Source organism: Flavobacterium gelatinilyticum (assembly GCF_027111295.1).
GTDB classification, from domain to species: Bacteria; Bacteroidota; Bacteroidia; order Flavobacteriales; family Flavobacteriaceae; genus Flavobacterium; species Flavobacterium gelatinilyticum.
On sequence record NZ_CP114287.1, the window covers coordinates 230,685 to 461,370 of the forward strand.

Genomic DNA, 230,686 nt, shown 5'->3' on the forward strand with positions numbered 1-230,686 from the left:
GTTTTGCAGGTACAGCAACGCTTCCTTTACTTGTAGAATCGATTGATAATGTAGCAGACATGGTAGTTTCAAGATCTGAAGCCGAAACTGTCAACTCATTATTGTCTAGTTCAAATAAAAAGTTATCTAAAATAGGAAGCGTATTGCTGCTGTTAATAACGCTGCCTAAAACTTGTAATTGTTTTAATAAGTACGAACTCGATACTATAAATTTCATCGTCTTTTGTTTTATTTTTTGCTCTTTCTCTCAGTTTTTCTGCAACTAAGTAAGGTTTTACAAATATATCGTAAACATTCTTAGTTTCGCAAATTTTTTATTAACATCTGTCTGCTGTATTTCTTTTTTCTGATAAAAGTAAATAATACCCCGAATATCAGTAGAATAAGAATTGGAAGCCCGATAGTTATGAATTGTATTACAGTATAATCTTCGTAAACTTTTTCTTTATCTAACAAAGGCAGTTCAACATCTTTGCTTCTAATGTTAATAAGTCCGGTGTCATCAAGAAGGTAATTCACGCAATTCATCATGAAATCCTTGTTGTCATAAAGGTTTCCTGTTCTTTGGTCATAGCCCAGTTCAACCGGCATTCCGTTTTTGTCTACCTGATTTCTGGCAATATCACCATCGGCAACTACAATCATTTTAGTTGGTTTTCCTTTCGCCTGAAAAGAACTTTCTTTAAACGGCAGAATACGGTTTTCAAAAGCCGAGTGAAAATTCCCTTCCAGTAAAAGAGAAAGAACCAGGTTTCCTTTGTTCAGATAATCCTCTTTGGTAGTTTCTTCTGTTACCATGTTCAGATTGACTTCATGAGGCGTTCCAATTTTCTTTGAATACGGTGAAGATTGAACTAGAACCGTTTTTTTAATCCCGTTTTTCAATGTATCAATTGGGTTCGCAAAGTCAAATTTGATATAACCCAGATTTTTTACAATAGGATGCTGGCTCACCGGCACGACAAGCGGTGAAAACTTCCAGATAAACTGCTGGTATTGCGTTGCGCTTCCTTGTTCTCCTGTCGCCAGTTTTAAAGGACTGCCTTGTTCATCTTTTACTAAATCAGGATTAATCCTAAATCCGTATTTGAAGAACATATCATTTAAATTTAAATCTCTGGGATAAGCCAGAATTGCTCCGGTATCATTGTATAAACTATCCATATCCGCGGCAACCTGATCGATCATCCATAAGGTTTTGCCGCCATTTATGATAAACTGGTCCAAAACTTCTTTTTCCTCATCAGAGAAAGCTTCTGTAGGTTTTGAAATGATAGCCAGATCGTATTTTTTAAGCGCATCTAAAGTTCCATTTGGGTCTTTAGCAACTGAATCTAATGTAAAAGGTCCGATGTAATAGCTTTCTTTGATTTGTCTTAATAAGTTGCCGACATACCGTTCAGATAATTCACCGTTTCCTTTAATGATAGCCACTTTCTTTTGTCTGTCTTTGGCAACTTTGTTTATAGCATCAGCAATTGAATATTCTAAGTGCTGTATAGAACCCATTACTTTTTGGGTAGTTGAAGCTCCCATAATATTTTTTAGCAGCGGAATATTAACCTCTTTATTGTTGTAAACTGCTATTGCCCAAGGAAAAACCATTGCCTGAGATTGTTTTCCTTTATCGTCAACGGTAATGTTAACAGGAGTAAGACCTTTGCTGTACAAAGATTTTATCATGTCCATACTTTCCTCTTCGTTCTCCAGCGGATTCACGAATTCGAAATTAATATTGCTGTTGTAAGCCTGAAATTCTTCCAGTAATTGTTTGGTTTCCTGCTGTAAACGTCTGAAATCAGAAGGAAGATCACCCTGCATGTAAATCTTAATCGATAACGGGTTTTTAACCTGCTGCAGGATTTGCAGGGAAGTTTGCGATAAGGTATATCGTTTGTCTTTGGTTAAGTCAAAACGGTGAAAAAGAAAGCTTCCCAGTACATTTAAAACAATTAAAATTAAAATTGTAATACCTAATGTTTTTAAATTCAATTTATTAGATGTTTTCATTACGCTTTAAAAGATTTTAATTGATAAACGGTAAATGATAAAAATGCGATGCTGATGCTTAAAAAATAAATAATATCTCTTGTATCAATTACACCACGGCTCATACTTTTAAAATGATACTGCATTCCTAATGAAGAAATAATACCCGATTGTCCCGGAATTAAAGTTGATAGGCCTTCAAATCCAAAATAAAAGATAAAACACAGAAAAACAGCAATAATAAAAGCAACAATCTGATTTTCTGAAAGTGTAGAAGTAAAGATTCCAATTGCGGAATAAGAAGCAATTAAAAATAATAATCCAAAATACGAACCAATTGTGCTTCCCATATCGATATTGCCTTCTGGTGAACCTAAATCAGAAATAACTTTTACATAAATTAAGGTTGGCAGGATAGCCAGAATAATCAAAAGAAAAGATCCGAAGAATTTTCCGTTTACAATTTCCCAGACAGATAATGGTTTGGTTAAAAGCAATTCCAGAGTTCCTTGTTTTCTTTCGTCAGAAAAACTTCTCATGGTTACGGCAGGAATCAGGAAAATTAAAATCCATGGAGCCAGGGTAAAAAACGGAGTAAGATCGGCAAAACCGCTGTTCAGGATATTATAATCGCCTTCAAATACCCATAAAAAAAGTCCGCTGCTGATTAAAAATACAGCAATAACCAAATACCCGATCGGCGAGCCAAAAAAGGATTTTATTTCTCTTAAAATGATTGATTTCATTCTTTATTATTTTGTTTCAGGTTTTCTTTCAGCTTAGTTTCTTTATAAAACCTTATTAATCTATTCTTTGTGAACTTTGCGGTTAAATAATTTATCTCTAAGGAGTGCAAAAGTACTGTTTTTATGAAAAAATAAAATTTGTAATGCAGAAATTCCAAATCTTTAGCAAATAAAATCTAAAATCTGCAGTTTAAGCTCTTAAAATTTATATTTACGAGAACTTAATCGTAATCACGTCACGGTAATTTAATCCAAGCAGACTGTTTGCAGAACCTACTTTTGAAGGATTACTCCTGAAGATGGCAATTTCTAAAAATCCGGCTTCGTTAAAAATAGCCAGTTTCTCGCCTTCATAGGTTTTAATAGGATATTTGTCTGAAGTTGCAATAGCTGAATAATTTGGCAGGATCGTCTTGATGCTTTTTGGTTTCATGACAATTTCATACGGACGCCCTCGTGAAATTTCTAAAAATTGCTTTTTTGAAATATTCGTTACCACGTTTCCAAAATGGTCAATATATATAACATATCCTTTTATCGAATTTCCGTCATCAGCCACAACAGCCTGCAGTTCGGTTGCTTCTTTAACCGCAGGGATTTCTTTTCCTATAACGTTCAACAGACCGCCTTTTGCCAAATGACACGCCACCTGAATAAAAATATCCAGATCTGTAGATTCAATAGGGAAACGGTCATGAATATTAATAGCGACAATTTTCTGGGGCATAATTTTCTGCGTAAGCATACTTAAAATTCCATTATCGGCGCAGATAAAATAGTGGTCATTCCACTGCATGGCGATGTGCTGGTTTTCTTTGTTGCGCTCAATATCGACACCAATAAGATGAACAGTGCCTTTAGGAAAACTTAAGTATGAAGCGCCAATAACATAACTAGCCTCTGCAGTATTAAAGGGATCGATGTCATGAGAAATGTCAATGATTTGAACCTCTGAATATTCAGATAGAATTTTACCCTTTAGCGAACCAACAAAGTGGTCCTTCAAGCCGTAGTCTGTAGTAAGGGTAATTATTGACATAATTTTGTTTATAACTATTGATAGTATTTAAATCTAATTTTCATTAAATTTGAGAAATGCAAAGCTAATAATAGTAAATGCAAATTGAAAGAAACAAAAGACAATTTGTGTTTTTTAAAGTTAAGTGTTTGTGTTAGTGATCAGTGTTTAGTTTGCCACCGCATTTTAGAGTCTCAGTTTGAAGCAGTGTTTATACACGTAAAAAAAAATGAAAACGGAATGCTAAAAACGAACCACTGAATAGTAAAAAAAATACCCGACAGTCAATTATATAAATAACTGAAATTTAATTTAAAAACTACTTCATTTGAACGAAAGAATAATCGAGCTAATAGACATCGCTCCTAAAGAGTTTTGGGGCGCTCAGGACAGCCATTTAGAAATAATCAAAAAGTATTACCCGAAGCTTAAAATCGTAGCGCGAGGGACTACTTTGAAGGCATTTGGCGAAAAAGAAGTCTTAGATGAATTCGAAAAAAGATTTCAAAGATTAATGCTCCATTTTACCCGATATAACAATATTGACGATAATGTAATCGAACGCGTAATAATGAGTGATGGTCAGGACGAAAAAAGAGCATACGATCATGACAAAATATTAGTTCACGGGGTTGGCGGTAAAATAGTAAAAGCCATGACGCCTAACCAGCAGTTACTGGTTGACACTATTAAAAAAAATGATATGGTTTTTGCAGTAGGTCCGGCCGGAACGGGAAAAACCTACACGGGTGTTGCGATGGCAGTTAAAATGCTGAAGGATAAAGAAGTAAAAAGAATCATATTAACACGTCCGGCAGTTGAAGCAGGGGAGAACCTTGGATTTCTGCCAGGAGATATGAAAGAAAAACTGGATCCTTATATGCAGCCGCTTTATGATGCATTGCGAGATATGATTCCGAATGAAAAATTAGAAGATTATATCTTAAAAGGGATTATTCAGATTGCGCCTTTAGCTTTTATGCGCGGGCGTACACTTGACAATGCTTTTGTAATTCTTGATGAAGCTCAAAACACCACACATTCGCAGATGAAAATGTTTTTGACCCGTATGGGTAAAAATGCCAAATTCATGATTACAGGTGATCCGGGGCAGGTAGATTTACCACGCCGAACGATTTCGGGGCTTAAAGAAGCGCTTCTGGTTCTGAAAGACATAGAAGGAATCGGAATCATCTATCTCGATGATAAAGATATCGTACGCCACCGATTGGTGAAAAAAGTAATTGATGCTTATAAACAAATTGAAAATCACGATTAATTTTAAGTAAAAAGCTAAATGTAAATCGTGAATTGTGTTTTAGCGTTTAAATAGTATTCGTTTTGTATTTTTTCTATTAGGTTAAAATACAAAACGAATATTTTTTTAGTTTTTAATTTACTTTATACCCGCATAGGTATTAGTAAACAGACGTCCTTGTCCAATTTCTATTAAAGAGTTATTCGGGTCCTTGTAGTCGTCATGCATTATTGAAGCCATTTGTAAATTTTTGATTCCTTTGATGCTGTTGTCCTGAACATCGAGTTCACCGGAAAGAATAATAAGGTTTTGATATTTGGCAATGTAAGTCCCGTAATCTATTTCTCCGTTACTATGAAGGAAAATAGAGAACTTATTCCCTTCGCCTGATATAAATGAGCCTAAACCTTCCCAGGTTTCATTTCTGTTTCCGTTTAAATACACTAAAAGGTTTTTGAGATCGATGCTTAATCTGGCTGTATTCTGATTGGAAAGTGTTAGAGTAGAAGCACCAAAATTACTTCCCTTTGCCGGATCTGTAAAATTTGAATTTTCGCAGAAAAAGGGTTCTATAGCATAAACACCTTCTACTGTTGGCGGTTTATTTCCCTTATGAATGGTGATTCCTAATTCATTAATAGATTTCTGCATTGCGGCATCTACATAAGAATCATATAATTCCTGCTCTGAAACATTTGTGTTTTCTTCTTCATTAGTATCGTTTGAGGAACAAGAAACAGCTCCGAAAACAATGCTTAAAACCAATAATTTAATTGTTGTTATTTTCATGCTTTAAAAATTTAGTATTTGTTATTTAGCAGAATATTTCCCCTTACAAACTTAAAAGCGATCTTGTTTTGAGAGATAATTCTCCTTTATTTATATATAAATTTAAGTAAACTATTTTTTATTTTTCAACGTATTACAATTTAAAAAGCATAATTAACAGGCAAATCACAGAAATAGATATTAATTGAATTTTTTGTTAAATAATTAATAAACTTGCTTTATTTAAGGCTTTCGGGATGATCAAACTTTGGTCTTCCGGTCGTAAATGCGTAAATTTGCACATCATAAAAATTTGATTATTAATATGACTAAACTTAAAAATATGAAAGTGGTGGTGAGTGATCTTGACGGGACCTTGCTTAACCCAGAGCACAGAATATCAGAATACACAAAATCAATTTTTCAGGAACTTCACAATCAAAATTATCTTATTGTTGTAGCTACAGGACGTCATCATCTTGATGCCATGGCTATTATCGAAACACTTGAAGTTCCGGTTTATTTAGTTAGTTCAAACGGAGCCAGAATCCATTCTCCAGAACAGGAAGAACTTTTTGCCTTCAACTTAAACAGCGACGTTGTAAAGGCAGCTCTGAATGTTGAAATAGATCCTGAAATTACAGTGGTTTTGTTTAAAGAAGATGTGTGGCAGACGAACAGAGTAAACGAAAGACTGAATTCTTTTCAGCATGAATTACGATACAAACCGGAATTGGTTGATTATAAAGCGCTGGAAGATTTTGGAGCTATTAAAATTTTCTTTTCATGCCAGAATCATGAAAAATTAGTAAAATTAAAAGATCAGGTTTTAGCCAATTCATCAGAACATCTGCATCACGCTTTTAGTCTGCCTACTTGTCTTGAATTTATGGATAAATCTATAGATAAAGCAGTGGCAATTGAAAGAGTTTTGGAAAGAGAAGGATTTACGCTTTCTCAGGCTGTTTCTTTTGGAGACGGATTCAACGATGTACAAATGCTTTCGGCATCTGGAAAAGGTTTGATTATGGGTAACGCCCCTGCAATATTAAAGGAAACACTGCCGGATTTAGAAGTAATTCAGACTAATGCCGAAGACGGCGTGGCAAAATATATTGCATCAAAAATTTTAGATAAAGAATTAGCAGCAGGTTAATTTTGGTAAATATTTTAGAAAATCTAAATCCCTGAGTGATTCATTCAGGGATTTTTTATTTTGGAATCTTAAAAAATTCATGGTGTAACTATCTGAAATAATTTTAAATTTGCATTCATAAAAAACAACACAACTAAAAATGAGCAATACAATCACAACCACAAATTTTAATTTCCCAAACCAGAAAACAGTTTACCGCGGAAAAGTTAGAGAAGTTTACAACATAAATGATGAACTTTTGGTAATGGTAGCGACTGACAGACTTTCGGCGTTTGATGTGGTTTTACCAAAAGGAATTCCGTATAAAGGTCAGATCTTAAACCAGATTGCGACTAAATTTATGGAGTTAACGCAGGATATTGTGCCAAACTGGCTGATTGCAACTCCGGACCCAAACGTTGCTGTTGGACATTTATGTGAGCCTTTTAAGGTAGAAATGGTAATTCGCGGTTATCTTTCCGGACATGCAGCTCGTGAGTATGCGGCGGGAAGAAAACAAATCTGCGGTGTTACAATGGCCAAAGGTTTAAAAGAAAACGATAAATTCCCGGAACCAATTATTACGCCTACCACAAAAGCAGATAATGGTTCTCATGATGAAGATATTTCCCGCGAAGATATTTTGTCTAAAGGAATTGTTTCAGAAGAAGATTACCTTATACTTGAAAAATATACAAGAGCTTTATTCCAGAGAGGAACTGAAATTGCGGCTGGACGCGGTTTAATTTTAGTTGATACAAAATACGAATTCGGAAAAACAAAAGACGGTGTTATCGTTTTAATTGATGAAATCCACACTCCTGATTCTTCACGTTATTTCTACGCTGAAGGATATGCTGAAAGACAGGCAAAAGGAGAGGAGCAGAAACAATTGTCTAAAGAATTTGTTCGCCGCTGGCTGATCGAAAACGGTTTTCAGGGACAGGAAGGACAGCAGATTCCGGATATGACAGATGCTTATATAGAATCGGTTTCTGAAAGATATATCGAATTGTACGAGAATATTTTAGGTGAAAAATTTGTAAAGGCCGATATTGACAATATTGACCAACGTATTGATAAAAACGTATTAGAATACCTTTCTTCAAAATAGTATTTTTCGGGTTTAAACTAACTATTTAAACCATGAATTTTAAAACTAACAAAAATGTCCTGCTGATTGTATGTATATCAGCAGGACATTTTCTTTTTGCACAAATTGATAAAAAAGCGACAAAAGAAACGCAAAACCTGTATCGAAATCTAAAAATGATTTCAAAAAATCATATTCTGTTTGGTCATCAGCATGCTTTAGAATACGGACATGGCTGGACCGGTGAGGCTGATAAATCTGATGTTAAACTTGTAACAGGTTCACATCCTGCGGTTGTAGGAATTGATTTCAGCGATTTTTCAGGACGTTCCCAATCTGAAATTGAGAGAGCAAAAGAAGTATTGCAAAAAAATGTTGTTGATACCTACGAGCGTGGCGGCATTACCACAATTTCCTGGCATTTTAACAATCCGGCTTCTGGCGGCGGTTTTTACTGGAAAGATTCTATTTCTGTTCCTGCCATGTCTCTCATTAAAAAAGGTGGTTCTCATCATGAACAGTACAAAGAAATTTTAAAAACAATTGCTGATTTTGCTCATTCTGTAAAAGCCAAAGACAATAAACTGGTTCCGATGATTTTCAGACCATTTCACGAATTTGACGGTGACTGGTTCTGGTGGGGCAAAAAATATACTTCGAGAGAAGATTTTATAGACGTTTGGCAGTTTACAGTTTCCTATCTAAAAGATACATTGGGTGTTCATAATTTTATTTATGCATTTTCTCCTGATAACAGATTTAATTCAGAAGACGAATATCTGGAGCGCTATCCCGGAGATCAGTATGTGGATGTATTCGGAATGGATGATTATGGCGATTTTGGCCGTGACGGCAAATATGATTTAGATAGCGGAGTTAAAAAACTTAAAATTATTTCGAACATCGGTATAAAAAAGAATAAGCTGGCCGCTTTTACAGAAACAGGTTTGGAATCTGTTCCAAATCCGGTCTGGTGGACAGAAGTACTGCTGAAAACCCTGAAACAAGAAAAATTAGAATTGTGTTACGTGCTTGTCTGGCGTAATGACAGTAAAAGTTCTTCACATTTTTATGCACCATTTCCGGGACAATTAAGCGCTCCCGATTTCCAGAAATTTTATGACGATTCCTATACTTTATTTGAAAAAAATCTAAAGAATATTTACAGTCGTAAATTTAAACTACAAGCAGCTGTGAGAACGTTTTAGTGCCAAAATCTGGCTGTTTTTGCGTATACTATTTCGATTTTCTTTACGATATTTCTTACTTTTAAATTTTTCTTAAAAAAAGTTAATTTTAATGATAAATTCACAAACTGAACCAAAAATGTTAAATTTTAGTGACTTAAATCTGCCTTTTTTATATATAGTATTTTTCTGGCGTTAAAACATTACAGTATTGTTGGTCAATTTTCTTAAAATTTTAGGGTATTAATTTGAAAAAATATTTCATTTCGTGTAACATTTATACATTTGTAACGTCTTTTATAGTGAATTAAGATTTTATGAGGCAAGTTACTTGTAAATTATTAACAGAACGTTAAGAGTTAGTTAAAACATGGTACTTTGTAATACATAATACTTAATTTTAATTTACATTTGTAGAAGATTTAAAGATCAATTATCAATCAAATATTTATCAATCAATTAACAAACCCAATCATTATGAAAAATTCAGTTATTTTTTTAGGCCTGGCTTTATTAGCATTCACAAATGTTTCTATGGCTTCAAATCACAAAATGGTTATTAGCAATGATGTTATTGTTGCGGCTTACGATGCAACTCCTTTAAACGTTGCAGTTAGTAAAGGAGATATCGAAATAGTTAAAAAGTTTATTGAATACGGGGCGAACGTAAACGAGAAATCGGATGATATGTCTCCATTAATGGTAGCAGCACGTTACAACAAAGTAGAAATTATCAAAGTTTTACTGGCAGCAGGTGCTCGTCCATACGATAAAAACGAAAAAGGATATACAGCTTTAAAATACGCACAATTATCAAATGCAGCTGATGCAATCGCGATTTTAAAAGATTTGAAATAATCGTTTTTAAACTTTGAATTAGTATATATAAAAGGTCTTCTAAACAGAAGACCTTTTTTTGTAACCTAAAAATCAAAAAAGCATCATTATGGCAAATGATGCTTTTTCTTTCTTAACCAAATTAATCTAATAACCAATTAATTTATCGTATGAATGGATTATTCAATTGCTTCATGTTTTTTGCGATTGAAAACCCAGAATAGAATAGGGAATACCAATAAGGTCAGAATGGTTGCTGTTATTAATCCCCCAATAATTACAATAGCCAGCGGTTTTTGAGATTCAGACCCAATTCCGGTTGAGATTGCAGCAGGAAGTAAACCTATAGAAGCCATAAGGGCAGTCATGACTACAGCACGTGTTCGTGCTTTGACTCCCATTAAAACCGATTCTTCAAGTCCGAATTTTGCTTTGAGATTATGATGAAATTCAGATATAAGAATTACACCATTCTGAATACAAATTCCTAATAAAGCAATAAAACCAACTCCAGCTGAAATTCCGAAATTCATTCCTGTTAGATGAAGTGCTATAATACCGCCTATTATAGCAAAAGGCACATTGGCTAAAACAAGCAGCGAGTCTTTGAAATTTCCAAACAATATAAACAGTAAAACAAATATTCCTATTAAGCTGATTGGCACTACCTGAGCCAGACGCGCACTGGCACGAACCTGATTTTCAAATTCACCTGTCCAGCCTGTAGTATATCCGGGAGGCATTTTTACTTCAGCTACTTTTGATTGTGCTTCTGCAATGGTGCTTCCTAAATCACGATCACGAACAGAGAATTTTACACCAATAAAACGTTTTGTATTATCTCTGTAAATAAATGCCGGTCCTGTTACGGTTTTGATCTCGCAGATTTCTTTAAGCGGAATTTTGGCACCGCTGATTGTCGGCACTTTTAGTTCGGCCAGATCTTCTTCATCTTTACGGTATTCTTTGGAGAAACGAACTCTGACATCAAATTTCTTTTCATCCTCATATTTCTGAGTAGCCGTTTTTCCTCCAAAAGCCAGCTCCAGAACAGCCTGCGCGTCGCTAAGAGTAACTCCGTAAGCCGCCATTCTTTCGCGATCCAGAATTACGCTGATTTCCGGCTGTCCAACATTTCTTAGGATACCAATATCTTTGATTCCTGGAATATTTTTGATTTTTGCCAGAACTTCATTCGATAATTCATCCAGTTTATCTAAATCATCTCCGTAAATTTTAACAGCATTTGAGGCTTTAAAACCCGCTACGGATTCGGCAACGTTGTCAATTACCGGCTGCGAATAATTATAGGTAATTCCCTGGTGGACTTTTAATTTTTCGTCCATTTCATTCACCAGCTCATCCATAGAAATTTTTCTCGTCCAGTCGGCTTTTGGTTTTAAATCAACCTGCAGCTGGATAAATCCAAAACCATTTGGGTCTGTTCCATCATTACTTCTTCCGGTTTGGGATAATACTTTTTTCACTTCCGGAAAAGTTTCCAGATCTTTTCTAATCATTGCTGCTGTCTTGACACTTTCTGGCAGCGACGTACTCATAGGTAATTCGGCAGTAACCCATAAAGCACCTTCATTCAGCTGTGGCAAAAATTCTGTTCCTAAAAAGGTTGCAGAAAAGAATACAGCAGCAATAATTCCTGTAGACGCCGCTAATGTTTGTATCTTATGCCTGAAGGTCCACGCAAATCCTTTTGCTACAATTTTATCCCAAAAATTCACAAACGGGTTATTTTTTTCCCTAACATTTTTATTTAATAAAATATGTGATAATACAGGAACTAAAGTTAAAGTGAACAGAAGGGCTCCCATTAAGGCAAAACCAAGGGTGAAGGCAAGCGGAGAGAACATCTTTCCTTCTACTTTCTGAAAAGAAAATATTGGAAGTAAAGCTGTAATAATTATCAGTTTCGAGAAAAAGATGGCTTTACCCATTTCTGTCCCTGTTTTTTTAATAATACTTCCTTTTGCAATTTTATTGTAAGCTGTCATTCCCAGCTGATGCGCCCGATGATCCAGTACAACAAATAATCCTTCGACCATTACTACCGCACCATCAATGATGATCCCGAAATCGACTGCTCCTAAACTCAGTAAGTTGGCGCTCATTCCCATCATTTTTAAACACAGGAATGCAAATAATAAAGAAAGCGGAATTACAATCGAAACGGTAAAAGTCGTTCTCCAGTCGGCCATAAAAAGAAATACTACACAGGTAACCAGAATAATTCCTTCGAAGAGATTATGCATTACCGTATCAGTCGTGAAATTCATCAGATTATCGCGATCATAAAAAGTTTCTATTTTAATGTCCTTTGGAAGTACAGTTTCATTTAACTCTTTAATTTTATCTTTTATTAAAGCTAAAGTTTCTTTGGCATTTTCGCCTTTTCGCATTACCACAATTCCTTCTACAGCATCGTCGTTATTGCCAATTCCGGTTTGCCCTACACGAGGCATTGAACTTTCATAAACATCGGCCAGGTTTTTAACCAAAATCGGATTGCCGCCGGCATCATCTACAATAATGTTTTCGATATCGGTTCTGGATTTTAAAAGACCAACACCGCGAACTACGAATGCTTGTCCGTTTTTTTCGATAATATCACCACCCACATTTAAGTTTCCGGCGTCGATGGCATTATAAACCTGTAAAGGTGTAATGTTGTATTTAGCCAGTTTTATTGGGTCGACCCCAACTTCGTAGGTTTTAGTCTGTCCACCAAAAACATTCAGATCAGCTACTCCGGGAACAGCACGAAGCTGTTTGTCAATTACCCAGTTTTGATAGGTAAGTAATTCGCGGCTGTCTCTGCTGTCGCTTTTTACAATGTATCTGAAAATCTCGCCTGTAGGTCCGTAAGGAGGCTGTACGTCTGGTTCTACTTCATCCGGAAGAGTAACATTCTTTAATAAATTATTGACCTGAAAACGTGCAAAAGTATCGTCGACACCATCATCAAAAATGATTTTGATAACCGATAGACCAAACATGGTAATGCTTCGTACACTCGTTTTCTTTTGTACGGAATTCATCGAAATTTCGATAGGCGTCGTTACAAAACGCTCTACTTCTTCGGCACTTTTACCATTCCACTGTGTAATAATAATAATTTGTGTATTGGTTACATCCGGAAAAGCGTCGATTGGCATGTGTTTAAAAGAAATGAATCCCGCAACAGCCAACATTCCAACCCAAAAAAAGGTAAATGCTTTATTCTTAAGCGAAAAAGCAATTATACTACGTATAAATTTGTTCATATCTTAATCGTTTAAAGCGCGGTAAATAAATAATTGGTTGTTGGTAATTACTTTTTCATTTTCTTTTAAACCGCTTGAGATATAAGTAGTATCTCCCACAACTCTGTAAACTTCGACCTGTCTGGTTTCGATATTATGACGGTCTTTAAATATCATTACAAAGTTTTTGCTTTTATCAAATACGATCGCTTTGCTTGGAATAGCAATCATCGATTCGTTTTTTTCATTATAAGACAGTTTGATATTGGCATTCATGTCCGGTTTCAGTAAAAAATCTGAATTTTGAAGTTTTATACGTGCCTGCATGGCTTTAGTTTCTGGATCGATAACGTTGAATATCTTATCTACTTTACCTTTAAAAACTTTATCCGGATAACTTAAAGTCGTAACATTGGCATCGATACCTAATTTTACCTTGTTAATATCAATTTCATTAATATTGGCCATGGCCCATACTTCACTGATTTCGGCAATATCAAAAATATTTTCAGAACGGTCAGAACGTAAAAGCATATCCTGGTTAATGCTTTTTTGAATAATAAACCCGCTGATTGGTGCTGTAACTTCGTAAATAGAACCTGCTTTTATATTGTAGATTTTGTAAGTTTCCTGAATTTTACTTAGCTGAGATTGTGCTTTATTAACCTCAGATTTTGCCTGAAGAACATCGCTTTCAGAATTTAGTTTTCCATCAAATAATTCCTGCGCCACTTTTAAATTGTTTTTAGCAACCAGCAAATCGCTTTTGGCATCGATGGATTGTTTTTCGAAATCGGCGATATCTGTACTTTTTATAGTAGCCAGAATTTGTCCTTTTCGAACATAATCTCCTAATTCGACATTTACTTTAATAACACTTCCGCCTACAAGCGGGTAAACGTCAATCATTTTATTGTTATCCGCTATGATTTTTCCAAAAAAAGTCAGTTCGTTTTTTACCGGTTCTGTCTTAGCTTCAGCAGTGCTTGTTGTTTTAAGCATGCTGTCACTCAGCGAAAAGGTACTGTTGGTTTCCGGATTTTCTACCTCCTTTTTGCAGCTTGTAACAGATAAACTTACAATTGCAGCTCCTATAATTAGTATATGTTTCATTATTATTTAGTTTTAAAATAAATCCTTGTTGATAGTACTGTTTAACTCTTCGCCGGATAAGGCCAGCTTTTTCTTTAATTCATTAACCTGAATATTGGCCTGGTTGTAACTTTCCATGAAATCTGTAAACTCAAGCAGACTGATGTTTCTTTTTTGAAAATTGGTCAGTATTCCGTTGTAAACAGCTTCAAAATCAGCATTTACTGTTGGTTTGATTACAGCATAATTTTTACGGGATTCTTCCCATTTATTCCAGGCCGATGTAATTTCTGTCTGTAATTGCAGTTCGAAATTCTGTTTTTCAACTTTAGATTGTGCTAAAACTGTCTGGGCATATTTTATATTTCCTTTATTTTTGTTCCAAAGTGGCAGCGGAATCCCGACTGAAACATTGGCTTCTCTGTTAAAAGCACCGCTTCGCTGATCATAGTTTGCGCCAAGGGTTATATCAGGAACAGAAAGAGATTTTTGCCATTTTACGGTTAGCTCATTGGCTTCAATTTCTTTTTGTTTAGCCAGATAATCAGGTCTGTTGGCAATCGCATCGCTTTCTAAAGCTTTTAAATCAAAAGGAATAGCTTTTAAATATTTAGTGAATTCATTATCATAAACTTTTGGGACTATCATTTCGGTAGAATTTAAAAGAAGTCTCAAATTTGCCTGTTCTTCAATATTGTTGTTCACGACTTCCATTCGCTCATTTTTGAAGTTGAGATACAGCGTTTGCAAACGCACAACATCCCTAAGCGGAATATTTCCCTTTTGAGCCTGAATAGAATAGGAATTAATTAAGTCTTCGATGTGAGCAATCTGTTTATCAGTTGTTTCAAGACTTTTGGTGTTGTAATAAACTGTGTAAAAACTTTGTCTAAGCTGTAATTTTAATGTTCTTAGTAAATCGTTAAACTGAAGTTCTGCCAGCTGTTCGTTAGTTTTTGCGATTTTGATTTCATTGCGTTTTTTGCCGCCAAGATAAATAAGCTGTTCAATACCAAATGCTTTTTGTCCTTGTTTACCAATATCAAAATATTGATTCCTTTCGGGGTTATAAGCATTTAATTCTGCGGTAATGGTGGGGTTTTCCCAGATACGGGACTGGATTGTCAGCGCTTTTGATGCATCAATATTATAATGCGAAGCCAGTAAAAAAAGGTTGTTTTTAAGAAACTGGCTCTCACAATCTTCAAGTGTGACTGCATTTTGAGCCATTACTACCTGATTGAGAGATACAAGTAATAATAATGCATAGAGTTTTCTCATTGTATCAAATTTATTTTATACAAATATGCTATAGGCCAACTTTAATAAAGCTTAAAATCTACCTTAAAATTACCTTAAAATAAATTATGAATGAAAAATCAGCTGAAATAAATTAATGTTATTGTTTGGAATACTGTAAGTTATGTTTGAATTATGAAGAGTAAGGATTCGCTGGACGATGCGTAAACCCAATCCAAAACCGTTTGTTCCCTGTGCGTTTTTGCCTCGCATAAAAGGTTCAAAAAGATGTTTTTGTTCTTCGCTGCTTAATGTGTTTCCTGTGTTTAAAATTGAAATAACGAGCTGATTTTTATCAGTACTTATTTTTACTTCTGCCTGATTATTATCTGAATATACGCAGGCATTTTTTAAAACATTCATTAAAGCAATTTCTAAAAGACTTTTATTGCCTTTTACTTCAAGTAAAGTGTCTAGATTATCACTTTCTTCAATCTCGAATAAAATAATAAACTCAGGAAAACTCTTTTTAAGATTTTCTATTGTAGAGAACAAAATTTCATCCATACGATGATTTTCATTGTTTTTGGCCTCTCGATTATCAATTTTAGATAAAATCAATAAAGAATTAATCAGTTCAGTTAAATGGTTTACATCAGATAAAATAGCAGTTAAAAAGGTTTTTCCTTTTTCGGATGTCTGAGGATCGGCAATCGTATTTTCAATTTGCGCCGTCATTCTCGATAATGGAGTCCTAAGTTCATGAGAAGCATGAGCCGTAAACTCTTTTTGTTTTTGATACGAGATTTCAATTCTGTCCATCATGTAATTAAACTCATTGGCAATCAGATCAATTTCATCCTTATTGCTTTTGGAAACGATACGCGTATCAAGATTATTTTCGTTTATATTTTTAATTTTCTGATGAAACAATCCAAGTGGATTCAAAGCTTTCTTAACCATAAACGACGTTAAAAGCCAGCATATACAGGTAAAAAAGATATACGATATAATTAAAGTATAACGAAGAAAAAGCAGTTTGCGTTTTCCGTAATCGTCTGTAGCTGAAATTAGAGCATAGAAATCTTTATAATTTGTATCGTAAAAAACACCGTATACTTCGTAATCGCCCTGTTGTTTAAAGAACGTTTTATTTTTCTTCAGGTATTTTAAATCCTCTACAGACCATTTGATTTTGGCATCGTCAATACTGCTGTATATCAGTTTAAAATTAGAATCAAAAACCAGTGTTTTTTCATCATACAATTTATTGATTGAATTCTGGTCAATCATTTTAAGCAATTGCTCATCTACTTCTTTCACATTAACCAAAAGTTTAATGTTAGAAAGAGCTTTAATTTCGAGACGTTCCCTGAATTCTTCCTTTCTAAAATTCGAATACAAAACAAATATCACAGTCGATGCCAGCCCAAAAAGGATTGTAAACAATAAGCTGACTAATAGTGATATTCTGTTTTTTAATGTCATTCCTGATTACTTAAATAATAGCCGTAGCCAATTTTGGTGCGTATTAATTTTGTTTCCTGATCTTTATCGATTTTCTTTCGCAGAAAATTGATGTAAACTTCAATTGTGTTCTGATTGGTTTCTATATGATAATCCCAAAGTTTCTCAGCAATGAACTGTTTGGAGAGAACTTTTCCTTTGGCATGAGCCAGAATTAAGATTAGTTTAAATTCTTTTGGAGTAAGTTTAATTTCTTCGCCGGAACGAAAAACTTTCATTTCTTCTTCTAGTATTTCAAGATCTTCAACGATGATTTTATTCTCTGTTTGCTGCGGAATTTCTTTTCTTCGTAATAAAGAAGAAATCCGTGCGTACAATTCTTCAAAGTGAAAGGGTTTTACCAGATAGTCATCTGCGCCATTATCGAAAGAAGCTAATTTGTCTTCAATTTCACTAAAAGCAGTCAGCATAATAATAGGTGTCTTTTTATCGACCTCACGAATACCTTTGCAGACTTCAATTCCGTTTATTCCCGGAACATTTATATCAAGAATGATGAGATCGTATTCGTACGGAAAGTATTTTTTAAGTAATAAAGAGCCATCATAATAAGGAATACACTCGAATTTTTTCGTAGTAAAGAACGCAGATATTTCTTTAGACAATGTGAAATCATCTTCGAGTAGTAATATTTTCATGTTTTTGTGGTATTTTTTAAATTCGGCCGTTTTGAAAACAGCCGAATTTATGAGGGAATAGTTTTTTATTTGAAATAAGAGAACGTTTCATTGTTCTCAATTTTCAACAACGATTCATAAATCAGTTGAATAACATTTTCAACATCTTCTTTATGAACCATTTCAACTGTCGTATGCATATAACGAAGCGGAAGTGAAATCAAAGCCGATGCTACACCGCCATTACTATAAGCAAAAGCATCAGTATCTGTACCGGTAGCGCGAGAAGTAGCATGACGCTGAAACGGGATTTTGTTTTCTTCGGCAGTTTCTACAATTAAATCACGTAATTTATTTTGAATAGCAGGAGAGTAGCCAATTACCGGACCTTTTCCCATTTTAAGATCGCCTTCAACCTTTTTGTCTATCATTGGAGTAGTGGTGTCGTGGCACACATCGGTTACAATAGCGACATTAGGTTTTATTCTGTGGGCGATCATTTCGGCACCGCGTAAACCAATTTCTTCCTGAACAGAATTTACGATATATAATCCAAAAGGCAGTTCCTTTTTATTTTCTTTAAGCAGACGCGCCACTTCGGCGATCATAAAACCACCCATTCTGTTGTCGATAGCTCTGCAGACAAATTTATTCTCATTCAGGATCATAAATTCATCAGGATATGTAATAACACAGCCAACGTGAACTCCCATTGCTTCAACCTGCTCTTTGTTTTCGCATCCTAAATCAATAAAAATATTGCTTAGTTTAGGGATTTCTTCTTTATCACGCAAACGAGTATGAATAGCCGGCCATCCAAAAACACCTTTTACAATTCCTTTTTTGGTATGAATGTTAACTCTTTTTGAAGGAGCAATCTGATGATCAGAACCTCCATTTCGTATTACATATATTAAACCATCTTCAGTTATATAATTTACATACCATGAAATTTCATCGGCATGACCTTCAATTACGACTTTAAAAGGAGCATCAGGATTAATAACTCCTACAGCAGATCCATAAGTATCAGTTATAAAAGTATCAACATAAGGCTTTAGATAATTCATCCAAAGTTTCTGACCTTCACTCTCATAACCAGTAGGCGAAGCATTATTTAGGTAGCTTTCCAGGAAAGCAATCGATGTATCGTTTAAGATAGATTTTGTACTCATAAAAATATTTTTGCGCTAATTTATAAATTTGGTATCAGAGTTGTGTATAAATATATAATTTTACATATAAATTAAGACTCCATGAGATATACCTGCTGTATTTTGTTTTTTATACTGATTTCGTTTTCGGTTCAAGCCCAAATAACTCCAAAAGAAAATCAGGAAATGGGTTACATATTAACTGAACAAGATTCTATTCTTAACGACACCATTCAATTGCCCGAAATTATTATTTCAAAAGGTGAAAAGATGAATCCTGAAGAATTAAAGCAGTTTCAGATTCTTCAAAACAGGGTTTATAAAGTATATCCATACGCTAAATTAGCTGCAGACAGACTGACCGCGCTAAATAAAGGAATGGAGCGATTGAAAACCAACCGTGAAAAAAAGAAATATTTCAAAATTGTCGAAGACTATCTTAATAACGAGTTTGAAGACAGGCTGAAAAAGCTTTCACGTAAGCAAGGACAGATTCTTGTAAAATTAGTGCATCGTCAAACCGGAACAACAACATACGAATTAATCAAAACCTTAAAAAGCGGATTCAAAGCCTTTGTGTCCAATACGACAGCCAATTTATTTGATATAAGTTTGAAAACAGAATACAAACCTTATGAAGTAAATGAAGATTACCTAATAGAAACCATATTAGTAAGAGCTTTCGAATCGGGAAGATTAATAAATCAGAAATCGGCTAATCCGGTAAACTACAATGACCTCATGCAGCATTGGGAAACAAAAGCCAAAGAGATTAATAAGAAATAATGATACTCTATAATATAATCAAACCCTCCAGATTTTAAAATCTGGAGGGTTTGATTTTTATACATATATAAGTATAGTTTTTGTTCTGCTATATAATAGTAATTCTAGTTTCAACCTTTCAGTTTAACCCTGCCGTGTTTTGTTTTTTTATACATATATATAATAAGTGTAAATTCTCCGGCTGATAGGAGTCAGAGCTTTTCAGATTTATCGAGGAGCTTTATCGCGCTATACGCTTCAATCTTTTAGCGCCGAACGCCGGCTGGAAAAGGATTTTGGCTTCTATCGGGTCTGTGAAATGAGTTTTGCTAATAGTTTTTTGGAAAAAGACGGGATTTAAAAAGATAAAGAATCACCTTAAAAGAGGTCAAAAGAATAAGAACTCCTCAAAATCGAGGGTCTGAAACCATCCCCAAATAATAAAAAAGGTAACAAAAGAGGAAAAATCCTGCATAAGATACAAAATAATTAAAATGTAAAAACACTGTTATCAGTTAGTTAAGAAAAAGAGTAAAAAAAGATTAAAAAAACTCTTGAAAAAAGCTTGTTTAAGCGGAAAAAGGTTCTACTTTTGCACCCGCAACAGCGAAAAACGCTCTTCGAAATACTGACAAGGATTTGAATTAAGAGAGGAAGAAAATTTCTTGAAAAAAAAGATTCAAAAAAGCTTGTGAGATTTGAAAATGCTTTTTACATTTGCACCCCGCAAAACACTGAAAGTTCCTTGAGAGATTGATAAGAGAGATTAGAAAACGAGACGAAAAAAAAGTTTCAAAATTTTTTAAATTTTTCTTGCCAGAAACAAAAAGAATTTTTAGTTTTGCACCCGCTTTGAGAAACAAGCGATAAAGATTAAAAGAATACGTTCGTAGACATATTGAATTGACAGCTGTCCCGATTACTCGGGACATAAAAAATAAGAGTAATAGAATTGAGAGATTCGAGAAGAACCGATAGAATCTGCATCGCATAATAATATAAAAATATACGATGAAGAGTTTGATCCTGGCTCAGGATGAACGCTAGCGGCAGGCTTAACACATGCAAGTCGAGGGGTATGCTTCTTCGGAAGCAGAGACCGGCGCACGGGTGCGTAACGCGTATGCAATCTGCCTTTCACAGAGGGATAGCCCAGAGAAATTTGGATTAATACCTCATAGTATTACGACCCGGCATCGGGATGTAATTAAAGTCACAACGGTGAAAGATGAGCATGCGTCCCATTAGCTAGTTGGTAAGGTAACGGCTTACCAAGGCTACGATGGGTAGGGGTCCTGAGAGGGAGATCCCCCACACTGGTACTGAGACACGGACCAGACTCCTACGGGAGGCAGCAGTGAGGAATATTGGTCAATGGACGCAAGTCTGAACCAGCCATGCCGCGTGCAGGATGACGGTCCTATGGATTGTAAACTGCTTTTGTACGAGAAGAAACACTGATTCGTGAATCAGCTTGACGGTATCGTAAGAATAAGGATCGGCTAACTCCGTGCCAGCAGCCGCGGTAATACGGAGGATCCAAGCGTTATCCGGAATCATTGGGTTTAAAGGGTCCGTAGGCGGTCTTGTAAGTCAGTGGTGAAAGCCCATCGCTCAACGGTGGAACGGCCATTGATACTGCTGGACTTGAATTATTAGGAAGTAACTAGAATATGTAGTGTAGCGGTGAAATGCTTAGATATTACATGGAATACCAATTGCGAAGGCAGGTTACTACTAATTTATTGACGCTGATGGACGAAAGCGTGGGGAGCGAACAGGATTAGATACCCTGGTAGTCCACGCTGTAAACGATGGATACTAGCTGTTGGGCGCAAGTTCAGTGGCTAAGCGAAAGTGATAAGTATCCCACCTGGGGAGTACGAACGCAAGTTTGAAACTCAAAGGAATTGACGGGGGCCCGCACAAGCGGTGGAGCATGTGGTTTAATTCGATGATACGCGAGGAACCTTACCAAGGCTTAAATGCAGACTGACCGATTTGGAAACAGATCTTTCGCAAGACAGTTTACAAGGTGCTGCATGGTTGTCGTCAGCTCGTGCCGTGAGGTGTCAGGTTAAGTCCTATAACGAGCGCAACCCCTGTTGTTAGTTGCCAGCGAGTAATGTCGGGAACTCTAACAAGACTGCCAGTGCAAACTGTGAGGAAGGTGGGGATGACGTCAAATCATCACGGCCCTTACGCCTTGGGCTACACACGTGCTACAATGGCCGGTACAGAGAGCAGCCACCTCGCGAGAGGGAGCGAATCTATAAAGCCGGTCACAGTTCGGATCGGAGTCTGCAACTCGACTCCGTGAAGCTGGAATCGCTAGTAATCGGATATCAGCCATGATCCGGTGAATACGTTCCCGGGCCTTGTACACACCGCCCGTCAAGCCATGGAAGCTGGGGGTGCCTGAAGTCGGTGACCGCAAGGAGCTGCCTAGGGTAAAACTGGTAACTAGGGCTAAGTCGTAACAAGGTAGCCGTACCGGAAGGTGCGGCTGGAACACCTCCTTTCTAGAGCCTTAGTGTTAGCTTTAATGAGCACGCTTAGGAAATAAGATGCAGGAAATTGAGGTTCTGAATCTGAGATTGTATTACTCTTGCTGTTAATTTAAAAAAATGAAAGAATTAAGTAAAACAGAGTCTCGTAGCTCAGCTGGTTAGAGTACTACACTGATAATGTAGGGGTCGGCAGTTCGAGTCTGCCCGGGACTACTTTTTTAAGCTTCTTGATTAAAAATTAAGAATTAAAAATTAAAAAAGACTGTTAGCTTAATAAAAAAAAGGAAATTTTAGAAGTTGAAAGATTAAAGGATCAAAAGTTCATAATTTTTAATTCACGATTTTTAATTTTTAATTAAAATGGGGGATTAGCTCAGCTGGCTAGAGCGCCTGCCTTGCACGCAGGAGGTCAACGGTTCGACTCCGTTATTCTCCACCATCCCGATAAATAGGGAAAAAGTTCATTGACATATTGAGATAAGAAAATAATAAGAAAGTAGAAAGCGTTTTTTGTTATAGTAGAAATACAAAGACAGAAAACAAAAAAAAACGGTCTCATTGTAATAATGAGATTGGTACAATAAGCAAAATAAGGGCGTATGGGGAATGCCTAGGCTCTCAGAGGCGATGAAGGACGTGATAAGCTGCGAAAAGCTGCGGGGACTGGCACACACAGATTGATCCGCAGATATCCGAATGGGGCAACCCGTTATATTGAAGATATAACACACCGATAGGTGGGCAAACCCGCTGAACTGAAACATCTAAGTAGGCGGAGGAGAAGAAAACAAAAGTGATTCCGTAAGTAGTGGCGAGCGAACGCGGATTAGCCCAAACCAATGTTGTTACGGCATCATTGGGGTTGTAGGACCGCGACATTTTATGCACAAGGAACCGGAAGTTTCTGGAAAGGAACGCCATAGAGGGTGACAGCCCCGTATGGGTAACAAGTGTAATAGATAGCGGTATCCTGAGTAGGGCGGGGCACGTGAAACCCTGTCTGAATTTGGCGGGACCATCCGCTAAGGCTAAATACTCCTGAGAGACCGATAGTGAACCAGTACCGTGAGGGAAAGGTGAAAAGAACCGTGAATAACGGAGTGAAATAGATCCTGAAACCATACGCTTACAAGCGGTCGGAGCCCTTTCGTGGGGTGACGGCGTGCCTTTTGCATAATGAGCCTACGAGTTAACGCTGCTGGCAAGGATAAGTACTTCAGGTATGGATCCGCAGCGAAAGCGAGTCTGAATAGGGCGCTTTAGTCAGTAGTGTTAGACGCGAAACCGTGTGATCTACCCATGGGCAGGTTGAAGCTGTGGTAACACACAGTGGAGGACCGAACCGGTTGACGTTGAAAAGTCTTCGGATGACCTGTGGGTAGGGGTGAAAGGCCAATCAAACTCGGAAATAGCTCGTACTCCCCGAAATGCATTTAGGTGCAGCGTTAGTTATAAAGTTATATAGAGGTAGAGCTACTGATTGGATGCGGGGGCTTCACCGCCTACCAATTCCTGACAAACTCCGAATGCTGTATAATGTTCACTAACAGTGAGGGCTTGGGTGCTAAGGTCCAAGTCCGAGAGGGAAAGAACCCAGACCATCAGCTAAGGTCCCCAAATATATGCTAAGTTGAAAGAACGAGGTTTGTCTGCCCAGACAGCTAGGATGTTGGCTTGGAAGCAGCCATTCATTTAAAGAGTGCGTAACAGCTCACTAGTCGAGCGGACGAGCATGGATAATAATCGGGCATAAGCATATTACCGAAGCTATGGATTTGACGTAAGTCAAGTGGTAGGGGAGCATTCCAACAGGGTTGAAGGTGTATCGTAAGGTATGCTGGACCGGTTGGAAAAGAAAATGTAGGCATAAGTAACGATAATGCGGGCGAGAAACCCGCACACCGAAAAACTAAGGTTTCCACAGCTATGCTAATCAGCTGTGGGTTAGTCTGGTCCTAAGGCGAACCCGAAAGGGACAGTCGATGGCTAACGGGTTAATATTCCCGTACTACTAATTACTGTGATGGGGTGACGGAGTGATGAAAGCGCCGCGAACTGACGGAATAGTTCGTTGAAGTACCTAGCTATAGGTCCTGTAGTAAAATGCGCAGGAACTGGTGAAATACGATAGTACTCGGAGTCTTCGGACAAAGAGATAGTGCGCCTAAGGGCTTCCAAGAAAAACCTCTAAACTTCAGGTAGTTAGTACCAGTACCGTAAACCGACACAGGTAGTTGAGGAGAGAATCCTAAGGTGCTCGAGAGATTCATGGCTAAGGAATTAGGCAAAATAGACCTGTAACTTCGGGAGAAAGGTCGCCCCGAGCAATCGGGGCCGCAGTGAAAAGGTCCAGGCGACTGTTTATCAAAAACACAGGGCTCTGCAAAATCGTAAGATGACGTATAGGGCCTGACACCTGCCCGGTGCTGGAAGGTTAAGAGGAGATGTTATCTTCGGAGAAGCATTGAATTGAAGCCCCAGTAAACGGCGGCCGTAACTATAACGGTCCTAAGGTAGCGAAATTCCTTGTCGGGTAAGTTCCGACCTGCACGAATGGTGTAACGATCTGGACACTGTCTCAGCCATGAGCTCGGTGAAATTGTAGTAACGGTGAAGATGCCGTTTACCCGCAGTGGGACGAAAAGACCCTGTGCACCTTTACTATAGCTTAGTATTGACCTTGGATAAATGATGTGTAGGATAGGTTGGAGACTGTGAAGCGGCGTCGCCAGGCGTTGTGGAGTCATTGTTGAAATACAACCCTTTGTTTATCTGAGGCCTAACCCCGCGATGTGGGGGACAGTGCTTGGTGGGTAGTTTGACTGGGGTGGTCGCCTCCAAAAGAGTAACGGAGGCTTCTAAAGGTTCCCTCAGTACGCTTGGTAACCGTGCGTAGAGTGCAATGGCATAAGGGAGCTTGACTGAGAGACATACAGGTCGATCAGGTACGAAAGTAGAGCATAGTGATCCGGTGGTTCCGCATGGAAGGGCCATCGCTCAAAGGATAAAAGGTACGCCGGGGATAACAGGCTGATCTCCCCCAAGAGCTCATATCGACGGGGGGGTTTGGCACCTCGATGTCGGCTCGTCACATCCTGGGGCTGGAGAAGGTCCCAAGGGTTGGGCTGTTCGCCCATTAAAGTGGCACGCGAGCTGGGTTCAGAACGTCGTGAGACAGTTCGGTCTCTATCTACTGCGGGCGTTAGAAATTTGAGTGGATCTGATTCTAGTACGAGAGGACCGAATTGGACAAACCTCTAGTGTATCTGTTGTCCCGCCAGGGGCACCGCAGAGTAGCTACGTTTGGAAGGGATAAGCGCTGAAAGCATATAAGCGCGAAACCCACCACAAGATGAGATTTCTTTTAAGGATCGTGGAAGATGACCACGTTGATAGGCTATAGATGTAAAGGCAGTAATGTCATAGTCGAGTAGTACTAATAATCCGTAAGCTTATGTACACCCTTTTCCTCTCTCGTCCCAGACGAGAGAGGAGGAAACTTTCTAAAGTATGCTTATTGTGTTTCTTTATCTCAGTATGTTAAAATATTTGCTCGACGCAGAGCAGTGACTAGTAGATAGTAACTAGTGACTAGGTTAAAACCTAATTACTAAGCACTATACACTAATTACTAACAACCTTAAGGTGGTTATTGCGGCGGGGCTCACCTCTTCCCATCCCGAACAGAGAAGTTAAGCCCGCCTGCGCAGATGGTACTGCAGTTTTGTGGGAGAGTATGTCGTCGCCTTTCTTTTGAAAAACCCTATCCAATAATGGATAGGGTTTTTTGTTTTTACAGTTTTTTTTGAAAACATACCTCACTTACAGATTCTTAAGGGATCTATTAATGTATTTTATTTATCTTTCTTCTATAATCTGTCAGGTAAAACTAAAGAATAATTCCATATTTTTGTTTTAACCATTTTAAAACTTAATTATGAAAAATATTTTCTCTAAAACTGATTCAGAAGAGTTTATTGATCGTATTAATCAGTTAGGTGTTGATTCCCAGCCTCTTTGGGGTAAAATGTCTGTTGATCAGATGTTGGCGCATTGTAACGTAATGTATGAAATGGTATACGAGAACATTCATCCAAAGCCAAATGCTTTTTTACGATTTATACTAAAATCATTTGTAAAAAGTAAGGTTGTTAATGAAACTTCGTATTCTAGAAATATCCGTACGGCTCCTCAATTTATTATTACCGGAGATCGTGATTTTCAAATTGAAAAAGAAAGGCTTATTAGATATATTACGAAAACCCAGGAATTAGGAACAAATGAGTTTGAAGGTAAGGAATCTCTTTCTTTTGGCAGACTAACTTCTAAAGAATGGAGTAATATGTTTGCAAAGCATTTAGATCATCATTTTTCTCAATTTAATGTTTAAATTTTCTTGTATGAGGAGTTTTATGTTTTTATTTTTTTTGTTGACGGGATTAGTTGTTAATGCTCAGAAATCTGAAGTTCAAAAAACCATTGAATCTTTTTTTGTAGGTTTTCATCAAAAGGATTCAATTAAAATGAAAGCGGTTTGTTCTGATAATATTATTTTGCAGTCTATTAATGAAAGTGCTGTAAAAGGAAATAAATTGAATAATGAGAACTCAAAAGATTTCTATAAATCTCTCACGTCAATTCCGTCAAACATTAAATTTCAGGAGAAAATATTGAGTTATTCTATTCAGATTGATGGTGCTATGGCGCATGCCTGGACGCCGTATGAATTTTATATGAATGATAAGCTAAGCCATTCTGGTGTGAATGCTTTTACGTTGTTTAAAGAAAATGATTCCTGGAAAATCATTTATGTAATTGATACCCGAAGAAAATAATTTTTTATTATGCTACTTCTGCTGCATAATAAAGGCAGATACCTGTTAATAAACATTCGGAACATTTTGGTTTTGGTCTGCAGGTTTCTCTGCCCAAAAAGGAAATAGCCATTCCAATTTCTGACCAGATATTCTTTGGAAGAACCTGCATCATATCTTTTTCGATTTTATTTCCATCTTTACTTTCTTTGATAATTCCTATTCTTGGAGCAACACGTATTACATGTAAATCTGCAATAATACCTTCGGCAGGTTTATTTGTTTCTCTTAAAATGACATTAGCAGATTTTCTTCCTACACCTTTTAAGGCTGTTAATCCCTGCATAGTTAATGGAATATCTTTATCATTTTTGATAGTTTCGGCAATTTCTAAAATCCATTTGGCCTTAGTTACATAATTGCGGACTTTGTTGATATAAGGAAGCAAGGAATCAAAATCAGTTTTGGCAAGGCTGTTTAAAGTTGGAAATTTTTCAAATAATGTGGGAGAAATAGCATTGATATTAGCATCTGAATCCTGAGCGGATAGAATAACCATTATTAAAAGCTGGTAAGTATTTTGATAATCCAAAGGATGTTTTTTTCCTTTATATTTCTTTAGAATGGGTTTTAATTTAGTTTCCCAGTTTGACGATTCTCCAAATAAATCCATTTTAAATAATTTAGTGTATTGATAGTTAGGTTTTTATGTGATTAAAGTTAGTTTTTTTTGATGAATTTGAGAGTTTCTTTGATAACATTTTGATTTCCTAATATTTTTCTATGTCCTAAGCCTTCAGTCAAAAACAAGGTGCCTTTTTCGAGATTTTCATGAATATGTATTCCGGCTTTAACCGGAACTTCGGGATCATCTTTATCATGTATTACTAAAACAGGAATTTTTACTTTTTGTGCAGCTCGATAAGCAGAAAAATCATCCATTTTTAGTTGGTATTTTTCTTCAAAAAGATTTTGTAAATGATCAGCAATGTCTTTTTTTAATCTCAATTTAGAAATGAATTCATTCAGAATATCCTGAACGATATCACCGCTTCCGATAATTACTGCACTATTTACATTTAATTCGTTTTTAATTGCATTTAAAACAGACATTCCTCCTAATGAATGTCCAATTGCGGACTCAAATGGTCCGAATTCTTTTTCAAGTTGTAATATCGAAGCTATAAACTCAGACATTATGGTGGTTTGACCTTTTGATTTTCCATGTGCGGGAGCGTCAAAACTTATGACAGAATAACCATTTTCTACTAATGCATCAGCAATCTTAAAAAGCTGTGTCCCTCTTCCTGACCAGCCGTGAACAAGTATAATTTTACGTTTACTTTCACCATAAGAATAGGTTATAATATGTTTATCAATAGCCGGAATGTAAATTTCTTTTTGCACGCTTTTCGCATCCATTTCAAATTCTCGTTTGGGAACTTTATGCTTTACAGGCGTTGTAAATACTCTGGCAGCAAATCTGGTAACCAGTTTTGTAGAGATAAATGCGCAGATTTTCGCAGATATTATAATTATTGCTGGAATTTTTAATGATTTAGTAGGATTATTTGTCTTTTTTGCCATTTCGATAAAACGTATTTTAAATCAGAACTTTAGTTATTTTTTGCTAAATTTAAAGAACATAAAAGTAGCATATAAATGATTGCTTCTTAAAGATAATCACAAATTAATTTCTGAATGGAGATATTTCATATTAGTGCAGAATGTTACCCTGTGGCAAAAGTTGGCGGTTTAGCCGATGTTGTGGGTGCACTGCCAAAATATCAAAAAACTGCGGGACATGATCTAAGAGTTGTAGTTCCGTGTTATGATACAAAATTTCGAAATGAAAATGAGTTTGAATGTGTTCATTGGGGAACCGTTAAACTGGGAAATTTTAATTTTCCGTTTAGTGTTTTAAAAGAATCTTCAAATAAGCTTGGATATGAACTATACCTGATCGAAATTAATGAGTTATTCAATCGTCCGAATGTGTATGGATATGAAGATGATATCGAAAGGTTTTTGTCTTTTCAGATTGCTGTGTTAGACTGGATTTTGGCCCGAAACCAAATTCCGGATGTTATTAATTGTCATGATCATCATACAGGATTAATTCCGTTTTTGCTTCAGTTTGCTTTTAAGTATAAAAATCTGCAGCATGTAAAAACGGTTATTACTATTCATAATGGATTGTATCAGGGTTGGTTTGGTTTTGATAAGCTGTATTATCTGCCGGAATTCGATCTTAGGCATGTGGGATTTTTGGAATGGAACAACTGCATTAATTCTCTGGCGGTTGGTGTGAAATGTGCAAATGCAGTAACAACAGTTTCTCCGAGCTATTTAAATGAAATTAACTATGCAGCAAATGGTTTGGAATCTTTATTTAATTCTGTACGGAAAAAATCAAGAGGTATTTTAAACGGAATTGACATTGAAGTTTGGAATCCGCTGCATGATCACATGATTTCTGAAAATTATTCGATTGAAAATTTTGAATTCGGGAAACAGAAAAATAAAGAAAAATTATGCGGGCAGTTCGATTTAGATCCTTCAAAACCGCTTTTTAGTTTCATTGGACGTTTGTTTGAAGAAAAAGGCGGGGATTTACTGCCGCAAGCTTCTGCTCAGGCTTTGTCCGAGCATTTTGGAAATATCAATATACTGATTTTAGGTTCTGGAAATTCAGAAATTGAATCTAAACTGACACAACTAAGAAATGATTATAAAGGAAACTACAATGTTTTTATAGGGTATAATGAAGAATTGGCGCATTTGATTTATGCAGGTTCAGATTATATTTTAATGCCGTCGAGAGTTGAACCGTGTGGTTTAAACCAAATGTACGCGATGCGTTACGGAACTATTCCGATTGTTAGACGAACAGGGGGATTGCGAGATACTGTAATTGATTTTGGAGATAATGGAAACGGAGTCTGCCACGATCAGGCTTCGGCTGCCGATATCTGTTATTCTATAAATCGTGCCGTGAAGTTGTATGAGGATAAAGTAAGTTTTAATACTGTTTTAAAAAGAGGAATGGCTGCAGATCATTCCTGGGAAAGAGTGTGTCAAGAATATATCGAAATATACAACTTAATAATTCAGCAAAATGAAATTTAAAAAGAAAAATGTAGTTGCCATTATTTTAGGAGGAGGACAGGGATCACGTTTGTTCCCATTAACACAAACAAGGTCTAAACCGGCTGTACCAATTGGAGGGAAATACCGTTTGGTTGATATTCCGATTTCTAATTGTATCAATTCTGATATTTTTAAGATATTTGTTTTGACACAGTTTAACTCGGCATCTTTAAATGCTCATATTAAAAACACTTTTAATTTTAGTATTCTAAGCCAGTCTTTTGTAGATATTCTGGCGGCAGAACAGACTCCTGACAATCCAACCTGGTTTCAGGGAACTGCAGATGCTGTGAGGCAGTGTATGTCACATTTTTTGAAACATGATTTTGACCATGCTTTAATTTTATCCGGAGATCAATTGTATCAGATGGATTTTAACGAAATGCTCGAAGCGCATATCGCTGCTGATGCCGAAATTTCTATAGCAACTTTACCTGTAAACGCTAAAGATGCACCGGAGTTTGGAATCCTGAAAACAGATCATGAAAATAATATTCATGCCTTTATAGAAAAACCAGATGCTTCGTTACTGCCTGAATGGGAATCTGATGTAAGCGAACAAATGCAGGAAAAGGGTAAAAAATATCTTGCCTCGATGGGGATTTATATTTTCAATAAATCATTATTGCAGGAATTAATGGCCAATCCTGAGACAAAAGATTTTGGTAAAGAAATTATTCCACAGGCTGTTGGAAAACATAAAATATTAAGTTTTCAGTATGAAGGATACTGGACAGATATTGGAAATATTGAATCGTTCTTTGAAGCCAATATTGGTTTAACGGCTGATATTCCTGAGTTTAACTTATTTGATAACGAAAATAAAATTTTCACTAGACCAAGGTTACTGCCTCCTTCAAAATTTAGAAATTCGATTATCAATCAGTCTTTAATTTCTGAAGGATGCATTATAAATGCGAAAGAAATTAAGAGTTCTGTAATTGGTATTCGTTCTAGAATTGGTGAAGGAACTGTTTTGGAGAACTGTTATGTAATGGGGAACGATTTTTATCAGGATCTTGAGGAATTAAACCAGGAAAGCAGTATCAATAAGATTCATGTTGGTATTGGCGAAAATTGTTATATTAAAAATGCTTTGATTGATAAAAATGTGCGTATTGGCAATAACGTGCATATTTCGGGCGGAAAACATCTCGACAATTTCAGCAACGATTTTTATAGTATCAAGGACGGAATTGTGGTAGTTAAAAAAGGAGTAACGCTTTCGGACAATTTTAGAATCGAATAGCTTTAGTAAAATCCCAATTTTTTAAATTGTTTCGCCTGTTCGCTGCCGTCCGGGTGCAAATTCAAGACTGAAATACAATCGCAAATTCAATTATTTTCTAAGAAATCCATATGACTAAAGTAATCGCACATTCTCTATTTACAGATTTTGATATAGACTTATTTAAAGCAGGTAAACACTTCAGATTATATGAAAAACTGGGAGCGCATTTAATCGAAATAAATGGAGTGAAGGGCGTTTATTTTGCTGTTTGGGCACCCACTGCACAATCTGTTTCTGTTGTTGGCGATTTTAATTACTGGACACAAGGAGAACATAATTTAAATGTTCGCTGGGATTCTTCGGGAATCTGGGAAGGATTTATTCCTGACATTTCAAAAGGAGCTCTTTATAAGTATAAAATTCAGTCGAATATCAATGGGACAATTACAGAAAAAGCAGATCCTTTTGCTTTGTATTGCGAAAAACCGCCTCATACAGCTTCTGTAGTTTGGGATTTAGATTATAGTTGGAAAGACCAAAAATGGATGGAAAATCGAAAACAGAATACCGGTTTAGATAAACCTTATTCAGTTTACGAGGTACACTTAGGTTCCTGGAAACGCGCAGATCATAATAGGTTTTTGAGTTATTTAGAACTGGCTGATGATTTGGTGAAATATGTAAAAGAAACCGGTTTTACACACGTGGAGTTTATGCCGGTTATGGAATATCCTTATGATCCATCGTGGGGATACCAGTTAACGGGGTACTTTGCACCAACTTCCCGTTTTGGGAAACCGCAGGATTTTATGGTTTTGGTCGACAGGCTGCATCAGGAAGGAATTGGTGTGATTCTGGATTGGGTTCCGTCGCATTTTCCTGATGACTCTCATGGTTTGGGTTTCTTTGACGGATCGCATCTTTATGAACATCCGGATCGTAGAAAAGGGTATCATCCGGATTGGAAAAGCCTTGTTTTTAATTATGGCAGAAATGAAGTGCGTGCTTTTTTAATTAGTAACGCTGTGTTTTGGCTTCAAAATTACCATGTTGACGGTTTACGTGTCGATGCTGTTGCTTCGATGCTTTATCTGGATTATTCAAGAAAAGAAGGCGAATGGGAAGCCAATATTTATGGCGGAAGGGAAAATTTAGACTCCATAAGTTTTCTTAAAGAATTTAATGAAGTGGTCTATGCTAATTTTGATGGAGTTCAAACTATTGCAGAAGAAAGCACCTCATTTCCGATGGTTTCAAGACCTGTCTTTGCAGGAGGTTTAGGTTTTGGGATGAAATGGATGATGGGCTGGATGCATGATACACTGAAGTATTTTGAAAAAGAAACTGTTTATCGAAAGTACCATCAAAATGAACTGACTTTTTCGATGACGTATGCTTTTACCGAAAATTTTATGCTTCCGTTTTCTCATGACGAAGTGGTTCATGGGAAAAAATCTCTTATTTATAGAATGCCAGGCGATGAATGGCAGAGATTTGCTAACTTGAGATTGCTGTATGGTTATATGTTTACGCATCCCGGAACAAAATTATTGTTTATGGGGGCTGAGTTTGGACAGACAGGCGAATGGAATTTCGAACAAAGTCTGGATTGGCATTTGCTTCAGTATGATTTTCATTCAGGTATAAAAAGACTGATTACAGATTTGAATTTCTTGTACAAATCGCAGCCTGCGCTGTATGAAAAGCAATTTACAGGAGATGGTTTCGAATGGATTAACTATTCGGATCATCAAAATGCGATTTTGACATATATTCGAAAGGGAAATAATCCGGATGAAAATATCATTGTTGCAGCCAATTTTACTCAGGTTGTAAGAGAAAATTATCGTATAGGAATTCCTAAGAAAGGAAAACTTAAAGAAATCTTCAATAGTGACGCCGTTGTATATGGCGGAAGCGGTATTGGAAATTCAGATGCAATAGAAACAGAATCAGTTTCTTATGATGGAAGGGCGTTTTCTGCATCCCTTATTCTTCCTCCTTTGGGTATTGTCATTTATTCTTTGGTTTAGAAAAAATCTTACAATTTGTTTGTAAAGTGAGATTTTGTCATTATATCAATTTTAAATTATCGAATTGTCGATTTTTTAGACGTTAGTTTACCACTCGTTCAGAAAAAACGTTTTCGTGAATAAACCTTTTATTCATAGGGCTTTACGAACTTTTTTTGTATGTTTGAAAGAAAGACAAGTTATAAATTAATTTCATTGGAGATATGATTACAAATACATCATTAGAATACAAAGGCAATTTATATCCATCAAAAATTGTCTCTTACAGCCATGAGGGAGATGCGATTTTTTTCAATACAGATAATAATGTCATTTTAAAAGTCACAATCCTTAGAGATAGTTTAATTCGGTTTCGTTATACAACGAAGGGCTATTTTAGTAATGATTTTTCGTATGCCATTGATAAAACACAGCTTCACGGTTATAATTTTCTCGAAGTTACAGAAGAGGAAACCTTTTATCAGATTAGAACCAGTAAAGTAAAATGTAAAATTCAGAAATCTGATTTACGTGTTTATATTTATGATTTGAATGATTTCCTGATTTTGGAAGATGAGCTGGGCTTTCATTGGGAAGAAAGTTATGAATACGGCGGAAATATCGTAAAAATGAGTAAATCTTCTAAAGACGGTGAATGTTTCTACGGTCTGGGAGATAAAGCTACTCAAATGAACTTAAAAGGTAAAAGGGTCGAAAATTTTGCTACTGACCAATATGCTTATCAAAAAGATCAGGAACCTTTATATAAAGTAGTTCCTTTTTATATAGGATTGCACAACAAACAATCTTACGGTATTTTCTTCGATAATACTTTTAGGACTTTCTTTGATTTTTGTCAGGAAAGAAGAAATGTTACAAGTTTTTGGGCAGAAGGCGGCGAAATGAATTATTATTTCGTTTACGGTCCGCAGATGCAGGATGTTGTTACAACGTATACTGATTTAACGGGTAAACCTGAATTACCGCCGCTTTGGGTATTAGGTTACCACCAGTGTAAATGGAGTTACTATCCTGAAAGTAAAGTAAAAGAAATTACTTCAAAATTCAGGGAACTTCAGATTCCGTGCGATGCCATTTATCTGGATATTGATTATATGGAGGGCTTTCGATGTTTTACATGGAATAAAAACTATTTTCCAGACCCCAAAAGAATGGTGGCTGAATTAGCCGAAGATGGTTTTAAAACGATCGTGATCATTGATCCGGGAATTAAAATTGATAAAAACTACTGGGTTTATCAGGAAGCTTTAGAAAAGGATTATTTCTGTAAAAGAGCTGATGGTCCTTACATGAAAGGAAAAGTTTGGCCGGGAGAATGTAATTTTCCTGATTACACAAATCCCGTAGTTAGAGAATGGTGGGCTGGTTTATTTAAAGAATTAATTTCAGATATTGGAGTAAAAGGAGTCTGGAACGATATGAACGAACCGGCTGTTATGGAAGTGCCAAATAAAACTTTTCCAATGGATGTCCGACACGTTTATGACGGAAATCCATGCAGCCACAGAAAAGCGCACAATATTTACGGAACCCAGATGGCAAGAGCAACGTATCATGGTGTAAAGCGTTTCGCTTATCCTAAACGTCCTTTTGTTATTACAAGATCTGCTTATGCGGGTGCGCAGCGTTATACATCGTCATGGACTGGTGATAATGTGGCGACATGGGAGCATTTATGGATTGCCAATATTCAGGTACAGCGATTGTCAATTTCCGGAATGGGATTTACAGGATCTGATATTGGAGGTTTTGCTGAACAGCCAACAGGCGAGTTATACGCACGATGGATTCAGTTAGGTGTTTTTCATCCGTTTTGCAGAACACATTCTTCCGGAGATCACGGAAATCAGGAACCTTGGGCTTTTGATGAAGAAGTAATCAATATCACACGTAAATTCGTAAGTCTGAGATATCAGTTATTACCTTATTTATATACCATGTTCTGGCAATATATAGAGGAAGGAATCCCAATGTTAAAACCTTTGGTTTATTATGATCAGGATGATACACAAACGCATTATCGCAATGATGAATTTATATTTGGAAACCAAATTTTAGTTTGTCCGATACTTGAACCTAATGCTGTAGGCCGACGTATGTATATTCCACGAGGTGAATGGTATAACTACTGGACAAATGAACTTTTTACTGGTGGAAGGGAAATCTGGATTGATACTAAATTTGATGAAATTCCGCTATTTGTAAAAGCCGGCGCAATTATTCCGAAATATCCGGTGCAGCAATATGTAGGCGAATTCGAATTTGATGAATTGACACTCGATGTTTATTACAAAAACGGTAAAGAAAAATCAGCTGTTTATGAAGATGCACAGGATGGATATGATTATAAAAAAGGCCGTTACAGTTATTTATCTTTAAGAACAATTGGTAAAGAAAAAGAACTGATAATTCAATTGCATAAAGAAGGTAAATACGATACACCGTATAGTAAATACAAGATTAATTTAATTGGTCTGCCGTTTAAAGTTTCAGAGATTGAAATCGACAATGAAAAAATAGATTTTGATAAAATAAATTTTGAAGTAAATAATTTCTTACTAGTTGATAAAGAGTTCAATGAACTGCATATTATTGGTGAATAAGTAAATTCTGATACGGTTGTTGAAAATTATATAAAATTTTAACTTTTTTTAATTGTATTTTTGCTTGTGTTTAAATTTTTAAAATCATGAAAAAACAATTAATTTCTGGTCTATTTGCTGCCGTTTTGGTGTGCAGCTGTGCGACAAATCCTGTAACAGGAAAAAAGAATTTAAATTTCGTTTCAAACAGCGAATTGTTTCCATCTTCTTTTCAGCAGTATAGTCAGTTTTTATCTGAAAATAAAGTTATAACCGGAACAGCAGATGCAAAACGTGTAGAAACGGTTGGGATTAAAATTAAGGCTGCGGCAGAAAAATACCTGACATATTTAGGGCAGTCACAATACTTAAAAGATTATCGATGGGAATATAAACTTGTCGATAACAAAGAAGTAAATGCGTGGTGTATGCCGGGAGGAAAAATCGTTGTGTATTCCGGAATTCTTCCTGTAACGCAGGATGAACCAGGTTTGGCAACTGTAATGGGGCATGAGGTTTCTCACGCATTGGCTAATCACGGAGCGCAGAGAATGAGTGCGGCACAATTGCAGCAGATAGGAGGTGCAGCTTTGGATGCAGCAACAAGTGCAAAATCTGAATCTACAAGACAAATATTTGCTCAGGCTTACGGAATTGGTTCAGAGGTAGGAGTAATGCTTCCTTTCAGCAGAAGCAACGAAAGTGAAGCAGATAAAATAGGTCTTACTTTAATGGCAATTGCAGGTTATAACCCTGAAGATGCTATCGCATTCTGGAGCAGAATGGCGGCTAAATCGGGCGGTTCAGGAACTCCTGAATTCATGAGTACACACCCTTCTGATGCAACCAGAATTGCCAATATAAAGGCTTTAATTCCTGAAGCTAAGGCTACGGCACTTAAAGTAGGAGTTATAAAATAAACGTAAATTTTATTATAAAATATCTTAAAAGCTATTCGTTTTCGGGTAGCTTTTTTTAGTTTATAATTTAATAATATACGAAACATACAATTTGTATTTGATTATCATAAAAATTGAATAAATTCGTAGCCTATTAACAAAATCATTTCAATGAAAAACCTGCAAAAAGGAGATAAAAAATTATTAAATGCCTGGGCATTTTATGATTGGGCAAATTCAGTTTATACACTTACAATTGCTTCGGCAGTATTTCCAATTTTTTATGAAGCTTTATTCAGCGATCGCGACCATTATATAGATGTTTTCGGGATGCACCTTAAAAATTCGGCTTTAATAAGTTTTATTACAGCGGCGGCTTTTTTGGTAGTTTCTTTTATTTCACCGTTATTATCCGGAATTGCGGATTATGTAGGAAATAAAAAATCTTTTATGAAATTTTTCTGTTACATGGGCGCATTGTCCTGTATGGGATTATACTGGTTTGATTTAGACAATATTTACGTTGGTTTATTATTTTATTTTCTGGGATTGCTGGGTTTCTGGGGAAGTTTGGTTTTCTACAATTCTTATCTGCCGGATATTGCATTTGAAGAACAACAGGATAAAATTAGTGCCAAAGGATATTCTTTAGGATATATAGGAAGCGTGATTTTGCTGATAATCAATTTAGCCATGATTATGAAACCAAAACTTTTTGGAATTACAGGAACAGATGGTGAAGCAGCAATGAAAGCTATGCGTTATTCATTTGTAATGGTAGGAGTATGGTGGATTCTTTTCAGCCAATACACTTATTATTATCTTCCAAAAGGAGGCAGCGGAAAAAGTCAGAAACTTACAAAAAATGTTCTGTTTAATGGATTTAAAGAACTTAAAAAAGTTTGGGCTTCATTACAGGATATTACTGCTTTAAAACGTTACTTAGGCGGCTTTTTTGTTTACAGCATGGCAGTACAGACTGTAATGCTCGTTGCTACTTACTTTGGGGCTCAGGAAATTAAGTGGGCATCGCCGGAAGAAAGTCAGACAGGATTGATTATCTGCATCTTATTAATTCAATTAGTGGCGGTTGTTGGTGCGGTGCTGACATCTAGAGCTTCTGCAAAATTTGGTAATATCCCAACCCTTATTGGTATTAATATTGTCTGGTTTGTTTTTTGTGTAATTGTTTATTTTATTTCCCTGCCGATACACTTTTATGTTATGGCCACTTTAGCGGGATTTGTAATGGGGGGAATTCAGGCATTATCCCGTTCTACTTATTCAAAATTGCTGCCTGAAACTGATGATACAACTTCGTTTTTTAGTTTTTATGATGTTGCAGAAAAAATAGGAATTGTAATTGGAATGTGCGTTTACGGAATTATCGATCAAATTACAGGAAGTCCACGTGCTGCAATTGTAATTTTAGGGGTCTTTTTCCTTACTGCTATTTTCCTTTTGACAAGAGTTCATAAAAAAGGCGTCTCAAATTAAGACGCCTTTTAAATAATTTATATCACGAAATGAAGAAATTTGATTGATGATGATTTTTGAATTTCGTGATATTTTTTTGAATTAATTTAAACTTTTGTAATAGTTCCGGAACCCGAAACTTTTACATCTCTTTTTTCCGGATTTCCAACGTATCTTATATTTCCTGAGCCTGATACTCTTGCTGTTAAACTATCATTGCAGCTTACTTTACTGTTTCCTGATCCCGAAATAACAGCATCAACATGTTTCGATTTTAAGTCCGAAGCATCGATATCTCCTGACCCTGAAAGTCTTGAAGAGAAATTGCCCGCCGTTCCTTTTAAGTGTACGTTTCCGGAACCGCTTACTGTTAGTTCTACGTTATCAGCATCCACCGGCAGTGTTAAGTTTCCTGAACCTGAAAGCTTAACCGAAAATTTATCGCTTTTAATGATGTCTTTGGACTTAACATCTCCTGAACCGGCTAAGCTTAGTTCTGAAATTTTTTCAAAAGGAACCGTTATTCGAATGTTTTTAGTTGGTTTAATATTCTTAAATCTTTCAACATAAATTTTCAGCGAATTGTCTTCAACTTCAACTTTAATCGAAGAAAGTAAATTCTCTTCACCTGTAATAGTAATTTTTCCTTCTTTTCCCGCAGTTAAATCGACATCAAAAAAGCCTGATATTTTAATGTCGTTATAATCTCCTGTATTTCTGGTTTGGGTAACTATTTTACCGTTTCCTTTTAATTTGCTTTTGTCCTGTGACTGGGCGTTCCCGCTTGCAAAAAACAGGGCCAAAGCGAAAAGTAAAATTGATTTTTTCATTGTTTTGATTGTTTAGATGATTAATTTTTTACTAGTGAAATATTTCCGTAGTGCGAAGTAATATTGACTTTATTCTGACCTTTTTTCTTGTAATAACCGCTTATTCTTTTAGAGTTGCTTTTAATTTCAGAAACCGAAACTTCTAAATTATTATCGTGTTTTATATTTGAATATCGGGCTGATATATCAAAATCAAAGGCATAATTTACGGCATAACCAAGAGATATATCTGTATATCCGGAATTTATGCTTACGTTTCCGGCCTTGTCGCTCATGGTTCCAATGTTGATTTTGCTGTAATTGGTATCAAAATTTAAATTGCTCGAAACTTCACCTATAGAAATCGTTAAATAATTGCCTGATCCGTTAAGAGAGTTTATTTTCTGGAATTTAAAAGTTCCGTAATTACAATCGTATTTAATGTTTTGTCCTTCATTCAGGTTGACATCTGTATAACTTGCATTCAAATTCAAATTTCCTGAATCATTAATTTTTAAACCCGAATATTTGGCGTCGATATTTCCGGTTTTGATATAATCAATACTGGAGTTTTGGCAGTACGAGATTTCAATCTGATTATTCGGTCCGTTTAATTTGCCTAAAGTTACTTTGCCATATTTACAATTAATATCTGTTGCTGCTTCTAAATTTAAGGTTGAGATATTGCCGTATTTATTGATTAGCTTAACAGATCCGTTTTTTGGGATTTTAACCACGTAATTTATTTCAAAGCTATTATTGCTTCCTCTACTTTTTAGAGAAGAATTTCCAATATTGGTTACCGCAGAAACTAAGCCTTTTAAAGCCGTAATATCAACATCAATACTGTTTAGACGCTCGTTTACCCAGTTTTCGTTAGGCCCGTTTACTTTTATCGTAATGTCCAGATCAATTTTATCTTCATCCCAGGTCGAGACAGAAATATTACCGTATTTATTATCAATATCGATTCCTGCATTTGAGTTTACGATATAGGTTTTTTTGATGCTTTTTTGTTTTGATATGTAAGTATCATCATTTGAGAATCCCAGAAAAGGAATCAAAAGCAATAGGATTAATAAATTATAATGTTTTTTCATCAGATGTGTTTTTTAGGTTTTCGTTTTCTTCAATTCGCTGTAATACAGTCTGCAGGAAAGAAATTCTTGTCTGCAGATTGCTGATCATTGCGTAAATAATCTGTTTGTTTTCTCCGTTTTTCTGAACTTCTTTAATGATCTTTTCGTAATCGGCATCAAAAACCTTCATTTGTTTTAGAGCATCATTAATGATTTGTTCGTTTTCAGGAGAGTTTTTTTCTTTTAATTTAACCAGCTCATTCTCGATCAAAATATTGAAGATAGAATCTGTACGTTTGGTTTCTTTCGAAGCAAACTTAAATTCCTTTGGCTTTTCATTTTGGTTATAAAACAGAGATATTCCTAAAAGCACGGCTATCGAAGCTGCAATGGCCCATCCGGTATAATTTTTCTTTTTGGGCTGTTTTTTGTTCAATTTATTTAAAAAATCAATCTGATGATCGGGGTTAATTTCCTCAATATCCCACTGATTTTCAAATTTGTTAAATAGTTGATCTAATTCGTCATTTTCCTTTTTCATATATCCTCTAATTTTTTTCGTAAATTTTCTTTAGCCCTGCTTAAAGTAGTTCTGCAGTTGGCGTAGCTTATATTCAATATTTCACAAATTTCTTCCTGATCGTAGCCTTCAATATAAAAGAGCGTCAAAACCATTCTGTAGTTATCCTTTAGGCCTGCAATAGTGTCTAAAACCTGTTTCACTTTAAGCGAATTCAGATCAATGCTTTCAGACATTACAGAATCGTTTTCTTCTATTTTGAAAAGTGTTTTGTTCAGGTCTTCCATCTGAAAAGTATTGTTTTTCTTATAAAAATCAATACTATAATTAATAATGATTCTTTTAAGCCATGCTCCAAAAGCGACTTCCTGTCTGTAATCGTTAATTTTTGTAAAAGCTTTCAAGAAACCTTCCTGCATGACGTCTTGCGCGAAGTGTTCGTCTTTTACAATTCGGTATGCAGCGTTGTACATCGCTTTACAATACCGGTTGTAAATTTCAAACTGTGCTTTTTGATTGTTGTTTTTACAAAGCGCGATTAATTCTTCGATATTTTGATTAGTTATACTCAAGTATTAGATGCTGGTTTATTATAATGACTTTGCTTTTTTTGGTTTGTTACAGTTTTATAAAATTAATTTTATTTTTTCTTGAAATAATTTTAATAATACTAACAGCTTATAATTTTTTAAGAATAAAATTGTGTGAGATTATTATTTCATTGGATAAAATCTATATTTGCATGTAAAACAAATTTAGTCATGAGAAAAAATACTATTTTATTTCTATTGCTTTTAGCAATAGGCAGCTTTTTTAGTTCCTGCAGCGGAGATTTTGACAGTGGTCTGGATCTGTCGAATTCAGAAAACAATGGAAACGGAAATGTAGATCAAAAGGGCATTTTTAAAGCTAAGGTTGAAGGAGAAGAATTTACTGCAAATACCACACAAGCGATTGTATCTGATAATTATGTAGCTATAACAGGTTTCAGATCTTCTAAAGGAGATTTAATCCAGATGATTTTGCCAAGTAATAAAGTAGGAACCTATTCATGGGCAAACAGTCAGGAAAATGCAGAAAATTTTGTTCTGGCTTATGCTGAGGCAACAAATGGATACGGATTTGTCAGTGCTTCAAACGAAGATGCAGCATTTTTAGGTGTACAAAATTATACTGACACTGCGCTTATTAAAATTACTTCGGTAGATAAAACACAAAAAACAATTTCAGGGACATTTCAGTTTACTGGATTTAGAGAGGCTGACAATGGTTCGACTGAAATAAAAGTGGTTACAAGCGGGGTTTTTACCAATATACCCTATACAGAAAATATTCCTGTTGATGATTCAGATGATATCCTGAAAGCAAAAGTAGACGGAGTTGATTTTATAACCGACAAGATCGATGTAACCAGTGTAAGTGCGAGCGGCAGTAACCCGTATTACAGTATAGTAGGAGGAAAGAATGATGGTAACTCAAGTATTGGTCTGAGCATTGATAAATCATCTCCTGTTGGAACCTATCAGGCATCAGATGTTTTCTTAAACGAAGGAGAGGATATAAATGTTTTTGGCGCTTATTACAGAACTAATGATGTTTTGTACAGATCTAAATCAGGTTCAATAAAAATTGCTTTAAAAACAGCAGATAAAATAGAGGGAACTTTTAATTTTGTGGTCCAAAATTTCACTTCGGGCGATGAAAAGACACTTACAGGCTCTTTTAGTATTAATATAGAAGATTTGTAATAAGAAGCTTTCGAAAAAATTAAATCCGCCTTGTGCGGATTTTTTTTGGTAAAACAATTTGGTTTTATTAGTTTGGCTGATTAAATAGATATTTTAATATTCCATTCTTGGCATAAAGATTGCCTATTTTAATGGCATATCTTGTAAATTAAGTGTTTAGTTTATTTTTGTTGGAAAATACTGAATCTAAGACTTTGTTTGCAGGAAATATGAATTTTTTAATGACAAAACGACTTATATATAATTATGTCAAATCATAAAATACTTACTATTGACAATCTGTCACTTCAGGAATTCGATTCAGAAGCAGAATTAATTCCACTATTGACACCGGAGGACGAAGAGGAAATGAACAACGAGGAACTTCCTGTTTCTCTGCCAATCTTGCCTTTACGAAATACTGTTTTATTTCCGGGAGTGGTTATTCCAATTTCTGCAGGAAGAGACAAGTCAATAAAACTTATTAATGATGCCAATGCAGGCGGAAAAATCATTGGTGTAGTTTCTCAGATTAATGAAGAAGATGAAGATCCGTCAAAAGATGATATTCATAAAATAGGAACTGTAGCACGTATTTTACGTGTTCTGAAGATGCCAGATGGAAACGTAACCGTTATTTTACAAGGGAAAAAGCGTTTTGAAATTCATGAAGTAGTTTCAGAAGAGCCTTATATGACTGCAACGATCAAAGAGGTTTCAGAAGAACGTCCGGATGAAAATGACAGCGAATTTACTGCTATTTTAGATTCTGTTAAAGAACTGGCAATCCAGATCATTAAAGAAAGCCCAAATATTCCTTCCGAAGCCACATTTGCAATTAAAAATATTGAAAGCCAGTCGTTTTTAATCAATTTTGTGTCTTCAAATATGAATTTATCCGTAAAAGAGAAACAAGGACTTTTATCGATAAATGGTTTAAAAGAACGCGCATTAGAAACACTTCGTTATATGAATGTTGAGCTTCAAAAATTAGAATTGAAGAACGATATTCAGTCAAAAGTTCGCTTTGATCTGGATCAGCAGCAAAGAGAATATTTCCTTCACCAGCAAATGAAAACCATTCAGGAAGAATTGGGAGGTGTTTCGCAGGAAGAGGAAATGGACGAAATGGGGCTGAAGGCCAAAACAAAAAAATGGGACGAAAAGACGCAGAAACACTTTGAAAAAGAATTGTCTAAAATGCGTCGTATGAATCCTCAGTCTCCTGATTTTGGAATTCAGCGTAACTATTTAGAATTATTTTTAGAACTGCCATGGGGCGAGTATTCTAAAGATAAATTTGATTTAAAATATGCTCAGAAAATATTAGATAAGGATCATTTTGGACTTGATGAAGTTAAGAAAAGAATGATCGAGCATTTAGCGGTTTTAAAACTGCGAAATGACATGAAATCGCCAATTATATGTTTAACAGGACCTCCGGGAGTAGGTAAAACGTCTATTGGACGTTCTGTTGCTGAAGCCTTAGGACGTGAATACGTGCGTATTTCATTAGGCGGTTTACGTGATGAAGCTGAAATCCGCGGACACAGAAAGACGTATATCGGAGCAATGCCGGGCCGTATTATCCAAAGTTTGAAAAAAGCCGGAACTTCAAATCCTGTATTTATTTTAGATGAAATTGATAAATTATCAAGCGGGCACAGCGGTGATCCTTCTTCGGCTTTATTAGAAGTTTTAGATCCGGAACAAAACAGCGCTTTTTATGATAATTTCCTTGAAATGGGATATGATTTATCTAAAGTGATGTTCATTGCGACTTCAAACAACATGGCAGCAATTCAGCCGGCTCTTCGTGACCGAATGGAAGTAATTAAAATGTCAGGTTATACAATTGAAGAAAAAGTTGAAATTGCAAAAAGACACCTTTTTCCAAAACAATTGGAAGCACACGGATTAACTGCCAAAGATTTAACGATTGGTAAAAAACAATTAGAAAAAATTGTAGAAGGTTATACACGCGAATCCGGTGTTCGTAATCTGGAAACAAAAATTGCTCAGGTAATCCGAAATGCTGCAAAAGCAGTTGCGATGGAAGAAGAGTACAATAAAAAGGTTACAGACGAGGATATCGTGAAAGTCTTGGGTGTTCCAAGATTAGAGCGTGACAAATACGAAAATAACGATGTTGCAGGAGTAGTTACAGGTTTGGCCTGGACAAGTGTAGGGGGCGATATTTTATTCATTGAATCGTTGATTTCTGAAGGTAAAGGTTCACTTACGCTTACCGGAAACCTTGGAAATGTAATGAAAGAATCGGCTACCATTGCACTTGAATACATTAAGGCAAATGCTAAAAAGTTAGGTTTGTCTATTGAATTGTTCCAAAAATACAATATTCACCTGCACGTTCCGGAAGGAGCAACTCCTAAAGACGGACCAAGTGCCGGTATTGCAATGCTTACTTCTTTGGTTTCGTTACTGACTCAGAAGAAAATTAAGAAAAGCTTAGCTATGACAGGAGAAATTACACTTCGTGGAAAAGTATTACCTGTTGGTGGTATCAAAGAAAAAATACTGGCTGCCAAAAGGGCTGGTATTAAAGAAATTATCTTATGTCACGAAAACAAAAGTGATATTGATGAAATTAAAGAAGAATATTTAGAAGGTTTATCTTTTCATTATGTAAAAGAAATGAGTGAAGTACTTGCAATAGCACTAACAGATCAAAATGTTAAGAATGCAAAAGTACTGAAGTAACTTTTTGAAATTTCAAATTTTAAAAATCCAAATTCCAATTCTCTGCAATTTGGATTTTTTTATTTCTGATATGTACAGTTTGAAGCCTGAAAAATATTCTTGCAATTGATTTTTAAGTACTTATAAAATTTATTTTTTAAGTTATATAATTTTATATTTGTCTTTGCGTTATTCCCATATAGGAACGCCCCAAAAACGAATGTTAAAACACCTTGTTTTATTTTTAATGATGCTAATTTGTTCGGTTTCGTTCGGGCAGATTGGAGGGCGTTACACCTATCAATTCCTAAATCTGACAACAAATCCGCGTCAGGCGGCGCTTGGCGGTAAGATAATAACAATTTATGATGAAGATGTCAATCAGGCCATGTCTAATCCTGCAGCTTTAAATCAGGATATGGATAACCACCTGGCCCTGAATTACGGAAATTATTATGGTGAGGCTTCTTACGGAACAGCTTCATATGCCTATACGTATGACCGGCATGTTCAGACTTTTTATGCAGGAGTAAATTACGTAAACTACGGATCTTTTGAAGGTTATGATGAGAACGGTCAAAAAACTTCTGATTTTACAGGAAGCGAAGGTGCTTTGTCAGTAGGTTATGCTTATAATGTTCCTTTTACAGACCTTCATATAGGCGTAAATGGTAAATTAATTACTTCTACCCTGGAAACTTATAATTCGTTTGGTGCCGCAGTTGATGTAGGTCTCTTATATGTTGATGAAAGAAATGATATAAACTTTGCATTGGTATTTAGAAATATAGGCACGCAGTTTAAAACATATGCAGGAATACAGGAAAATTTACCATTTGAGATTACTGCCGGAATTTCGCAGGAATTAGATCATGTTCCTATTCGATGGCATCTAACTTTGGAGAATTTACAGCAATGGAATATTTCTTTTTCAAATCCTGTTCGCGGCGAAACGAATATTGACGGATCAACAAATCCTGAGAAAGTTTCGTTTGTAAATAATGCGCTGAGACATGTTCTTTTTGGGGTAGAATTGTTCCCGAAAAGAGCTGTAAATCTTCGTTTGGGATATAATTTTAGAAGAGGAGAAGAATTACGTGTAGAAGAACAGCGTAATTTTTCCGGAGTTTCATTAGGTTTTGGATTACGTATGAATAAGTTAAAGTTTAACTATTCCTATTCACGATATACATTGGCAGGAAATACAAGTCTTTTTGGTTTAATATTAAATTTTCAATAATCTATATGAAGCTCTTTAGTTTATTTTTGTTTATGACTGTTGGTTTTTTTACGGGGTCAAAAAATTACTTCAAAGAAGAATCCATTACAAACGTAGAAATAGAAAGGATTAACACCAGAATTGGCGAAATTAAAAATATGATCGATGTTGATCATAAATACAATGCTAAAATTGCTTTTTTGGTAGATATGAAAGTTCCGTCCGGCAAAAACCGGTTTTTTGTTTATGATTTAGAAAAAAATGAAGTTATTGATCAGGGGCTTGTAGCTCACGGTTCCGGATCAGAGACAGGCGTAAAAGGAATGCTTCGATTTAGTAATACACCTAATTCTAATTGTACGGCTTTAGGGAAATATACAATTGAGAAATGTTATAAAGGAATGTTTGGAAAGGCGTATAAACTTAACGGTCTGGAAGAAACGAATAACAATGCTTTTAAGAGAGCCATTGTATTGCATCATTATTCGGCAGTACCTTATGAAGAACAGAATTATTACATCAGTAACAGCCATGGATGTCCAATGGTTAATGAGCAGTTTTTTAAAAGGATAGAAAAAATAATTGACAGCTCTAAGTCGAAAATTATAATGGATATTTATTATTAATTGAAGATTTATAGATACAAATAGTAATAAGCCTTTTATGATCACAGAATGATTGTAAAAGGATTTTTTGAGTCAGGTCCAGACTTAAAAAATATATCGTATAGGAAAAATATTAGTATTATTTAGTGCGCAATTTGAAAAGAAAGATAGCTACATTTGCACTAGTTCATGAGCTTTCTCTGAGGTTCGGGCCTATTCATTAAAAGATTAAAATTAAAACATAAAAAATTGAAAAAGATTACGATTGCTATAGACGGATTTTCATCAACAGGAAAAAGTACTTTGGCAAAACAATTGGCAAAAGAGTTGGAATATGTTTACGTTGATACGGGAGCTATGTATCGCGCCGTTGCTTATTTTGCTATGCAGAATAAATTAATTGGGGCTGATTTTTTTGATAAGCAGGCTTTGGTAACCGAATTGCCAAAAATCCAATTGGAATTTAAGTTTAATGCTGATTTAGGATTTGCTGAAATGTATTTGAATGGTGAAAATGTAGAAAAGCAAATCAGGACAATCGAGGTTTCTAGCTTTGTGAGTAAAGTTGCAGCTGTCTCTGAAGTTCGTGCTAAGTTAGTAGAACAACAACAGGAAATGGGAAAAAACAAAGCCATCGTTATGGATGGGAGAGATATAGGAACGGTAGTTTTTCCTGATGCTGAGCTTAAAATTTTTATGACTGCAAGTCCGGAAACTCGTGCTCAAAGACGTTTTGATGAATTGCAGCAAAAAGGAGATAATGTATCTTATGAAGAAGTTTTGCAAAACGTAGTAGAACGAGATAATCTGGATACTAGTCGTGAAGATTCGCCATTGGTAATTGCTGATGACGCAATAGAAATAGATAATTCTTACTTAAATAAAGAAGAACAATTTACTGCCGTTTTGGAATTAGTAAATGATGTAGTAAAAAAGGCGTAATTTTTTGCAGATATTATTTTAAAAAATTAGTTTTACCGCTTTATTTTATTTAAAAGACAATTTTTATCATATGGGGATTAAAAATAGATTGATTTTAATGAGCTTTCTTCAATTTTTTGTTTGGGGAGCCTGGCTTATAACAATAGGAAATTATTGGTTTGGCACAAAAAACTGGGAAGGAACTCAATTTGGTCTGGTTTTCGGAACCATGGGAATTGCTTCTCTTTTTATGCCCACTCTTACCGGTATTATTGCTGATAGATGGGTGAATGCCGAAAAACTATATGGAGTCCTTCATATTTTATATGCAGTAGTTTTATTTTCAATTGCGCATGTAACTACACCTGATACTTTTATTATCGTAATGCTTTTGGCTATGTGTTGTTATATGCCTACAATTGCATTGAGTAATTCTATATCGTATACTTCTCTTAAGCTGAATAATAAAGATATTGTAAAAGATTTTCCGCCAATTCGCGTTTGGGGAACAATTGGATTTATTGTTGCTATGTGGATTACTAACTTGAGCGGAAGTAAAGCAACGGAATATCAGTTTTATATTGCTGGAATAGGTGCTTTAATACTTGGATTTTATGCTTTTACATTGCCAAAATGTAAACCACAGCGTTTAATTAAAGAAAATGCAACTTGGACTGAAACATTAGGCTTGGAATCCTTTAAATTATTTGGAAATTACAAAATGGCTTTGTTTTTTGTGTTTTCTATGTTTTTAGGAGGAGCACTTCAATTAACAAATGCTTACGGAGATGTGTTTTTGGATGAGTTTAAACATTTTCCAAAATATGCAGATTCATTTGTAATTCAGTATTCAACTATCATTATGTCAATTTCTCAGGTTTCTGAGACACTGTTTATTTTAGCAATTCCATTTTTCTTGAGACGTTTCGGAATTAAACAAGTTATGCTGATAAGTATGCTGGCTTGGGTTTTACGTTTCGGATTATTTGCTTTTGGAGATCCTGTAAATGGTTTATGGATGATTATTTTATCTTGTATTGTTTACGGAATGGCATTTGATTTCTTTAATATTTCAGGTTCTTTATTCGTAGAGAGCAATACAGATTCTAAAATTCGTTCGTCAGCGCAGGGATTATTTATGATGATGACAAATGGAGTAGGAGCGGTTTTAGGAAGTTTAACATCTGGCTGGGCGATTGATCGTTTTTTTACAAAATCATTCAATACAACTACTGAATTAGCTGGATTTTTGCAAACGGATGCTTCTAATGAAAAAATGGCTGAATTTGTAAAAAGTCAAGGAAATTCAATTTCGACTGAAGGTGTTTTTACGAATCCAATACTAATGAAAGACTGGCATACGATCTGGTTGTCGTTTGCTATTTATGCTTTGGTAATTGCAATTGCTTTTGCAGTATTGTTTAAGCATAAACATGATCCAAAAGAAATTGAGAATTTGAGTCATTAAAATAAGATTTAATCTTTTTTGACGTTATTAAGTTGAAGAAGTAAAATAATAATAAAATATAAAATACCACAAAAGTTTCTAAGTTTAGAAACTTTTGTGGTATTTTTGTTATATCTAAATTGAATGAAATATTTTGAAACTAGATTTTTAGAAGAAGCTGATAAATTTATTTCCACATTAGATCGAAAAGCTATTGTTAAAATACTGTATAATATAGATTTAGCTGAAAAGAATAACGATCCAAAACTATTTAAAAAGTTGGATAATTATATATGGGAGTTTAGGATTAGATTTAATGGTTTGCAAATTAGGTTTTTAGCATTTTGGGATTAAACCAACAATCAAGAAACTTTAGTTTTTGCAACTCACGGCTTTATTAAAAAAGCAGATAAAATTCCATCAAAAGAAATTGAAAAAGCAAACAAAATAAGATTGAATTATTTCGAAAATAAGTAAAATTCATAAAGATGACAAAAGAAAGAATAAAGTCCTATTCTCTTTCTGAGATGAAAGATAAGTATATTGGTGAGATTGGAACTCCTGAAAGAGACCAATATGAATATGAACTTAGCATGGAAATTCTCGGCAGAATGATAAAAACTGCAAGAAAAGAAAGAAATCTAACTCAAAATCAGTTAGGCGAATTGATTGGAGTGAAAAAAGCTCAAATTTCAAAATTAGAAAGTAGTGCTAATAGTGCAACAATAGATACAGTTATAAAAGTTTTTAAAGCATTGAAGGCGGAAATCAGTTTTAACGTGAAAATTGAAAATCAGAGTTTGCAGGTTTCGTAGCAATCTTTCTCAAAGTTTTGAAAATAAAATAACATATAGACCCGACGGATTTTTATAACCTGTCGGGTTTGGTGTATTTTTCGTTTTAATCTTATGAAATCAAAACTTCTTATCTAGCCCCGATAGTAGTGGAAATACTTTTGTGATCTCGTTTCTTTAACGAGAGCACAAAAGATTGTAACGAATAGCGGGACAAAACGTCTTTAAAAGCCTTAAATCGTCTGCTTCTTATTAATATACTGATAATCATATCGGTTTTGTTTTGTTAATTCAGAAAATTGTATTAATTTTGCAGTCCTTTTGGCAGAGAAGAGTTTCCATTAGGAATCAACCATTTATGTAAAACAACTTCTGTATTTTCTATCGCATAGAGAAACTCGAGAAAAACAGAATACAAATTTTTTTATCAGCATGTCTGAACAAACAAAATCACAAGAAGAGTTTTTAGCAAATTTTAACTGGCACAACTTCCAAGAAGGAATCGATGCAGTAGATGAGAAAAACTTGCAAGAGTTTGAAGAACTAGTATCAAAAACTTTCATCGCTACAGATCAAGAAGAAGTAGTTGAAGGAGTTGTTGTTAGAATTACAGATAGAGACGTTATCGTTGATATCAATGCTAAATCTGAAGGTGTTATTTCTTTAAACGAATTTCGTTACAACCCAAATTTAAAAGTAGGTGACAAAGTAGAAGTATTAATCGACATCCGTGAGGATAAAACTGGTCAATTAGTATTATCTCACAGAAAAGCACGTACTATCAAATCTTGGGATAGAGTTATTGCAGCAAATGAAACTGGAGAAATCGTTAACGGTTTTGTTAAATGCAGAACTAAAGGAGGTATGATTGTTGACGTATTCGGAATCGAAGCGTTCTTACCTGGATCTCAAATTGACGTTAAGCCAATTAGAGACTACGATGTATATGTAAACAAAATGATGGAATTCAAAGTGGTAAAAATCAACCACGAATTCAAAAACGTTGTTGTATCTCATAAAGCTCTTATCGAGGCTGATATTGAAGTACAGAAAAAAGAAATCATCGGTCAATTACAAAAAGGACAAGTATTAGAAGGTGTTGTTAAAAACATTACTTCTTATGGTGTGTTCATTGACTTAGGTGGTGTTGACGGATTAATTCACATTACTGACCTTTCTTGGAGCAGAATCAATCACCCAAGTGAAGTTCTTGAATTAGACCAAAAATTAAACGTTGTAATCCTTGATTTCGATGATGAGAAAACAAGAATTCAATTAGGATTGAAACAATTAAACGCTCACCCATGGGATGCTTTAGATGCTAACTTAACTGTTGGTGATAAAGTTAAAGGTAAAGTAGTTGTAATCGCTGATTACGGTGCATTTATCGAAGTTGCTGAAGGTGTTGAAGGTTTAATCCACGTTTCTGAAATGTCATGGTCAACTCACTTACGTTCTGCTCAGGACTTCGTGAAAGTTGGAGATGTTGTTGAAGCAGTTATCTTAACTCTTGACAGAGAAGATCGTAAGATGTCATTAGGTATCAAACAATTGACTCAAGATCCATGGACTGACATTACTTCTAAATACCCAGTAGGTTCTAAACACACAGGTATCGTTAGAAACTTTACAAACTTTGGTATTTTCGTAGAATTAGAAGAAGGAATTGATGGATTAATCTACATCTCTGACTTATCTTGGACTAAGAAAATTAAACACCCATCTGAGTTTGTAAACGTTGGTGAAAAACTTGATGTTGTTGTATTAGAATTAGATGTTGAAGGACGTAAATTATCTTTAGGTCACAAACAAACTACTGCTAATCCTTGGGATCAATACGAAGATTCTTTCGCTGTAGGAACTATCCACAATGGTGAGATTTCTGAAATCGTTGACAAAGGAGCTACTGTAGAATTCGGAGATGATATCGTTGCTTTCATTCCTACTCGTCACCTTGAAAAAGAAGACGGAAAGAAATTGAAAAAAGGTGATACAGCTGATTTCAAAGTAATCGAATTCAACAAAGAATTCAAAAGAGTTGTTGCTTCTCACACTGCTATCTTCAGAGAAGAAGAAGAGAAAAACGTGAAAGCTGCTGCTGAAACTACTGCATCTGCATCTACAAACGCACCAGCTGCGACTTTAGGTGACAACAATGATGTATTAGCTGCTTTAAAAGCTAAAATGGAAAAAACTGAGAAAAAATAATTCTTGGCTTTTTTATAAATAGAAAGTCCCACAGCAATGTGGGACTTTTTTTTATGTTTAAAGTTGTCTTTTGAGCGGAGTCGAGAAACTTTTTGAAAATGAAATAGTTTTAATTAGTTTAAAGCTATTAATTTTGATTCTTCTGGAGTAAAATCATTAACAATAACATAAGTATCGATTCCTGTAATAGCAATTTCATCTAAGATATCAACCAAGTTTTTAAAACTACATTTTTTACTAGGTTTGATAATTACGGCAATCCCTCTTCCCGGTTTTCCTAATTGAGCGGAATAATTGAGTGTGTTTTTATTTTCTTTGAAGAGCTCTTTCCTAATTCCGTCCTTTCCATATGCTATATGTTTTGGTGAAACTATTGGAGTACTTAGTAATCCTTTGTAACAAACTAATCTATTATCCTCTCCAAGTAAAATGGTATAAGAACGATCTTCACCATCGCAACTGATAACTCTTTCTCCGCATGTGTAGCTATCATAATCGGGCAAACCCAAATTCATCACTTTTTTCTTAGATAATTCACCTACAACCATAAAAAATATAATCAGCAAAAAAGAAACGCTGACCATTGCGGTTAAATCGACTTTTGATACAAGTTTTTTACTTCTTACTTTTTGGGGAAGATTTTTCATATCGATAAGGTTAGATTAATTAATTGAGTTTTTAATTTGAAGCCAATAATTTAGATTCCTCTGGAGTATAATAATCCACAACAGAATAAGAGTTGATATTACATATTTTAATTTCATCAAGTATATCAACTAGATTTCCATAGTTTGAGTTTTTGCTTGGTTTGATAATTACAGTTACTCCTCTTCCAGGTTTGCCAAGTTGTGCAGAATATTCTAAGACCTTTTTGTTTCGCTCAATTATTTCTTTTCTAATTCCGTTTTTTCCATACTGAACTTCTTTAGGTTCTTCAATAGGAAAATTAACTAATCCTATATACGTAACTATTCTGTTATTCTGATCTAGGAGTATGGTCATTGTTCGGTTTTCATCAGGATTAAAGCAACCTAATTCTGGTCCACAACCTCCACCTGAAAAGTCTTGATTCATCATTTTAGGTTTTGATAATCACCTACAACCATAAAAAATATAATCAGCAAAAAAGATACGCTGACCATTGCGGTTAAATCGACTCTTGAATTTAGTTTTTTACTTCTGACTTTTTGAGGTAGATTTTGCATGTCTTTAAAGTTTAAGTTAATTTGAAGCGAGTAATTTAGATTCCTCAGGTGTAAATTCATCAACAATAGCATAAGTATCTATGTTGTTGATTTTCATTTCATCTAATATGTCAATTAGGTTTTTAAAACTACTGTTTTTACTGGGTTTTATGATTACAATTACACTGCTCTTAGGCTTTCCTACAGAAATCATTCTCTCATCTACGGATTTTTTATGTACAAATATTTCTTTTCTAATTCCGTTTTTGCCGTATTCAGATTTTTTTGGAGCTTCATAAGGATCAGACAGAGTTCCAGAGTAAGTAACAATTTTATCATTTTTATCTAATAGAATGGTATACAATCTACTACCATCTATACATCCTCTTGATCCACCACAACCTGGGTATTTATCTGGTAAACTCAAGTCCATACCATTAGGCTTAGACAATTCGCCAACCACCATAAAAAATATAATCAGCAAAAAAGAAACGCTGACCATAGCGGTTAAATCAACTCTTGAACTCAGTTTTTTACTTCTTATTTTTTTAGGTAGATTATTCATAATAAAATATTTTATTTCTAAAAATAATAATAAAAAGAAAACAAAATCAATTTATTTAAAAATATTTTTAGAACAGTAAAACCTTATGAAATCACGATTTAAAACAGAAATCTCTACTTATTTTAAACAGTTAAAAAAAATATTTAAAACCAAAACTACTTTATCACCGTAAATGAGCTTATAACTTAAAAACATTGATTATGAAAACTAGAAAATTTTTAGCAGCAGCAGTTTTAGCTTTAGGATTTGCATTTGCATCAAATGCTCAAAAATCAGTTATGGTTGGGGGAGCAGCAATGTATCCAAATAAAAACATTATTGAGAATGCCGTAAATTCAAAAGATCATACAACTTTGGTTGCAGCAGTAAAAGCAGCAGATTTAGTAGAAACTTTAAAAGGTAAAGGTCCATTTACTGTTTTTGCTCCAACAAATGCAGCGTTTGACAAATTACCCAAAGGAACTGTTGAGTCATTATTAAAACCTGAAAATAAAAAGAAACTGCAAACGATCCTGACCTATCATGTTGCTGCCGGAAAATGGAGTTCTGCAGATATTGCCAAAGCAATTAAAGATGGAAAAGGAAAAGCAAGTATTAAAACAGTTGAAGGAGGAACTTTAACAGCATGGATGAAAGGAAAAGATTTATATATAAGCGATGAGAACGGAAACAAAGCTAAAGTGACAATTGCCGATGTGAATCAGTCAAATGGTGTAATTCACGTTATTGATGCTGTTTTGATGCCAAAAAAATAATTGAAAACAATCCTGTAATATCCAAAAAAAGCTCTGTAGTTTATCTGCAGAGCTTTTTCTAGTTTTGAGCTTTTATCTTTTACTGGTCAGTGTACTTCCGGCAGATGCGATTACGACACAAACAACAGCCAAAATTTCGTAGAAACTTAAATTTTCGTGCAAAAATATAAAAGCACAAATCGATGCAGCCGCAGGCTCCAGACTCATTAAAATACTAAAAGTACGCGGTGGCAGTTTTCCTAAAGCTTTCATTTCTAAAGTAAACGGAATGGCACTGGATAAAAGCGCAAGGGCAATTCCCATTCCAAAAAACGTTGGAGTAAGATTCGTAAGTCCGTTTTCGAATAACCCAACAGGTAAAACTAAAATCGCAGCAAACAGCATTCCGACAGAAACAGCGCTTCCATCATTCATAATTCGGGAAATTTTGCCGCCCAAAACAATATATGCCGCCCAAAAAGCACCAGCCAAAAGAGCAAAAAACATACCCATTGAATCTAAGCGGGTATTATTCCACGGAGCCATTAATGAAATTCCAATTGCCGCCAATAAAACCCAGAAGTAATCTATTAAACGTTTTGAACCTATAATAGCCAGTAATAACGGACCAACAAATTCTAATGTCACGGCTAAACCAACCGGAATTCTCGCAATAGCCAGATAAAAAATTAAATTCATGGCGCCTAAACATAAGCCGTACGGAATAACAATTTTCCATTGCTCTCGTGATATTTCTCTTAAGTTTGGTCTGTAAGCCAGTAATAAAATTATAGCAGAAATTCCAATTCGGATTGAAGCGGTTCCTGCTGCTCCTATGGCAGGAAATAATGTTTTTGCAATTGCAGCGCCGCATTGTACACTTATAATTGCCAGTAATACTGCAGGAACGGGAGGGAGGTTTAATTCTCGGTTTTTCATAAAAATAATAACGCAGAAAACGATTGGCATCTTTTTCTGCTGAATAAGCAAAAGGTAATCTGATTTAGCTGTCTAACGCACGTTTTGTAACATAGGCACGATATCCAATTATAGCCATCTGCCACTTTTTTGCTTTCGTGATATCCAATCCTTGTTTGGTAAAACTAGGAAGCAGCATTTTATTTAGTTTGGCTAAAATTTTATACATAGCAGATTTTTTTCGCAAAGATATAAAAAAAGACTTTGTGTTAAAACAAAGTCTTTTAAGAGTATAAAGTTTAAAATTTGAGAATTAGATTATTATCACCGTCAGATTCTCTGTTTATGGCATTTATTGGAGCTTGTATCCAGCCGCTTTTATTGATTACAAATTTAAACAGATGTGTTTCGTTTTTCTTAAACCTCGATTTTGGAATAATTAATTCAAAAGTATTTTTGTTTTTCTGAATCATTTGAAAATCTTTGTCATTAGGATTCCATTTATCAAATGATCCTGCAATAGATACACTTTTAATCAAATTAGGATCTAAATTTTTATCGTGTTCATAAACGAAAACAACATTGTCATCAGTAAGTTTATATCCGTAAATGCCAGATTTCGTTTTGTTTTCGGCAAGTAAATCATTTGAAAGCCTTATGACAGCTTCTCCTAAAGCTTCGGCTGTATTTTCATCGCTTATGTTTACAATAATTGAAATACCCAGCTGGCGTTCGGGATAAATAATCAACATGTTTTGAGTTCCAAATGCACCGCCGTGCTTCCAGCAGTTTTGACCGTTTTGATCTACTTCAATATAATCCCAAAAATACCCGTTCCAGGTTGTTGGGCTATTCAGGAGATTTCGCTGTGATTCTTTTACAATTTTGTTCTTTGTATTAAGTTCATAATTAATGAATTTGGTTAAATCACCTAAAGTAGATTTTAATCTTCCGGCAGCTCCCCAAAGGTTGTCAGAGATACTCGGCATTAGAACTCCTTTCAGGTTGTAACCATTTGCAAGAGCGATATAAGGATTTAAGTTAATACCGGTTGAATTCATTTGAAGTTTTGAAAGAATATTTTCTTTTAAAAGCTCTTCATAACTTTTATGATATACATTTTCTAAGATATGGGCTGTCAGATTAAGGCTTCCGTTGCTGTATTTGAATTTAGTTCCCGGTAAGGTATCTAATTTTATTGTTTTAAGATCTTCAAAGAATTGCTTACGATTGTATGATTCGTCTATCTTTTTAAACGCCAGATAACTGCTGTCATTTCGGTTTTTTCTTAACTCGGCTGTATCGGGCAGATCTTTATCAAAACCGGTTTTAAAAGAAACTAAATCTTTTATTGTAATAGGAGTACCATTGTATTCTAAGTTAGGATATGAACCTGTAATATGTTTTCTTATATCGTCGTCCAGATTTAGTTTTCCTTCTAAAACAGCTTGAGATGCCAGCAGTCCGGTGAACAATTTTGTTATAGAAGCGACTTCAAAAACGGTATTGTTAGTGGCTGTATTGTCTTTTCCTTTGTCAATTTCTCCGTAATGTCTGGTGTATGTTTTTCCATTTTTTACAACGCCTATAGAAATTGAGTTGGCTTTTGATTTTTCTGAAAGAATCGAAGCCGTTTTGTCCATTGCAATATAAATATTCTTTTCGGCCGCTTTTTGCTGGGCATTTCCAATAAATCCAGAACATAGGAATATCGTAAGGATGTATTTCATGATTGATATTTTAGGATTGAATTGTGTATCGAAAACAAAAGAACCAGTGTTTTGGGCACTGGTTCTTTATATTTAATTAAATCTGTTACGCCTTTTTATTTTCTTTCTCCCAGGCTTTTCTGTCTTTTTCTTGTTTTTTCATATCCTTTGCATGCTGCTTCATGTCTTTTGCGTGTTGCAGTATATCTTTTTCATGCTGTTTCATATCAAGTTCATATTGCTTCATGTCTTTTTCGTACTGTTTCATGTTTTGCTCGTATTCTTTAGCATTAAAACCGTCAAATTCGAATTTCATATTAGTATTGAATTTCTCCATTTTAGTATTGAATTGTTCCATGGCAATTTCATACTGCTCCATCTGTTTTTCGAAAATAGCTTCACGTTGTGACATAACTGCTTCTAATTGTTTTTCGTAAGCTGATAAATCCGGTTCAAAAGCTTCCATTTTTCTTTCAAATTCTGCCATTTCTTTATTGAATTTATCCATAGCAGTTTTATCGTTATGATTTTTTGGGAATTTTGGCGGTTTTGGCATTTTCGACATGTCAATAGCCGGAACAGGAGGCATTGGTCCACTTGGAAATGACGGAGCAACAGGCGGTACCGGCGGTACAGGAGAAACTGCATCATTTACTGCTACAGGATCTTCTTCTCCTTCAGAATCTCCAAAATATCGGGTAGTTGTAACATTGCGAATAACAGGAGGATTGTTAATTTGATCGCCTGTAACCAGCGCAATATCTTTGCTGCCATCTTCATCTTCACTTAATACAATATTACAGTCTTTTATGGCATTATTACCGTTCATTTCAACAATCTGAATTTTACCGTTTTCTTTTACAATACGTACTTTAATACCGGTAATTTCATTTTTACTGTTTCTTTTTAAATCAGAAATAGCAATGTCTACATTGTGTTCTGTTTTTAATTTTGCAGTTAAATCTTTTAATTCCTGATCTGTAGTCGATTTTGTGATTTTAAAAATTTCAGAATCCTGATTTTTAACTCTGGCAATTTCGTTTTGTTCAGCCGTCTTTTTCTCCTGTGCAATTGTTTTAATCTGAAATGAAAGGACAAATGCTCCAAGTGCCGGAATTATGGCATAATACTTCCAGTAATTCCATTTTTTTGATTGATTTTTGTTTAACATGACAATTCGTTTTTTGATTAATGATTGATAAAAATGATTGGTGATGGCAACACAAGTATCATGTGTTGTAATTTTTAAAAGCGTGTATTGATACGCTTTTTTGTCGGCAATTTTTTTAGAAGCCTCGCTGTCTGCAATAAATTCCAGGTTTTGAAGGATTGCTTTTTTGTAAAGCCAGATAATTGGGTTGAACCAGAAAAGAATACAAAAAATACGTGAAATTAGTACATCTATCGTGTGATGCTGATCACTGTGTACCTTTTCATGCTCCAGAATATTCTGTAATTCTGCTTCGCTGTACAGTGATGAGTTGTACACGATATAATCGAAATAAGAAAATGGAGCAATGTTTTCATTGATATCTATAAATTTAAAATCAGCCTGCTGTTCTACTTTTTTGCCTTTTAAAACCGAATTCAGACTATAGAAATCAATAGCAAATTTTAGCATAAAAGCGGCAAATCCTAATGTGTAAATTACGATAGAAACCATATTCCAGTCGATTTCAAAAGTTTTTTCTTCAATACCCTGCGGATTCGCATTATACGATGCAGCTGTATAAGCAGGAGATGAGTTCAAAACATAAGTTGAAGGAGCATAACTTACCGGTGCCGGATCTATCCAGATTACTTTTGTATAGATGATAAAAGGCAGAATAACCGATGTTAACAATCCGGCAAGCAGGAACCATCTGCTGCTGGTAAAGAATGTTTCTTTGCGTAATAAAAAATAATAAGCAAAATAAAACAAGGCAGTTAAGCCGCTTGCTTTTGCGATAAAAATAAAAAGTGCTTCCATAGTCCTTATTTTTCTTGTTTTATTTCTCTTCTTTAGGATTTTCGATCATGGCCAGGATTTCCCTTAATTCGTCTGCAGAGATTTTTTCTTCTTTGGCAAAAAACGAAACCATATTTTTATACGAACTGTTGAAATAATTATCAATAGCCGTGTTCATATACTTTTTACTGTAAGCTTCAAGGGTAACAGCCGGATAATACTGATGAGTGTTTCCAAAAGCATTATGAGATACAAAACCTTTTTCTTCCAGATTTCGGACAATGGTCGAAAGTGTATTATAATGCGGCTGATCTTCGGTTATTTCGGCCTGGATTTCTTTTACAAAAGCCTTTTTAAGCTTCCATAAAATATGCATTATTTCCTCTTCTTTGTTGGTTAGTTTTTGCATATTCCGGTTTTTTGGTTAAGACTGTTATTTGCGGGTTTCAATTTCAATTACACCGTTTCCGCCGCGATCACCATATTTGTTTAGAGCATCGGTTCCGGTGTATACACTCATACTCTTGATGTTTTTTGAAGGAAGATCTTCCAGATTAAAATCCTTTGGCATTTCTTTTCCATCAATAATTAAAAGCTGAAATCCTTGTTTCATATTCGATTTTGCTCCATTTGAAACCACAACAGTTGATGCGTCTCCCACAGTGATTGTATTAGTCGTGTTGTTATCATGAGATGTTACAACAGTGCTAGTATTTGTAGTAGTATGAGTGTTAGTTTTTGTACTAACATTAATATTAGTGTCGACATGGCTGTTTTGTTTTTGTTTAAGTTTATTGCTTACTGCGGTTTTTGGATCTTTATTCTGCTTTTCATCTATAGTTTGAATTCCTATTTTTTTGTCTCCGTTCTTATAGGTTATGACTACTACGCCAAATTCGTTTATTGTTTCATCATCAGATGATTGTACAGATTTTGCACGCTGGCTTCCTTTTTTAATATCAACTACAAGAGAAGTTAGCTGGTTTGAAGCATTTCGCTTAATTTCGGAGATTTCAAACTTAATATTATGAAGCTTTTTCAGATTTTCTTTGATTTCTTCTAATTCAGTATCTGTGGTGTTTTTTCTTATTTTGTAAACGTCTACAGATTGAATATTCGAATCATTTTCTTGTACAATTTGCGGTTTTTCTTTGGCAATTACTTCAATTTGAAATAAGAAAATAAACCCTGCAAGTACCGGAACCACTGTGTAATACTTCCAGTAGTTTCTCTTTTTTGATTGATTTTTGTTTAACATGACAATTCGTTTTTTGATTAATGATTGATAAAAATGATTGGTGATGGCAACACAGCTTTCCTGCGTTGTTATTTTTAAAAGCGTATACTGATATGCTTTTTTGTCTGATATTTTTTCTGCAGCTTCTTTATCTGCAATAAATTCTAAGTTTTGTGTAACTGCTTTTTTGTAAAGCCAGATTATCGGATTGAACCAAAAAATCACAGAAAAAAGACGCATAATAAGTACATCGATCGTATGATTCTGGTCGCTGTGTACTTTTTCATGCTCAATAATATTTTCCAGTTCTAATTCCGTGTACATTGATGAGTTGTACACGATATATTCGAAATAGGAGAAGGGCGCAATGTTTTCGCTGGTATCTATAAATTTAAAGTCGGCTTGCTGTTGGATTTTTTTGCCTTTTAAAACCAGCTGCAGATTATAAAAATCCAATGCAAATTTTATAAAATGAACTAATAGACCAATTATATAGATAATCAGAATAATATAAAGTCCATAATTAACAGAATCTGTGGCATTGATGTTCTGTACTGAATTCTGCTGTGTTATATTGATATTGGTTAAAGGTTCAGCATCAATCCAGACGATTCTTTTAAAGGAAAGAAAAGGAAGTACAGCCGAAATAATCAATCCGCTGATTAGAAACCAGCGATTACTGCTGAAAAAGGTTTCTTTTCGAAGAAGAAAATAATAAGCGCCATAAAATAATAAAAGTAAACCGGCCGATTTTGCGATATATAAATAAAGTGCTTCCATAATTATTCTTTTCTAAGGGTTATCCGGATTATTACTGCTTAATTATTTTTTGTCTTTTGGGTTTTCGATCATCTCCAGAATTTCACGTAATTCATCGGCAGAAATTTTTTCTTCTTTGGCAAAAAATGAAACCATATTTTTATACGAACTGTTGAAATAATTATCAATAGCGGTTTTCATGTATTTTTTGCTGTACGCTTCGAGAGTGACAACCGGATAATATTGATGCGTGTTTCCAAATGCATTGTGCGCCACAAAACCCTTTTCCTCCAGATTTCGAACAATTGTCGAAAGTGTATTATAATGCGGCTGGTCTTCAGTTATTTCTGCCTGAATTTCTTTTACGAATGCTTTTTTCAGCTTCCATAAAATGTGCATTATCTCTTCTTCTTTGTTGGTTAACTTTTGCATGTTTTCTAATTTTAATTCAAACCTACAACTATTTTTTTAGTTACACAACTATAAATATAGTTATTTAACTAAAAATTTCGTTGTTAAATAAAATTAAAGCACAAAAAAGCGATTCAGAATCAAAGTTAATGATTTGAATTTTAAGTATTTATATGTAAAAGTGATTTTATTTGATTTTCTCCGAAGCCAATTCTTTTTTAATCCAGAAGCAGCAGGAAGTTGCCAGAATACCTATGCAAGCCATAAATAACCAGTTGATTTGATAGCCAAAATCAGAAATGATTTCAAAACCTACCTTAGAGCTTATAATATGTGCCAGACTAAAACTCATCGTGTACAAAGCCATATAACGTCCTTCCTGACCGCGAGGCGCGCGGCTAAGAGCAAATGCATTTGAAAAAGGAAAGGTTAAAATTTCTCCAATCGAAATGCAAATCATACTGATTACCAGGATTCCGGCCCAGATATTAATCATTAAAAGCAGAAAACTAAAGGCCATTACAAAAGATCCAATTATGATAATCCTGATTTTAGGAAATCCTTTTCTTTCCATAAAACCTACCGCAGGCATTTCTAAGGCAAAAATCATAAGACCGTTTAAAGTCATTAATAATCCGGTTTGAAATTCGCTTAATCCGTATTTTTCATTATGATATAAAGGTAAAGTGGTAAAAAGCTGAAAAAATATCATAGCCGTTATAAAACTCACAAACAGAAAAACCCAGAATATTTTATCGTGAAAAACAGATTTAGTATCAGCAGCGCTTTCGGCTTTATCATCATGTTCTACTTTTTTCTTTTCTTTTACTAATAAAGCAAAAATGGATATCGAAATAATACAAGAAGCGCCATCGACCCAGAAAAGTCCTGAATAGCCCATTCCCATAATAATTAATCCTCCAAGTGCAGGACCGGCAGCAAAACCTAAATTCACGGCTAGACGAACCAGAGTTAAAGCGCGGGTTCTGTTTTCTGGTTTGGCATAAGCGCCCAATGAGACAAACATAGCCGGGCGAAACATATCTGCAATCGTCATTAATACGAACATCGCAATACAAAGTGTCCAGAAAGTGGTAATGTACTGTACGAAGAATAATGAAACCCCGCTTGTAAACAAACTGAAAATCATGATTTTGTAAAACCCTATTTTGTCCGAAAGTTTACCTCCAAGCCAGGAACCCAGCATTGACCCAAAACCAAAAGATACCATAATCCAGCCTACCTGATTGTATGTAAAATGAAGATCCTCTTTTAAATATTTTGATAAAAAAGGCAGTACCATAGTGCCGGCACGATTTATAAAAGTAATTAAAGTAAGTATCCAAATTTCTCTTGTAAATCCTCTAAAGTTGTTGATGTAATGTGAAAAAGCGGTTTTAAGCATTATAATTGTTCTATTTACAGCAAAGTTAGAAAACTTTGTAACTTAGAACGGTTGTCGCTTTGTTACTTTTAAACTATTTTTGCAGAAAATTTTCAAGATGAAAGATTGCTTAATCCTAATTGGTCTTCTGACTTTTAGCTTTGGTTTCAGCCAAAAGAAATTTGATCGTACTGAAGCCGAAAAGTTTCAAAAGCAGATTAACTCAGAATATGCTGATCCAAAAACAAGCCCGTTAATGGAGGAAGATTTAAAGTCTTTTAAAACTTTAGATTTTTATCCTATAGACAGTAAGTATTTTGTAAATGCGAAGTTTGAAAAAGCAAAAAATGAGAAGGTTTTTGAAATGAAAACCACCGGAACCAGAACGCCTCAATACATAAAATACGGAACTTTATCTTTTACTCTGAATGGTAAAGATATGAAGCTCAATGTTTACCGAAATATTGAACTTTCTAAAAAAGAGGAATATAAAGATCATTTATTTCTGCCTTTTTTAGATTTAACCTGTGGAAAAGAAAGTTATATAGGCGGACGTTACATTGATTTAAAAATCCCGAAAGGAAAAACAATTGCTGTCGATTTTAATCAGGCCTATAATCCGTATTGCGCCTATAATCATAAATATTCTTGTCCGCTTGTTCCTCTTGAGAACGATTTAAAAGTAGAAATTAGAGCAGGAGTGAAAACTTTTCATTAATGGAATACTTTAATTTTCATACCCATCAATTTACAAATCAGTCCGATATACTGGAATTAGTCAATCAATATCCGCAGGAATTTGATTCGTTAATCCCATTTTATTCAATAGGAATCCATCCGTGGTATATTAAAGAGGATCAAATTGATGCAGAATTGAAAATTATTGAAGAAAAATTACAGATCGAAAATTGTCTGGCTTTGGGCGAATGCGGTTTAGATAAACGAATTGAACTGGCTCTTGACATGCAGATTCCGGTTTTTGAAAAACAATTGGCTTTAGCCGAAAAATATAAAAAACCTGTTGTAATTCATTGTGTTGCTGCTTTTCAGGAAATAATTGCAGTAAAAAAGAAACTGAATATTTCGGTTCCGATGATTATTCATGGTTTTTCAAAAAATATTCAGGTTGCAGAACAATTAATTAAGGAAGGATTTTATATTTCATTCGGTAAATATTTGCTGAAGAATCCGGATTTAAAAACCGTTTTTCAGAATGTTCCAAACGATCGTTTTTTTCTTGAAACTGATACAATCGAAGAAAGTATTAAAGAGGTTTATGATCTCGCAGCAGAATATAAAAAATTAAATTTAAAAGAATTACAGGCGATTATTTCAAGTAATTATAAAGATGTTTTTGAAACCTGAAACTTGAAACCTGAAACAAAAAATAATAAACTTAAAAAACAACAAAAGGGAATATATGGCAGAATGGACAGAAAGAGCCGAGCTTTTATTTACAAAAGAAGGATTAGACAATTTGCGTAATGCAAATGTTTTGGTAGTAGGATTAGGAGGAGTAGGATCGTTTGCAGCAGAATTTTTAGCAAGAGCCGGAGTTGGAAACATGACTATTGTAGACGGTGATGTGGTAGATATTACCAATATTAACAGACAGCTGCCTGCTTTACATTCGACTGTTGGCGAACCAAAAATTAAAATTGTAGGCGATCGTTTAATGGATATTAATCCGGAATTGAACTTAACACGTGTTCAGGAATTTTTGTCTCCGGAAAGAGCTTTTGAAATCGTTTCTGCAGATTTTGATTATGTTTTGGACTGTATTGACAGTATTACACCAAAATTGAATTTAATTATCGCTGCAAAACGTAAAAGAGTAAAAATCATCAGCAGTATGGGAGCAGGAGGAAAGATGCTGGCTTCTAAAGTAAAAGTGGCTGATATTTCTAAAACCATCAATTGCTATTTCTCTAAAACGATTCGTAAAAGGTTAAAAGCGGTTCAAATTAACAAATTGAAAGTTGTTTTTTCATCTGAAATCCAAAACGAAAAAAGCCTGAAATTAACAGACGGAAAAAATTTCAAAAAATCTTTCTACGGAACCAACAGCTATATGCCGGGATTATTTGGCCTTCATGCCGCTGAAACAGTTATTCGTTATTTGATTGCGAAAAAAGAAGAGTAGTTTAGTTGTAGTTTCGATTCTCAGAAATAAAGAATAACAACTTAGCCTCTTAGTCCCTCAGAACCTTAGCACCTTTAAAAAAAAATGATTAAAACAGTAATTTTTGATATGGACGGCGTAATTGTCGATACAGAACCCGTTCATCGTTATGCTTATTACAAGCAATTTACAGAATTAAATATCGAAGTGCCGGAAGAAATGTATACATCGTTTACCGGTCTTTCAACGCGAAATACTTTTCAGACTTTAAAAGGGAATTTTCCGTCTGTAGAGCATGAAGTAGAAGATTTGATTCAATGGAAAAGAAATATTTTCAACGATGCTTTTGATACCAAAGAAGATTTATATCTACTGGATGGTGTTGAAGATTTGATTAAAGATTTATATGCAAACGGAATTCAGTTAATTCTGGCTTCATCTGCATCAAAAGTTACAATAGAACGCGTTTTTACGAGATTTAATCTGCATCAGTATTTTTCTCATATCGTAAGCGGTGAAGATTTCCCGCAATCGAAGCCAAATCCGGCGATTTTTATTCATGCTGCTTCATTGTCAATTGCTCCAAAAGAGGAATGTATTATTATAGAGGACAGTACAAATGGTATAAAAGCAGCAAAAGGAGCAGGGATTTTTTGTGTAGGTTACCGAAGCGAACATTCAAATTTACAGGATTATTCAGAAGCTGATATTGTGATCAATCACTTTAGTGAATTAAATGCAGAAAAAATATCACAGTTAAAGTCCTGAATTATATAAAATTTAACATTCGTTCGCTGATTGAATTTGTAAATTTGAAAAAAACAAAAATTAAACATTAATAATGAAAAAACTACTTATTGCATTAGCGATCATATTGGCTCCTTTTGCATCTGATGCACAGGTAAAAACGCCACAGGCAAGTCCAAAAGCTTATATAAAACAAACAGTTGGTTTAACGGATGTTGAAGTTACTTATTCTAGACCGGGAGCCAGAGGAAGAGCTGTGTTTGGAAATTTAGTTCCGTTTGGTAAATTATGGAGAACAGGTGCTAACGAAAACACTATCATTAATTTTAGTGATGATGTTGTTATCGACGGAAAAACACTGAAAAAAGGTAAATACTCTATTTATACAATTCCGAAAATCGAAAGCTGGGAAGTGATTTTCTATCTTTCTACAGACAACTGGGGACTACCTGAAAACTGGAGCGATGCTTATGTTGCTTTAAGAACTACTGTAAAAGAAAATGCACTGCCAACTCCTGTTGAGAGTTTTACAATTGGCATTAACGGGTTAGATCCTAATTTTGCTTATTTGGAGATGTCATGGGAAAACTCGCATGTAGCTTTAAAATTTGAAGTTCCTACAGCTAAAACAGCAACGGCAAGTATCGAAAAGACTTTAGCAGGACCAAGCTGGAATGATTATTTTGCATCTGCCCAATATATTTTCTCTTCAAACGGAAATATCGAAACTGCAAGAACATATGTAGATAAAGCATTAGATATGAGTGCCGAAAAACCTTTTTATGTATCTAGATTAAAATCATTAATCCAGGCAAAACAAGGTGATAAAAAAGGAGCTGTTGAAACTGCAAAAATTTCTTTGGCAGGAGCAGAAGCAGCAAACAATCAGGATTACGTTAAAATGAATAAAGACAGTATCGCTGAGTGGAGCAGATAATTTCTTAAAATTTCAATATATAAAAATCCAAATTCTAACGTTGTTAGGATTTGGATTTTTTTTTCGGGTTGCAAGCTGCACTAAATTTAATTAATTCATACTGGGAGGTTCAGGAATTTTAATGGTTCTTTTTATTTTCTTTACAATCAAAAGATAAAAAGTGATACCTCCCAAAATAATAAGTAAAGCGATTTGCAGTTGTCCAAGACTGTTGTTTTTGCTGTACATGGCATTGGCTGCTGCCAGTTTAAGTTTTCCTTCCTCAATCTGAATCTGCGATAGCAATTCTAATGTTTTTAAAGCTTCAGAACTGGAATTAGCAATTTTGTCCCAGTTTTTGTTGGCAGCCTGTCTATTAATTTCTTTACAGGAGTTCAGAAAAGCATCAAAATATTGTTTTTCTTTATTGGTAAGAACCGTTTTTGCGTACAAATCATCAATATTATGAATAATATCCAAAGTATGAATGATTTCGTCTTTTTTAATATTATCACTTAAATCCAGCTTTTCAGCTTCGGCTTTAATAAAATGAAGTTGTTTGGAATACTGAAAAATATAATGCGCTACAACCAGACGGTCTTTGTAAATAGCATTTATATTTTCGTTGACATTTTTGGAATTCAGCAGTGTATTAAAATTTCCAAGTAAAATTAATAGCATTACAATCAGTAATATAAAAGCCGCTTTGGTTTTATTACTGTATTTTTTCAAATCTTTCATAACGCTTTATTTTGAAGTACCTTCTCAAAGATAAAGATTTTGTATCAGAAGTTTGATTGTAGATTTGAAAATTATAAATGTAAATATCTTTGTCAGAATACCAGGACTCTGACAAAGATATTTAATAAAGTATTAGTTTTCAGTGATTTCTGAATTGGTTTTTCCTTTAAAGAATAAAAGCTGTAATAAAAGCGACAATATAATTGTTAAAATAGCGCCAATAAAATTCAGCCATAAATAACCTAATTTTTCCTGGCTGTAAATCATATAATAATAAATTCCGAAAATCGTCAGCTGACTGATAATCGCACTGATGAACATAGGTTTTGCTGTTACCTTTTTAAGATAAAAACCAACAAGGAAAATACCTAAAACTGTACCGTAAAATATAGAACCAATGATATTTACAAGCTGGATTAAGTTTTCGAACAAAGTTCCCACACAGGCAAAAAGTATGGCTACAACTCCCCAGAACAAAGTGAAAAATTTAGTCGCATTAAGATAATGCTTTTCGGATTTTTCGGTTTTGATGTTTCGTTTGTAAATATCAATTGCGGTGGTCGAGGCCAAAGCGGTTAAACCCGAAGCAGTTGACGACATGGCAGCAGAAAGAATCACAGCAAGTAGTAACCCGATTAAACCTTTTGGCAGATAATGAAGAATGAAATGAAAGAATACATAATCTTTATCGTTTGTTTCGCTGTTACTGTCGGCTTTTGAAATGATTTCTTTCGCTTTATCACGCAAATCTTTTTCTTTATTCGATAAGGCTACCATTTCTTTACGAAGAATAGGATTGTCATAATCCTGATTCAGCTGGTCTATATACAGCAGATTAATTACTTTTTTATCTTCAGAAAGTGTATTGAGCTTCTTTTCCAGAGCGTGATACTCATTCTTATAAACTGATTTTTCAATCGTTGTTTTATTATTCGGATTAAAATTTAAAGGAACAGGATTGAACTGAAAAAAAACAAAAACCATAACTCCCGTAAGCAGAATAAAGAACTGCATAGGAACTTTTAGAAGTCCGTTCATGATTAATCCCATCTGGCTTTCGCGGACTGATTTACCGGATAAATAACGTCCAACCTGAGACTGATCTGTTCCAAAATAAGCTAATGCAAGAAAGAAACCTCCGGTTATACCGCTCCAAAAAGTGTATTTTTCTTCGGGATTAAAAGAAAAATCAACAATATTCATTTTATCATTGGCACCTGCAATATGCAGTGCGCTCGTAAAAGTCATATCGTTAGGAAGGTAGTGCAGAATCAGGAAAAACGTAATAAACATTCCCGACATAATCACAAACATTTGCTGTTTTTGAGTTACGTTTACTGCTTTCGTTCCACCCGAAAACGTATAGATAATTACCATTACCCCAATAATAATATTCATTATCGTTAAGTTCCAGCCCAAAAGTGCTGACAAAATGATAGCCGGGGCATAAATAGTAAGTCCGGTTCCTAAACCTCTTTGCACTAAAAAAAGAATAGCGGCAAGCGAGCGCGTCTTTACATCAAATCGTCTTTCTAAAAATTCGTAAGCTGTAAAAACCTTGGCTTTGTGGTATAATGGGATAAAGGTGTAACAGATAACAATCATGGCGATTGGCAGACCAAAATAGAACTGTACAAAACCCATTCCGTCATGATATGCCTGTCCGGGAGTTGAAAGAAAGGTAATGGCACTGGCCTGTGTGGCCATAACAGAAAGGCCCACGGTATACCACGGTGTTTCGTTATTGCCTAAAATAAAATCTTCGACATTTTTACTGCCTCTGGTTTTCCATGAACCATATCCAACAATAAAAAGTAATGTAACAATAAGTACGATCCAGTCAAATAGCTGCATAGGTTATGAGTATAATTGCATGATTAAGAAAAAAATAGCAATATAAATTGCATTAGCCACCAAAACATAGGTGTAATTCTTTTCCCATTTTTTTGTTTTTTTAGCGTCCATATTTTATTGTTTTATGTCTTGTTTAGGAGCTTCTACAGGTTGTTTCAGCGAAATGATATTCGATAATAATCGGTAAGCTCCGGAAACACCCTCAGGTAATTCTCTAAAGAAACTCAAACCGGTATAAATGTAATATCCTTTTCCGTATGGAGCAACCAGTAAAGCACCATCTTTAGCCGATTCGCCTTTATCATGCGATGAAATAATAGGAGTGAAGGCAGGATCATATTGATTCGGATAATACAAGCCTTGTTCCTGCGTCCAGCCTTCGAAATCTTTGGCTGTAATTTTGTTTGGCGTATTTAAAACCGGATGATTTGGCGCCAGAAAAGTGATTTTTGCATTTTCCTCAGTCACACGATCATTAGATAGTTTTAAGGGATAAGGTGCTATTTTATCGGTTACGAGTTTTCCGTTTGTATTGTACTGTACAATCATGTTTTTACCGCTTTTTACAAAGTTGAATAAAATATTCTGCTTGTTAGCCAAGGCATGTACAGTGTTATACGCACGTATTCCGGTAATAACGGCACTAAAAGAATCCAATCGCTCAGGTGTAATTTCTTCCGGTTTTAAGATAGAAACTTTGTACCCCATCTGCATTAAACTCTCAGGAACTTCATCTCCCGCACCCATAATGTAGGCAATAGCATCTCCCGAAGTTTTTAAATCAATTCGGATGCATTTGGATTCAGCTGGTTTTAAAACCATTTGTTTGGTTATATGACTGAATTCAATAATTGTCTGATCTCTGTCAAAACGTTTGTTGTCAACAACGGCTACGCTTTTTGCTGTAACTTCTTCAGGATTTAAAGGAGGTGTTACTTCAAAGTAAAAAACTTGTTCTGTACCTTTTTTATCCAATGCAAACGGAATCTGTTTTGGCGATACGCTCCAGCTTTTAGGCAATTCCAACTGTAAATTCCCTTTTAAATCATCTTTTCCGGCACGAACTTTTACCGGAATCATTTTGCTTTTTGTATCTCTAAAGACCAAAACTCTTTCGAGAATAGAAGTAGTTACTTCGGGAACAATATCAAGGAAATTATACATTTCGCCTTTTACACCGTCATTGTATTTGTAAACAACAGTGCGTTCAAAAGGAATTTCGACACCATTTATTTTAATAGTAAAAACAACTTTTACATTTCTGATAATATCCGGAACTCCAATTATTTCCTGATTTGATACAGTGTACATTCCAACCGTTGCTTTTTCTTTTAACCAATAAGGCTGTGTATATTCGATAGCATCAGGAAGCTGTAATGATAAACTGATTCTTTGGTCGTTATTGTTTCTTAAAACCGTATTCTGAATCGTTGTTTTATTGTCCGGAAGTGTCGTAACACTTACTAACTGCATGTCAACAGCACATCTGTTAATAGCTTCAAGGCTTAAATTTACAGTGCTTCCGGGCGTTGCTTCCTGTTCGCTGGCAACAGCTTCAAGATACAAACCGGAACAAGAGGCTATGATATTTTTTACAGCTTCAGCTTTAATGGTTTTCCAGTGGCTGTCTTCTAAATTTTGAATCATTCCGTAGACTTTTACCAAATCCGGAATGCTTGCAAATGGATTATTGAAATTATATTTTGAAATAATTGACGAAATGAGATCACCAACAGGTTTTCCGTTTTTTACACGATTCCAGGAAGTATCGATTCCATCAAACAAATCGTCTTTATTGACTGGCTTTTCACCATTGATAAGTTCTAAATATTCGGTTTCTTCGCCGCGTACACCGGTGCTTCCAAATCCTTGTGACTGGTGTCGGCTTCGGCTTAAAGCGGCAATTTCCTGATTGGATTTTCCGGTTCCGTTATAGTAAACACCCGTTTCTAATTTTGTAAACTTGGTTTTGTTAGCAGCATCAAATTTTTCCTGGCTTCCGTAAAACCACCATGAAGGATTAAAGAACTGGCGTTTTACCTGCCATGGCTGTACATATTTTAATTGCTCAGGATAAATTTTAGGATCGTTGGTTAGTTTAAAACTCTCTACACTCAGCATTGCTGATGATGTATGATGTCCGTGTGTAGTTCCGGGAGAACGATGATCAAATCTGTTTATGATGATATCCGGCTGAAATTTTCTGATAGTCCAGACTACATCGGCCAGGACTTTATTTTTGTCCCAAATTTCTAAAGTCTCATCCGGATTTTTTGAAAAACCAAAATCATTGGCTCTTGAAAAAAACTGTTCACCGCCGTCTATTTTTCGGGCTTCAATTAATTCCTGAGTACGTATAACGCCCAATAATTCACGCAATTGAGGTCCAATTAAGTTTTGTCCTCCATCACCGCGGGTAAGCGATAAATATCCGGTTCTGGCATTCATTTCATTTGCCAGATACGAAATCATTCGGGTATTTTCGTCATCAGGATGCGCAGCAAGATATAAAACTGAACCTAAAAAGTTTAATTTTTTAATCTGATTGTAAATTTCGACTGAATTTGGCTTTTGCGGCTGTTGTGCAAATGAAATCTGAAAACCTATAAAAAATAGAAGAAGGATATAAACCTGTATTTTTCGCATCGTATTAGTAAATTGTTTTTTGAAATAGCTTCAAAAATACTAATTATTTTACGGAACAGTATTTAAATGAAATGTTAATGCCGGTTAAATTAATTTATTTTGAAAGAAAACAAAAAAGCTGCCAGATTAGTACTGACAGCTTTTCGATTCTTTTTGAATTTAAACTCGGTTATTTTAGTTTATTCTCAGTGTCTTTGTATGTTCCTGTGATCGTAACATTGCTTCCTTTTGTAACTTTTCCGTAAATAGTTATAGTAGAATCGTTACCCACAAATTCGATTTTTGCACCGCTGTTTAAAAGCAGGTTACCCCAGATTACAACTGATCCTTCAACACGAAGTACCGCACCACTGTTGATTGTAAGCTGTGTAGGGTTTGCCTGAAGGTATTTACCCTGAGATAAACTTCCTCTCATATTAAATGTACCATTGCTGTTTAATATTAGGTCGCTTAAAACAGCGATTGATCCACAGTGAGTTAATATTGCTCCAGAATTTACAATAGCTGAATTGATAGCTGTTGCTCCCTGATACGATTTAATGTCATTAGAATTTAAAATCAGGTTAGCTCCCTGATTGTATACAGGATATGTTAAGCAGCTGGCAAAAGTAGCGTTTGGTTTTTCCATTTTAATGATTTTCAAACCGCCTGTTCCGCTTGCAACATAAATATAGTTACCGCTTGATTTTACATAGTTTGAAGAACCCGCAATACCTACATTACCTAATAAATTAAGCTGAGAAGCTGACTGGTATACATTTAATCCTAATGCACCGTTTGCTACGAATGCATAACCGTCGTTTATTGAAACGGCATTGGTAACATTATCTTCTGCAGCAGCTGGTATAGCAATAGTCTGCGATTTCACACCGCTGTTGATGTCGTAAACACCAAGACCATTTGGACCTTCAGAAACAAAAAGTTTTGTTCCTTCGATATCCATGGTTCTTTTAGCACCGCTGATATCGGTAGAAGTGGTGAAGCTTTTTTGTAGAGCTAAAGTCGCTGGATTGTAAATATTTACACCTTTTGTACCGCTTAAAGTCACTAATTTATCTGTACTTAAGGCAATAGAACGTAAATCAGCAACAGTAACTTTTCCTTCTGCTGCTTTTGTAGAACTGTTTATTTTAAATAAACTTCCGTTATCTCCTGTTACGGCAAAATAAGCAGATGAATTAGCAGCAACGTCTGTAGTTACTCTGCTTTCTAAATAATTGGTAGTAAATTTATCTGTAAGTAATCCTGAGCTTAACGGCATGTTAAATACCAAAGCAGGATTTGATTTAAGTAAAGGATCTTTATCAATGTCTTTTGCCGCTCCAATAATTAAATTACCATTAGAGTAGGTAAGAGACGTAATATCAGTATTAGGTATTAAAGCTGATGTTACTAATTTTGGCTTGTAAGGATCTGAAACGTCGATAACGTCAATAGCTCCTGAATACACATCGCCTCTCATGATATAAGAAACGTAAGCATAATTTCCGTTTACGGCAACATGACTTGCCTGTAACGTTCTGCCGTTGCTGTCAACCGGCGGTTTAACCTCTGCAATTTGTACCAGTGGGAATGAAGTTGCAGCTGTTGCTGCCATTCTTCCGGTTACATTGTTGTTCTCAATGGCGATTACTCCGGCATTGGTTAAATCAAGCCTTTTGTTTAAGGCAGCTTGATCTGAATTAATTGTAATGTTTTCTACAGCCTGATTATCAGTGTTGTTGTCATTGTTGTCATCACAACTGATAAAAAGAGAGATTGCTAATAATGAAAGCAAATAAACATTCTTTTTCATAACGGTGTTTTTAGGTTTTTAAAATTCGCTGCAAATATATGTCATAAAAATATTAGAATAAGACATTTTTCTTACGAAACTTACTGGCTTATAGTAATTTATATTAAATTTACAAAGAATTAACAAAAGATCCTAAAAATAAAATCAAAAAAAAAGAGAGTATCCTTTTTTTGATACTCTCTTGTATTGATTACTAGTAATTTAGCAATTATCTTCTTCCAGGACCTCCATGATGGTGGTCATCTCTGTCGTGACGATCGTGTTTTCCGTGGTGTTTATCGTGTTTGTCGTAATGTTTGTAATTTCTGTTATCATGACGACGCTCATTGTAACCATATACCGGTCTAGGTTTATAAGGTCTTTGAGCCGGTCCGTGATATCCTCTGTAATATTTAACTTTATGAGCTTTAAAGTGATTATAAGGAGTTCTTCCGTGGTAATCTGTCAAAACTACTTTGTAACCTCCGTATAAATCATAGTTTCTGTATTGTCTTGGTAAATAAGTTGTTCTAACCCATTTTCCTCTTCCGTAATAAATAAACTGCGAAGCACGAACATCATAATACGCTTCAATATCAGGAAGATAATAATATTCCATTTCTGTATATCCTGCAGGTCCCCAGGCTGGAGGTGTTCCAATATTTACGTTTACAGATACCTGAGCTTGTGCGGCGTTTGCAACCAAAAGAAATAATCCGGCGATTGCTATTTTTATTGTTTTCATCTTTTCTAAAGTTTAATTGTTACTCCTGTATAGAGATTTCCATATACCGTGCCAAAAGTAAAAAAACAATTGCATTATGTCGAATAAATGTGCGCTTTGACGAGTGGACTACCGCGTGGTTATTGGGTAAAATGCTGATAATGAAATGTTTTTATAAAAATAAAAAAGCAGCAGATTTCTAATTTATTCTGATTATTTATAATCGACAATTCTTGGTTTTGCAAGCTCAAAACTCTGCAGGCCATAGTCTGTAGTTTCAAAAGTATTGGTTTTAAAAACGTTATCGCCCTGAAACGGAATACTTGGATAATAAGATAATGAAAGCTGAAAGGAACTAAATACCAAATAGTCATTACTTATTAATAGACCTAAGGTAAGTTTTGAATACGCTTTGCTTTTAATCATGGCATTATCAGGATCGCCCATAACAGCAATCGAATAATTAAAAAACGGATTTAAACGGAATCCCCATAACGCATACGGAGAATACGTCTGCGTTTGCAGCGACAAAATAGCTTTGCTGGTTCCGTACAAAGCTGCATTGAATCCTGCGAGGCCGTTTCGCTCATTCACATTTAGTACGTCGCCAACAATATCATCACGGTTCATTCCTACAACCACTTTGGGATTAACGAATTGGCGCAGTTTCCAGGTTCCAAGATTGAATAATTTGGTAAAATAATTGGATTCAAGCAAAAAAGCGGTCTGATACGTTTTGGACTGATGAAAGAAAGTTCCGGCTTCAAAATTCATGCTCAGAAAACCAAATTTGTAATAATTGCCAAAAGAAAACTGGGCGCCCACATAAGGCCTCCAAAAGGTGTTTTTGTACTGATAACCAAAGGTAATCCCGTAAATTCGTCCAATAGGAACGTCTTCGACTTGTCCGTTTCTAAAAATATAATTGTCCTTGATAAATTTACGTCTGTTTAATCCAACTCCCATTAAAAGCAGTTTTTCGCTTGCGTAGAAATGAGTCGGATCGTAAATAGAATCCGGTGTTTCAGTATATTCCTGATTTAAAAAGCGGGCCGAAACAATCAGATTGGTAATGGCTTGGTTTTCATCTTCGAATACTTTTGTGGCCTTTCCAATCCACATATCCTGAAAATTGTATTTAAAAGGCTGAAACTTATAAGTTGAATCAGGAGCCTGCAGACTGTCTCTTCTAAAACTTTGTCCAACAAAAACACCGCCCGCCCATTTCGTTAGAGGAGAATAGAAATCCCTTTCAATATCAATGCTTTTGAGATAATTGTTATCTAAATCTACATTATAGTGCAAAGTAGTTCCTATATACGTGTTTTTGATGTTCGGAACTGTATAAATAACGTCATTGGCATTGGCACCATCGCTAAATCTGTTGGTAAAGCGATATTCTAGCTGCTGGCCAGTCCCAAAAAAGTCTTTTTCTTTAACTCCCACAGAAACCCTGCTGCTGGATATAGAAAATCTCGGAATGGTGCTCCAGGAATCCAAAACACGGATGGTTACGTCAACGGAATCAGATGCCGGACTAGCCAGTTCATTTGTAATTCGCACGGCAGTAACGTAGCGCTGCGAACGAATCAAACGCTCAGATTCCTGAACTTTATAAGGATCATAAGGTGTGTTTCGTTTAAATAACAGCAGATTGTAAATCGCTATTTTTTTGGTTTTGAGATGAAAACGATTACCGGTTCTTTCAGCCCAGTTTTTGGGTGCTGCCGCAGTATCTGAAATCGAAAATCCAAACGGATCCAGCGTCACGATATTGATCTTGCGGATAATTTTTCCTTCATAGCGTTCTGTATCACTTGGCTCAATAATCTGATCTTTTTTTCGCGGTTTTTTTGACCTGAAAAGAAGTTTGTGAAGTGTCTGGGTAAATTTATTTTTTTTAGAATAATTCTTGATTTTTGTATAAATCTCTGTACTGTCCTTTTTCTGAGGTTTTTCTGTTGTTGTTTTATCTGTCTGGGCAAAGATGCTTTGAAAACAAAAGCAAAAGAAAATAAGAATAAATATTTTTCTATTTGGTGACATTCAGATTTATTATTAGACGTAATACAGGCGTTTATTTCTATGTGAATTTAAAGCAAATAAACTTACAATTTTTAAATGAGTGAATTATTTTAGTTTTCAGTTTTAACGCGTCTGACTCTCCACGTAAATCGTCTCGGAATATGATTTCCCATCAGATAACCCCATGGTTCAAGCGGTTCGATTCGGTCAAAAATTATTTTCAGGATAGCCAGCAGCGGGATAGCAAGGAACATTCCGGCAATTCCGGCCGCTGCACCGCCTACAATGATGCCCATGATCGAAACAAAAGCGTTTATTTCTACCTTTGAATTGATAATAAGCGGTACAAGTAAATTATTATCTATAAACTGAACAATGATATTTACGATCAAAATTCCAAGAATCATAGAAATTTCAGCAGATCCTGTTAAAGATGCTAAAACGGTTATAATTCCGGCAATTAAAATCCCAATATACGGTACAAGATTTAAGATTCCGGTAATTAATCCCAGCAGAATAAAATATTTAATTCCGATAATCCACAATCCTAAACTGGTTAAAACGGCTACAACTATCAGCTCGATAATTAAACTGACGATATAATTATTAATGGAAACTTTTATCTGTGAAAGAATATCTTTTAAAACCGGATGATTTTCTTTTTTTATCAGTTTGGCAAAAAACAGCTTGAAGTGTTCTTTATATATCAAAAATAAGAAAGTGTATATAACCACAATGGTACTGTCTAAAAGAACATCGCTCATGGATACAATAAAAGATCCCAAAGTTGCCTGACCGTTTTTAACCGAATCTTTAGTCACGGTATCAATATATTTTTTTTGCTCGCCAATGCTTACCTGAAAATTCTCTCTTATAAATTTATGAATTTCGATAATAAACGAATTGGCGTTTTTCTTAATCGTGTCAAAATCATTGGCCATATACGTAACCTGATACGATATAAAAACCAGAATCCCGACAATGACGGAGAGAAATAAAACCATGCAGACAATCGCGGCAAGATGTCTGGGAAATTTAAGTTTTGTATTTAAAAAGGTAAAAATTGGCAGGAGCAGTACTGCAAATAAAAATGCCATTAAAACAGGCGTGAGGATATCTTTGGTAATACAGAATATGTAAGCAAATGAAATTAAACTTACTAATATGCACGCAAGTTTTGCATAAAATGGCAATTTTAATGGTTGAATCATTTTTGATGGAATTTTATTAGATATATGTAAAATGGTTAAGCAAATATTACGATTTCTTTAAATTAAATCGTTCCAGCTTTTCCTATTTACGTTATAAAATTTCCATTCAAAAATTAATCAAAAAACTCTTTTTCCTCGTAATTCGACGGCATTATAGAGATTCCTTTTTGCAACAGAAGATTATTAGGAAAAACAATGCGCTCTCCGTCTTTGGTTTTTAAATTGACATGAAAAGTACTGATGTCTTCAATTTCAGCTTCGATAGGGAAGTCCTTATCGTGAATTTTGATGGTATCGCCAATCCTGAAAGGAAATGAAAAAAATAAAACCATTCCCGATGTTATATTACTAAGAATAGACCATTGTGCAAACATTGCTACCCCAATAACGGTTGCGATAGACGATATGGTGATAAAAATATCTTTTGTTTCAACTCCCCAGATTACAATTAAACTAACTGTAATCAGGATATTCATTAAAATATTGATGTATTTGATAATTAGATTGGTACGGTGTTCAAATATCTGACTTGAACTGGCAAATCTTTTTACTAAATTGGCAACTATAACTCGTAATACCAATAAAATAATAAGAAGAATTACGGTTGCAAATATTTCGTGGCTGTACTCTTTAAATGAAAACATATTATAATTTTTTACACTAATGTAGTCAAATATTCGTAAACTTTGGCTGTTGGCAGTCCCATAACATTGGTATAAGAACCTTCAACTTTTGTAACTGCCATAAAACCAAACCATTCCTGAATTCCATAAGCGCCGGCTTTATCATAAGGTTTGTAGTTTTCGATATAATACAAAATTGCTTCGTCTGACAGTTCTTTAAAAGTAACTTTTGTAACATCGTGCAAGAGGGCAGAAGCTTTATTGGTTTTAAAACAAACCGATGTAATGACTTCATGAGTTGTATTCGACATCGATTTAATCATCTGAAAAGCATCTTCGGCATTTTTTGGTTTTCCTAAAGCTTTATCTTTAAGCCAGACAATTGTGTCGCTTGTTATCAGTATTTCGTTATCATTCAGCTCGCCATCAAAAGCACTGGCTTTTAATTCGGCCAAATAATCAGTAATTTCAACCGCTTTTAATTCCGGAGGATAAATTTCTTCAACATCTTTTAACCGGATTTCAAAATCAAGGTCCAGATCTTTAAAAAATTGCTGCCTGCGGGGCGATCCCGATGCCAGAATTAATTTATATTTCTTAAGTTTTTCTTTAAGCATTGAATTGAATATTTAAGCTGATGACTAGCACGGATAAAATTCCGAAGAATAAAATCAGTTTTAAAATAGTACTCAGATGATGAAAATCCTTTTGCGTTTTGGCTCCAAATATTTTTACAATAAAATATAACAAAGGAGCTAAAACCGTGGCAAATGTGTAAAACGTTACAATCAACAGATTATTTTCAAAAAAATATTTATTTATGTAAAGTGCACAAAGAATAAAGGGAATTACAGCAAATCCCAAAGCGATTTTGGCTGCCCTGCTTTTTCCTATTGCAATAGGCAGCGTATTCATTCCCTGATTGTAATCGCCGTCCATATCTTCGATATCTTTCACTATTTCGCGAACAAAATTGATCATAAAAGCAAAAACAGCATAATCTATTAATATCGAAAATAAACTGGCCATTTGTGCCTGGTTTTCTGAAGTTGTAGCCGGAAAAAGATCAAAAACGCCAATAATCAAAACGCTGATGGAAAGAAGTAAAGCAACCACAAAATTTCCTAAAATCATGATCTGCTTTAGGTTTGTGGCGTAAAAATAAAGAAGCGAAGCAATAAAAATAAACAACGAAGCAAACATTGGTCTCATAATTACATTCGATAAATAAAAACCTAATACAACGCCTGTAATATTAAGTCCGATATAAATATTGTACGCTCTGGTTTCTGAAATTCCTCTGCCAATAACCACATCATTGGGTTTATTAATGGTATCTGTAGGAACATCGTAAATATTGTTGATTACATATCCGGCAGCGGCAATTAAAACCGTACTTAAAACCAAAAGTCCGTACTGCCAGTCAGCCAGCGCCAAAGGCACTTTTTGCTGTACAAATGAATAACGAAACAAAACCTGCATAAAAGCAAGCATCAGTAAATTTTTATATCGAATTAATTTTAGGTATTTCATTTTTTTATAGGTTCTGAGGGGCTAAGGTGCTGTTTTTTTTTAAGTTACATAGATACAGAGTGACAAAGCGGTAAAGATTTCTGTGTCTAGTAATAATTATCTAAAAATCTAAAATCTAAAATCTGCAATCTAAAATCATTTAATCGTGTTGTCCGTTAAAATATTCCATCCATTTTCCTTGTACTTTCATAACCTGTTCGATTACGTCGCGGGCAGCGCCTCTTCCGCCTTTTACGTGCGAAATGTAGCGGCAGATGTTTTTAATTTCAGGAGTTGCATCCTGTGGAGAGGTTGGTAAACCTACCAATTTCATTACATGATAATCCGGAATATCATCGCCCATGTATAAAACCTGTTCCGGTTTAATGTTGTTAGTTTCAGTATATTCTTTAAATGTTTTTACTTTATCAGGAGTTCCTAAATGAATATCGGTAATTCCTAAATTCTGAAGCCTTACGCGGACCCCTTCATTGCTTCCTCCAGAAATGATGCAGACATGGTAACCGCTTTCAACTGCAGCTTTCATTGCATAACCGTCGCGAATATTCATCGTACGAAGAATTTCTCCTTCTGTGGTTACAAAAACCGAACTGTCTGTAAGTACGCCATCAACATCAAAAATAAATGTTGTAATGTCGTTCATCATTTCTTTATAACTTTTTGCCATTATTCTGTATAGATTGTGTTAGTATTTTGTAAATATTTTTTTGATTTTCATTGGTAATATAAGCCATATGCGCATCTGTGGTAACCGAGTCATGACGTTTAGCAGGTCCGGTTTGTGCGTCTGCCGGATTCAGCGTTTTAATTTTTTCGGCTGTTTCCTGAATTAAAGGACCCAGTACTTCAAAAGGAACTTGATGTTCTTCGCAGATTTCATGCCCAATCTGATATAAATGATTCGTGAAGTTATTTACAAAAACAGCGGCCACATGAAGTGCTTTTCGCTGTTCTGAACTTATAGGATAAACAGAGTTGGAAATGCTGTTTGCTGCTGTTTCTAAAACAATATAATCTTCTGATTTTTGCGTTTCTAAACAAATGGGAATCACTGAAAAATCGACTTCTTTATTTTTAGAAAAAGTCTGCAGCGGATAAAAAACGCCTTTTCTGTTCTTTGAATCCAGAACATCAATAGGAGTAGTACCTGAAGTATGAACCACTAATCGGTTTTCAAAAGGCAGCTGAGAAGAAACTTCTGAAATAGCATTATCTGAAACCGAAATAATATACAAATCAGCTTCTTGTAGCGCTGTAAAATCGGTTGTAATTTTTTCTGAATCAAGAAGATGAGTGAGCGCTTCTTTTTTTCTCGAAAATGCCTGAACAATTTCAACAAGATTACTTGCAGAAAAAGCTTTTATTAAATGCTGGGCAACATTTCCGGAACCAATAATCGTTATTCGAATCATATCGCAAAATTAGTATTATTTTTTAAAAACCAGAACAGTCTTTTTTTAGTTTAGATATTGTACTTTAATCTATTCATTCCATTATTTTCTTAACATATTTAAATTTGATTATGTGTTTGAATTTTTATAATATTGACAGAAATTAATTAATAAATATGAAAAAAATAATTACTTCTATTGCTTTTTTATTATTAACAAATATTGTTTTCTCTCAAGAGATAGGAGACGGGTATGCCCCGGCAGCTTTACAAGACTTTTCGGTTGCACTTAAATCAGGGATTTACAATGGGTATTACGGTACTCTTCAATATCTTAATGAACCAACAAAAGGTGTAACTCCAGACGTAAGTAATCCATGGCAGCATTTATTTACTATGAGACATACAGGTAGAAATAATAATTATCAATTACAAATTGCCTCATCATTTGCAGTTAATGATCGATTATTTTTTAGAAAGATTGTTGGAGGGGATTTATCACCTGTAAATACATCATGGGTTGAATTAGCTACTCGAGAAGCTAACACTTTTACAGGAAATCAAATTATAAGTGGAAATGTGGGAATTGGCACAACTAATCCAAGATCTGTTCTTGATGTAGCAAAAACAACAGGAAATGGTATTCTATCCACAGTATTTGCAAGATTAGCTGAAGGTGATTCAGTTGGCGACGGAACTTTTTTAGGAGTAAGAAGCTATAATACCTCAGTAGTTAATGGTAAATCTTTCTCAATTGAACATAGTTTTTATAATCTTACAAATAGTTCAATTAACTTTTTTAGAGGTGGAGGTACCCTTGGAGGAGGGATTTCTTTTAATACAAATAACAATAAGGAACAGATGATAATAAATTCTAATGGCTATGTAGGTATTGGTATAACAAATCCTAAAAACCATTTAGATGTAAACGGAACAATTCATTCTAAGGAAGTAAAAGTTGATATGACAGGATGGTCAGATTTTGTATTTAAAAAAGAATATAATTTGCCAACTTTGGCAGAAGTAGAAAATCATATTAAAGAAAAAGGTCATCTTAAAAATATCCCTACTGAGGAAGAAGTTTTGAAAAATGGTATCAATTTAGGTGAAATGAATGCTAAACTTTTACAAAAAATTGAAGAACTCACACTATACTCAATTCAACAATCAAAGGAAATAGAAATATTAAAAGAAGAAAACAAATCATTTAAAGATCTTTCTGAAAGAATATCGAAAATTGAGAAAAAAATGAAATAATAGTTTTTTTAAGAAGATGTTTAAATCCTTATAAACAAATAAATCAGTTTAATCCTTTGTTATGGATTAAACTGATTTATATTTAATTACCCTTTCTTGTACTAAGAAACAGCATTGATCAAAATACAAAAATGAAAGAATCCCTTTAATTTATTTAATATATGACAGATAAACGGCTGGTTTATTTGGTTTTTATTAACAAATTACAAGTATCTCAAATCAACATTTTTAAGTACTTTTGTCGCACTTTATATCAATGTAATTCCTAAGAAATGGATAAAAAAATATTCTCTTTTTTGTTTTCTACACGTTTAATGGCCGTTCTTTTTTTAACATTCGCAATTGCAATGGGTATTGGAACTTTTATCGAAAGTAAATACAATACCGATACAGCCAGAATTTTAATTTACAATACCTGGTGGTTCGAAGCTATAATGGTTATTTTCGTGATTAATTTCTTCGGAAATATTAAAAAATACCAGCTTCTTAAAAAAGAAAAATGGGCGACTTTATTACTTCACCTGTCTTTTATTTTTATCCTTGTTGGAGCATTTATTACAAGATATATTAGTTATGAAGGAATGATGCCGATTCGTGAAGGAGCGACAGAAAATCAGTTGTATTCTGATAAAACATTCTTAACTGTTTTTGCTGACGGTGAATATAAAGGAGAAATGAAACGCAGGGTTTTCGAAAAAAGTCTGCTGCTTTCTCCGGTTACCAATAATGATTTTACAATTTCCGGAAAGTTTGACGAAACTCCTTTTGAAGTAACATACTCTAAGTATATTATGGGAGCCAAAGAAGTCGTTAAAGAAGATCCAAACGGTACTTTATATCTTAAATTAGTCGAAGCCGGTGCCGGCGGACGTGAAGAACATTACCTGAAAGAAGGTGAAGTGCAAAACATTCACAATGTATTATTTGCCTTAAACAAACAGACAGATGGTGCGATCAACATCAATACTACTGGTGAAAAATTTACAATCCAGACTCCTTTTGAAGGTGAATATATGCGAATGGCAGATCAGGTTAAAGGAAAAGTAACCAAAGATGATGTACAGCCTTTAATGATGCGTTCTTTATACAGCATTGGCGATATTCGTATCGTTTTTCCTGATATGCCGATGAGAGGTAAAATCGATTACGAATCAAGTAACGATTTTAAAGCAAAAGAACATTCAGATGCTTTGGTTGTAAAAGTAAAAGCAGAAGGACAGGAGAAAGAAGTAATGCTTTTAGGATCTAAAGGAAGCGTTGGAGAACCAAAAACAGTGAAAATTGGTAATATTGAATATTCTTTATTTTTTGGAAGTAAAGCGTATGTACTGCCATTTCAGATTAAACTAAATGATTTTATCGCAGACAAATATCCGGGAACAGAAAAAAGTTATTCTTCTTTTAAAAGTAAGGTTACTGTAATTGATTCTACAGAAACTTTTGATGCAGATATTTATATGAACCACGTTTTAGATTATAAAGGATATCGTTTCTTCCAGTCTTCATTTCATCCGGATGAAAAAGGAACTGTTTTATCTGTAAATCACGATTGGTGGGGAACTAATATTACGTATTTAGGATATTTTCTATTGTACATTGGTTTAATGGCCATTATGTTTACTAAACATTCTCGTTTTGGAGATTTGAAAAAGAAATTAGAAAAAATTCAAAAGAAAAAGGAAACACTGATTACGATTTTGTTTTTATTAATTGGTTTGAATGGTTTTGCTCAGGAAGCACCGCACGTTCATACGCCGGGGCATGTTCACGAACACGATCATAATCATAGTGCAGATCCAAACGATCATTCCAATCATGTTACAGCGCCGCCAAGTCAAAAGCAATTAGATTCATTATTGAATATTTTTAAAGCGCCTGAAGCACATGCTGCTAAATTTGGACGTTTGATTGTTCAGGATGCAGGAGGAAGGATGAAACCTATTAATACTTTTTCGTCAGAATTACTTCGTAAAGTAAGTCATAGTGATAAATATAACGGAATGAACTCTGATCAGGTCTTCTTGTCTATGACTCAATATGCTCAGGTTTGGATTCAGGTACCTATTATTTATCTTAATACAAAGGATGACAGTATTCGTAAAATTATTGGTCTTGACAGAAAAGCAAAACTGGCACCTTTTGTTAAGTTTTTTGATGAAAACGGAAACTATAAACTGGCACCTTATTTAGATGCAGCATACAAAGCAGCAAATCCAAACAGCTTTGAGAAAGATTTTATCGATACTGATAAAAAAGTAAACTTAATGGAATCTGCGTTAAGCGGCAGTATTTTAAGAATTTTTCCTGTGCCAAATGATCCGGGCAATAAATGGGTTTCGTATTTAGAACGCCAGAATCCGGGACTTAAAGGAATGGATTCTACGTATGTGAGTCAAATTATTCCGATGTACTTCCGAGCTTTAAATGACGGTTCTGTTTCAAAAAACTGGGACACAGCAGATCAGTTATTAGAAAGTATACACGGTTTTCAGAAGAAATTTGGAAGTAAAGTTCTTCCAAGTGAGCAAAAAGTAGATGCCGAAATTGCCTATAATAAATATGATATTTTCCAAAAGCTGCCTTATTGGTACATTACAGCTTCAATTTTCATGTTTATGTTTACAATCGTAAATATCTTTTTTGAGAAAAAATGGCTTCGTTATACTATAAATGGTTTCCATATCATTATAGGATTATTATTTGGACTTCATACATTAGGTTTAATTGCACGCTGGTATATTTCCGGTCACGCACCCTGGAGTAATGCTTACGAATCTATAGTATATGTAGCCTGGGCGACTATGTTCTTTGGACTGGCTTTTGACAGAAAATCAAAATTAACAGTAGCTTCATCTGCGTTTGTTACCGCAATGATTTTGATGGCGGCATACCTGAACTGGATTGATCCTGAAATAGCGAATTTACAGCCTGTTCTTAATTCATATTGGTTAATGATTCACGTAGCAGTAATTGTAGGAAGTTATGGTCCGACTGCTTTAGGAATGATTTTGGGTTTTGTTGCCTTGGTTTTAATCTTCTTTACAAATGATAAAAACAAAGCTAAAATGGATTTACATATTAAGGAAGTAAGTTATATTAACGAAATGGCCCTGACAATTGGTCTTATCATGCTGACTATCGGAAACTTCCTTGGAGGACAATGGGCAAATGAAAGCTGGGGACGTTACTGGGGATGGGATCCAAAAGAAACCTGGGCTTTAATCTCGATTATGGTTTATGCCTTTGTAATTCACGCTCGTTTTGTTCCGGCTTTGAGAGGAAAATGGATCTTTAACTTAATGAGTATGTTTGCTTTTATTTCGATCTTGTTTACCTATTACGGAGTAAATTTCCACTTAGTAGGTTTACATTCATACGCAAGCGGAGAAGCGCATTCGTTAAGCTGGATTTGGTACTGTATGGGAACCATAGCTGTAATTGGAGCTGTAACGTATCCTAAATACCGTAAATACTACAAATAGAGATATATTTATATAAATACAAAAGGGTTCAGCTTTAGCGGCTGAACCCTTTTTGTTTTACCGGTTAAAATTATTCAGGTATTTTTCCAAGAAGCAGCAGAATGATAATAAATACAATTATAAAGCATATCAGAAATATAAAATGACTTAAAAGACTTAGAAATAAGGCTTTTGTTTTTGATATTTTATTAAAAAACTGAATGTTGGTCCACAATGTCAACAGCACACCAATAAAATAAATTGTAGTGGTGAATTTTTGTATGTGCTGATAATCGGTATTGTTTAGGTAAATCAAAATGGGAAAAGTCAAAAGCTGTGCAAAAAGCCGCTGTGAAGCCTTGAAAGTATTCAGCACAAAAAATTCGACATAATTATAGCCCTGTTTTCTAAAAACAATATAAGTTCCTACAGTATAAAGCGGAATTGTAGCTATAATAATCCATGAAAAATGCGCTGCCTGCCACTCATTAAGTTCATCATAATTAAAATTTGAAGTTGACTTGTCCGGAAACAAATTAATATGAAAATAATGGTACAACACACCATAAAGCGTGGCTAAAACTACCACTAAAGACAAAGGTTTAAAATGCCTTACCCGTTTCCCTTCAATAAATTCCCTAACCGAATGTCCCGGTCTCGTAAATAATTGTTTTAATGAATATAAAATTCCTTTATCAAAATGAAGAAGACCATGCTGGATATCATGCCATAAAAAATGGGCATTTATTTTATGCGTATCAGCCGGTTGTCCGCAATTATTACAATAATGCCCTTTAAAAACCTGATGGCAGTTTTTACAGATAATTTCCATAGTATTTAAATTTTAAAGCTTATCATTTGATTTTGTTTTTCCAAAACCATTCGGGAACATAATCGTCAGCAGGACGCAGATTAGTAAAAAATTATATTCAGCACCGTTTCGGCCGCCGCCAACAACAAACCAGCCTTCTTTAAAATGAACCAGAACAATTCCCATCAGCAGTATAAAAATCGTTATAAATCCGGCAGGTTTTAAATATTTATTTAAAAGAAGAAGAATAGCGGCGATAATATGCGAGATTTTAATTGACCACGCCAGAAACACTCCAAAAGGGGCAAAGCCAATCTGATTTAAATACAGATTTCCAAAATCGTTGATTCCGTTATCGAAAATTCCAAAAACAGAATGTGTCAGGAGAATAATTGCCACCGCAATTCGTAAAAGTAAATTTCCGTTCATAAGCATATTCAGTTTAATCAAAAAAAGCGCATATTAACAGGGTTTAATATGCGCTTTGAAATTATAATTAGTTCCGTATTTAAACTTTTCCTAAAGTATACAATTGTTCCATTGTAGGCGTTAAACTTCCGCCGGCAGGTTCAAGGGTAATTCCAAATGCTTCAGCTGAATCAGTCTGGCTTACAGCAAAGATTTTCTGAGAGTTGCCTTCAAAATTATCCAGCAGACCAATGCTTGTAGGTGTAAGAACCGGACTTAGTTTTAAAGACCAAACCTGGTATACCATTCCTTTTGGAGGTGTTGGCAGACCTGCTGCATCAATATAAGTTGTTTTGGTCTCCTTGTTCCAGTATACTTTTGCAAACGATGAAGGAGAAACCGCCTGACCGCCAAGTGTTACACCTGTGTTTTTAATATCTCTTACGATACTAAGATTTTTCTCGGTTTCCTTATTCTGCTGGCTTAAAAAAGCAAAATCACGTTGTATTTTATTCTTTTCAGTACCAACAGTAGAAATAGCCTGTTTTGTTTTGGTAAGTTCTAAGGTCTGATAACCAAAACCTAACAATAACAATACCGCTGCAGCCCAGCCCACATATTGTGTCCAGTTTGAAGCTGGTTTCAAATCGACCACTTTTCCGTGTTTAAGCTCTAAACGTGCTTTAATTTTTTCAAAATTAGCAACAGAGTGGAAAGGAGCAAAGCTCGATGATAAAGCTACGATGGCTTTTTCTATTGCAATAATTTCCTTTTCTACTTCCGGGTTTGTTTTTGCTAATGCTGCAATTTCCAGATTTTCCTTTTCCGTTAATAAACCATAAACGTAAAGTTCCAGAATTCCTGATTCTATATATTCTTGTGCTTCCATTATATTTTTAGATAATTTCTTAAATCGTTAATACAGTTTCTGTTTTGAGTTTTGACAGTTCCAAGGGGCAGCGCCAGTTCTTCTGAAGCCTCCTGCTGGGTATATCCCTTAAAGAATAACAAATCAATAATTTCGATACATTTTGGTTTTAATTTTTTTACGAACTCCTGAATACCAATTGTATCAATCTTATTAATCATTTTATTGCTGTCATCTAACAGATTTACGAAATTATCTGAAGGAAGGTTTTTTTGACTGTTATTAAAATTTTTCGAACGAAGCTTATCTATTGAGGTATTTCTTGCAATATTAAGTATCCAGGTATAAAATCGCCCCTTACCTTCATTATAAGAATCAATATTTTTCCAGATTTTTACAAAAACTTCCTGCAAAACATCTTCTGCTTCTTCTCTGTTTTTTATTAAAACATTTATGACCGAAAATAAACTTTTAGAGTACATATCGTACAAATGGGTAAAAGCTCTTTCGTCTTTTTTGTAAATTAAAACTAACAATTCTTCTTGACTCATAGATAGGGATTTAAAGCTTAAACATAAATTTATTTTTCTTCTTAGTGGTAACGTGAGATAAAGATAATTTATTTTTTTGTGATTTTTTTTATTTTTTTTAACGACCTGAACCCTTGTAAAATAAGAGAAGTGAAAAAAAAATTACTTTTTTTCATTTTTTTTAAAACCAAAATCAATCTGTTTACGTAAATAAAAACAAAGAGCAATAAAACAGTTATTACTTACAAAAAAGGTTTTTAGGAACTGATACGCAGAGTTTATGGAAAATACTATAAAACTTACAATATTAATAGTAGGGCTGACAGCAGTTTTATCGATGACAATTTTTAACGAAAAAGATTTTTTTAAACGGGAACTGCAAAATCAGTTTGAATTAAAATTTTAGAAAAATAAAACAGAATAAAGAAATTGAATAGTTGATGTCCTCGGACTTCCAGATGAAAATTACAGAAAGAGATTAAATCACAACTAGTAAACGAACCGAAATTTTCCACTTATAAACGCCATAGATAATTGAATTAGTGATTGAAGAGAGAATAATTTTCAAAAAACTGAGGCATCAACTATATTTTAAACTTATAAATTATATACATCATATATATAAAAGATACATAATAATTAATTCATGGTTTGATTTGTTTGTATGGGGGGAAGCCTGGCGTCTGATTAACGCCAGGCTTCAAATTTTATTTAACGTATCATTAATAAAATAAAGAAGCCAAAAAAGAAACTGCAAAACAGATTTTAATTAATTTTATAAAAAATTACAAGATGAAAAAAATCCTATTTATAGCCTGTAGTGCCGTTTTCTTTCTAAACACACAGACTCAGGCTCAAACAAGCAAGAAAAAAGTGTCTAAAACAGATAAAATTATGGCAAAAGAAAACATTTACCAGTTTAAAGTTGAAGATTTATCAGGAGATACATTTGATTTCGCGTCTTTAAAAGGCAAAAAAGTAATGATTGTTAATACGGCTTCAAAATGCGGCTTAACACCTCAGTACAAAGATCTTGAAGCGATTTACAAAGAATACAAAGACAAAGGATTTGTAATTGTAGGTTTTCCGGCAAATAATTTTGCTTCTCAGGAACCGGGAACAAGTAAAGAAATTGAAACTTTCTGCCAGCAGAATTACGGGGTAACATTCCCAATGATGAATAAAGTTTCTGTAAAAGGAGATGATATGTGCGAGGTTTACAAATTCCTTACTCAAAAATCTAAAAATGGTTTACAGGATTCTGAAGTAGAATGGAACTTTCAAAAATACCTGATTAACGAAAAAGGTGAATTGGTAAAAGTAATCAAACCAAGAACTTTACCAACAGATCCTGAGGTGATTAACTGGATTAAGAGTTGAAAAATCAATTAAAAATTGAGAATTAAGAATTTTTATTATTCAACAAAATAAAACCCGGCATGTTTCAAAAACTTGTCGGGTTTATTATTTATTTACAAGCGGAATTCCACAATGTGATGCTTCAATCTTTGCTTACTCTGTGATAAAAATAGTAGCGTACTTTACGTAGCTCTTTTTGTGAACTTTGCGGTTAAACAAAAGTTATTTATTCAAAATAAGCTGCATAAAAACCAGATCCAGCCAGTGATCGAATTTATAACCTACTTCGCGTATCGTTCCTGTTGCCGTAAAACCAAATCGCTCATGAAAAGCAATACTTCCGGCATTATCTGCATCGATAGCACCAATCATTACGTGATAACCTTGTTCTTTTGCCAGACGAATAAGCTCTGTTAGCAGTTTAGAACCAATTCCTTTTCCAATCACATTATCAACCACATAAACCGAATGTTCAACAGTATATTGATATCCAATTTTTTCACGAAACTGTCCGTAACTACCAAAACCAACCACTTTGCCCTCTAATTCAGCCACGACAACAGGCAGATTTTTAGCCTGTTTATCTTCAAACCATTTGCTCTGTACCTCAATAGTCTGAATATCATAACTGTAATTTGCGGTTGTATGAAGAATGGAATGATTTACGATTTCAAGGATTTTTCCTAAATCGCTTGCTGATGCAGGTCTTAATGTTACGTCCATATTGGTGTTATTTTCAAGCAGATTGGGTGTTTTGTAAAATTCTAATCTGCGAATTTACGGCTAAATTAATAATTATTTCGAATTCAGTTCTGCCAGTAGAGTATCGACATCTTTTGTATTCCATCCCATTTCCTTACCAATTGCTTTGGCATCTTTGGCATATTTTAAAGCCGATTTTTTGTCTTTAATTTTATTGTAAAGTCGTGCAGCAAGCAAATTTCCGTCAAAAGAATCGTTTAATTCCAGAGAATGCTTCACCCAGTAAATCGATTTTTTAAGATCATCCGGATTGCTAATGTGTTTTAAATACGTCTGACCAATTTCTTTTAGAAAACTGGCGTCTTTCCAGGCCAGTCTTTCTGTGTCTTCAAATGTCACTTTTTTGTAAAAATCCCATTTTTCAGTACGTTCGGCAAATGTTAGGTCAAATTTGAAAACAAGTGAATCTGTTTTCTGCAGTCTAATAGATTTTGCAGTTTCTCTTTGTTTGTAATAATTTATAGTGTCTAAATTATCAACTAACGGACGAAGAAGTTCATTTACAATATTTTCAATTTTTCGGTCGATTCGGTTTTGAGAAGCCACAGCCGCAAATTCTTTTTGATGCTTTAAAACAAACTGAAATTCACGCGAATTAATATCCGTTACGCCATTTGCAATCGCACGCCAATTCGTTTCGCTTATTAACTGACTGTCAGATTGTGTATTTAAATAAATATGAGTCGGAATAGACAACTCAGTTCTGTCCATTCCTTTTTTTAATGTATTGAGATAAGTAAAATATTTATCTGAATTTGATTTATCGGCCAGAAATTCTTTCTCTAAATACGGAAGCTGTAATTTTGGATTCAAGGCATTATTGGCCTCATAAACAAACTCATTTTTCTTTATTTCACCTTTTAAAGCGTATAAAAGTGTTTCATTTGCATCCACAAACAAAAATGACGGCAGTGATTTAGTCTTAAATTTATTTTTAAGCTCAATACCTTCTTCTTTTTCAACATTTTTCCAGATACAGATATAATTCTTATTTAAAAAATCCATTACAGCAGCATCGTTAAAAACCTCTTTTTTCATTTGATTGCAATGCGGACACCAGTCAGCATACAACATTATGAAAACCGGTTTGTTTTGTGTTTTGGCATTTTCTAAAGCCATTTTATAAGTTATTCCGGCTTCAGTAAACTGATTTTGAGAATGTAAAGTATTGATTGTAACAAAGAGAACGAGTAAATTTAAGAAATGCATAAAGTGTTTATTTTTATAAAGAAAATTATGATTTACAAATATATTCCCTTTTTCTAAAAACAGTCTTAATATCTTCCTAATATATAAGTTAAATGAGGCGCGAAGTTTGTAACTTTGTGTTCGAAAAGGGAAATTTTCAGCATTAAATTTTCTTATTAAATTATACACCGTTTTAGAATGATTTACCCCAAAATACCCCTTGCACAAAGTATTATTGAAATTTGTGCAGCAAAAGGAATTCATAATATTATAATTTCTCCGGGTTCGCGAAACGCACCTTTGACAATTGGTTTCGCTCAAAATCCCACTTTTACCTGTTACAGTATTGCCGATGAACGCTGCGCTGCATTTTTTGCATTAGGAATTGCACAACAAACCAAAAAGCCTGCTGCGGTTGTATGTACATCAGGATCAGCACTTTTAAATTATTATCCGGCATTTGCAGAAGCATTTTACAGCCAGATTCCGTTAATTGTCATTTCTGCAGACCGCCCACAGAGTAAAATTGATATAGGCGACGGACAGACCATTCGTCAGGAAAATGTATATCTGAATCATTCTGTTTTTAATGCCAACTTAACCGAAGAAGCTTCGATCGAAAATGACCTGAAAATCAGTAAAGCTATTGAAACTTCTATTCTTCAAAAAGGTCCTGTGCATATCAATGCGCCTTTCGAAGAACCTTTGTATGAGACAGTCGAAGAAGTTTCTGTTGAACCCCGAATCACATATTCTGAAGAGATTCTCGGCACAAAAATCATTGAAAATGAATCAGAAGTTATAGCAGAATGGAATTCGGCTAAAAGAAAGCTGATTTTAGTCGGAGTAAATGAAGCGGCTGCTATAAATGAAGAAGTTCTGGAAAATTTTGCAAAAGATCCTTCAATTGTAGTGCTTACAGAAACAACTTCTAATTTGCATCATCCAAGTTTTATAAACAGCATCGATACTTTAATTACTCCATTTGGCGATACTGATTTCAAAGAATTTCAGCCGGATATTTTGGTGACTTTTGGAGGGATGATTGTTTCAAAGCGTATTAAAGCTTTTTTACGAAAATATAAACCTGCAAATCACTGGCATATAGATACATTACGTGCTTATGATACATTTAATGCTTTAAGTAAGCATTTTGTAATGCAGCCAAATGATTTTTTTGCCCAGTTACTTCCAAAAACAGCATTTGCAGAAAGCAGCTACTTTGCTGAAATTGATGCGATTTACGACTTAAGAAAAATTAGAAAAGAAGAATATTTAAGAAAAATTCCTTTTTCAGATTTTAAAGTTTTTGAAAAAGTAATCGGGTCACTTCCTGAAAACAGTCAGTTGCAAATCAGTAATAGTTCGGCTATTCGATATGCACAATTAATTGAGACACATCCTTCGATAGAAGTTTTCTGTAACAGGGGAACAAGCGGCATTGACGGAAGCACTTCAACAGCAGTTGGCGCAGCGGTTGGAAGCCCTAAACAAACTGTTTTTATTAGCGGAGACATAAGTTTTTTATATGACAGCAATGCTTTATGGAATTCTTATATTCCAAAAAACTTCAAAATTATTTTAATTAATAATGGAGGAGGAGGAATCTTTCGAATTCTTCCGGGGCATGAAGAAAAACCTGTCTTTAATACCTATTTTGAAACTTCACATCAATTGACAGCAGAGCATCTTGCAAAAATGTATCAGTGTAATTATTACAAAGCCAACGATTTACAGTCTTTAGATGATAACATGGAAGCATTTTATAAATCAGACGACAAGCCTTCAATTTTAGAAATCTTTACGCCTGCAAAAGAAAATGATGTTATCTTAAAACAATATTTTAAAGAATTAATCTAAATAAAAAATAGGTTTTATCTTGTTAAAATTTTAAATTCTTTTGGAATAATTTTTAGATTTGGTATTCAATAATAACCAATATTTAATATCATTATGAACAAGAGAGAAGAACTTATCGAAAAGTATGCCGCTGATTTGAAAGATAAATGTGGTGTAACACCGGACATGGATTTGCTTACAAAAGTTACCATAGGCTGCGGACCTGCAATTTACAACAGTGATGCATCGACTGTAGCATCAACACAGCAGTCTGAATTAGATACAGTTAAAAATAACTTTTTGATTAAAAAATTAGGACTGGCCAATGGGCCTGAGTTAGATAAAGCCCTGGATGCAGTATTAGAAAAATATGGTAAATCTAACAAGCACAAATACAGAGCAGTTGTATATTATCTTTTAACAGTTCACTTTAAAAAAGAAAGTATTTACAAATAAATTCGAAACCAAAGAACAAAAGGCGCCATAAATTTGGCGCTTTTTACTTTATCATAAAACCATCCTCTAAATATTTTTCGAATTACCATTTCAAACTTCGTACCTTTGCATCTTTAAACTTAGCTGTTCATCGGCTTAGAACTATAATGAAAATGCTTGAAATAGGAAAATACAATACACTTACTATATTACGTGACACCAAGGTGGGACTCTTTTTAGGAAATCCTGAAATTGATCCCGAGGGAGTTCACGATGTTTTATTACCAAATAAATACGTTCCAAAAGAATTTGAAATAGGCGAAGAACTTGTTGTTTTCGTTTATCTGGATCATGAGCAGCGTCCGGTTGCCACCACACTTGAACCTTATATTTTTCTTAATGAATTTGCACTGCTTAGAGTAAATTACATTAATAATATTGGTGCTTTTATGGACTGGGGAATGGAAAAAGACATTCTGGTTCCGTTTAAAGAACAGGCAAGGCCAATGGAAAAAGGAAAACGTTATTTGGTTTACTTATATCTGGATAGCAGAACAAATCGTCTGGTCGCGTCAAGTAAAACCAATCAGTTTTTAAACAACGATCAGCTCACTGTAGAAAAAGGTGAAGAAGTAGACTTGATCGTTTCGCATATTACGGAACTGGGGATAAATGTAATCATCAATGAAAAGCACAAAGGTCTTTTGTATAAAGATGAAGTGTATGACGATTCGATAAGAACAGGCGACAGAATGCGAGGTTACATTAAAAACATCCGTCCTGATAATAAAATAGATGTAGCACTGCAAATTCAGGGTTATGAAAGTATTGAACCCAATGCAGAAAAAATTCTGGGCGAGTTAAGAGCCAACAGAGGGTTTCTTCGTTTAAATGACAACTCACATCCTGAAGATATTAAAACGGTGTTGAAAATGAGTAAAAAGACTTTCAAAAAAGCAATAGGCGCTTTGTATAAAGAGAAACTTATTGAAATCAAGGAAGATGGAATTTATCTTGTAGGTTAAATTCCAATACAAAGATTACAAATTCCAATTTCGTATTGCATGAAGTTGAAATTTTTAGTTGAAATTTTGACGTTTTTGAATTTCAGTATTTGAAATTAACAGAAAAGGCTGCTCATTACAAGCAGCCTTTTCCTTTTTATTCTAGTTTTAAAAAAAATTGTAATTAAAAAAAAACAGAAATAAAATAATTCTAATTTCGTCTTGAAAATAATAGCTTTACAAATTTTAGAAATTACTCTCTCGACTCTGTATGTCTTTTAAATGACATTATATGTTTATCTTAAATTGCAAAAAATCAATTTCACGGCAGATCCATTGGTTTTATAGAATAACTTTTAGAAAAGTGTGAATTAGTATTTCTCTTTTTCGTATTTCAAATTTTATACTAATCAAATATACGATTCTAACCTTTAACCATCGGTGTTACTATCTCCTCTTTGTAGTTTCAACAAACAAATAAATCATTTGCTCATTAGAAGGTTTAGTATTAAAAACCATCAAAAAATGAGCGACAAGTTTTTTAAGTTTTCTCAAAAAAATCATTTTTTAGGTTAATAAATCAGTGAAAGAAAATCAATCTTATATCAATAAAATACTTTGTATCTCATTGATTTCTAGGGTGTAAAATTACTCATTATTTTTTAAAACTAATGTTAAAAAGTGTTATTTTTTGAGGGATGGTGCCAATTGTTAACATTGAATGAAAGATTAGCACAGACTTAAAACAAAATCATTAGTTTAAAATGTAAAAAATGCGTTATTTTTACACTATAATTTTTTTAATAAAACAAACAGAAATGGATTGGATTACTGCCAGAGAATTTGAAGATATAACCTATAAAAAATGTAACGGAGTTGCCAGAATTGCTTTTAATAGACCAAATGTTAGAAACGCATTCAGACCTAAAACAACTTCAGAATTATACCAGGCTTTTTATGATGCTCAGGAAGATACGTCGATTGGAGTAGTTTTGCTTTCTGCAGAAGGCCCTTCAACAAAAGACGGTGTTTATTCTTTTTGTTCCGGAGGCGATCAGAACGCGCGCGGACATCAGGGATATGTGGGTGAAGATGGTCAGCACCGTTTAAATATTCTTGAAGTACAGCGATTAATCCGGTTTATGCCAAAAGTGGTGATTGCGGTGGTTCCGGGATGGGCTGTTGGAGGCGGACATAGTCTTCATGTAGTATGCGATATGACTTTAGCCAGTAAGGAACATGCTATTTTTAAGCAGACAGATGCTGATGTTACCAGTTTCGACGGAGGTTACGGATCTGCTTACCTTGCTAAAATGGTTGGACAGAAAAAAGCTCGTGAAATTTTCTTTTTAGGAAGAAACTATTCTGCTCAGGAAGCTTACGAAATGGGAATGGTAAATGCTGTAATTCCGCATGACGAACTCGAAGCTACAGCATACGAATGGGCTCAGGAAATCCTTCAAAAATCACCAACTTCTATTAAAATGCTGAAATTTGCTATGAATTTAACAGATGACGGAATGGTAGGACAGCAGGTTTTTGCCGGAGAAGCAACCCGTTTAGCTTATATGACCGAAGAAGCAAAAGAAGGAAGAAATGCCTTTTTGGAAAAAAGAAAACCAAACTTTGGTGAAAATAAGTGGATCCCTTAAAAAGTGATGAAGTTTCAAGTTTCAGGTTGAGAACCCGGAACTTGAAACCTGAAACTATAAAAAACTAAATTTAAAATAATGAAACATTGGATTGAAGCCGCAAGACTGCGCACATTACCTTTATCAGTTTCCGGAATTATAGTTGGAAGTATTTATGCGCTTTCAAATCCAACAGAAACCATCAACACACCAACCGAAGTATTCAGCTGGAAGATTTTTGGTTTCGCCATTTTAACTACACTCGGCTTACAGGTTTTATCCAATTTTGCCAATGATTACGGCGATGGTGTAAAAGGAACAGACAACGCAGACCGTGTTGGTCCGCAGCGAGCCATTCAAAGTGGTATTATTACGCCGCAAGCCATGAAAAAGGCCATCATTATTACATCATTATTAACATTATTGTCTGCCGTAATATTGATTTACTTCGCATTTGGGAAAGATAATTTTGGATATTCTATTTTTTTCTTATTGCTTGGAATCGCTGCTATTGCTTCTGCAATTCGTTATACAGTAGGAAATTCTGCTTACGGTTACAGAGGGTTTGGCGACGTATTTGTTTTCATTTTCTTCGGATTGGTAAGTACCCTTGGTGTTAACTTTTTATACTCAAAAGAGGTAGATCCATTGTTAATTCTTCCGGCAGTTTCGATCGGATTATTAAGTGTCGGGGTTTTAAACCTGAACAATATGCGCGATGAAGAATCAGACCGAAAATCAGGCAAAAACACTATTGTGGTGCAAATGGGAGGTAAAAAAGCCAAAAACTACCACTATTTCCTAATTGTTACCGCTATGGTTTTGGTATTGGCTTTTGCAATTTTAAGCGATTACCGTTTCGATCAGTATTTGTTTTTACTGGCATTCATTCCTTTAACTAAACATTTAATTACGGTTTATAAAAATCAAAACCCTAAGTTGTTAGATCCTGAATTGAAAAAACTGGCATTAAGCACGTTTTTACTTTCAATATTATTAACTGTCTGTATGATTTCATTAATAGCAGACATCTTTGTTAATCTCTTCCTTGGAGGTAGATAGACTCAAGTTCAACTTTAAAAATTTACGAAAATGAAAATAACCTATTACGGACACGCGGCTTTAGGGATTGAAGTAGGAGGAAAACACATTATTGTTGACCCGTTTATTACAGGAAATCCGGCAGCAGCGGCTATCGACATAAAATCTTTAAAAGCAGATTATATTTTACTGACTCACGCACATGGTGATCACGTTTTAGACGTTGAAGCTATTGCAAAAGAAACCAATGCGGTTATTGTTTCTAATGCTGAAATCGCAGGTTACTATGCAAAATTAGGATTCAACTCGCATCCTATGAACCACGGAGGAAGCTGGAAATTCGACTTTGGAAAAGTGCGTTATGTAAACGCCATTCATTCAAGCTCTTTCCCTGATGGAACTTACGGCGGTAATCCCGGCGGTTTCGTAATCGAAGGTGAACATAAAAACATTTATATTGCCGGAGATACTGCACTTACAATGGATATGAAACTGATTCCGTTACGAACTAAGCTGGATCTTGCAATTCTTCCGGTAGGAAACAACTTTACAATGGATATTGAAGATGCCATAATTGCTTCAGATTTTGTTGAATGCGATAAAATTCTGGGGTATCACTTTGATACTTTTGGTTATATCGAAATTAACCATGAAGAATCAATTCGCCAGTTTTTTGATAAAGGAAAAGACTTGATGCTTCTGTCAATAGGAGAATCAATCGAAATATAGTCAGGAGCATGAACCTGCTATCCGCTGTATCTTTTTTGGTTCCGATAACTATTGGAACCAAAAAAGGATGTCGCTTCTATCAGGGCTAAACACCTGATTATTTAAGCACTCTTTATTTTGGCATAATTTTTAGAAAAGATCTCGTCAAAAGACTATTCGAATATGAACTTCAAAAGATTATTCTCGATCCTTTTACTTACTTCAACGTACTTTACTTTTGCACAAAAGGAGGGTTATTGGGACAAAGAACGAGCTACTACAAAAGAAATACTGGTTTCTGCCGGTGATCGTTCTATTATAAAAACTGAGGATTTGCCTGTTGGTACAACTGAAATTGTATACAGAATCACACTTTTAGATAAAAATCAGCAAATGGCAAACAGCCTGGTTTCGTTATTAAAAGCAATTCCGGATCCGTACGGAATTGGTCAGGGATCTGCCGGAGCTGTTTTTTTAATGTCTAAAATCTCAGGCGATGATCAGTGTACGTATTCGCTGTTTACCACAAATGAAAATGCAAAAAAATACAAAGCAGAAGGTAAAGTTGATAATGCCTGTTTTACGCAGTCAGAACCTGTAAGCAAAGATGCTAAACGAATTTCGCTTGATAAAAATTCCTGTTTAAAACAAAATACAACGTCGCTTTGGTTTGGTTTTGAAAGCAAAAACTGGTTTTTGACTCAAAAGATAGTACTGGAAGTAGTGCCGTGGGTAGACACAAAATTGAACCGCGGGTGGAATCAGGACAACAAAAACGAAATTATCAGTTTGTGTAAAACTTCTACAATGGCACAAAAAATGGCCAACTCTGATGATTTCTGCGTTTGTATTCTTAATAAAATAATGAAGCAGTATCGTTATGACGAATTTCAGAAATTACTGGCTGTAGAAAAAACAAAAGTGTACAAAGACTTTGGAAGTGTCTGTTATAATGATGCCGATATTTCTAAAAACATCTATAACGATCTAAGAAATCAGGCCGCAGCGTTAATAAAACAGCAAAAATACAACGAAGCAATTCCAAAATTAAATACAATAATCAGCGACGGAAAAGCTGCAGCTGTAGATTACAGTTCAATTGGTTATGCCTATATTTTAACCAAACAATACGCAAAAGCATTAAAATTTCTGCTGGAAGGTGAAAAACTGGACGAAACAGAATTACTGATAAAATTAAATCTTGCTCACGTTTATTTAATTGATAACAATTACAGCGACGCAAAGGCCATTTACAAAAAATATCAGGATCAAAATGTTACGGATAACCTGAGCTGGAAAGAAAAAACAAAACAAGATTTTATCCTTTTTGAAAAAGCAGGTTTACCTTCAAAGGATTTCGAAAAAATCTTAAAATTATATAATTGATAATTTCACCATAACTGATATTTAAGGATATATGAAAATTTCTGAAAGTGAAATTTAAAATAACATATATGACTTATATAGTTTAAAACTTTATACATTGAAAGCTTCCTATCATAAATACATGCTCGAATTTAAAGTTCCTTCCGGCACTTCTCGCGGCATAATGACCGAAAAAGAAACATGGTTTATTGTTCTTGAAAAAAAAGGAAAAAAAGGAATAGGAGAGTGCGGAATTCTTAGAGGACTAAGTGCTGATGACCGTGATGATTATGAAGAAAAACTAAAATGGACCTGCGAAAACATTCATTTAGGAGAAACAGCCCTTTGGGAATCTTTACTGGAATTTCCTTCCATTCAGTTTGGTGTCGAAATGGCTTTTTTGTCTTTAAATAGTGAAACGCCTTATTTATTATTTCCTTCAGAATTTACAAATACTTCAAAATCTATTGACATAAACGGATTGGTCTGGATGGGCGAACCCGCTTTTATGAAACAGCAGATTGAAGACAAATTAGCGCAGGGATTCAAATGCATAAAACTCAAAATTGGAGCCATTGACTTTGATAAAGAATTGGAATTATTGCAATTTATTCGTTCTCATTTTACATCAGATCAGATAGAAATAAGGGTAGATGCAAATGGTGCATTTGATTTAAGTGAAGCTTTAAATAAACTGAACCAACTAAATAAATTTGAATTACATAGTATTGAACAGCCTGTAAGAAAAGGTAATATTCAGGCAATGGCAGATTTATGTAAAGAAACGCCTTTCCCTATTGCTTTGGATGAAGAATTGATAGGAATATTTTCATTCGAAGAAAAGGAAGAATTGCTTCAAAAAATAAAACCACAATATATAATTCTAAAGCCAAGTTTTGTTGGTGGTTACAGAGGAACTAAGGAATGGATTTTATTAGCTGAAAAATATAAGATTGGCTGGTGGATTACTTCTGCACTTGAAAGTAATATTGGACTTAATGCTATTGCACAATGGACATTTCTACTAAATTCAAAAATGCCGCAAGGACTTGGCACCGGAGCACTTTACACCAATAATTTTGATTGTCCTCTAAAAGTATTAAATGGGCAGCTATGGTACGAAACTTCAGAAAAATGGGATTCTTCTTTTCTGGATAAAATATAAAAATGGTTTAAAAATCAGTTTTGATTAGTTAAATAAAATTATTCTTTCCCGCTTATCAGATTGTCCTGCCAGTCTTTTAAATCTGTCCATTTGCCTTCGTAAGCTAATAAGGCTTGTCGTGCCCAGGTGCTTGGATTATGAATAGCATAATTTTCGCCTCCTGTATCAAGAATTGACTGCAGCTTTTCTGTAGAAGCTTGAGAAAGAGCATACCAGGTTGTAATGCCGGCTTCATTAAATAAAAATTCTATTTTTGGACCAATGCCTTCAACTACTTTTAAATCATTTTCCTTAATCTTTTTTCCTAATACAGCTGTGGCAGCGGTTTCATCAAACAGAACTAACGGAACTTCTGCAAAAGATCGGGACGAAATTTTTTTATGCTCCTTTTTTAAATCAGTTTCTAAAGAAGCGATTTTAGTATGCAGGCTTTTTGTAAGTGTATTACAGGCATCAAGGTCATCCTGTAAAGATGTAACGAGTGAATCATTATTTTTTGAATTCAGTTTTCCAAATAAGTAGCCAAGAATGGCACAGATTAAACCTGTTACTATTGATATAAAGATAAATGGTAAATTCATAATAACATATTTTAATTATTTAATTGTAATTCTTCTGCTTTTTTTGTCAGCAGGCTGCGTTATCACCAATTGGATCATCAGGTTCTTTTGATGCTGCGTCAGTTCGTGAAGATTCGATACTATTTTTTTTGTATGAGTTAACTGTGGTAAAATCCCGAATAAACAGGATATCCAAAACAATTGCAAGTATATAGACTTGTATAAAAAAGTGTTTTTTGTCAAAAAAAATTAGTTTAAAGTTACTTCAAAATTATTATGTTACAAAATATCAACCTGTTAATCAGTGAGTTATTTTTGTTTCAAAATACTGTATTCATCTAAAGCAGTTATTAATTTTGAAGCTTAATAATCTCAGAACTTACTGCTGTACTGTTTACTATAGGGATAAATTGAGTAACTTGCAGTAAAATAAATTTAGACTTAAAATGCTCGAAATAGAAAGAAAGTTTCTTGTAAAATCTGATGATTTTAAAGAACAGGCATTTGCAAAAAATAAAATTGCACAAGGTTACTTAAGCTCAGCTCCGGAAAGAACAGTTCGTGTTAGAATAAAAGGAGAAAAAGCGTTTCTAACCATAAAAGGTATTGGACAGCAGGGCGGTATGTCCCGTTTTGAATGGGAAAATCAAATCCCGACAGATGAAGCAGCGGAACTGCTTAAATTATGTGAGAAAGGTAAAATTGAAAAAACGCGTTACGAAATAAAATTTGGAGATCATATTTTTGAAGTTGATGAATTTTACGGTGAAAACGAAGGTTTGATTATGGCAGAAGTTGAATTGCAGTCTGAAACAGAAAGCTTTGAAAAACCAGACTGGTTAGGAGAAGAAGTTACAAATGATGAACGTTATTACAACGCTTATTTGAGTAAAAATCCTTTTAAAAACTGGGCAGCAGAATAATTATGACAGAACAATTTGATTTAATAATTGTAGGAGGCGGACCAATTGGATTAGCCTGCGCAATTGAGGCCCAAAAGAAAAATTTACATTATTTAATTATAGAAAAAGGTGCCATAGTCAACAGCATATTTAATTATCCGCTGTATATGACTTTTTTCTCAACAGCCGAAAGACTTGAAATTGGCAATATTCCGTTTAATTGTCTCGCTCCAAAACCAGGAAGACAGGAAGCTTTAGAATACTATCGAAATATTCACCGCTATTTTAATTTCAATATTCGTTTATTCGAAAAGGTTAATGAAATTAAAAAAACGAGCGATTCAGTTTTTGAAGTAACAACAGATAAGAAATTTTATAAAGCAAAAAATATTATAATCGCAACCGGTTTTTACGACATTCCAATTACGATGAATGTAAAAGGCGAAGAAATGCCAAAAGTTCGTCACTATTATAAAGAAGCTCACGAATACGCATTTCGAAAAGTATTGGTTGTGGGCGCCAACAATTCTTCTGTTGACGCTGCTCTGGAATGCTGGCGAAAAGGTGCCGATGTGACTATGGTTATCCGTAAAAATGAAATAAACAGCAGAGTAAAATATTGGGTGAAGCCGGATATTGAAAATCGAATAGAGGAAGGAAGTATTAAAGCGTATTTTGAATCGAACATTACAGAAATTCGGGATACTGAAGTCGAAATTGAAACTCCGGATGGAAAAGTTGCGATTGAAAATGATTTTGTTCTGGCCTTAACAGGTTACAAACCGGATTTAAATTTTCTTGAAAAAGTTGGAATTCAGCTTTCAGATGACGAATTAAAAATTCCGTCATACAATCCTGAAACTATGGAAACAAATGTAAAAGGATTGTTTCTGGCAGGTGTAGTTTGCGGTGGTATGCAGACACATAAGTGGTTTATCGAAAACTCAAGAATCCACGCCAGTTTAATTATGGATTACATCACTTCAAAATAAAAATTGCTGCGAATTCATGATTTGATTTATTCTGCATAAGAAAAATTATTCGTGAATTCGCAGCTAAAAATTAAATTAAGAGCTGCAGGAAAGCATAGAGCAGCCTACTTTTGTTCTGGCCCAATCCGGTCTTTTGGCAAACCATTTTTCATATTCCGGCTGATCGTCGTATGGCTTTTGCAGCACCGTATAAAGTTCATCTATCAAAGAATAATCCTCTTTATCCGCTGCATCGATGGCTAATTGTGCCATATAATTTCGAAGCACATATTTAGGATTTACTAAATTCATTTTTACAGAGCGCTCTTCATCTGATAATGTTTTTGCTTTTAGTCTTTCAAGATAATCAGAAAACCATTTAGTCCAGCTCTCCAGGATTTCGCCGTTGACTTCTTCATTTTTATAAAAAGCATGTTTGATTTTTTCAATAGCTTCGGGAGCAAAGTCAGACTTTTCAATTAAGCTTAAATTTCTAAAAAAGATTGTCATATCTGTTTCTGTAAGCTGTAATGTAGTTTCTAAATCTTCGATTAACTGATCGTCAGTTTCAGTTGAAGTAAACAAACCTAATTTGCTTAAAAACATGTTTTTATAATCAGATTTAAAATCATTCATAAAAGCTTCTAAGATCTTTTCCAGTGGTTCAGCTTCATTTAGGAGAGGATATAATGCATTGGCTAACTGATACAAATTCCATTGCGCAACCTGAGGCTGATTTCCAAATTGATATCTTCTGTTTTGGCTGTCGGTTGTATTGGGTGTCCAGTTTGGATCATAATCTTCAAGCCATCCGTAAGGTCCGTAATCAATTGTGATTCCGTGAACCGACATATTATCGGTATTCATTACACCGTGAACAAAACCAACTCGCTGCCAGTCTACAATCATTTTACGGGTTGCATCTGCTACTTTTTGAAAGAATTGTAAATATTGTTCTTTTGGTTCTCCTTGTATTTCAGGAAAATAATGTTTGATAGTATATTCTACAAACTGTTTTAAATTTCTGAGTTCATTTCTGGCTGTCAGCATTTCAAAACTTCCAAAGCGAATAAATGAAGGAGCAACACGACAAACAACAGCGCCTTTTTCATATGCCGGATTTCCGTTATATAAAATATCTCTTAAAACCTGATCACCTGAAAGAATCAGAGAAAGTGATCGGGTAGTGGGAACACCAAGATGGTACATGGCTTCGGCACATAAATATTCACGGATTGAAGAGCGTAAAACAGCCAAACCGTCAGCGGTTCTGGAGTACGGCGTTTTACCAGCGCCTTTCAGCTGAAGTGTATAAAACTGATTTTTGTTTTCAACTTCGGTTAAATTGATTGCGCGTCCGTCTCCCAATTGTCCGGCCCAATTGCCAAACTGATGTCCGGCGTAACACATGGCGTAAGGCTGTGTGTCTGGCAGCACTTCTTTTCCTGAAAAAACATTTAGAAAGTCTTCTGACTGAATTTCTTCTTTAGAAATTCCAACCATTCCAGCCACATCTTCTGATGCGTGAATTAATTTTGGATTTGAAGGCTTTGTTGGATTTACATACGAAAAGAGCGTGTTTTTTACCTGACGAATTTCATTTGTCATTTCAGGATCTGCGGGCAGTTCAGCTGTAAATCGATTATTTATTCTTAAATTTTTCATTTTGTTTTCTTTCTGTTTATTTTTCCCACAGATTAGAGATTAATTTGATTCTCCCGGAACTAAAAAATCCTTTAAATCTGTGTAATCTCAGGTAAAACTTAAAATCAGCCAACCAGTCTGTCAGCGTACATTTTTTTTAGTTTCTGGATTTTAGGGTCAATTACTACCTGACAATATCCGGCTTCCTGATTGTTGTTGTAATAATCCTGATGATAATCTTCTGCTTCGTAAAAAACTTCAAAAGGTTTTAACTGCGTCACGATTGGATCTGCATAAGCAGGTTGTACTTCTTCAAAAACTTTTTCTGCAATTTCTTTTTGATTTTCGTCATGGTACAATATAATTGAACGATATTGTGTACCGCTGTCTCCGCCCTGACGGTTTAAAGTTGTTGGATCATGACTTGTCATGAATATAAAAATCAAATCATGATATGAAATAATGTCAGGATCAAATGTTACCTGAATCACTTCTGCATGACCTGTGCGCCCGGTGCAGACTTCGCGGTACGCAGGATTTTTTATAAAACCATCTGAATAACCAGATTTTAATGATTTAATTCCGTTTAAGCGCTGAATTACAGCTTCAATACACCAAAAACATCCACCACCAAAGGTGGCAACTGATAAATTTTCCATATAAAAGTATTGTTTAATTTTTAAGCCTATTAATCCGATAGAATATTGTGATAATTTATTCAAAAAACGATCTTTTTACTAAAGATACCAAAAGTTAATTCAATGTTTGAAGTTTATTATTGATAAATTCTCAATATTGTAAAAAAGCAATATATTTGCAGTCAAACACAGGCACACTAATGGATAGCAAAAATAATACCATCAGTCTTGAAACTTATTTTCAGGATTTTAGAAAAAATATCGTTGGCATAAATCAGGATTTTACCTCTCCGTTTGGTAAAAAGAACATTGTATATACTGACTGGACTGCCAGCGGAAGGCTGTACAGACCTATAGAAGAAAAACTTCTGAATCAGTTTGGACCTTTTGTTGCCAATACGCATACCGAAACTACGGTGTCAGGTACTGCCATGACAAAAGCGTATCATCATGCCAGACATATTATCAAACGTCATACTAATGCAAATGATGACGATGTTCTAATTACAGATGGAACAGGAATGACTGGCGTGATCAATAAATTTCAGCGTATTCTAGGGCTTAAAATCCCAGAAAATCTGAAAAACTTCACAACGGTTCCTGCCGAAAAGAAACCAATTGTTTTTATTTCGCACATGGAACATCATTCTAATCAGACTTCATGGTTGGAAACAATTGCCGATGTTGAAATTATTCCGTCTTGCGAAAAAGGACTTTTTTCTTTAGATAACCTAAAAGAATTATTAGAAAAATACAGCGACAGAACTATAAAGATCGCTTCGATTACTTCCTGCTCAAATGTTACGGGTTTAAAAACTCCGTTTCATGATGCAGCGAAATTGATGCATCAGTACAATGGTGTTTGTTTTGTAGATTTTGCCTGTTCAGGACCTTATGTACAGATTGACATGCATCCTGCTGATCCGGAAGCTTCTCTGGATGCTATTTTCTTTTCGCCGCATAAATTCCTTGGAGGTCCCGGAACTTCTGGAGTTTTAATTTTTAATAAAAAACTTTACAATAATATGATTCCGGATTGTCCGGGAGGCGGAACGGTAAGTTGGACGAATCCGTGGGGCGAACATAAATATATCGATAATATCGAGGATCGTGAAGATGGCGGTACTCCCGGATTCCTGCAGGTTATTAGAACTGCTTTGGCAATTGAGCTGAAAGAGGAAATGGGGGTTGAAAACATTTTACAGCGCGAACATGAAATTGTTGATTATGTTTTTGGCCAATTAGAGCCTGTTGAAAATATTAAGATTTTAGCCGGACAGCATAAAGACCGTTTAGGGGTTGTTTCGTTTTTTATAGATGACCTTCATTTTAATCTTGGTGTAAAAATCTTAAATGACCGTTTTGGAATTCAGACACGCGGCGGATGCAGCTGTGCGGGAACATATGGTCATTATCTGCTGCATGTTGATCAGGAAACTTCTAACAAACTGGTGAATGAAATTACGATTGGTGATTTAATCAAAAAACCGGGATGGATCAGAATGTCAATTCACCCAACAACGACAGATGAAGAAATTGCTTATGTCTGCGAAAGTATTAAAGAACTGGCTAAAAATCATGAAACCTGGGCTTTAGACTATTCTTATAACAAAGATACCAACGAATTTATTCATAAAGATGCGACTGCTTTTGAAGATGAGTTGGTAGAAAGCTGGTTTAAGTCTTAAGATTTAATTTAGAAACTTTTTTAAAGTTTGAAAAAGTTATTTTGAATAAATAGTAAACCCCACAAGTTTTGATATTTGTCGGGTTTTGTGTTATAATGGTTATGAAGAATACCTGACAGGTTTTAAAAACCTGTCAGGATATGATAAACGAAAACTTTATGTAGTAAGCCTGACGGGATTAGTTTGTCAGGATTTTTACGTATTTAAAAACAACTGGTTCTTGTTTAGCCCCGATAGAAACGGCATCCTTTTATGTCCCGCTGATAAGCGGGACATAAAAGATATAGTGGATAGCGGGACTGCTGGTCTTAAAAAACGGATTTTTTCTGCTTCTAAAATAAAATGTTACATAATCAAACGGACACCGCCAAGGTCTGATACACGGTATGAAAATTTATTTCCGGGTGAACCGATGAACATAAAGTTTTTAGGGATTTTCCATTCCTGGGATAATTTATCGATAATTTCAGGACCAAAAACGCCCTGGATTTCAAGGTATTCAATATCGATGTTATCGTAAGCGCGATCCAGAACTTCCAGATCTTTAATTAACGCTTCGTTGTTTTGTCCGTCGTTTTTAACGTAGACAATTTTTAGTTTTTTGGTGGTTTCATTTCCTTCAACGTATTGCAGGACTTTGTTTAAAATAGCGATATTATCGCCTTTGGTGAAAAAGACAAATTCTTGTGAATTAATTTCAGTACTTAATTTTTGAAGGTAACGGTTGCTGAGAATCACCATTTTTCGAAGCGGCTGATAGAAATATTCTAAAACTTCGATTAGTACTTTTATCAATATCACACGATTTAACATTATCCCTATGAAAATAAGGGCAGGGAGCATGTATTGCAGAAATGTATAAAAAGCGGCGATATTTAAATTCATGTTTCCGATGAAAGCCGCAACGATGAAAGAAACAGCAATAAAAACAGCAAATCCGTGCGCACGTTCAGGTCTTGGCAGTTTTTTTCGTTTGAATTTTAGTAATAGATTACCAATCCCAAATAATGCCATTACGGCAAGAAATGAAAAAGTGTACACTCCGGCAAGAGATTCAAGATGACCGTTTGTAGCAAAAAGAACTGAAATACAAAGTATTAAAAAACTGATTACGATTCTGTAATGCGAGCCTCGGCTGTTTGCTTTCAGGAAAAAATTAGGCAGGATACGGTCTAAAGTCATACGATTTAATAATCCCGAAACACCTACAAATGATGTTAATACAGCACCGCAAAGAACTAAAACGGCATCGATAGAAATAAGCCATGCAAGCCATGATCCTCCGGTGGTTTCGCCTAAATGTGCCAAAAGTGATTCTTTGTTTTCGCCAACTTGTGCAAGCGGAATTATACTAATTAGTAAAATAGCAATTACGGGATTAAAAAAACTAACCAGCGCCCACATATTACGAAGTGTTTTTGGAAAAACGCCTGTCTGCTGTTCTTCTACGAAGTTGGCTGAACTTTCAAAACCAGAAATTCCGAGCATGGCGGCTGAAAATCCCAAAAAAAGTGCGGTTTTAATATTTCCAAATGCGATGGGTGTTTCCCAATTGATGTGAAATGTTTCCAATCCGTTGTTTAAGACAAACCAGAGTGATGCCAAAACCAGCAGACTGAGTGTTGCGATGTGCGTGATGAATATAATAACAGCCACAAATGCCGATTCGCCGATTCCGAGGATAGCCAGAAAAGTAAAGAGAATTAAAACAATAACGGTGGCAATCGTAACATTTAATCCTTCAAAAATTCCGTGCAGGTAATGCATCCCTTCTGAAGCTGATATTACAGCAGTTGCCATGTATGATAAAACCGTGAGAGTAGCTGCCAGAGAAGCAAGCCGTTTGGTCGATGTATTAAGGAGAACATTATAAGCACCTCCATTTAAAGGAATTGCACCAACAACTTCACCATAAATTTTCCTGAATAAAAATAAAACAACTCCAACAATTAAAAGAGAAATCCAGGCATATTGTCCTGCATATAAAATGGTTAATGCTGAAACATACAAGCAGGAGGAGCTAATATCATTTCCGCAGATTGCTGTTGCCTGTAATTGATTTAACTTTTTGTGTATTATTTCTTTCATGTTTAGTACCTAATTATAACACGATTAACTCAGCAGCAAGTATTAGCAATCCTTAAAAGGCAGTTATTATTGATAAAACTAAAAGATACTTTTAGTTAATGCGGTCTTATTGAAGTTACAAAATTATTTTGATTCCTGAAATTTCTTAAGAGACAGTAAAGCCTGTTCCTGGATTTTTTTGTGGAAAAAACCTGTCCAGCCCAGTAAATATCCCATTGGGCCAAAAGCTTGTTTTGACCATTTCCAAACATCAAAATGATCAGTGTGTCTGATGATTAAGCCATCCTGAAATAAAAATTGGGCTGTAACTTTATTAGTAACTTTACGATTGGTTTTACTGAAATTATAAGTGGCTGTCCATTTTGCAGAACCTGAAACTTCATCTGCGGTTACGTCAGAAAATTCGATTTTTATGTTTCCTTTACTTTTTGACAGAAGCATTTCCCACATTTGCGCGGCCTGTTCTTCTTTTAATAGACCAAATGCCGGATCGATAAAGTGTATTTTCGGGTGGTAACATGATGCCATTGTTTTAGCATCTGAATTTGCAAAGGCAGTATAGAACTTTACAATTAAAGCTTCGTTAGGAGTCATAAATTTGAAATTAGACCATAAATATAGGTTTTATTTTATAAAAAGTCTCTCTTACAAAACACTAATTTCTTTTGCAGTATCATAACTTTTTTTAGAATTATCGTAAGCTGTTGAAAAATAATTCTTTTTGTTGTAAGCGGTAAAATAACCTGTTTGGTTTCCAAAAGTATTTGAGCCTCCTTTTAAGATAAAACGAACAGCATAAATGTCGGTTTTTTTCAGTTTGATAAATTCGGCAGGAGTAAAATAATAGTACGATGATGTTTTACCATCAGCAGTTTCTTTTACATTTTTATCTACACAGGCAATTACATCTGCATTTGCCAGATCTACATAAAGTCCGCCAGCAATTCGTACATCGTCATTTGCTGTAGCTGCTGTAATTTTTAAAATGCCTCCTTTGTCTGTTTTCGCAATCTGAATTTCGATTTCTCCCGTAAAAGCATATTTTTCGCATACGAAAGTATAACTTTGAGTTGCCGGAATAGGCTGAGCACCTTTAATACTCATTTTTTCCTGAGCACTTACAATTGTAGAAATAAACAGTAATACTAAAAGAGGCATTTTTAAAATCATAGGTATATTTTATTGTTCGGTTATTTTTGCATCGAATTTTTCGTCCCAATCCATTGATTTAATAGCAGATACTAGATTGTCTTCATTTACAAAAACACGAAGTTCTTTATTGGCAACCTTTTTTGTGTACAAGGCGTGATAACGATAGATTACTTCATTTTTGGTTTTGTAAACACCATCTAACTTTAAATCTATAAAACTTCCGTAATATTGTCTGAATCGGGTACAGGTTTTTGTCAATCGTTCCTCGGTTGTGTTTTCTCTCACAGACTGAGTTACTTCGGTTTCATTAAAAGGTTTAAATTTTGATGTATTGCAGGTTTCAAGAACTCTTTTTCCCAATTCGTAAGCTTTTCGCTGTTGTTCAGAGCTAATCTCAGCGCTTGAAACTTTTTTAATTTTTAAATCTTCTGTATCCCTGCTGATGTTTTTCGATTTACATCCAATTAATAATAGCAAACATATAATCAATCCGGCTTTCTTCATAATCATTTAAGTTATTTTTAATAATAAGTTAGGGTCGGGACAATTTTCAATATAAAAATTCAAATCATTTGTATTGCAGACTCCGGGGTAATCGCCCCATTTATCCTGCAGGTTTTTTATGATTTGAAAATGGACGTGTGGTGCGTAATCACCGTTTACAGCCGAATTGCCTAAGGTTCCAACCTGGCTGCCTTTTTTAAAAATTGTCCCAACGGTAAGGTTTTCTATACTTTCTAACGATAAATGTCCGTATAAAGTATAAAATATTTCATTTTCAATTTCATGTTCCAAAATTATGGTGGGACCGTAATCACCAAAACCTTCATTGTTTTTAAAACTATGCACTTTTCCGTCAAGTGCGGCCAAAACCGGAGTTCCCGCTTTTGCCCATAAATCAAGGCCTATATGAATGTTTCGTTCGGGTACTGAATCGTTTTTAAAAATCGTACTCCTTTTATATAAGTTACGTCCTTCTATATATCCTCCGTACGCAACTTCTGCATTGTTGTTTTTTATATAATTGAAGATAAAATCCTCAAAATCATCCGAAGTTTCCGGCTGGCTTGCTACAAGTTCAGTATTGGTGCTGGATAAATCTAAAAGGATATATTTCGAAATATCAATCGAAGCATCAAGAATTCTCGAGGCAGGTAAGGTGTTTAATATAGAGACAAGGGATTTCATAAAATAGTGTTTATTCAACTTTTTCAATAATTATTAATTCGTTGTGAACTTCAATGCGGGGCAGCATTTTTGAAGTAAATAAATCCGGATTTATTTCTGATATGTATTTTCTGTTTCGAACATTATGCGCTTCGTCCAGGATCATGGTATTAAACAGAATAAAACCGTGATCTTTTAAGTGATGACACACTCGTTCGCTGAAAAAGCTTTCAAACAAAAAATTCGGCATGTTGATATCTTCAAAAATATCAATTATAATCAGATTGTATTTTTCTTTCGTTTTCAAAACAAATTCAAAGGCATCATCAATTACAATTTCAAGTTGTTCAATTTTATCCAGTTCAAAATATTGATTTGCAATTTTGATGATATCCGGATCAATTTCGACTCCTGTAATTTTGCCTTTATATTGAATTTCATCAACAAGGGTTTTAACCACGCTGCCACCCGCAACGCCAAGCAGGAGAATATGATCCATCCTGAGGATTTTATCATATCCTATATTTCGAAGACCGTATCGTAATATACGCTGCAGACTTCCGTATGAATAATTTGTATTTTCTGTATCTAAAACTAATTCTCCATTTACTAATGTTACCTCAAACACTTTACTTCTGGCTGATTTCTTTTTAAATATTTTTACTGGAATAAGATAACTGAGTAGTTTCTGAATCATTTTTGTAATGCTTTTACTCAAAAATACCATTTTAAATGGTTTATTTTGCATCAAATCTTAAATTTTAATGAAGAAACAACTGTACAAATTCATCTTTTTTAGGCTAATGGGCTGGAAAATAACAGGATTAGAGAATGCCGAAGTGAAAAAATGTATTTTAATGGTGCTGCCACATACGAGTAATCACGATTTTTATATCGGACTCTTAACACGCGGTATTTCGGGGCTGCAGATGAACTGGGTTGGAAAAAAGGAATTATTCAGGTTTCCTTTTGGTTATTATTTTAAAAACGTAGGCGGTGAACCTATTGACCGTTCAGGACGACTAAATAAAGTTGAATCTATTGCGGCTATTTTTGACCGTAAAGAAGTTTTCCGTCTGGCTGTTGCTCCCGAAGGAACACGAAAAGGAGTAAAGGAAATTAAAACCGGATTTTACTATATCGCACTTAAAGCAAATGTACCAATCGTTCCGGTTGTTTTTGACTGGGGTAAAAAAGAGGTGCGATTTGAAAAGCCATTTTTCCCGACTGGTAATTATGAAGCCGATTGGAAAATCCTTAAAGAATATTATAGAGGGGCGAAAGGCAAAATTCCCGAAAATGGAATAGAGATCTAAATTTTCATCATTTTTTCAAATGCGTGAGAATCGCTTAAATGAAAAATATTTTTAAAATTTTTCAAATACGCTAAAATTTTCAATCTAGGGTACATAGGCCTTAAAAGTTCCGTTTTTATAAAAAATAACAATTTTCTCAATTTCGGGCTCTTCAAAACTATAAACAGGATTTTTAATTGGCTCTGTTTTTTTGACTGCCGGTTTTTCCTCTTCTTCATATTGTAATTGAGAGAATAAATCGGCTCCTTCGAAAATTTCATTAGAGAGAGAAGGGGCCGGCTTATTTTGAATTTCCAGATCTTCATCTGTTTTAGGAAAACTTCCTTTTCCGTTTAAGATCCAGTATAAATCTACTTCTGGAAAAACATCCATAATTTTCATTACAAAATCTAAGCTGGGCTTGTTTCTTCCTGACAGAAGGTGAGACATACTTGATCGCTGTACTCCAATTTTGTCTGCAAATGAAGAGGCATTTAAACTGTAATAATCGAGTATTATTTCAAGGCGTTTTACAAAATCATCGATGTTTACCATTGTAAATTATGGTTTAAATTAAAACTGTTTACAAATGTAATTAAAAAGTTTCAATCATCCAATTATATACATATTTTAATAATACTCGATGCTTAAAACACCTATTTTTTACTTTAGGTGGTTTGCTTTAACTACTTGATAAATAATGAATAAGTAAATTTTACTTAAAGTAATAACAATTGTTAACCGAGATTTACATTTCCAATTAAAATCTGATAAAAATCCTGTTTACAATTATAAATTCTAGTTAATTTTCATTGTTTACAATTGTAAAAATAAAGATGTTTACTTTTGTAAACTAATCAAAACACAATGAATTTAGAAGACTTATTTAACCAAAACAAAGAGCAGTCGATTTCTGGCCGCTACCTGACTTTAGATCACATTCAGCCATTATTAGATAAATTAAATACAAACAATCAGGTTGCCGTTATTGGTAAATCTGTTCTAGGCGAACCTATATATAGTTACCAGATTGGCACAGGAAAGATCCGAATTTATTTATGGTCTCAGATGCACGGAAATGAAAGCACTACTACAAAAGCTCTTTTCGATTTTATTAATGTCCTTAATAATGGATCTGATTTTGCTGCAAAAATGCTTGAAACCTTTACTTTTTACAGTATTCCTATACTTAATCCGGATGGTGCAAGGCTTTACACCAGAGAAAATGCCAATAAGATAGACTTAAACCGTGATTCTCAGAACCTGACGCAGCCGGAAAGTAATGTTTTGAGAGACGTTTTTGAAGCTTTTAAGCCTGATTTCTGTTTTAACCTGCATGATCAGCGTACTATTTTTGGTGCAGGAGATACCGGAAAACCGGCAACAGTATCTTTTTTAGCGCCTTCTTATAATGAAGAAAGAGAAATCAACGAGAATCGTCAAAAAGCTATTAATGTTATTGCCGGAATCAACGATGAGCTCCAAAAATATATCCCGGGACAGGTGGGAAGGTTTGATGATTCATTTAATATAAATTGTATAGGTGATACTTTTCAGTTCTTGGGTGTTCCGACGATATTATTTGAAGCAGGGCATTTTCAAGGCGATTACAACAGGGAAATTACCAGAAAATACATATTTTTCTCACTTATTTCGAGCTTTAAGCTGATAAGCGAAAACGATTTAGTTGTCAATAGAAATTCTGATTATTTGAATATTTCACAAAATAAAGTGGTTTTTTATGATTTTATGTATAAAAATATCAAAATAAATTATGATGGTATCGAAATTATTACGAATTTTGTCGCTCAATACAAAGAAGAATTGATTGAAAATAAGATTCATTTTAATGCTTACATAGTTGAAGCAGGAGAATTGGAAAATTATTTTGGTCATTATGAGTATGACGGACAAGAAGCTGTATATTCTGATGATTATTCTAATATTCCGAAAACGGGTCAAAAAGCAGATTTTTATTTAAATAAAAATACTAAATTTGTTAACGGCTTAGTAAAAAGTTAATTTTTATGTGAATTTGTTGTTTTTTATATATATTTTTATACTTTGTAATAGCAATTAGTAATATTAATTAAAGAATTATGAGTAAATTTCGTTTAGATGAAGTAGATCACCAAATTTTAGATATGTTAATAGACAATACGAGAGTTCCGTTTACTGACATTGCTAAAAAACTATTGATTTCTGCTGGTACAGTACACGTTAGAGTAAAAAAGATGGAGGATGCCGGTATAATAATGGGATCTTCATTAGCCTTGGATTACGATAAATTAGGTTATTCATTTATTGCTTATGTTGGGGTATTTCTTAATAATACATCTCAGACTAAATTTGTATTAGAGCGTATCAATCAAATTCCTTTCGTTACAGTTGCGTCTGTAACTACAGGAAAATTCAATATCTTTTGTAAAATCAGAGCGAAAGATACTAAACACGCAAAAGAAGTTATTTTCATGATTGATGACATCGATGGTGTTTACAGAACAGAAACAATGATCTCATTAGAGGAAAGTATTAATGATAAGAAGCGTTTGATGCATACTATTTTCAAAAATATGTAACAATCCCTCTTGAATGCTATATTAAAATATACCTCAAGTTTATTCTTGGGGTTTTTTTATGACCAATTAACCAACCAACTATAACACGAATTTATGTACACGCTGCCAAAAATTGAACGTTTTAACAGAGACGTTCTTTCTAAATACCACATTTACAATAGTGTTTTCATAACATTACCATTTGATTCTATAGATAATACAGGGGTATTACTTCCATTATTTACAGAAACCTGCGAAACGGGCTTTAAAAAACAGGAAACGCCAAAAGAAATTTTAGATTTTTTCTCTAATAAATTTTTAAGCAACGCTTCTGAAACCGAAAAAATCGATTTAATGTTTCGATTTATTCAGTATATCGAACGTCAGATTGTATTGTTTGATGCAATTGAAGATGCTGCTTTTCCAGAAGTTAATAACATGGAAGGGCGAGGATCTCTTCGCGATATAAAAGAGAAATCTGATGCCAAGGAAAAAGACGATGAACTGGTTGAATTTCTTGAAAACTTCAACGTTCGTACAGTATTAACTGCACATCCTACACAGTTTTATCCTGGTCCGGTATTGGGTATTATAAATGATCTTACCGAAGCAATTCGTCAAAATGATTTATTACAGATCAAACAATTACTGGCACAATTAGGTAAAACACCTTTTATCCAGAATGAAAAGCCAAATCCTTATGATGAAGCAGTAAGCTTAATCTGGTTTCTGGAAAATGTATTTTATGAAACCGCCGGAGAAATTGTGCATTATCTTCAGAAAAATATTCTTGAAGGAAATGCAATCCAGAATCAATTAATAAAATTAGGTTTCTGGCCGGGCGGCGACCGTGACGGAAATCCTTTTGTTACGACTGAAATTACACTGAAAGTGGCAGATCGTTTAAGGACTTCGATCTTAAAATGTTATTACGTTGAAATGAGAAATCTAAAACGTAAATTAACTTTCCCTGGGGTAGATACACTGGTAGCAGATCTTGAGAGTAAACTATATCGTTCTGTTTTTTATTCTAAAGGTGAAATTTTCATCTCTTTAGAGGAATTACTAACGCAGCTGAATAAAATCAGGACTATTATTATTGAAAACCATCAATCTTTATATCTGGATGAAATAGAAGCGCTTCTTGTGAAGATTAATTTGTTTGGATTCCATTTTGCGACTTTAGATATTCGTCAGAACAGTAAAATTCATAATGCAGTATTCAAAGACGTAGTGAATTATTATCAGAACTCAGGTTCAGATATTTTTCCTGAAAATTATTATGAATTAAACGAAAGCCAAAAAATTGAAGTTTTATCAAAAATCAAAGGAAATTTAAATCCTGCTGATTTTGAGAATGAAATTACCCAGTCTACTTTAGAGTCTGTGCATGCTATTAAAATGATTCAGCAGAACAACGGAGAAGAAGGAGCAAACCGTTATATCATCAGTAACAACGAAAGTGCACTGAATGTAATGGAGACTTTTGCTATGATTCGTCTTAATAACTGGGAAAATCCTACTGTTGATATAATTCCGCTTTTTGAATCAGTAGACGATTTACAAAACGCGCACGAAATTATGGAACAGTTGTATACAAATCCAGAATATTCTAAACATTTGAAATCCAGAGGAAATAAACAAACAATCATGCTTGGTTTTTCTGACGGAACAAAAGATGGCGGTTATTTGATGGCTAACTGGAGTATTTATCAGGCAAAAATTTCGCTGACTGAAATTTCAAGAAAATATGGAATTAAAGCTATTTTCTTTGACGGCCGCGGCGGGCCTCCGGCTCGAGGCGGTGGAAAAACACATAAATTCTATGCTTCATTAGGTCCGAAAATTGAAAATAACGAAATTCAGATCACAGTTCAGGGACAAACTATTAGTTCTAATTTCGGAACGCTGGATTCGTGTCGTTATAACATTGAGAACTTATTAAGTGCCGGTGTTACCAACCAGGTTTTTAGTAAAGAAAAGAATGAATTAACGCCCGATGAGACGGAGATTCTGACTCAGTTAGCTAATTTAGGATACGAGAAATATTTAAGTTTTAAAAACCATCCGAAGTTTATTCCGTATCTGGAAAAAATGAGTACGCTGAAATATTATTCAAAAACTAATATTGGAAGCCGTCCTTCAAAAAGAAGCAAATCTGAATCATTAGATTTTGCTGATTTAAGAGCAATTCCGTTTGTAGGATCATGGAGCCAGTTAAAACAAAATGTACCGGGATTTTTTGGAGTAGGATCGGCATTGAAACATTTTGAAGAATCAGGACAATGGGATAAAGTAAGTGATTTGTACCATAATTCTTTATTCTTTAAAACTCTGCTTGAAAACAGTATGATGTCGCTGGCAAAATCGTTTTTACCATTAACAGCCTATATGAGCAAAGATCCTGAATTTGGTGAATTCTGGCAGATTATTTACGATGAGTTTTCAGAAACAAAACGTCTTTTATTAAAAATAGCAGATCATAAAACCTTAATGGAAAACTATCCTGATGGTATAGCATCTATTCAGATAAGAGAACGTATTGTACTGCCATTGTTGACAATACAGCAATATGCATTGTTAAGAATTAATGAATTAAACAAAGAAGAATCTCCAAATGAAGATCTTATAAAGGTTTATGAAAAAATCGTTACGAGATCTCTTTTTGGAAATACAAATGCGAGCAGAAATTCAGCTTAAAAACAAATTTTAAACTTTAATACTTATATAAAATGTACGTAAGTGAATTATTGGAAAATGAATATGCAGGCAATTTTGCAACCTATATCAAACAAGCCGGAGACGGAAAACTGATAGAAGAACTTGAAATTTCGCTGCATGAGTTTATCAGATTTGTTCAAAATATTCCGCTCGATAAATTTGATTATCGCTATGCAGAGGGGAAGTGGACCATCAAAGATATTATTCAGCATGTTATCGATACGGAGCGTATTTTTGCTTATCGCGCGCTGCGTTTTTCAAGAAATGACAAAACACCTCTGCCAAGTTTCGAAGAGGCAGATTATGCAGATAACACCAATTCAGATAAAAGAAGTATTCAGGATTTACTAACTGAACTTTCTGCTGTAAGACATTCAAATTTATTGTTTTACAAAAGTTTATCTGAAGAACAGCTTAAACGAATTGGAACGGCATCTAATAATCAAATTTCTGTTAGAGCTTTAGGGTTTGTTATAATAGGACATGCAAAACATCATCAAAAAGTTTTTGAAGAAAGATATTTGTAATTAAGAAAAAAAAGTCTCTTTAAAAAGAGACTTTTTTTTTGTTTAATTGTTTTAAAATCAAATTACTGCATTTTTTTAACTGGACTATGCTGGTTATTTGTTTTCATTTTTGTTTAATTTGTACTATTTTTCTTATTTTTGTATAAATTTTTACAACTAAAAATAATACAAAAAAAATGAAAAAAACCTTATTATTCTTAGGAATAATTTTATTAGTCTCTTGTAGTAAAGATAGTGTTCCGGAAACTAAAAATGAAGGTGAAAGTTCCAGTCTGGAATATCAACTTTGTTTAGCAAAAACTGATACTACATCAACGTCAAATCCTACAGCACGTGTAACCTATAAAGGTTCTGAATGGGAAAATGGTCAAACAATAAGAATTAAATTTCTAAACGGAAATAAATTTCTTCAAGACAAAGTAAAACAATTCGCAAATGAATGGACAGAATATGCGAACTTAAAATTTCAATGGGTTAACGCTAATGAAAATGCAGATATAAAGATTGGATTTAAATGGAAAAACAGTACAGCTTCCTGGTCTAGAATTGGTGTCGACAGTAAGAATGTTCCTCAGGATGATGCATCCATGAATTTTGGCTGGTTTGATATAAAAACTAGAAACAGCGAGTTTAGCAGAACTGTAATACATGAATTTGGCCACGCATTAGGATTGGCACATGAACATATGAGTCCTTTCGCAAGAATTGAATGGAACAAACCAGTTGTTTATGCCGCTTATGCAAAACAGGGATGGAATGAAAGTACGGTGGATTTAAATGTTTTTTCTCAATTAAATTCATCTAAGACAGATTATACTGTATTTGACAGCCAATCTATAATGCTGTATTACTTTTCTCCTGATTTCACCCTAAATAAATTAAAACTCCCTCAGAATACCATATTATCTACAATTGATAAAGAAGGCATCGCTGCTATGTATCCAAAATCAATAATTTCAACTTTAAGAGAAAAGGAAAGATTAAATCCCGGCACATCTATTACCTCTGAAAACGGCAGGTTTTCATTAGAAATGAGACTTGATGGCAATTTGGTTATTAGTGATCTTCAAAATAATGTTAAAAAAGTGATTTGGGATACCGGTACATTTGGTAAATCTGGTGCTTACGCCTATATGATGCCTGACGGGAACCTGATAGTATACAAACAGGGAAAATATTTATGGCAAAGTAACACCTCAAAACAACCCGGAGCAGCAGCTATAATACAAAATAATGGAAATTTAGATATTGTATTGGATGGCAAAACATTATGGTCTTCTAATTCTGCTCGGAATTAATTTATTTGTACAAAAGAAAGTTTTTAAAGGAGACTTTTTTGAATATTTTAAAATCAGATGTCTTGAATTCTATTTTAATTCAAATAATTTAAAATTCATTAAACATTTAAATCAAATTTATGATATGCTTAATTAATTTTTTGCTTCGATTTAAAGTAGTTATTTTCTTGCTTTTGATGATTGATTAATTTAAAAATTATAAAAAAATGAAAAAAATATTATTATTCTTTGGAATAATTTTACTGGTATCTTGCAGCAAAGATAGAATTGAAGAAATTAAAAATGAAGGTGGAGGTTCGAGCGATGAATATCAACTTTGTTTAACAGAAACAGATTCTGCATCAGTGGCGCCAAGCCTTACCGGACGTGTAAGCTATAAAGAAAACAGATGGGAAAATGGCCAAACAATAAGAATTAAATTTCTTAACGGAAATAAATTTCTTCAAAATAAAGTTAAACAATTTGCCAATGAATGGACAGAATATGCTAATTTAAAATTTGAATGGGTTGAAACAGATGAAGATGCTGATATAAAAATTGGATTTAAATGGAAAAACAATCGCGGCTCATGGTCGACAATTGGTAACAATTGTCAGAATGTTGCTCAGGATAATGCATCTATGAATTTTGGCTGGTTTGATGCAAATACAAGTGATACAGAGTTTAGCAGAACAACAATACATGAATTTGGTCATGCATTAGGATTGGCACATGAACATATGAGCCCTTTTATTAAAATTGAATGGAACAAACCAGTTGTTTATGCTCATTATGCAAAACAAGGATGGAATGAAAAAAAAGTAGATTTTAATGTTTTTTCTCAATTAGATCCATCTAAAGCAGATTATTCTCTGTTTGATAATCAGTCTATAATGTTGTACTTCTTTTCTCCGGATTTTACGCTTAATAAATTAAAATTCCCTAAGAATACCATATTATCAACAATGGATAAAGAAGGTATCGCTGCTATGTATCCAAAACCAACAATTTCAACTTTAAGAGAAAAAGGAATATTAAAAGCGGGAGAATCGCTTACATCTGAAAATAAAAGATTTTCATTAGAAATGAGACTTGATGGCAATCTGGTTATTAGTGATCTTCGATATAATTTCAAAAAGGTGATCTGGGATACCGGTACATTTGGTAAATCTGGAGCTTCTGCATATATGCTGGCTAACGGTAACTTAATTGTGTACAAACTGGGCAAATATTTATGGGAAAGCAAAACCTCTAATCAGCCCGGAGCTGTGGCTGTAATGCAAAACAATGGAAATTTAGACATTATATTAGATGGTAAAACAGTATGGTCTTCTAATTCTGCACAAAATTAATTAATACAAAAAGCCATGTTCTTTCGAACATGGTTTTTTATTTGTGTCTCTGTATAAAAGCAAGTCCAAATCTAATTTTCTCATAAGATAATTTCTCTTCAAAATAATCAAAATATGGCTTTAATGCACTGGGATTTTCTAATTCGATTTGTGCTTTTGCTATTTGAGAAATCTCTTCATCAGAAATAAATTGACTCAAATCTAAATCATGACCGTCAACATATAATTTTGCTAAATGCGATATAATTGTTGTTGGACTTAAATCTCGCTGTTCTGCAATTTCTTGAACTGAAACTCCGTTTTCAAATAATTCTAGCGTTTTCTTATAAGTATTGTCTTTTTTCTCTTTTTTGACAACCGATTTATTTCGCTGAAATTCAATTATTGCCTTTATGAAATCGTCACCGTATCTTTCTAACTTCGCTTTTCCGACCCCTTCAACAGCAAGGAATTCTTCATCAGTCATTGGTCGCAAAACTTCCATTTGTCTCAATGAAGCATCACTAAAAATAACGTAAGCCGGAACTTCTTCTTGCTGGGCAATTTCGTAGCGTAATTTTCGAAGTGTTTCAAAAAGAGAATTTTTGGCAGCTTTAGGTTTTGTTTCTTTAGCTTCAGTTTTATCAATTGTTTTTTTGACAACGGTTGTTAGTTTTACTTTTTCGCTTTCAAACAAAACTTTTTTTGCAAAAGGAGTAAGGAGAATTTTATTGTGCTGGTGAAAAGCAATTTCGCAATATCCTAAATTAATCAGTTGAATAAGGTATTGATTCCAATCGTACCAAGAAACGTCATGGCCAATTCCATACGTTTTTAGCTCTTGATAATTTTTTTCGTAGATATACGCGTTTCTCGAGCCTCTTAAAAAATCGACAATTACAGCTAAGGGTTCAGATTCTTTCAAACGCACAATGGCAGACAAAGCTTTTTGCGCAAGGATCGTCCCATCAAAAAAAGTTGGAGGATTTTTGCAAATATCGCAGTTTCCGCAATTCTCGGTTACCAATTCGCCGAAATAAGAAAGTAAAATTTTTCTACGACAGCTTACCGCATCAGCATATTGTTTCATACGCTCTAATTTTGCAAGCTGTACATCTGCATTTAATCCTTCAGAAGCAAATTTCTGAAGCTGGATTACATCGGCATAACTTTCAAACATAACTGTTTCAGCAGGCAGTCCGTCACGTCCTGCACGACCAATTTCCTGATAGTAACCTTCAATATTTTTAGGCAGGTTATAATGAATCACCCAGCGTACATTCGATTTATCAATCCCCATTCCAAAAGCAATTGTTGCACAAACTACCTGACAATCATCATTTATAAACTGATCCTGCGTTTTAGCCCTCTTTACGTTGTCCAGACCTGCATGATATGGCTTTGCCTTAATTCCGTTTTTAGATAATTTTTCAGCAAGTTCTTCGGTTGTTTTTCGGCTTAAACAATAAATAATTCCGGATTCGTTAGGTTTATTCTCTATAAAATCAATAATTTGTTTTACGCGATCTAAAGCCGGACGCACTTCCAGGCTTAAATTTTTACGGTCAAAAGAAGCGACAAAAGTTTTAGGATTTTTTAGATTAAGCTGTTTTGCAATGTCTGCACGCGTTGCTTTATCTGCCGTTGCAGTCAGAGCAAGTACAGGAGTAGAAGGGAAGCGGTTTTTTAAATATCCTAAATTGGTATAAGCCGGTCTGAAATCATGACCCCATGATGAAATACAATGTGCTTCGTCAATCGCAATTAAACTAATTGTAAGTTCATTAAAAATATTGTCAAGATAAGACAAACTTTCTGGTGCGATATATACTAGTTTAAAAGTATTTGATTTTAGATTGTCGATATAAAACTGCTGTTCCTGTGATGACTGGCTGCTGTTAATATAACAAGCAGAAATCCCATTGGTTTTTAAGCTGTCAACCTGATCTTTCATTAATGCAATCAAGGGTGAAATTACAATAGTTATTCCGGGTAAAACGAGGGCAGGAAGCTGAAAACAAATTGACTTTCCGCCTCCTGTGGGCATAATTGCCAGTGTATCTTGTCCTGATATAACAGTATTTATAATAGTTTCCTGATTAGGTCGGAATTTTTCAAAACCAAAATTTTCTTTCAGTTTGGCATGTAGTTTTTCTGAATTCATTCGGCAAATAATTTCTATTTCAAAGCTTTAAATATAGTAATTTTCTTATTTATTTTTTTATGCTTGAATAAAAAAAGGAACTCAATTCGAGTTCCTTTATATATTTCAAAGAAAATGATTAATCTTCTTCGTCTTCATCATCGTCATCGTCAGCTATATCCTCTCTGTCTTCGTCATCGTCTTCATCATCTCCACCATCAGTATCCGGTTTATCCTGATTATCGTCATCATCATCGTCATCATCGGCTTCGTCATCAAGATCAAGACCTTTTACTGGTTCGATTGTATCCACATCAAGATCCATATCGTCATCTTCATCATAATTTTCGATTCTGTCAGCCAGCTTAGTACTGATTTTTACTAAATAAATAGTGTCTTCGGTACGAACTTCAACAGCTTCTACTAATTCGTTTTTAGCGTTTCTGAAACGGATCACATCCGAATCGTCATAACCATCAGGAAACTTTTCAACCAAAAGGTTTAAAATTTCGTTTGTCAGTTTGGCGTAGTCTACTATAACTCTTTTCATAAAAATATCCTATAAATCTAATAAATATGCAAAAATTAATGGTGCAACGATTGTAGCATCCGATTCAATTATAAATTTAGGGGTATTAATATCTAATTTACCCCAAGTGATTTTCTCATTTGGCACAGCACCTGAGTAAGATCCATAACTGGTTGTAGAATCAGAAATCTGGCAGAAATAGTTCCAGAAAGGTACATCATGCATTTCCATATCCTGATATAACATTGGTACAACGCAAATAGGGAAATCTCCTGCAATACCACCGCCAATTTGGAAGAATCCAATTCCGTTTTCGCTGTTTTTTGTGTACCAGTCAGCAAGGAAAGTCATATATTCAATACCTGATTTCATTGTTGATGCTTTCAGATCACCTTTTATTACATAAGAAGCAAAGATATTACCCATTGTACTATCTTCCCATCCCGGAACAATAATTGGAAGGTTTTTTTCGGCTGCAGCGTACATCCAGCTGTCTTTTATGTCAATTTCATAGTATTCTTCTAAAACACCTGATAATAACATTTTGTACATAAATTCATGAGGGAAATAACGTTCTCCTTTATCATCTGCATCTTTCCAGATTTTATAGATGTGTTTTTGTAAACGTCTAAAAGCTTCATGCTCAGGAATACAAGTGTCGGTAACACGGTTTAAACCTCTTTCAAGTAAAGCCCATTCGTCTTGTGGCGTCAAATCACGGTAGTTAGGCACTCTTTCATAATGAGAGTGTGCTACTAAGTTCATGATATCTTCTTCTAGATTGGCTCCAGTACATGAAATAATTTGTACTTTATCTTGTCTAATTATTTCTGCAAAAATTTTACCTATTTCGGCTGTACTCATAGCACCGGCCATACTTACCAACATTTTAGAACCATTTGCCAATTGTTGTTCGTATCCTTTGGCTGCGTCTACAAGTGAAGCAGAATTAAAGTGTAAATAATGTTTTTCAATAAACTGACTGATTGGTCCTTTCATTACTTTGTTTTTTTATTTTTTTTTTTGAATTAAAAGTTTTTCAACCTTTTTACCTTATATGCAAATTAAGAATTTTATAGTTATTAAAATTTAATTTGCAGATTTTTTTTACATTTTTTTCTTATAGCCTAAAATTTTCAAAACATCATCTGATGTCTGCTGTTCCGAAAATACTTCTGTAGCCAGAATGCCATTTTCGTCACGATCAATTAAAATATGTTTAGGCTGAGGAATCAGACAGTGGTGTAATCCACCGTAACCGCCAATAGTTTCCTGATATGCTCCAGTATTAAAGAAACCAATATACAATGGCTTTTCTTTGTTGTATTTAGGCAGATAAATGGCGTTCATGTTTTGCTCTGAATTGTAATAATCATCGCTGTCACAAGTTAAACCACCCAGCAGAACCCGCTCATAAGTATCATTCCAACGGTTAATCGCAAGCATAATAAAACGTTTGTTGATTGCCCATGTATCCGGCAGAGTAGTAATGAAAGATGAATCGATCATGTTCCATTTTTCTCTGTCGTTTTGCTGTTTTTGATACAAAATCTGATAAATAGCGCCGCCACTTTCGCCTACTGTAAAGGAACCAAATTCTGTAAAAATATTTGGAACATCAACTTCTGCTTCATCGCAGGCTATTTTAATCTGATTGATAATTTCATCAATCATATATTGATAATCGTATTCGAATGCAAGTGAGTTTTTAATAGGGAAACCACCTCCAATATTTAAACCATCAAGAGTAGGACATTCTTTTTTTAATGCAATATATACTTTGATACATTTTACAAGCTCATTCCAATAATAAGATGTATCGTTGATTCCGGTGTTAATGAAAAAGTGAAGCATTTTAAGCTCTAATTTATCATTTTCCTGAATTTGTTTTTTATAGAAAGAAACGATGTTTTTGTAACCAATTCCTAATCTTGATGTATAAAATTCAAATTTAGGTTCTTCTTCGGCAGCAATACGAATTCCTATTTTAAATTTTCCTTTTATTTCTCCCTGAAGCAGGTCCAGTTCTTCGTAATTATCAATAATTGGAATTGTATTTTTATGTCCGTTATTGATTAATCTTGCAATATTAGAAATATATTCGTCTCTCTTGAAACCATTACAAATAACATACGTGCTTTTGTTGATTTTTCCGTTTTCAAGCAGGTTTTCAACTATATTGACATCAAACGCTGATGATGTTTCTATATGGATGTTATTTTTGAAAGCTTCATTCATGATATATTCAAAATGCGAGCTTTTTGTACAATAACAATAATAGTATTTTGCCTCATACTTATTTTTTTCCATTGACTTTCTGAACCAGGATTTTGCCTTATTGATATTTTCAGAAATCTGCGGCAGGTATGTAAACTTCAAAGGAGTTCCGTATTGTTCTACTAACTTCATCAAATCGATGTTGTGAAACAAAAGGTTGTCTTTGTTTAGTTTAAATTCCTCCTGAGGGAAATAGTAAGTTTGATTTATAAGATCAGAATATTTTGTATTCATTTAATTTTCAATATTTTAATTTGTTATTTAAATTTAGTAAAAACGGTGCTAAATCCAAAATTCAAACTCTAATATTGGCAAATACAATCTGCAGTTTTTCATGTTCTGCTTTTGAGTATTGGAAAACATCAAAACAAAACGGACTTTTGCTATTGTAAAAACGGTTCAACATTCTTAGTAAAGAACTGTTGAGTCGGTTTCTGTAAGAGCTGAAATGTCTTTGTTTTTTGTTTGTTTTCATCGAGGCAAATGTAAAAAATAAAATATACCAAAAGCAATGCTTTTGATTAAAAAAAAATTAAGATTTATAATCCTGAAACGCTTCCAGAATCAATTTATTTTCAACAGATTGGTTAATTTTTATTTTTCCGATTCCTTCGATTAATGCAAATTGAATTAATCCGTATTCATTTTTTTTGTCATGAACCAGTAATTCAAGAATTGGATCTATGTCATTTTCTTCAAATTTCACATCATCATAAATAGACTGAATCGAGGTTTTTATCTCCAGATATTCTGCTGCAGTAAGTAAGTTTTTTTTCCAGGAAATAAAAGCTTCCAAAATCATCCCCACAGCAATTGCTTCTCCATGCAGCAATGTTTTCTTTGATTCGTTTTCCAGGAAATAACTTTCAATAGCATGTCCAAGTGTATGGCCAAAATTAAGGGCCTTACGAATATTTTTTTCTGTAGGATCCTGAATTACAATATCGTTTTTAATTTCAACCGAACGATAAATCAATTCATCGAAATCGGCATAATCAACAGATTCAAGGTTTGAGAATTGTTTCCAGTATGCTGCATCATAAATCAGTCCGTGTTTTAGCATTTCAGCAAGACCTGAACGCATTTCAGTTTGCGGCAAAGTTTCAAGATACTGAGTATCGATTAGAACCATCTGAGGTACATTAATAACGCCAATCTGATTTTTTAAATTACCTAAATCAACTCCGGTTTTTCCTCCAACAGAGGCATCAACCATAGATAATAGAGTAGTAGGAATATTGATAAAATCAACACCTCTTTTAAATGTAGAAGCCACAAATCCTCCAAGATCCGTAACTACACCGCCTCCTAAGTTTATGATAAGCGATTTCCTGTCAGCACCCAGTTCAGTCAGCACATTCCAGATTTCGATGCAGGTATCAATATTTTTATTGGCTTCTCCGGCTTCAAATTCGATAATTTCGATATTCAGATCTGTTTCCAGAAGGGGCAGGAATTTAGGAAGACAAAAATCATTGGTCTTGTCATCTACTATGATAAATAAGTTAGAGTACTTAGTGTTTCTTAGGTGTTTGTTTAACTCTTCATAGGCATTGTGGTTAAAATGCACGAAATAGTTATTGGCTTGAATAGATTGCATAATTCTTTAGTTAATTGAAAGCGCAAAATAAGGCAATTTTGAGTAAATAATATTTAAAACATGAATATTATTGTATAGGCAACCTCAAAAAAAGATCTGATAAAAAATATTCTCTTTTATCAGATCTTTTTATCAAAAAGTCTATTTGCAGTTTTCAATTATTTGAGATCTGGCATCTGTAAAGTTCTTTGAGCTTGAAATATTGAAATACTTGCAAGCATTCACTTTGTCATTTATTTTCAGGTAACAATTTGCTACAAAAAACTCTGTTCGGCCTGAATCAAACTGTCTTAACTCTAAAGCTTTTAAAAAGTAACCTAAAGACTGCCTGTAATCTTGTAGATTGTAATAATAAAAAGCGAGATACTGCATTATATCTGCATTAGAAGGATCAGCCTTGAGGGCTTTGTTATAAAATTCCAACGCTTTTAATTTATTATTTACTTTTAAAAAAGCCTGTGCCTGATCAAGATATTCGACAGCTGCTATATCGCTTTTTTTCTTAAGCAGTGTGCTGTCTCCAGGAAATTCTTTGATTCCTTTTTCTATAAAAAGAAGCAGTTTCTTCTTATTGTATTTTGTTTTTTGAAGTTCATTTGCTGCAATTTTCCAGGCTTCCGGAATATTTCTGTACTGTGTAAAAGTTTTATGCTGCTTTAAAATTTCTGTCGTATCACTTTTTGCTCTTGCAAATTGAGTTGACATTGTGTAAAAATTAATATTTCTAGGGCGAAGATAAAATGCCTGTTTGGCATAAACAAAAGCACTATCCATATTTCCTTTGGTATTAGAAATAAGTGATTTATAAAAATAGATTCTTCCAAAATGCGGGTTTATCTTATCTGCTTTAGTAAGATACTTTAACGCCTGATCCATTTTGTTTTCATTGTAATAATAAATTCCGGCATATTCATAAAACGATTCAGCCGTAGTTAATGTGTTTTTATATTTAGGCAGACGTTTTATTACTTCATCTCCTGTAAGGATAGTATTTTTATACCCTGAAGCATCATCCTTTTTTATAAGGAATTCTAATGCAGATGCTTTATATCCTAAATTAGCAAAATAGATAGTTACCAAACTTACAATTACAATAACCCAGTAAAAACTATTTTTCAGCAATATTGTTTCTGAAGTATTTGAACGTACTTCATTAATAATAGTAAAAAGCATTGTAAAACATAAAAAAATCATCATAGTAGGTTTGAACATTGGAAAGTTCAACAAAGAGTCCATTCCGTAAACTACTATTAACATTAAGCTAAGCATTGCAAGGGACTGAGTTTCTATTTGATCGGATTTGAAAAATCTTTTCAAATTAATAATACCAATTATAACAAATAAGGAAAGGTAAATCAAACCATTAAAAAAACCTGTTTCTGCGGTAATTTCCAGAAAATCGTTGTGTGTATGTAAGGAAATAGTTGAGTTGTCATTTTGCGTTTTTTCGTAAGGAATAGATTCTACTTTATAATTTCCAAGTCCAACTCCCAAAAGAGGGTTTGCATTAGCCATCTCAAATGTGTTTTTCCAGGTAACTAATCGGGCTCTTGTAGAAGCGTCTTTTGTGTTAATCTGTTCCATCCTGTTTGTTAATGAAACATAACGGCCATTTTGGCTTGCTTTTTTTAATATTGATCCGCTTATTGCAATTGTTATTGCTATTGGAATGACCAAAATAAGCGTCTTTATGATGGTTGATTTATTAAATGAATTAATTTTAAAATTGTACAATGCAAAAAGTATATAAAGCAGTATCATACTGATTATAGCGGTTCTTGCAGCCGTTAGGAAGATGGTAGTTGTAACCAGAAGCAGTGTAATAATCAAAAAAATCCTCTTTTTTGGTAAATAATGAGCAAAACCTAATAATATAAAAGGAATTTTTATAGTTAAGCTCGCAGCCAGAATGTTTATATTTCCCGTACTCAGGGCCAAATCAGAAAGAGCAGCTGTAATTGACGCTTTATCAAAGTTTCTTTTAAAGTGAAAAAGTTCTATCGCAGATTGTAAAAACGCTACAATACACACTATTAGAATAATTTTTGGTAAAAGATGCAGTCTGTTTTTTAAAAGAAATGTAAAATTGACAAGAATACAGAATGCTATGATAAGTTCGATAAACTTTTCTAAAACCAATGTGGTGTTGACTGCGCTGGCAAAGGAAAACCCGCAAAGAATAACAAAAATGGAAAAGAACCAAAATACGTATGATCTTTTTAAAGAACCAGTCATATCTGCCGTGATAAACTTTGCTTTTACTGCAATGTATAGGGCTATAACCGAATTTAGTCCTGCTAAATACAAGAATTGCGGATAGGCAATATCTTCATTTGCGGAATGCGGTAAGAAATCAATAATCAAAAGCATCAGAACAAATACAATTACTATATTATCTGAAATATTTTCCAAATTCTTGCTACTACTTTTCATATGATAAGCGATCTAGTTTTCTATTTTTTGCAAAAATAAGTAAAATATAAATAAAATCTTACTTTATGATCAAAAATCATTCATTATTATATTGTCATATTAAAAAAATACCCTTGTATTTAGTGAACATTATTCAAAACTCTCTATATCTTTGCACAAAAACTATAATTAATGGAAAAAATATTCGATAACACTCAAGTTGCATTTTCGTTAAAAAGCGATACCGAACTTGACAGGGCTTATTTTCTTTTTAAAATGATCGACAGCGAACCTCTTGTAAGAATAGGTACTGCTGTTACTAATTTTGCAATTAAAGCTCATCTTCCTGTTGAAGGATTAATTCGTGCCACTGTTTTTGATCACTTCTGTGGCGGTGTAAACGAGAATGACTGCCTTACTGTGGTAGATAAAATGTTTACAAAAGGAGTTTCATCTGTTTTAGATTATTCGGTAGAAGGGAAAGAAGAAGAGGAGCAGTTTGATGCCGCTTTGGAAATGACATTGAGAACTATCGAATTTGCAAAAGAGCGTCAGGCTATTCCGTTTGCTGTTTTTAAACCTACCGGATTAGGGCGTTTTGAATTGTATGAAAAATTAGGAGAAAAACAAACCCTTACACCTGCAGAACAGGCTGAATGGGACAGAGTGGCTGCTCGTTTTGAGCAGGTTTGCAGTGAAGCTCATAAAAAAGATGTTGCTTTATTGATTGATGCCGAAGAAAGCTGGATGCAGGATGCTGCCGATGATTTGGTAACCGAAATGATGCGTAAGTATAATAAAGAGAAGGCAATTGTTTTTAATACATTACAAATGTATCGTTGGGATCGTCTGGATTATTTAAAAAATCTGCACGAAATTGCAAAAAAAGAAGGTTTCTACATTGGAATGAAACTGGTTCGCGGGGCATACATGGAAAAAGAAAACAAAAGAGCCGAAGAAAAAGGATATGTTTCTCCAATCTGTGTTTCTAAACAGGCAACGGATGATAATTATGATGCCGCTGTACAATATATGGCAGACCATCTGGATATGATGTCTATTTTTGCAGGAACTCATAACGAATTAAGTTCGTATAAGTTAATGGAAATAATGACTCAGAATAACATTAATAAAAACGATAACAGAATCTGGTTTGGCCAATTATACGGAATGAGTGATAATATCAGTTACAATTTGGCTGCAAATGGTTATAACGACGCTAAATACCTGCCTTTTGGCCCGGTTAAAGATGTTATGCCGTACCTTATTCGCCGTGCCGAAGAAAATACTTCGGTTGCAGGGCAGACAAGCCGTGAATTATCAATGATTAAGGCTGAACGTAACAGAAGAAAAGGTAAATAGTATTCTGTTTACTATTTAATGGTCAGTCTCAGTTTACAGATGATAAAAAAGAAAGCTCCAATAAAATTGGAGCTTTCTTTTTTATTAGAATTTGAAATTTTAGAATTTATTCTATGAGTTACTGAACTGCAGATTACTCAGGTTTTTATAGATTCCGTTTTCAAGATTTATTAATTCCTGATGTGTTCCTTCTTCAGATATTTTTCCGCCGTCCAGAACTAATATTTTATCGGCATTTCTGATGGTTGAAAGGCGGTGGGCAATAATAATGCTTGTTCTTCCTTCCATTAATACTTCTAAAGCTTCCTGAACCAGTTTTTCGCTTTCACTGTCTAAAGATGAAGTCGCCTCGTCTAATATCAAAATACTTGGGTTCTTAAGTAATGCTCTTGCAATAGCAATACGCTGGCGCTGCCCGCCTGAGAGTTTCACACCACGTTCTCCAACCAAAGTTTCAAATTTTTCAGGAAAACCATCAATAAAATTAAAAGCATTGGCTTGTCTTGCAGCAATCATTATTTCTTCATCAGAAGCATCCGGTTTTCCATAAGCAATATTTTCCCTGATAGTTCCGCCAAACAAAATTACATCCTGAGGAACAATACTCATATTACCGCGAAGATCTTCAAGATCATATTCGTAAATGTTTTTACCATCAACCGTAATTTCTCCTGATGTAATATCATAAAAGCGAAGCAGCAACGACGAAATAGTCGATTTTCCGGCACCGCTTGGCCCCACTATTGCAATTTTTTGACCAAATTCGGCTGAGAAATTTACGTTTTTCAAAACCTGAATTTCCTGACGTGTCGGGTAACTGAATGCTACATTATTAAAAGTAACATTTCCTTTGATTTTTTCCTGATTTTTATTTGAATCAGAGTTGATTTTTTCGGGACTTTCGTCTAATAATTCAAAAACCCTTTCGGTTGCTCCAATTGCTTTTTGAATCTGCGCATATAATTCGGCAATTCCTCCAAAAGAAGCACCTACGAATGTAGAATACAATACAAATGAGATTAATTGTCCCACGCTCATTTCTCCGGCAATACTCAATCGCACGCCAAACCATACTACAGCTACAATTGCACCAAAAAGACAGAAGATAATAAAGGAAGCAAAATAACCACGATATTGACCGCCTTTGATCGCCAGTTTTACAACATCGCTTATTTTGCCTTTATAACGTGCAATTTCGTACCATTCGTTAGCAAAAGCTTTTACAATGCTGATTCCCTGCATTGTTTCTTCGACTATTACCTGGCTTTCTGCAACCTGATCCTGAACTTTCTTCGAATATTTTCTAATAAACCTTCCAAAAACAACAGCTGCAATGGCAACAAGCGGTACTACAGAAAGCATTAACAATGTAAGTTTTAAACTTTCGGTTGCTAATAATATAACGCCTCCGATAATCAATATAAACTGACGCAGAAATTCGGCAATTGTAGTAGTCAGCGTGTCCTGAATCTGCGTAATGTCAGCACTAATACGACTGTTCAATTCGCCAACCCTTTTTTGCGAAAAGAAGGTCATTGGCAGTTTTACTAAATTGGTATATAAAGCCAAACGAAGATTTGCGAGCGTATTCTCGGTAAAGTTTACAAATAATGATAATCTGAAAAAAGAGAAAAACGACTGCAGAAAAAGGATTACGATTAATCCTAACGCTATTTGATTGGCCTGGCCGTTGTCTTTGTTTTTAACGCAGTCTACAAGCATTCCCATTAATTTAGGAAAGGCGAGGGCAGTAGCACCGGTAAGAAGCAGGAATATTAATCCAATAAAGAATTTCCATTGATGGTTTCCTGCGTACTTAAATATTGTTTTTGCTTTGTTTAGGGAATTTGCTGTTATTTTTGATTTTGGTAAATCATTTTCTTTAAATCTAGCCATTAGGATTTACTATTTTTAGGTATGCAAATGTATAACTCTGGCAAATGAATACAAAGTGATATTAGGATTTAGACTTTCAAAATTTAATTTTTAACTAAATAATAAGAAAGGGGGAATTTTTCTAGTTGCTTTAAGCGTTTGAAAAAGAAGTATATAAATTCAATATTTAAAAAAAGTTTTATTTTTTTTTAAAATTATACTTGTAATTCTAAAATCTAGCTGTATATTTGCACTCGCAATCACAAAAATGATTGCGCCTAGTAAAATAGGGCGATTAGCTCAGCTGGTTCAGAGCACCTCGTTTACACCGAGGGGGTCGGGGGTTCGAACCCCTCATCGCCCACAAAATTTTAAAACTCCAAAATCAAAAGATTTTGGAGTTTTTTATTTTTATACATTTTATGTGTTACTGTTTATATTTTGTTTAGCGAAAGCAAGAATAAATTCTGAACCGCATTAAAATTCAGGAATTAATTAAAAAATAAAGATTAGCTTAGCTGATTCAGGAGCATTCCGATTCCATCGGAAGTGGTTGGGGGGTTAGAACCCCTCATCGCCCACAGATTTAAAAACTCCAAAGTCTTTTGATTTTGGAGTTTTTTATTTTTATATATTTCTGCTGATTTGAGACACAGAATACATTAAATGCCCCAAGAGTATTCAACAATTAAAAAAATATGAACTACAAAATCGGTAATTATTCTATTGAGAAATTTGAGAATGGAAATTTAAAAATTGATTATAGAAGGAGTGTAAATGATTATTACTATATAGTATTCTATTTAGTACTCTCAATTCCTATTTTCTACATTTGCTGCCAATTCTTTATTAATCTGATAGAAAAAGATTTTAATCTGAATGTATTGTTGGGTTTTATATTTTCAGGCATACTATTGATTACTGGTTTATATTTTGCTTCTGTTTCATTTGAAACTTTTATTAAACCAACGTCAAATGTTTTTTATATTGACAATACTAAAAAAGTTCTAAAGATAAAGCTGCATCTTTTTAAGAAAATCCAAGTTCCATTTTCCGAAATTAAAAATTTTGAACTTGGTGCAAATGATATTACCGTAGTTTCACATAATAACGGAAGGACGTATAAAAAACAATTGTATATCAATAAGCTGAATCTAAAATATACAAACAACAAAGTTCAAAAAATACACCAGTTCGAAAAGCCCAACTTAATCATTTCATTCTCGGAAAAGAAAAACAATAAATCTTTACAGGAAACCAGCAAACAAATAACCCGTCTGATTTCGGATGGATGCCATAAAAATTATATCTGGACAGGAACCAGGAAAGAATAAAAATCGTAACTCAAACTGACACAGATTTTGGCAGTTAGTTTAATTTAGTATTTAAAAAACGCATCAAAACTCTCTTTTCCTGATTTTTGATATTCTTTGATATAGATATCCAAAAAACCGCTTTGTTTTAAAAATTGCAAAGGATCTTTTATATTTAGTATTTCTTCAATTGCTTTTTGTTTGTCTTTCTGTTTATTAAAATACGATTCGGTTATTTTATAGCCAATCCAATATCCCAAATCATTTGGCCTGTCGTCTTTTTTAGAGGTTCCATATAACCAATCCTGATGATCAGTACTTTTTAATTTCGTCACAAATTCCGGACCTAATTTATCCAGATTTTGATCTCCATATTTATATGAAAACTGATTTATTGATTCTCCTGAAGTAAGTTCACCTATAAAATCTGCACCTCCTTCAAGCAGGCACCACTTCAACAACATATCTTTCCCTGTTATTTTTTGCTGATAGTGGATAAGCTCATGCGCAATTAAACCGGAAATCCCATCCAGATTTTGAAGCATTTCAATTCCAATAATAACTCCATCAGGAGAAGAAGTTCCGCCCGAATTAAATCGGCCGTAAACAAAATAAACCGGAGGGAATTTAGCATTTGGATACCAATATTTTAGCGCACTATAAATTGCTACTATTCTCTTTTTCTTAGAAGAAAGACCATCAAGAACATTTCTTGAAAGTTCATAATCTGCTTTTCTTTTCTTTACAACATTAAAAAGCGAATCTGCGTTGATAATTCTATTTTCAGTAAATCCTTTAACACCTTGAGAGCCTTTTTGCATATATTCAATAAATGGATTTTGTTTTGATTTATCCATTTTATCAAATGCTTCCCAGAAATTTTTTGAATCTCTTGTTTCAAAAACTGCGTCTAAAGGATTGTCAGAGAAATTGCTTTGTCCAAAAATAAAAGTAGAAAATACAAGCAAAAGTATTGTATAAATTGGGTTTAACTTCATAAGATAGTCTTTAATGCTTTTTTTATAAAATCACGATAACTTGGACTTAGAACCTGCAGTAAAAAATTAGAATTATAACTTTTTAGCTGCCTTTAAACGGTTATTCAGCTTTTTCTGATGCGAATATAGCAAATATTTTTTCTGAAATTTAGTACTCTTTTTACGATAAATAAAAAATGATTGTTGGTTTAATATCCTATTTTAAATTTTCTTTAAAAGTAAGATAGAAAATCTTTTTTTAACCGAACCTGAATAAAACTTTATAGTAAATTGCGTACGAAATGCCGCATATATACTTTAAGATGAAAATAAAATTACATAGACAATCCATATTTAAATTTTGCTGTACATTTTTGATTGTTTTAATACTCTCTTGCAATCAAAATCAGCCTAAAAATAACAATGAGCATATCGAAAGTACAAATGGTACCGTAAGGCTGAAATACACTACCGGCGTTCGTTCTATTTTAGAGGACAGCAAAGGAAATATTTGGTTTGGAAGTTATCAGGAAGGAGTTTGTCTGCTTCAAAATGGAAAATTGCAATATTTTACCATAGAAAACGGGTTAAGCCAAAATCAGGTTCGAAATATTTATGAAGATAAAAATGGTATAATCTGGTTTGAATGCGGAACAGGGATCAGCAGCTACGACGGAAACAAAATGGCAAAGTTTACCAAAAGAAATTATACGGCAAAAAAAAATTGGAAACGAAACAAAAACAGTATTTGGTTTAAAGGCAATGAAAGAGAAGGTTATAATAAGTTTGAAGGAGATCCGGGAGTATATGAATATGACGGAAAAGAACTTTCGTATCGCACGTTTCCCGTAAAAACAATAGCGGGAAAGGAGAATCAGTATTCCGTTTCAACAGCTTTTGTTAGAGGCAAGAATGCAATTTGGTTCGGAACTTACGGTGCTGTAATTGGCTACAATGGTAAGGATTTTAAAATAATAAACAATGAAACTTTAGGTTTGGATGGTAAAACTGCATATTTTCACGCCCGCAGTATCATGGAAGACACCAAAGGAAATATTTGGATTGCCAATAATGGACTTGGCGTTTTAAAATTTGACGGAGAAAAAGTAATCAATTTTACAAAACAGCAAAGACTAAACAAGAAAGATACCAAAGGAAATTCTCTTGAAAAAGTCTTTTCTATTGGAGAAGATAAATCAGGAAATATCTGGTTTGGAACCGTGGGATCTGGTGTTTGGAGATATGACGGCAAATCTGTAAAAAATTTCACGAAAGAAGACGGGCTCGAAAGTCAGCATATCTGGACTATTTACAAAAGCAAAATAGGCGAACTATGGTTTGGAGGAGCAAATCCGAGCGGGGTTTATCGATTCAATGGCGTTTCTTTTGAAAGAATATATTAAAGAAAAAATAAATCTTAATAAAACTTAAAATTATATTTCTCTAATAATTCTTCCGAATCTACACTTTGTTCACTCACTTTTTCGCCGCAGAAATTATAAAGAATCAGTTTTCCCTTTTCTTTTCCAAGAATCACAGTAACTTCATGAATTTGGTTATCTATAATTACTAATCTGTGAAACTTTTTAAAATCGTATACATCACCTTTTTCGGTTGATTTCATTGTAATAGTAAGGAGTACTTTGCCGTCTTTGTTAACTGCTTTGTCTATGCGTTTAACTTTTTTATGATTCGTTCGTCTGAAAAAGAAATATATAGATTTGGATTTAAATTCTGCTTTTATAGTAACATTTTGTTCTAGACAAGAATCCTTAATTACCGGCTTTAAATTATTAGCGCCAACATTCTGAAATAACAAAAAAGAAACGATTACTAGTCTCCAGCAGGTATTTAAATTCATAATAATATTTTCTACTTATTTTTCGAACATAAATTTATGCAGAAACTCAAATGCTATCATGTAGTTTTCAATATCAGGCTCTACATTTTTAACCCTATTCAGTTCATCAACAAAGTGACAAAATATTGGATTTTTATTCTTTGGAATTGAATTTTTTGCTTTCTCAGAATCTTTATAGAATTGATTTTTAAAACTTTCTTTTTCAATATTAAGAGATTCAATAAATTGCATACCCTTAATAAATCTAGGATCTTCAAATCGTTGATCATTATCGCAAACAAATATTTTTCCCTTTGAGTTTAAATCATAAAGAATTTGTTTTAAAGCATCATGTAATGATTTCTGATTGTTATCGAATTTATAGTAAATATTATCCGGAAACAAACTGTTTTTTATAAAGGTATTTTTAAGATATAGTTGTCTGTTAAGCAAACCATTAAGTACGTATTTTTTATTTTTTAGCGAACGATCTAAAAGAGATTGCAATGAACAATAAATATTTCCTTTTTTAAAAGCTACTTTAATTTTCATCAAATCAATCGCTTGCTTCATTGTAGATTCTCGTTGAAAATAATAATTTCTGTCGTCATACTTTATAAAAGTAAATCCTAAATCATTTTTTGAAATAGATTTTACAAGTATCTCTTTTAATGATTTTTTGTCTAAAGCATTTTCCATGGTTATTACAATAGCAAAAAAACTAGTTTCTGCAGATCCTTAATTCAAAATTATTATTTTTTACAAACTCCAGAAATATAACTAAATCAGAAAAACATTTGAAATGATTTTCTAATTTATCGTAAACTCCATTTTTATATTTAGGAAGTATTTCTTTTATTGTTATAATTAACCAATCTAAATCATATTCATCAATTAATTCCGCATCATCATCCCAATCCCAGCCTTTTCCTTCGTTCCAATTTTTTATAAATGCAGGTAAATCAGAATAAATATGGCTATCTGTAAGATCTGTCATTATGACTGAAAAATAGCCATTCCATAAACTAAAAAAATAAATATCGTTTTCTCCCTGACTAGTTTGTATGATTTCAACAACGTTAGAAAAAACATCTTTCTTAATGTTTAATTTAAATACAATATCTTTTGAATTTGCATAAAATCGTATTCCTTCTTCATATAGCAATTTAAAATCTGAAAAGTAATCCAAATTTAATTTTAATATTTCTTTAGATCTATTATTAGCTTTTCCCATGCTTTTTATTGTAAATCCACTTATTTATCAAACTCTCGAAAAAAAGATACTCCTTTTGGCATTCCATTTACTACTTAAATATTTTCTTATCGGAATATCATAAACTGTCATTACCAAATAGGCAAATCCAATAAGAAGTACAACCGATGTTATAACAATTAATGTAAGCTCTGCAATATCCGGTTTATAGTTGATATAATAATTTCCGAACATCCATAAAACAGCATAATGTGTCATATATAAAGGGTAGGAGATATTTCCTGAAAACACACAAACTTTTTTCAAACCCGACTTTAATACTGAACCTGCTCCCAAAGCAATCAGTAAAGGGAAATAGAATAATATAACCAAAGGCTCTGAAATCCAGTTCCATTCTGAAAATGGCATTATAAAAGCCAGAAGTAATAAGGCTGAAAGTCCCGCAAATCCTAATTTATTTTTGATAATCCAGTTTGAGCGGTAAATAAGCAATCCGGCCAGAAAAGAATACGAAATACGTGCAAAACCATCCCAGAAAGTAGGTCCGCTCCAGCCGCCTAATAAATTGCCCGAATTATAACCAACGTAACAAATTGCAAAAGCCGAAAGTATGGTCAGGATAAGCAGAAGGTTGCGTCTGATTTTATAAAGTATCAAGGCATACACAATATTGGCAATATATTCCCAAAACAATGACCAGGCCGGCGCATTGAAACTGAAAAGATTAAAGCCGCGATCTTCTATAACAGGCAGCGGAATCATGAATAACGAACAAATAAATGCTAAAATGATCTTGCCGGCGCTGTACATTTCTAAATTGCCGCCAAAAGGATCAAACAAAAAAGCAAACAATCCCAGAAATGATCCTGCAATCACCAGAGGATGAAGTCTTATAATTCTGGCTGTAAAGAATTTACGAAGCCCCATATTGGCAATTCGGTCATCGTAGGCATATCCAATTACAAAACCGGAAAGACAGAAGAAAAAATCAACCGCAAGAAATCCGTGACCTATAAAATTCTGGCTCGGATCTGTAAAAATCCATTCCATAAAATGAAAGACAACCACAGCAAGCGCTGCGATTCCTCTTAATCCGTCAAGTATTTCAAAATGCTGCTTGGTGTGCTGATTTTCTGCTGGGTTTTGGCTTTTAGTAGTCAATTTTTGTCTGTTTTAAGATAAAATATTTTATCAGCGAATATAGAAGATTAATTTAGTAACTTAGTTAGATACAATCAAATAAAAAGTAAGTATATGGAAACTAAAATGATATGGGCAAATCTGGTTTCGCATGATTTGCAGCGAACAATCAAATTCTATACTGATTTGGGTTTTAAACAAAACGGCAAAGAGACTGAAGAACTGGTGAGTTTTGTATTTGGAGAAAGTAATTTTGTAATTAACTTTTTTGTCCCTGTAAGATTAGAATATGCTTTGAGAGGAAAATTATTGAAGACTGCTGGAGAAAATGAAATTATATTCTCATTATCAGCAAAGACCAGGGAAGAAGTAGACCTTTGGCACGAAAAAGTGAAAGCTATAGGCGGTACGATTTTCGCAGAACCCGAAAATTTCGAAGCTGGTTATACCTTTGGTTTTACGGATCCTGATGGTCATAAATTTAACTTTCTGTACTGGCCGGGAATGTAACGATTTCTTTTTTATTCGTCTTCGTCGCAATATTCATTGTAAAAGAAAACCATATCCTGAATATTCTTTTTGGTAAACTTTTTATTTTTGATTTTTTCGATAACCTTTTTACAATCTGCGAAATATTTTTTGGCACGGATATTAAAACTGAATATAATATCTGTTGCAAATTCTTCATTTTCTCGTTTCACGTAAAATGTTTCAGTCATTGTTTCCATTGAGCTTACGTGCTTTTGAAATAATTTATCACTATGAGTGTTTGGTAAATGAACTAAAGCAGTTTCTTTAAATTTTTCCGATTCTGGTCTGTTATCAGCAAAATAAATCTTTGCATCTCTGTACAAAGTTACTTTTCCCTCTTCAACAACCTGCATCAACTTAGGTTTTGAATGTTCAATTTTAACGTATTCATACTTTTCTGAAAATCCGTAAGCTGCAAAAGTTAATCCTTTCGCAAAATCATAACTCCATTTATCTGCTTTGTCTTCCTGAAGCACCTTAAAATAAATGGTATTGCCTTTAATTTCACCAAAACCTTCAATTGAACTGCTGTCGTTAAAAATTATCCTGGCTTGTCTGTAATCCTGACTAAAACTATAATTGATAAAAAGCAAAAACAGAAATCTAATCAATAATTTCATATTCTAAAACTATTGTTAGTTATGTATTGTATTAAATCTCACCTTCATGGTTTTCGATTTATTGTACACATTATTTGAATCTAATTGAAAATAAATTTCGTTTTTATCAATAAGTAATTTATTTGTATTCATGTATTTAGCAATTTCTGTATCATGATTATTTTCATAATCAATTATTATAGTGTCTCCGGATAGATGATATTCTTCAAATAGAATTAAATCTGTTTTCCCGTTTTTTTCTCCGGCGTTAATCTGAATTTTGTTTTTGTCCAGCAAAGTTATTTCGCAATAATCACCATCTTCCCGAAATTCAGCAGAAAGCAATTTGCTGTTTTCTCTTATAACATTTTCTTCGACTGTTCTTGGATCTTTTTTGCCAACAAAATCAATATTGATAAATAGAAAATAAAATATACCAAAGATTATTAGTGCTATTAAAACCAGCAGAAATGCGATATGCATCATCTTTTTTATCATAATTGTTTAATTGTAAAAAATGCAGATTGTAAATAATTATTCTGTGAGCAATAATACAACAAATTCAATGAAATTAATATCGATTATTAAACATGGTCATAAACTAAATTTTCTATATTAGCCCCATAAATTATACAGATAAAGCATATAATGAATCAGGATTTGAAAGTCGAAAATATTGATTTAATAGTAAAAGTTTTAGAAAGGCCGTCAATTTTTTCAGTGCAAAAAGTTGAAGATTTTTTTCTGTTTTTTAATGGTTACAAAATAGCAAGAAATGACTCAGTTGTAAGTGACTTTTTAGATGATTTTCAAACATATATACAAAATGCTCATGAAAATGAATCTTTAAAAGATTATAGTTCAGAAAAAATTATACGTATCTGCAGCGCTAATGATTTACATTCATTGCAGTTATTAAAATCATGGATAAACGATTTTATTAATTCAAACAAATTATAAATACTAAATAATAATTATTAAATAACCCCCAAATTTAAAATCATGAGTGTATTTTACAATTTAGAAATTGCGCCAAACAGCAATCACAGTGTATCATTACTACGGGCTATTAAATGAAATGTACAATATTACATAATATAAAAAGGTCGGAAAAGCCAATAAAAACAAGGGTTAACACCAAAAAAGGTCGAAAAAAAGAATAATTTGAAATGTACAATTAACTACCATAATGTACAGTTTAACTACCATTGAAATAGCGATTAATTACGTATATAAATCACGAACTATCACCCAGCCTAGAAAACATATATAAAACCACTATTTAAAAGGCTTAAACGCCTTTTTTTTTATAATAAAAGCCCTCCTGAGTGAGGGCTTTTATATATTCATTATCTAAAATTTGTAAAAAAAACTATTCTAGTAAAAAAAACAATACATAGTCAAATAGATGGTCAAATAGATGGTCAAAAAACAGCAAAAAAAATGTGTATAGTTATGTTTTAAATGCACTATTTTAGTTGTTATTACAAAAAAAACTGCTGAGTAAGGGGGGTGTAAATACAATGAAAATAGACGTCTTTAGATTGTAAATACCTGACTAATAACGACTTAAGATGGTTTGTTGACCGTAACTGTATGAATAACAGTACTGCTTTGGCTTCTTTTGACATTCCCTAGAACCTGGTAGAGTCTTGTTACGTCATCTATATGAATGTCGAAAGGCTCGTGTATTAGACGTCCAGAACTCTCGTACTTTTCCTCATTTACCGAACAAGCTAACCAATTTTGTGGGAGATCGCTTTTTTGAAGTCTTTTAATAACTCTGTACTCTGAGGTTTCTATTAAATAGTCTTGGCCATAAACAACGAGTCTTTTGTTTTTGACTTCACGTAATGCAGCAATACTTCCTGACTTGTATTCAGGATACATACTGTCTCCATGAACACGCATAGCTGCAGTAGCATCACGAAACCAGTCTCCAGCATCAATCATTTCTGCTGGTTGCTGTGTTGAATCCATTATTGCGGTTTCTTGCATACCTGCTGTAACAACTCCATCATACAATGGTATTAGTTTTTTGTCTTCAGAATTATTTAACAAATTAGAAGTGCTTTTAAGCATTGTACCTTTTAATTCTGTAATCCAAACTTTGTTTATATTTTTATTTGCATTGCATAATGTTTCAATAAATTTAGCTGAGAGTGGTACTTTTTCGTTTATTATTTGAGAAAAAGAAGACTTAGAGTAGCCTAGTTTTTTAGCTAAATCAGCATCATTATCTGCAAATCCATCAAAAATAAGCCATTTACTTAACTTCTTAACTCGTTCTATTTTAGTCATTTATAATATTATTTTCGATTAATATAAATAAAGTTTCGATTTTTACGGAAAAACATAAACTTTGTTTATATATTTGTAAAACAAAATACAATACATAAGTTTTAAAAACAATTTTAAAAACATAGTATAAAAAACAAAGATATGAAAATAAGAATTGCACCTGAGTTTAAAAATCAAATGGCAAAAGAATTTAATACAAGTAAGCAAAACGTAATGATGGCTCTTAAGGATTATAACCAGTCTGATCTTGCCAAGAAGATCCGTGCAAGGGCTAAAACACTTTTGTTAGAGGAAGCTGAAAAAATACAAATTGAGAATCTGTGACAATTGAAGTGTTTAAACAGCAAATCCCTCGCTTTGTCTGGCTTGTAAACCACAGCAGGAAAATAAAATACCATTTAAACAACGTTTAAATTATGTACGAATATCATAACAACACACTTTCTATACCCGCACGGCTTCTTTTTGATGACTGGGGATTAATTTCATATGACAACTATCAGAACCTATGTAAAAGAGGAAAATTAGTCCGCACAAAGGAAGGACGCGGACCAGGTAACGAGCCTTTTGTAAGTTTTCACGATTTGCCTGTTCATAAAGGTGTTGATTTCAAGAAAGTATGCATTGAAGGCCTTGGAGAACCCAAAGAAGTTGTTGTTAGAAATCAACTTGAAAATTATATCCTTCCTGATCCAAAAGCCATTAAGTTTTTTGCAGAACATCGAAAACCCTGCGGAAAACCATTATCTCTGGAAGATCAAAGAGAAAAAGCAACAAACGTTACCATTTTAAACGCAATTCAAACAGTACTGAACAATCCTTCTATTAAATATAAAATGTTTGGGCGAAAAAAAACTCAGATTTGGCAAAATATCAGCGAGGCGGTTAATGCTGTTAATCCTAAAAAATGGACCTATTCATTACCGGGTAATCCTCGAAGATTAAAAGCAAAATACGAGGAATATATACCAAATAAATACGAGGTTTTTTTGCACAAAGGTGAGGGTCAGAAAAATGCACAGATCATTAAAGACGAGATAGCTGATTTTATACTAGCTAAATATTGTTTACCAATCAAGATGTCTATACCAGAAGTATTAAAGGATTATGAACGTGAAGCGACAAAACATAATTGGAAGTTTTTGACCGAACCAGCTGTTTATAACTTCTTACATCAGCCAGAACAGGAACGTATCTGGACACTCGCACGCCACGGATTGTCTGCTTACAACAAAAAGTACAAGCACACCCTGACTAGGGATAGATCAGAATGGTTTCCTAATGCATATTGGGCTATTGACGGAACAAAACTGGATTGGATCCACTACTGGGATGATTCGACCAATAAAATGGGGGCAAAACTTAAAATTGACGTGATGTTTGATGTGTACAGTGAAAAGATCATAGGTTGGGATATCTCATTTACCGAAAGCCATATTGAGCATTTCAAAACCATTAAAATGGCAGTCAATGAAGCGCAATGCCGTCCTTATTATCTGACTTATGACCATCAAGGAGGTCACAAAATGGACAGAATGCAGGCTCTTTATGATTCTCTGGTCGCTATTGACAAAGGTACACATCACCCGAACAAGGCAAAAAACCACTCAAACCCTGCTGAAAATCTTTTTGCACGCATTCAGCAGGAAGTCATTACCAAATTTTGGTTTTCGGATGGACAAAGTATAACTGTAAAAAGAGATGATAATAAAATGAATGCTGATTTTATTCTGGAGAATAAAGCACATCTGAAAACGGTTGATGAGCTACAAAAAGCGTGGATAGCTGCTGTAAATATATGGAACGATGGCGAACATCCACACTTTGATAAAACATCAAGAAACCAAGTATATCAACACGAAATGCCAATGAAAGAGCCACTAACGCTTTGGGAAATAATGGATAAAATGTGGATAGACGAAACTAAACGACTAGTGACTTACAAATCGAGCGGAATGAAAGTGGAGCTTTCTGGTAAGAAATATGAATTTGAGGTCTATGATGGTAATGGAGATGTTGATCTAGATTTTAGATACAAAAATATAGGCAAAAAATTTAAAGTGCGCTATGATCCGGATTTCATAGAAGATGGATATGTGCAGCTATACGAGAAGGATGCAAAAAATAATTATGTATGGATTGCAAACGCTGAACCTAAACGGAAGCATCAGAATATACCAGCTTTAATGAAAGAAGGACAAAAAGAGCAATGGCTTGCTGATATGGAGGTTAGAAAGCTGGAACTGCAGCGTACACAAAGAGAACTAAAGGCGCTGGAAGCCCGAACAAACATCAACCGAGACACATTAAGAGAGGACACCGATTTAATTATAAAAATGGGCGGAAATGTTACCAAAGTAGAACAGTTAATAGCTGAAGCCGTAGATCAAGAATACGATTTTTAACCTAATCAAAAAAACAATGACAACAGACCAAAAACAACAAATTGTAAAAGAAATAAAGCACCTATGCGCTTTGACATCACAAAATAAAGTAGCCACTAAGGCTGGTGTATCATCGGCTACCATAAGCCAAATGATAAACGAAAACTGGGCTTTAATTAAAGATGAAATGTGGAGAAAAGTAAAAGTAAAACTTCGCATTGAATTAGATTGGAAAACAGCACAAACTACCAATTTAGAATATATCTACCGTCATGCCGAAAAAGCAAAAGAAAAGTCTATCAGTTTTGGAATTTCATACGATGCTGGGGCTGGAAAAAGTCAAGCTTATAAGTTAATAGCAAGCACATTACCGAATGTCATTTATATTGAATGTAAGACTTTCTGGAAGTCGAAAAGTTACGCAAAGGCATTGGTTACAGCTTGTGGTCTAGATGATTTTGGAACTACGGAAGATTTAGTAGAGCGTTTTATTGATCATTTGAGTGGATTGGATAAACCCTTAGTAATCATTGATCAAATGGATAAGTTAAAAGATGGTTCTATGGATTTCTTCATCGATTTTTATAATGATTTGGTTGGGCACTGCGGCTTTTTACTTTCGGGAGTACCGGCACTAGAAAAGAGGATCAAACGAGGTGTTAAGGCAGATCGTTCAGGATACTTTGAATTGTGGTCACGCATAGGTAGAAAGTTTTTAAAACTAAAACCTGCCACTCTTTCTGATGTTAAGGCTATTTGCATCGAAAATGGAGTAGTCGACGAAAATAGAATAGAACTCATTTTTGATAATTGCGAAGGCGATTTAAGAAGAGTTAAGCAGGATGTTGAGAGTTATTTTCTAAATCAAAAAAAAGTGGCTTAAAATGATAAAAGTACCTAGGGCATACAGTTACGAGGATATTGAAAGAATAAAATTTAAAACTATAAAAGTAGATGAAGAATGGCAGGAACACCTAGGCGAACCGCAATTAGGAAATAGTCATTGGTTGGTTTATGGAGGTTCTGGACACGGTAAAACATCTTATACGCTGCAGGTTGTTAAACAAATTTGCCAAAACTCTCAACCTGTGCATTATAACACTTCGGAAGAGGGAATGAAAAAGGGTTTTAAAATGGCTCTGATAAGAAACAATATGAAGGGGGTTTCAGGTTTCAATTATCATCAGGAAAACATTGCACAGTTAACAGCAAGATTAAGCAGACAGCGACAGCCTAAGATAGTAGTTATTGACTCGGTTCAATACTTCTTCAGGAAGTTGAGAAGTGAACATTATTTTGACTTTATCAGCCAGTTTCAGAACACAACGTTCATTTGGATTTCCGGAGCAGATGGAAAAAAGCCAAAAGGAAAAATTGCCGATGACATTTACTATGACGCCGATATAGTAGTAAATGTTACAGATTATCAAGCAATAATTGAGAAAAATAGATTTGAAGCCTACGAGCCTCGTTTAATATGGCAAAAAGGATATAACGATAGACAAGTAAAACTATTAGAAAAGGGATAAGTTATGAAAACAACAACACAAAATCAAATCCAGGATTATCTACAATGGTCAACAGAAGAGTACGAAGACCGACTAATATTAAGTATGATGGTATGGTGCCAGCATCATGGACATTATCCAAGTATAGTACAACAACTCTTGGCCAATGCAGCATTAAACAAATGGTTTATGATGGAACATCAAAAATGTGAATTACAGTTTTTAAAAATTGTAGCTGTTATTCCGCCGCAACCTGACCAGCTTTTGGCACACTATAAAGCTTGCACCGCCCAAATGATGATAAAACATCCGCGAGCTTTAATCGAAAAAATTAAGCGAAACAAAGATTTTTCTAACCTTTTACTGACTCACACGCCGGTTTATTATTCAAACTAAAATGACAGCACAGCAGATAAAAAACAAAATATCCGATTTGGAACAGTGGTTACGAGACAACCCAAACCACATGAACAGAACAACAATCGAATCAGATCTGAGGGATCTGAGAAAAGCACAGCAGATAAAAAGCAAAGCAAATAAGTACGCAAATGATTAACAAACAAATAATTCAAAGGCTGTCAGATCTGCACAATGTTTTGTATTTCTGTTCAGAACAGCAAAAGTATGGACGTATTTACGTCTTTACAAGCGCAGAAAGGATCTGCATAAATCAGGAACGAGGTTCTTTACTCTCTCAGATTAATTTATCAAACAGATCCGATGAAATCAGGTACTACCAAATAACACCGGCATTAGAAGCAAAAGTGAAGCTCACACTTCACAAAGTAGATCAAACAACCTGGGCGCATTTAATTCCCAACCCTTTCAATGACTAAAAAAATAGAAAACATTATCGTAAAAGACGCAATTATTATGGAAACACTAGACATTACAAAATTATCAGCTGAAGACAAAAAAGCACTAATGGATCAATTAGCTGCAGAAGAAAAAGCAAGTAAGCAAAAAGCAAGATCAGATAAGGCCGCTTATAAAGAGTTGTCTACTGAGTTTCTGATGAGCAATATTGATCCGCTGATCGAACGACAAAACAATATGGTTGAATTGGTAGAAAAAGTATTTACGAATTTCAGCGATGTTTTAAACTTAAAAAAGGACATCTACGGTCTTGATAAACTGGAACAGGAAAGCCACACCGTGACACACCCAGACGGATCATGCAGCATCACAATTGGTCACAATGTCACAATCACATTTGATGGAACTGAGACTGCCGGCATTCAGAAGATAATGGACTATATCACGGCACTATCAGGTGACGAACAGGACGAAAACAGTGTAAAGCTTACAAAAGCGGTTACACACCTTCTGAAACCAAACATCAAAACCGGAATGTTGAACCCTGCTAAGATTATCCAATTAAATCAAATGCGTGGAGACTTTAATTCACCAGAGTTTGACGAAGGGATGGACATTATAATCGAGGCTCAGAATCGAACAAAAGGCAGTTCTTATGTCAGCGGTTACAAATTCGTAGAAGTTGGCGAGAATCGCACAAAAAAGGTCGAATTCAGGTTTACAGTTTAGCAATGGATAAGTATCTCAGCGCACTGATTTTAGTAACCGGCTTATTGATCGCCACGAACAGAAAGCCAATCACCTCATTTATTGAGTTTATGAGTTTCAAAATTAAAATAACCTTAAAGCATCGACAGCATGATCGTAACCATTATACCGATTGAAGATCAGTCAAAATACAGTGTAAATGGTAAAACAATAGCCATGCATACTCAATTTGGCTGGATGAGTTTTATAGAATTAACTAAAGTAGAACGTTTGGCCTTTCAGAGATATAGAGAGTTGATTATCGATAATACCAGATTCAAGACACATCCAAAATCAACATTCAAAACGCATTAAACGCACACTTTTTTTTAGTGTTTTAAACTTTTGACAAAGTGGAACCTGAGTGATGGCAGTCGAAAGCTTTGTACACTTTCGATCCGGTTCGATCCCGGCTCAGGAACAAAAATTACATTAATCAGTAATAATTGAAATTATTACATAAAAACACAAATAGAATGGATAAAAGAGTAAAACTAAGTGAATGGTCAGACATGTTGCAAGCAACTCTGATAAAATGTTTAAGTGTTAAAGAATATTGTTGCATAAAAGTCAGTGTCTATGGCTACACTCCGAATTATGATCATGTTGATTTTAGTTATGAAATAGAGTTTGAGTATGAAGCAGACAGAGATCGTACCTTTAATGAGATAACAGATGAAAAGCTATGGGAGGACATTAAAAAAATCATTGAACCTTCAGAGATTCCGGTTATTCTCTAAAACCGTAATTACATAACTCATAAAAAATAAACACAAAACAAATTAGTATGGGATGGAAATTAGAACGTCATAGAGTTGGCAGTGGCCAGCAGGAATTACAAGTTTCAATAATTGTTAGAGAAATGATCGACACCTGGGCAACTGATTCGGGTGGCTGGTGTGGAGAATTTACAAAACGAATCTCCGAAATACATCGAAAAAACTGTTACTCCGCAGAATATGGATACAGAGCAGTTCCAATAGACTTACATACTGTTGAAGTCTGGAAAATGAAGGTAAACGGCGATAAAAATTACAAGATGTACACAGTAACTTATAAAAAATAAAAGATGCAAGAATTATGGCAAAAAGCAATGAATTTTATTTGAAACAGTTTAAATCGGGTGTTTGGTATGATTTAAATAAATACCCATTACACCAAGAAGATTTTTTGAAACTAATTGGTTATTCAAGAGATTGGATTGATCCAGATTTTAATCCAGACGGCACACGAGAATGTTTTATAAATGGTGATTTGGGATGGACTTCTGCAAGATATGTAGATTATCAAGATTGTTACATTGAAGATTGTGAAACAAGTCCAACTCACTTTATGATTATCCCTTCTACAAACAACCTTTAAACCAAAATAGCTATGAATATTAAAAAGTATAAATACCAATATGGAATATTTAACACTGATAAATGATGAAGACTAAACCATACACCTACACCGGAACCGGATCTGCAATTGCGGATTACCACAAACCAAAAACAGAACTGCAGAACATAATTAGGGGAAACAAATCCGCAAGTAAAAACTGGGGTTTGTTTGACAAAAACAACAAACAGCACCGGACAATACTGTCTCAGTTGAGACAGCTTCAATGGGTTACTGCGTCTGAAAAATGGGGTGAGATACCTGATATTAACAGGTTAAGCGAATTTTTAAAGTCTGATAAATCGCCGGTAAACAAACCGCTCAATGACATGACACCTCAGGAACTATCAAAAATGATTTCCTGTTTTGATTCAGTAATCACAAAACACTTTAAATAATGGAAATACAATTTTATTACCTATTAGGTATGTTCTGGGGCTTTATGATAGGTTTTGGACTTCGAGGTCTTTTAAAAGAAAAAAGAAAAAGAAATGGAAAAGTATAGCATTACAGAAGAATGTCCTCATGATATAGCTGTAATACGCGTAATAGAAAGCGTTGCTACTTGCGAAGCGACAGCGCTTTTCTGTGTAGAATGTAACAAACAATTGTCTGAACCCAATACAGAATGCTAGATGGATAACACTTTTTCAAAATATGAAATAGTTACAGAAGAATACAAGCTGCTTTCTCCTTTAGGAATCGAATATAAGATCATAGAGTATGCTGAAAAGCTTAATCTGATATTATATAAGAATCCTTTTGATAGAATACACTATGAAGCCTTTTGTAAAGAACATCATTGCAAGATGGAAATCGATTATTCAATAGTATTCTATGCCCGTGATAAAACGGATGAAGATAAACTTCGAGAACAAATAGAATTTCAAATTCAACAATTAGAAAGATGAGTAAAGTAAAATTAACCCTCTCAGAGTACCATTTGAGTACGTTGGTTTATTCATTAGACCACGCGCCTCAGGTTCCCGTAAAAGATCGAATTGCTAAAATAGCAAAAAGTGTCCTGGACAAAATAACGGTTTCCTTCAAAAAGAAACAGCTGGATGTAAAACACACCTCGATCTATGAATACAAGAAGAAAAAGAAGTCAAAACCTAAACAGTATGTGTTTTCACTTGAACTGGTCGAAGCACATTTTTTAGAGCAGTTCTTACTTTCAATGACATCATTTCCATTTTCTGACTATGACCGGAATGTTGTAAACATGCTGATAGCTAACTTAAATAAAGAACTGGCATGATAACAATAGACTTTAAGACACTAAAAGAAATACAGGAAAAATTGAAACCAATTGAAATGATGCTCGATGAAAGCAATCAGTATTTAAAGGCTGTGAAAGCGGTGTTTAATTCCGGATTACCCAATGATGCAGGTTTACATATAGTAACTGCTCGGCAATGTGGTTTTACACATTTTCAAAAGGCTCTTAAGGAATCGGAAGGCTACATCGTTATTGATGATATTGAAAAAGAAGATCCGGACATGATAAGAGTAAAAGCAATGGAGAAAGATGTAAATGCTTTTATTGCTATGTACTTCCCGCGCTATCTGGATAACTCTTTTAGTATGTCCTATATAGAGACTCTAAAAAGAAAAAGGGCAGCAGTCAAATTGGTATTAGGCGTAAAGAAACGATATATCAAAGCACCTTCAATCAAAACTTGTTCAGCATTGGAGTATTTTAAATTACATTATTTAGGAACATGGATCACTTAACAACGTACAGAGCAAAAGGCAGAGAAGTTGGTTTAATCTTCCTGTTTAAATACGATTTAAACGGCAATTTAAAGCAGTTTGAAATAAGCGAAGGTGAACTTAACGATGTTCAAAAAAAATGGCTTTTTAAGCATTTCCCAGCTGATGAAATGATTTTTAAAAGTATTTGGATTAAAGACGAAGCTTTTAAAAAGAAGTTCGAAATAAACATTTCACCGGCAGACATTTCTTTCGAATCACTTTGGACTTTTTATGATTATAAAATCGGTAAAAAAGAAGCATTGGCTGAGTATAAAAAAACAAAGCTGGAAGCAATTATAAAAAGTTTCATCGGAATACCAGCCTACAAAGAGCATTTAAAAAGAACCGGACAGGCGCAGATTCAATTGTGCAGGTACTTAAGCAAACAATACTACGAGAACGAATATAAAAAATACTAAAAATCAGCATTATGTCAAAATTAACATTCAAAACAAAACCGCCAAAAAAAGGATATGTACATCATGAAAGTTTTATGACTCATAAAACAGAAGGGTTGTACGATAAATATCCGCCTCAGGAAACTCAGAAGAAAGCTCACGAGATTGTGTCAAAATCACTGGAAAAGTTGATTAAAGAACTTAAAGAACTGGGCTACGATGAAACAAGAGCCGGGTTTTATATTCATTACAAAGAATGATAAACACCATGGAATTTTTTATTACAAAGCAAAGATTAGAAGAGTTGAGTAACATGACCGACTTTGATAAATTAAACGCCAGCAAAGTACCAGATGTTTTCAAGTACAAAAATAAATGTTATGTGTGTGTAGGTTCAATTTCAAGTTTAGGAAAAGGCTTGATTTCTGTCTCATGTCACGAATTAATTCCCTTAGAAAAGTATGAAGGTGACGTAAAGCCAGAATATTCAGGAAAGCACTATTCATTAGTTATGGAGGGGAAAAGACAAAGAGGTTATCACGCAAGGTTATTAAAGTCAGGTTCCCAAAAATTTGTAATGATAGATCCAATGATTGATTTTAAGCCATTAAAAGAGCCTGAGCAATTGACTTTTTTCAACCATTAAATTATAAAAGAAACAACCACTTAAAATAAAAATATTATGTCAAAGATATTCGCAAAAGTTAACCATACCAGGGTAACAAAAAACAAACTTCAAAGCATCATCTTAAATGAGTTAAAAACGGTCGATGCTACGTTGTTTCCAGACAGAAAAACAGCTAAGAAACATATTGAAGATTTGTACAATAATGCTGTAGAAACATACAAAGGCAAAGCGGCTCCGCAGAAACTAGTTTCATTTGAGCCAAATTCTAAAACATTAAATTATCATGTTGAAGATGTCATTTCGCTTTCATTGTATGACGTAAAAATTGATCTGACATGATTTTAGGATTCAGCACTCAGATCAATGGAAAACCAAGTTTTTTTATTGAAAAAATATGGAAAGGACTTTTGAAAGATAAATTCAATTTAATCGCTTACAACAGATTTAGAACAGAATCTTCAATCTGCAATACCATCGATGAATGGGATATTCCAAAAACCTCATACCCGAAAATTCATACAGTTAGAGAAGACCCGAAAGGTCGTTGGAAAAAAGGAAATAATATTGATTTCTTTATCAATGTTCGTAAAAAAGATATGTTTCGGTTTGCTCCGGTTCTGCCTGTGGTAAGCACCCAGTCCGTTGCAATGAGTTATCTATACAATGACATTATTGAAATATCAATCAATGGTAGACAGCTACATGACTGGAAGGAAATTTTACAATTTATCCATAATGATGGATTTGACAATTTAAAAGATTTTTTCGATTATTTCTATCCTTTAATAGCAGTTACAAAAGACAATTGGTACGAAGCAAAAATCATTCACTGGACAGATTTTAAATATTAGATTATGCAAATATCAAAACAAGAAATTGATAAAATCTCAAATTTTATACAAAGAGCAATTTTAGATTTAAAACAAAAGAATGTAAAACGCGATGATATAATTATTGCAATGCCTTGCTTTTTTGAAGCGGCATTTTCAAGATTGTTTTCCTGCTATCCTCCTCCGGACTATGATCATAATAGACTAAGGATTGCAGTTCATCCTTTTTTTAACTGCTTCACTCAACCTCATTTTAAAAATGAGATTGTTGTTTTTTACAAGTACTATTATTATGATGAAGCCTATTTCATTCCGCATGTGCATACAATAGTATTTGAAGATGAAAAGAAAATTAATGAATAGTATGGATTCCCGTAAAACTTTTTAAAAACAACTTTATACTTTTGAATTATGAAAGACGAAGATTGGAAAATCATTGAAGAACACCAAAGAATCAGAAACCTGCATGAAGCTGAGTACTTCAAAGAACTGGCAGAACTCAGACGTACTGAAGTTATGATTTTTAAGCAGCAGGTGATTGATGTTGTTGTTTTTACTTTTTTTTGGCTTTATATTTGTTTCTCTTTATTTGAATAACTAAAACCTTCAGTATGAAAAATGTTTTGATTACCAGTTTGCTATTAATTTCTTTTTTTGTCAATGCACAAGATTACACAACGATAAATAAAATGCAGAGCGGCTCGCTAAGCACGTTAAAAGAAGTTACAGCCTATCTTGCGAATTTATCAGGCAGAAGCTTTGAATTGTATAAAGAGAAAGATGTAGCAGGATCAGAATATTACTTATTGGTTTATCTGCCATCTGGTTTGACTCCGCAGCAAATAGAAGAGTCTAGAGTAAACCGTTATGAAAATGGTATTGTTTTTAAATTGCTGAAGCTGAACTCAGGTCTATTTAAGTTAAAAGATTTTTGGGTGGAACCGACAACAATGTTTAATGTTATAAAAACTGTTTTTTATCCTGATGCAATTCCAAAAGATGATTATATAAATGTAAAATATAGGTCTTTTATTGATAGCTCTAAAGGTTATAAGTTTTATTTTCACCCTAGCGATTCCCCACAAGCAAAATATCAGTTTTATTCCTATTAGAAAAAAACCGCTCAAATGAGCGGTTTTTTTTTTGATCCTGTTTCAAATTATAACTAAAAAAGTTGGTTTGCTTATAATTTGTAAGTTAGTTATATTTGCCTCATGTCAGTAACGGTAAACAGAAGTCTAGGAGTTCAGCGCAATAAGCTATTGCGTTACAAGCTTATAAAGGAATTATACCAGAAGTGCATCGCGGAGCATCCGCATACACCCACTACAAAGATCCTGGAATACTACATCATTCCTGTTTACCCGATTTCGCGCACCACTTTATACGAAATCTTGTGTACCCCGGTAATCACGGAACTCAAAGCCGTTGAAGCTGCAATCGAAAAACAAAAGCAGTTAAAGGCAATGCAGCAGCGTTTATTTGATTAGACGTTTGTAAATCCGATTGAGTACGTAATCTGATATTCCTGAATACCATCATCACGTCTTATCCTTCTGTGCCTTACACGCATGAGTGCGCCGGAAGTATTAACCGGACGCCAGCCGTGTATTTCTTTGTGCAGATCTTCCATTATGGTCCAGATAGACCAGGCGTTATCTTTTTGTGACTGCGGCGCCAAATGGCTTGTATTGCTGAGTTTTAGATCTGCTACAATAAAAGTAATTGTGCCTTCGCCTGTCTGCCGGTTAACCGGACTGGCTGAATTATCTTTCCCCAGATTAGTAAAATCCAGCGAAGTAATATCAATGAGCGCACAGGGAAATTTTGCGGGCGGATTTGGGCTGTAACTGTCCAGCTGTCCCCAGTCTTCATCTATGTATTTTAAGGCCGTTACTTTCGATAGTTTCTCCTGGACACTTTCTAAAAATGTTTTCATTTTCTTTTATTCTTTTTAAGTTGGTTGAAATAATACTTTTCCAGTTCCTTCATGCTGTCACCTATGATTTCTTCGATACGGCCTCTCACCACTGGGTGATCACCGATGAACTGGCGCTGTTCGATTTTCATCTTTGCACCCACTTTCTGAAGTGCTAAATTTTTCCACTGCTGGGCTTCTGCGGAAAGCTTTTTGTTTCGGGCAGTCTCACGCATTACAACACTGTTGTCGGACTTGGTTCTGGTAGTGATCGCCCCGGCAGATTTATAATACATTGCCCAGAAAAAGGACTTCATTTTGGCGGTGACTGTAATTTCGCCGCCGTTGTTCTGCATCAGAGCATAAGGAAGTGAACTCGACCAGGTAACATTATCAGTGTTCTGTTTTGGTGACATGATCGAGCGTCTTAATTTTCCAGATCTTGCAAGGAGTGAACCTCTTCGATTTGGTGTGCGGGTATCACTCCACTTTTTGGTAAAGAAAGCTTTCCTTTCAAAGTTTCGGTCAAACTCTTCAGTTAGATCGACTTTTACGTCCTGAAGGACATTTTTTAAAAAATCATCTGGACTCATTTATATTTTCTTTTACTGTTTTAGATCCTTTTACTTTTCCGTATGGATGCGCAGGCGGGAAAACCACTTTTTGCGCTCCGGGATTAAACCTGAATATTTCCAGTTTGTTTTTACCGTCTTTTCCTTCCTGTGTCGTGGCTTTGTCACCGGCTTCAATTGCTTTTTCCGAATCGCTCTGTTCATACTTCCCTTTTAGAACCTCTACCGCTGTGCATCGACAGCGCCATCCGTTTGGCGGGAAAAAAGACATCCAGAAAGGATCTTCTTTCGGCAGTGTAATATCTGCAAGCGCCTGATGTGATAAGCGCACACGTTCGTCTTTTGCGGTTCTGTATTGTAAATTATATCTGTCTCCTAAATTTGCCCATTGCGCTGCAGCCTGAGAACTTGCGACAGCAAACTCGTATTCCGCTTCCAGGTAATTCTGATTGTAGTTTACATTGAGATCCGAAAACTGCTTTGTTACTTCAGAAAACGGTTTGAGTTTTCCATCATCATTTAGCAGTAATTTTGAAGCTTCAAAAAGCTGTGCGTTGGTCTTTAGTGATCCAAATAAAAAAGCGTTGTCCTGGAGCGCCTTTTTCATTTCTTCCGGAACATCGTTTTCTTTAATCGCAAAATCAAACACATCGAATGTTGACTGGATCAGTTTCTGGTACGGCTTTTCAGTTTGTAAATCTTCCGGTGAATACTTCCCTTTTTTATGAAGGTGTTTAAATGCCTTTTCACCGGCATTTAAAAGCTGTTTAAACTTATCGGTTATTCCTAAGTTTAAAACGGTTGCTTTTCTCTGACAGTCATCACAACCGCAGTTGTATAAATCATCTAACCGGGCATGTAAAGCCCTGAAATATTCAGGGCCTATACGAAAAAACTCTCGGACAAATTAAGGGACAGTTTTGTTTCTGAGTCTGTCTTCTTAGTTCCTAAAACTTTGATCCCGAACTTTTGCTCAATCCACTTTGGATCTATTTCCAAAAACGCTGCCGCTTCAGTAACCATTTTCCACAATTGCGCTAAATCTTCAGTTGCATCGTATTTGTACATAACGCCTGCAGGCAGAACACCCAAAACCTGAAGCGCAGGAATAACCGTATCACGCCAGCATTGTTCAATTAATGAAAGATCACTGTCTACCAGATCTTCTAAAATTCCAATTGAGGTCTTTTCTTTTCCATTGGATCCGTTTTTTGTGTCCTGACCAACTACGGTTCCGGAGACACCCATTGATATTTCATTGTTGCAATGGGTCTTTAAAGTTGTGTACACTTCACCGTCTGTCGTGACACCTTTTGCAAAGTCGAAGGATTCGGAATCATCAATGATGAAGTAAGCAGCCGTTCCCATATCCTGCATCATTTTCTTTGCACGCGCAACCATGACAGGATCCTGCGTGTTTGTTTTCATAACACGGGGCGGAATTCCGTAAATCTCGCATAATTCAGAATGACAGCTGTTTGCAAAACGTTTAAACAATACCATCGGCACACATCCGTCAAGCAGACCAAGAGTTGTATTTTTTTCGCCGAACTCAATAAGCCAGGAACCATACTCTGCCTGTTCTCTATATTTTATTTTTTTATCATCTGTGTAATCGTAGTACAGATAACCGGATCGCGGGTCAACATTCTGACGTGCGATAGTATCGAATGTTAAAACAAGCTCCTTGTTCACTATTTTATATGAAAACTCACCCAGTGAGTGTCTACGGTAAATAGTTCCTAAAATCGATTGATTTATCTGAAAAACGAAACCTTTATTCTGAAGTAAAGTAGTCAGTTCCTCATTGGTTGTTCCATCGGCGTTTTTGATACTGAAAGCGCGGCTTAATGATTTAAGCATTCTGTTATTTACCTGAGACTGTAAATGCAGGTCACGCAGAATATTGTCGTACAGATTCTGTATAGGATAGAATTTAGGGTTTTCCTCAACCTGCGCTGCGTTCTGCGCATCGACATAGTTCTTAATATCCTGACGTGTCTGCGAGATTGTTTTTGGTACAATATTTTGAATATGCGTACTTCCCTGATTTGGGGTTTTAGCGCCTAAATCCTGCGTTGTCTCCACTTTGCGTCCCCACGCTTCTCTAAAAAAAGTTGTAATTCCCATACTAATAATCATGATTAAATTTCGCTCTCGATCCCATTTCGAAAGGCTGTTTTTCTCCCGCTGTATCTTCATCACGAGGCAGAAGCGGGAGCGTTGAAACGTTTATTTCACCTTTGGCTACCTTGGTAAACCAGGTCACGGCACGATCATATCTTTCTTTTGCCTTTTCGTATATGAAATCAGCATTGCATAACTCCGCCAGATACCATTTGGCCATTGTGGCACACTGTCGGACAATCAGAGTATGGCGGTCAGTTCCGGTTTTATTAAAGATGTTCTCTACATCGTACAGGTGACGGCCGTCCAGCCACTTTTTATTGTTAATATTGGGCGTGAGGTAGCTTTTTGCCTCTTCGACCGCTGCATTAATTGCCTGGTCCACTTTCCCTTCATCACCTTCGGTTATCTGATCGATTTGATAATCGTAAATAGTACTTCCTAAATCTTCTTTCTCTATAAACATATTAATGCTGTTTAACTATTTTTAAAAAGACTCTTATCCAGTTCCTTTTTATTTTTGGATTCTTTAACGGCGCTGATACGCCCTGATAAATGTGATGTTCTGCGTAGATTGGAAATCCCAGAACATCGACACCAATTTGATAACTAATAATTCTTTTCATATTCTTAATATTTACGATTGGCTCTGTGCCCTACATGATGCTCCGTTTGTTCCTTTTGTGATACGTTTTCAATGATATGGATACCGCCTTCGAGTCCATCAGGACCATCCATCATTTTAGAGTTTGGCGCAACTCCGATGTACTCCTCTTCCATTCTCACCATGTGTGGGTTGTCTTTTTCTTCAATGTTGAAGACTATACAGCCTTGTTTGTGTTTTGGTTCTATGGTCCCTTCAATACGAGTGTACTTTTCTCCTTTGATTCTTTTGTCCAGCGACATAAAAAGAGGTATTCTGGCGAGCAGTCTTCCGACAGCTTTTATTAATGGTTTTAATACCTGCTGATAAAATGGATCCTGAAGACTGTTGTTTTCGATCCAATTTTTAAAAGTGTCAACTTTTCTTTCCTTCACATAATCATGTGCGTGATAGAGGTTTTCAACAAAGGTTCTCTGGGTCATATTGTCAAGCCATACCTTGTACACATAGAAAATCCCGCCTTTATAACCAATAACTCCTGTGAATTTTCGTGAACTGTTTTTGTTGTCTTTATTACTGGTTGCCGGATCGGAATAGATCAGTACGTGTTCACAGGTTTTCAATGGCGGACATTTCCCCCAGTTCACTTTTTTAAACAGTTTTCCAATACGGATCGGATTATTGAAATACTCTTTTTGAATACCGCTTGTAGTCATGGTTCTAAAAGCCAGTTCGATCAGCGCCTCTGTATTTCTCTGAGGCCATGTAGAGCGTCCGTTAGCATCCCTGATATTCACAATATCATGTACATTGGCTTTTTTAGCCATCTCAGTAATACAGCAGTATTTTGCAATGATATTCCCGCAGGCAATAATTAAAAGCGGCACAGAAATAGAACGTGTTGGAATTAAAGCCTGTTCAATCCATTCGTATTTTTTCTGTATGGTATCCGGGTTATTGCAGTCTATATCCGTGTCGATATCATCAATCAAAATCAGATCCGGACGAGTTGCATCGTTTCTGGTTCCACGCGGTGACTGACCTGCGCCGACACCTCTGAAGGAAACTCCTAAACGGGTTGTAAAATCCCCATCTTCCCAACCGCTCAGCGCTTTTTGCTCACCATAATCATTGAGTAATCTGTTATTGATTTCAAGAATGGTTTTATATGGTTTTAAAAGCCTGTCAGCATCATCTTTTGTGGCAGAAACAAGAATTACAGTTTTCTTTTTACCCGTCATAGTCAGGTAAAGCACTTCCATCATGGTACGTCCTGATTTTGACAAATCACGCGCCCAGGATCTCACCTCATACCATTCAGGATTTGCCAGTACACGTTTGGTCGCTTTAATATGAAAGGGAGCCGGCTCTGAGGTGTAGAAATTTGGAAAGTAATACTTAAACCATTCTTCCGGGTGAGCCTCAAGATGTGCAATCCTTTTTAAACGATCAGAAGCACTTTCGTTGAGATCCACAGGAGTAGCCCTGTACTGATTTGTTACAAAATCCCCCCATCCAACCAGTTTTTCTTTATCCTTTCTACTTAGTGCCATCGGTCAACTTTTGTTTGATAAAAGCATCGCAGTATGTGGTCAGCTGGTTTGCGAACTTGGAATCAATACTTCTTACAAAGAGGATCAGATTTTTTGCGACAGAAATGGTCTCACCGATATTTGTTTCTGTTTCCAGGCGTTTAATTGCCGTTGTAAGCTTTGAGATCATGTCGGTGTCTTTCGAGTTTGGGAAGTTTCCGATCAAAATCGGGTAATCTTCCGGATCAAACTTTGGGTATTCCAGCTTTTCATCTCCTGAACTGTCTTTTAGTTTGACTGGTTTGAGCATAAAGTTTGGAATGTCCCGAACAATGGGGCGTGTTTTAATTTCGTCCGTAACTGCTGCTAACTGATTATAAAGTGCTGTGAGTTGATTGTCTTTTGTGACTAACAGTGAGACTTTGAGTTTTTCCCAGCCTCCTTCCTTAACCCATTTACTGACTGTTTTTTCAGTCACTTTCAAACGCTCGGCAATTTCTTTCTGCGAAACATTATCGTTCACAAAAAGCACTTTTGCGAGGTCTTTTTCTACCTGTTTTCGAGTTCCCATACTTATATATTTATGTCAAAACTCCCAACAATCCCGCTTTAAAAAAAACAGCCGTTTACTTGCTTTACAACTTTGTTCTGACTCAACGCACCGTTGTGCTGTAGGCTGTCTTTCAGTTTTTTAAGAATCAAAACCCTCTAATCTTTGTCATCTCAATAGGCGATAAAATGCCAGGAATAAAAAGAAATAGAGATGTCAAAAAAGCCAATTAAACCTTTTGTATTTAATGATGAAACAATAGAAAATACCTACGGCTTTTCAATTCTGACAGCCGGAATTGATTTAACACGATTTAGCAAAAATCCTGTAATGCTTTCCGATCATTGGAATTCGAATTGGAATGTCATTGGAAAATGGTTTGATGTTAAGAAAGACGCAACCATTTTACAGGGTATGCCTGATTTTGACACTGAAGACAGCGACACGGCACTTATTGCCGGAAAGGTAGAACGCGGATATATCAACGCTTGTTCGATGGGGATCATCTTTGACCGAGAAAACCTTTCTGTTGTCGGCGGTAAAGTGATCTTAACCAAATGTGAACTGGTGGAGGTTTCAATCGTGCCGGTTCCATCGAACGCCAATGCTGTGCGCCTTATGCATTCTGACGGTAAAGTCATGGACGAAAAGGAAATTCAGGAACTCTCTCTCTCTGTTATTCCCGGTATCAAAAATCCCGAAATAAATCTAAATCAAGACAATATGAAAAAAATCGTTTTAAGCATTGCAACGCTTATGGCTTTGGGTTACAAAGATCAGCCGGCAGATGGTCTGGACATGAGCGAAGTTGACTCTAAAGTTTTAGGGCTTTCAAGACAAGTTGCAGAACTAACTACAGAAAACGACTCCTTAAAACTTGCTGCAAAAACAGCTAAGGAAAAGCAGGAAGCGGAAGCCAGACTTCGAATAGGTTCAAAAGTGGATCTGGCCATTACTACCGGACAGATTAAAGCGGATCAAAAAGAGAAAATGATCACGCTGGGAATTACTTCTGAGGAAGCACTTGACACCGTAATAGGATCAATTCCTCAAAAAAGGACTTTCAATATTGGTATCAACACACCAACAGAAACCGGAGGCACTGAGGTTAAGACAATGGATGAGTTTGAAAAACTTTCTCACGAACAAAAACTAAGCTTCAAAGAATCTCAGCCTGAGGCTTACAAAAAACTTTTTAATCAATAAATAAAAAAATATGCCAGCAACATTTCCAGAAATGTGGGAATCAAGGGTAAGAACCTTGCTTCGCGATGAGCAGTTAGCTCCATGGTTAGAGGGTATTCCAGAAATTGACACCGAAGTATTAGAGGTGGGTTCTGGTGCGGCCTCGGAATCAAACATTATTCATATCCCAATCACAACATTCAGACCAGGTGTTTTGATCAACAACACGACTTATCCATTAGCACTGGTAAGTTATGATGATACCAGTATGACAGTAAAACTGGATAAATATCAGACCAATCCAACATCACTAACCGATGATCAGGCAAACGGATCAAGCTACAGCCAGATTGATTCTGTGACCAGATCTCACCGTGAAGACATTGTAGATGCAAAGTTTGCTAAAGCAATCCACGCTCTGGCTCCGCAGGAAAACGTTGCCGGAAAAACATTTGTAATTAAGGCTACAGGTGAAGAGGTTACCCCGGGCGGTAGAAGAAAACTGGTTTGGAAAGATATTATCTCTGCCAGACGTGGTGCAAACGCTTCAGGAATGAAGAAAAAAGGACGTCGTTTGGTGTTATGCGATGATCACGTAAACGATTTGCTTGAAGACAATTCAAACAAATATGCTGAACAGTTAGCGGATTACTTATCAGGTAAAATCAAAGGAAATTTAGCAGGTTTTGAAATGTACGAGAATGCAGATAATCCGAAATATACTGCCGCAGGTGTGAAAAAAGCATGGGGCGCTGTTCCGGGATCAACAGACTTAACTGCATCAGTGTTTTTCCATCCGGAAAACGTGGCAAAGAAAACCGGAATGACAAAACAGTATTTCTCCGAGTCAAAAACAGACACCAGAACTCAGCAAAACGAGTACGCTTTACGCCACTACTTTATTGCAGTTCCGGTAATGGATAGATATTCTGGGGCAATCCTTTAAACCTAATTGAAACCCTATTAAATCATATTTAAAAAGACTGTTACTATCAAGAGCAGCAGTCTTTTTTTTCACTCAACTATGGAACTATTTATATACCCAACTTTAGCGGCTTTTTTCTCAGCGCTGATAACCTACATCTTTTCAAAGCGCAAAAACCTTGCTGAAGACAGAGCGGCCGAATTAGACAATGCAGTAAATGCGGTTAAGTACTACCGAGAATTACTTGATGATATGGCCAGCCGGCTTACCAAAGCTACTGACACTATCAACGAAATGGAAAAAAAGCTTCGTGAACTTATGGACGTAAACCAGCACCTGGTTGAAGAACTTCAAAAATTCAAACAACTAAACGGTAAAAGCTGATGAGATTATCCGAAAAAATATTACAGATCGCCATAACTCAGTTAGGCGTTCAGGAAGCACCAAAGAACAGCAATGCTGGTCCTGAGGTTGAAAAGTACTTAAAGTCTGTAGGACTTGGAAAAGGTTACAGCTGGTGCATGGCTTTTGTTTATTGGTGTGCTGTTGAGGCCTCCAAACAAACGGCATTGCCAAACACACTTTTTAAAACAGGCGGTGTCCTGGCAATGTGGAATAACAGACCGCTTTTAAGAGTAAAGACACCCCAGCCGGGCGATATTATGATTCTTGATTATGGTAAAGGTTTAGGCCATACCGGAATTGTGGAGAAAGTCGCAGGCACAAAGGTTCATACCATCGAAGGCAATACAAACGATGAAGGAAGCCGGGAAGGCTACGAAGTTTGTCGAAGAGTTAGAGAATTATCAAAAATTAAAGGCTTTATAAGACCATGAAAAACATAAAAATTGGTTGTTTATTTTTTGTTCTCGCCATTAGTCTGGTTTCCTGCGCAGGCAGAAAACCAGTAGTGGTGCAGAATACAGTAACAACAGAAAAAACACTCACCGAAACTGTACACGATACAGCTTTCAAAATTGAAAAAGACAGTTCCTCATACAATGCCCTTTTGGATTGTATTAATGGAAAAGTTACAGTAAAAGATGTCAAGCGAGCCGAACCGGGGCGTACATTAAAGAGCCCGAGGGTTCGGATTGCCGACAACTTACTCACAGTTGACTGCGAGTCGAAAGCGCAGGAACTCTTTGCACGGTGGAAATCTACCTATATAAAAGAGAACAGGCAGGAGGTTGTAAAAGTGCCGGTAATAACAAATGAACTCACCTGGTGGCAGAAAACCCAAATAAAGGGATTCTGGGTTTTAGCAGTGATCTGCTCACTTATTCTCGCATTTATCATCGCAACAATAATCAAATCAAATCTAAACAAAACGACATAATGAAAACACACAAAATTTTCGAAACACATAAAGATTTAAAAGAGGTTCACATGACCTCAGACGGTGAAGTTTTTTACAATGCATGTGACGCTAAAAGCCACGCCAAAAACCTAAAAGATAAATCAGTTGAACTAGTTGTCAATCCCTTTTTCAGGGATGCTGATGAAGAGGATTTTGATTTTGATGATGATGAAGATCCACAAGATGAAAATCTGGCAAAATCACTAGGTTTAAAATCTATTGATCTTTTAAAAGATAATGCCGGAGCATACGTCGCTTCTCTGGGTGAAGATCCGGAGCAGGAAGATCCGGCAGACGAAGATCCAGAGCAGGAAGATCCAGAGCAGGAAGATCCAAAACAGGAAGATCCAAAGCAGGAAGATCCAGAGCAGGAAGATCCAAAGCAGGAAGATCCAAAGCAGGAAGAACCGGCAAAGGAAGAACCGGCGGGCGAAGTTAAAGAAGCCGGTGCAAAAAAAGCTAACACAAAAAAAGCTGAGTAATGGGAAAACCAGGTGTAAACATATCATTTGAAAACGGCAATATTGGAACAGTCACCACAAGTCCTGACGGTATTTGTGTCATTGTTTCCTCTGCCGTTGCAAATGGAAGCTTCGCGCTGAGCAAAGCTTTTACTGTCTACTCACTCGAAGAGGCAGAAAGTTTGGGAATCCTCCCAACTGTGGCAGGGAATTATGAACTGCACAAAACAATTAAAGAGTTTTACGCAGAAGCCGGAACAGGGACAGAACTTTGGATTTACGGCGCTGCAAAAACAAAAACGCTTGATGAACTCATCACAGCAAGTAAAGAGGTTCTAACGGTATCAAACAGACGAATTCGATTCGTTGTTGTCAAATATGCACCTTCAGTTGCCGAAACTGAAACCACAGCCGGAATCAGGCAGGGATTCCCTGCCACGCTTTTAGCTGCACAGACAATAGCTGAAGAATTTACAGCTCAGAAAACACAGCCGGTTGTATTTATCATTGAGGCGTACAATTTCACAGGTGTAGTTTCAGATCTGATCGGCTTTTCACAGACAACTTACAACAGGGTTGCAGTTCTGATCGGAGATACAGAGAAAAGAACAGGCGCCACGGCATCGAAAGGTGCAGCAGTTGGTGTACTGGCCGGAAGGATTGCAAGAAATCAAGTTCATGTAAATGTCGGTCGTGTTCGAGACGGCGCCTTAAACCCGCTTGAATTTTTCATTGTGGATCTGCCGGCAGAACAGGCGAACATCGATGCGATTTACGACAAAGGTTTTATCACACTTACCACGCATGTAGGTAAGAGCGGTTTTTTCTTCGTGGATGATATGCTGGCCTGTGAACTCGAAGACGATTACCACTTTCTAGCCCGTAGACGTGCTATTGATAAGGCTTACGTTTTAGCAAACCAAGCTTTAACAAACTTTATCCTGGACACAGTTCCAATTACAGGCGAAGGTAAAATTCAGGCTCCTTACGCAAAAGCTTTGGAAGCTGAAGTAGTGAGAGTAATTGCACAGGAAATGAGCGCGAAAGGTGAACTTTCAGTTGATGTAACTGTGGCAAATGATACAGGTGTTGAATGCACAATCGATGTTACTAACAACATCGCCCAGGATTCAACAATCAAAGGAAGAATCAGAGTGCGCCCGCATGGGTACGCAAGATTCTTAGAATTTTCAATCGGTTTTAATACAGGTCAATAACTATGAAATCAAAATCACAAGAAAATCAATGGGCTGATTTTAAAGTTATGTTCGAAGGACAGGAGTTAACACTAGATAATAAGCAAGAATCACAATCGATTAATACAGGTCAATAATTATGAGTTTTAATTCACGAGAATACGAATGGGCTGATTTGACGCTCGTTTTAGGCGGAAGGGATATTGTAGGTTTTAGAGGTATCAAATACACCGAGAAAGCCGAGAAAGAAGCAATTTTCGGTAAAGGAAGATATGCCGTAGCAATTCAGGGCGGAAATATTACTGTCGAAGGTGAGATCACAATTCTACAGTCAGAACTGATCGCTTTACAGAAAGCCGGAAACGGCTCTATTCTGGGACTCAATGTTGACGGCGTTGTGTCGTATGGAAATCCAACGGCAGGCGATTCCATGACAACTGACAGAATTGTGGGTATCTCATTTACTGAGGCTCCTAAAGAGTTTAAACAAGGTGACAAGTTTATGGAAATTACAATTCCATTTATTGCCTTACAGGTACTAACCGCAGCATAATTTGAACACTCCTGAATAAGGAGTGTTCTTTTAATAAAAAATAACAAAAATGAACACAGCAACACCAGAACAAATCGCAGAATGGAAAAAGCAGCATGTAAATGTATATGCCCTTAAATCTATAGAAGCCCAAAAAATATGCTACCTGAGAAAGCCTACACGTCAGGAACTCAGCTACGCATCTACAGCAGGCGCAAAAGACCCGCTTAAATTTAACGAACACATTTTAAAATCCTGCTGGCTTGCAGGCGATGAAGAAATTCAGACAAACGATTCCCTATTCCTTGGAATCTCTGCCCAGCTTGACACAATATGCGCTTTCGAACACTTTGAGTTGGAAAAGCTGTAAAGTCATCAGCAGTCAATGAAAACGACTGGTTGAGAATAGCCAATGCCCAGTTAAGATACTACATGCATCTTAACCCTGATGATTTAACCGACGAAGAATGGGCAATGCGCTACGCCGAATTAGAATATCTCAGAAAATCTGAACGAAATACTTTCCTATGAGCAACACTTTAAGTTACATGATCCAGATCAACAGCAATGTTGATCGTGCAAGCTCTGCTTTTACAAAGTTCTCTACGAAGGTTCAAAAAGAGATAGACAAATTACAAAAGAAACTAGATTCTATCACGATGGAATCTTTTATCAATAATCTTGAAACTGCCGCTCAGGGTATCAAAGCTTTTAATGCGCCGGGCATGGAACTCAGTACGAGTATGTATGATTTGCAGGCTATGACAGGCGTGACAGGTCAAAAGCTTAAAGAGATTGAAGGGTATGCCCGAAAAGCAGGTAAAACCTTTGGGGTTTCTGCGGCAGATGGTGCAGAAGCATTCAAACTGATCTTAGGACAGTTAACTCCCGAAATTGCAAAAGTTCCTGCTGCACTTGATAAAATGGGAAATACTGTGTCAGTTACCAGTAAACTGATGGGCGGTGACCAGGTAGCGGCAACAGAACTGCTGACAACTGCAATGAATCAGTATCAGGTATCTCTGGATGATCCGATACAAGCCAGTAAAACAATGGCAGAAATGATGAATGTCATGGCCGCAGCTGCAGGTGAAGGATCCGCAGAGTTACCCCAGATCAAACAGGCTCTTGAAAATACCGGAATGGCGGCAAAGATGGCTAATGTTTCTTTTGAAGAGACAAACGCCGCAATTCAGATCCTGGACAAAGCAGGTAAAAAAGGAAGCGAGGGCGGAGTTGCCCTGCGTAACGTTCTTATTAAACTGGGCCAGGGAAAATATATTCCGAAAGCCTATAAAGAAGAATTGCAGAAATTAGGAGTTGACACCACAAAGCTTGCGGATAAAAATTCAACACTCGTTGAGAGATTAACAGCTTTAAAGCCTGCAATGAAAGATTCGGCGCTTTTATCTGCGTGGCTTGGTGAAGGGGCTGACGGTGCCACAAAAGCACTGCTGGCACAAATTCCAGAGTTAGAAACTTTAACCGGAAAGATTAAAGATACTAACACCGCGTATGAACAGGCGGCAATCATCATGGAAAGCCCGGAGGAAAAAAACAAACGCCTTCAGGCGCAGATTGATGATTTTAAGATTTCTGTTTTCAATGCTACAGAAGGCTGGCTCGGTTATGCAAATGTGGTGGGCGAAACTGCCAGCAGTATGGCAGATTTAGCACCCGTTTTCAAAGGTTTAGGCACCGTATTTTCAACACTCACAAGCGCAACAAAGCTTCAGGCACTTTGGACAACAATTGTTTCAAAAGCTACAGCAGTATGGACAGGAGTTCAGGCGGCATTCAATTTCGTGATGGCCATGAACCCAATTGTATGGATTGTTATTGGAATCATGGCACTTATTGCTGTAATCGCGGTTGTCGTTTCAAAAACTGAAGGCTGGGGCAAAGCGTGGAAGCATACCATACAAGGAGCAAAACTGCTCTTTATGGCATATATACAGGCAGTAAAGGCAAATTTCAACCTCATGGTAAATGGCTTTATGATTGGAATTAATAAAATACAAATTGCCTGGTATAAGTTTAAAAATGCGGTCGGACTTGGAAACAAAGCAGACAATGACGCTCAGATCGCGCAGCTTAATAATCAGGTTGAAACTCGTAAAAAGTCAATCCGGGCTGAGTATAAAAAGGCAAATGATCTGACTAAACAGGCTGGTCAGGAATTTAAAGCGGCTTTTAATTCTGTAAAATGGAAAAAGAAGCCGAAAGAAGAGGAAGGAATCTCGACTCCGGGTATTCCAGGAGCAGACTTAGGAGGCGGTCAGAGCGGTCAAGGCAGTGAAGACATGAAAAAGAGTAATGAAGCTGTGGCCACGGGAGGAACAAAACACAATTATATAACCATAACTATAGATCAATTAATCGGTCTGAAGGCTGACAGTGTAAGCGGAGGAAAAGACGCCGCCAGACAGTCAGGTGACGGTGTAGCCGATGAACTGCTCAGAGTTTTAGCAATGGCGGGAAGCGCCGCCGGATAATAATATGGCATTAGATAATCAGGATTTGCTATTTGCTTCACTCATGGGAAGCCGGGCAGTGAACTTAATCCAAAACACCAATGTGATCAACAATGATCTGGCATCTAAGGTGCTTCCGGTAATTCCATTTGTGCCGGTTAAAAACAACCCGAACAATGTTGTAATTAAGCCAGGACGCGCCATAAATGCGGAAGGCAACTGGACAACAAACGATAACGTTGAAGAGCAGAAACAGTTTTTTCCGCTCAGTTTTTCTTTCACTGAAAATGGTGAAAGATGGCTGTTCCCGTATGAGCCGATGATCAATATCACCTCCGGGAACAATATTATAAAACGTAACGTAGCCAAACAAGGTGATAACCTGATCGGAACGATTAAAGAGCGCTGGAGCCGTAAAGATTTTGAAATTACAGTAACGGGGGTCTTAATCGGCAGTATTATGCAGGGCAAACCGCAAGACTGTTTTCCTGCTAGTCAGTTTTCAATGTTATTTGATTTTCTAAGACATAAAAAAGAGATTTATATCTATTGTCATCCGTTAGAATTATTATCAATTTATAGAGTTGTTGTTGAAGATTACAGTTTCCCTTTTACCAAAGGGGAGAATGTGCAGGCTTATGAGCTGAAGCTTACCAGTGATTATTCATACGAACTTTTAGTTAAAGACGAATTAGATGTATAACATTACCTGGGATATAAAATTCAAAACTGCAGGTGTAACGTACATCTTAAGAACAGTTGATTCCATTGACATTGAATGCAGTGTAGATAATCTTTCCGATAAAGCCACTATTACACTTCCGGAAGCTTTCATGAATCAGGTTTTCAACATTGAAAATGAAGTGAAACGCGGAACTGAAGTAATTATAAAAGCCGGCTACGATGGTGATCTAAGGACAGAGTTTATCGGTTATGTTCTTGATGTGGTAAACAAAGACAACTCATTGAAAATAGAGTGCGAAGATGCCTTGTTTCTCTTTAGAAAAGGAGTCAAAGATGTAGAATTAAAACCTACAACACTGACAAAAATCGGACAGCTTTTAGTTGATCAGATTGACCCGTCTTACAAAGTGATGTGCGACTATGGCATCTCTTACGAAAAGTTTGTCTTTCATCAGGCAACCGCTTATGATGTTCTTAAAAAGCTTGCTGAAGAAACAAAAGCAAACATCTATTTCAACACAGAGAAAAAAGAGCTGCACATACACCCGCCGTACATTGAAAAAGGCGGTGATGCTATTTACTCCATGCAGCGTAACATTGAAACAAGCGCCCTGGAATACAAAAAGGCACTAGATCGAAAGGTCGAGGTAACGGTTGAAAAAACAAATCTGGCCGGGAAGATTGAAAGCTTTACAACTGGTACAACCGGCGGCGATAAAATAACACTCAAAGTCGGTTCTGTCGCTTCAGCTGATTTAAAGAAGATCGCAGAGGCTGAACTTGTACGAAGATCTGCCGATGCATACGAAGGAACAATTGATACCTGGGCAATACCATTTGTACAGCCCACTTATACGGTAAAGATTAAAGACGAAGATTATCCGGATAAAAACGGCAGTTACTACGCCGTTGGTGTTACAACATCAATCAACGAAAGTGGATTTAAACGCACAATTAAAATCGGTGTAAAACTTAGTGTATAAATGGATAAACCGGCACAAATAAAAAGAGCATTAATCGAGGCTTTGGGTTTTAATCCTAATCTGCCTATGACTGCCGAAGTGGTGTCCGTAGAAAACACAACCTGCACGGTGAAACTTGACTCAGGTCTTCAAATAAGTGACGTGAGGCTGTGCGCTACAATCAGCGAGAGCGAAGATCTCTTTGTGATGATTCCGCAGATCGGTTCAGAAGTAATCCTTCTGAGCCAGACAGGTGAATTATCCGGACTTATGGTTATAAAGGTTGACAATTACGACAGTATATCCTATAAAAAAGGAGATTTCGAGTTTCTTATTGACGGTGTTACCGGAAAGGTGACTTTGAAAAACGGGAGTGTAAACTTCGGTTCCCTGGTATCATCATTAATAACTGAAATAAGCAGCGCAGTTATCGTTACGCCTGCGGGTCGCGGATCAATAGCCCCGAAAACAAAATTAAAGCTTCAGGATCTCGACACAAAATTTAAATCAATTTTAAACACCAATTAAAATGGCTTTAAACAAACAAGAGTTAAACAACAATTTGAAAGATCTGCTCACTGATATGCTGACAAAAGAGGAAAATTCTATCGAAGAGTTTGCAAGTCGTATGAGTGATGCAGTTGAGAAATTTGTCAAATCCGGAACTGTAAACGTAACTGTTCAGACAACGGGAACGGCATCGAGCCAGAGCGGAACCGGAACAGGCAGCATAACATAAATTATGAAAGGCACAGGTATACAATTAAACGACAACAATGATAACGGTGAGATCTTGGATCTTAAAATCAATCCGATTCGTGACGCAGAAAACAAAATTGTAAGCGGTCTGGTTGTAGGTCCCACACTCGAACAGAATATTTCACTGATGCTCATGACGCATCAGGGCGAATTGAAGTTCAGACCGGATCTTGGTGTCGGCATTCAGGACATTGCCCTGAGTTCTGATTTTTTAGTCTTCAGACACAGGATCCGGGAGCATTTAAAAAAAGATAACCTGATTGTCACTCAGCTTGATCTTTTCGAAAACAAGCCTTTTAAAATAATCGCAGAGTATGGCAGATAAAGTATACCAGGGACAAAGCTTTTTAGATAAAACAATCGAAATGACAGGATCAATTGATAATGTCTTTTTAATGGCCCTCGAAAACAACAGATCAATCACGGATAATCTTTCAATTGGTGAAGACTTGAAGTTCACTGGAAAGCGCACAAGTGTAATTACAGAACTCTTTACTAATCTCAACAGATGCGCCACCAAATTAACAAACAGTGATTATCAGTTTATCATTGCTGATGACGGCATCGGTGCAATGATTATTGAATCCACATTTATAGTAAGATAATGGCACGAACCAGAACACAAATAAAAGCAGAAATGACAGTGCCGTTTATGGCCAGTGAAAGTAATGCGTCAAAATACGGCTTCACTGCCGGTGCTTCTTTCGATTCGGAGTTCTCACTTGTAAGTTTAGAGAACATTCTTTTTGAAATTGTGGCACTGGCTCATTTTATTCATGAGTCTTTCTTCGATCAGCATGCAAAAGAAGTTGATCAGCGCCTCGCTAATGAATATCCGGGGACACTTCCCTGGTATCGAACAATGGCGTTACGCTTTCAATTCGGTTTTAACCTGCTGGGCAATACAGATAAGTTTGATAACAGTTCCGCAACCGGTGCGCAGATCGAAGACTCTAAAATAATCAAGTATTCAGCCGTCAATGAAGTTTTTGACGGACAGCGCGTGAGAGTAATTATAAAGATAGCCGGTGAAGAAAACGGTGTTTTGACAAACTTCACCGACACAGCGCAGATCGAGGCAATTGAGAATTATTTCAAAAGAATTAAAATCGCCGGCACCTATTTAACCATTATAAACTACCGTGCAGACAAACTGTTTTTAAACTTGCAGATCAAACGTGATGCCCTGGTACTCGATGCATCCGGAATGAGTAAGCTTAACGGTAATTATCCCGTTGTTGATGCGCTTAAAGAGTTCATGAAAGAACTGGATTTTAACGGGGAGTTAAAACTATCAGCGCTCATTGATAAAATACAAACTGTTCCTGGTGTAATTGATGCGACCTTATTCGGTGCACAGAGCGCGTGGATTAATCCGGACGCGGGTGATTATGGTGATCCCCAGCCCATCACTATATCAAAGATCGCAGAGAGCGGTTATTTCGAAATAGTAACCTTTGATAACATCAGCTATGTGGTTTAATATCGATTGGAATATCCTGGCACTCGATAATCTTCTGACAATGATTCGAAAGCCTTTGATTTCTGCATTTGCGCAGATCTTATTGAAGCCGGTGAACTCTCTTTATTACAAGTGGTACAACTGGCGCCAGGACAACATATATAAACTAGAGCATACCGGACAGGTCTGCTCTTTAGAAGGATCACTCAATGATAAGTTTGATCCGCTCGAGAGGCGGATTTATATTACAGACGGGCAGTTTTTCAGACCTTTCTATATATACACTGAGGGCGAAAACAAACCTCAGTATTTGTATACTGAAGGCGAAAACAATCCAATATATCTGCGTACTGAATCTGAAACCGCAGACACCGGACTCGACTTTATCGTCTATGTTCCGGAAGCACTAATTAATACACAAATACATGAACTGCGTGCACATGTGAACTTTTACAAAGCAGGCGGAAAACGATACGAAATCTTTAACCATGAATAGATCAATTTTTACGCAGACAGGCGGTTATCCTTTGACCGCTGAACGACTTGAGGAACTGCAAACGACATTTGATGTCTTCAGCGCCTTTGGAGCGCTTGCGGGTGATCTCACCATTATTACCGGATGTGAAACGCCGATAGGAAGTAATGTAGTGCATAAAGGAGTTGTGTACATAAATGGCGAACCTTTAGAATTTCGTCAGGCAGTTGCAGCCGATGCAAATGCCAGGGTAGTTATCATTGAGGAAAACGTCACCGGCTCTTTTGAAAATGGAACAAACAAAACAGTTTATACCAAACGTTACGCAACAATTGGCACGGCTGAAACCTCTTGGCTTTGGACAGATTTTAAACGGCCATTGCAGACAAAAACATTAGAGGACAGACTTTCGGCCATTGAAAAAAAGCTTTCAGTATTTCAGACCGGCGGTGCTGTAATTGCGTGGTTCAAACCGGTTGCAGATATTCCGGCAGGATGGCGCGAAGTAACCAACATGCGCGGTCGAACTGTTTTTGGCTACGATCCAAATCAGCCTGAGTTTAATGCAATTGGTAAAGCAGAAGGAATTAAAACAAAGACCCTTTCAATTGAAGAACTGCCAAAGATCAGCCCTGTAAACGGACCCGGCATTAAAAAAGGCGGCACTTTCGGAGGTTCAGGCGGTATCTCGCTTGCAGATACTCCGTCAGGTGACTACGCCGAAGGACAGCTTATTAAGCCTTTTGGAGGCGATAAGCCATTTAGTATTCTTAACCCGTACAGAGTTGCGGCATATATCGAATTTATAGGTTAAAAACATGGCAACAAGTATAACAACAATATTAGGCTGGTTCAGAACCGGCTTAAAACCAACTCAGGCGCAATTTGAGCAATCTTGGACATCATTTTGGCATAAAGATGAAACAATACCTCAGTCAAAAATTTCGAACCTTACAACGGTCTTAAATCAAAAAGCCGAAAAGTCACAGTTTGACTCGCATTTAAATAATCCAAATGCGCATGCTGAATTGTTCGATGATTTACAGCAGCAGATTGATGATCTTAAAAACTCAGACCCTTCCGGATTTGAAATAAAAGGCGAATACAGTAACAATGCAGCTGCGAAAACAGGCGGTTTAATTGAAGGTGATTTTTACAGAACTCCAATAAGTACAGACGCGGAAGCGTCATTTTTGGCGGTTGTTGTAAAAATTCCAGATCCTACAATGATTCTGACTTTTGAAGATATTTCAACGGCAGGCGTGGCAGATATAAATGATATAGGACAATGGAACAGCCGTTTCAGTGGTTCATGCCAGTTTGAAACTGTAACCATTGCAGGAAACGTGGCAACATTTACAAGAAGCACAGCATTTACACCGCTTGTACTTCTTCCTAACATGGGAATCAGCGATATTGATTTTATTAAAGCTGACGGAATGAATGTATTAATATTAAATGATAACATCATAACATCATTTAATACAAGCAGTACATTGCCATTGTCTTTAAGCCAGCTTTCAATTCAAAATAATAGAATTGTAACTTTTGATCCTGATAAAGCGCTCCCTGCTAATCTTAATGTGTTAGATTTAACGGGTAACCTGATAGTTGATTTCGATCCAGCATCACTGCCGGTTAATCTGCAAAACTTACAGATTATCAATAATAAAATTGTTGTTTTCAATCCAAGTAAACCACTGCCGTCTAATCTTAAAATACTGGCTTTGTCAGCAAATCAGATAGTAGACTTTAATCCGAGTATTGAACTGCCGTATAGTCTGCGAAACTTAGCACTCGGAGCAAATCAGATTGTATCTTTTAATCCATCACAGTCAATGTATCCAAGCCTTGAAATTTTAGGTTTAGAAGGTAATCAAATCGTGAGTTTTGACCCGCAGGTGCAAATGGAAAGTTTACAATATTTGTATTTAGGTGATAATAAAATTGTTGTTTTCGATCCGGTTGTTTTTGTACTAGGCTATAACCTTGGGGAGATTAGCTTAAATGCTAACGAGATCGAAAACTTTAATCCTGGTACTCCATTACCGTCCAGTGTTAGAGTTCTGAGACTTGGAGATAATAAAATAACAGAGTTTAACCCAACACATCCGCTTTCCGAAAGTTTGAATAATCTGCAGCTGCAATCTAACATGCTCAGCAGATTTAATCCTACTCAGCCACTGCCGGCAAATTTATTGGAGATTGTACTTTCTAACAATCCTATTACAACCGCTAATTGGAATTCGCAGACTGGATGGATTGCTGCACTGCCTGATTATGGTTACTTACAGGCAAATGATACAATAGAAAGTATTGTCGGAACAACAACGGAAAGTATGCTTCTAGCCAAAAACTGGAACATTTTAAGTGAAAGTGAATAATTCTTAAGTGAGGACAGGAATTTAAAAAAAGTCCTCCAACAAATAAATACTTTCCTAGGGTAATTTATTCAGCAACAAAGCCAAAGCGTTGGAGGACCGTAAAAGTCTTCTTGCTTTGGCTTTTTTGCGTCATGTTTAAATTAACCTAGGAAAGGCAAAGATAATGAAACAGGAATAAAAAATCAAAATGAATAAGTATCATCAGATATTAAATAAAATAATTACAAAAGGCAGACGCCAGGAGAATAAAAAAGGAAAAATAACAGATCTTAAAAATCAAGTATTAAGGTTAAAACCAATCGACCTGCTCGAACTTTTCGAAGGTCATGCGGTAGCAAAAAAGAAGCTTAAAGATGAATTAACGCTTTTCATGGCTGGTGAGCGTTCAACCGAAGCCTATCGCGAAATAGGCGTATCGTGGTGGGATTATTGCGGACCAATTTTAGTTAATAGTTATCCGACATACTTCGAACAACTGCCGGATCTTATTGAAAAAATAAATCGTGAAAAGCGATCATCTAAAAACTACGTGCTTTTTTTAGGTTCCAACAGCACCGAAAGCAATCAACAGCCATGTTTAAGCCTTATACAATTTCAAATCGAAAACGGTAAACTGATTTTAAGTGCATATCAGCGTAGTTCCGACGCAAATCTTGGTTTGCCTTCAGATATTTATCATTTGTATCTAATTTCGAAGAAAATCGATCTTAAATTAAAAAGTATTACTCTTTATCTCGCTAATGTTCACATTTACGACAACAATTTTGAACTAACAAAACTGTTAATCGAAGGTGATTCTGTAAAATTTAACTTAAACGTAGGCTAATTTACTATCTTTGAGATCTAACTATAAAGAGTTGTAATTATGCCAGTAAAAGAAAATAGATTGATAGTAAATCTTAGTTTTGAATTAAATAACATATCTGAATCAGATCTATTAAAGATCCAAAATAATTTACAATTGCAATTTAGAAAGGAAATAGACAACAATTGTTTTATAGAAGATTTTGCACTGGATAAAAGACCTCTATTTATCAAAAGTATTGAAACAAAAACAGTAGGTCATGAACAACTGTATATAATTGATATTGCAGGATAATATTTAAACCTTGATTAAACGGTAATTAAAAAGCCACTACAATTGTAGTGGCTTTTTATTGAAGAACCAATTTTCTTCCAGAATATCGCTTCCTTTACGCTTTGCAAAGCTATTTTTTTTTTGCGAAAAACAAATTAATCATTGTTTAATATTGTTAAATGACACTTGAAGTTATTTTTGCAGATGGTCCCTTAAGGTTAACACTATATGGAACGAAGACAGATGTTTCATGTATTTGTCCATTTTCTGTATTGGTATAAAAATTACTGTAAATCCAGCCACCTGACACTCTTCTAACTGAGACGTGCTCATGTACTGCATTTCTGGTGTTGCTACTTATTTCAAGAACTTCATGGAGTCCCATATGCCAAATTGTTTTTTCCATTTTGCAAATTTTTAGTTGTTAATATGTATAAAACAAAAGTATTTGTTTTTCTAATAAAATGCACATTTCAATTTATAATTGTGCACATTTCAATTTTTCGATTATATTACAAGAAATTAAAGAATTTATTCTGAATTTATCCGAAAATGGATTAATTGAAAAAGAAATTACCATTTTAACAGGCGAACATAACGATGTGCAAAATATCAGTTTCTGGGATTTTCAGAATTTATCTCTTTCAAGCGGGTTAACTTCAGAAAGTAAACTGCAGATAGTAGAAGAGAAAAATATCGAGGATTTATCTGCTGAAAAAAATTACGCATTCAAAGTTCATTTAACAAAGAAAAGTGACGTTTTCAAAAATCTTAATGTTTTTACTGCAACAGATCTTGAGCATTTTCCATTATTTATTTCGTATTTAGCAAAACCATTCGACAGCGTTATATTTAGAGGAGATGAGGAAGAAGAAGATTTTGAAATGATAAATATATCAAACATCAACTGTATTTTAAAAAGCAGCGGCCGTAATTCTCAATCATTATGGGGTCTTGGTGAAAATCCTGCTTCCTATGAAGCTTTTTACAAAACTGTAGAGCAGCTTCTTGGTGAGTATGAAATAGGAATCTTTGTCGATTAATTCTTAAATTCGATAAAATTCTGTTTCGTAAATTTAATAACCAACAAAAAATGAAGATCACAGAACACAAATTTGACGAATTTTTAATCTCTACAGATAAAACAAAACTCGATATTGCAGCTATCCATGATTTTTTGTCTAAAGATTCCGGCTGGAGTGATAATATTCCGCTGGAGAAAGTCAAAATTTCTATTGAAAATTCGCTGAATTTCGGGCTTTTTCACAATGGGAGACAGATTGGCTTTGCCAGGATTATTTCTGATTTCTCAACCATTGCTTATCTTGGAGACGTCTATGTTCTGGATGAATACCGCGGAAAAGGGCTTTCAAAAAAATTGATGGACACTATTATGTCGCATCCTGATTTGCAGGGCTTAAGACGCTGGATTCTGTTAACTTCGACTGCTGAATGGTTATATAAAAAATACGGTTTTACCCATATTCCAAAACCGGAAATCTATATGGAACTTTACAATCCGGATGTTTATAAAAAATAATCCGGATTGTTTTTTGCCATATGACAAATTCCCTGTGAAATGTTATTCTTAACTTTCGGGCATGAAACAATTAGTAGACTATATATTGCAGTTTGGCAATCTGAATCAGCAGCAGATTGATTTAATTTTGACCAAAACTCAGGAAAGAGAAATTCCTAAAGATGCTTATTTTTCTGAGGCTGGAAAAGTTTCCACGGAAGTCGGATTTATTCTCGACGGAATTATGCGCGTTTGCTACTACAATAACAAAGGCGAAGAAATCACGAAGTATTTTATAGACGAAAACAATCTGGTGGTTGATCTGGAAAGTTTCGACAATGGTATCTGTTCATCTGCCTACGTTCAGGCCGTAACCGATTGTAAAATGATTGTTTTCGCAAAAAAAGACTGGGACGAACTACTCAATACCATTATAGGCTGGGATACTATTGTACACAAAATAATTGCAAAAGCCCTCATTCAGAAAGTAGCACGAAGAAGTCCGCTGGTTTCTGAAGATGCCACAACACGATATTTGTCTTTTATGGAACTTTATCCAAATGTATTAAATCGTATTCCGCTTTCGTATTTAGCTTCATATCTGGGAATTACGCAATCATCTTTGAGCCGTATACGAAAAAATATCCGCTAAAACGCTTTTTGCCATATGGCAAATATTTTTGTTTTTTATCTGTGCAACTTTGCTTCAAATAATTTAACAAAGATAAAAAATGAAATCAGTATTAATTACAGGCGCAAATAGAAGCATAGGATTAGAAACCGCAAAACAGCTTTCAGAAAAAGGCTTATTTGTTTATTTAGGGAGCCGAGATCTTGCAAAAGGCGAAGAAGTGGTAAAAGAACTTACCGAAAAAGGATTTAAAAACATCAAAGCGATTCAGATTGATGTTACGAATCAGGAAAGTGTTCTGGCAGCGAGAAATATAATAGAAAAGGAGCAGGGAAAACTGGATATTTTAATTAATAATGCAGGAGTTTTGGGAAATCTGCCTCAGGATCCTTCTGCAGCTTCGATCGAAGATATTCAACAGACATTTGATACGAACTTTTTTGGTGTAATCCGGGTAACTCAGATATTTCTTGATTTGTTGAAAAAATCAGAAAGTCCCCGAATCAGTAATATAACATCCGGTCTGGGTTCTCTTGCTTTGCACAGTGATCCAACATGGAAATACTACGCAATCAAGGCTGTATCGTATGTTTCTTCAAAAACAGCTTTAAATGCTTTTACAGTTACATTAGCGTACGAACTAAGAGATTTACCATTTAAGGTAAATGCAATCGATCCGGGATATACCGCTACAGATTTTAATCATTTTAACGGGCCGGGAAGTGTAGAAAGTGCGGCAAGTTTTATTATCAAACATACCGTAACAGACGAAAATGCTCCAACTGGAAAATTCTTCAGTAATGATATTGAAGATGAAAGCGAACAAAGTCCGTGGTAAATACTATCATGATTAAAACAGTAAACTCCAAAATGAAAGTTATTTTGGAGTTTTTTTATATGAATGATTCTATGGGAATTAATTATTTTCAACCAATTCTATATCCATAGTTTTGATTAAACCATCTTCAAAGGTGTAGATATGTTTTACCAATCCGTCGAAAATTAAACCACCCTGAAGATCTTTTACATTTTGATGAACTTTGACTTCTAAACTTCCGTTTTCTCTGTCTGCAAAACCTACAGGATCCACTTTAGGATTGATTTCTGTCCATTGCCTTGTCCAGTATTCTTTTATCTCGTTATGTCCGCTTATATAACCGCCTTCCCATGCTTTAGACCATTGCACGTCTTCCTTCATAGTCGATAATGCGTTATCGATATTTCTTTCGTTAAAAGCCTTGTAAGCACTTTTTATTGTTTCTTCGAATTGACTCATGTTTGTTTAGAATATTATATATTAAAATTCCCTATAATCTTTTGATCGTATTCATATTCTGCTGAATTTGGAAAATGCCCATTTAAATCAGGAAATACGATTTGTATATATTCATACTTTCTACTTTCATAAAATTTGACCGAAGTAAGTACATATTCAGTTAGATCAATATTATTCACAGGAAGAAAAAAAACGGGGAAAGTGTCAATTAAGTCGTTGATTTTTTGATTTAAAGGAACTTCTTTGAATTGGTATTTGTCAACATAATTATCAATTATCTGTCCAGACAAATTTGGACCAAGTCCAGATATAAATATTTCTGGAATTTTAAAATTTTCAAATATCCCAGTTGAATATGCAAAAGGGGTAAAATCCTTTTCCTCTGCTACAGCGGTTGTATGATAACCTTTAGTCTTTATATTATCATAAACCCGTTCAAAATAAATTTGCTTTATATCTTCGTTTTCTTTCACTTATTATAAATAATTAGATACTAAACTGTTTTAATAAACCGGTTCCCAAAGTTCAATTTTATTTCCTTCGTGATCCATTATGTGAATAAACTTTCCGTAACTGTAAACTGTAATTTCGTCCAGAATAATCACTGCGTTGTCTTTCAGCTGTTTTACAAGACCTTCAAGGTTTTGCACACGATAATTGATCATGAAATCTTTTTTAGAAGGAGAGAAATAATCATCGCCTTTTTTGAAAGGACTCCATTGAAGAGATTCTATCTGTTTAGGATTATCGATATTTCTGGACTCAAAACTCGATGATCCCCAATCGTTAATTTCTAAACCCAAATTTTTAGCGTACCAGTCTTTTGTTTCCTGCAGGTTTTCAGAGAAAAAGAAAATCCCGCCAATTCCGTTTACTTTAGGTGTTAAATCGTCATTTTGATTTTTTGAATCTTCCATAGCTGCGATTTTTTATTATCAATAAAACAATTGATTTTCTGATACTAATATAGAATTAATTACAGAAAGAATCGAATATTATTTAAGTATATTTTAATCCGCAAACCTCAAAAAAGAAAAATCAGTTTCACGCATTTTTAATTCATTGTTATGCGTTTCAGACTGAGCTTTGACTGCATACACAAACATCTTTTGTTCATAATCGCATACAGCTTCTTCTATAGTTTCAAATTTATCATTTATCAGGTTTTCAGACAAAATCAGGGCGTCCATCAATCCAATATTAACACCCTGACCCGCAAAAGGAGGCATTAAATGCGCCGCATCACCAATAAGTGTAACAGGTAAGGGACGATTCATTTTCCAGTTATTTTCAGCTGCAAGTTTCTTCGTTGGCAGTCCTTTGAAATCATTTGTTGAGCGGAACAACTTTTTAAAAACTTCATTCCAATCCGAAAATTTGTTCGAAAGAAATTCTATTACATTTTCTTTATTTTCAAAAGATAAATCGAAGTTTTCAGGAGTTTTAAAGATAACATTATAACTTAAAGCCTTATTATTCTTAGGGTTCACAACCAGTAAATTACCATTATAAGAAGCCATTAAAATTTTATCTGCACATAAATTATAAAAATCCGGACAATTTGTTTCAGGATTTGAAACCTCACCCTGAATCATGTAGGTTCCTGTACTTTCTACTTTGGTTTCGGTAATAAACTTTCTAATTTTTGTCATACCGCCATTGGCTCCTATAACAAAATCAGCTTCAGCAGTTGTTTCATTTTCAAAATGTAAAAGCCATTTTCCGTTATGCGTTTCTAATTCAATTAGTTTACTATTCCAAATTACAGTATTGGTTTCTAAACTATCAAGAAGAATGGTTCTTAAATCATTTCGGTTTATTTCGGGATTATCAAATTGTTTATCAGGCGTTGTTTCTTTACTGAATATACTGTTTGCATTATGATCTGCAATTATTCTTCCCATTGGAATTGCTTTATGATAATAAGCCTCTAATAATCCCGCTTTCTGCATGGCATCCTGACCTGATCCCTTATGAAGATCAAGAGTGCCTCCCCAAATCCTGGCTTTATCATCTTTATCTCTTTCGTATACTTTTACATTTATTCCTTTCTGCTGTAATAATCTCGCCATTGTTAAACCAACAGGACCGGCACCTATAATGGCAATGCTTTTATTATTTAGTAACATAATTTTAGTCTTTAATTATGGTACAAAATTGATAAAGTTAATAAAGCTGAAATAGTAAAAATCAGTCGTTTTCCAGATTCAGTTTTTTGATGGCCGCAATATCCATAAAACGATTGTCTTTATTTTTGCTGAGTTCTTTTGGTGTAACACCTGAATATTTTTTAATTTCTTTAATAAAATGATTTTGGTCTGTAAAGTTTTGTTCAGGAAAAAGTTTCCCTTCGCTGATATCTTTAAATGAAGATCCAAACCTGAGAATATTGCAATACGCTTTCAGTGAAATACCAAACTGCTGGTTAAAGTAACGATTAATCTGCCGACTGCTCCAAAACACGTTTTCAGACAGTTGCTTAACCGTCATTGAACCTTTTGAAGTATATATCAGATCAAATAATTTTTTCTTTCTGTTATCGAGATTTTCATTTGATATCCCTTTTATAATTTCAGATGTTTTACTGCAAAAGCTTTTAAAATCGTTGAAATCGATGGTTTCAAAATTCCATACTTCGTTTGAAATATCTTTTCCGCCATTCAAAACATCTTTGATAGAATCTCCAAATAAATATTCCACCGCCAGAAGTTTAAAACCTGCTGAAAACATTTTAGTTCCTGCCGGAATAATAATCTGACTCGGAATAGTGTCCAAACCTCTAATCGTCATTTCCCAATAATCAGAACCGGTATTTATAAAAGCCAAATCGACCATTCCGTTTGGCAGAACAGTCGATTGAATATCTTTTCCGGTTTTGTTTTCCAGTCTCCAAAAACTATGGACAAAATGCGAAATCGAAGCGTCAGGTAAGGCAGATTCTATGATTAAATCCATTGTAAACTAGTAAAAATTTAAAAAAAATGATTTTTGCAGTGAAAAACCGAGACTGCAAACTTAACACTAACAGCTTTTACGGTCAGCAGGTCTGAAATACCACGAAATAATGGTAAGGACCAATAACAAAACAGGCCCAAAATATTCAAAGCCCGAATCTCCAACAGCAAAATGAGAAAAAACAGCTCCACTCATAGCAAAAAAGAAACCTGCATATGTCCATTCTTTTAATAGAGGAAATTTAGGGATTAAAATAGCAATTACGCCTAAAAGTTTCCAGACTCCCAAAATAGTTAAAAAATAAAGCGGATAACCTAAATGTGCCATCATAGCAGCTTCTTCTTTCATCTTTAACAACTGAACAATTCCGGTAGATGTCATTCCTAATGCCAGCCACAGTGTCGCAATCCAGTAGATAATTTTGTTTCTTTTGCTCATAATACTTTTATTTTAATTGATTTACTATTTCTTCTAATCGGTTATGTGCCATATTAATACCCATTGCAAATGGCAGCTTTAGCTGGTTATCCCTATGTGTAACAGATTTATAAATAATCTGCATTGTCAGTTTACTGGTTTGATTGGTGAGTTTTTCAAATTCCAGAAATTCCAGTTGAGGCGCAAAATTGGCGTTTTCCATTTCAAATGTTCTCGTAATTCGTTCATTCGGCACATAATCATGAATGACACCATTGGCACTAAAAACAACATTTCCATTAGGATCACTTGTTTCAAACTGCCAGCTTCCATGCTTTTTAGCGTCTAATTTCAATACTTTTGTGCCCATCCATTGTTCTACAATTTCAGCTTCGGTGTGAGCTTTAAATAGCAATTCTATCGGAAGATTAAATTCTCTCGTTATCACTATTTCCTGCCGGCCGTCTTCGGCGTTAACTTTTGTCTTTTGTTCCATTAGTCGTTATTTTTCTGATTATAGTTTTTCATTATATCTTCTAATTTATTAAAACGATCGTCCCACATTTTTCGGAACGGCTCAATAAAATCTGCTACTTCTTTTATTTTTTTTGCATTGATGTAATAATAAATTTCACGCCCGTTCTGCTGTTGTTCAAGAAGATCACATTCAGTTAGAATCTTAATATGTTTAGAAATGGTTTGTCGTGACGAATCAAAATTTTCGGCTATGCTGCCGGGAGTCATAGCCTGAATAGCAACCAGGTTTAAAATAGCTCTTCGCGTTGGGTCGGCAATGGCCTGAAAAACATCTCTACGTATTTCCATTATGCAGTTATTTGACTGCAAATATAGTGCAGTTATCTGACTGCGCAATATTTTTATGGAAAATTTTACTTTAAATCTGCAAATAGAGCAGTATTTATATAAATCTAAACAGCCGATCCTGAGGATTTTTTTATTGAGAATCTCATTGCTGCAAATTGGATTTTGAAATTTGGAATGCGAAAAATTTAAATTTCCACAGGATTTTTTTAACTTTAGAAAAATCTATTTCAAATGAAAAACACAAAAATATTCCAAACCTCTTTTGCAAGCGTCTACCGCCTATATAAAGAAAAGGTTGAACGAAAAGGACGCACTGCAGATGAAGTGGACACTGTAATTCTTTGGCTGACAGGTTATAATGAGGCACAATTTCGCGAACAGATCGAAAAGAAAGCCGATTTTGAAACCTTTTTTGCCGAAGCGCCAAAACTTAATCCTAATGCGTCCAAAATAACAGGAATGATCTGCGGTTACCGGATTGAAGATATCGAAGATCCTTTGATACAGAAAATCCGTTATATGGACAAACTGGTTGATGAGTTGGCAAAAGGCAGAAAAATGGAGAAGATTTTAAGAGAATAAAGTCCTCAAAAGTATTGAGGACTTTGAGTTTACTTATTTAATCTAAACCGGCAAACTTAAACGAAGGTGTTGTTTTAAAATTCATTGAAGATTCACCGGCATAATTTTCATTATTTGCCAGGCTTAGTTTTTTGACTTTTGCTTTTTCGCTAAAATCCAGCTTACTGAATTCCACCCAAACTACATTAGGATTCAAGACATTATCAAAATAATACACCAGATTTTTTTGATCGGCAACGGTTCTCCATCTGGTTGAAGATATGTTGGGTTCCGTTTCAGAAGAAATTCCCAGCGGCACAGAACAATTTCTTATTACCCCAAAAACACTTGCAAGTGCAGATCGTATATTGTCAGTTTTCGGAATAGCATCGATATAATAGGAAGCTCTTACAAAACGATCGGCTGCGCGATTAGTCCCCGGAAGCATAATCGTTCCCGGAATTCCTTTCCAATACGTATTTATAGCCAGCTGCTGGTCAAAAATAGGGGAGTTGGTCATCGTAACATAGTTTGGATCATGATGAATTACCAGTTTCCCGCCTATAAATTCAAAGATAGCATTATCTCCCGTCGCATCTGAAAGCGATAAATGCACAGTTGCAAAAATATTGGTACCCGGAATATGAGATGATGTTACCGTAAAATCGTTCTTCTGCAAAGCCGTAACTGCTTCTGAAACAGTTGAAAAATTATCCAGAACATATTGCAGCCACAATGAAACCGCCAATCCCTGCATTTTTCCATTTTTTTCAAAGGGTGGATATGTCGACTCAACCAGCCATAAAAGATTACCTGTCAAACCTTTCTCATTCATTCCGTCAGACGAAGCAATGTCCCACGAACTGGTAATAACGCTGCCATATTTAGATTTCCATTTAACCGAATTCGTTCCGGCTTCTCCAAATCGTTCAATTCCCCTTGGGAAAACCCATAAGTTGGCCGGAATTTCTGATCTCCAATCCATGGAACGCGCAGTTATAATAATACCGTTAAGACCTTTATAGACCACTCTGGTGCACGGATAAGCTTTTTCAGTAAGCATTATAATACTCAGGAAAGCTAAAATTGAGGTTAGTACATGTTTTAGTTTCATAAAAGTGTTATTTAAATTAGATTTATATGCATAAGCAACAATTGCAATCAACTTGTAATAAATACTTTAACCTAATAAAGATAAATCATTTCAGAAAAAAACAGATTGTTTTGTCAGTAATTTTTTATTTTAAGTTAAACCAAATCTAATTATTTAGAATAATTATAAATAGTTTGTTTTTAGAAATCTTAAAACTTATTTTTGAATCTGTTAAATGCCAAATAAACAAATTTTACTATGAAAAAAAGAGTTTTAAAAACCTTCAATTATCTTCTGATTCTGATACTAGTATTAATTACTGCCGGATTTATTTATGAACAGGCATCACGTGCTTATTTTGATAAAAAAAGACCAAACGAAAGTGACTTTATTAAAGTCGATGGGCGTAAAATTCACTTTAAAAAACAAGGAAACGGCAGTACAACCATAGTTTTTGAATCAGGACTGGGAGGTGATTATTTACATTGGCAGGAAATTCAGAATAAATTATCCAAAGATTACACTACAATATCGTACGACAAGGCAGGAATTTTATGGAGCGATCCAACAGAAGATGTCAGTTTAAAAAGATATTCAAACGATCTGTTTCAGTTACTGGAAAAGACGAATTGCCCAAAACCTTATATTCTGGTAGGACATTCTTTTGCCGGAATCACTTTAAGATCTTTTATTAAAGAACATCCGGAAAATATTCAAGGTATTGTTTTTGTGGATGTTTCGCATCCTGAGCAATTAAAAAAATCGTCTGAAGATTTAAAGAACTCGGTAACACCGCCCTCCCGTGGTTTCTTACGTTTTTTAAATGAAACAGGTGGAATCAGAATGCTTTATACATTAGTGCCTTTTACTCAATCGGTTCCTAAAGAGCATATCTTTAACCAAAATGTAAAAAACAACTTTTACAAAATATTCGATGGCTTGATGCAGGAAATGGAAAATGACGAAAAGTTGATGGAAGAAGCAGAAAAAATCAATACTTTCGGGTCTGTTCCGCTGGTTGTTATTACAGCCCAATATCCTCAGGGAGTAGAGAATATTCCAAATAAAGAACTAGAAAAAGAGTATTTATCTGTTCATAATTCGATGCAAAAGGATTTACTGAATTTATCTGTAAACAGCACACAGTTTTTTGCCTCAAAAAGCGGTCATTATGTAACACTGCAAGAACCTGAATTATTATATAAAGCTATAGATAAGATTGCTGATAAAAGAAAGTAATATCAAATCGATAGAAATAAAAAACTCCTTAATGGTTATTTTAAGGAGTTTAAAAGTTTGTGGTTAAATAGTTATTGAGAAACTGAGTCTTTATATTTTCTTAAGTGTGAGCTTCATTTCTTTGGTGTCCAAAATTAACTCTTCACTTGTAATAGTACTTTCGCAAGGGTATGGGGTACCCACTTCATCTTTAATTACTAAACTTTTTCCACCTTTTGTCAATGCATAAGTACCATTGGTTATTTCTCTGGTTAAAAAACCAGTTACGTGTCCATCTTCTGTAAAAGTCAAAGTTCCATCGGTCAGGATAACTTCTTTTAATGAATCTGATAATGGCATTTTCGCTTCTACGGCTGTGATTTTCCAGGAGTTTATTAATTTATTTCTTTTGGCACATGAAACAATTAACAGGGCTGAGAATACAACTCCAAGGATCAATAATTTAGAATTTTTCATGATTTTGTGATTAAAGATTAGAATAGGAAAAAGATACAAAAAAAAGTATTACTTCTAACATTTTATTAACACAAAATAAAATTAAAATATCTGGTTATTAGTACCTTAAAAAAATCTCTATAAAACAAGTACTACAAAAATAAAAAACCTCGAAAACCCTTGATTTAATTGAGGGTAAGCGCTCCCAGAATTTCTTCGTACATAAAAGGACCGCCCGGATATTTGGCAGTATAATCGAGATTCATCCAGACTTGTCCTCTTTCATCTATATGATAATGAAGCTTTTTACCATAACTTTCCTTAATAAAAAGTACATTTTTAATAAGATAATTGACTTTTTCCAGATCGATCATCGAACCAATTAATATTTCGGGATAAATATGTCCTTTTGTATGAATAAGTCTTGGTGTACCGCCAATAGAACGAATGGCCGCTGCCATTAAAATAGAATGGTCGTCGCAGTCTCCTGAAAAATATTCCAGTGATTCGCTTGCTGTGGCAATATAATCGCCGTCTTTAGGATCATTTACATAATTCCATTTGCTGTTTATTTCCTTAAATACAGCAAAACACTGAATAATAGTCCTGTAATCTGAATATCCTCTAATACCTCTGAAATGTTTAGTCGTAGACATTATGGCAAAATTCCGGACTTTTGGATTCTGGTATTCTATAGCGCTGATAATTTTAGATTTATTGGGAAAAGGCAGCAGTTTGGCCACAATAATATCCTGCGGATACGGGTTATCCGACATGGTATAAATCATGGAATTATAATCTTCAGAAATTTCACTAAAGCCGTAATTTCCAATAACAGAACCGTAAAATAAGATCAAAATGTAAACGGCGACACATAAAATGATAATGGTGCGCAGGAACATTAAAAGAAAAAATATGGCAGCCAGAAGAATAATGAACAGAATAATACGGTCCAGATTAAAAGGCCATTCTAAATCGATCAGGTTTTGATGCAGTATGACAAATATCGGGATCGCTATTAAAAGACTCAACAGCATAATAATAATCCTGTCCCACGGCGATTTAACCTGCAGCTTGGATTTTAATTGCGGAAAGTCAATTTTAGGAAAATTTATCATAAGAATCAAACGCAGTTTTTACAGCGCTTTTACCGTTTCAACAAAAGTACTTTTTTTATCAATAATTCCCAGATCAAATAATTGATTCTGAATCTTATCAAATGCTTTTTCAGTTAAGTGTTTTTGAGACCATTGCGTCAGTTTCAGCCATTCTCTGATATCCTCGGCTTTCTGATTGAATAAATCAGCCAGAGTCTGGTCAATATCAGGAATTTGTGCAAAATCAACTGTGGTTTTATTGATGATCTCAAGAATTTTCTCGATTATTTTTGGGTTCTTTTTGATGAATTCATCTCGAACCGCAATTACAAATGACGGCCATGGAGTAGGGCAGTCGCCAACGCGTCTGAAAATTCCCCTGTCTACAAGCGGTTTGGTCATAAAACGTTCCCACATAAAATAATCTGCGGTTCCGTTTGTTAAAGCATCAACCGCACCATCGATTGTATTTACAATTTCAAACTGAAGATCGTCGCTGTTCCAGCCTTGTTCATTTGCATTTACATAAGCCATTAACTGAGAACCTGAACCCAGTCTTGAAATCGCCGCTTTTTTGTTTTCCAAAACTTTTACAGTCTGAAAATCGGATTGTGCCGCTACGTGAATTCCCCATATTAAAGGTGACTGTACATAAATCTGAACAATTTTGCTTGGATTTCCTGCTATAATATCTTTTACTATTCCTTCGGTCAGAATTACAGCCATATCAGTTTCGCCGTCACGAAGCATCTGGCACATTTTTCCGGTTCCTTCAGGAATATTTTTCCATTGTAAATCGATATTTTCGGCTTCAAATTCGCCATTTTCAATGCATAAATGCCAGGGCAGGTTGAAGTGTTCCGGAACACCCGCAATTTTTACAGTTTTCATTTGTAGATAAGTTTAAGTTAAGTTTGGTCTGGGTATGCGTATCCCTGAGTTTAGTTTTCTAGTTTTTTAATAAATCTGTTCGGTGTTTATCTGAAAGACATGGCTCTGCATATTGCATAATTCCTTCTGATTCATATTCTCCCAGTACACTTCGTACCAAAGAATAATCGACATCCCGCACCACTTCAACAGAAATAAATGTATCGTTCAATCCTTCTGATAAACAATTTATGGCTTTTAATTTTTCCCTGATAATTTCGTTATCGAATCCTTTTTCAAGAATTACAACCTGAACAATTGAATTACCGGAATTTTCGATAGTTTCTTTATAAACAAAACGTTTTTCTTCTTCATCAAATTCGGCATAAAATAAATCGTCTGTAGCGATCAATGGTCCGAAAAAGGAATATTGTCGAGTTTAAAAAGTCCTTTCTCTAAATCGATTATCTGTGCCCACATAGTCTCGGCAACTGTGTCTTCTAAATAATCGCTGTAATACTTAAAAAGTATTTTTTTGTGTGTTTCCTGCATTATTCAATTTCGCTGATTACAGCTTTTAAGGGTGATATTACGATTCTGTAACCGTCCGGATCCTGAATCATGGTTCCGTTCTCATTCCAAAAAGGATTTACTGCCGTTACAGAAGCAATATTGTATTTTTTTAATTTATTTAATAATTGATCGTAATCTGCAACCGTTTTTGGATATAAAACTATCGCATCATCTTCATCAAAGGTATGTTTTGCGGACACGTCAGATTTTGTAAACTCAAAATGCCAGTCGAGTCCTGATTTTCCAATAAATACACCATCGTATTTATTATGCTTCTGAAAACCTCCCAAACGTTCAAAACCGAGGACATCTACATAAAAAATTTCAATTTTCTCCAAATCATTGGTATGCCGTGCCACTCTTAAAAACATACTATTTCTTTTAAAATTATAAAATTTTCTATTTCGCAAATTATCTTACTTACCTTTCTGCCAGTTTGTTTAATGTATAAGTAATCAACTCATCAACCGCTTTATAAGGATCTTTACTAAAAGTCCCGGATGCACGATTGGCAATAATTGCATTTAAAGATAAGGCATTATGTCCTAAAAGCGAAGAAAGTCCATAAATTGCTGCCGTTTCCATCTCTAAATTAGTAATTCTTTCGTTATTAAAACCAAAATTATCCATTTTACTGTTTAATTCTTCATCCTGAATATTTAAACGTAAAACACGTCCCTGAGGTCCGTAGAATCCTCCGGCCGTAGCGGTAATTCCTTTAAAAATCTGGTCAGATTCGATTAGCTTTTCTAATTTTTCAGAACAGGCAATCGCATACGGTCTCCCTTTTTTGCTATCCCAGTTCGTATGATTAATAAAGGCATCTTCAAGGGCGATATTTGAAACTTCGTCGATTAAATAGGAGCGAAGCATATTATCTAATCCCAATCCAAATTTAGACATTACAAAACTGTCTACAGGAATATCTGCCTGCAAAGACCCCGAAGTTCCAATTCTGATAATATTTAAAGAAGTTAACTTTTCTTTTGGCTGGCGCGTTTCTAAATCGATATTAACCAAAGCGTCCAGTTCGTTAACCACAATATCAATATTGTCAGGCCCAATTCCGGTTGACATAACCGAGATTCTTTTGCCTTTGTAAATTCCTGTCTGGGTTTTAAATTCTCTTTTTTGAGTAGAAAACTCGATTGAGTCAAAAAACTGAGTGATTTTTTCCACGCGGTTCTGATCGCCTACAAATATAATGTCGTGGGCAATATGCTCAGGACGAAGGTTTAAGTGATAAACACTCCCGTCCGGATTGAGTATTAATTCTGATGATTGTATCATTTTTTTTTTTTTAGGTGCTAAGGTTCTGAGGTACAAAGGCTCAAAGGTTTTCTGTAGAGACGCACTGCAGTTCGTCTTTTTTTGTTTCATGTTTCATGTTTTGTAACCTGAAACTTTAAACTTTAAACTTGAAACAATTTTATCCGCCTACACGTTTTGTTTTAAATCCTTTTTCCTTTAAGATGTCCATAATTTTATCGCGGTAATCACCCTGAATAATGATTGAATCGTCTTTAAAAGTACCGCCAACGCTTAATTTGGTTTTAATTTCTTTGGCAAGGACTTTGAAATCTTCGTCAGATCCTTCGTAACCTTCGATAATCGTGGTTGGTTTTCCTTTTCGCTTTTCAAATTTGCAAATCATAGGCTCTTTCTGAACATATAATACATGTTCTTCGTCCTGAATTTCCTCAGGTTCGTTTGATTCAACGTGTTCCGGAAATAAGTTTTTTAACTGATCTTTTAAATCCATAATTATTTTATTCTAATGCTAAAATTCCAAAATCTTAAAGGTTTTAAAAATTAAATTCCAAATTCCAATGAAACTTTGGAATTTGGAATTTTGATTTTTTGAAATTTAAATTACGTTTATTTTTTAATTAAACCTAATTCTACCAAGCGTTCGTGTAAAAACTCGCCCGCAGAAATATCTTCATATTTTTTAGGATTTTCGTCATCGATACAATTTTCTAAACAATCCAGACGCATATCGCTTACCGGGTGCATAAAAAACGGAATAGAATAACGAGAAGTTCCCCATAATTCCCTTGGCGGATTAACCACCTGATGAATCGTCGATTTTAATTTGTTATTGGTATGTCTTGATAACATATCACCAACATTAATTACCAGCTCATCATCGGCTGCAATGGCATCAATCCATTCACCGTCATGATTTTGAACCTGTAATCCTTTACCCTGAGCCCCCATCAATAAAGTGATAAGATTAATGTCGCCGTGAGCTGCGGCACGAATAGCGTTTTCCGGCTCAGAAGTAATTGGAGGGTAATGAATTGGTCTTAAAATAGAGTTTCCTTCTTTTGCATATTCATCAAAATAAAACTCATCTAAGCCAAGATGCAAAGCCAAAGCTCTTAAAACATAAATACCCGTTTTCTCCAATTTTTGATACGCTTCTTTTCCAACCGCGTTAAAACGAGGAAGTTCTTTAACTTCTACATTGTCAGGATACTCAGAAGCCCATTTTGAATCCTTGTCAACATACTGGCCAAAATGCCAAAATTCCTTTAAATCCCCTTCTTTACGACCTTTGGCATGCTCTTTTCCAAAAGAAACATAACCTCTTTGTCCGCCAATTCCGGGAATTTCATAATTATGCTTAGTTTCTACTGGCAAGGCGAAAAATTTTCTAATTTCACCATACAATTCGTCTACCAGCTGATCATCTAAAAAATGACCTTTTAAGGCAACGAAGCCAATGTTTTCAAATGCACTGCCGATTTCATTTACAAATTTTTGTTTACGTTTCGGGTCGTCCGAAAGGAAATCACGTAAGTCTACACTAGGAATGTTTTGCATACTTTACATTATTTATTTAAGAAAAAGGCACTAAACCTTTACACACAAAGGTAAATAATATTTTAGATTTGAATTTTAATTCTGGCAATAAAAATGAAAAATTCAAACTTAAATTATCCTAATTGTTGGATTTTTCTATCTTTGAAAAAAAACTAAACTCACAAACTCAATGATCTTTTACAGACAAAACCTTACTGATGAAAAATTATTAGATTTATATAAAAAAATCCTGAAACCGCGTTTGATCGAAGAAAAAATGCTCATTTTGATTCGTCAGGGCAAGGTATCTAAATGGTTTTCGGGAATAGGGCAGGAAGCTATTGCAGTGGGTGTTACCGCTGTTTTAGACGATTCTGAGTACGTTTTACCAATGCACCGAAACCTGGGGGTTTTTACAACCAGAAATATTCCGCTGCATCGTCTTTTCTCGCAATGGCAGGGAAAAGCAAACGGTTTTACAAAAGGCCGTGACAGAAGTTTTCACTTCGGAACACAAGAATACAATATTATAGGAATGATTTCGCATTTGGGACCGCAGTTAGGAATTGCTGACGGAATTGCCCTTGCGGATAAACTGCAGAACAATAAAAAAGTTACAGCCGTTTTTACCGGAGAAGGGGCAACCAGTGAAGGTGATTTTCATGAAGCTTTAAATATTGCCTCAGTCTGGAAACTGCCGGTTATGTTTGTAATCGAAAATAACGGGTACGGACTTTCTACACCGACAAACGAGCAGTATGCCTGCGAAAATTTGGCCGATAAAGGAATTGGGTACGGAATTGAAAGCTGGATTATTGACGGAAATAATATCCTTGAAGTTTATAATAAATTATCTAAGTTAAAAGAAGAAATGCAGGAGAACCCGCATCCGGTTTTATTAGAATTTAAAACATTCAGGATGCGCGGACATGAAGAGGCGAGCGGTACCAAATATGTTCCTCAGGATTTAATGGATCAATGGGAACTTAGGGATCCGGTTACGAATTACAGAAAATATCTGACTGAAATTGGTGTTCTTACTGCCGAATTAGACGAGCAGTTTCACAACGAAATCAAGCAGGAAATCGATGAAAACTGGGCAATGGCAAATGCAGAACCGGAAATCGAACCAACTTACAGCGGAGAATTAGATGATGTTTATAAACCATATGAACATGAAGAATTTACAGCAGAGTCATCCGGAGCAAATATTCGTTTTATTGATGCTGTTAGAAATAGTTTAAGCGAATCAATGCAGCGTCATAAAAACCTTGTGATTATGGGGCAGGATATTGCCGAATACGGCGGTGCCTTTAAAATCACGGATGGATTTGTTGAATTTTTTGGAAAAGACCGCGTACGAAATACACCAATCTGCGAAAGTGCTGTCGTATCGACTGCTATGGGATTGTCTATCAATAAATACAAAGTCATTGTCGAAATGCAGTTCGCTGATTTTGTTTCGACAGGTTTTAATCCAATTGTAAATTTACTGGCCAAATCACATTATCGCTGGGGCGAAAATGCCGATGTTGTGGTTCGTATGCCTTGCGGGGGCGGTACTCAGGCGGGACCGTTTCATTCGCAGACGAACGAAGCCTGGTTTACCAAAACTCCGGGATTAAAAGTAGTATATCCGGCGTTTCCTTACGATGCAAAAGGGTTATTGAATACGGCAATCAACGATCCGAATCCGGTTTTATTCTTTGAACATAAACAATTGTACAGAAGTATTTATCAGGATGTTCCAACAGATTATTATACAATTCCTTTTGGAAAAGCAGCAGTTTTGAAAGAAGGAAAAGATGTTACCATTATTACTTTTGGAGCTCCGGTTCACTGGGCTTTAGAAACATTGGCCAATAATCCTGAAATAAGCGCTGATTTAATCGACTTAAGAACATTACAGCCGCTTGATACTGAAACGATTTTTGCATCGGTAAAAAAGACCGGAAAAGCGATTATTTATCAGGAAGATACTTTGTTTGGCGGGATTGCCAGCGATATTTCGGCTTTAATTATGGAAAACTGTTTCGAATATCTGGATGGGCCAGTTAAAAGAGTTGCCAGCTTAGATTCGCCAATTCCGTTTACAAAAGCGCTGGAAGATCAGTTTTTAGCAAAAAACAGATTTGAGCAGGTTTTATTTGATCTGCTCAAATACTAAGATACTGAGCATCTAAGATTTCAAGGTTCTGAGTTAAAAACTTAGTACCTTGAAATCTTAGATGCTTATAAACTTAATTAGATTCTACTTCAAACAACTGCACCTGACTTTTTAATCTTTCAATCAGTAAATTCATCATCCTTTTGTTTAAATCAGAAGAATTTTGAATGTACGTATTGTATTCTTCTATTGTAAAAAGCGCCATTACAATTCCTTTTAGGGAATTTCTGAACTTTATATCTTTCTGAATAGAATTCTCGATTGTCTGCAGTTTCTTTTCAACCGAATAGGAATAAAAATCAGGTTTGTTTTTATTTACATAATTAGCAAAAACCGCGATAAACAAATCATTCTGCAGTTTTAAAATAGGCCTGATTGTCTGGTTCTGAAAGATCTCATCCGGTGAAGATTGAGCACTTACGGTTCCTAAAGTTTCGCCTCTGAATTCTCTTAAATAAGTGTCTCTATCTGTCATGTTTTTTATTTAAATTTAGGGAAAAATAAAATAGAAAAAAATCTATTTTTGTTTTTATAACTTAAAATTAAACCCTATGAGTTTACTTTTTTTCTTAAAATGTACTTATATGACTTGTAGAGTAAAAACATCTAACCAATGAATAAATTATCTTTTATCTTAATTGTATCAATTCTAACTCTTACTGTTTCCTGTAATTCAAAAGAAGACAGCTACAAAGAAGTACAATATCAGGCTGTAAGCGGGAATGATACAGCTGTCATGGCATTAAAAATGAGTGATAAGCGTTTTTACGGACGTTACGAAATATCGTATTATAAATTTGGGAAAGATTCCGGCGATGTTCGCGGCGATATAAAAGGCGATACATTAAGAGGCGATTTCCATTATATATCAAATGGCGGCAGCTGGAAAAGGATTCCATTAGCTTTGCTGAAAAAAGACAATAAATTAGTTCAGGGAACCGGAATAGTAGGAACGTATATGAGTCTTCCGTGCTTTCTTCCCGGAACACTTACCTATAAAGAACCAAAATTTACTTTCGAAGAAATGAAATAATTTCAGGTTTCAAGTTTCAGGTTTCAAGTTTCACGTTCCAACTATGCGCAATACAACAACTTGAAACGTGAAACCTGAAACAAAAAAAAATGAAACCTGAAACAAAAAAACTGAAACAAAATATCTTATTTATCCAGAATGCTAATCTGTGATGGAAGTTCGAAGATTTCGAGGTCAAAATAAATTACTGAAGCCATAATGTGATCGAAGATATCAGACATTATATATTCGTAGTTTGCCCAGCGTTTATCGCTAGAAAAGACATAAATTTCTAATGGAACACCGTGCGCAGTAGACTGCAGCTGGCGGCACATAATATGCATGTCTTTGTTTAAACCCGGATGATCCGTTAGATATTGCATAACATACTTTCGAAACAAGCCTAAATTGGTCATATTTCGACCGTTAAGCGAAAGCGATTTATCAATTCCTCTGGTCTCATTGTATTTTTCAATTTCGGCTTGTCGGGTTTCAATATACGAGGTAATCAGCTGTACTCTTTTTAAATGATTCAAATCGTCATTATTAAGAAACCTGATACTGCTGCTTTTAATCAATATATGTCTTTTAATTCGTCTTCCGTTGGATTTCTGCATACCGCGCCAATTCTGAAAAGAATCAGAACTCAGCGAATAAGTTGGAATTGTCGTAATGGTATTGTCGAAGTTTCGAACTTTTACCGTTGTCAGGTTAATTTCGATTACATCACCATCCGCACCAAATTTATCCATCGTAATCCAGTCTCCAATACGAACCATATCGTTAATTGCAACCTGAACACTCGATACAAAACCAAGAATTGTATCTCTGAAAATCAAGATAATAATTGCCGAAAGTGTCCCCAGAATTGCCAGTAATTCACCCGTTTTCATTCCGAATAAAGTCGAAATAATCATGGCAACCCCAAAAATCCAGAGCACAATCATAATTACCTGAACAAAACTGTCAATAGGTTTATCACTGTATTCCGGTTTTTGTTTTAAATAATCACGTAAAGCATTAAATATGGTTCTAATGATCCATAACGTGATTAAAACAATGTAAACCCCCACAATTTTCCCAAACATCAGCTCCCAGTATTCGTATTTATCGAGAATAATAGGAACCGCTTTATAAATAAAGAAAAACGGAATTAGATAGGCCGTGTATTTTGTGGTTTTGTTGTGTATTAAATAATCGTCAAACTTTGTTTTGGTTCGCTGCGCAAAAATCGCTGTCAGCGTAACCAAAACAAATTTGGCGATATAGTAAATACCATATGCTAATACCAGCATAATGGCAATATTGAAAATTAGGCTGATATAGGACGCAAAATTGCGGCTCATGCCCCAATCCCTGAAAAGGGGGTATAAAAAATTGAATATTTTATCCAAAAGAGTATGCATTATTTTATAGATACTTTTTCTCTACATAAAAAGTTCCAAACGGAATAAGAGAAGCAATAAGTATAATGGCAAAAGTTTTAAGATCCCAGTTTTGAGATTTTTTCAATAAAAAGGCTAAAAGAATGTAACCAATAAATAAAACACCGTGTGTCATTCCAAGCGGACGAAGAAGTGTATGATAAAGTTCCGGATTATTGGTTTTGATAAAAAGCATATTTGCAAATAAAACCAGGTATGAAATTCCTTCTAAAATGGCAGTAATTTTAAAAATCTTGAGCATGTATGAGTTTTTTGAGATTATAAGGAACAAAATTAAGTATTATGGTTGGTTTTTGGATTATGTATCAGGAAAGTAATTTATTTTTGCAGTCTTAAACTTTGATAATGAGCAAACGCGATTTAAAAAAATATCTAACCGGACTTACCAAAGAACAGCTCGAAGAGCAGCTTGTCGAACTGTACGAAAAATTCAGTCCTGTAAAAGTGTATTATGATTTTGTTTTTAACCCAAAAGAAGACAAACTTCTGCAGGAAAGCAAGGTAAAAATTTCACACGAGTATTTTCCCATTAAAAAACCAAATGCAAAATGGCGTCCAAAAGCCAAAATGCGTCGTTCTGTAGCTCAAAAAATCATCAAACATTTCATTTCTTTAGGCGTTGACTCGTTTATCATAGCCGATTTGATGCTCTATAACATCGAAATTGCGCAGACTTACTCAGAAAATAATTTAATTAAACAGGAATTGTTTTACAAGAGTATGTTTAATTCTTTTGAGCAAGCTGTTAATTTTTTAATTTCTAACGGAATTTTTCACGAATTTAAAGCAAGAGTTCAGGCAGTTTACCAAGAAACTTTGCAGCAAAAATGGAAAAACAGGTATGATTTTGAAGCAATTCTGGAAAAAACAGACTTTTAAAAACACTTCCTATAAAAAAACTTAGTTTAAAAAAAACATTTATTTTCGGATAAAACAGGATGAATAACTGTTTTTTAGATGTATTTTTGCAAAAATCCAAAAACAAACAATGTCTCAAAACACATTAGAAATAGAAAGAGCAGAGAAGAAAGAATTGTATGCATACCAAAAAGGCGATATTGATGCCATTTTTGACCGCTTAGACAATGCTCCTCCTAAACATCATTTATTGTATCAGCTGCCTACCGGAGGTGGAAAAACGGTAATTTTCTCAGAAATTGTGCGTCGTTATTTATCTAATAACGACAAAAAAGTGGTGGTTTTAACACACCGTATCGAGCTTTGTAAACAAACGTCAAAAATGCTGAAAGGTTTTGGTGTTTCAAACAAAATCATCAACAGTAAAGTAAAAGAATTACCGGACCAGAATGATTATTCCTGTTTCGTTGCGATGGTCGAAACTTTAAAAAACCGTATCAACGACGAAAAACTGCACTTAGACAATATCGGTTTGGTGATTATTGACGAAGCGCACTACAATTCATTCAGAAAATTATTAAACTCATTCAAAAATGCCTTTATTCTGGGAGTAACGGCAACACCATTGAGTTCGAATATAAAATTACCAATGCACCAAAGTTACGACGAACTTATCGTTGGGGACACTATTGGTTCATTAATCGACAAAGGATTTTTGGCCAGAGCAACAACATACAGTTATGATGTAGGTTTGACTTCATTAAAAGTAGGTATCAACGGTGATTATACCGTAAAATCATCAGATGATTTGTATACCAACTCAATGATGCAGGAAAAACTGCTTCATGCTTATACAGAACGCTCTCTTGGCAAGAAAACCTTAATTTTTAATAACGGTATCCATACTTCTTTATATGTATACGACACCTTTAGAGAAGCCGGTTACGATATCAGACACCTTGATAACACCAGCAGCTCTGAAGAACGTAAAGATATATTACAGTGGTTCAAGAAAACTCCAGATGCTATTTTAACATCTGTAGGTATCTTAACAACAGGATTTGATGAGCCAACGGTTGAAACCATCATTTTAAACAGGGCAACAAAATCGTTGACTTTATATTTCCAGATGATTGGCCGCGGTTCACGTAAATTGCCAGGAAAAGATGAATTTACGGTAATTGATTTAGGAAACAACGCCGCTCGTTTTGGACTTTGGAGCGAACCGGTTAACTGGCAGCACATCTTTAAGTCTCCTGAATTTTATTTGGAGAATCTTAGAGATGATACCGAAATCGAAATGTATTTCAAATACAGCATGCCAGCTGAATTACGAGCCAAATTTAGTAAAACAGTCGATGTTTCTTTTGATGTAGATGAAGAACACAAACTGGCCATCAAACAAAATTTACGTTCAAAAATTGTATTAGATAAATCACTGGAGCAGCACGCTGCCATGTGTGTAGACAATACAGAATTACTGCCGGAAGCAAAGGCGCTTTCAAAAGAGCTCGAAGACGATATCGAAGACCGAATTAAACGTTTTGCAAAATGTTTAAGCCAGTGCAGTAAAAACTATCGTGAATGGCTTCTGGATGATTACAAACAGAGACTAACTTTATTAATAGGTAAAAAATACCGCGAAAAAATCATGAACGAACCTGATTGAGAATAAGGTTTAAAAGCTTCAGGTTTCATGTTTCAAGTTATTGAAATCTGAATAATTATAATTACAAGGAGGAGGAATTACATTGAGAATAATTAAATCTAATGTAATTTCTCCTTTTAAACTTAATTGAGTTTCTGTGCAACTTGAAACATGAAACCTTTAACAAAAACAAAAACTATGTCTAAACCATTCTCAATATTAGGAGTTGCATCACCAATTTTAAAAGCATTAGGTGAATTAAAAATTGTTGAACCAACAGAAATTCAGCAGAAAACAATTCCGCTTTTATTATCAGAAAACCATGATTTGGTTGGTTTAGCTAAAACCGGAACAGGAAAAACAGCCGCTTTTGGACTTCCTTTATTGCAATTAATAAATACTGAATTGCCAGTAATTCAGGCTGTAATTTTAGTACCTACAAGAGAATTGGGACATCAGATTTTTAGAAATCTGGAAGATTTTTCAAAATATATTCAAAATATTTCCATAGCAGCAACTTGCGGCGGAATCCCGATCAAACCTCAAATTGAGCGCCTTACAACGCCTACACATATCATTGTAGCTACTCCCGGACGTTTAATTGATTTAATTCAGAGAAAAGCGGTTGATTTAAGCCAGACACAATATTTAGTTTTAGACGAAGCCGATGAAATGGTTTCTATTCTAAAAGAAAGCCTGGACGAAATCATTGCAGAACTTCCTAAAAAACATAGAACTTTATTGTTTTCTGCCACTTTACCCGGAACAATTAAACAATTGATTCAGAATTATTTGAATAAAAATGTGGTTCAGGTAAGTGCTAATATGGAAATTGTGGGAAATGCTGGAATTGACCACGAATATATTGTGGTTGATCCCATTGAAAAACTCGATGTATTAATGCATTTCCTAAATTCAAGAGAAGGCGAACGTGGTATTATTTTCTGTAAAACCAAAGCTGCCGTAAATAAACTGGCTAAAAATCTGGCTATAAACCGATTTTCATCCGGAGCAATTCACGGAAGCCTAACGCAGGGAATCCGTGACCGAATCATGGAGCAATTTCGTGAAGGACATATCAATATTTTGGTTGCCACAGATTTAGCTGCAAGAGGAATCGATGTTAAAGAAATTTCATATGTTGTAAACTATCATTTGCCAGATGCTTACGAAACGTATGTTCACCGAAGCGGAAGAACTGCCAGAGCAGGAGCAAAGGGACTTTCGCTGACCGTTTTGCAGGAAGAAGAAGTTTTTGAAATTGCTGATTTTGAAAGAGAACTTGGTCTGAAATTCTCAAAATTTCAAAAACCATCTGCATTAAGTATCGAGGAAAATAATACTCTTTTGTGGGCAAAACAAATCTTTAAAACAAAACCCAATCACGATATTTCGACAGACTTAAAAACAAAGGTAAAAACCGTTTTTCATCATCTTACAAAAGATGAACTGATAGAAAAATTGTTAGCTAATTATGTCCTACAAAACAAGATAGAAGTAACCGAAAAGCCTGTTAAAAAATTCAAAAAGTAGTAAATATGACATTTGTCATTGCATATTAAAGTTGTATATTTATAAGGAATTATTTTATAATCCTTCCTAATATCAACATATATGAAAATAGTCATAATAGGAGGCGGTTTTGCAGGAATAAATCTTGCAAAAGAGCTTGTAAACCAGCCTCAGATACAAGTAACACTTGTAGACAAAAACAATTATAATTTTTTCCCTCCGCTTATATATCAGGTTGCAACGGCTTTTTTGGAGCCGTCAAGCATCAGCTACCCATACAGAAAATTTTTTGCCGGTAAAAAGAATCTTCAGTTTCGTTTAGGTGAACTGCAGTCTGTTGTTCCTGCCGAAAATAAAATTATTTTAAACAACGGCGTATTAGACTATGATTATCTGGTATTTGCCACCGGAGCAGAAACCAGCTATTTTGGAATGGAAAACGTAATGAAAAATGCCATCCCGATGAAAACCTTAAATGATGCCATCGAAATGCGTAACACATTACTTAAAAATCTCGAAAAAGCCGCTATTTGCAAGGATATGCGTAAACGTCGTAAACTATTGACAATTGTTGTTGCCGGAGGAGGGCCAACAGGAGTTGAAGTATCCGGAATGTTTGCCGAAATGAGAAAAAATATCCTCCTTAAAGAATATCCTGAATTAGACACCTCTGCCAGCAACGTATATTTAGTAGATGGAGGCGATGCACTGCTGGCTCCAATGAGCAAAGAATCTCAAAAAGATACTTACGAAGCCTTGACAAAATTGGGCGTAGTTGTAAAACTAAATACCAAAGTTGTCGATTATGTAGATGATACCGTATTTTTTGAAAATGGCGAAACCATTAAAACCAAAAACTTAATCTGGGCTGCCGGGGTTTCGGCTAAAATTTTCGAAGGAATTCCGCAGGAAAGTTACGGACGCGGCCGACGCATGGCTACAGATCAATATAATAAAGTAAACGGATTAGATAATATTTATGCCATTGGCGATACTGCGATTTTATCAGGAGATCAAAATTTTCCGGGTGGTCATCCGCAGGTGGCACAGGTGGCAATTCAGCAGGGATTGAATCTGGCAAAAAACTTTAAAGCCATGATTAAAAATCAGCCGTTGAAACCATTCGTGTACAAGGACAAAGGTTCTATGGCAATTATCGGGAAAGCAAAAGCTGTGGTAGATCTGCCAAGTCCAAAATGGCACTTTAAAGGATTCTTTGCCTGGGTTATCTGGTTGTTTATCCACCTAATCTCATTAATAACGTACAGAAACCGATTAAATACATTTTGGAACTGGATGGTCGCTTATTTCGCAAGAGATCAGTCTCTTAGAATGATCATCAGACCGGATAAGAGAAACTAAAGACTTCGTAAATTCAAATTTTTAAAATTCCAAATTCCAATGGATTGTCTTATAAATTTCAAATTATAAAATCTAAATACGAATAAAAAAGCCAGAATTTTAAACTCTGGCTTTTTTGTATTATTTCCAAATATATTGAAACTTGCAATTTTAGTATTGGAATTTGGAATTTCAAATATTGGAATTTTAAAAAATTTAGTGCCCAATCATTACATCATCATTTCCGCTCAATTCTACTTTATTCTTTATAAATCGTTTTCCGATATTTAAAACAATAAATGCCGTAATCGTCGTTGTTGTCATAATGGCAACCATTGGCGTAACCGAATCTTTTACAAAAACTCCAATCGCAAAAGAAGCTAAAGCTCCAAGCCCTAACTGAATAGCACCCATTAAAGCAGAAGCGCTTCCGGTATTTTTGGCAAATGGCGCAAGCGTCAATCCGGCTGTGTTTGGATTTGAAATTCCCAGACAGGCCAAAAACAGAAACAACATTATTATAGTTTCATATAAACCCAAAAGATCATTTAAAGCCAAAATCAGGAAAATAATACTGATAACCGATTGCGAAATCAAAGCGCCAAAAATCATCTGCTGGCTCGAAAAACGTTTTAAAAGCATGGAATTCAGCTGACTGGAACCTATAAAACTAACCGACATAAAAGCAAAAATCCATCCGTATGCCTTAGCATCTACCCTATAGATATCCATAAAAATGATAGGGGAGGCCGCTACATACGAAAATAGGCCCGAAAAAGCGATTGCTCCGGTAAAGGCGTACGTAAAAAACTGCGGTTCTTTTAGCACCTTTAAAAAATTACTGATAATAGGTTTTGGTTTTAATGAAATCGAAGTATCAGGTTTGTAGGTATTTGGCAATCCAATTTGCGACGCCGCCAGAATAAAAATTCCCATACACATCAGGATCAGGAAAACCATGTGCCAGCCTAAATCTTCTGTTACATAACCGCCAACTGTAGGCGCCAGCATCGGCGAAAGCCCAACAACAAGCATTAATAACGAAAATACTTTTGGAATATCTTTTACAGGAAATAAATCACGAACCATGGCAACCGAGGCAACTGTAGCTGCACAGCTCCCAACAGCCTGAACAAAGCGAAGAAAGATAAACGAATCAATATCAGTTACATAAATACAGCCCAACGAAGCCAGAATATAAACCGTAAGACCAATAAATAAAGGCTTTTTGCGTCCAAAACGATCTAAAAGCGGTCCGTAAAGTAATTGTCCGGCAGAAATCCCGATAAAATAGCTGGATAAACTCATCGAAACTTTGGCGACTGTGGTATTTAAATCCTTTGCAATATCCGAAAAACCAGGTAAATACATGTCGATTGAAAATGGTCCTAGTGCTGTTAATGAACCTAAAATAAGGATAAGTTTGAAATATTTTTTTGTTGTCATTTTCTTAAAAAAACGCTTTAAATTTTCTGCAAAGGTAAAGATTTCATATCTTGTTATAGTATTAAATGCATTTTAATAACTAAAACAAAACATTATTAATCTTAAAAAGTAAGAATTATGAAGAAGTATATTTTGTTATTATCTATTATTTTCACCTCAGTTTCATTTGCACAAACAGTTACATCAAAAAAGGAAGATGTAAATGTCGAACAGTATGATTTGATTCAAAAAGTCAACAAATATTATCCGGACATTACGGTTAACAAAACAATTACAAATTTTTATGTCGACGGAAAAATTATCGATTCACAGCAGGAATTTGATCTTTCGGGATCTAAATTCTCAAGCTATAAAATAGGAATCGAACCGGATAACAAAAAATTGCTGTTTGAATATGTTTCTGATGAAACCGGAAAAGTCTACGGCGATGTTTCTGTCTTTAAAGGAAATCTGCTTCGAACTACGTTTACAGACAAAACCAATCAGATTGAAGTTTCACTTAACGGAAAATCTGTTTATTTGAAAAAATTAAAATAGATTAAAAAAATCCAATAAGGCCAGAATCTTAATTCTGGCTTTTTTGTTTCTATCCGCAATATTAAAACTCAAAATTAAATTTTATTTCGTTTATTTGATAAACAATTCAGCGCTTTTTTAAATCTATGAGAAAAATTATTTTATTACTGATTTTAATCAGCTTTCCGTCGTATTCGCAAATCAATAAGCTGACCGGCACTTGGGGATCTCAAAAATGTAAAAATTGTAAGAAAGAATATTTCTTTAAAATTACAATTGCACAGTCTAATTATAAGATTTCAGGAACTGCCGAAGTTACCAGTGAACACAAAGAACTAAATTCCGGAGTTTTGGATGTTACAGGACATGTGTATCCAATGGGCGACAGAGCCCAAATAAAACTAATAGATAAAAACGGAGTAACTTACGGAGCTTATTTAATTGTAGAAGACGACATATTGCAATTTACAAAACGCGGCAATCATGACATAGTGCCAAGTGAAGTGATAATGAAGAAATTATACGAATAAAACCTTATTTTATAAGCTTTTCCAGTTTCTCAATCATTTCTTTTTGCTGCTCAAGCATACGCTCGTAAAGTTCTACCATTTTATCTAAAGGATTAAACGTACAATTGAAATTTGCCTGAGAACCATCAGTAAAAGTATTTGCAACAGCACTATCGTGAAAAGTATTGGCTATTATATTAATTGCTGAATCTTCATCAAAATTCTCTATAGCTTCAACAGGCACTTTCAGAATTCTAGCTACCTGTTCTAAAATATTATTTTCAATCAATTCCTTTTGTTCCAAAAGAGAAATTTTCTTTTGGTTCCAATCTTCACCTAATTCATAAGCAAGGGCTTCTTGTTTTATGCCCAGCATTTCACGGAAACGCTTTATATTTCTGCCTTGATGTATTATTTTCTCTGTCATATTGATGTTTGTCCTAAGTGTCAAATATAGGATTTTTAGTTATAATAATTATGGTAAACTAATAAATGATGTATTCTAAATTATCCTTTATTGAAGATAAAATAGATAAATTTAATTATTAATCCTTTGAAAAATAAGGATCAATAGATGATCTAGTGCCAACGATATTTTGACCATATAAAAAGTTTAAATCGTCTGAATATATTTGAGAAAAATCTAAACGAATCTTTTTACCTCTAGAAGAATTAGGAGCATCCTGAGTTACGATAGAATGAGGTTCTACGTTTTTAAAAAGCACACTTTCTGTTTTATAACAACTTCCATTGTCGATAATGTAGCAAACGTCAACATAAGCATTATCGACTATATAATCAGAATCATTTTCAAAAGAAATTTGTAAATTCTCAATACCTCCAATTTCATAGTAATCAAATTTATTATTACTGACTTTAAAGTAAATACTCCAATTATTTCTAATATCTCTATTCTTAATAGTTAAACCTGCTTCTTCTTCTCTAGACCTAACAATTGAATCTACGTGTTTCTCAACATCTATTTCACCAACTTCAGTATTATAATTATCAGTAGGTCGAGAGTTGATAAAAGACAAGGAAATTAGAATAATAAGAACACTTACTAATCCAATCAAAATTTTTAATAAAGTTTTTTTTTTCATGTGGTATTATTTTGTGAGGTTATCGTTATTAAATATTTCCAAATATAATACCAATAATTTTATACTTTTGATTTTATAAAGAAAAATTTATATTTATGAAAATAGAAAGATTTAATAAGTTTAGAATTAAAAAAGAATTAAGAATGGCGTTACTAAAAGTATTAGAAGTGAAGTATCATTTATCTTATGATACAAAAGAAGGATCAGAAGATTTTGCAAATCATAATGAAGCAAGAAATTATGTATTGTGTGTGTTGATAAAATCAGGTTGTGTATCAATTGAATCATTTAACAATTCAAGCTTAATTATAACATACAGCGACAAGTACAAAAATCCTGATGATTTATTCGCAATTTTAAGTAAAGATCTAAAATCTAGGTTTAACTATTCGATATCATTAATAGCAAAAAGTAGTACTTCTAGACATTTTGAGTCGCATAATCCAAGAAAAGATCTTAATAGCAATCTCCAAGATGATTTACAAAAACTTGATTGTAAAAAATATCAATAATAATTTAAACATTGATTACGCATTGCTATAAAAGAATAAATAATTATACCTTAAAAAATAACCCTTTCTAAATTAATACAAAGGCTTATTTATTATATAATCTCGAGAAATATAATTACCGTTTTATGGTTATAAATTTCGCGTATTTGCAGAATATTTTTTTCTTGAGCCAAATATGCGATTTTTAGCATTCGTCAAAATCGAATATTTAAAAGCAAATAATTTATTTTTTCAAATATTGAATTTTTAATGGCAAATGATACAGCTTCAAATTTCGCGTATTTCAAAAATATTCTTTTCTTTGACCAAATATGCGATTTTTAGCTTTCGTCAAAATCGAATATTTAAAAGCAAATATTTTATATTTTCAAATATCGGATTTTTGATGACGAATGATACAGCTTCAAATTTCGCGTATTTCAAAAATATTCTTTTCTTTGACCAAATATGCGATTTTTAGCTTTCGTCAAAATCGAATATTTGAAAAGAAATATTTTATATTTTCAAATATCGGATTTTTGATGACGAATGATACAGCTTCAAATTTCGCGTATTTCTAAAATTTTTTTTTCTTTGGCCAAATATGCGATTTTTAGCGTTCGTCAAAAATCGAATATTTGAAAGCAAATAATTTATTTTTTCAAATATCGAATTTTTGATGCATAATGAATGGTGCAGTTTTAAAATTCGACATATTTATGAAACTCGTTAGTGTGTCAAACAGACAAATAATTGTAACTGATTGTAAGCAGGAAAGTGAGGCTTCAAAAAACAACAGAGGAAATCTGAAATGAAAAATAACTATAATTGAGATTCCGGATAAAATTATAAAGAGAAACAATTATATAAAGAATCAAATGTTTAAAAATGAATAAAATAGCTCATTTCTGCAGTATTCTATTTGAACTATAATTTATATTATGTAAAATAGAAAATTATAGAAACTCCTGCACAATCAATCATTCTGATATTCGTTCTTAGTACTAACGATTCTTTGTTAATGATTAATTGAGCACTAATTCAAAACCAAATCTCCTACTTGTTTCGTAAATAATTTTTTTTTTATAGAACTATAAATCAAATAATTATGTAACTTTAAAAAAAGTAAAAAGCTTTTCGAAGCCTTGAATTCAGTAAATCTTAACATTTATTTAAAATATTTAGATTCTGAACAACTTGCTTTCATTGTAAGACTTTATTTTCTTATTTTTACATTCGATACTTTAAAAAAATTATCAACTATTATGAATACAATTGCTGAGCATATTGCAGATTTTTTAAAAGAATACCCGCCATTTGATAATTTAACTTTTCAGGAATTATCAGATATCGCGACCAATATTCGTGTTATTAACTTAGAAAAGCATGCAGTACTGTTTCAAAATAATGACCCGCTGCACGACAGTTTTTACGTTGTGGCTTCTGGTGTAATTAATTTAACCACGATTGCCGATGCTGAGGAAACGATTATAAACAAATGTCACGAAGGTGATATTTTTGGCCTGCGTCCGTTTTTTGCCAAGAATAACTACATGATGACGGCAAAAGCGCGCGAAGAAACTATTATCTACGCTATTCCAATCGCTGTTTTTAGACCTTTTGTGGCTAATAACTCAGATGTGCTGAACTTTTTACTGGAAAGTTTTGCAATGAATTCCAGACATACAAAAGATAATGCGCGTTCTAACGGAAAATTAGATACCGACAATGGTTTTCTGGATCATCAGTCTGAAATACAATACATTCAGTCGCTTACTTATAACAAAACGCCATTGACTACTGAGTCTCATCATATTGTAAAAGATGTTGCAATCCTGATGACGGAATCAATGGTTGATAATATTGTAGTCTGCGAAAAAAATAATCCTATTGGTATTGTAACCAATGCCGATTTATCGTCTAAAATTGCAACCGGACGTTATCCTATTACCGAAACTATCGACAAAATTATGTCGTCGCCTGTTGTTACCGTAATCGAAAATGTTTCTTTGGCCGAAGCACAGCTGCTTATGCTAAAATACAATGTTTCGCATTTGTGTGTTACCAAAGACGGTACAAATAAATCTGCTGTAAGAGGAATTATTTCTGAACACGATCTTATTGTGGCTCAAGCCAGTAACCCTGGTGTATTAATTAAAGAGATTAAGCGTTCACAACTGCCAAAAGACTTAAAACAAATTCGTGATCGATTGTCTGATTTAATTCAGAATTCGATTCAGAAAAATATACCAATTTCTCACGTCAGTAATATTGCCAGCGAAATTAATCTTGCTATTATAAAACGTGCTGTCGAATTGTCTATTTTAGATTTAGGCTCACCTCCCGCCCGTTACGCTTGGTTAAGCATTGGTAGTCAAGGACGTAAGGAACAACTTTTACTTACAGATCAGGACAGCATTTTGATTTTTGAAGATGTTGCACCGGAGAAATACCGCGAAGTAAAAGATTATTTCTTAAGAATGGCAAAACGAACAACGGCTATTCTCGAAAAAGTAGGCTACGAATACTGCCCTAACGGACATATGGGAAGCAATATGTTATGGTGTAAATCATTGAGTGACTGGACAAAACAATACAACAACTGGATGAATACTCCTGGTGAAAACAGCAATGATTTGAGCAGTATTTTCTTTGATTATGAGATCGTTATTGGTGAACCAAAAATTGAAGAAGTAATAGAAAATGTAGTTTTCAAAAATGCGGTAAACAACACATTATTTTTTGACTTTTTAGGAAATGATGCTTTAAAAAGAAATTCCCCTTTGAATTTCTTCAAAAAATTTATTGTTGAAGAAGAAGGTCCGCATAAAGATAAATTTGATATTAAAACACGTGCTCTTATGCCGTTAATTGACAGTGCTCGTTTATTGATATTAAGTGCAAATATCAAAGGAATTCAGAATACGTATTTAAGATTCAAACAATTGGCTATTAGCGATTCTAAAAATTCCGAAATCTACTTAAGCTGTGCCGAAGCATTTCTGACACTTTCAAAGTTCAGGACTGTTGAAGGACTGAAAAATGATGATTCCGGACAATATATTAATTTAAGAGAAATGTCTAAAACAGACAAAGAAAAGTTAAAAAGTGCTTTAACTCCGATGAAAGATCTTGAGGAATTAATAAAGAGTAAATTTCAACTTACACAATTCTCGTAAACATGCTGGACTGGATTAAAAATATTAGTAAGGAACACCCCGAATTCTGGAAAGAATATTTAACAAAATTTGACGCAAAGCCAAACAAATTTGTGGTTTTGAGTACCGAAACTTCAGGTTTGAACCCAAACAAAGATGTTATTTTGTCTTTGGGTGCTTTTTCGGTTATTGATGACAGTATTGTAATTAAAGAAAATTTTGAAGCTGTTTTGCTTCAGTATAAATTTTTGGAAGATCACGGACTTTCGAATGAATTTATTATCGAAAGCAAAATGACCAGAATGCCGGAACCGGAAGCTATTGAAGCGTTTATCAATTTTATTGGAAATGCCGTTCTTGTTGGACATCATATTAATTTTGACATTGAAATGCTGAATGCTGCCCTGGAACGCCTTGACTGCGGCCGACTAAAAAATGAAGCGCTTGATATTGATGTAATGTACAGAAAACTTACAGATATTAATGACAAGCAGTTTTCGCTGAACGATTTATGCGAAATTTATAAAATCCCAAAAAGTGACCGAAATTCATCTGCCGAAGATGCGTACAAAATTGGATTGCTATTTTTAAAATTAAAATCTCGCTTAGGAATTAAATAAATTAATTTTAGATTTTAGATTTTAGATTTATTCTTCGCTTCGCTCAGAGTTCACTTGTCGAACTATATAAAAAATGCCTCTTAAATTTAAGAGGCATTTTGTTTTTATGTTTTAAGAATTTTAAGCTATTCTGTCTTTCATGATTTGTTCTACTACTTCCGGATTCAACAAAGTTGAAGTATCTCCAAAGTTAGAGAAATCACCTTCGGCAATTTTACGTAAAATTCTACGCATAATTTTTCCGGAACGTGTTTTTGGCAATCCTGAAACAAACTGAATTTTATCCAGTTTTGCAATTGGCCCAATGTGATCCGCAATATACTGATTGATCTCTTTGGTCAGGTTTGTTCTGTCTCTGACTTCTCCGGTTTCTTTTAGAATAACAAAACCATATAAAGCATTTCCTTTAATATCATGCGGGAATCCAACAATCGCAGACTCGGCAACCGCAGGGTGTTCGTTAATAGCATCCTCAATTGGAGCTGTTCCAAGATTATGTCCTGAAACAATTACAACGTCATCTACTCTACCCGTAATTCTGTAATATCCAACTTCGTCTCTTAGAGCACCGTCTCCTGTAAAATATTTTCCAGGGAAAGCAGAGAAATACGTTTCTTTGTAACGATCGTGATTACCCCAGATTGTTCTGGCAATACCCGGCCATGGGAATTTAATACACAAACTTCCAACCACTTGGTTTCCTTCGATTTCATTACGTTTTTCATCCATCAAAACAGGCTGAATTCCCGGTAATGGCAATGTAGCGTAAGTTGGTTTTGTAGGTGTAACAAATGCAATTGGCGAAATCATGATTCCGCCGGTTTCTGTCTGCCACCAGGTATCAACCACCGGACATCTTTTATCTCCTACGTGGTCATTGAACCAGTGCCATGCTTCTTCGTTAATAGGTTCTCCAACTGACCCAATAACTTTTAGAGATTTTAGAGGATATTTTTGAATATAATCTAAGCTTTCTTTTGCTAATGAACGAATTGCTGTTGGCGCTGTATAGAATTGTGTGATTTTATGTTTTTCGATAATATCCCAAAAACGGCTGAAATCAGGATAAGACGGCACTCCCTCAAAAATTACAGTTGTTCCTCCATTCAATAATGGTCCGTACAATATGTATGAGTGTCCGGTAATCCAGCCAATATCTGCAGTACACCAGAAAATATCATTTTCTTCGTGGCTGAATACATTTTTAAAAGTATAAGCTGTATATACCATGTACCCTGCTGTAGTATGCACCATACCTTTTGGCTTTCCTGTTGATCCTGAAGTATATAAGATAAATAACGGATCTTCGGCATCCATAATTTCAGCAACACTGTTATCCAGAGCTGCGTCTAATAATGGCTGTAACCAAATATCACGGCCTTCTCTCATTGCTACTTCAGTTTTTGTTCTTTTTACAACTAAAACTGTAGAAACAGACGGGCAGGTTTCAAGAGCTTCATCAACAATGGCTTTTAAGTCGATTGTTTTATTTCCTCTGTAACCGCCATCAGATGTGATTACCATTTTGCATTCGCAGTCAATAATTCTTGCTGATAATGCAGAAGCAGAAAATCCTGCAAAAACTACAGAGTGAATTGCCCCAATTCTGGCGCAGGCTAAAACAGCAACTGCAAGTTCCGGAATCATTGGCAGATAGATACATACGCGGTCTCCTTTTGTAATTCCCTGATCGCGAAGAACATTCGCCATTTTAGAAACTCGCTCGTATAATTCGTTATAAGTTATGTGTAATGCTTCTTCAGAAGGATCATTCGGTTCAAAAATAACAGCCGTTTTATCTCCTCTTTTGCTTAGATGTCTATCAATACAATTTTTAGTAATATTTACTTTTGCATCAGTAAACCATTTCACTTCGGCATCGGCCATATTAAAATCAACAACCTTTTCCCACTGTTGATACCATGTAAAATTTTCTTCAGCAATTTTTCCCCAAAACTTTCTCGGCTCCCTTATGGACTTATTGTAATGTTTAAAATATTGTTCTAAATTTTCTATTTTATAATAACTCATAGTTTTGTTGAATTTTTTTATAAATGTATTAAATCTGCTTCTATTCTTAAAATTATTTAATTCATTAATTATATTAAAAAAATGAACATTATTAACAAAATGTTATTTTTTTTAAAGTTTATCCTAAAAAAAGAGGATTTATCGCCAAAAAGTGAATCACAAAAAAGGCGCGATAAATGAATATCACACCTTTTAATTTAACAAATTTCAATAACAATTAATTTTGTAATTCTGCATTACAATATTCTATCTATTTCGAAAATAGCAGCATCATTATTAATTAAAACAGAAATTTAAACAAAGCATATTTTTGTTTAAAAACATGCCCCTTTTATAGGGATTAGCTTCACTTAACTTACTTGTATATTTGAAGTTAAGTGAATGCAATATGCATCTATATCCATTTACTTTAATAAGTGCTTACTAATTCAAAATATTAACCTAAAACATTGATACAGAGCAAATTTCACTAAAAAATAAGTGAAAATTCCCAAATTTATTATCCAATTTTTTTCATTGCGGTCATAGACTCTCTTAACCACGCTCCTACTTCTTCGATAGGGTGCTGGCGGATTTCTTTATTAACAGCAATTAAAACAGTATTGTCTACTCCGTTTGAAGTTGAAAACGGTTTTCCAATAATATTAGTATCCACTTTCTTCATGAATTCAGTCAACAATGGCTTACATGCATGATCAAACAAATAACATCCGTACTCAGCGGTATCAGAAATTACACGGTTCATTTCGAATAATTTCTTTCTTGCAATTGTGTTTGCAATTAATGGTAATTCGTGTAATGACTCGTAGTAAGCTGATTCTTCGATAATTCCTGCTTCTGTCATAGTTTCAAAAGCTAACTCTACACCTGCTTTTACCATAGCAATCATTAAAACTCCATTGTCAAAATATTCCTGCTCAGAAATTGGAGCTTCCTGCGGTGCTGTTTTTTCGAAGTTAGTTTCTCCTGTAGCCGCTCTCCATTTTAATAAGTTAACATCGTCGTTAGCCCAGTCAGCCATCATAGTTCTTGAGAATTCTCCAGAAATGATATCGTCCTGGTGTTTTTGGAATAACGGACGCATAATGTCTTTTAATTCCTCAGCCAATTCGTATGCTTCAATTTTTGAAGGATTATTTAAACGATCCATCATATTTGTAATACCACCGTGTTTCAAAGCTTCAGTGATAGTTTCCCATCCGTACTGAATTAATTTTGAAGCATAAGCAGCATCGATTCCTTTTTCAACCATTTTATCAAAACACAAAATAGATCCAGTTTGAAGAAGACCACAAAGAATAGTCTGTTCTCCCATTAAATCTGATTTTACCTCTGCTACGAAAGAAGATCTTAAAACTCCTGCTCTGTGTCCTCCAGTTGCTACAGCGTAAGCTTTCGCCTGATCTAAACCTAATCCGTTTGGATCGTTTTCAGGGTGAACCGCGATAAGTGTTGGCACACCAAAACCTCTTTTGTATTCTTCACGAACCTCAGAACCAGGACATTTAGGAGCACACATAATAACTGTGATATCTTTACGAATCTGCATTCCTTCTTCGACAATATTAAAACCGTGAGAATAAGCCAAAGTTGAATCTTGTTTCATTAATGGCATAATTGCATTAACTACAGAAGTGTGTTGTTTATCCGGAGTTAAGTTGCAAACTAAATCAGCAGTTGGAATCAATTCTTCATACGTACCAACTGTAAATCCGTTTTCAGTTGCATTTTTATATGAAGCTCTCTTTTCAGCAATTGCATCTGCACGCAATGCATAAGAAATGTCTAAACCAGAATCTCTCATATTTAAACCTTGATTCAAACCTTGTGCACCACAACCAACAATAACAACTTTTTTTCCTGCTAATGCTGCAATTCCGTCTGCAAATTCTGACTGCTCCATAAATTCGCAAACTCCTAGTTGCTCTAATTGTAATCTAAGTGGTAATGTGTTGAAATAATTTGCCATTTTGTTTTAAAATATTTAATGAAATGAAATTTAATAATTAATTTGTATATAAATGATTGTGATGATGTTATATCACATTTTATTTTTTTATTTGAAGGTTTCTAACAATGCCGAAATCTCCATTTTTTGTTTTGAAACCGAAATTCTTCCAGAACGTACAAACTGCATGATTCCATATGGCTTGAATTTTGCGTACAATTCCTCAATTTCTGATCGTCTTCCTGATTTTGAAATCACGAAGAAATCTCTTGAAACAGTTACAATTGTCGCCTGGCTTTCTTTGATGATATTCTGAATTTGTTTTTCGTCAAACAACAAACTTGAAGCGATTTTGAACAATGCATTTTCAAGATAAATTGTTTCTTCATCTGTATGATAAAATGCTTTTATAACCTCAATTTGCTTTTCAATCTGTCCTACGATATTCTGAACCCATTTCTCTGTAGTATTTACTACGATGATAAATCTTGAAACATTCTCTATTTCTGATTCAGAAACATTTAGACTTAGTATATTAATGTGACGCTTTAAGAATATACCTGATATTCTGTTTAATAAACCCACGTTATTTTCTGAGTATACCGATATGGTAAATGTTTTATCTTCCATGTTGTTTTTTAGTTTTTTTAGTTTCAGGTTTCACGTTCCAAGTTTTAAACTTGCAACCTGAAACATGAAACATGAAACCTTTTTTTAACTTAATCTAATTTCTGACACACAAGCTCCTGTTGGAATCATTGGGAAAACGTTGTTTTCTTTTTCAACAACGACTTCTAAGAAATAGGAATCTTTCGAAGCCAGCATTTCTGCAATAGCTACGTCAAGATCTTCTCTTTGTGTAACTTTTTTAGATTTGATATGATATCCTTCGGCAATGGCAATGAAATTTGGATTAATCATTCGGGTAGAAGCATATCTGTTATCAAAGAATAATTCCTGCCATTGGCGAACCATTCCTAAAAATTCATTGTTTAAAACCACGATTTTAACCGGAACTTCGGTTTGGAAAATCGTTCCAAGTTCCTGAATGGTCATCTGGAAACCACCATCGCCAATAATCGCAACTACTTCACGCTCTGGTTTACCCATTTTAGCACCAATTGCTGCAGGAAGTGCGAATCCCATAGTTCCTAAACCTCCTGAAGTAATATTACTTTTAGTCGAATTGAACTTAGCGTATCGGCAGGCAAACATTTGGTGCTGACCAACATCAGAAACAATAATTGCGTCTCCATTTGAATGTTTGTTGATCATTTCAATAGTTTCTCCCATTGAAATTCCTTTGCCGTTTGTTGGATTTAATTCTTCTTTAATTACAGAATCGTATTCAACCTTACTTAATTCTTTAAACTCATTATGCCATGCATCGTGAGATTTTGCCTCAAGAAGCGGTAATAAAGCTGCTAAAGATTCTTTTACATCTCCTAAAACAGCGATTTCTGTTTTAACGTTTTTATCAATCTCTGCCGGATCAATTTCGAAGTGAATCACTTTTGCCTGTTTAGCATAAGTACTTAATTTACCTGTAACACGATCATCGAAACGCATTCCGAAAGCGATTAAAACATCACATTCGTTTGTTAGTAAATTAGGCGCATAATTTCCGTGCATTCCTAACATTCCCACATTTAGCGGATGATCTGTTGGTAAAGCAGAAAGTCCTAAAATTGTCCATCCAGCCGGTATTCCTGATTTTTCGATTACTGCTTTAAATTCGGCTTCAGCCTGACCTAAAATAATTCCCTGTCCGAAAACAATGAAAGGTTTTTTAGCACTGTTGATTAAAGCGGCAGCTTCGGCAACTTTGTCAAGGTTTAATTTTGGAACCGGAACATAACTTCTTATCCCTGTGCATTTTTCGTAACTAAAATCAAACTCGTCAAACTGAGCGTTTTTAGTAATATCGACCAATACAGGTCCCGGACGCCCGGAACGTGCAATATAGAATGCTTTTGCGATAATTTCGGGAATCTGAGAAGCTTCAGTAACCTGAAAATTCCATTTTGTAACCGGAGTTGAAATTCCGATGATATCCGTTTCCTGAAAAGCATCAGAACCTAATAAATGTCTTCCAACTTGTCCAGTAATACAAACCAACGGTGTAGAATCGATTTGTGCATCAGCGATTCCGGTCACTAAATTGGTTGCTCCCGGTCCAGAAGTAGCGATTGCAACCCCTACTTTTCCTGTGGCTCTGGCATATCCCTGAGCGGCGTGGGTAGCGCCTTGTTCGTGACGCACCAAAACGTGGTGCAACTGGTCCTGAAATTTATATAATTCGTCGTAAACCGGCATTATGGCTCCTCCCGGATATCCATAAATTAAGTCTACTCCTTCTTCTAACAAACATCTGATAACGGCTTCTGCCCCTGATATTCTCATAGTATATTGTTTTTTCAATGTCAAAATTCAATTCCAAAATTCAATGGCAATGGTAAAATTCAATTTCAATTATAAATTTTAAATTGAATTTTTTATTTATTACTATTTGAATTTTGTTATTGTCATTGATATTGATTTTTGATATTATTTTAAAATTAATTATCGGTTACACATCCTGTTGATGCGCTTGAAACCGATCTGGCGTATTTAAGTAAAACTCCTCTGTCGACTTTTAAAGGCGGCTTAACCCATGCTGCTTTTCTTGCTGCAAATTCCTCGTCAGATATTTTCAGGTCGATAGTATTTTTTACAGCATCGATAGCGATTAAATCTCCATCTTTTACAAGTGCAATACCACCTCCGTCATAAGCCTCTGGTGTTACGTGTCCTACCACGAATCCGTGCGAACCTCCGGAGAATCGGCCGTCTGTGATTAGTGCACAGCTGCTTCCTAATCCGGCTCCAATGATGGCAGATGTAGGTTTTAGCATTTCCGGCATTCCCGGACCACCTTTTGGCCCGCATCCTCTAATGACGACTACATTACCTGGTTTAATCTTTCCGGCCTGAAGTCCCGGAATTACTTCAAATTCACCTTCAAATACTACAGCCGGTCCTTCGAAATATTCTCCTTCTTTTCCGCTGATTTTTGCTACAGCACCTTCAGAAGCAAGATTTCCGTATAAAACCTGAATATTTCCTGTTGGTTTTAACGCTTTTTGAATTTCATGAATTACTTCTTGTCCGTCTTGTAAATCCGGAGTTGAAGCTAAGTTTTCAGCAACTGTTTTCCCTGTTACCGTTAAACAATCTCCGTGAATAAGTCCTACTTTTAGTAAATATTTCATTACCCCCGGAATACCTCCAACTTCGTGAATATCTTCCATCATATATTTACCGCTTGGTTTCATATCGGCAAGAACAGGCGTTCTGTCGTTAATAGCCTGAAAATCATCAAGAGTAATGGTAATTCCAACAGAATGTGCCATTGCAATTAAGTGCATAACAGCGTTTGTAGAACCTCCTAAAACAGCTACAATTGTAATAGCGTTTTCGAAAGCCTTACGAGTCATAATGTCTCTTGGCTTAATATCTTTTTCTAATAAAATTTTGATCGCTGCTCCGGCAGCAAGACATTCGTCTCTTTTTTCCTGGCTTAAAGCCGGATTAGAAGAACTGTATGGCATACTCATACCTAATGCTTCGATTGCAGAAGACATCGTATTTGCGGTATACATACCACCGCAGGCACCAGCACCCGGGCAGGCATTTTGAATAACACCTTTAAAATCTTCCGGAGTAATTTCGCCTTTTACTTTTTTTCCTAAAGCTTCAAAAGCAGAAACAATGTTTAAAGATTCTCCTTTCCATTTTCCTGAGTGTATTGAACCTCCGTAAACCATCATTGACGGACGGTTTAATCTTCCCATTGCGATTAACGCTCCGGGCATATTTTTATCGCAGCCGGGAATAGCAATAATACTGTCGTACCACTGTGCTCCGGCAACAGTTTCGATAGAATCTGCAATTACATCTCTGGAAACCAAAGAATAACGCATTCCTTCGGTTCCATTTGAAATTCCGTCACTAACGCCAATAGTATTAAAAATAAGTCCGACCAGATCAGCATCCCAAACACCTTTTTTAACATCCTGAGCTAAATCATTTAAGTGCATGTTGCAGGTATTTCCGTCGTAACCCATGCTGACAATACCTACTTGTGCTTTTTTCAAATCTTCTTCAGTTAAACCAATTCCGTATAACATGGCTTGCGCCGCAGGTTGTGTCTGATCTTGGGTGATGGTCTTGCTGTACTTATTTAATTCCATTATTGTCTTGTTTTTTTACTTTATTTTTATTCAAAAAAAAACCTTCCAGTATTTGGAAGGTTTGTAATATAGTTTTTCAATTATATTTATACCATTCCCGCTGCAGATGTGCTGAACACATTGACAACAACGACAGAAGTGATAATAATTGAGATTTGCATTTCTTTATTTTTTTAGTGTTACAAAAGTACAAAAACTTTAAGAACTAAAAAAATAAAATCTCAACATTTTCAATACTTCTTGTTATTTAATTCATTATTTTAATAAAAAATCTAAACTATTGTCGATTGACCAATCGAAACATTATCATTATTAAAATACAACAGATCATCTTTGCTGAAAATGAAATTAGAAACAAACTCTCCTACTTCATTTGTACCAAATTTTGAATCCGGTTTTAAATCAACTGTAACCACTTCGTATTCAATTGCTTTTTCTATTGCTTTATGAATCATTTCAGCTTCTGTAAACAATCCGAAATGTTCCAAAAGCATTGCTGCCGATAAAATAGAAGCGATTGGGTTGGCAATATTTTTTCCTTTTGCCTGAGGATATGATCCGTGGATAGGTTCGAAAAGCGCATTATTTTCACCTAATGATGCCGAAGCCAATAAACCAATCGAACCTGTAATGACGCTGGCTTCATCTGATAAAATATCGCCAAATAAATTCTCAGTTAAAATCACATCAAATTGTTTTGGATTTAAAATCAGCTGCATTGCCGCATTATCTACAAATAAGAAGTCTAAGATTACATCAGGATAATTTTCTCCTACTTTCTGAACCACTTTTCTCCACAATCTTGAAGTTTCCAAAACATTCGCTTTGTCAACCATTGTAAGCTTTTTGCGTCGGTTTTGCGCTTGTTTAAAAGCTAAATGCGCAATTCTGGTGATTTCTTCTTCTGAATACTCACATAAATCTGAAGCATGTGTACCCTCTTCATTTAATGTTTTAGCTCCAAAATAAGCACCGCCGGTTAATTCTCTGAAAATAGTAAAATCAGCTCCTTCAATAATTTCTCTTTTTAAAGGAGAAGCACCTACTAATGCTTTATAAGGTTTTATAGGGCGAATGTTCGCAAACAAACCTAATTCTTTACGAAGTTTCAACAATCCCTGCTCCGGACGAACTTTTGCATTTGGATTATTATCGTATTTTGGATCTCCAATAGCACCAAATAAAACAGCATCAGTATTCAAACAAAGATTTAAAGTCTGCTCCGGGAGCGGATTTCCGGTTTTGTCAATGGCGATCGCTCCCATGAGAGCTTCTTCAAAAACAAATTCATGATTGTACACTTCACCAATAGCATACAATGCTTTCTTGGCTTGTGCAATAACTTCCGGTCCAATTCCGTCTCCTGGTAAAACTGCTATTTTCAAATTCATAACGTCTCGTTCTTTATGATTTAAATCTTTGTTTGTTTTTTCTTTTTTATTCTATTCTGTTTACTCTATTTTCTATATTCTTTTTAATTAATTTCTGATCAATTCGCCTTCAATTTTAGAAGCTTCGATAATCTGATGAATATCAGCATCTACTACTTCTTTTTTAATATCGGCAAACTTTAAGAATTCAATATAAACAATGTCTAATTGTACTTTTGTAAGCTCGTAACCTACTTTTTTTGCACGGTAAGCTAATGCTGCTCTTCCGCTTCTTGCAGTTAAAATGATTGAAGATTCGTTTACACCAACATCAAGCGGATCCATTATTTCGTAAGTTGCTCTGTTTTTGATCACACCATCCTGATGAATTCCGGAACTGTGAGCAAAAGCATTTGCGCCAACGATTGCTTTGTTTGGCTGTACAATCATTCCCATACTTTCAGAAACTAAACGGCTCATTTCGTTTAATTCTCTTGTATTGATGTTAGTATCTAAATTTAAGTAAGGATGTTGTTTGAAAATCATTACCACTTCTTCAAGAGCTGTATTTCCTGCTCTTTCCCCGATACCATTAATAGTACACTCGATTTGTCTTGCACCATTAATAGCTCCTGCAATTGAGTTTGCAGTTGCCATTCCTAAATCATTATGACAGTGGCATGAAAGGATTACGTTTTCGATTCCTTTTACGTTTTCTTTTAAATATTTGATTTTTGCTCCGTATTCTTCCGGAAGACAATATCCTGTTGTATCAGGAATATTTAATACCGTTGCTCCGGACTTAATAACTTCTTCACAAACTTTTGCAAGGAAAGCATTATCTGTTCTGCCGGCATCTTCGGCGTAGAATTCTACATCTTCTACGTACGATTTTGCATGGGCTACAGCATATTTTGCTCTTGCAATAATATCTTCAGGCGTAGTTTGCAGTTTGTGGAGTATATGAGATTCTGAAGTTCCGATTCCGGTATGGATTCTAGGTTTCTTAGCATGCTTTAAAGCAGCTGCCGCAACATCAATGTCATTTTTTACGGCTCTTGTCAGTCCGCAGACGGTTGCATTTTCTACAATTTTACAAATCTCAGAGACCGATAAAAAATCGCCCGGACTTGACACAGGAAAACCGGCTTCGATAATATCAACTCCCATTTTGTCTAGTCGTTCTGCGATTACTAATTTTTGTTTAGTATCTAACTTGCATCCTGGGACCTGTTCACCGTCGCGTAAGGTGGTGTCAAAAATTTGAACTTTCTCTCTATTCATATTCATTTATTTAATGTAATTTCACATCTTGATAACAAATATATATTGTACTTCTTCAGCACGAAATTCATTTTAATGAAATTATACTGTGCATAACACAATTTATAACGAGTTAAATATTTAATAATCAATAAGTTATATTATTATTTTTTACAATGGCTAACCATCAAAAAGATTTCTTATTTGTGTTGATTAAATCACTTTCGAAATCTGAAAAAAGACAGTTTAAAATTTTTGCAAGCCGATTAGAGACAAGTTCGAACACTAAATTCATTGAATTGTTCAATATTCTGGACAGATCTGAAACCTACGATGAAAAACTGATTCTTAAGAGCGGCAGCATCAAAAAAGTACAGCTGTCTAACTTAAAATCATACTTATACAAACAAATCCTGGTAAGTATCCGTTTGAATATCCCAAGCCAGAACATTCGTTATCAATTGCGGGAACAGATTGATTTTGCGGTAATTCTATATAATAAAGGTCTTTATAAACAGAGTTTGAAAATTTTGGACAAAACCAAACAGCAGGCTCTTGAAAATGACGAAAAATACATGGCGTATGAAATTGTCGAATTCGAAAAACTGATAGAATCGCAATACATTACCCGAAGTATTCAGGGCCGTGCCGATGAACTGGTTGTTCAGGCCAAAGAACTGAATTACCGAAACACCATTTCTAGTAAATTATCCAATCTTTCGCTTCAGTTATACGGAATCATGCTGAAAACGGGTTACGTAAAAAGTGATGAGGAATATAAATATATAGACGATTATTTTAATAAACATATTGCCAAACTTGACGAAAGTAAGTTTGGTTTCAGGGAAAAGTATTGGTTTTACAACGCTAATCTTTGGCGAAGCTTTTTGGTTCAGGATTTTTTAGCGAGTTATAAATTTGCTTACAAATGGGTCAGATTATTTTATGATAATCCAAACATGATTTATCTGAACCCGGTTTTCTTTTTAAAAGGGAATCATTATTTTCTGGAATCGCTTTATATGTTGAAATACACGTCTAATTTCAAACGTTATCTTTCACTTTTAGAAGAAACTATCGAGGATGAAAAATTTCCGGTAAATGATAATATTGCGTCATTATCATTTTTATATGTGTATAACAACAAACTAAACCTGCATATTTTAGAAGGTACATTTGAAGAAAGCGAATATCTGATTCCTGAGATTCTGGAAAAATTAAAAATTCACAGCGAGCATCTGGACGAACATCACGAAATGTTGTTTTTCTACAAATTTGCTTCGATTTATTTTGGAAACGAAAAGTACAATGAGTGCATTAACTATCTTGATAAAATAATCAACAACAAGAACTTAACCATGCGTGAGGACTTATTGTGCTTTGCAAGATTGTTATCGCTTATTGCGCATTATGAATTAGGGAAAGACTATTACCTGGAGAATCATCTTAAAAACACGTATAAGTTTTTACTAAAAATGAATGATTTGCACGAGGTTCAAAAAGAAATCATCAAATTCCTGCGAAACCTAAACAATTTTTATCCTGCTGATATTAAAAAGGAATTCAAAAAAATGCATACCCGTTTTGTTGAACTTGAGAAAAATACCTACGAGAAAAGGGCTTTCTTATACCTTGATATTATTTCGTGGCTGGAAAGTAAAATTGAGAACAGAAAAATTGCCGATATAATTAAGGAGAAAGCGAAATTGAATAACCGATAAGGTTTGATCTGAAAGCTATCACACAATATTTGTCATTTCGAGGAACGAGACCCTAGCGATAGCGAACTGGCGAAGCAAATCACACACGAAACTCTACAAAAATTAGCTATTACTGTGGAGAAATACTAGTGCGATTTCTCCTTACGTCGAAATGACATACTTTATCTTTAAAAGTAAAAAAATCCCAAAATCCCGAGGCTTCGGGATTTTGGGATTTATATTTTGTATTTTAAAAAACTTATTCTACGATATTAGAAGTAGTAACATAGAAATCTTTATCAACTTCTACTTTTCTGTCTTCATTAGTAGTTTTTTCAGACTGCCATTCTGTTGTTGGTTTCAGCCAAGTTTCAACTCCGTTTAATTTCACTCTTACCGGCATATCAAATTTTGCAATACAATTTGTCCAGTGATACCCAAAAGTTCCATTTTTAAACATATATTCAAGAACCGGAATCTGAGTTGTTGTTAGATATTGAGCAAAAACTCTGTTAAAATTAATCCCAGACTGCTCATTAATATAATCCTGAATCTGTTTTGAAGTAACGGTTTGGTGATAAAAAGTTTTATTTAAACCTCTTAGAATTGATTTCCATTTTGCATCATCATTAATAATCTGACGCATCATATGCAGCATTGTCGCCCCTTTTGGATACATATCTCCTGAACCTTCGTGGTTTACATCATAATGTCCGATGATTGGAATATCATTCTGAATGTTTTTTCTGCATCCGATGATGTATTCTGCTGCTGCATCTTTTCCGTAATAATATTCAAGGAAAAGACTTTCTGAATAGTTTGTAAAACTTTCGTGAATCCACATATCTGCAATATCCTTATACGTAATATTGTTGGCAAACCATTCGTGCCCTGATTCGTGAATAATGATAAAATCAAATTTTAATCCCCAGCCTGTTCCGCTTAAATCACGTCCCAGATAACCATTTTTGTACTGGTTTCCGTAAGTTACAGAACTTTGGTGCTCCATTCCTAAATACGGAACTTCAACCAGTTTGTAGCTGTCTTCGTAAAACGGATACGGCCCAAACCAGTTTTCGAAAGCTTTCAGCATCTTTCCTGCATCTTTAAACTGCTCTTTTGCTAAAGCCAGATTATCTCTTAATACATAGTAACTACAATCTAAATTTCCTTTTTCGCCTTTAAAAACCTCAGAAAAATTAACGTAATCACCAATATTGATATTTACACCATAATTATTAATTGGATTCGAAACGTACCAATTGAATGTTTTTGTTCCGTCTTTTTCTTTTTTAACACTTTTTAATCTACCGTTTGAAACCTCAGTTAAATCACCCGGAACATTCACGCTGATTAACATATTCTCAACTTCATCGTACATGTGGTCTTTACACGGCCACCATACACTTGCGCCTAAACCCTGACAAGATGTAGCAATAAAATCTTTTCCGTTTTTATCTTTCTTCCATGAAAATCCGCCGTCCCACGGAGCTTTAACTGCTTCTTTTGGTTTCCCGTTAAAGAAAACCACAATTTCTTTTATATCACCCGGTTTTTGGTTTTCTGTCAAAGTAATAAAAAAAGCATTTCCGTCTCTTTCAAATTTTAATTCTTTACCATTCTGCGTTACTTTGGTAATATTCATTGGTTCCTGCAAATCGATCTGCATACGGTTATTCTCTGTTAAAACAGTATAACGAACCGTATTTGAACCTGATATTGATTTTTCAGCCGGATTAACCTTTACATTAAGGTGATAATATTTCAAATCCCACCAGGCTCTTTCTTTAGTGATGCTGCCACGTAAAGTATCCTGATGTGTAAAAACTGTTTCTGACTTATTCAAAAGTCCCTGAGCATTAGCGCTAAAACCAATTAATAAAGCAGTTAAAATGCTTCCAAAGTATTTTTTCATTAGCTGGAAATATAAAATAATAAGAATTTATAGAACTTAATCTGAAACAAATGTAATCATTCGAATTAAGTTTTTAATTTCTATTCTCTTAAAATTAATAGTGAAGTTCCTTTATTCTTCTTTATTTTAGCCATTTCAAATCAAACCTAAATTATGAAATTCTATCTGCCTTTATTCTTTATCTCGGTGATTTTCACGAATTCAATTTATTCCCAGTCGATACCAATTTATAAAACAAATGAAAAAATTAGTATTGACGGCGATTTAAGCGATTGGAAAAACCCCTTTCTGGGTCCGTTTGTCATTCATAATTCAGGAGAAAAAGCGGTGCAGAGTACAATGGTTTCATTTTCATGGAATGACCAGAATCTTTATATAGCGTATCGTTCTGCTGATTCCCAAATAGTTGGAAAATCCCAGCCAAAAGATTCTAAAATTTATGAAACGGATGATTTGGTGGAGATTTTTATTGATCCTGACGGAGACGGAAAAAACTACGTTGAAATTGGTGTAAATGCTTTCTCAACCTATTACGACATGCTTTTAAAATGTATTTCTCCTGAATGCGGCGGATGGAATACATCAATGGATTTTGACATTATCGGCTTAGAAGCTGTAAGCAAAACAACTCCCGAAGGTTTTTGCACCGAAATAAAAATCCCGTTTTCAAGTCTTGAAAAGATCGAAAATGGTAATTTCACAAGACCAAAAGCAGGCACAAAATGGAAAGGAAACGCTTTTAGAATTGATTACAGTAACACAACCGAATATCTTGCTTTACAACCTTATAAGAGTTTAAAATTTGGTTTTCACCAGCCAAAGGAATTTGCCGTTTTTGAGTTTGTGGAGTAAATAAATCAAAAATTACTTCTCTGAACTTTATTTAAATCATTTATTCCTTTAAATAAAAAAAGTAAACCAAATAATAAAATACTAATTACAAAGAAAATAGGTGCTCTTTCAAATTCATTTTGAAACAGAAAGTAACATCCTATACTAAAGATTACCATAAAAACTCCCAGATATATTTTGGTTTTTGATTCTTTTTCTAAAAATCTTCTTTCAATAGGAAGTATATTTTTAATCTTTGAAATTAAAGTTTCAGGAATCTCTAAACCATTATCTAAAATCATAATTTTTATTCGACTATAATTTCTATAATTATAAAATGAATGCAAATTATTTTCAAATCTACTTAGATTTAAAACAGTATCCAGAAAGTTTTCTAAAAGTAAGAAAAGTTCATTTTCTGTTAATATTTTATTATTTAAATAATTTTGTTTGATTAATTCAATTTCCATTCTACTTTTTCTCAAAGATATATTAAGAAAATAATTTAAAAAAGGAGAAACCAAAATATTATACTATATTGATTTCTCCTAATAATTAATTATAATAGAATAACTATTTCTGGCGTCCCTTCAGAACTTCAACAACATCATTTAACTGATATCCTTTGGCCTGCAGCAGAATTAAATAATGAAATAATAAATCAGCGCTTTCGCTAAGGAATAAATCATCATTATTATCTTTTGCTTCAATAACCACTTCTACCGCTTCCTCACCTACTTTTTGGGCAATTTTATTGATTCCTTTTCCGAATAAAGAAGCTACATAACTCTTCTCAGAATCAGCATTTTCTCTTCTGGTTTTAATAGTATTTTCTAACTGAGAAATGAAACCGTAATTCGTGTCGTTTGGTTCTTGCCAGCAAGTATCTGCGCCTGTGTGACACGTTGGTCCAACTGGTTTTGCCTGAATCAAAAGCGTATCGCCGTCGCAGTCATTTTTTATACTTACTAATTCTAAAAAGTTGCCACTCTCCTCGCCTTTTGTCCAAAGTCTTTGTTTGGATCGGCTGAAAAAAGTTACTTTTTGAGTTTCTATTGTTTTTTGAAGCGATTCTTCGTTCATATAACCCAGCATCAAAACATTTTTTGTCTCTGAATCCTGGATTATAGCCGGAATTAATCCGTGTGCGCTTTTAATATCGATTTCCATATTAGTCTAAAGTTGTAAAGTCGAAAGTCTTAAAGTCTAAATTCGAACTTAAATATTATTTTTTTATTGTTTTAAATCTTTCTTCCTGCTTCTTTCATCTATTAAAGTCTAACTTCAATATCGTTATCTCTAAGTTCCTGTTTCAACGCTTTGATCTCGATTTCTTTAAAGTGAAAAACACTTGCTGCCAAAGCGGCGTCAGCTTTTCCTTCTTTAAACGAATCTACGAAATGCTGAATGTTTCCTGCACCTCCCGAAGCAATAATCGGAATATTTACCATTTGGGATAGTTTAGCCAAAGCTTCGTTTGCAAAACCATTTTTAGTTCCGTCATTATCCATAGAAGTGAATAAAATTTCTCCTGCACCACGTTCTGCTACTTCAACAGCCCAATCGAATAAATTTAACTCCGTTGGCACTTTTCCGCCCACTAAATGCACAATCCATTGTCCGTCAATTTGTTTAGCGTCGATTGCCACCACAACGCACTGGCTGCCGAATTTCCGGGCCAAATCATTAATCAATTGCGGATTTTTAACAGCCGATGAATTGATCGAAACTTTATCTGCTCCGTTATTCAGCAGAATATCAACATCTTCTACAGATGAAATGCCGCCGCCAACTGTAAACGGAATATTGATTTTTTCTGCCACGCTTCGTACCATATTTACAAGCGTTTTGCGTCTTTCTTCGGTTGCTGAAATATCCAGGAAAACCAATTCGTCCGCACCTTCAGCTGAATAAATTGCAGCCAGTTCCACAGGATCTCCGGCATCGCGTAAATCAACAAAATTAACGCCTTTTACCGTTCTTCCGTTTTTTATATCTAAGCAGGGTATAATTCTTTTTGCTAACATTTTTTTTTTGTTAATTGTGACATGTAAAACGTGAAATGATATTTGTTAAAAATTAGACTTTCAATAGACATTTTACATTTCACTTTTTACATTCTACCAATAATATAATTTTCTAGTTGTTTCAGCGTGATTCTTCCTTCGTAAATCGCTTTTCCAATGATGGTTCCTTCGCAACCTAGTTCTGCTAATTTTGGTAATTCGTCGAAAGTTGAAATTCCACCAGAAGCGATTAGTTTTATGCCTTTTGCTTCTGCTAAAATTTTACCATATAAATCAAAACTTGGTCCCTGAAGCATTCCGTCTTTGGCAATATCGGTACAAATAACGTATTGAATTCCCTTATTCTGATAATCCTGAATGAATGGCACCAAATCTTCATTTGATTCTTCTAACCAACCTGAAACGGCAATTTTTTCATCTTTTGCATCTGCTCCAAGAATAATTTTTTCAGTTCCGTATTCCGAAATCCATTTTTCGAAAATTGCTCTGTTTTTTACAGCAATACTGCCTCCAGTAATTTGATTTGCACCGCTTTCAAAGGCAATTCTCAAATCATCATCTGATTTTAATCCGCCTCCAAAATCAATTTTCAGGCTCGTTTGCGATGCGATTTGTTCTAATATTTTATAATTGACAATTTTGCTCGATTTTGCACCGTCAAGATCCACTAAATGCAGATATTCGATTCCGTGTGCTTCAAATGATTTTGCCACTTCAAGCGGATTTTCATTATAAATTATCTTCGTATCATAATCACCTTTGGATAAACGAACGCATTTTCCTTCAATGATATCTATGGCTGGTATTATTCTCATTTTTATAATTTTAGATTTCTGATTTTAGATTGTAGATTTTTCTAAAATTGAAATTTTGATTGATTTTTGAAATTGTTATTGAATTGGAATTTGGGATTTACATGTTTAAAAAGTTCCCTAAAATCTTCTCTCCAACATCACCGCTTTTTTCCGGGTGAAACTGCGTTCCATAAAAATTCTCTTTTTGCAAAGCCGATGCATATTCTACGTCATAATTAGTTGTTGCGATAGTTTCTGCGCAGTTTGGCGCATAAAAACTGTGAACCAGATACATAAATTCATTTTCAGAAATGTCTTTAAACAAATCGGTTTTTAAATCATAAATCTGATTCCAGCCCATTTGCGGCACTTTTACATTGTTTGAAAATTTCAAAACATCCACATCAAAAATTCCTAAACCTTCTGTATTACCTTCTTCGGTTTTATTACACATCAACTGCATTCCAAGACAAATTCCTAAAACCGGCTGTTTCAATTGTGGAATCAAACTATCTAAACCGCTTTCGCGAAGTTTTGTCATTGCTGAACTTGCCTCGCCAACGCCAGGAAAAATTACTTTATCTGCTGCTTTAATTTCGTCCGGATTATTACTTAGAACAGCCTTAAAACCCAATCTTTCAATAGCAAACATAATGCTCTGAATATTTCCCGCTCCGTAATTTATTATTACTATTTTCATTCTTTTTTCGTTTGTTTTGTTTCAAGTTTCATGTTTC

Annotated in this window: 240 protein-coding genes, 3 tRNA genes and 3 rRNA genes (1 of these 246 running past the window's edge); 129 read left to right on the forward strand and 117 right to left on the reverse strand. The window is 34.8% G+C overall.

From position 1 onward, the window contains the following. The 4 genes from dnaN to OZP11_RS00800 form a co-directional block, all read right to left on the reverse strand. Positions 1-217 carry the 5' end (the start) of a DNA polymerase III subunit beta gene (gene dnaN / locus OZP11_RS00785; RefSeq protein ID WP_281233343.1) on the reverse strand. The gene continues 902 nt to the left of window position 1, outside the view, so the window shows 217 of its 1,119 coding nt (coding positions 1-217); the start codon lies at positions 215-217; the stop codon falls past the left edge of the window. Between the two features lie 80 nt (positions 218-297). After that, the gene (gene gldG / locus OZP11_RS00790; RefSeq protein ID WP_281233344.1) at positions 298-2,010 is read right to left on the reverse strand and encodes a gliding motility-associated ABC transporter substrate-binding protein GldG; all 1,713 of its coding nucleotides are present in this window, start codon (positions 2,008-2,010) and stop codon (positions 298-300) included. Beyond that, the gene (gldF, locus tag OZP11_RS00795; protein WP_281233345.1) at positions 2,010-2,735 is read right to left on the reverse strand and encodes a gliding motility-associated ABC transporter permease subunit GldF; all 726 of its coding nucleotides are present in this window, start codon (positions 2,733-2,735) and stop codon (positions 2,010-2,012) included. Before gldF ends, gldG begins: the two co-directional genes overlap by 1 nt. A gap of 211 nt (positions 2,736-2,946) precedes the next feature. After that, positions 2,947-3,774 (reverse strand): SAM hydrolase/SAM-dependent halogenase family protein, encoded by an 828-nt coding sequence (locus OZP11_RS00800; RefSeq protein WP_281233346.1) that lies wholly within the window; start codon positions 3,772-3,774, stop codon positions 2,947-2,949. A 307-nt stretch (positions 3,775-4,081) separates the two neighbouring features. Here OZP11_RS00800 and OZP11_RS00805 point away from each other — a divergent pair, with 307 nt between their 5' ends. Beyond that, positions 4,082-5,032, forward strand: a complete 951-nt coding sequence (locus OZP11_RS00805) for a PhoH family protein (RefSeq protein ID WP_207296143.1) — start codon at positions 4,082-4,084, stop codon at positions 5,030-5,032. 117 nt (positions 5,033-5,149) lie between these two features. Here OZP11_RS00805 and OZP11_RS00810 read toward each other — a convergent pair whose 3' ends face one another. Continuing rightward, positions 5,150-5,800 (reverse strand): hypothetical protein, encoded by a 651-nt coding sequence (locus OZP11_RS00810; RefSeq protein WP_281233347.1) that lies wholly within the window; start codon positions 5,798-5,800, stop codon positions 5,150-5,152. 304 nt (positions 5,801-6,104) lie between these two features. Here OZP11_RS00810 and OZP11_RS00815 point away from each other — a divergent pair, with 304 nt between their 5' ends. From OZP11_RS00815 to OZP11_RS00830, 4 genes are all read left to right on the forward strand, one after another. Beyond that, positions 6,105-6,935 (forward strand): Cof-type HAD-IIB family hydrolase, encoded by an 831-nt coding sequence (locus OZP11_RS00815; RefSeq protein WP_281233348.1) that lies wholly within the window; start codon positions 6,105-6,107, stop codon positions 6,933-6,935. Positions 6,936-7,074: 139 nt separating this feature from the next. After that, positions 7,075-8,028, forward strand: a complete 954-nt coding sequence (locus tag OZP11_RS00820) for a phosphoribosylaminoimidazolesuccinocarboxamide synthase (protein ID WP_281233349.1) — start codon at positions 7,075-7,077, stop codon at positions 8,026-8,028. Positions 8,029-8,060: 32 nt separating this feature from the next. Next, positions 8,061-9,215: a glycoside hydrolase family 26 protein gene (locus OZP11_RS00825; RefSeq protein ID WP_281233350.1), complete on the forward strand. Its 1,155-nt coding sequence runs from the start codon at positions 8,061-8,063 to the stop codon at positions 9,213-9,215. A gap of 456 nt (positions 9,216-9,671) precedes the next feature. Continuing rightward, entirely contained in the window at positions 9,672-10,052 is a 381-nt protein-coding gene (locus OZP11_RS00830; protein ID WP_281233351.1) for an ankyrin repeat domain-containing protein, read from the forward strand. Between the two features lie 158 nt (positions 10,053-10,210). Here the strand turns inward: OZP11_RS00830 and OZP11_RS00835 are convergent, their stop codons facing one another. The 6 genes from OZP11_RS00835 to OZP11_RS00860 all read right to left on the reverse strand — a co-directional run bounded on the left by OZP11_RS00835 (position 10,211) and on the right by OZP11_RS00860 (position 18,938). Next, positions 10,211-13,309, reverse strand: a complete 3,099-nt coding sequence (locus OZP11_RS00835; RefSeq protein ID WP_281233352.1) for an efflux RND transporter permease subunit — start codon at positions 13,307-13,309, stop codon at positions 10,211-10,213. Positions 13,310-13,312: 3 nt separating this feature from the next. Beyond that, complete coding sequence (locus OZP11_RS00840) at positions 13,313-14,401, reverse strand: efflux RND transporter periplasmic adaptor subunit (protein ID WP_281233353.1); 1,089 nt, start codon at positions 14,399-14,401, stop codon at positions 13,313-13,315. A 12-nt stretch (positions 14,402-14,413) separates the two neighbouring features. Continuing rightward, complete coding sequence (locus OZP11_RS00845) at positions 14,414-15,661, reverse strand: TolC family protein (RefSeq protein WP_281233354.1); 1,248 nt, start codon at positions 15,659-15,661, stop codon at positions 14,414-14,416. A gap of 84 nt (positions 15,662-15,745) precedes the next feature. Next, a complete protein-coding gene (locus OZP11_RS00850) occupies positions 15,746-17,107 on the reverse strand; it encodes a HAMP domain-containing sensor histidine kinase (protein WP_281233355.1) in 1,362 nt (453 codons plus the stop codon). Then, entirely contained in the window at positions 17,104-17,784 is a 681-nt protein-coding gene (locus tag OZP11_RS00855) for a response regulator transcription factor (protein WP_281233356.1), read from the reverse strand. The genes OZP11_RS00850 and OZP11_RS00855 overlap by 4 nt, the downstream gene beginning before the upstream one ends. Before the next feature lie 65 nt (positions 17,785-17,849). Then, complete coding sequence (locus OZP11_RS00860) at positions 17,850-18,938, reverse strand: M42 family metallopeptidase (RefSeq protein WP_281233357.1); 1,089 nt, start codon at positions 18,936-18,938, stop codon at positions 17,850-17,852. A gap of 81 nt (positions 18,939-19,019) precedes the next feature. Here OZP11_RS00860 and OZP11_RS00865 point away from each other — a divergent pair, with 81 nt between their 5' ends. The 8 genes from OZP11_RS00865 (at position 19,020) to OZP11_RS00900 (ending at position 27,027) form a co-directional block, all read left to right on the forward strand. Beyond that, a complete protein-coding gene (locus tag OZP11_RS00865; protein ID WP_281233358.1) occupies positions 19,020-19,703 on the forward strand; it encodes a DUF4294 domain-containing protein in 684 nt (227 codons plus the stop codon). Positions 19,704-20,690: 987 nt separating this feature from the next. Next, positions 20,691-22,204, forward strand: a 16S ribosomal RNA gene (locus OZP11_RS00870). Between the two features lie 127 nt (positions 22,205-22,331). Next, positions 22,332-22,405, forward strand: a tRNA-Ile gene (locus tag OZP11_RS00875). 149 nt (positions 22,406-22,554) lie between these two features. Then, positions 22,555-22,631, forward strand: a tRNA-Ala gene (locus OZP11_RS00880). 139 nt (positions 22,632-22,770) lie between these two features. Further along, positions 22,771-25,652: ribosomal RNA gene (locus OZP11_RS00885) — 23S ribosomal RNA — on the forward strand. 181 nt (positions 25,653-25,833) lie between these two features. Then, positions 25,834-25,943 (forward strand): 5S ribosomal RNA (rrf, locus tag OZP11_RS00890). The 16S, 23S and 5S rRNA genes sit together here with 2 tRNA genes alongside, the layout of an rRNA operon. Before the next feature lie 186 nt (positions 25,944-26,129). Continuing rightward, complete coding sequence (locus tag OZP11_RS00895) at positions 26,130-26,582, forward strand: DUF1569 domain-containing protein (RefSeq protein WP_281233359.1); 453 nt, start codon at positions 26,130-26,132, stop codon at positions 26,580-26,582. Between the two features lie 133 nt (positions 26,583-26,715). Next, positions 26,716-27,027, forward strand: coding sequence for a nuclear transport factor 2 family protein (locus OZP11_RS00900; RefSeq protein ID WP_281233360.1), 312 nt, complete (start codon positions 26,716-26,718; stop codon positions 27,025-27,027). A 7-nt stretch (positions 27,028-27,034) separates the two neighbouring features. On the opposite strand, the gene OZP11_RS00905 is transcribed toward OZP11_RS00900, so the two are convergent. Together OZP11_RS00905 and OZP11_RS00910 are read right to left on the reverse strand one after the other, a co-directional pair. Beyond that, the gene (locus tag OZP11_RS00905) at positions 27,035-27,679 is read right to left on the reverse strand and encodes an endonuclease III domain-containing protein (protein ID WP_281233361.1); all 645 of its coding nucleotides are present in this window, start codon (positions 27,677-27,679) and stop codon (positions 27,035-27,037) included. 47 nt (positions 27,680-27,726) lie between these two features. Then, entirely contained in the window at positions 27,727-28,593 is an 867-nt protein-coding gene (locus OZP11_RS00910) for an alpha/beta hydrolase (protein ID WP_281233362.1), read from the reverse strand. Positions 28,594-28,707: 114 nt separating this feature from the next. Between OZP11_RS00910 and OZP11_RS00915 the strand changes: the two genes are divergently transcribed. From OZP11_RS00915 to OZP11_RS00940, 6 genes are all read left to right on the forward strand, one after another. Then, the gene (locus tag OZP11_RS00915) at positions 28,708-30,135 is read left to right on the forward strand and encodes a glycogen synthase (protein WP_281233363.1); all 1,428 of its coding nucleotides are present in this window, start codon (positions 28,708-28,710) and stop codon (positions 30,133-30,135) included. Further along, complete coding sequence (locus OZP11_RS00920) at positions 30,125-31,405, forward strand: glucose-1-phosphate adenylyltransferase (protein ID WP_281233364.1); 1,281 nt, start codon at positions 30,125-30,127, stop codon at positions 31,403-31,405. The genes OZP11_RS00915 and OZP11_RS00920 overlap by 11 nt, the downstream gene beginning before the upstream one ends. Before the next feature lie 110 nt (positions 31,406-31,515). Then, on the forward strand, positions 31,516-33,420 hold the full coding sequence (glgB, locus tag OZP11_RS00925; protein WP_281233365.1) for a 1,4-alpha-glucan branching protein GlgB: 1,905 nt from the start codon (positions 31,516-31,518) through the stop codon (positions 33,418-33,420). Between the two features lie 203 nt (positions 33,421-33,623). Then, entirely contained in the window at positions 33,624-36,023 is a 2,400-nt protein-coding gene (locus tag OZP11_RS00930; RefSeq protein ID WP_281233366.1) for a glycoside hydrolase family 31 protein, read from the forward strand. An 86-nt stretch (positions 36,024-36,109) separates the two neighbouring features. Continuing rightward, a complete protein-coding gene (locus OZP11_RS00935) occupies positions 36,110-36,922 on the forward strand; it encodes a M48 family metallopeptidase (protein WP_281233367.1) in 813 nt (270 codons plus the stop codon). 150 nt (positions 36,923-37,072) lie between these two features. Beyond that, positions 37,073-38,398: an MFS transporter gene (locus OZP11_RS00940; RefSeq protein WP_281233368.1), complete on the forward strand. Its 1,326-nt coding sequence runs from the start codon at positions 37,073-37,075 to the stop codon at positions 38,396-38,398. Positions 38,399-38,484: 86 nt separating this feature from the next. Here the strand turns inward: OZP11_RS00940 and OZP11_RS00945 are convergent, their stop codons facing one another. Genes OZP11_RS00945 through OZP11_RS00960 form a run of 4 tightly spaced genes read right to left on the reverse strand, consistent with a single transcriptional unit; the run spans position 38,485 to position 41,357 of the window. Then, entirely contained in the window at positions 38,485-39,207 is a 723-nt protein-coding gene (locus OZP11_RS00945; RefSeq protein ID WP_281233369.1) for a head GIN domain-containing protein, read from the reverse strand. A 20-nt stretch (positions 39,208-39,227) separates the two neighbouring features. After that, positions 39,228-40,286 carry a DUF4097 family beta strand repeat-containing protein gene (locus OZP11_RS00950; protein WP_281233370.1) on the reverse strand — a complete coding sequence of 353 codons (1,059 nt, stop codon included), beginning with the start codon at positions 40,284-40,286 and terminating at the stop codon, positions 39,228-39,230. Further along, positions 40,270-40,806, reverse strand: coding sequence for an anti-sigma factor (locus OZP11_RS00955; RefSeq protein WP_281233371.1), 537 nt, complete (start codon positions 40,804-40,806; stop codon positions 40,270-40,272). Before OZP11_RS00955 ends, OZP11_RS00950 begins: the two co-directional genes overlap by 17 nt. Beyond that, on the reverse strand, positions 40,803-41,357 hold the full coding sequence (locus OZP11_RS00960) for an RNA polymerase sigma factor (RefSeq protein ID WP_281233372.1): 555 nt from the start codon (positions 41,355-41,357) through the stop codon (positions 40,803-40,805). Before OZP11_RS00960 ends, OZP11_RS00955 begins: the two co-directional genes overlap by 4 nt. Positions 41,358-41,546: 189 nt before the next feature. On the opposite strand from OZP11_RS00960, the gene OZP11_RS00965 reads away from it, so the two are divergent. From OZP11_RS00965 to rpsA, 9 genes are all read left to right on the forward strand, one after another. Then, entirely contained in the window at positions 41,547-42,533 is a 987-nt protein-coding gene (locus OZP11_RS00965; RefSeq protein ID WP_281233373.1) for a DUF6252 domain-containing protein, read from the forward strand. Positions 42,534-42,779: 246 nt separating this feature from the next. Beyond that, positions 42,780-45,233, forward strand: coding sequence for an endopeptidase La (gene lon / locus OZP11_RS00970; RefSeq protein WP_281233374.1), 2,454 nt, complete (start codon positions 42,780-42,782; stop codon positions 45,231-45,233). Positions 45,234-45,432: 199 nt separating this feature from the next. Then, positions 45,433-46,452: a type IX secretion system protein PorQ gene (porQ, locus tag OZP11_RS00975; protein WP_281233375.1), complete on the forward strand. Its 1,020-nt coding sequence runs from the start codon at positions 45,433-45,435 to the stop codon at positions 46,450-46,452. Positions 46,453-46,457: 5 nt separating this feature from the next. After that, positions 46,458-47,057, forward strand: a complete 600-nt coding sequence (locus tag OZP11_RS00980; protein WP_281233376.1) for a murein L,D-transpeptidase catalytic domain-containing protein — start codon at positions 46,458-46,460, stop codon at positions 47,055-47,057. A 228-nt stretch (positions 47,058-47,285) separates the two neighbouring features. Beyond that, positions 47,286-47,978 carry a (d)CMP kinase gene (gene cmk / locus OZP11_RS00985; protein ID WP_281233377.1) on the forward strand — a complete coding sequence of 231 codons (693 nt, stop codon included), beginning with the start codon at positions 47,286-47,288 and terminating at the stop codon, positions 47,976-47,978. A gap of 70 nt (positions 47,979-48,048) precedes the next feature. Then, a complete protein-coding gene (locus OZP11_RS00990; RefSeq protein ID WP_281233378.1) occupies positions 48,049-49,425 on the forward strand; it encodes a nucleoside permease in 1,377 nt (458 codons plus the stop codon). Positions 49,426-49,548: 123 nt separating this feature from the next. Further along, the gene (locus OZP11_RS24900; protein WP_432419649.1) at positions 49,549-49,758 is read left to right on the forward strand and encodes a type II toxin-antitoxin system RelE/ParE family toxin; all 210 of its coding nucleotides are present in this window, start codon (positions 49,549-49,551) and stop codon (positions 49,756-49,758) included. A 134-nt stretch (positions 49,759-49,892) separates the two neighbouring features. Then, positions 49,893-50,219, forward strand: coding sequence for a helix-turn-helix domain-containing protein (locus OZP11_RS01000; protein WP_281233379.1), 327 nt, complete (start codon positions 49,893-49,895; stop codon positions 50,217-50,219). Positions 50,220-50,630: 411 nt separating this feature from the next. Next, positions 50,631-52,406 carry a 30S ribosomal protein S1 gene (rpsA, locus tag OZP11_RS01005; protein ID WP_012024823.1) on the forward strand — a complete coding sequence of 592 codons (1,776 nt, stop codon included), beginning with the start codon at positions 50,631-50,633 and terminating at the stop codon, positions 52,404-52,406. A gap of 113 nt (positions 52,407-52,519) precedes the next feature. On the opposite strand, the gene OZP11_RS01010 is transcribed toward rpsA, so the two are convergent. The 3 genes from OZP11_RS01010 to OZP11_RS01020 all read right to left on the reverse strand — a co-directional run bounded on the left by OZP11_RS01010 (position 52,520) and on the right by OZP11_RS01020 (position 54,155). Further along, positions 52,520-53,053, reverse strand: a complete 534-nt coding sequence (locus OZP11_RS01010) for a biopolymer transporter ExbD (protein ID WP_281233380.1) — start codon at positions 53,051-53,053, stop codon at positions 52,520-52,522. Positions 53,054-53,084: 31 nt separating this feature from the next. Then, positions 53,085-53,483 (reverse strand): biopolymer transporter ExbD, encoded by a 399-nt coding sequence (locus tag OZP11_RS01015; protein WP_349293772.1) that lies wholly within the window; start codon positions 53,481-53,483, stop codon positions 53,085-53,087. A gap of 144 nt (positions 53,484-53,627) precedes the next feature. Next, complete coding sequence (locus OZP11_RS01020) at positions 53,628-54,155, reverse strand: ExbD/TolR family protein (protein WP_281233381.1); 528 nt, start codon at positions 54,153-54,155, stop codon at positions 53,628-53,630. 200 nt (positions 54,156-54,355) lie between these two features. On the opposite strand from OZP11_RS01020, the gene OZP11_RS01025 reads away from it, so the two are divergent. Further along, positions 54,356-54,910 (forward strand): fasciclin domain-containing protein, encoded by a 555-nt coding sequence (locus tag OZP11_RS01025; protein WP_281233382.1) that lies wholly within the window; start codon positions 54,356-54,358, stop codon positions 54,908-54,910. A gap of 72 nt (positions 54,911-54,982) precedes the next feature. Here the strand turns inward: OZP11_RS01025 and OZP11_RS01030 are convergent, their stop codons facing one another. From OZP11_RS01030 to OZP11_RS01065, 8 genes are all read right to left on the reverse strand, one after another. Next, positions 54,983-55,828 carry an EamA family transporter gene (locus OZP11_RS01030; RefSeq protein ID WP_281233383.1) on the reverse strand — a complete coding sequence of 282 codons (846 nt, stop codon included), beginning with the start codon at positions 55,826-55,828 and terminating at the stop codon, positions 54,983-54,985. Between the two features lie 64 nt (positions 55,829-55,892). Continuing rightward, entirely contained in the window at positions 55,893-56,036 is a 144-nt protein-coding gene (locus tag OZP11_RS01035; RefSeq protein ID WP_281233384.1) for an SsrA-binding protein, read from the reverse strand. 70 nt (positions 56,037-56,106) lie between these two features. Continuing rightward, positions 56,107-57,537: a serine hydrolase gene (locus tag OZP11_RS01040; RefSeq protein WP_281233385.1), complete on the reverse strand. Its 1,431-nt coding sequence runs from the start codon at positions 57,535-57,537 to the stop codon at positions 56,107-56,109. 85 nt (positions 57,538-57,622) lie between these two features. Next, the gene (locus OZP11_RS01045; protein ID WP_281233386.1) at positions 57,623-59,485 is read right to left on the reverse strand and encodes a M56 family metallopeptidase; all 1,863 of its coding nucleotides are present in this window, start codon (positions 59,483-59,485) and stop codon (positions 57,623-57,625) included. Between the two features lie 19 nt (positions 59,486-59,504). Next, positions 59,505-59,873 (reverse strand): BlaI/MecI/CopY family transcriptional regulator, encoded by a 369-nt coding sequence (locus OZP11_RS01050; protein ID WP_281233387.1) that lies wholly within the window; start codon positions 59,871-59,873, stop codon positions 59,505-59,507. 24 nt (positions 59,874-59,897) lie between these two features. After that, the gene (locus tag OZP11_RS01055; RefSeq protein WP_281233388.1) at positions 59,898-61,481 is read right to left on the reverse strand and encodes a M56 family metallopeptidase; all 1,584 of its coding nucleotides are present in this window, start codon (positions 61,479-61,481) and stop codon (positions 59,898-59,900) included. A 42-nt stretch (positions 61,482-61,523) separates the two neighbouring features. Then, complete coding sequence (locus OZP11_RS01060; RefSeq protein ID WP_281233389.1) at positions 61,524-61,892, reverse strand: BlaI/MecI/CopY family transcriptional regulator; 369 nt, start codon at positions 61,890-61,892, stop codon at positions 61,524-61,526. A 166-nt stretch (positions 61,893-62,058) separates the two neighbouring features. After that, positions 62,059-63,276 carry an MDR family MFS transporter gene (locus tag OZP11_RS01065; protein ID WP_281233390.1) on the reverse strand — a complete coding sequence of 406 codons (1,218 nt, stop codon included), beginning with the start codon at positions 63,274-63,276 and terminating at the stop codon, positions 62,059-62,061. Between the two features lie 97 nt (positions 63,277-63,373). Here OZP11_RS01065 and OZP11_RS01070 point away from each other — a divergent pair, with 97 nt between their 5' ends. From OZP11_RS01070 to OZP11_RS01090, 5 genes are all read left to right on the forward strand, one after another. Beyond that, positions 63,374-63,973, forward strand: a complete 600-nt coding sequence (locus tag OZP11_RS01070; protein ID WP_281233391.1) for a DUF1684 domain-containing protein — start codon at positions 63,374-63,376, stop codon at positions 63,971-63,973. Further along, positions 63,973-64,620, forward strand: a complete 648-nt coding sequence (locus OZP11_RS01075) for a TatD family hydrolase (protein WP_281233392.1) — start codon at positions 63,973-63,975, stop codon at positions 64,618-64,620. The genes OZP11_RS01070 and OZP11_RS01075 overlap by 1 nt, the downstream gene beginning before the upstream one ends. A gap of 55 nt (positions 64,621-64,675) precedes the next feature. Next, positions 64,676-65,398 carry a tRNA threonylcarbamoyladenosine dehydratase gene (locus OZP11_RS01080; protein ID WP_281233393.1) on the forward strand — a complete coding sequence of 241 codons (723 nt, stop codon included), beginning with the start codon at positions 64,676-64,678 and terminating at the stop codon, positions 65,396-65,398. A gap of 84 nt (positions 65,399-65,482) precedes the next feature. Beyond that, positions 65,483-66,145, forward strand: coding sequence for an HAD family hydrolase (locus OZP11_RS01085; RefSeq protein WP_281233394.1), 663 nt, complete (start codon positions 65,483-65,485; stop codon positions 66,143-66,145). A 73-nt stretch (positions 66,146-66,218) separates the two neighbouring features. Next, on the forward strand, positions 66,219-67,061 hold the full coding sequence (locus OZP11_RS01090; protein WP_281233395.1) for a DUF2911 domain-containing protein: 843 nt from the start codon (positions 66,219-66,221) through the stop codon (positions 67,059-67,061). 90 nt (positions 67,062-67,151) lie between these two features. Here OZP11_RS01090 and OZP11_RS01095 read toward each other — a convergent pair whose 3' ends face one another. From OZP11_RS01095 to OZP11_RS01150, 12 genes are all read right to left on the reverse strand, one after another. Beyond that, positions 67,152-67,781: an MCP four helix bundle domain-containing protein gene (locus OZP11_RS01095; RefSeq protein ID WP_281233396.1), complete on the reverse strand. Its 630-nt coding sequence runs from the start codon at positions 67,779-67,781 to the stop codon at positions 67,152-67,154. A 132-nt stretch (positions 67,782-67,913) separates the two neighbouring features. Beyond that, entirely contained in the window at positions 67,914-69,635 is a 1,722-nt protein-coding gene (locus tag OZP11_RS01100; protein WP_281233397.1) for a sodium:solute symporter family protein, read from the reverse strand. A gap of 114 nt (positions 69,636-69,749) precedes the next feature. Then, entirely contained in the window at positions 69,750-72,281 is a 2,532-nt protein-coding gene (locus tag OZP11_RS01105; protein ID WP_281233398.1) for a PIG-L family deacetylase, read from the reverse strand. Between the two features lie 169 nt (positions 72,282-72,450). Then, positions 72,451-74,076, reverse strand: a complete 1,626-nt coding sequence (locus OZP11_RS01110; RefSeq protein ID WP_281233399.1) for an LVIVD repeat-containing protein — start codon at positions 74,074-74,076, stop codon at positions 72,451-72,453. 208 nt (positions 74,077-74,284) lie between these two features. Beyond that, the gene (locus tag OZP11_RS01115) at positions 74,285-74,800 is read right to left on the reverse strand and encodes a hypothetical protein (protein ID WP_281233400.1); all 516 of its coding nucleotides are present in this window, start codon (positions 74,798-74,800) and stop codon (positions 74,285-74,287) included. Between the two features lie 192 nt (positions 74,801-74,992). Continuing rightward, a complete protein-coding gene (locus OZP11_RS01120) occupies positions 74,993-76,825 on the reverse strand; it encodes a BamA/TamA family outer membrane protein (protein ID WP_281233401.1) in 1,833 nt (610 codons plus the stop codon). An 89-nt stretch (positions 76,826-76,914) separates the two neighbouring features. Next, entirely contained in the window at positions 76,915-78,015 is a 1,101-nt protein-coding gene (locus OZP11_RS01125; protein ID WP_281233402.1) for an AI-2E family transporter, read from the reverse strand. Positions 78,016-78,128: 113 nt separating this feature from the next. Further along, entirely contained in the window at positions 78,129-78,659 is a 531-nt protein-coding gene (locus OZP11_RS01130; protein ID WP_281233403.1) for a mechanosensitive ion channel domain-containing protein, read from the reverse strand. 11 nt (positions 78,660-78,670) lie between these two features. Continuing rightward, positions 78,671-79,255: a Maf-like protein gene (locus tag OZP11_RS01135; protein ID WP_281233404.1), complete on the reverse strand. Its 585-nt coding sequence runs from the start codon at positions 79,253-79,255 to the stop codon at positions 78,671-78,673. Beyond that, positions 79,248-80,171 (reverse strand): geranylgeranylglycerol-phosphate geranylgeranyltransferase, encoded by a 924-nt coding sequence (locus tag OZP11_RS01140; protein WP_281233405.1) that lies wholly within the window; start codon positions 80,169-80,171, stop codon positions 79,248-79,250. The genes OZP11_RS01135 and OZP11_RS01140 overlap by 8 nt, the downstream gene beginning before the upstream one ends. A 139-nt stretch (positions 80,172-80,310) precedes the next feature. Then, a complete protein-coding gene (locus tag OZP11_RS01145) occupies positions 80,311-80,838 on the reverse strand; it encodes a KdsC family phosphatase (protein ID WP_281233406.1) in 528 nt (175 codons plus the stop codon). Beyond that, positions 80,822-81,583: a Rossmann-like and DUF2520 domain-containing protein gene (locus OZP11_RS01150; RefSeq protein WP_281233407.1), complete on the reverse strand. Its 762-nt coding sequence runs from the start codon at positions 81,581-81,583 to the stop codon at positions 80,822-80,824. Before OZP11_RS01150 ends, OZP11_RS01145 begins: the two co-directional genes overlap by 17 nt. 155 nt (positions 81,584-81,738) lie before the next feature. On the opposite strand from OZP11_RS01150, the gene OZP11_RS01155 reads away from it, so the two are divergent. Together OZP11_RS01155 and OZP11_RS01160 are read left to right on the forward strand one after the other, a co-directional pair. Further along, positions 81,739-82,818: a hypothetical protein gene (locus tag OZP11_RS01155; protein WP_281233408.1), complete on the forward strand. Its 1,080-nt coding sequence runs from the start codon at positions 81,739-81,741 to the stop codon at positions 82,816-82,818. Positions 82,819-83,090: 272 nt separating this feature from the next. Continuing rightward, positions 83,091-86,300 carry a cytochrome c biogenesis protein CcsA gene (locus tag OZP11_RS01160; RefSeq protein ID WP_281233409.1) on the forward strand — a complete coding sequence of 1,070 codons (3,210 nt, stop codon included), beginning with the start codon at positions 83,091-83,093 and terminating at the stop codon, positions 86,298-86,300. Between the two features lie 70 nt (positions 86,301-86,370). On the opposite strand, the gene OZP11_RS01165 is transcribed toward OZP11_RS01160, so the two are convergent. The 4 genes from OZP11_RS01165 to OZP11_RS01180 form a co-directional block, all read right to left on the reverse strand. Continuing rightward, positions 86,371-87,111, reverse strand: a complete 741-nt coding sequence (locus OZP11_RS01165; protein WP_281233410.1) for a DUF3667 domain-containing protein — start codon at positions 87,109-87,111, stop codon at positions 86,371-86,373. A gap of 12 nt (positions 87,112-87,123) precedes the next feature. Then, the gene (locus tag OZP11_RS01170) at positions 87,124-87,519 is read right to left on the reverse strand and encodes a DoxX family protein (protein ID WP_281233411.1); all 396 of its coding nucleotides are present in this window, start codon (positions 87,517-87,519) and stop codon (positions 87,124-87,126) included. Positions 87,520-87,598: 79 nt separating this feature from the next. Beyond that, positions 87,599-88,387: an anti-sigma factor gene (locus tag OZP11_RS01175; protein WP_281233412.1), complete on the reverse strand. Its 789-nt coding sequence runs from the start codon at positions 88,385-88,387 to the stop codon at positions 87,599-87,601. After that, positions 88,387-88,917, reverse strand: coding sequence for an RNA polymerase sigma factor (locus OZP11_RS01180; RefSeq protein ID WP_281233413.1), 531 nt, complete (start codon positions 88,915-88,917; stop codon positions 88,387-88,389). The genes OZP11_RS01175 and OZP11_RS01180 overlap by 1 nt, the downstream gene beginning before the upstream one ends. 771 nt (positions 88,918-89,688) lie before the next feature. Between OZP11_RS01180 and OZP11_RS01185 the strand changes: the two genes are divergently transcribed. Continuing rightward, positions 89,689-90,276, forward strand: coding sequence for a glutathione peroxidase (locus OZP11_RS01185; protein WP_281233414.1), 588 nt, complete (start codon positions 89,689-89,691; stop codon positions 90,274-90,276). 201 nt (positions 90,277-90,477) lie between these two features. Here the strand turns inward: OZP11_RS01185 and OZP11_RS01190 are convergent, their stop codons facing one another. Both OZP11_RS01190 and OZP11_RS01195 read right to left on the reverse strand, forming a co-directional pair. Next, entirely contained in the window at positions 90,478-90,978 is a 501-nt protein-coding gene (locus OZP11_RS01190) for a GNAT family N-acetyltransferase (protein ID WP_281233415.1), read from the reverse strand. Positions 90,979-91,050: 72 nt separating this feature from the next. After that, on the reverse strand, positions 91,051-92,226 hold the full coding sequence (locus OZP11_RS01195) for a thioredoxin family protein (protein ID WP_281233416.1): 1,176 nt from the start codon (positions 92,224-92,226) through the stop codon (positions 91,051-91,053). Positions 92,227-92,403: 177 nt separating this feature from the next. On the opposite strand from OZP11_RS01195, the gene menD reads away from it, so the two are divergent. The 8 genes from menD (at position 92,404) to OZP11_RS01235 (ending at position 101,393) form a co-directional block, all read left to right on the forward strand. Then, positions 92,404-94,065: a 2-succinyl-5-enolpyruvyl-6-hydroxy-3-cyclohexene-1-carboxylic-acid synthase gene (gene menD, locus OZP11_RS01200; RefSeq protein ID WP_281233417.1), complete on the forward strand. Its 1,662-nt coding sequence runs from the start codon at positions 92,404-92,406 to the stop codon at positions 94,063-94,065. Between the two features lie 93 nt (positions 94,066-94,158). Beyond that, positions 94,159-94,500, forward strand: a complete 342-nt coding sequence (locus OZP11_RS01205; RefSeq protein WP_281233418.1) for a DUF2853 family protein — start codon at positions 94,159-94,161, stop codon at positions 94,498-94,500. 152 nt (positions 94,501-94,652) lie between these two features. Next, the gene (locus OZP11_RS01210) at positions 94,653-95,504 is read left to right on the forward strand and encodes a CvfB family protein (protein ID WP_281233419.1); all 852 of its coding nucleotides are present in this window, start codon (positions 94,653-94,655) and stop codon (positions 95,502-95,504) included. Between the two features lie 797 nt (positions 95,505-96,301). Continuing rightward, entirely contained in the window at positions 96,302-97,135 is an 834-nt protein-coding gene (locus OZP11_RS01215) for a 1,4-dihydroxy-2-naphthoyl-CoA synthase (RefSeq protein WP_281233420.1), read from the forward strand. 78 nt (positions 97,136-97,213) lie between these two features. After that, the gene (gene menA / locus OZP11_RS01220) at positions 97,214-98,176 is read left to right on the forward strand and encodes a 1,4-dihydroxy-2-naphthoate octaprenyltransferase (protein ID WP_281233421.1); all 963 of its coding nucleotides are present in this window, start codon (positions 97,214-97,216) and stop codon (positions 98,174-98,176) included. A gap of 30 nt (positions 98,177-98,206) precedes the next feature. Next, entirely contained in the window at positions 98,207-98,884 is a 678-nt protein-coding gene (locus OZP11_RS01225; protein ID WP_281233422.1) for a metal-dependent hydrolase, read from the forward strand. A gap of 162 nt (positions 98,885-99,046) precedes the next feature. Next, a complete protein-coding gene (locus tag OZP11_RS01230; protein WP_281233423.1) occupies positions 99,047-100,249 on the forward strand; it encodes a tetratricopeptide repeat protein in 1,203 nt (400 codons plus the stop codon). 97 nt (positions 100,250-100,346) lie between these two features. After that, on the forward strand, positions 100,347-101,393 hold the full coding sequence (locus OZP11_RS01235) for an o-succinylbenzoate synthase (protein ID WP_281233424.1): 1,047 nt from the start codon (positions 100,347-100,349) through the stop codon (positions 101,391-101,393). Between the two features lie 38 nt (positions 101,394-101,431). Here OZP11_RS01235 and OZP11_RS01240 read toward each other — a convergent pair whose 3' ends face one another. Then, positions 101,432-101,974, reverse strand: a complete 543-nt coding sequence (locus OZP11_RS01240) for a hypothetical protein (RefSeq protein ID WP_281233425.1) — start codon at positions 101,972-101,974, stop codon at positions 101,432-101,434. A 425-nt stretch (positions 101,975-102,399) separates the two neighbouring features. On the opposite strand from OZP11_RS01240, the gene OZP11_RS01245 reads away from it, so the two are divergent. Next, positions 102,400-102,876 (forward strand): CYTH domain-containing protein, encoded by a 477-nt coding sequence (locus OZP11_RS01245; RefSeq protein ID WP_281233426.1) that lies wholly within the window; start codon positions 102,400-102,402, stop codon positions 102,874-102,876. A gap of 2 nt (positions 102,877-102,878) precedes the next feature. Beyond that, complete coding sequence (locus OZP11_RS01250) at positions 102,879-103,847, forward strand: YpdA family putative bacillithiol disulfide reductase (RefSeq protein WP_281233427.1); 969 nt, start codon at positions 102,879-102,881, stop codon at positions 103,845-103,847. Positions 103,848-103,922: 75 nt separating this feature from the next. Here the strand turns inward: OZP11_RS01250 and OZP11_RS01255 are convergent, their stop codons facing one another. Continuing rightward, positions 103,923-105,491: a protein adenylyltransferase SelO gene (locus OZP11_RS01255; protein ID WP_281233428.1), complete on the reverse strand. Its 1,569-nt coding sequence runs from the start codon at positions 105,489-105,491 to the stop codon at positions 103,923-103,925. A gap of 104 nt (positions 105,492-105,595) precedes the next feature. Further along, positions 105,596-106,129 carry a peptide-methionine (S)-S-oxide reductase MsrA gene (gene msrA, locus OZP11_RS01260; RefSeq protein ID WP_281233429.1) on the reverse strand — a complete coding sequence of 178 codons (534 nt, stop codon included), beginning with the start codon at positions 106,127-106,129 and terminating at the stop codon, positions 105,596-105,598. A gap of 179 nt (positions 106,130-106,308) precedes the next feature. On the opposite strand from msrA, the gene OZP11_RS01265 reads away from it, so the two are divergent. Beyond that, the gene (locus OZP11_RS01265) at positions 106,309-107,796 is read left to right on the forward strand and encodes an aminotransferase class V-fold PLP-dependent enzyme (RefSeq protein ID WP_281233430.1); all 1,488 of its coding nucleotides are present in this window, start codon (positions 106,309-106,311) and stop codon (positions 107,794-107,796) included. A gap of 345 nt (positions 107,797-108,141) precedes the next feature. On the opposite strand, the gene OZP11_RS01270 is transcribed toward OZP11_RS01265, so the two are convergent. From OZP11_RS01270 to OZP11_RS01295, 6 genes are all read right to left on the reverse strand, one after another. Further along, the gene (locus OZP11_RS01270) at positions 108,142-109,884 is read right to left on the reverse strand and encodes an APC family permease (RefSeq protein ID WP_281233431.1); all 1,743 of its coding nucleotides are present in this window, start codon (positions 109,882-109,884) and stop codon (positions 108,142-108,144) included. Positions 109,885-110,007: 123 nt separating this feature from the next. Continuing rightward, on the reverse strand, positions 110,008-110,478 hold the full coding sequence (locus OZP11_RS01275; RefSeq protein WP_281233432.1) for a nuclear transport factor 2 family protein: 471 nt from the start codon (positions 110,476-110,478) through the stop codon (positions 110,008-110,010). A 51-nt stretch (positions 110,479-110,529) separates the two neighbouring features. Beyond that, positions 110,530-111,054, reverse strand: a complete 525-nt coding sequence (locus OZP11_RS01280) for a hypothetical protein (protein WP_281233433.1) — start codon at positions 111,052-111,054, stop codon at positions 110,530-110,532. Positions 111,055-111,063: 9 nt separating this feature from the next. Next, on the reverse strand, positions 111,064-111,540 hold the full coding sequence (locus OZP11_RS01285) for a hypothetical protein (protein WP_281235494.1): 477 nt from the start codon (positions 111,538-111,540) through the stop codon (positions 111,064-111,066). A gap of 6 nt (positions 111,541-111,546) precedes the next feature. Continuing rightward, positions 111,547-112,224, reverse strand: coding sequence for a peptidoglycan DD-metalloendopeptidase family protein (locus tag OZP11_RS01290; RefSeq protein WP_281233434.1), 678 nt, complete (start codon positions 112,222-112,224; stop codon positions 111,547-111,549). Positions 112,225-112,234: 10 nt separating this feature from the next. Then, positions 112,235-112,900, reverse strand: coding sequence for a spermidine synthase (locus OZP11_RS01295; RefSeq protein ID WP_281235495.1), 666 nt, complete (start codon positions 112,898-112,900; stop codon positions 112,235-112,237). 67 nt (positions 112,901-112,967) lie between these two features. On the opposite strand from OZP11_RS01295, the gene OZP11_RS01300 reads away from it, so the two are divergent. After that, on the forward strand, positions 112,968-113,519 hold the full coding sequence (locus tag OZP11_RS01300) for a 1-acyl-sn-glycerol-3-phosphate acyltransferase (protein ID WP_281233435.1): 552 nt from the start codon (positions 112,968-112,970) through the stop codon (positions 113,517-113,519). Between the two features lie 84 nt (positions 113,520-113,603). Here OZP11_RS01300 and OZP11_RS01305 read toward each other — a convergent pair whose 3' ends face one another. Further along, positions 113,604-114,053, reverse strand: a complete 450-nt coding sequence (locus OZP11_RS01305; protein ID WP_281233436.1) for a helix-turn-helix transcriptional regulator — start codon at positions 114,051-114,053, stop codon at positions 113,604-113,606. Positions 114,054-114,365: 312 nt separating this feature from the next. Between OZP11_RS01305 and OZP11_RS01310 the strand changes: the two genes are divergently transcribed. The 6 genes from OZP11_RS01310 (at position 114,366) to OZP11_RS01335 (ending at position 121,933) form a co-directional block, all read left to right on the forward strand. Continuing rightward, the gene (locus OZP11_RS01310; RefSeq protein ID WP_281233437.1) at positions 114,366-115,520 is read left to right on the forward strand and encodes a M14 family metallopeptidase; all 1,155 of its coding nucleotides are present in this window, start codon (positions 114,366-114,368) and stop codon (positions 115,518-115,520) included. 77 nt (positions 115,521-115,597) lie between these two features. Continuing rightward, the gene (locus OZP11_RS01315; RefSeq protein ID WP_008468989.1) at positions 115,598-116,077 is read left to right on the forward strand and encodes an Lrp/AsnC family transcriptional regulator; all 480 of its coding nucleotides are present in this window, start codon (positions 115,598-115,600) and stop codon (positions 116,075-116,077) included. Positions 116,078-116,170: 93 nt separating this feature from the next. After that, positions 116,171-118,756, forward strand: a complete 2,586-nt coding sequence (locus OZP11_RS01320) for a phosphoenolpyruvate carboxylase (protein WP_281233438.1) — start codon at positions 116,171-116,173, stop codon at positions 118,754-118,756. 32 nt (positions 118,757-118,788) lie between these two features. Continuing rightward, positions 118,789-119,304: a DinB family protein gene (locus tag OZP11_RS01325; protein WP_281233439.1), complete on the forward strand. Its 516-nt coding sequence runs from the start codon at positions 118,789-118,791 to the stop codon at positions 119,302-119,304. A gap of 176 nt (positions 119,305-119,480) precedes the next feature. Continuing rightward, on the forward strand, positions 119,481-120,602 hold the full coding sequence (locus OZP11_RS01330) for a M12 family metallopeptidase (protein WP_281233440.1): 1,122 nt from the start codon (positions 119,481-119,483) through the stop codon (positions 120,600-120,602). A 206-nt stretch (positions 120,603-120,808) separates the two neighbouring features. Continuing rightward, the gene (locus tag OZP11_RS01335) at positions 120,809-121,933 is read left to right on the forward strand and encodes a matrixin family metalloprotease (RefSeq protein WP_281233441.1); all 1,125 of its coding nucleotides are present in this window, start codon (positions 120,809-120,811) and stop codon (positions 121,931-121,933) included. Positions 121,934-121,970: 37 nt separating this feature from the next. On the opposite strand, the gene recQ is transcribed toward OZP11_RS01335, so the two are convergent. The 7 genes from recQ to OZP11_RS01370 form a co-directional block, all read right to left on the reverse strand. Further along, positions 121,971-124,076 carry a DNA helicase RecQ gene (gene recQ / locus OZP11_RS01340; RefSeq protein WP_281233442.1) on the reverse strand — a complete coding sequence of 702 codons (2,106 nt, stop codon included), beginning with the start codon at positions 124,074-124,076 and terminating at the stop codon, positions 121,971-121,973. 118 nt (positions 124,077-124,194) lie between these two features. Then, the gene (locus OZP11_RS01345; RefSeq protein ID WP_281233443.1) at positions 124,195-124,605 is read right to left on the reverse strand and encodes a DNA primase; all 411 of its coding nucleotides are present in this window, start codon (positions 124,603-124,605) and stop codon (positions 124,195-124,197) included. 9 nt (positions 124,606-124,614) lie between these two features. After that, entirely contained in the window at positions 124,615-125,583 is a 969-nt protein-coding gene (locus OZP11_RS01350) for a deoxyhypusine synthase family protein (protein WP_281233444.1), read from the reverse strand. A gap of 108 nt (positions 125,584-125,691) precedes the next feature. Then, entirely contained in the window at positions 125,692-127,095 is a 1,404-nt protein-coding gene (locus tag OZP11_RS01355; protein WP_281233445.1) for a type III PLP-dependent enzyme domain-containing protein, read from the reverse strand. A gap of 61 nt (positions 127,096-127,156) precedes the next feature. Then, a complete protein-coding gene (locus tag OZP11_RS01360; protein ID WP_281233446.1) occupies positions 127,157-127,336 on the reverse strand; it encodes a hypothetical protein in 180 nt (59 codons plus the stop codon). 57 nt (positions 127,337-127,393) lie between these two features. After that, complete coding sequence (aroB, locus tag OZP11_RS01365; protein ID WP_281233447.1) at positions 127,394-128,461, reverse strand: 3-dehydroquinate synthase; 1,068 nt, start codon at positions 128,459-128,461, stop codon at positions 127,394-127,396. A 141-nt stretch (positions 128,462-128,602) separates the two neighbouring features. Continuing rightward, a complete protein-coding gene (locus OZP11_RS01370; RefSeq protein WP_281233448.1) occupies positions 128,603-130,894 on the reverse strand; it encodes an O-antigen ligase family protein in 2,292 nt (763 codons plus the stop codon). A 171-nt stretch (positions 130,895-131,065) separates the two neighbouring features. Here OZP11_RS01370 and OZP11_RS01375 point away from each other — a divergent pair, with 171 nt between their 5' ends. Then, the gene (locus OZP11_RS01375) at positions 131,066-132,235 is read left to right on the forward strand and encodes a proline dehydrogenase family protein (protein ID WP_281233449.1); all 1,170 of its coding nucleotides are present in this window, start codon (positions 131,066-131,068) and stop codon (positions 132,233-132,235) included. A gap of 111 nt (positions 132,236-132,346) precedes the next feature. Here OZP11_RS01375 and OZP11_RS01380 read toward each other — a convergent pair whose 3' ends face one another. Continuing rightward, entirely contained in the window at positions 132,347-134,131 is a 1,785-nt protein-coding gene (locus tag OZP11_RS01380; RefSeq protein ID WP_281233450.1) for an ABC transporter ATP-binding protein, read from the reverse strand. Between the two features lie 268 nt (positions 134,132-134,399). On the opposite strand from OZP11_RS01380, the gene OZP11_RS01385 reads away from it, so the two are divergent. Both OZP11_RS01385 and OZP11_RS01390 read left to right on the forward strand, forming a co-directional pair. Continuing rightward, positions 134,400-134,474 (forward strand) — tRNA-Val (locus OZP11_RS01385). Positions 134,475-134,808: 334 nt separating this feature from the next. Further along, a complete protein-coding gene (locus OZP11_RS01390) occupies positions 134,809-135,444 on the forward strand; it encodes a hypothetical protein (RefSeq protein ID WP_281233451.1) in 636 nt (211 codons plus the stop codon). Between the two features lie 44 nt (positions 135,445-135,488). Here OZP11_RS01390 and OZP11_RS01395 read toward each other — a convergent pair whose 3' ends face one another. After that, on the reverse strand, positions 135,489-136,421 hold the full coding sequence (locus OZP11_RS01395; RefSeq protein WP_281233452.1) for a DUF2268 domain-containing putative Zn-dependent protease: 933 nt from the start codon (positions 136,419-136,421) through the stop codon (positions 135,489-135,491). Between the two features lie 353 nt (positions 136,422-136,774). Between OZP11_RS01395 and OZP11_RS01400 the strand changes: the two genes are divergently transcribed. Then, the gene (locus OZP11_RS01400; RefSeq protein ID WP_281233453.1) at positions 136,775-137,803 is read left to right on the forward strand and encodes a ligand-binding sensor domain-containing protein; all 1,029 of its coding nucleotides are present in this window, start codon (positions 136,775-136,777) and stop codon (positions 137,801-137,803) included. A 14-nt stretch (positions 137,804-137,817) separates the two neighbouring features. On the opposite strand, the gene OZP11_RS01405 is transcribed toward OZP11_RS01400, so the two are convergent. The 4 genes from OZP11_RS01405 to OZP11_RS01420 are packed head-to-tail and all read right to left on the reverse strand — an operon-like array spanning position 137,818 to position 140,614. Then, positions 137,818-138,261 carry a hypothetical protein gene (locus OZP11_RS01405; protein ID WP_281233454.1) on the reverse strand — a complete coding sequence of 148 codons (444 nt, stop codon included), beginning with the start codon at positions 138,259-138,261 and terminating at the stop codon, positions 137,818-137,820. A 15-nt stretch (positions 138,262-138,276) separates the two neighbouring features. Beyond that, a complete protein-coding gene (locus OZP11_RS01410; RefSeq protein WP_281233455.1) occupies positions 138,277-138,939 on the reverse strand; it encodes a hypothetical protein in 663 nt (220 codons plus the stop codon). A gap of 22 nt (positions 138,940-138,961) precedes the next feature. Continuing rightward, positions 138,962-139,474, reverse strand: a complete 513-nt coding sequence (locus OZP11_RS01415) for a hypothetical protein (protein WP_281233456.1) — start codon at positions 139,472-139,474, stop codon at positions 138,962-138,964. Between the two features lie 27 nt (positions 139,475-139,501). Beyond that, positions 139,502-140,614 carry an acyltransferase family protein gene (locus OZP11_RS01420; protein ID WP_281233457.1) on the reverse strand — a complete coding sequence of 371 codons (1,113 nt, stop codon included), beginning with the start codon at positions 140,612-140,614 and terminating at the stop codon, positions 139,502-139,504. Between the two features lie 93 nt (positions 140,615-140,707). Here OZP11_RS01420 and OZP11_RS01425 point away from each other — a divergent pair, with 93 nt between their 5' ends. Next, positions 140,708-141,103 (forward strand): VOC family protein, encoded by a 396-nt coding sequence (locus tag OZP11_RS01425; protein WP_281233458.1) that lies wholly within the window; start codon positions 140,708-140,710, stop codon positions 141,101-141,103. 11 nt (positions 141,104-141,114) lie between these two features. On the opposite strand, the gene OZP11_RS01430 is transcribed toward OZP11_RS01425, so the two are convergent. Both OZP11_RS01430 and OZP11_RS01435 read right to left on the reverse strand, forming a co-directional pair. Further along, on the reverse strand, positions 141,115-141,744 hold the full coding sequence (locus OZP11_RS01430) for a hypothetical protein (RefSeq protein ID WP_281233459.1): 630 nt from the start codon (positions 141,742-141,744) through the stop codon (positions 141,115-141,117). Positions 141,745-141,759: 15 nt separating this feature from the next. Continuing rightward, positions 141,760-142,221: a hypothetical protein gene (locus OZP11_RS01435; RefSeq protein ID WP_281233460.1), complete on the reverse strand. Its 462-nt coding sequence runs from the start codon at positions 142,219-142,221 to the stop codon at positions 141,760-141,762. A gap of 150 nt (positions 142,222-142,371) precedes the next feature. Here OZP11_RS01435 and OZP11_RS01440 point away from each other — a divergent pair, with 150 nt between their 5' ends. Then, the gene (locus OZP11_RS01440; RefSeq protein WP_281233461.1) at positions 142,372-142,683 is read left to right on the forward strand and encodes a hypothetical protein; all 312 of its coding nucleotides are present in this window, start codon (positions 142,372-142,374) and stop codon (positions 142,681-142,683) included. 609 nt (positions 142,684-143,292) lie between these two features. Here the strand turns inward: OZP11_RS01440 and OZP11_RS01445 are convergent. Then, on the reverse strand, positions 143,293-144,024 hold the full coding sequence (locus OZP11_RS01445; protein WP_281233462.1) for a LexA family transcriptional regulator: 732 nt from the start codon (positions 144,022-144,024) through the stop codon (positions 143,293-143,295). Positions 144,025-144,165: 141 nt separating this feature from the next. Here OZP11_RS01445 and OZP11_RS01450 point away from each other — a divergent pair, with 141 nt between their 5' ends. The 26 genes from OZP11_RS01450 to OZP11_RS01575 all read left to right on the forward strand — a co-directional run bounded on the left by OZP11_RS01450 (position 144,166) and on the right by OZP11_RS01575 (position 155,963). Then, the gene (locus OZP11_RS01450; protein ID WP_281233463.1) at positions 144,166-144,348 is read left to right on the forward strand and encodes a hypothetical protein; all 183 of its coding nucleotides are present in this window, start codon (positions 144,166-144,168) and stop codon (positions 144,346-144,348) included. Positions 144,349-144,440: 92 nt separating this feature from the next. Continuing rightward, positions 144,441-146,429: a hypothetical protein gene (locus OZP11_RS01455; RefSeq protein WP_281233464.1), complete on the forward strand. Its 1,989-nt coding sequence runs from the start codon at positions 144,441-144,443 to the stop codon at positions 146,427-146,429. 16 nt (positions 146,430-146,445) lie between these two features. Next, positions 146,446-147,291: an AAA family ATPase gene (locus OZP11_RS01460; protein WP_281233465.1), complete on the forward strand. Its 846-nt coding sequence runs from the start codon at positions 146,446-146,448 to the stop codon at positions 147,289-147,291. Between the two features lies 1 nt (position 147,292). Next, positions 147,293-147,937: a P-loop NTPase family protein gene (locus OZP11_RS01465; protein WP_281233466.1), complete on the forward strand. Its 645-nt coding sequence runs from the start codon at positions 147,293-147,295 to the stop codon at positions 147,935-147,937. Positions 147,938-147,940: 3 nt separating this feature from the next. Beyond that, entirely contained in the window at positions 147,941-148,312 is a 372-nt protein-coding gene (locus OZP11_RS01470) for a hypothetical protein (RefSeq protein WP_281233467.1), read from the forward strand. Position 148,313: 1 nt separating this feature from the next. Continuing rightward, positions 148,314-148,472: a hypothetical protein gene (locus tag OZP11_RS01475; RefSeq protein WP_281233468.1), complete on the forward strand. Its 159-nt coding sequence runs from the start codon at positions 148,314-148,316 to the stop codon at positions 148,470-148,472. Then, positions 148,465-148,752, forward strand: a complete 288-nt coding sequence (locus tag OZP11_RS01480) for a hypothetical protein (RefSeq protein WP_281233469.1) — start codon at positions 148,465-148,467, stop codon at positions 148,750-148,752. Before OZP11_RS01475 ends, OZP11_RS01480 begins: the two co-directional genes overlap by 8 nt. After that, positions 148,745-149,461: a DUF3164 family protein gene (locus tag OZP11_RS01485; protein ID WP_281233470.1), complete on the forward strand. Its 717-nt coding sequence runs from the start codon at positions 148,745-148,747 to the stop codon at positions 149,459-149,461. Before OZP11_RS01480 ends, OZP11_RS01485 begins: the two co-directional genes overlap by 8 nt. Before the next feature lie 129 nt (positions 149,462-149,590). Next, the gene (locus OZP11_RS01490; protein WP_281233471.1) at positions 149,591-149,794 is read left to right on the forward strand and encodes a hypothetical protein; all 204 of its coding nucleotides are present in this window, start codon (positions 149,591-149,593) and stop codon (positions 149,792-149,794) included. Between the two features lie 161 nt (positions 149,795-149,955). After that, on the forward strand, positions 149,956-150,219 hold the full coding sequence (locus tag OZP11_RS01495) for a hypothetical protein (protein ID WP_281233472.1): 264 nt from the start codon (positions 149,956-149,958) through the stop codon (positions 150,217-150,219). 47 nt (positions 150,220-150,266) lie between these two features. Continuing rightward, a complete protein-coding gene (locus OZP11_RS01500) occupies positions 150,267-150,545 on the forward strand; it encodes a hypothetical protein (RefSeq protein ID WP_281233473.1) in 279 nt (92 codons plus the stop codon). Between the two features lie 14 nt (positions 150,546-150,559). After that, positions 150,560-150,841 (forward strand): hypothetical protein, encoded by a 282-nt coding sequence (locus tag OZP11_RS01505; RefSeq protein ID WP_281233474.1) that lies wholly within the window; start codon positions 150,560-150,562, stop codon positions 150,839-150,841. 62 nt (positions 150,842-150,903) lie between these two features. Beyond that, positions 150,904-151,257: a hypothetical protein gene (locus OZP11_RS01510; protein ID WP_281233475.1), complete on the forward strand. Its 354-nt coding sequence runs from the start codon at positions 150,904-150,906 to the stop codon at positions 151,255-151,257. A gap of 93 nt (positions 151,258-151,350) precedes the next feature. Continuing rightward, positions 151,351-151,494 (forward strand): hypothetical protein, encoded by a 144-nt coding sequence (locus OZP11_RS01515; protein ID WP_281233476.1) that lies wholly within the window; start codon positions 151,351-151,353, stop codon positions 151,492-151,494. After that, positions 151,495-151,770, forward strand: coding sequence for a hypothetical protein (locus OZP11_RS01520; RefSeq protein ID WP_281233477.1), 276 nt, complete (start codon positions 151,495-151,497; stop codon positions 151,768-151,770). It begins immediately after the preceding gene. Then, positions 151,767-152,120: a hypothetical protein gene (locus tag OZP11_RS01525; RefSeq protein ID WP_281233478.1), complete on the forward strand. Its 354-nt coding sequence runs from the start codon at positions 151,767-151,769 to the stop codon at positions 152,118-152,120. Before OZP11_RS01520 ends, OZP11_RS01525 begins: the two co-directional genes overlap by 4 nt. After that, entirely contained in the window at positions 152,117-152,596 is a 480-nt protein-coding gene (locus OZP11_RS01530) for a hypothetical protein (RefSeq protein ID WP_281233479.1), read from the forward strand. The genes OZP11_RS01525 and OZP11_RS01530 overlap by 4 nt, the downstream gene beginning before the upstream one ends. After that, complete coding sequence (locus OZP11_RS01535; RefSeq protein ID WP_281233480.1) at positions 152,584-153,036, forward strand: LvrA C-terminal domain-related protein; 453 nt, start codon at positions 152,584-152,586, stop codon at positions 153,034-153,036. Before OZP11_RS01530 ends, OZP11_RS01535 begins: the two co-directional genes overlap by 13 nt. An 11-nt stretch (positions 153,037-153,047) precedes the next feature. Then, a complete protein-coding gene (locus OZP11_RS01540; RefSeq protein WP_281233481.1) occupies positions 153,048-153,275 on the forward strand; it encodes a hypothetical protein in 228 nt (75 codons plus the stop codon). Positions 153,276-153,283: 8 nt separating this feature from the next. Beyond that, positions 153,284-153,661, forward strand: a complete 378-nt coding sequence (locus OZP11_RS01545) for a hypothetical protein (RefSeq protein ID WP_281233482.1) — start codon at positions 153,284-153,286, stop codon at positions 153,659-153,661. Positions 153,662-153,697: 36 nt separating this feature from the next. Next, the gene (locus OZP11_RS01550; RefSeq protein ID WP_281233483.1) at positions 153,698-153,982 is read left to right on the forward strand and encodes a hypothetical protein; all 285 of its coding nucleotides are present in this window, start codon (positions 153,698-153,700) and stop codon (positions 153,980-153,982) included. Beyond that, the gene (locus tag OZP11_RS01555) at positions 153,979-154,494 is read left to right on the forward strand and encodes a hypothetical protein (protein ID WP_281233484.1); all 516 of its coding nucleotides are present in this window, start codon (positions 153,979-153,981) and stop codon (positions 154,492-154,494) included. The genes OZP11_RS01550 and OZP11_RS01555 overlap by 4 nt, the downstream gene beginning before the upstream one ends. Positions 154,495-154,497: 3 nt before the next feature. Continuing rightward, positions 154,498-154,836 (forward strand): hypothetical protein, encoded by a 339-nt coding sequence (locus tag OZP11_RS01560; protein WP_281233485.1) that lies wholly within the window; start codon positions 154,498-154,500, stop codon positions 154,834-154,836. A gap of 48 nt (positions 154,837-154,884) precedes the next feature. Continuing rightward, on the forward strand, positions 154,885-155,070 hold the full coding sequence (locus OZP11_RS01565; RefSeq protein WP_281233486.1) for a hypothetical protein: 186 nt from the start codon (positions 154,885-154,887) through the stop codon (positions 155,068-155,070). A 14-nt stretch (positions 155,071-155,084) separates the two neighbouring features. Beyond that, positions 155,085-155,585, forward strand: coding sequence for a hypothetical protein (locus OZP11_RS01570; RefSeq protein ID WP_281233487.1), 501 nt, complete (start codon positions 155,085-155,087; stop codon positions 155,583-155,585). 150 nt (positions 155,586-155,735) lie between these two features. Continuing rightward, the gene (locus OZP11_RS01575; RefSeq protein WP_281233488.1) at positions 155,736-155,963 is read left to right on the forward strand and encodes a hypothetical protein; all 228 of its coding nucleotides are present in this window, start codon (positions 155,736-155,738) and stop codon (positions 155,961-155,963) included. Here the strand turns inward: OZP11_RS01575 and OZP11_RS01580 are convergent. The 8 genes from OZP11_RS01580 to OZP11_RS01615 form a co-directional block, all read right to left on the reverse strand. Further along, the gene (locus OZP11_RS01580) at positions 155,960-156,412 is read right to left on the reverse strand and encodes a hypothetical protein (RefSeq protein WP_281233489.1); all 453 of its coding nucleotides are present in this window, start codon (positions 156,410-156,412) and stop codon (positions 155,960-155,962) included. The two genes, OZP11_RS01575 and OZP11_RS01580, sit on opposite strands and share 4 nt — an antisense overlap. Then, entirely contained in the window at positions 156,409-156,984 is a 576-nt protein-coding gene (locus tag OZP11_RS01585; protein WP_281233490.1) for a hypothetical protein, read from the reverse strand. The genes OZP11_RS01580 and OZP11_RS01585 overlap by 4 nt, the downstream gene beginning before the upstream one ends. Further along, positions 156,971-157,612, reverse strand: a complete 642-nt coding sequence (locus OZP11_RS01590; protein ID WP_281233491.1) for a phage head morphogenesis protein — start codon at positions 157,610-157,612, stop codon at positions 156,971-156,973. Before OZP11_RS01590 ends, OZP11_RS01585 begins: the two co-directional genes overlap by 14 nt. Positions 157,613-157,845: 233 nt before the next feature. Further along, a complete protein-coding gene (locus OZP11_RS01595) occupies positions 157,846-159,105 on the reverse strand; it encodes a phage portal protein family protein (protein WP_281233492.1) in 1,260 nt (419 codons plus the stop codon). Then, complete coding sequence (locus OZP11_RS01600) at positions 159,095-159,556, reverse strand: phage protein Gp36 family protein (RefSeq protein WP_281233493.1); 462 nt, start codon at positions 159,554-159,556, stop codon at positions 159,095-159,097. The genes OZP11_RS01595 and OZP11_RS01600 overlap by 11 nt, the downstream gene beginning before the upstream one ends. A 1-nt stretch (position 159,557) precedes the next feature. Next, the gene (locus OZP11_RS01605; protein ID WP_281233494.1) at positions 159,558-159,716 is read right to left on the reverse strand and encodes a hypothetical protein; all 159 of its coding nucleotides are present in this window, start codon (positions 159,714-159,716) and stop codon (positions 159,558-159,560) included. A 4-nt stretch (positions 159,717-159,720) separates the two neighbouring features. Continuing rightward, positions 159,721-161,247: a hypothetical protein gene (locus OZP11_RS01610; RefSeq protein WP_281233495.1), complete on the reverse strand. Its 1,527-nt coding sequence runs from the start codon at positions 161,245-161,247 to the stop codon at positions 159,721-159,723. Further along, complete coding sequence (locus OZP11_RS01615) at positions 161,234-161,797, reverse strand: helix-turn-helix domain-containing protein (protein WP_281233496.1); 564 nt, start codon at positions 161,795-161,797, stop codon at positions 161,234-161,236. The genes OZP11_RS01610 and OZP11_RS01615 overlap by 14 nt, the downstream gene beginning before the upstream one ends. 192 nt (positions 161,798-161,989) lie before the next feature. Here OZP11_RS01615 and OZP11_RS01620 point away from each other — a divergent pair, with 192 nt between their 5' ends. From OZP11_RS01620 to OZP11_RS01730, 23 genes are all read left to right on the forward strand, one after another. After that, entirely contained in the window at positions 161,990-162,982 is a 993-nt protein-coding gene (locus OZP11_RS01620) for an HK97 family phage prohead protease (protein ID WP_281233497.1), read from the forward strand. 10 nt (positions 162,983-162,992) lie between these two features. After that, positions 162,993-163,907 carry a phage major capsid protein gene (locus OZP11_RS01625; RefSeq protein WP_281233498.1) on the forward strand — a complete coding sequence of 305 codons (915 nt, stop codon included), beginning with the start codon at positions 162,993-162,995 and terminating at the stop codon, positions 163,905-163,907. A gap of 78 nt (positions 163,908-163,985) precedes the next feature. Beyond that, positions 163,986-164,270 (forward strand): cell wall anchor protein, encoded by a 285-nt coding sequence (locus OZP11_RS01630; RefSeq protein ID WP_281233499.1) that lies wholly within the window; start codon positions 163,986-163,988, stop codon positions 164,268-164,270. Then, positions 164,270-164,722: a CHAP domain-containing protein gene (locus OZP11_RS01635; RefSeq protein WP_281233500.1), complete on the forward strand. Its 453-nt coding sequence runs from the start codon at positions 164,270-164,272 to the stop codon at positions 164,720-164,722. The genes OZP11_RS01630 and OZP11_RS01635 overlap by 1 nt, the downstream gene beginning before the upstream one ends. Then, on the forward strand, positions 164,719-165,225 hold the full coding sequence (locus OZP11_RS01640; protein ID WP_281233501.1) for a hypothetical protein: 507 nt from the start codon (positions 164,719-164,721) through the stop codon (positions 165,223-165,225). Before OZP11_RS01635 ends, OZP11_RS01640 begins: the two co-directional genes overlap by 4 nt. Beyond that, positions 165,225-165,728 (forward strand): hypothetical protein, encoded by a 504-nt coding sequence (locus tag OZP11_RS01645; RefSeq protein ID WP_281233502.1) that lies wholly within the window; start codon positions 165,225-165,227, stop codon positions 165,726-165,728. The genes OZP11_RS01640 and OZP11_RS01645 overlap by 1 nt, the downstream gene beginning before the upstream one ends. After that, the gene (locus tag OZP11_RS01650) at positions 165,728-166,924 is read left to right on the forward strand and encodes a DUF2586 family protein (protein WP_281233503.1); all 1,197 of its coding nucleotides are present in this window, start codon (positions 165,728-165,730) and stop codon (positions 166,922-166,924) included. Before OZP11_RS01645 ends, OZP11_RS01650 begins: the two co-directional genes overlap by 1 nt. A gap of 118 nt (positions 166,925-167,042) precedes the next feature. Then, positions 167,043-167,456, forward strand: coding sequence for a hypothetical protein (locus OZP11_RS01655; RefSeq protein WP_281233504.1), 414 nt, complete (start codon positions 167,043-167,045; stop codon positions 167,454-167,456). 49 nt (positions 167,457-167,505) lie between these two features. Then, positions 167,506-167,805 (forward strand): hypothetical protein, encoded by a 300-nt coding sequence (locus tag OZP11_RS01660; RefSeq protein ID WP_281233505.1) that lies wholly within the window; start codon positions 167,506-167,508, stop codon positions 167,803-167,805. Between the two features lie 29 nt (positions 167,806-167,834). After that, positions 167,835-167,966, forward strand: a complete 132-nt coding sequence (locus tag OZP11_RS01665) for a hypothetical protein (RefSeq protein WP_281233506.1) — start codon at positions 167,835-167,837, stop codon at positions 167,964-167,966. Beyond that, positions 167,963-169,930, forward strand: coding sequence for a phage tail tape measure protein (locus tag OZP11_RS01670; protein WP_281233507.1), 1,968 nt, complete (start codon positions 167,963-167,965; stop codon positions 169,928-169,930). Before OZP11_RS01665 ends, OZP11_RS01670 begins: the two co-directional genes overlap by 4 nt. Before the next feature lie 4 nt (positions 169,931-169,934). Continuing rightward, on the forward strand, positions 169,935-170,612 hold the full coding sequence (locus OZP11_RS01675; protein ID WP_281233508.1) for a DUF6046 domain-containing protein: 678 nt from the start codon (positions 169,935-169,937) through the stop codon (positions 170,610-170,612). Beyond that, positions 170,605-171,576 carry a hypothetical protein gene (locus tag OZP11_RS01680; protein WP_281233509.1) on the forward strand — a complete coding sequence of 324 codons (972 nt, stop codon included), beginning with the start codon at positions 170,605-170,607 and terminating at the stop codon, positions 171,574-171,576. The genes OZP11_RS01675 and OZP11_RS01680 overlap by 8 nt, the downstream gene beginning before the upstream one ends. Continuing rightward, positions 171,577-172,083: a hypothetical protein gene (locus tag OZP11_RS01685; RefSeq protein ID WP_281233510.1), complete on the forward strand. Its 507-nt coding sequence runs from the start codon at positions 171,577-171,579 to the stop codon at positions 172,081-172,083. A 1-nt stretch (position 172,084) separates the two neighbouring features. Then, the gene (locus OZP11_RS01690; RefSeq protein WP_281233511.1) at positions 172,085-172,294 is read left to right on the forward strand and encodes a hypothetical protein; all 210 of its coding nucleotides are present in this window, start codon (positions 172,085-172,087) and stop codon (positions 172,292-172,294) included. 3 nt (positions 172,295-172,297) lie between these two features. Next, positions 172,298-172,639 carry a GPW/gp25 family protein gene (locus tag OZP11_RS01695; protein WP_281233512.1) on the forward strand — a complete coding sequence of 114 codons (342 nt, stop codon included), beginning with the start codon at positions 172,298-172,300 and terminating at the stop codon, positions 172,637-172,639. Next, on the forward strand, positions 172,629-172,919 hold the full coding sequence (locus OZP11_RS01700; protein ID WP_281233513.1) for a hypothetical protein: 291 nt from the start codon (positions 172,629-172,631) through the stop codon (positions 172,917-172,919). Before OZP11_RS01695 ends, OZP11_RS01700 begins: the two co-directional genes overlap by 11 nt. Further along, the gene (locus OZP11_RS01705; RefSeq protein WP_281233514.1) at positions 172,919-173,797 is read left to right on the forward strand and encodes a nucleotidyltransferase; all 879 of its coding nucleotides are present in this window, start codon (positions 172,919-172,921) and stop codon (positions 173,795-173,797) included. The genes OZP11_RS01700 and OZP11_RS01705 overlap by 1 nt, the downstream gene beginning before the upstream one ends. Continuing rightward, positions 173,787-174,272 carry a hypothetical protein gene (locus tag OZP11_RS01710; RefSeq protein WP_281233515.1) on the forward strand — a complete coding sequence of 162 codons (486 nt, stop codon included), beginning with the start codon at positions 173,787-173,789 and terminating at the stop codon, positions 174,270-174,272. Before OZP11_RS01705 ends, OZP11_RS01710 begins: the two co-directional genes overlap by 11 nt. Then, the gene (locus OZP11_RS01715) at positions 174,265-175,065 is read left to right on the forward strand and encodes a hypothetical protein (protein WP_281233516.1); all 801 of its coding nucleotides are present in this window, start codon (positions 174,265-174,267) and stop codon (positions 175,063-175,065) included. The genes OZP11_RS01710 and OZP11_RS01715 overlap by 8 nt, the downstream gene beginning before the upstream one ends. A 4-nt stretch (positions 175,066-175,069) precedes the next feature. After that, positions 175,070-176,635 (forward strand): leucine-rich repeat domain-containing protein, encoded by a 1,566-nt coding sequence (locus OZP11_RS01720; protein ID WP_281233517.1) that lies wholly within the window; start codon positions 175,070-175,072, stop codon positions 176,633-176,635. 187 nt (positions 176,636-176,822) lie between these two features. Then, positions 176,823-177,461: a thymidylate synthase gene (locus OZP11_RS01725; RefSeq protein ID WP_281233518.1), complete on the forward strand. Its 639-nt coding sequence runs from the start codon at positions 176,823-176,825 to the stop codon at positions 177,459-177,461. A 39-nt stretch (positions 177,462-177,500) separates the two neighbouring features. Further along, complete coding sequence (locus tag OZP11_RS01730) at positions 177,501-177,734, forward strand: hypothetical protein (RefSeq protein WP_281233519.1); 234 nt, start codon at positions 177,501-177,503, stop codon at positions 177,732-177,734. Positions 177,735-177,888: 154 nt separating this feature from the next. Here the strand turns inward: OZP11_RS01730 and OZP11_RS01735 are convergent, their stop codons facing one another. After that, positions 177,889-178,119 (reverse strand): hypothetical protein, encoded by a 231-nt coding sequence (locus tag OZP11_RS01735; RefSeq protein WP_281233520.1) that lies wholly within the window; start codon positions 178,117-178,119, stop codon positions 177,889-177,891. 58 nt (positions 178,120-178,177) lie between these two features. Between OZP11_RS01735 and OZP11_RS01740 the strand changes: the two genes are divergently transcribed. The 4 genes from OZP11_RS01740 to OZP11_RS01755 all read left to right on the forward strand — a co-directional run bounded on the left by OZP11_RS01740 (position 178,178) and on the right by OZP11_RS01755 (position 180,701). Further along, on the forward strand, positions 178,178-178,756 hold the full coding sequence (locus OZP11_RS01740; protein WP_281233521.1) for a hypothetical protein: 579 nt from the start codon (positions 178,178-178,180) through the stop codon (positions 178,754-178,756). A gap of 50 nt (positions 178,757-178,806) precedes the next feature. Next, a complete protein-coding gene (locus tag OZP11_RS01745) occupies positions 178,807-179,253 on the forward strand; it encodes a GNAT family N-acetyltransferase (protein ID WP_281233522.1) in 447 nt (148 codons plus the stop codon). Positions 179,254-179,314: 61 nt separating this feature from the next. After that, positions 179,315-179,884: a Crp/Fnr family transcriptional regulator gene (locus OZP11_RS01750; RefSeq protein WP_281233523.1), complete on the forward strand. Its 570-nt coding sequence runs from the start codon at positions 179,315-179,317 to the stop codon at positions 179,882-179,884. A gap of 79 nt (positions 179,885-179,963) precedes the next feature. Then, complete coding sequence (locus tag OZP11_RS01755; protein WP_281233524.1) at positions 179,964-180,701, forward strand: SDR family NAD(P)-dependent oxidoreductase; 738 nt, start codon at positions 179,964-179,966, stop codon at positions 180,699-180,701. Positions 180,702-180,779: 78 nt separating this feature from the next. Here the strand turns inward: OZP11_RS01755 and OZP11_RS01760 are convergent, their stop codons facing one another. The 8 genes from OZP11_RS01760 to OZP11_RS01795 all read right to left on the reverse strand — a co-directional run bounded on the left by OZP11_RS01760 (position 180,780) and on the right by OZP11_RS01795 (position 185,336). Then, positions 180,780-181,139, reverse strand: coding sequence for a nuclear transport factor 2 family protein (locus tag OZP11_RS01760; protein WP_281233525.1), 360 nt, complete (start codon positions 181,137-181,139; stop codon positions 180,780-180,782). A 14-nt stretch (positions 181,140-181,153) separates the two neighbouring features. Next, a complete protein-coding gene (locus tag OZP11_RS01765) occupies positions 181,154-181,612 on the reverse strand; it encodes a DUF4262 domain-containing protein (protein WP_281233526.1) in 459 nt (152 codons plus the stop codon). Positions 181,613-181,642: 30 nt separating this feature from the next. Next, positions 181,643-182,056: a VOC family protein gene (locus OZP11_RS01770; RefSeq protein WP_281233527.1), complete on the reverse strand. Its 414-nt coding sequence runs from the start codon at positions 182,054-182,056 to the stop codon at positions 181,643-181,645. A 93-nt stretch (positions 182,057-182,149) separates the two neighbouring features. Continuing rightward, positions 182,150-183,268, reverse strand: coding sequence for an FAD-dependent oxidoreductase (locus OZP11_RS01775; protein ID WP_281233528.1), 1,119 nt, complete (start codon positions 183,266-183,268; stop codon positions 182,150-182,152). Positions 183,269-183,329: 61 nt separating this feature from the next. Further along, positions 183,330-184,094, reverse strand: a complete 765-nt coding sequence (locus tag OZP11_RS01780) for a helix-turn-helix domain-containing protein (protein ID WP_281233529.1) — start codon at positions 184,092-184,094, stop codon at positions 183,330-183,332. A 66-nt stretch (positions 184,095-184,160) separates the two neighbouring features. Beyond that, on the reverse strand, positions 184,161-184,532 hold the full coding sequence (locus OZP11_RS01785; protein WP_281233530.1) for a DoxX family protein: 372 nt from the start codon (positions 184,530-184,532) through the stop codon (positions 184,161-184,163). Positions 184,533-184,539: 7 nt separating this feature from the next. Next, a complete protein-coding gene (locus OZP11_RS01790; RefSeq protein WP_281233531.1) occupies positions 184,540-185,007 on the reverse strand; it encodes an SRPBCC domain-containing protein in 468 nt (155 codons plus the stop codon). After that, a complete protein-coding gene (locus OZP11_RS01795; RefSeq protein ID WP_281233532.1) occupies positions 185,007-185,336 on the reverse strand; it encodes an ArsR/SmtB family transcription factor in 330 nt (109 codons plus the stop codon). Before OZP11_RS01795 ends, OZP11_RS01790 begins: the two co-directional genes overlap by 1 nt. Before the next feature lie 231 nt (positions 185,337-185,567). Between OZP11_RS01795 and OZP11_RS01800 the strand changes: the two genes are divergently transcribed. Beyond that, the gene (locus OZP11_RS01800) at positions 185,568-185,918 is read left to right on the forward strand and encodes a DUF2200 domain-containing protein (protein WP_281233533.1); all 351 of its coding nucleotides are present in this window, start codon (positions 185,568-185,570) and stop codon (positions 185,916-185,918) included. Between the two features lie 37 nt (positions 185,919-185,955). Here the strand turns inward: OZP11_RS01800 and OZP11_RS01805 are convergent, their stop codons facing one another. Beyond that, positions 185,956-187,011: a linear amide C-N hydrolase gene (locus tag OZP11_RS01805; RefSeq protein WP_281233534.1), complete on the reverse strand. Its 1,056-nt coding sequence runs from the start codon at positions 187,009-187,011 to the stop codon at positions 185,956-185,958. A 237-nt stretch (positions 187,012-187,248) separates the two neighbouring features. On the opposite strand from OZP11_RS01805, the gene OZP11_RS01810 reads away from it, so the two are divergent. Then, complete coding sequence (locus OZP11_RS01810; protein WP_281233535.1) at positions 187,249-188,229, forward strand: alpha/beta fold hydrolase; 981 nt, start codon at positions 187,249-187,251, stop codon at positions 188,227-188,229. A 90-nt stretch (positions 188,230-188,319) separates the two neighbouring features. Here the strand turns inward: OZP11_RS01810 and OZP11_RS01815 are convergent, their stop codons facing one another. From OZP11_RS01815 to OZP11_RS01850, 8 genes are all read right to left on the reverse strand, one after another. Beyond that, on the reverse strand, positions 188,320-188,685 hold the full coding sequence (locus OZP11_RS01815) for a hypothetical protein (RefSeq protein ID WP_281233536.1): 366 nt from the start codon (positions 188,683-188,685) through the stop codon (positions 188,320-188,322). Between the two features lie 164 nt (positions 188,686-188,849). Then, the gene (locus tag OZP11_RS01820) at positions 188,850-189,782 is read right to left on the reverse strand and encodes a transglutaminase-like domain-containing protein (RefSeq protein WP_281233537.1); all 933 of its coding nucleotides are present in this window, start codon (positions 189,780-189,782) and stop codon (positions 188,850-188,852) included. An 18-nt stretch (positions 189,783-189,800) separates the two neighbouring features. Next, positions 189,801-190,652, reverse strand: a complete 852-nt coding sequence (locus tag OZP11_RS01825) for a substrate-binding domain-containing protein (protein WP_281233538.1) — start codon at positions 190,650-190,652, stop codon at positions 189,801-189,803. Between the two features lie 58 nt (positions 190,653-190,710). Further along, a complete protein-coding gene (locus tag OZP11_RS01830; protein ID WP_281233539.1) occupies positions 190,711-191,043 on the reverse strand; it encodes a DUF4265 domain-containing protein in 333 nt (110 codons plus the stop codon). A gap of 139 nt (positions 191,044-191,182) precedes the next feature. Then, entirely contained in the window at positions 191,183-191,575 is a 393-nt protein-coding gene (locus tag OZP11_RS01835; RefSeq protein WP_281233540.1) for a VOC family protein, read from the reverse strand. Between the two features lie 49 nt (positions 191,576-191,624). Beyond that, on the reverse strand, positions 191,625-192,494 hold the full coding sequence (locus OZP11_RS01840) for a nucleoside phosphorylase (RefSeq protein ID WP_281233541.1): 870 nt from the start codon (positions 192,492-192,494) through the stop codon (positions 191,625-191,627). 139 nt (positions 192,495-192,633) lie between these two features. Further along, positions 192,634-192,966: a translation initiation factor gene (locus OZP11_RS01845; RefSeq protein ID WP_281233542.1), complete on the reverse strand. Its 333-nt coding sequence runs from the start codon at positions 192,964-192,966 to the stop codon at positions 192,634-192,636. Positions 192,967-193,082: 116 nt separating this feature from the next. Beyond that, on the reverse strand, positions 193,083-194,033 hold the full coding sequence (locus tag OZP11_RS01850; RefSeq protein ID WP_281233543.1) for an isopenicillin N synthase family dioxygenase: 951 nt from the start codon (positions 194,031-194,033) through the stop codon (positions 193,083-193,085). Positions 194,034-194,202: 169 nt separating this feature from the next. On the opposite strand from OZP11_RS01850, the gene OZP11_RS01855 reads away from it, so the two are divergent. Next, positions 194,203-196,179, forward strand: coding sequence for an alpha-ketoacid dehydrogenase subunit alpha/beta (locus tag OZP11_RS01855; RefSeq protein WP_281233544.1), 1,977 nt, complete (start codon positions 194,203-194,205; stop codon positions 196,177-196,179). Positions 196,180-196,252: 73 nt separating this feature from the next. On the opposite strand, the gene OZP11_RS01860 is transcribed toward OZP11_RS01855, so the two are convergent. Continuing rightward, on the reverse strand, positions 196,253-196,654 hold the full coding sequence (locus OZP11_RS01860) for a glyoxalase (RefSeq protein ID WP_281233545.1): 402 nt from the start codon (positions 196,652-196,654) through the stop codon (positions 196,253-196,255). 138 nt (positions 196,655-196,792) lie between these two features. Between OZP11_RS01860 and OZP11_RS01865 the strand changes: the two genes are divergently transcribed. Further along, positions 196,793-197,212, forward strand: coding sequence for a hypothetical protein (locus tag OZP11_RS01865; protein WP_281233546.1), 420 nt, complete (start codon positions 196,793-196,795; stop codon positions 197,210-197,212). A gap of 125 nt (positions 197,213-197,337) precedes the next feature. Here OZP11_RS01865 and OZP11_RS01870 read toward each other — a convergent pair whose 3' ends face one another. Further along, entirely contained in the window at positions 197,338-198,597 is a 1,260-nt protein-coding gene (locus OZP11_RS01870) for a mechanosensitive ion channel family protein (RefSeq protein ID WP_281233547.1), read from the reverse strand. A 4-nt stretch (positions 198,598-198,601) separates the two neighbouring features. After that, positions 198,602-198,877, reverse strand: a complete 276-nt coding sequence (locus tag OZP11_RS01875; protein ID WP_281233548.1) for a DUF3817 domain-containing protein — start codon at positions 198,875-198,877, stop codon at positions 198,602-198,604. Between the two features lie 104 nt (positions 198,878-198,981). Between OZP11_RS01875 and OZP11_RS01880 the strand changes: the two genes are divergently transcribed. The 4 genes from OZP11_RS01880 (at position 198,982) to OZP11_RS01895 (ending at position 204,016) form a co-directional block, all read left to right on the forward strand. Beyond that, positions 198,982-199,515 (forward strand): DUF6155 family protein, encoded by a 534-nt coding sequence (locus OZP11_RS01880; protein WP_281233549.1) that lies wholly within the window; start codon positions 198,982-198,984, stop codon positions 199,513-199,515. A gap of 109 nt (positions 199,516-199,624) precedes the next feature. Continuing rightward, positions 199,625-201,163 (forward strand): DEAD/DEAH box helicase, encoded by a 1,539-nt coding sequence (locus OZP11_RS01885; protein WP_281233550.1) that lies wholly within the window; start codon positions 199,625-199,627, stop codon positions 201,161-201,163. Positions 201,164-201,340: 177 nt separating this feature from the next. Next, positions 201,341-202,675, forward strand: a complete 1,335-nt coding sequence (locus OZP11_RS01890; protein ID WP_281233551.1) for a DEAD/DEAH box helicase — start codon at positions 201,341-201,343, stop codon at positions 202,673-202,675. Between the two features lie 81 nt (positions 202,676-202,756). After that, the gene (locus tag OZP11_RS01895) at positions 202,757-204,016 is read left to right on the forward strand and encodes an NAD(P)/FAD-dependent oxidoreductase (protein WP_281233552.1); all 1,260 of its coding nucleotides are present in this window, start codon (positions 202,757-202,759) and stop codon (positions 204,014-204,016) included. A 195-nt stretch (positions 204,017-204,211) separates the two neighbouring features. Here OZP11_RS01895 and OZP11_RS01900 read toward each other — a convergent pair whose 3' ends face one another. Then, on the reverse strand, positions 204,212-205,441 hold the full coding sequence (locus OZP11_RS01900; protein ID WP_281233553.1) for a multidrug effflux MFS transporter: 1,230 nt from the start codon (positions 205,439-205,441) through the stop codon (positions 204,212-204,214). A gap of 117 nt (positions 205,442-205,558) precedes the next feature. On the opposite strand from OZP11_RS01900, the gene OZP11_RS01905 reads away from it, so the two are divergent. Both OZP11_RS01905 and OZP11_RS01910 read left to right on the forward strand, forming a co-directional pair. Further along, the gene (locus OZP11_RS01905; RefSeq protein ID WP_281233554.1) at positions 205,559-205,978 is read left to right on the forward strand and encodes a hypothetical protein; all 420 of its coding nucleotides are present in this window, start codon (positions 205,559-205,561) and stop codon (positions 205,976-205,978) included. Between the two features lie 125 nt (positions 205,979-206,103). Next, the gene (locus OZP11_RS01910; protein ID WP_281233555.1) at positions 206,104-206,487 is read left to right on the forward strand and encodes a hypothetical protein; all 384 of its coding nucleotides are present in this window, start codon (positions 206,104-206,106) and stop codon (positions 206,485-206,487) included. Positions 206,488-206,491: 4 nt separating this feature from the next. Here the strand turns inward: OZP11_RS01910 and OZP11_RS01915 are convergent, their stop codons facing one another. Beyond that, complete coding sequence (locus OZP11_RS01915; RefSeq protein WP_281233556.1) at positions 206,492-206,893, reverse strand: helix-turn-helix transcriptional regulator; 402 nt, start codon at positions 206,891-206,893, stop codon at positions 206,492-206,494. A 118-nt stretch (positions 206,894-207,011) separates the two neighbouring features. Further along, complete coding sequence (locus OZP11_RS01920; RefSeq protein ID WP_281233557.1) at positions 207,012-207,569, reverse strand: hypothetical protein; 558 nt, start codon at positions 207,567-207,569, stop codon at positions 207,012-207,014. Positions 207,570-207,664: 95 nt separating this feature from the next. On the opposite strand from OZP11_RS01920, the gene OZP11_RS01925 reads away from it, so the two are divergent. The 3 genes from OZP11_RS01925 (at position 207,665) to OZP11_RS01935 (ending at position 211,838) form a co-directional block, all read left to right on the forward strand. Then, a complete protein-coding gene (locus tag OZP11_RS01925; protein ID WP_281233558.1) occupies positions 207,665-208,081 on the forward strand; it encodes a hypothetical protein in 417 nt (138 codons plus the stop codon). A 1,244-nt stretch (positions 208,082-209,325) separates the two neighbouring features. After that, positions 209,326-211,239, forward strand: a complete 1,914-nt coding sequence (locus OZP11_RS01930; protein ID WP_281233559.1) for a DUF294 nucleotidyltransferase-like domain-containing protein — start codon at positions 209,326-209,328, stop codon at positions 211,237-211,239. Positions 211,240-211,241: 2 nt separating this feature from the next. Beyond that, complete coding sequence (locus tag OZP11_RS01935) at positions 211,242-211,838, forward strand: 3'-5' exonuclease (protein ID WP_281233560.1); 597 nt, start codon at positions 211,242-211,244, stop codon at positions 211,836-211,838. A gap of 120 nt (positions 211,839-211,958) precedes the next feature. Here OZP11_RS01935 and acs read toward each other — a convergent pair whose 3' ends face one another. From acs to OZP11_RS01970, 7 genes are all read right to left on the reverse strand, one after another. Next, positions 211,959-213,869, reverse strand: coding sequence for an acetate--CoA ligase (gene acs / locus OZP11_RS01940; RefSeq protein ID WP_281233561.1), 1,911 nt, complete (start codon positions 213,867-213,869; stop codon positions 211,959-211,961). Between the two features lie 499 nt (positions 213,870-214,368). Further along, entirely contained in the window at positions 214,369-215,838 is a 1,470-nt protein-coding gene (gene ilvC / locus OZP11_RS01945; RefSeq protein WP_281233562.1) for a ketol-acid reductoisomerase, read from the reverse strand. An 87-nt stretch (positions 215,839-215,925) separates the two neighbouring features. Continuing rightward, a complete protein-coding gene (gene ilvN / locus OZP11_RS01950; protein WP_281233563.1) occupies positions 215,926-216,447 on the reverse strand; it encodes an acetolactate synthase small subunit in 522 nt (173 codons plus the stop codon). A gap of 84 nt (positions 216,448-216,531) precedes the next feature. Then, positions 216,532-218,220, reverse strand: a complete 1,689-nt coding sequence (ilvB, locus tag OZP11_RS01955) for a biosynthetic-type acetolactate synthase large subunit (RefSeq protein ID WP_281233564.1) — start codon at positions 218,218-218,220, stop codon at positions 216,532-216,534. Positions 218,221-218,375: 155 nt separating this feature from the next. Then, positions 218,376-220,049 carry a dihydroxy-acid dehydratase gene (ilvD, locus tag OZP11_RS01960; protein WP_281233565.1) on the reverse strand — a complete coding sequence of 558 codons (1,674 nt, stop codon included), beginning with the start codon at positions 220,047-220,049 and terminating at the stop codon, positions 218,376-218,378. A 272-nt stretch (positions 220,050-220,321) separates the two neighbouring features. Beyond that, complete coding sequence (gene leuB, locus OZP11_RS01965; protein ID WP_281233566.1) at positions 220,322-221,440, reverse strand: 3-isopropylmalate dehydrogenase; 1,119 nt, start codon at positions 221,438-221,440, stop codon at positions 220,322-220,324. 87 nt (positions 221,441-221,527) lie between these two features. Continuing rightward, entirely contained in the window at positions 221,528-222,703 is a 1,176-nt protein-coding gene (locus tag OZP11_RS01970) for a 2-isopropylmalate synthase (RefSeq protein WP_281233567.1), read from the reverse strand. A gap of 155 nt (positions 222,704-222,858) precedes the next feature. On the opposite strand from OZP11_RS01970, the gene OZP11_RS01975 reads away from it, so the two are divergent. Beyond that, the gene (locus OZP11_RS01975) at positions 222,859-224,403 is read left to right on the forward strand and encodes a hypothetical protein (RefSeq protein ID WP_281233568.1); all 1,545 of its coding nucleotides are present in this window, start codon (positions 222,859-222,861) and stop codon (positions 224,401-224,403) included. 238 nt (positions 224,404-224,641) lie between these two features. Here OZP11_RS01975 and OZP11_RS01980 read toward each other — a convergent pair whose 3' ends face one another. Next, a complete protein-coding gene (locus OZP11_RS01980; RefSeq protein WP_281233569.1) occupies positions 224,642-226,297 on the reverse strand; it encodes a M1 family metallopeptidase in 1,656 nt (551 codons plus the stop codon). Positions 226,298-226,450: 153 nt separating this feature from the next. On the opposite strand from OZP11_RS01980, the gene OZP11_RS01985 reads away from it, so the two are divergent. Then, positions 226,451-227,149: a carbohydrate-binding family 9-like protein gene (locus OZP11_RS01985; RefSeq protein WP_281233570.1), complete on the forward strand. Its 699-nt coding sequence runs from the start codon at positions 226,451-226,453 to the stop codon at positions 227,147-227,149. Positions 227,150-227,154: 5 nt separating this feature from the next. Here the strand turns inward: OZP11_RS01985 and OZP11_RS01990 are convergent, their stop codons facing one another. The 5 genes from OZP11_RS01990 to hisH form a co-directional block, all read right to left on the reverse strand. Next, a complete protein-coding gene (locus OZP11_RS01990) occupies positions 227,155-227,598 on the reverse strand; it encodes a hypothetical protein (protein ID WP_281233571.1) in 444 nt (147 codons plus the stop codon). A 103-nt stretch (positions 227,599-227,701) separates the two neighbouring features. Continuing rightward, on the reverse strand, positions 227,702-228,298 hold the full coding sequence (hisIE, locus tag OZP11_RS01995) for a bifunctional phosphoribosyl-AMP cyclohydrolase/phosphoribosyl-ATP diphosphatase HisIE (RefSeq protein ID WP_281233572.1): 597 nt from the start codon (positions 228,296-228,298) through the stop codon (positions 227,702-227,704). Between the two features lie 101 nt (positions 228,299-228,399). After that, positions 228,400-229,155 (reverse strand): imidazole glycerol phosphate synthase subunit HisF, encoded by a 756-nt coding sequence (gene hisF, locus OZP11_RS02000; protein WP_281233573.1) that lies wholly within the window; start codon positions 229,153-229,155, stop codon positions 228,400-228,402. Positions 229,156-229,241: 86 nt separating this feature from the next. Further along, the gene (gene hisA / locus OZP11_RS02005) at positions 229,242-229,970 is read right to left on the reverse strand and encodes a 1-(5-phosphoribosyl)-5-[(5-phosphoribosylamino)methylideneamino]imidazole-4-carboxamide isomerase (protein ID WP_281233574.1); all 729 of its coding nucleotides are present in this window, start codon (positions 229,968-229,970) and stop codon (positions 229,242-229,244) included. 97 nt (positions 229,971-230,067) lie between these two features. After that, positions 230,068-230,649 carry an imidazole glycerol phosphate synthase subunit HisH gene (gene hisH / locus OZP11_RS02010; protein ID WP_281233575.1) on the reverse strand — a complete coding sequence of 194 codons (582 nt, stop codon included), beginning with the start codon at positions 230,647-230,649 and terminating at the stop codon, positions 230,068-230,070. Positions 230,650-230,686: the final 37 nt, after the last annotated feature.

Bases quoted from the DNA above. Each gene is read 5' to 3' on its own strand.
- gldG (WP_281233344.1), bottom strand. From the start codon at position 2,010: ATGAAAACATCTAATAAATTGAATTTAAAAACATTAGGTATTACAATT.
- gldF (WP_281233345.1), bottom strand. From the start codon at position 2,735: ATGAAATCAATCATTTTAAGAGAAATAAAATCCTTTTTTGGCTCGCCG.
- OZP11_RS00800 (WP_281233346.1), bottom strand. From the start codon at position 3,774: ATGTCAATAATTACCCTTACTACAGACTACGGCTTGAAGGACCACTTT.
- OZP11_RS00810 (WP_281233347.1), bottom strand. From the start codon at position 5,800: ATGAAAATAACAACAATTAAATTATTGGTTTTAAGCATTGTTTTCGGA.
- OZP11_RS00815 (WP_281233348.1), top strand. From the start codon at position 6,105: ATGACTAAACTTAAAAATATGAAAGTGGTGGTGAGTGATCTTGACGGG.
- OZP11_RS00820 (WP_281233349.1), top strand. From the start codon at position 7,075: ATGAGCAATACAATCACAACCACAAATTTTAATTTCCCAAACCAGAAA.
- OZP11_RS00825 (WP_281233350.1), top strand. From the start codon at position 8,061: ATGAATTTTAAAACTAACAAAAATGTCCTGCTGATTGTATGTATATCA.
- OZP11_RS00830 (WP_281233351.1), top strand. From the start codon at position 9,672: ATGAAAAATTCAGTTATTTTTTTAGGCCTGGCTTTATTAGCATTCACA.
- OZP11_RS00835 (WP_281233352.1), bottom strand. From the start codon at position 13,309: ATGAACAAATTTATACGTAGTATAATTGCTTTTTCGCTTAAGAATAAA.
- OZP11_RS00840 (WP_281233353.1), bottom strand. From the start codon at position 14,401: ATGAAACATATACTAATTATAGGAGCTGCAATTGTAAGTTTATCTGTT.
- OZP11_RS00845 (WP_281233354.1), bottom strand. From the start codon at position 15,661: ATGAGAAAACTCTATGCATTATTATTACTTGTATCTCTCAATCAGGTA.
- OZP11_RS00850 (WP_281233355.1), bottom strand. From the start codon at position 17,107: ATGACATTAAAAAACAGAATATCACTATTAGTCAGCTTATTGTTTACA.
- OZP11_RS00855 (WP_281233356.1), bottom strand. From the start codon at position 17,784: ATGAAAATATTACTACTCGAAGATGATTTCACATTGTCTAAAGAAATA.
- OZP11_RS00860 (WP_281233357.1), bottom strand. From the start codon at position 18,938: ATGAGTACAAAATCTATCTTAAACGATACATCGATTGCTTTCCTGGAA.
- OZP11_RS00865 (WP_281233358.1), top strand. From the start codon at position 19,020: ATGAGATATACCTGCTGTATTTTGTTTTTTATACTGATTTCGTTTTCG.
- OZP11_RS00895 (WP_281233359.1), top strand. From the start codon at position 26,130: ATGAAAAATATTTTCTCTAAAACTGATTCAGAAGAGTTTATTGATCGT.
- OZP11_RS00900 (WP_281233360.1), top strand. From the start codon at position 26,716: ATGAAAGCGGTTTGTTCTGATAATATTATTTTGCAGTCTATTAATGAA.
- OZP11_RS00905 (WP_281233361.1), bottom strand. From the start codon at position 27,679: ATGGATTTATTTGGAGAATCGTCAAACTGGGAAACTAAATTAAAACCC.
- OZP11_RS00910 (WP_281233362.1), bottom strand. From the start codon at position 28,593: ATGGCAAAAAAGACAAATAATCCTACTAAATCATTAAAAATTCCAGCA.
- OZP11_RS00915 (WP_281233363.1), top strand. From the start codon at position 28,708: ATGGAGATATTTCATATTAGTGCAGAATGTTACCCTGTGGCAAAAGTT.
- OZP11_RS00920 (WP_281233364.1), top strand. From the start codon at position 30,125: ATGAAATTTAAAAAGAAAAATGTAGTTGCCATTATTTTAGGAGGAGGA.
- glgB (WP_281233365.1), top strand. From the start codon at position 31,516: ATGACTAAAGTAATCGCACATTCTCTATTTACAGATTTTGATATAGAC.
- OZP11_RS00930 (WP_281233366.1), top strand. From the start codon at position 33,624: ATGATTACAAATACATCATTAGAATACAAAGGCAATTTATATCCATCA.
- OZP11_RS00935 (WP_281233367.1), top strand. From the start codon at position 36,110: ATGAAAAAACAATTAATTTCTGGTCTATTTGCTGCCGTTTTGGTGTGC.
- OZP11_RS00940 (WP_281233368.1), top strand. From the start codon at position 37,073: ATGAAAAACCTGCAAAAAGGAGATAAAAAATTATTAAATGCCTGGGCA.
- OZP11_RS00945 (WP_281233369.1), bottom strand. From the start codon at position 39,207: ATGAAAAAATCAATTTTACTTTTCGCTTTGGCCCTGTTTTTTGCAAGC.
- OZP11_RS00950 (WP_281233370.1), bottom strand. From the start codon at position 40,286: ATGAAAAAACATTATAATTTATTAATCCTATTGCTTTTGATTCCTTTT.
- OZP11_RS00955 (WP_281233371.1), bottom strand. From the start codon at position 40,806: ATGAAAAAGGAAAATGACGAATTAGATCAACTATTTAACAAATTTGAA.
- OZP11_RS00965 (WP_281233373.1), top strand. From the start codon at position 41,547: ATGAGAAAAAATACTATTTTATTTCTATTGCTTTTAGCAATAGGCAGC.
- lon (WP_281233374.1), top strand. From the start codon at position 42,780: ATGTCAAATCATAAAATACTTACTATTGACAATCTGTCACTTCAGGAA.
- porQ (WP_281233375.1), top strand. From the start codon at position 45,433: ATGTTAAAACACCTTGTTTTATTTTTAATGATGCTAATTTGTTCGGTT.
- OZP11_RS00980 (WP_281233376.1), top strand. From the start codon at position 46,458: ATGAAGCTCTTTAGTTTATTTTTGTTTATGACTGTTGGTTTTTTTACG.
- OZP11_RS00990 (WP_281233378.1), top strand. From the start codon at position 48,049: ATGGGGATTAAAAATAGATTGATTTTAATGAGCTTTCTTCAATTTTTT.
- OZP11_RS24900 (WP_432419649.1), top strand. From the start codon at position 49,549: ATGAAATATTTTGAAACTAGATTTTTAGAAGAAGCTGATAAATTTATT.
- OZP11_RS01000 (WP_281233379.1), top strand. From the start codon at position 49,893: ATGACAAAAGAAAGAATAAAGTCCTATTCTCTTTCTGAGATGAAAGAT.
- rpsA (WP_012024823.1), top strand. From the start codon at position 50,631: ATGTCTGAACAAACAAAATCACAAGAAGAGTTTTTAGCAAATTTTAAC.
- OZP11_RS01010 (WP_281233380.1), bottom strand. From the start codon at position 53,053: ATGAAAAATCTTCCCCAAAAAGTAAGAAGTAAAAAACTTGTATCAAAA.
- OZP11_RS01015 (WP_349293772.1), bottom strand. From the start codon at position 53,483: ATGATGAATCAAGACTTTTCAGGTGGAGGTTGTGGACCAGAATTAGGT.
- OZP11_RS01020 (WP_281233381.1), bottom strand. From the start codon at position 54,155: ATGAATAATCTACCTAAAAAAATAAGAAGTAAAAAACTGAGTTCAAGA.
- OZP11_RS01025 (WP_281233382.1), top strand. From the start codon at position 54,356: ATGAAAACTAGAAAATTTTTAGCAGCAGCAGTTTTAGCTTTAGGATTT.
- OZP11_RS01030 (WP_281233383.1), bottom strand. From the start codon at position 55,828: ATGAAAAACCGAGAATTAAACCTCCCTCCCGTTCCTGCAGTATTACTG.
- OZP11_RS01035 (WP_281233384.1), bottom strand. From the start codon at position 56,036: ATGTATAAAATTTTAGCCAAACTAAATAAAATGCTGCTTCCTAGTTTT.
- OZP11_RS01040 (WP_281233385.1), bottom strand. From the start codon at position 57,537: ATGAAATACATCCTTACGATATTCCTATGTTCTGGATTTATTGGAAAT.
- OZP11_RS01045 (WP_281233386.1), bottom strand. From the start codon at position 59,485: ATGGAAGCACTTTTTATTTTTATCGCAAAAGCAAGCGGCTTAACTGCC.
- OZP11_RS01050 (WP_281233387.1), bottom strand. From the start codon at position 59,873: ATGCAAAAACTAACCAACAAAGAAGAGGAAATAATGCATATTTTATGG.
- OZP11_RS01055 (WP_281233388.1), bottom strand. From the start codon at position 61,481: ATGGAAGCACTTTATTTATATATCGCAAAATCGGCCGGTTTACTTTTA.
- OZP11_RS01060 (WP_281233389.1), bottom strand. From the start codon at position 61,892: ATGCAAAAGTTAACCAACAAAGAAGAAGAGATAATGCACATTTTATGG.
- OZP11_RS01065 (WP_281233390.1), bottom strand. From the start codon at position 63,276: ATGCTTAAAACCGCTTTTTCACATTACATCAACAACTTTAGAGGATTT.
- OZP11_RS01070 (WP_281233391.1), top strand. From the start codon at position 63,374: ATGAAAGATTGCTTAATCCTAATTGGTCTTCTGACTTTTAGCTTTGGT.
- OZP11_RS01075 (WP_281233392.1), top strand. From the start codon at position 63,973: ATGGAATACTTTAATTTTCATACCCATCAATTTACAAATCAGTCCGAT.
- OZP11_RS01080 (WP_281233393.1), top strand. From the start codon at position 64,676: ATGGCAGAATGGACAGAAAGAGCCGAGCTTTTATTTACAAAAGAAGGA.
- OZP11_RS01085 (WP_281233394.1), top strand. From the start codon at position 65,483: ATGATTAAAACAGTAATTTTTGATATGGACGGCGTAATTGTCGATACA.
- OZP11_RS01090 (WP_281233395.1), top strand. From the start codon at position 66,219: ATGAAAAAACTACTTATTGCATTAGCGATCATATTGGCTCCTTTTGCA.
- OZP11_RS01095 (WP_281233396.1), bottom strand. From the start codon at position 67,781: ATGAAAGATTTGAAAAAATACAGTAATAAAACCAAAGCGGCTTTTATA.
- OZP11_RS01100 (WP_281233397.1), bottom strand. From the start codon at position 69,635: ATGCAGCTATTTGACTGGATCGTACTTATTGTTACATTACTTTTTATT.
- OZP11_RS01105 (WP_281233398.1), bottom strand. From the start codon at position 72,281: ATGCGAAAAATACAGGTTTATATCCTTCTTCTATTTTTTATAGGTTTT.
- OZP11_RS01110 (WP_281233399.1), bottom strand. From the start codon at position 74,076: ATGAAAAAGAATGTTTATTTGCTTTCATTATTAGCAATCTCTCTTTTT.
- OZP11_RS01115 (WP_281233400.1), bottom strand. From the start codon at position 74,800: ATGAAAACAATAAAAATAGCAATCGCCGGATTATTTCTTTTGGTTGCA.
- OZP11_RS01120 (WP_281233401.1), bottom strand. From the start codon at position 76,825: ATGTCACCAAATAGAAAAATATTTATTCTTATTTTCTTTTGCTTTTGT.
- OZP11_RS01125 (WP_281233402.1), bottom strand. From the start codon at position 78,015: ATGATTCAACCATTAAAATTGCCATTTTATGCAAAACTTGCGTGCATA.
- OZP11_RS01130 (WP_281233403.1), bottom strand. From the start codon at position 78,659: ATGTTTTCATTTAAAGAGTACAGCCACGAAATATTTGCAACCGTAATT.
- OZP11_RS01135 (WP_281233404.1), bottom strand. From the start codon at position 79,255: ATGCTTAAAGAAAAACTTAAGAAATATAAATTAATTCTGGCATCGGGA.
- OZP11_RS01140 (WP_281233405.1), bottom strand. From the start codon at position 80,171: ATGAAATACCTAAAATTAATTCGATATAAAAATTTACTGATGCTTGCT.
- OZP11_RS01145 (WP_281233406.1), bottom strand. From the start codon at position 80,838: ATGGCAAAAAGTTATAAAGAAATGATGAACGACATTACAACATTTATT.
- OZP11_RS01150 (WP_281233407.1), bottom strand. From the start codon at position 81,583: ATGATTCGAATAACGATTATTGGTTCCGGAAATGTTGCCCAGCATTTA.
- OZP11_RS01155 (WP_281233408.1), top strand. From the start codon at position 81,739: ATGAAAAAAATAATTACTTCTATTGCTTTTTTATTATTAACAAATATT.
- OZP11_RS01160 (WP_281233409.1), top strand. From the start codon at position 83,091: ATGGATAAAAAAATATTCTCTTTTTTGTTTTCTACACGTTTAATGGCC.
- OZP11_RS01165 (WP_281233410.1), bottom strand. From the start codon at position 87,111: ATGGAAATTATCTGTAAAAACTGCCATCAGGTTTTTAAAGGGCATTAT.
- OZP11_RS01170 (WP_281233411.1), bottom strand. From the start codon at position 87,519: ATGAACGGAAATTTACTTTTACGAATTGCGGTGGCAATTATTCTCCTG.
- OZP11_RS01175 (WP_281233412.1), bottom strand. From the start codon at position 88,387: ATGGAAGCACAAGAATATATAGAATCAGGAATTCTGGAACTTTACGTT.
- OZP11_RS01180 (WP_281233413.1), bottom strand. From the start codon at position 88,917: ATGAGTCAAGAAGAATTGTTAGTTTTAATTTACAAAAAAGACGAAAGA.
- OZP11_RS01185 (WP_281233414.1), top strand. From the start codon at position 89,689: ATGAAAAAAATCCTATTTATAGCCTGTAGTGCCGTTTTCTTTCTAAAC.
- OZP11_RS01190 (WP_281233415.1), bottom strand. From the start codon at position 90,978: ATGGACGTAACATTAAGACCTGCATCAGCAAGCGATTTAGGAAAAATC.
- OZP11_RS01195 (WP_281233416.1), bottom strand. From the start codon at position 92,226: ATGCATTTCTTAAATTTACTCGTTCTCTTTGTTACAATCAATACTTTA.
- menD (WP_281233417.1), top strand. From the start codon at position 92,404: ATGATTTACCCCAAAATACCCCTTGCACAAAGTATTATTGAAATTTGT.
- OZP11_RS01205 (WP_281233418.1), top strand. From the start codon at position 94,159: ATGAACAAGAGAGAAGAACTTATCGAAAAGTATGCCGCTGATTTGAAA.
- OZP11_RS01210 (WP_281233419.1), top strand. From the start codon at position 94,653: ATGCTTGAAATAGGAAAATACAATACACTTACTATATTACGTGACACC.
- OZP11_RS01215 (WP_281233420.1), top strand. From the start codon at position 96,302: ATGGATTGGATTACTGCCAGAGAATTTGAAGATATAACCTATAAAAAA.
- menA (WP_281233421.1), top strand. From the start codon at position 97,214: ATGAAACATTGGATTGAAGCCGCAAGACTGCGCACATTACCTTTATCA.
- OZP11_RS01225 (WP_281233422.1), top strand. From the start codon at position 98,207: ATGAAAATAACCTATTACGGACACGCGGCTTTAGGGATTGAAGTAGGA.
- OZP11_RS01230 (WP_281233423.1), top strand. From the start codon at position 99,047: ATGAACTTCAAAAGATTATTCTCGATCCTTTTACTTACTTCAACGTAC.
- OZP11_RS01240 (WP_281233425.1), bottom strand. From the start codon at position 101,974: ATGAATTTACCATTTATCTTTATATCAATAGTAACAGGTTTAATCTGT.
- OZP11_RS01245 (WP_281233426.1), top strand. From the start codon at position 102,400: ATGCTCGAAATAGAAAGAAAGTTTCTTGTAAAATCTGATGATTTTAAA.
- OZP11_RS01250 (WP_281233427.1), top strand. From the start codon at position 102,879: ATGACAGAACAATTTGATTTAATAATTGTAGGAGGCGGACCAATTGGA.
- OZP11_RS01255 (WP_281233428.1), bottom strand. From the start codon at position 105,491: ATGAAAAATTTAAGAATAAATAATCGATTTACAGCTGAACTGCCCGCA.
- msrA (WP_281233429.1), bottom strand. From the start codon at position 106,129: ATGGAAAATTTATCAGTTGCCACCTTTGGTGGTGGATGTTTTTGGTGT.
- OZP11_RS01265 (WP_281233430.1), top strand. From the start codon at position 106,309: ATGGATAGCAAAAATAATACCATCAGTCTTGAAACTTATTTTCAGGAT.
- OZP11_RS01270 (WP_281233431.1), bottom strand. From the start codon at position 109,884: ATGAAAGAAATAATACACAAAAAGTTAAATCAATTACAGGCAACAGCA.
- OZP11_RS01275 (WP_281233432.1), bottom strand. From the start codon at position 110,478: ATGACTCCTAACGAAGCTTTAATTGTAAAGTTCTATACTGCCTTTGCA.
- OZP11_RS01280 (WP_281233433.1), bottom strand. From the start codon at position 111,054: ATGATTTTAAAAATGCCTCTTTTAGTATTACTGTTTATTTCTACAATT.
- OZP11_RS01285 (WP_281235494.1), bottom strand. From the start codon at position 111,540: ATGAAGAAAGCCGGATTGATTATATGTTTGCTATTATTAATTGGATGT.
- OZP11_RS01290 (WP_281233434.1), bottom strand. From the start codon at position 112,224: ATGAAATCCCTTGTCTCTATATTAAACACCTTACCTGCCTCGAGAATT.
- OZP11_RS01295 (WP_281235495.1), bottom strand. From the start codon at position 112,900: ATGATTCAGAAACTACTCAGTTATCTTATTCCAGTAAAAATATTTAAA.
- OZP11_RS01300 (WP_281233435.1), top strand. From the start codon at position 112,968: ATGAAGAAACAACTGTACAAATTCATCTTTTTTAGGCTAATGGGCTGG.
- OZP11_RS01305 (WP_281233436.1), bottom strand. From the start codon at position 114,053: ATGGTAAACATCGATGATTTTGTAAAACGCCTTGAAATAATACTCGAT.
- OZP11_RS01310 (WP_281233437.1), top strand. From the start codon at position 114,366: ATGAATTTAGAAGACTTATTTAACCAAAACAAAGAGCAGTCGATTTCT.
- OZP11_RS01315 (WP_008468989.1), top strand. From the start codon at position 115,598: ATGAGTAAATTTCGTTTAGATGAAGTAGATCACCAAATTTTAGATATG.
- OZP11_RS01320 (WP_281233438.1), top strand. From the start codon at position 116,171: ATGTACACGCTGCCAAAAATTGAACGTTTTAACAGAGACGTTCTTTCT.
- OZP11_RS01325 (WP_281233439.1), top strand. From the start codon at position 118,789: ATGTACGTAAGTGAATTATTGGAAAATGAATATGCAGGCAATTTTGCA.
- OZP11_RS01330 (WP_281233440.1), top strand. From the start codon at position 119,481: ATGAAAAAAACCTTATTATTCTTAGGAATAATTTTATTAGTCTCTTGT.
- OZP11_RS01335 (WP_281233441.1), top strand. From the start codon at position 120,809: ATGAAAAAAATATTATTATTCTTTGGAATAATTTTACTGGTATCTTGC.
- recQ (WP_281233442.1), bottom strand. From the start codon at position 124,076: ATGAATTCAGAAAAACTACATGCCAAACTGAAAGAAAATTTTGGTTTT.
- OZP11_RS01345 (WP_281233443.1), bottom strand. From the start codon at position 124,605: ATGAAAAGAGTTATAGTAGACTACGCCAAACTGACAAACGAAATTTTA.
- OZP11_RS01350 (WP_281233444.1), bottom strand. From the start codon at position 125,583: ATGAAAGGACCAATCAGTCAGTTTATTGAAAAACATTATTTACACTTT.
- OZP11_RS01355 (WP_281233445.1), bottom strand. From the start codon at position 127,095: ATGAATACAAAATATTCTGATCTTATAAATCAAACTTACTATTTCCCT.
- OZP11_RS01360 (WP_281233446.1), bottom strand. From the start codon at position 127,336: ATGAAAACAAACAAAAAACAAAGACATTTCAGCTCTTACAGAAACCGA.
- aroB (WP_281233447.1), bottom strand. From the start codon at position 128,461: ATGCAATCTATTCAAGCCAATAACTATTTCGTGCATTTTAACCACAAT.
- OZP11_RS01370 (WP_281233448.1), bottom strand. From the start codon at position 130,894: ATGAAAAGTAGTAGCAAGAATTTGGAAAATATTTCAGATAATATAGTA.
- OZP11_RS01375 (WP_281233449.1), top strand. From the start codon at position 131,066: ATGGAAAAAATATTCGATAACACTCAAGTTGCATTTTCGTTAAAAAGC.
- OZP11_RS01380 (WP_281233450.1), bottom strand. From the start codon at position 134,131: ATGGCTAGATTTAAAGAAAATGATTTACCAAAATCAAAAATAACAGCA.
- OZP11_RS01390 (WP_281233451.1), top strand. From the start codon at position 134,809: ATGAACTACAAAATCGGTAATTATTCTATTGAGAAATTTGAGAATGGA.
- OZP11_RS01395 (WP_281233452.1), bottom strand. From the start codon at position 136,421: ATGAAGTTAAACCCAATTTATACAATACTTTTGCTTGTATTTTCTACT.
- OZP11_RS01405 (WP_281233454.1), bottom strand. From the start codon at position 138,261: ATGAATTTAAATACCTGCTGGAGACTAGTAATCGTTTCTTTTTTGTTA.
- OZP11_RS01410 (WP_281233455.1), bottom strand. From the start codon at position 138,939: ATGGAAAATGCTTTAGACAAAAAATCATTAAAAGAGATACTTGTAAAA.
- OZP11_RS01415 (WP_281233456.1), bottom strand. From the start codon at position 139,474: ATGGGAAAAGCTAATAATAGATCTAAAGAAATATTAAAATTAAATTTG.
- OZP11_RS01425 (WP_281233458.1), top strand. From the start codon at position 140,708: ATGGAAACTAAAATGATATGGGCAAATCTGGTTTCGCATGATTTGCAG.
- OZP11_RS01430 (WP_281233459.1), bottom strand. From the start codon at position 141,744: ATGAAATTATTGATTAGATTTCTGTTTTTGCTTTTTATCAATTATAGT.
- OZP11_RS01435 (WP_281233460.1), bottom strand. From the start codon at position 142,221: ATGATAAAAAAGATGATGCATATCGCATTTCTGCTGGTTTTAATAGCA.
- OZP11_RS01440 (WP_281233461.1), top strand. From the start codon at position 142,372: ATGAATCAGGATTTGAAAGTCGAAAATATTGATTTAATAGTAAAAGTT.
- OZP11_RS01445 (WP_281233462.1), bottom strand. From the start codon at position 144,024: ATGACTAAAATAGAACGAGTTAAGAAGTTAAGTAAATGGCTTATTTTT.
- OZP11_RS01450 (WP_281233463.1), top strand. From the start codon at position 144,166: ATGAAAATAAGAATTGCACCTGAGTTTAAAAATCAAATGGCAAAAGAA.
- OZP11_RS01455 (WP_281233464.1), top strand. From the start codon at position 144,441: ATGTACGAATATCATAACAACACACTTTCTATACCCGCACGGCTTCTT.
- OZP11_RS01460 (WP_281233465.1), top strand. From the start codon at position 146,446: ATGACAACAGACCAAAAACAACAAATTGTAAAAGAAATAAAGCACCTA.
- OZP11_RS01465 (WP_281233466.1), top strand. From the start codon at position 147,293: ATGATAAAAGTACCTAGGGCATACAGTTACGAGGATATTGAAAGAATA.
- OZP11_RS01470 (WP_281233467.1), top strand. From the start codon at position 147,941: ATGAAAACAACAACACAAAATCAAATCCAGGATTATCTACAATGGTCA.
- OZP11_RS01475 (WP_281233468.1), top strand. From the start codon at position 148,314: ATGACAGCACAGCAGATAAAAAACAAAATATCCGATTTGGAACAGTGG.
- OZP11_RS01480 (WP_281233469.1), top strand. From the start codon at position 148,465: ATGATTAACAAACAAATAATTCAAAGGCTGTCAGATCTGCACAATGTT.
- OZP11_RS01485 (WP_281233470.1), top strand. From the start codon at position 148,745: ATGACTAAAAAAATAGAAAACATTATCGTAAAAGACGCAATTATTATG.
- OZP11_RS01490 (WP_281233471.1), top strand. From the start codon at position 149,591: ATGATCGTAACCATTATACCGATTGAAGATCAGTCAAAATACAGTGTA.
- OZP11_RS01495 (WP_281233472.1), top strand. From the start codon at position 149,956: ATGGATAAAAGAGTAAAACTAAGTGAATGGTCAGACATGTTGCAAGCA.
- OZP11_RS01500 (WP_281233473.1), top strand. From the start codon at position 150,267: ATGGGATGGAAATTAGAACGTCATAGAGTTGGCAGTGGCCAGCAGGAA.
- OZP11_RS01505 (WP_281233474.1), top strand. From the start codon at position 150,560: ATGGCAAAAAGCAATGAATTTTATTTGAAACAGTTTAAATCGGGTGTT.
- OZP11_RS01510 (WP_281233475.1), top strand. From the start codon at position 150,904: ATGATGAAGACTAAACCATACACCTACACCGGAACCGGATCTGCAATT.
- OZP11_RS01515 (WP_281233476.1), top strand. From the start codon at position 151,351: ATGGAAAAGTATAGCATTACAGAAGAATGTCCTCATGATATAGCTGTA.
- OZP11_RS01520 (WP_281233477.1), top strand. From the start codon at position 151,495: ATGGATAACACTTTTTCAAAATATGAAATAGTTACAGAAGAATACAAG.
- OZP11_RS01525 (WP_281233478.1), top strand. From the start codon at position 151,767: ATGAGTAAAGTAAAATTAACCCTCTCAGAGTACCATTTGAGTACGTTG.
- OZP11_RS01530 (WP_281233479.1), top strand. From the start codon at position 152,117: ATGATAACAATAGACTTTAAGACACTAAAAGAAATACAGGAAAAATTG.
- OZP11_RS01535 (WP_281233480.1), top strand. From the start codon at position 152,584: ATGGATCACTTAACAACGTACAGAGCAAAAGGCAGAGAAGTTGGTTTA.
- OZP11_RS01540 (WP_281233481.1), top strand. From the start codon at position 153,048: ATGTCAAAATTAACATTCAAAACAAAACCGCCAAAAAAAGGATATGTA.
- OZP11_RS01545 (WP_281233482.1), top strand. From the start codon at position 153,284: ATGGAATTTTTTATTACAAAGCAAAGATTAGAAGAGTTGAGTAACATG.
- OZP11_RS01550 (WP_281233483.1), top strand. From the start codon at position 153,698: ATGTCAAAGATATTCGCAAAAGTTAACCATACCAGGGTAACAAAAAAC.
- OZP11_RS01555 (WP_281233484.1), top strand. From the start codon at position 153,979: ATGATTTTAGGATTCAGCACTCAGATCAATGGAAAACCAAGTTTTTTT.
- OZP11_RS01560 (WP_281233485.1), top strand. From the start codon at position 154,498: ATGCAAATATCAAAACAAGAAATTGATAAAATCTCAAATTTTATACAA.
- OZP11_RS01565 (WP_281233486.1), top strand. From the start codon at position 154,885: ATGAAAGACGAAGATTGGAAAATCATTGAAGAACACCAAAGAATCAGA.
- OZP11_RS01570 (WP_281233487.1), top strand. From the start codon at position 155,085: ATGAAAAATGTTTTGATTACCAGTTTGCTATTAATTTCTTTTTTTGTC.
- OZP11_RS01580 (WP_281233489.1), bottom strand. From the start codon at position 156,412: ATGAAAACATTTTTAGAAAGTGTCCAGGAGAAACTATCGAAAGTAACG.
- OZP11_RS01585 (WP_281233490.1), bottom strand. From the start codon at position 156,984: ATGAGTCCAGATGATTTTTTAAAAAATGTCCTTCAGGACGTAAAAGTC.
- OZP11_RS01595 (WP_281233492.1), bottom strand. From the start codon at position 159,105: ATGATTATTAGTATGGGAATTACAACTTTTTTTAGAGAAGCGTGGGGA.
- OZP11_RS01600 (WP_281233493.1), bottom strand. From the start codon at position 159,556: ATGTTTATAGAGAAAGAAGATTTAGGAAGTACTATTTACGATTATCAA.
- OZP11_RS01605 (WP_281233494.1), bottom strand. From the start codon at position 159,716: ATGAAAAGAATTATTAGTTATCAAATTGGTGTCGATGTTCTGGGATTT.
- OZP11_RS01610 (WP_281233495.1), bottom strand. From the start codon at position 161,247: ATGGCACTAAGTAGAAAGGATAAAGAAAAACTGGTTGGATGGGGGGAT.
- OZP11_RS01615 (WP_281233496.1), bottom strand. From the start codon at position 161,797: ATGGGAACTCGAAAACAGGTAGAAAAAGACCTCGCAAAAGTGCTTTTT.
- OZP11_RS01620 (WP_281233497.1), top strand. From the start codon at position 161,990: ATGTCAAAAAAGCCAATTAAACCTTTTGTATTTAATGATGAAACAATA.
- OZP11_RS01625 (WP_281233498.1), top strand. From the start codon at position 162,993: ATGCCAGCAACATTTCCAGAAATGTGGGAATCAAGGGTAAGAACCTTG.
- OZP11_RS01630 (WP_281233499.1), top strand. From the start codon at position 163,986: ATGGAACTATTTATATACCCAACTTTAGCGGCTTTTTTCTCAGCGCTG.
- OZP11_RS01635 (WP_281233500.1), top strand. From the start codon at position 164,270: ATGAGATTATCCGAAAAAATATTACAGATCGCCATAACTCAGTTAGGC.
- OZP11_RS01640 (WP_281233501.1), top strand. From the start codon at position 164,719: ATGAAAAACATAAAAATTGGTTGTTTATTTTTTGTTCTCGCCATTAGT.
- OZP11_RS01645 (WP_281233502.1), top strand. From the start codon at position 165,225: ATGAAAACACACAAAATTTTCGAAACACATAAAGATTTAAAAGAGGTT.
- OZP11_RS01650 (WP_281233503.1), top strand. From the start codon at position 165,728: ATGGGAAAACCAGGTGTAAACATATCATTTGAAAACGGCAATATTGGA.
- OZP11_RS01655 (WP_281233504.1), top strand. From the start codon at position 167,043: ATGAGTTTTAATTCACGAGAATACGAATGGGCTGATTTGACGCTCGTT.
- OZP11_RS01660 (WP_281233505.1), top strand. From the start codon at position 167,506: ATGAACACAGCAACACCAGAACAAATCGCAGAATGGAAAAAGCAGCAT.
- OZP11_RS01670 (WP_281233507.1), top strand. From the start codon at position 167,963: ATGAGCAACACTTTAAGTTACATGATCCAGATCAACAGCAATGTTGAT.
- OZP11_RS01675 (WP_281233508.1), top strand. From the start codon at position 169,935: ATGGCATTAGATAATCAGGATTTGCTATTTGCTTCACTCATGGGAAGC.
- OZP11_RS01680 (WP_281233509.1), top strand. From the start codon at position 170,605: ATGTATAACATTACCTGGGATATAAAATTCAAAACTGCAGGTGTAACG.
- OZP11_RS01685 (WP_281233510.1), top strand. From the start codon at position 171,577: ATGGATAAACCGGCACAAATAAAAAGAGCATTAATCGAGGCTTTGGGT.
- OZP11_RS01690 (WP_281233511.1), top strand. From the start codon at position 172,085: ATGGCTTTAAACAAACAAGAGTTAAACAACAATTTGAAAGATCTGCTC.
- OZP11_RS01695 (WP_281233512.1), top strand. From the start codon at position 172,298: ATGAAAGGCACAGGTATACAATTAAACGACAACAATGATAACGGTGAG.
- OZP11_RS01700 (WP_281233513.1), top strand. From the start codon at position 172,629: ATGGCAGATAAAGTATACCAGGGACAAAGCTTTTTAGATAAAACAATC.
- OZP11_RS01705 (WP_281233514.1), top strand. From the start codon at position 172,919: ATGGCACGAACCAGAACACAAATAAAAGCAGAAATGACAGTGCCGTTT.
- OZP11_RS01710 (WP_281233515.1), top strand. From the start codon at position 173,787: ATGTGGTTTAATATCGATTGGAATATCCTGGCACTCGATAATCTTCTG.
- OZP11_RS01715 (WP_281233516.1), top strand. From the start codon at position 174,265: ATGAATAGATCAATTTTTACGCAGACAGGCGGTTATCCTTTGACCGCT.
- OZP11_RS01720 (WP_281233517.1), top strand. From the start codon at position 175,070: ATGGCAACAAGTATAACAACAATATTAGGCTGGTTCAGAACCGGCTTA.
- OZP11_RS01725 (WP_281233518.1), top strand. From the start codon at position 176,823: ATGAATAAGTATCATCAGATATTAAATAAAATAATTACAAAAGGCAGA.
- OZP11_RS01730 (WP_281233519.1), top strand. From the start codon at position 177,501: ATGCCAGTAAAAGAAAATAGATTGATAGTAAATCTTAGTTTTGAATTA.
- OZP11_RS01735 (WP_281233520.1), bottom strand. From the start codon at position 178,119: ATGGAAAAAACAATTTGGCATATGGGACTCCATGAAGTTCTTGAAATA.
- OZP11_RS01740 (WP_281233521.1), top strand. From the start codon at position 178,178: ATGCACATTTCAATTTATAATTGTGCACATTTCAATTTTTCGATTATA.
- OZP11_RS01745 (WP_281233522.1), top strand. From the start codon at position 178,807: ATGAAGATCACAGAACACAAATTTGACGAATTTTTAATCTCTACAGAT.
- OZP11_RS01750 (WP_281233523.1), top strand. From the start codon at position 179,315: ATGAAACAATTAGTAGACTATATATTGCAGTTTGGCAATCTGAATCAG.
- OZP11_RS01755 (WP_281233524.1), top strand. From the start codon at position 179,964: ATGAAATCAGTATTAATTACAGGCGCAAATAGAAGCATAGGATTAGAA.
- OZP11_RS01760 (WP_281233525.1), bottom strand. From the start codon at position 181,139: ATGAGTCAATTCGAAGAAACAATAAAAAGTGCTTACAAGGCTTTTAAC.
- OZP11_RS01770 (WP_281233527.1), bottom strand. From the start codon at position 182,056: ATGGAAGATTCAAAAAATCAAAATGACGATTTAACACCTAAAGTAAAC.
- OZP11_RS01775 (WP_281233528.1), bottom strand. From the start codon at position 183,268: ATGTTACTAAATAATAAAAGCATTGCCATTATAGGTGCCGGTCCTGTT.
- OZP11_RS01780 (WP_281233529.1), bottom strand. From the start codon at position 184,094: ATGGATTTAATCATAGAATCTGCCTTACCTGACGCTTCGATTTCGCAT.
- OZP11_RS01785 (WP_281233530.1), bottom strand. From the start codon at position 184,532: ATGAGCAAAAGAAACAAAATTATCTACTGGATTGCGACACTGTGGCTG.
- OZP11_RS01790 (WP_281233531.1), bottom strand. From the start codon at position 185,007: ATGGAACAAAAGACAAAAGTTAACGCCGAAGACGGCCGGCAGGAAATA.
- OZP11_RS01795 (WP_281233532.1), bottom strand. From the start codon at position 185,336: ATGGAAATACGTAGAGATGTTTTTCAGGCCATTGCCGACCCAACGCGA.
- OZP11_RS01800 (WP_281233533.1), top strand. From the start codon at position 185,568: ATGAAAAACACAAAAATATTCCAAACCTCTTTTGCAAGCGTCTACCGC.
- OZP11_RS01805 (WP_281233534.1), bottom strand. From the start codon at position 187,011: ATGAAACTAAAACATGTACTAACCTCAATTTTAGCTTTCCTGAGTATT.
- OZP11_RS01810 (WP_281233535.1), top strand. From the start codon at position 187,249: ATGAAAAAAAGAGTTTTAAAAACCTTCAATTATCTTCTGATTCTGATA.
- OZP11_RS01815 (WP_281233536.1), bottom strand. From the start codon at position 188,685: ATGAAAAATTCTAAATTATTGATCCTTGGAGTTGTATTCTCAGCCCTG.
- OZP11_RS01820 (WP_281233537.1), bottom strand. From the start codon at position 189,782: ATGATAAATTTTCCTAAAATTGACTTTCCGCAATTAAAATCCAAGCTG.
- OZP11_RS01825 (WP_281233538.1), bottom strand. From the start codon at position 190,652: ATGAAAACTGTAAAAATTGCGGGTGTTCCGGAACACTTCAACCTGCCC.
- OZP11_RS01835 (WP_281233540.1), bottom strand. From the start codon at position 191,575: ATGTTTTTAAGAGTGGCACGGCATACCAATGATTTGGAGAAAATTGAA.
- OZP11_RS01840 (WP_281233541.1), bottom strand. From the start codon at position 192,494: ATGATACAATCATCAGAATTAATACTCAATCCGGACGGGAGTGTTTAT.
- OZP11_RS01845 (WP_281233542.1), bottom strand. From the start codon at position 192,966: ATGGATTTAAAAGATCAGTTAAAAAACTTATTTCCGGAACACGTTGAA.
- OZP11_RS01850 (WP_281233543.1), bottom strand. From the start codon at position 194,033: ATGCAAAACATTCCTAGTGTAGACTTACGTGATTTCCTTTCGGACGAC.
- OZP11_RS01855 (WP_281233544.1), top strand. From the start codon at position 194,203: ATGATCTTTTACAGACAAAACCTTACTGATGAAAAATTATTAGATTTA.
- OZP11_RS01860 (WP_281233545.1), bottom strand. From the start codon at position 196,654: ATGACAGATAGAGACACTTATTTAAGAGAATTCAGAGGCGAAACTTTA.
- OZP11_RS01865 (WP_281233546.1), top strand. From the start codon at position 196,793: ATGAATAAATTATCTTTTATCTTAATTGTATCAATTCTAACTCTTACT.
- OZP11_RS01870 (WP_281233547.1), bottom strand. From the start codon at position 198,597: ATGCATACTCTTTTGGATAAAATATTCAATTTTTTATACCCCCTTTTC.
- OZP11_RS01875 (WP_281233548.1), bottom strand. From the start codon at position 198,877: ATGCTCAAGATTTTTAAAATTACTGCCATTTTAGAAGGAATTTCATAC.
- OZP11_RS01880 (WP_281233549.1), top strand. From the start codon at position 198,982: ATGAGCAAACGCGATTTAAAAAAATATCTAACCGGACTTACCAAAGAA.
- OZP11_RS01885 (WP_281233550.1), top strand. From the start codon at position 199,625: ATGTCTCAAAACACATTAGAAATAGAAAGAGCAGAGAAGAAAGAATTG.
- OZP11_RS01890 (WP_281233551.1), top strand. From the start codon at position 201,341: ATGTCTAAACCATTCTCAATATTAGGAGTTGCATCACCAATTTTAAAA.
- OZP11_RS01895 (WP_281233552.1), top strand. From the start codon at position 202,757: ATGAAAATAGTCATAATAGGAGGCGGTTTTGCAGGAATAAATCTTGCA.
- OZP11_RS01900 (WP_281233553.1), bottom strand. From the start codon at position 205,441: ATGACAACAAAAAAATATTTCAAACTTATCCTTATTTTAGGTTCATTA.
- OZP11_RS01905 (WP_281233554.1), top strand. From the start codon at position 205,559: ATGAAGAAGTATATTTTGTTATTATCTATTATTTTCACCTCAGTTTCA.
- OZP11_RS01910 (WP_281233555.1), top strand. From the start codon at position 206,104: ATGAGAAAAATTATTTTATTACTGATTTTAATCAGCTTTCCGTCGTAT.
- OZP11_RS01915 (WP_281233556.1), bottom strand. From the start codon at position 206,893: ATGACAGAGAAAATAATACATCAAGGCAGAAATATAAAGCGTTTCCGT.
- OZP11_RS01920 (WP_281233557.1), bottom strand. From the start codon at position 207,569: ATGAAAAAAAAAACTTTATTAAAAATTTTGATTGGATTAGTAAGTGTT.
- OZP11_RS01925 (WP_281233558.1), top strand. From the start codon at position 207,665: ATGAAAATAGAAAGATTTAATAAGTTTAGAATTAAAAAAGAATTAAGA.
- OZP11_RS01930 (WP_281233559.1), top strand. From the start codon at position 209,326: ATGAATACAATTGCTGAGCATATTGCAGATTTTTTAAAAGAATACCCG.
- OZP11_RS01935 (WP_281233560.1), top strand. From the start codon at position 211,242: ATGCTGGACTGGATTAAAAATATTAGTAAGGAACACCCCGAATTCTGG.
- acs (WP_281233561.1), bottom strand. From the start codon at position 213,869: ATGAGTTATTATAAAATAGAAAATTTAGAACAATATTTTAAACATTAC.
- ilvC (WP_281233562.1), bottom strand. From the start codon at position 215,838: ATGGCAAATTATTTCAACACATTACCACTTAGATTACAATTAGAGCAA.
- ilvN (WP_281233563.1), bottom strand. From the start codon at position 216,447: ATGGAAGATAAAACATTTACCATATCGGTATACTCAGAAAATAACGTG.
- ilvB (WP_281233564.1), bottom strand. From the start codon at position 218,220: ATGAGAATATCAGGGGCAGAAGCCGTTATCAGATGTTTGTTAGAAGAA.
- ilvD (WP_281233565.1), bottom strand. From the start codon at position 220,049: ATGGAATTAAATAAGTACAGCAAGACCATCACCCAAGATCAGACACAA.
- leuB (WP_281233566.1), bottom strand. From the start codon at position 221,440: ATGAATTTGAAAATAGCAGTTTTACCAGGAGACGGAATTGGACCGGAA.
- OZP11_RS01970 (WP_281233567.1), bottom strand. From the start codon at position 222,703: ATGAATAGAGAGAAAGTTCAAATTTTTGACACCACCTTACGCGACGGT.
- OZP11_RS01975 (WP_281233568.1), top strand. From the start codon at position 222,859: ATGGCTAACCATCAAAAAGATTTCTTATTTGTGTTGATTAAATCACTT.
- OZP11_RS01980 (WP_281233569.1), bottom strand. From the start codon at position 226,297: ATGAAAAAATACTTTGGAAGCATTTTAACTGCTTTATTAATTGGTTTT.
- OZP11_RS01985 (WP_281233570.1), top strand. From the start codon at position 226,451: ATGAAATTCTATCTGCCTTTATTCTTTATCTCGGTGATTTTCACGAAT.
- OZP11_RS01990 (WP_281233571.1), bottom strand. From the start codon at position 227,598: ATGGAAATTGAATTAATCAAACAAAATTATTTAAATAATAAAATATTA.
- hisIE (WP_281233572.1), bottom strand. From the start codon at position 228,298: ATGGAAATCGATATTAAAAGCGCACACGGATTAATTCCGGCTATAATC.
- hisF (WP_281233573.1), bottom strand. From the start codon at position 229,155: ATGTTAGCAAAAAGAATTATACCCTGCTTAGATATAAAAAACGGAAGA.
- hisA (WP_281233574.1), bottom strand. From the start codon at position 229,970: ATGAGAATAATACCAGCCATAGATATCATTGAAGGAAAATGCGTTCGT.
- hisH (WP_281233575.1), bottom strand. From the start codon at position 230,649: ATGAAAATAGTAATAATAAATTACGGAGCGGGAAATATTCAGAGCATT.